The organism is Oricola sp., from assembly GCF_022763245.1.
Taxonomy (GTDB): domain Bacteria; phylum Pseudomonadota; class Alphaproteobacteria; order Rhizobiales; family Rhizobiaceae; genus Oricola.
In genome coordinates this window covers 1-228238 of the sequence record NZ_JALEGV010000032.1, presented here as the reverse complement: position 1 = coordinate 228238, position 228238 = coordinate 1, and the positions used below count along the sequence as shown (strand labels likewise).

General features: G+C 65.1%; 216 protein-coding genes, 2 tRNA genes and 1 riboswitch (1 of these 219 cut by a window edge). Of the genes, 89 read left to right on the top strand and 129 right to left on the bottom strand.

The window, feature by feature from the left end:
- The 10 genes from MRY80_RS14855 to MRY80_RS14810 form a co-directional block, all read left to right on the top strand.
- Nucleotides 1-516, top strand: partial view of a hypothetical protein gene (locus MRY80_RS14855; protein ID WP_293291810.1) — the 3' portion only. 18 nt of this gene lie to the left of the window's left edge; only the last 516 of its 534 coding nucleotides appear in the window; its start codon lies off the left edge, out of view; it ends in the stop codon at nt 514-516.
- 106 nt (nt 517-622) lie between these two features.
- Nucleotides 623-799: a hypothetical protein gene (locus MRY80_RS14850; protein ID WP_293291809.1), complete on the top strand. Its 177-nt coding sequence runs from the start codon at nt 623-625 to the stop codon at nt 797-799.
- Nucleotides 800-884: 85 nt separating this feature from the next.
- Entirely contained in the window at nt 885-1397 is a 513-nt protein-coding gene (locus MRY80_RS14845; RefSeq protein WP_293291808.1) for an urease accessory protein UreE, read from the top strand.
- Between the two features lie 27 nt (nt 1398-1424).
- Nucleotides 1425-1772 (top strand): SMR family transporter, encoded by a 348-nt coding sequence (locus MRY80_RS14840; RefSeq protein ID WP_293291807.1) that lies wholly within the window; start codon nt 1425-1427, stop codon nt 1770-1772.
- 37 nt (nt 1773-1809) lie between these two features.
- Nucleotides 1810-2091 carry a YrhK family protein gene (locus MRY80_RS14835; protein ID WP_293291806.1) on the top strand — a complete coding sequence of 94 codons (282 nt, stop codon included), beginning with the start codon at nt 1810-1812 and terminating at the stop codon, nt 2089-2091.
- Nucleotides 2088-2750 carry an urease accessory UreF family protein gene (locus MRY80_RS14830; RefSeq protein ID WP_293291805.1) on the top strand — a complete coding sequence of 221 codons (663 nt, stop codon included), beginning with the start codon at nt 2088-2090 and terminating at the stop codon, nt 2748-2750. The genes MRY80_RS14835 and MRY80_RS14830 overlap by 4 nt, the downstream gene beginning before the upstream one ends.
- A complete protein-coding gene (ureG, locus tag MRY80_RS14825; protein WP_293291804.1) occupies nt 2747-3361 on the top strand; it encodes an urease accessory protein UreG in 615 nt (204 codons plus the stop codon). The genes MRY80_RS14830 and ureG overlap by 4 nt, the downstream gene beginning before the upstream one ends.
- Nucleotides 3358-3795: a MarR family winged helix-turn-helix transcriptional regulator gene (locus MRY80_RS14820; protein WP_293291803.1), complete on the top strand. Its 438-nt coding sequence runs from the start codon at nt 3358-3360 to the stop codon at nt 3793-3795. Before ureG ends, MRY80_RS14820 begins: the two co-directional genes overlap by 4 nt.
- Nucleotides 3796-3890: 95 nt before the next feature.
- Nucleotides 3891-4445 (top strand): metallophosphoesterase, encoded by a 555-nt coding sequence (locus tag MRY80_RS14815; protein ID WP_293291802.1) that lies wholly within the window; start codon nt 3891-3893, stop codon nt 4443-4445.
- A 104-nt stretch (nt 4446-4549) separates the two neighbouring features.
- Nucleotides 4550-5257, top strand: coding sequence for a hypothetical protein (locus MRY80_RS14810; protein ID WP_293291801.1), 708 nt, complete (start codon nt 4550-4552; stop codon nt 5255-5257).
- Between the two features lie 4 nt (nt 5258-5261).
- Here MRY80_RS14810 and glpK read toward each other — a convergent pair whose 3' ends face one another.
- From glpK to rirA, 5 genes are all read right to left on the bottom strand, one after another.
- Nucleotides 5262-6758, bottom strand: coding sequence for a glycerol kinase GlpK (gene glpK / locus MRY80_RS14805; RefSeq protein WP_293291800.1), 1497 nt, complete (start codon nt 6756-6758; stop codon nt 5262-5264).
- A gap of 61 nt (nt 6759-6819) precedes the next feature.
- The gene (locus tag MRY80_RS14800; protein WP_293291799.1) at nt 6820-7497 is read right to left on the bottom strand and encodes an MIP/aquaporin family protein; all 678 of its coding nucleotides are present in this window, start codon (nt 7495-7497) and stop codon (nt 6820-6822) included.
- An 84-nt stretch (nt 7498-7581) separates the two neighbouring features.
- Nucleotides 7582-9153: a hypothetical protein gene (locus tag MRY80_RS14795; RefSeq protein ID WP_293291798.1), complete on the bottom strand. Its 1572-nt coding sequence runs from the start codon at nt 9151-9153 to the stop codon at nt 7582-7584.
- A 30-nt stretch (nt 9154-9183) separates the two neighbouring features.
- Nucleotides 9184-10155 carry a hypothetical protein gene (locus MRY80_RS14790; RefSeq protein ID WP_293291797.1) on the bottom strand — a complete coding sequence of 324 codons (972 nt, stop codon included), beginning with the start codon at nt 10153-10155 and terminating at the stop codon, nt 9184-9186.
- Nucleotides 10156-10308: 153 nt separating this feature from the next.
- The gene (gene rirA, locus MRY80_RS14785; protein WP_293291796.1) at nt 10309-10770 is read right to left on the bottom strand and encodes an iron-responsive transcriptional regulator RirA; all 462 of its coding nucleotides are present in this window, start codon (nt 10768-10770) and stop codon (nt 10309-10311) included.
- Nucleotides 10771-10924: 154 nt separating this feature from the next.
- On the opposite strand from rirA, the gene MRY80_RS14780 reads away from it, so the two are divergent.
- Complete coding sequence (locus MRY80_RS14780) at nt 10925-11953, top strand: Fe(3+) ABC transporter substrate-binding protein (RefSeq protein WP_293291795.1); 1029 nt, start codon at nt 10925-10927, stop codon at nt 11951-11953.
- Between the two features lie 28 nt (nt 11954-11981).
- Here the strand turns inward: MRY80_RS14780 and MRY80_RS14775 are convergent, their stop codons facing one another.
- Nucleotides 11982-13649: an iron ABC transporter permease gene (locus tag MRY80_RS14775; RefSeq protein ID WP_293291794.1), complete on the bottom strand. Its 1668-nt coding sequence runs from the start codon at nt 13647-13649 to the stop codon at nt 11982-11984.
- 182 nt (nt 13650-13831) lie between these two features.
- Between MRY80_RS14775 and MRY80_RS14770 the strand changes: the two genes are divergently transcribed.
- Complete coding sequence (locus tag MRY80_RS14770; protein WP_293291793.1) at nt 13832-14983, top strand: aromatic ring-hydroxylating dioxygenase subunit alpha; 1152 nt, start codon at nt 13832-13834, stop codon at nt 14981-14983.
- Nucleotides 14983-15219 (top strand): hypothetical protein, encoded by a 237-nt coding sequence (locus MRY80_RS14765; protein ID WP_293291792.1) that lies wholly within the window; start codon nt 14983-14985, stop codon nt 15217-15219. Before MRY80_RS14770 ends, MRY80_RS14765 begins: the two co-directional genes overlap by 1 nt.
- A 4-nt stretch (nt 15220-15223) precedes the next feature.
- Here MRY80_RS14765 and MRY80_RS14760 read toward each other — a convergent pair whose 3' ends face one another.
- Nucleotides 15224-15931 carry a DUF1045 domain-containing protein gene (locus MRY80_RS14760; RefSeq protein ID WP_293291791.1) on the bottom strand — a complete coding sequence of 236 codons (708 nt, stop codon included), beginning with the start codon at nt 15929-15931 and terminating at the stop codon, nt 15224-15226.
- Between the two features lie 189 nt (nt 15932-16120).
- The gene (phnX, locus tag MRY80_RS14755) at nt 16121-16951 is read right to left on the bottom strand and encodes a phosphonoacetaldehyde hydrolase (RefSeq protein ID WP_293291790.1); all 831 of its coding nucleotides are present in this window, start codon (nt 16949-16951) and stop codon (nt 16121-16123) included.
- A gap of 240 nt (nt 16952-17191) precedes the next feature.
- Here phnX and MRY80_RS14750 point away from each other — a divergent pair, with 240 nt between their 5' ends.
- Complete coding sequence (locus tag MRY80_RS14750) at nt 17192-18109, top strand: sugar kinase (protein WP_293291789.1); 918 nt, start codon at nt 17192-17194, stop codon at nt 18107-18109.
- Nucleotides 18110-18115: 6 nt separating this feature from the next.
- On the opposite strand, the gene MRY80_RS14745 is transcribed toward MRY80_RS14750, so the two are convergent.
- Nucleotides 18116-19114, bottom strand: a complete 999-nt coding sequence (locus MRY80_RS14745) for an aldose epimerase family protein (protein WP_293291788.1) — start codon at nt 19112-19114, stop codon at nt 18116-18118.
- 176 nt (nt 19115-19290) lie between these two features.
- Here MRY80_RS14745 and MRY80_RS14740 point away from each other — a divergent pair, with 176 nt between their 5' ends.
- From MRY80_RS14740 to MRY80_RS14720, 5 genes are read left to right on the top strand one after another with little or no spacing between them, the layout of a single operon-like run.
- Entirely contained in the window at nt 19291-19572 is a 282-nt protein-coding gene (locus tag MRY80_RS14740; protein ID WP_293291787.1) for an acyl carrier protein, read from the top strand.
- A gap of 39 nt (nt 19573-19611) precedes the next feature.
- Nucleotides 19612-20817, top strand: a complete 1206-nt coding sequence (locus MRY80_RS14735; RefSeq protein ID WP_293291786.1) for a beta-ketoacyl-ACP synthase — start codon at nt 19612-19614, stop codon at nt 20815-20817.
- Complete coding sequence (locus tag MRY80_RS14730) at nt 20814-22097, top strand: beta-ketoacyl-ACP synthase (protein WP_293291785.1); 1284 nt, start codon at nt 20814-20816, stop codon at nt 22095-22097. The genes MRY80_RS14735 and MRY80_RS14730 overlap by 4 nt, the downstream gene beginning before the upstream one ends.
- Before the next feature lie 38 nt (nt 22098-22135).
- Nucleotides 22136-23164, top strand: coding sequence for a zinc-binding dehydrogenase (locus MRY80_RS14725; RefSeq protein WP_293291784.1), 1029 nt, complete (start codon nt 22136-22138; stop codon nt 23162-23164).
- Nucleotides 23165-23172: 8 nt separating this feature from the next.
- Nucleotides 23173-24087, top strand: coding sequence for a lipid A biosynthesis lauroyl acyltransferase (locus MRY80_RS14720; RefSeq protein WP_293291783.1), 915 nt, complete (start codon nt 23173-23175; stop codon nt 24085-24087).
- 74 nt (nt 24088-24161) lie between these two features.
- Here MRY80_RS14720 and MRY80_RS14715 read toward each other — a convergent pair whose 3' ends face one another.
- A complete protein-coding gene (locus MRY80_RS14715) occupies nt 24162-24593 on the bottom strand; it encodes a L,D-transpeptidase (protein ID WP_293291782.1) in 432 nt (143 codons plus the stop codon).
- Between the two features lie 176 nt (nt 24594-24769).
- Here MRY80_RS14715 and MRY80_RS14710 point away from each other — a divergent pair, with 176 nt between their 5' ends.
- The 5 genes from MRY80_RS14710 to MRY80_RS14690 all read left to right on the top strand — a co-directional run bounded on the left by MRY80_RS14710 (nt 24770) and on the right by MRY80_RS14690 (nt 31156).
- Nucleotides 24770-26041 carry an acetylornithine deacetylase/succinyl-diaminopimelate desuccinylase family protein gene (locus MRY80_RS14710; RefSeq protein ID WP_293291781.1) on the top strand — a complete coding sequence of 424 codons (1272 nt, stop codon included), beginning with the start codon at nt 24770-24772 and terminating at the stop codon, nt 26039-26041.
- A 112-nt stretch (nt 26042-26153) separates the two neighbouring features.
- Nucleotides 26154-27638 (top strand): ABC transporter substrate-binding protein, encoded by a 1485-nt coding sequence (locus tag MRY80_RS14705; RefSeq protein WP_293291780.1) that lies wholly within the window; start codon nt 26154-26156, stop codon nt 27636-27638.
- A gap of 74 nt (nt 27639-27712) precedes the next feature.
- Nucleotides 27713-28657 (top strand): ABC transporter permease, encoded by a 945-nt coding sequence (locus tag MRY80_RS14700; RefSeq protein ID WP_293291779.1) that lies wholly within the window; start codon nt 27713-27715, stop codon nt 28655-28657.
- A 1-nt stretch (nt 28658) separates the two neighbouring features.
- Nucleotides 28659-29534 carry an ABC transporter permease gene (locus MRY80_RS14695; protein WP_293291778.1) on the top strand — a complete coding sequence of 292 codons (876 nt, stop codon included), beginning with the start codon at nt 28659-28661 and terminating at the stop codon, nt 29532-29534.
- Nucleotides 29531-31156, top strand: a complete 1626-nt coding sequence (locus MRY80_RS14690; protein ID WP_293291777.1) for a dipeptide ABC transporter ATP-binding protein — start codon at nt 29531-29533, stop codon at nt 31154-31156. Before MRY80_RS14695 ends, MRY80_RS14690 begins: the two co-directional genes overlap by 4 nt.
- On the opposite strand, the gene cbiB is transcribed toward MRY80_RS14690, so the two are convergent.
- The 4 genes from cbiB to cobA are packed head-to-tail and all read right to left on the bottom strand — an operon-like array spanning nt 31153 to nt 35280.
- Nucleotides 31153-32130, bottom strand: a complete 978-nt coding sequence (gene cbiB, locus MRY80_RS14685; RefSeq protein ID WP_293291776.1) for an adenosylcobinamide-phosphate synthase CbiB — start codon at nt 32128-32130, stop codon at nt 31153-31155. The genes MRY80_RS14690 and cbiB overlap by 4 nt on opposite strands.
- The gene (gene cobD / locus MRY80_RS14680) at nt 32124-33140 is read right to left on the bottom strand and encodes a threonine-phosphate decarboxylase CobD (protein WP_293291775.1); all 1017 of its coding nucleotides are present in this window, start codon (nt 33138-33140) and stop codon (nt 32124-32126) included. The genes cbiB and cobD overlap by 7 nt, the downstream gene beginning before the upstream one ends.
- A complete protein-coding gene (locus tag MRY80_RS14675) occupies nt 33140-34435 on the bottom strand; it encodes a cobyrinate a,c-diamide synthase (RefSeq protein WP_293291774.1) in 1296 nt (431 codons plus the stop codon). Before MRY80_RS14675 ends, cobD begins: the two co-directional genes overlap by 1 nt.
- Nucleotides 34432-35280, bottom strand: coding sequence for a uroporphyrinogen-III C-methyltransferase (gene cobA, locus MRY80_RS14670; RefSeq protein WP_293291773.1), 849 nt, complete (start codon nt 35278-35280; stop codon nt 34432-34434). Before cobA ends, MRY80_RS14675 begins: the two co-directional genes overlap by 4 nt.
- A 53-nt stretch (nt 35281-35333) precedes the next feature.
- Here cobA and MRY80_RS14665 point away from each other — a divergent pair, with 53 nt between their 5' ends.
- Together MRY80_RS14665 and MRY80_RS14660 are read left to right on the top strand one after the other, a co-directional pair.
- Nucleotides 35334-36455 carry a cobalt-precorrin-5B (C(1))-methyltransferase gene (locus MRY80_RS14665; protein WP_293291772.1) on the top strand — a complete coding sequence of 374 codons (1122 nt, stop codon included), beginning with the start codon at nt 35334-35336 and terminating at the stop codon, nt 36453-36455.
- On the top strand, nt 36452-37135 hold the full coding sequence (locus MRY80_RS14660; protein WP_293291771.1) for a cobalt-precorrin-6A reductase: 684 nt from the start codon (nt 36452-36454) through the stop codon (nt 37133-37135). Before MRY80_RS14665 ends, MRY80_RS14660 begins: the two co-directional genes overlap by 4 nt.
- Here MRY80_RS14660 and MRY80_RS14655 read toward each other — a convergent pair.
- Nucleotides 37119-38024, bottom strand: a complete 906-nt coding sequence (locus tag MRY80_RS14655) for a LysR substrate-binding domain-containing protein (RefSeq protein ID WP_293291770.1) — start codon at nt 38022-38024, stop codon at nt 37119-37121. The genes MRY80_RS14660 and MRY80_RS14655 overlap by 17 nt on opposite strands.
- Nucleotides 38025-38096: 72 nt before the next feature.
- Here MRY80_RS14655 and MRY80_RS14650 point away from each other — a divergent pair, with 72 nt between their 5' ends.
- From MRY80_RS14650 to MRY80_RS14640, 3 genes are all read left to right on the top strand, one after another.
- The gene (locus MRY80_RS14650; protein ID WP_293291769.1) at nt 38097-38264 is read left to right on the top strand and encodes a hypothetical protein; all 168 of its coding nucleotides are present in this window, start codon (nt 38097-38099) and stop codon (nt 38262-38264) included.
- Between the two features lie 231 nt (nt 38265-38495).
- Nucleotides 38496-39695, top strand: coding sequence for a multidrug effflux MFS transporter (locus MRY80_RS14645; RefSeq protein WP_293291768.1), 1200 nt, complete (start codon nt 38496-38498; stop codon nt 39693-39695).
- 19 nt (nt 39696-39714) lie between these two features.
- A complete protein-coding gene (locus MRY80_RS14640) occupies nt 39715-40608 on the top strand; it encodes a DMT family transporter (RefSeq protein WP_293291767.1) in 894 nt (297 codons plus the stop codon).
- A gap of 3 nt (nt 40609-40611) precedes the next feature.
- Here the strand turns inward: MRY80_RS14640 and MRY80_RS14635 are convergent, their stop codons facing one another.
- The 10 genes from MRY80_RS14635 to MRY80_RS14590 form a co-directional block, all read right to left on the bottom strand.
- A complete protein-coding gene (locus tag MRY80_RS14635) occupies nt 40612-41121 on the bottom strand; it encodes a contact-dependent growth inhibition system immunity protein (RefSeq protein ID WP_293291766.1) in 510 nt (169 codons plus the stop codon).
- A gap of 82 nt (nt 41122-41203) precedes the next feature.
- Nucleotides 41204-42061: a sialate O-acetylesterase gene (locus MRY80_RS14630; protein ID WP_293291765.1), complete on the bottom strand. Its 858-nt coding sequence runs from the start codon at nt 42059-42061 to the stop codon at nt 41204-41206.
- A gap of 115 nt (nt 42062-42176) precedes the next feature.
- Nucleotides 42177-42470 (bottom strand): hypothetical protein, encoded by a 294-nt coding sequence (locus tag MRY80_RS14625; protein ID WP_293291764.1) that lies wholly within the window; start codon nt 42468-42470, stop codon nt 42177-42179.
- A gap of 80 nt (nt 42471-42550) precedes the next feature.
- Nucleotides 42551-43330, bottom strand: a complete 780-nt coding sequence (gene cobM, locus MRY80_RS14620) for a precorrin-4 C(11)-methyltransferase (RefSeq protein WP_293291763.1) — start codon at nt 43328-43330, stop codon at nt 42551-42553.
- A complete protein-coding gene (gene cobJ, locus MRY80_RS14615; protein ID WP_293291762.1) occupies nt 43327-45162 on the bottom strand; it encodes a precorrin-3B C(17)-methyltransferase in 1836 nt (611 codons plus the stop codon). Before cobJ ends, cobM begins: the two co-directional genes overlap by 4 nt.
- Nucleotides 45152-45892 (bottom strand): precorrin-2 C(20)-methyltransferase, encoded by a 741-nt coding sequence (locus MRY80_RS14610; protein WP_293291761.1) that lies wholly within the window; start codon nt 45890-45892, stop codon nt 45152-45154. Before MRY80_RS14610 ends, cobJ begins: the two co-directional genes overlap by 11 nt.
- Nucleotides 45889-47091: a precorrin-6y C5,15-methyltransferase (decarboxylating) subunit CbiE gene (cbiE, locus tag MRY80_RS14605; protein ID WP_293291760.1), complete on the bottom strand. Its 1203-nt coding sequence runs from the start codon at nt 47089-47091 to the stop codon at nt 45889-45891. The genes MRY80_RS14610 and cbiE overlap by 4 nt, the downstream gene beginning before the upstream one ends.
- Nucleotides 47088-47717 carry a precorrin-8X methylmutase gene (locus tag MRY80_RS14600; protein WP_293291759.1) on the bottom strand — a complete coding sequence of 210 codons (630 nt, stop codon included), beginning with the start codon at nt 47715-47717 and terminating at the stop codon, nt 47088-47090. The genes cbiE and MRY80_RS14600 overlap by 4 nt, the downstream gene beginning before the upstream one ends.
- An 8-nt stretch (nt 47718-47725) precedes the next feature.
- Nucleotides 47726-48835 carry a sirohydrochlorin chelatase gene (locus tag MRY80_RS14595; RefSeq protein WP_293291758.1) on the bottom strand — a complete coding sequence of 370 codons (1110 nt, stop codon included), beginning with the start codon at nt 48833-48835 and terminating at the stop codon, nt 47726-47728.
- Between the two features lie 311 nt (nt 48836-49146).
- Nucleotides 49147-49575 carry a TerB family tellurite resistance protein gene (locus MRY80_RS14590; protein WP_293291757.1) on the bottom strand — a complete coding sequence of 143 codons (429 nt, stop codon included), beginning with the start codon at nt 49573-49575 and terminating at the stop codon, nt 49147-49149.
- A 92-nt stretch (nt 49576-49667) separates the two neighbouring features.
- Between MRY80_RS14590 and MRY80_RS14585 the strand changes: the two genes are divergently transcribed.
- Nucleotides 49668-50453: a TSUP family transporter gene (locus tag MRY80_RS14585; RefSeq protein ID WP_293291756.1), complete on the top strand. Its 786-nt coding sequence runs from the start codon at nt 49668-49670 to the stop codon at nt 50451-50453.
- 21 nt (nt 50454-50474) lie between these two features.
- Here MRY80_RS14585 and MRY80_RS14580 read toward each other — a convergent pair whose 3' ends face one another.
- Nucleotides 50475-51458: a hypothetical protein gene (locus MRY80_RS14580; protein ID WP_293291755.1), complete on the bottom strand. Its 984-nt coding sequence runs from the start codon at nt 51456-51458 to the stop codon at nt 50475-50477.
- Between the two features lie 188 nt (nt 51459-51646).
- Here MRY80_RS14580 and MRY80_RS14575 point away from each other — a divergent pair, with 188 nt between their 5' ends.
- Nucleotides 51647-52195, top strand: a complete 549-nt coding sequence (locus MRY80_RS14575; RefSeq protein WP_293291754.1) for an isoprenylcysteine carboxylmethyltransferase family protein — start codon at nt 51647-51649, stop codon at nt 52193-52195.
- Between the two features lie 79 nt (nt 52196-52274).
- Entirely contained in the window at nt 52275-52442 is a 168-nt protein-coding gene (locus MRY80_RS14570) for a hypothetical protein (protein ID WP_293291753.1), read from the top strand.
- 18 nt (nt 52443-52460) lie between these two features.
- Here the strand turns inward: MRY80_RS14570 and MRY80_RS14565 are convergent, their stop codons facing one another.
- The 5 genes from MRY80_RS14565 to cobN are packed head-to-tail and all read right to left on the bottom strand — an operon-like array spanning nt 52461 to nt 58917.
- Nucleotides 52461-53711, bottom strand: coding sequence for an FAD-binding oxidoreductase (locus MRY80_RS14565; RefSeq protein ID WP_293291752.1), 1251 nt, complete (start codon nt 53709-53711; stop codon nt 52461-52463).
- 1 nt (nt 53712) lies between these two features.
- The gene (gene cobO, locus MRY80_RS14560; RefSeq protein ID WP_293291751.1) at nt 53713-54339 is read right to left on the bottom strand and encodes a cob(I)yrinic acid a,c-diamide adenosyltransferase; all 627 of its coding nucleotides are present in this window, start codon (nt 54337-54339) and stop codon (nt 53713-53715) included.
- Between the two features lie 12 nt (nt 54340-54351).
- The gene (locus tag MRY80_RS14555) at nt 54352-54801 is read right to left on the bottom strand and encodes a GNAT family N-acetyltransferase (RefSeq protein ID WP_293291750.1); all 450 of its coding nucleotides are present in this window, start codon (nt 54799-54801) and stop codon (nt 54352-54354) included.
- The gene (locus tag MRY80_RS14550) at nt 54798-55229 is read right to left on the bottom strand and encodes a GNAT family N-acetyltransferase (RefSeq protein WP_293291749.1); all 432 of its coding nucleotides are present in this window, start codon (nt 55227-55229) and stop codon (nt 54798-54800) included. Before MRY80_RS14550 ends, MRY80_RS14555 begins: the two co-directional genes overlap by 4 nt.
- Nucleotides 55216-58917, bottom strand: coding sequence for a cobaltochelatase subunit CobN (gene cobN, locus MRY80_RS14545; protein WP_293291748.1), 3702 nt, complete (start codon nt 58915-58917; stop codon nt 55216-55218). Before cobN ends, MRY80_RS14550 begins: the two co-directional genes overlap by 14 nt.
- 110 nt (nt 58918-59027) lie before the next feature.
- Here cobN and MRY80_RS14540 point away from each other — a divergent pair, with 110 nt between their 5' ends.
- Nucleotides 59028-59414, top strand: coding sequence for a DUF1761 domain-containing protein (locus MRY80_RS14540; protein WP_293291747.1), 387 nt, complete (start codon nt 59028-59030; stop codon nt 59412-59414).
- A gap of 19 nt (nt 59415-59433) precedes the next feature.
- Here the strand turns inward: MRY80_RS14540 and cobW are convergent, their stop codons facing one another.
- Nucleotides 59434-60489 carry a cobalamin biosynthesis protein CobW gene (gene cobW / locus MRY80_RS14535; protein WP_293291746.1) on the bottom strand — a complete coding sequence of 352 codons (1056 nt, stop codon included), beginning with the start codon at nt 60487-60489 and terminating at the stop codon, nt 59434-59436.
- A gap of 3 nt (nt 60490-60492) precedes the next feature.
- On the bottom strand, nt 60493-61014 hold the full coding sequence (gene cobU / locus MRY80_RS14530) for a bifunctional adenosylcobinamide kinase/adenosylcobinamide-phosphate guanylyltransferase (RefSeq protein WP_293291745.1): 522 nt from the start codon (nt 61012-61014) through the stop codon (nt 60493-60495).
- 146 nt (nt 61015-61160) lie between these two features.
- Nucleotides 61161-61392: riboswitch (cobalamin riboswitch) on the bottom strand.
- A gap of 182 nt (nt 61393-61574) precedes the next feature.
- Here cobU and MRY80_RS14525 point away from each other — a divergent pair.
- The gene (locus tag MRY80_RS14525; protein ID WP_293291744.1) at nt 61575-62390 is read left to right on the top strand and encodes a GGDEF domain-containing protein; all 816 of its coding nucleotides are present in this window, start codon (nt 61575-61577) and stop codon (nt 62388-62390) included.
- Between the two features lie 3 nt (nt 62391-62393).
- Here the strand turns inward: MRY80_RS14525 and MRY80_RS14520 are convergent, their stop codons facing one another.
- Nucleotides 62394-63848 (bottom strand): cobyric acid synthase, encoded by a 1455-nt coding sequence (locus tag MRY80_RS14520; protein ID WP_293291743.1) that lies wholly within the window; start codon nt 63846-63848, stop codon nt 62394-62396.
- Between the two features lie 472 nt (nt 63849-64320).
- Here MRY80_RS14520 and MRY80_RS14515 point away from each other — a divergent pair, with 472 nt between their 5' ends.
- On the top strand, nt 64321-64845 hold the full coding sequence (locus MRY80_RS14515; protein WP_293291953.1) for a DUF922 domain-containing protein: 525 nt from the start codon (nt 64321-64323) through the stop codon (nt 64843-64845).
- Between the two features lie 21 nt (nt 64846-64866).
- Here MRY80_RS14515 and MRY80_RS14510 read toward each other — a convergent pair whose 3' ends face one another.
- Nucleotides 64867-66240, bottom strand: coding sequence for an aspartate aminotransferase family protein (locus MRY80_RS14510; protein ID WP_293291742.1), 1374 nt, complete (start codon nt 66238-66240; stop codon nt 64867-64869).
- A 424-nt stretch (nt 66241-66664) separates the two neighbouring features.
- On the opposite strand from MRY80_RS14510, the gene MRY80_RS14505 reads away from it, so the two are divergent.
- From MRY80_RS14505 to MRY80_RS14480, 6 genes are all read left to right on the top strand, one after another.
- Entirely contained in the window at nt 66665-66931 is a 267-nt protein-coding gene (locus MRY80_RS14505) for a hypothetical protein (protein WP_293291741.1), read from the top strand.
- Nucleotides 66932-67017: 86 nt separating this feature from the next.
- Entirely contained in the window at nt 67018-68073 is a 1056-nt protein-coding gene (locus tag MRY80_RS14500; protein WP_293291740.1) for a helix-turn-helix domain-containing protein, read from the top strand.
- Nucleotides 68074-68146: 73 nt separating this feature from the next.
- Nucleotides 68147-68650: a TRAP transporter small permease subunit gene (locus MRY80_RS14495; RefSeq protein ID WP_293291739.1), complete on the top strand. Its 504-nt coding sequence runs from the start codon at nt 68147-68149 to the stop codon at nt 68648-68650.
- Entirely contained in the window at nt 68647-70191 is a 1545-nt protein-coding gene (locus tag MRY80_RS14490; RefSeq protein ID WP_293291738.1) for a TRAP transporter large permease subunit, read from the top strand. Before MRY80_RS14495 ends, MRY80_RS14490 begins: the two co-directional genes overlap by 4 nt.
- A 33-nt stretch (nt 70192-70224) precedes the next feature.
- Nucleotides 70225-71289 carry a TRAP transporter substrate-binding protein gene (locus tag MRY80_RS14485; protein ID WP_293291737.1) on the top strand — a complete coding sequence of 355 codons (1065 nt, stop codon included), beginning with the start codon at nt 70225-70227 and terminating at the stop codon, nt 71287-71289.
- 82 nt (nt 71290-71371) lie between these two features.
- Nucleotides 71372-72343, top strand: coding sequence for an NAD-dependent epimerase/dehydratase family protein (locus MRY80_RS14480; RefSeq protein ID WP_293291736.1), 972 nt, complete (start codon nt 71372-71374; stop codon nt 72341-72343).
- Nucleotides 72344-72353: 10 nt separating this feature from the next.
- Here MRY80_RS14480 and bmt read toward each other — a convergent pair whose 3' ends face one another.
- A complete protein-coding gene (gene bmt / locus MRY80_RS14475; RefSeq protein WP_293291735.1) occupies nt 72354-73367 on the bottom strand; it encodes a betaine--homocysteine S-methyltransferase in 1014 nt (337 codons plus the stop codon).
- Between the two features lie 183 nt (nt 73368-73550).
- Between bmt and MRY80_RS14470 the strand changes: the two genes are divergently transcribed.
- Nucleotides 73551-74948: a DASS family sodium-coupled anion symporter gene (locus MRY80_RS14470; protein ID WP_293291734.1), complete on the top strand. Its 1398-nt coding sequence runs from the start codon at nt 73551-73553 to the stop codon at nt 74946-74948.
- 30 nt (nt 74949-74978) lie between these two features.
- Here MRY80_RS14470 and MRY80_RS14465 read toward each other — a convergent pair whose 3' ends face one another.
- From MRY80_RS14465 to MRY80_RS14445, 5 genes are all read right to left on the bottom strand, one after another.
- Complete coding sequence (locus tag MRY80_RS14465; protein ID WP_293291733.1) at nt 74979-75740, bottom strand: DUF930 domain-containing protein; 762 nt, start codon at nt 75738-75740, stop codon at nt 74979-74981.
- A gap of 88 nt (nt 75741-75828) precedes the next feature.
- Nucleotides 75829-76497, bottom strand: a complete 669-nt coding sequence (locus MRY80_RS14460) for a dienelactone hydrolase family protein (protein WP_293291732.1) — start codon at nt 76495-76497, stop codon at nt 75829-75831.
- A gap of 79 nt (nt 76498-76576) precedes the next feature.
- Entirely contained in the window at nt 76577-77245 is a 669-nt protein-coding gene (locus tag MRY80_RS14455) for a class I SAM-dependent methyltransferase (protein ID WP_293291731.1), read from the bottom strand.
- A 4-nt stretch (nt 77246-77249) separates the two neighbouring features.
- Nucleotides 77250-78479, bottom strand: coding sequence for a DUF3419 family protein (locus MRY80_RS14450; protein ID WP_293291730.1), 1230 nt, complete (start codon nt 78477-78479; stop codon nt 77250-77252).
- Nucleotides 78480-78507: 28 nt separating this feature from the next.
- Nucleotides 78508-79362: a UDP-2,3-diacylglucosamine diphosphatase gene (locus MRY80_RS14445; RefSeq protein ID WP_293291729.1), complete on the bottom strand. Its 855-nt coding sequence runs from the start codon at nt 79360-79362 to the stop codon at nt 78508-78510.
- A 186-nt stretch (nt 79363-79548) separates the two neighbouring features.
- On the opposite strand from MRY80_RS14445, the gene MRY80_RS14440 reads away from it, so the two are divergent.
- A complete protein-coding gene (locus tag MRY80_RS14440; RefSeq protein ID WP_293291728.1) occupies nt 79549-80358 on the top strand; it encodes a transglutaminase family protein in 810 nt (269 codons plus the stop codon).
- 92 nt (nt 80359-80450) lie between these two features.
- Entirely contained in the window at nt 80451-80588 is a 138-nt protein-coding gene (locus MRY80_RS14435) for a hypothetical protein (RefSeq protein WP_293291727.1), read from the top strand.
- A gap of 42 nt (nt 80589-80630) precedes the next feature.
- On the opposite strand, the gene MRY80_RS14430 is transcribed toward MRY80_RS14435, so the two are convergent.
- Nucleotides 80631-83186: an FAD-dependent oxidoreductase gene (locus MRY80_RS14430; protein WP_293291726.1), complete on the bottom strand. Its 2556-nt coding sequence runs from the start codon at nt 83184-83186 to the stop codon at nt 80631-80633.
- A 38-nt stretch (nt 83187-83224) separates the two neighbouring features.
- The gene (locus MRY80_RS14425) at nt 83225-84847 is read right to left on the bottom strand and encodes a trimethylamine methyltransferase family protein (protein ID WP_293291725.1); all 1623 of its coding nucleotides are present in this window, start codon (nt 84845-84847) and stop codon (nt 83225-83227) included.
- Between the two features lie 426 nt (nt 84848-85273).
- Between MRY80_RS14425 and MRY80_RS14420 the strand changes: the two genes are divergently transcribed.
- Complete coding sequence (locus MRY80_RS14420; protein ID WP_293291724.1) at nt 85274-85840, top strand: hypothetical protein; 567 nt, start codon at nt 85274-85276, stop codon at nt 85838-85840.
- A gap of 6 nt (nt 85841-85846) precedes the next feature.
- On the opposite strand, the gene MRY80_RS14415 is transcribed toward MRY80_RS14420, so the two are convergent.
- Both MRY80_RS14415 and eutB read right to left on the bottom strand, forming a co-directional pair.
- A complete protein-coding gene (locus tag MRY80_RS14415; RefSeq protein WP_293291723.1) occupies nt 85847-86839 on the bottom strand; it encodes a cyclodeaminase in 993 nt (330 codons plus the stop codon).
- Nucleotides 86829-87836, bottom strand: a complete 1008-nt coding sequence (eutB, locus tag MRY80_RS14410; RefSeq protein ID WP_293291952.1) for a hydroxyectoine utilization dehydratase EutB — start codon at nt 87834-87836, stop codon at nt 86829-86831. Before eutB ends, MRY80_RS14415 begins: the two co-directional genes overlap by 11 nt.
- 107 nt (nt 87837-87943) lie before the next feature.
- On the opposite strand from eutB, the gene MRY80_RS14405 reads away from it, so the two are divergent.
- Complete coding sequence (locus tag MRY80_RS14405) at nt 87944-88570, top strand: LysE family translocator (protein WP_293291722.1); 627 nt, start codon at nt 87944-87946, stop codon at nt 88568-88570.
- An 8-nt stretch (nt 88571-88578) separates the two neighbouring features.
- On the opposite strand, the gene MRY80_RS14400 is transcribed toward MRY80_RS14405, so the two are convergent.
- The 5 genes from MRY80_RS14400 to MRY80_RS14380 all read right to left on the bottom strand — a co-directional run bounded on the left by MRY80_RS14400 (nt 88579) and on the right by MRY80_RS14380 (nt 94283).
- On the bottom strand, nt 88579-89049 hold the full coding sequence (locus MRY80_RS14400; protein WP_293291721.1) for a glyoxalase superfamily protein: 471 nt from the start codon (nt 89047-89049) through the stop codon (nt 88579-88581).
- Between the two features lie 229 nt (nt 89050-89278).
- A complete protein-coding gene (locus MRY80_RS14395; RefSeq protein ID WP_346433402.1) occupies nt 89279-91090 on the bottom strand; it encodes a VWA domain-containing protein in 1812 nt (603 codons plus the stop codon).
- A 185-nt stretch (nt 91091-91275) separates the two neighbouring features.
- Nucleotides 91276-91848 carry an RNA polymerase sigma factor gene (locus MRY80_RS14390; RefSeq protein ID WP_293291719.1) on the bottom strand — a complete coding sequence of 191 codons (573 nt, stop codon included), beginning with the start codon at nt 91846-91848 and terminating at the stop codon, nt 91276-91278.
- A 78-nt stretch (nt 91849-91926) separates the two neighbouring features.
- Complete coding sequence (locus MRY80_RS14385) at nt 91927-92616, bottom strand: hypothetical protein (RefSeq protein ID WP_293291718.1); 690 nt, start codon at nt 92614-92616, stop codon at nt 91927-91929.
- 80 nt (nt 92617-92696) lie between these two features.
- The gene (locus MRY80_RS14380) at nt 92697-94283 is read right to left on the bottom strand and encodes a trimethylamine methyltransferase family protein (RefSeq protein WP_293291951.1); all 1587 of its coding nucleotides are present in this window, start codon (nt 94281-94283) and stop codon (nt 92697-92699) included.
- A 302-nt stretch (nt 94284-94585) separates the two neighbouring features.
- Here MRY80_RS14380 and MRY80_RS14375 point away from each other — a divergent pair, with 302 nt between their 5' ends.
- Nucleotides 94586-95284, top strand: a complete 699-nt coding sequence (locus tag MRY80_RS14375; protein ID WP_293291717.1) for a B12-binding domain-containing protein — start codon at nt 94586-94588, stop codon at nt 95282-95284.
- A gap of 62 nt (nt 95285-95346) precedes the next feature.
- Here the strand turns inward: MRY80_RS14375 and MRY80_RS14370 are convergent, their stop codons facing one another.
- Entirely contained in the window at nt 95347-96525 is a 1179-nt protein-coding gene (locus tag MRY80_RS14370) for a glycosyltransferase family 2 protein (RefSeq protein WP_293291716.1), read from the bottom strand.
- Nucleotides 96526-96672: 147 nt separating this feature from the next.
- Here MRY80_RS14370 and MRY80_RS14365 point away from each other — a divergent pair, with 147 nt between their 5' ends.
- The 5 genes from MRY80_RS14365 to MRY80_RS14345 all read left to right on the top strand — a co-directional run bounded on the left by MRY80_RS14365 (nt 96673) and on the right by MRY80_RS14345 (nt 100400).
- A complete protein-coding gene (locus MRY80_RS14365; RefSeq protein WP_293291950.1) occupies nt 96673-97269 on the top strand; it encodes a DUF1638 domain-containing protein in 597 nt (198 codons plus the stop codon).
- 67 nt (nt 97270-97336) lie between these two features.
- On the top strand, nt 97337-97987 hold the full coding sequence (locus MRY80_RS14360; protein ID WP_293291715.1) for an exopolysaccharide biosynthesis protein: 651 nt from the start codon (nt 97337-97339) through the stop codon (nt 97985-97987).
- 106 nt (nt 97988-98093) lie between these two features.
- Complete coding sequence (locus tag MRY80_RS14355) at nt 98094-98402, top strand: virulence factor (RefSeq protein WP_293291714.1); 309 nt, start codon at nt 98094-98096, stop codon at nt 98400-98402.
- Entirely contained in the window at nt 98399-99301 is a 903-nt protein-coding gene (locus MRY80_RS14350) for a methylenetetrahydrofolate reductase (RefSeq protein WP_293291713.1), read from the top strand. The genes MRY80_RS14355 and MRY80_RS14350 overlap by 4 nt, the downstream gene beginning before the upstream one ends.
- A 10-nt stretch (nt 99302-99311) precedes the next feature.
- Nucleotides 99312-100400, top strand: a complete 1089-nt coding sequence (locus tag MRY80_RS14345; RefSeq protein ID WP_293291712.1) for a methyltetrahydrofolate cobalamin methyltransferase — start codon at nt 99312-99314, stop codon at nt 100398-100400.
- 18 nt (nt 100401-100418) lie between these two features.
- Here MRY80_RS14345 and MRY80_RS14340 read toward each other — a convergent pair.
- Nucleotides 100419-100495, bottom strand: a tRNA-Leu gene (locus tag MRY80_RS14340).
- 1 nt (nt 100496) lies between these two features.
- A tRNA-Leu gene (locus MRY80_RS14335) sits at nt 100497-100573 on the bottom strand.
- Between the two features lie 304 nt (nt 100574-100877).
- On the opposite strand from MRY80_RS14335, the gene MRY80_RS14330 reads away from it, so the two are divergent.
- Nucleotides 100878-102914: an ASKHA domain-containing protein gene (locus MRY80_RS14330; protein WP_293291711.1), complete on the top strand. Its 2037-nt coding sequence runs from the start codon at nt 100878-100880 to the stop codon at nt 102912-102914.
- A 405-nt stretch (nt 102915-103319) separates the two neighbouring features.
- A complete protein-coding gene (locus tag MRY80_RS14325; protein WP_293291710.1) occupies nt 103320-104318 on the top strand; it encodes a GlxA family transcriptional regulator in 999 nt (332 codons plus the stop codon).
- 12 nt (nt 104319-104330) lie between these two features.
- On the opposite strand, the gene MRY80_RS14320 is transcribed toward MRY80_RS14325, so the two are convergent.
- From MRY80_RS14320 to MRY80_RS14300, 5 genes are all read right to left on the bottom strand, one after another.
- Complete coding sequence (locus MRY80_RS14320) at nt 104331-105119, bottom strand: DUF1194 domain-containing protein (RefSeq protein ID WP_293291709.1); 789 nt, start codon at nt 105117-105119, stop codon at nt 104331-104333.
- Nucleotides 105120-105228: 109 nt separating this feature from the next.
- Entirely contained in the window at nt 105229-105855 is a 627-nt protein-coding gene (locus MRY80_RS14315; RefSeq protein ID WP_293291708.1) for a hypothetical protein, read from the bottom strand.
- Nucleotides 105856-105978: 123 nt separating this feature from the next.
- Nucleotides 105979-108540 carry an FAD-dependent oxidoreductase gene (locus tag MRY80_RS14310; RefSeq protein ID WP_293291707.1) on the bottom strand — a complete coding sequence of 854 codons (2562 nt, stop codon included), beginning with the start codon at nt 108538-108540 and terminating at the stop codon, nt 105979-105981.
- A 155-nt stretch (nt 108541-108695) separates the two neighbouring features.
- Nucleotides 108696-108923, bottom strand: a complete 228-nt coding sequence (locus MRY80_RS14305; RefSeq protein WP_346433401.1) for a hypothetical protein — start codon at nt 108921-108923, stop codon at nt 108696-108698.
- A 146-nt stretch (nt 108924-109069) separates the two neighbouring features.
- The gene (locus MRY80_RS14300) at nt 109070-111454 is read right to left on the bottom strand and encodes a mechanosensitive ion channel domain-containing protein (RefSeq protein WP_293291705.1); all 2385 of its coding nucleotides are present in this window, start codon (nt 111452-111454) and stop codon (nt 109070-109072) included.
- Nucleotides 111455-111633: 179 nt separating this feature from the next.
- Here MRY80_RS14300 and MRY80_RS14295 point away from each other — a divergent pair, with 179 nt between their 5' ends.
- Genes MRY80_RS14295 through MRY80_RS14280 form a run of 4 tightly spaced genes read left to right on the top strand, consistent with a single transcriptional unit; the run spans nt 111634 to nt 116675 of the window.
- Nucleotides 111634-112893, top strand: coding sequence for a sarcosine oxidase subunit beta family protein (locus MRY80_RS14295; RefSeq protein ID WP_293291704.1), 1260 nt, complete (start codon nt 111634-111636; stop codon nt 112891-112893).
- 8 nt (nt 112894-112901) lie between these two features.
- The gene (locus MRY80_RS14290; protein WP_293291703.1) at nt 112902-113180 is read left to right on the top strand and encodes a sarcosine oxidase subunit delta; all 279 of its coding nucleotides are present in this window, start codon (nt 112902-112904) and stop codon (nt 113178-113180) included.
- Complete coding sequence (locus MRY80_RS14285) at nt 113177-116056, top strand: 2Fe-2S iron-sulfur cluster-binding protein (RefSeq protein ID WP_293291702.1); 2880 nt, start codon at nt 113177-113179, stop codon at nt 116054-116056. Before MRY80_RS14290 ends, MRY80_RS14285 begins: the two co-directional genes overlap by 4 nt.
- Nucleotides 116049-116675: a sarcosine oxidase subunit gamma family protein gene (locus MRY80_RS14280; RefSeq protein ID WP_293291701.1), complete on the top strand. Its 627-nt coding sequence runs from the start codon at nt 116049-116051 to the stop codon at nt 116673-116675. The genes MRY80_RS14285 and MRY80_RS14280 overlap by 8 nt, the downstream gene beginning before the upstream one ends.
- A 70-nt stretch (nt 116676-116745) precedes the next feature.
- Here MRY80_RS14280 and guaD read toward each other — a convergent pair whose 3' ends face one another.
- Both guaD and MRY80_RS14270 read right to left on the bottom strand, forming a co-directional pair.
- Complete coding sequence (guaD, locus tag MRY80_RS14275; protein WP_293291700.1) at nt 116746-118059, bottom strand: guanine deaminase; 1314 nt, start codon at nt 118057-118059, stop codon at nt 116746-116748.
- Nucleotides 118056-119282, bottom strand: a complete 1227-nt coding sequence (locus tag MRY80_RS14270; protein WP_293291699.1) for a urate hydroxylase PuuD — start codon at nt 119280-119282, stop codon at nt 118056-118058. The genes guaD and MRY80_RS14270 overlap by 4 nt, the downstream gene beginning before the upstream one ends.
- Nucleotides 119283-119523: 241 nt before the next feature.
- Between MRY80_RS14270 and MRY80_RS14265 the strand changes: the two genes are divergently transcribed.
- Together MRY80_RS14265 and MRY80_RS14260 are read left to right on the top strand one after the other, a co-directional pair.
- Entirely contained in the window at nt 119524-120360 is an 837-nt protein-coding gene (locus tag MRY80_RS14265) for a class II glutamine amidotransferase (protein WP_293291698.1), read from the top strand.
- 84 nt (nt 120361-120444) lie between these two features.
- Complete coding sequence (locus MRY80_RS14260) at nt 120445-120840, top strand: DUF3775 domain-containing protein (RefSeq protein WP_293291697.1); 396 nt, start codon at nt 120445-120447, stop codon at nt 120838-120840.
- A gap of 6 nt (nt 120841-120846) precedes the next feature.
- Here MRY80_RS14260 and MRY80_RS14255 read toward each other — a convergent pair whose 3' ends face one another.
- The 24 genes from MRY80_RS14255 to MRY80_RS14140 form a co-directional block, all read right to left on the bottom strand.
- Entirely contained in the window at nt 120847-121743 is an 897-nt protein-coding gene (locus tag MRY80_RS14255; protein ID WP_293291696.1) for a DMT family transporter, read from the bottom strand.
- A 48-nt stretch (nt 121744-121791) separates the two neighbouring features.
- Nucleotides 121792-124107 carry a carbamoyltransferase HypF gene (hypF, locus tag MRY80_RS14250; RefSeq protein ID WP_293291695.1) on the bottom strand — a complete coding sequence of 772 codons (2316 nt, stop codon included), beginning with the start codon at nt 124105-124107 and terminating at the stop codon, nt 121792-121794.
- A gap of 4 nt (nt 124108-124111) precedes the next feature.
- Entirely contained in the window at nt 124112-125149 is a 1038-nt protein-coding gene (gene hypE / locus MRY80_RS14245) for a hydrogenase expression/formation protein HypE (protein WP_293291694.1), read from the bottom strand.
- A complete protein-coding gene (hypD, locus tag MRY80_RS14240) occupies nt 125146-126291 on the bottom strand; it encodes a hydrogenase formation protein HypD (RefSeq protein WP_293291693.1) in 1146 nt (381 codons plus the stop codon). Before hypD ends, hypE begins: the two co-directional genes overlap by 4 nt.
- Complete coding sequence (locus MRY80_RS14235) at nt 126288-126542, bottom strand: HypC/HybG/HupF family hydrogenase formation chaperone (RefSeq protein WP_293291692.1); 255 nt, start codon at nt 126540-126542, stop codon at nt 126288-126290. The genes hypD and MRY80_RS14235 overlap by 4 nt, the downstream gene beginning before the upstream one ends.
- 10 nt (nt 126543-126552) lie before the next feature.
- On the bottom strand, nt 126553-127335 hold the full coding sequence (gene hypB, locus MRY80_RS14230) for a hydrogenase nickel incorporation protein HypB (RefSeq protein ID WP_293291691.1): 783 nt from the start codon (nt 127333-127335) through the stop codon (nt 126553-126555).
- The gene (hypA, locus tag MRY80_RS14225) at nt 127335-127676 is read right to left on the bottom strand and encodes a hydrogenase maturation nickel metallochaperone HypA (protein ID WP_293291690.1); all 342 of its coding nucleotides are present in this window, start codon (nt 127674-127676) and stop codon (nt 127335-127337) included. Before hypA ends, hypB begins: the two co-directional genes overlap by 1 nt.
- Nucleotides 127669-128142, bottom strand: coding sequence for a hydrogenase maturation protease (locus MRY80_RS14220; protein WP_293291689.1), 474 nt, complete (start codon nt 128140-128142; stop codon nt 127669-127671). The genes hypA and MRY80_RS14220 overlap by 8 nt, the downstream gene beginning before the upstream one ends.
- 6 nt (nt 128143-128148) lie before the next feature.
- A complete protein-coding gene (locus MRY80_RS14215) occupies nt 128149-129591 on the bottom strand; it encodes a Ni/Fe hydrogenase subunit alpha (protein ID WP_293291688.1) in 1443 nt (480 codons plus the stop codon).
- 16 nt (nt 129592-129607) lie between these two features.
- Nucleotides 129608-130177 (bottom strand): NADP oxidoreductase, encoded by a 570-nt coding sequence (locus MRY80_RS14210; RefSeq protein ID WP_293291687.1) that lies wholly within the window; start codon nt 130175-130177, stop codon nt 129608-129610.
- Complete coding sequence (locus MRY80_RS14205; RefSeq protein ID WP_293291686.1) at nt 130170-130901, bottom strand: 2Fe-2S iron-sulfur cluster-binding protein; 732 nt, start codon at nt 130899-130901, stop codon at nt 130170-130172. Before MRY80_RS14205 ends, MRY80_RS14210 begins: the two co-directional genes overlap by 8 nt.
- A complete protein-coding gene (locus MRY80_RS14200; protein WP_293291685.1) occupies nt 130898-132700 on the bottom strand; it encodes an NAD(P)H-dependent oxidoreductase subunit E in 1803 nt (600 codons plus the stop codon). Before MRY80_RS14200 ends, MRY80_RS14205 begins: the two co-directional genes overlap by 4 nt.
- Nucleotides 132701-133187: 487 nt before the next feature.
- Nucleotides 133188-133412 (bottom strand): formate dehydrogenase subunit delta, encoded by a 225-nt coding sequence (locus MRY80_RS14195; RefSeq protein WP_293291684.1) that lies wholly within the window; start codon nt 133410-133412, stop codon nt 133188-133190.
- A complete protein-coding gene (gene fdhD / locus MRY80_RS14190) occupies nt 133402-134217 on the bottom strand; it encodes a formate dehydrogenase accessory sulfurtransferase FdhD (protein WP_293291683.1) in 816 nt (271 codons plus the stop codon). Before fdhD ends, MRY80_RS14195 begins: the two co-directional genes overlap by 11 nt.
- A gap of 4 nt (nt 134218-134221) precedes the next feature.
- Nucleotides 134222-137098 (bottom strand): formate dehydrogenase subunit alpha, encoded by a 2877-nt coding sequence (fdhF, locus tag MRY80_RS14185; RefSeq protein WP_293291682.1) that lies wholly within the window; start codon nt 137096-137098, stop codon nt 134222-134224.
- A gap of 4 nt (nt 137099-137102) precedes the next feature.
- The gene (locus MRY80_RS14180; RefSeq protein WP_293291681.1) at nt 137103-138659 is read right to left on the bottom strand and encodes an NADH-quinone oxidoreductase subunit NuoF; all 1557 of its coding nucleotides are present in this window, start codon (nt 138657-138659) and stop codon (nt 137103-137105) included.
- The gene (locus MRY80_RS14175; protein ID WP_293291680.1) at nt 138656-139135 is read right to left on the bottom strand and encodes a formate dehydrogenase subunit gamma; all 480 of its coding nucleotides are present in this window, start codon (nt 139133-139135) and stop codon (nt 138656-138658) included. Before MRY80_RS14175 ends, MRY80_RS14180 begins: the two co-directional genes overlap by 4 nt.
- A gap of 103 nt (nt 139136-139238) precedes the next feature.
- Nucleotides 139239-140129 (bottom strand): LysR family transcriptional regulator, encoded by an 891-nt coding sequence (locus tag MRY80_RS14170; protein ID WP_293291679.1) that lies wholly within the window; start codon nt 140127-140129, stop codon nt 139239-139241.
- A gap of 67 nt (nt 140130-140196) precedes the next feature.
- Nucleotides 140197-141033, bottom strand: a complete 837-nt coding sequence (locus MRY80_RS14165) for an alpha/beta hydrolase (protein ID WP_293291678.1) — start codon at nt 141031-141033, stop codon at nt 140197-140199.
- Complete coding sequence (locus MRY80_RS14160; RefSeq protein ID WP_293291677.1) at nt 141033-142133, bottom strand: branched-chain amino acid ABC transporter permease; 1101 nt, start codon at nt 142131-142133, stop codon at nt 141033-141035. The genes MRY80_RS14165 and MRY80_RS14160 overlap by 1 nt, the downstream gene beginning before the upstream one ends.
- Before the next feature lie 10 nt (nt 142134-142143).
- Nucleotides 142144-143148, bottom strand: coding sequence for a branched-chain amino acid ABC transporter permease (locus MRY80_RS14155; RefSeq protein WP_293291676.1), 1005 nt, complete (start codon nt 143146-143148; stop codon nt 142144-142146).
- Between the two features lie 8 nt (nt 143149-143156).
- Nucleotides 143157-143879: an ABC transporter ATP-binding protein gene (locus tag MRY80_RS14150; RefSeq protein WP_293291675.1), complete on the bottom strand. Its 723-nt coding sequence runs from the start codon at nt 143877-143879 to the stop codon at nt 143157-143159.
- Nucleotides 143876-144649: an ABC transporter ATP-binding protein gene (locus MRY80_RS14145; protein ID WP_293291674.1), complete on the bottom strand. Its 774-nt coding sequence runs from the start codon at nt 144647-144649 to the stop codon at nt 143876-143878. The genes MRY80_RS14150 and MRY80_RS14145 overlap by 4 nt, the downstream gene beginning before the upstream one ends.
- Before the next feature lie 65 nt (nt 144650-144714).
- On the bottom strand, nt 144715-145920 hold the full coding sequence (locus MRY80_RS14140) for a substrate-binding domain-containing protein (RefSeq protein ID WP_293291673.1): 1206 nt from the start codon (nt 145918-145920) through the stop codon (nt 144715-144717).
- Between the two features lie 246 nt (nt 145921-146166).
- Here MRY80_RS14140 and MRY80_RS14135 point away from each other — a divergent pair, with 246 nt between their 5' ends.
- Complete coding sequence (locus tag MRY80_RS14135; RefSeq protein ID WP_293291672.1) at nt 146167-146733, top strand: LuxR C-terminal-related transcriptional regulator; 567 nt, start codon at nt 146167-146169, stop codon at nt 146731-146733.
- Nucleotides 146734-146739: 6 nt separating this feature from the next.
- On the opposite strand, the gene MRY80_RS14130 is transcribed toward MRY80_RS14135, so the two are convergent.
- Together MRY80_RS14130 and MRY80_RS14125 are read right to left on the bottom strand one after the other, a co-directional pair.
- The gene (locus MRY80_RS14130; protein ID WP_293291671.1) at nt 146740-147636 is read right to left on the bottom strand and encodes a methylenetetrahydrofolate reductase; all 897 of its coding nucleotides are present in this window, start codon (nt 147634-147636) and stop codon (nt 146740-146742) included.
- A 225-nt stretch (nt 147637-147861) separates the two neighbouring features.
- A complete protein-coding gene (locus MRY80_RS14125; RefSeq protein ID WP_293291670.1) occupies nt 147862-149241 on the bottom strand; it encodes an aminomethyl transferase family protein in 1380 nt (459 codons plus the stop codon).
- A 100-nt stretch (nt 149242-149341) separates the two neighbouring features.
- On the opposite strand from MRY80_RS14125, the gene MRY80_RS14120 reads away from it, so the two are divergent.
- Nucleotides 149342-150541 carry a LysR family transcriptional regulator gene (locus MRY80_RS14120; protein ID WP_293291669.1) on the top strand — a complete coding sequence of 400 codons (1200 nt, stop codon included), beginning with the start codon at nt 149342-149344 and terminating at the stop codon, nt 150539-150541.
- A gap of 48 nt (nt 150542-150589) precedes the next feature.
- Here the strand turns inward: MRY80_RS14120 and MRY80_RS14115 are convergent, their stop codons facing one another.
- From MRY80_RS14115 to MRY80_RS14100, 4 genes are all read right to left on the bottom strand, one after another.
- Complete coding sequence (locus MRY80_RS14115) at nt 150590-151894, bottom strand: TRAP transporter large permease (protein WP_293291668.1); 1305 nt, start codon at nt 151892-151894, stop codon at nt 150590-150592.
- Nucleotides 151891-152403, bottom strand: coding sequence for a TRAP transporter small permease (locus MRY80_RS14110; RefSeq protein ID WP_293291667.1), 513 nt, complete (start codon nt 152401-152403; stop codon nt 151891-151893). Before MRY80_RS14110 ends, MRY80_RS14115 begins: the two co-directional genes overlap by 4 nt.
- 9 nt (nt 152404-152412) lie before the next feature.
- Entirely contained in the window at nt 152413-153417 is a 1005-nt protein-coding gene (locus tag MRY80_RS14105; protein WP_293291666.1) for a TRAP transporter substrate-binding protein, read from the bottom strand.
- 339 nt (nt 153418-153756) lie between these two features.
- Nucleotides 153757-155169, bottom strand: coding sequence for an aminomethyltransferase family protein (locus MRY80_RS14100; RefSeq protein ID WP_293291665.1), 1413 nt, complete (start codon nt 155167-155169; stop codon nt 153757-153759).
- Nucleotides 155170-155424: 255 nt separating this feature from the next.
- Here MRY80_RS14100 and MRY80_RS14095 point away from each other — a divergent pair, with 255 nt between their 5' ends.
- Nucleotides 155425-156366 carry a DMT family transporter gene (locus tag MRY80_RS14095; RefSeq protein WP_293291664.1) on the top strand — a complete coding sequence of 314 codons (942 nt, stop codon included), beginning with the start codon at nt 155425-155427 and terminating at the stop codon, nt 156364-156366.
- A gap of 18 nt (nt 156367-156384) precedes the next feature.
- Here MRY80_RS14095 and MRY80_RS14090 read toward each other — a convergent pair whose 3' ends face one another.
- On the bottom strand, nt 156385-157119 hold the full coding sequence (locus tag MRY80_RS14090) for a GntR family transcriptional regulator (RefSeq protein ID WP_293291663.1): 735 nt from the start codon (nt 157117-157119) through the stop codon (nt 156385-156387).
- A 261-nt stretch (nt 157120-157380) separates the two neighbouring features.
- On the opposite strand from MRY80_RS14090, the gene MRY80_RS14085 reads away from it, so the two are divergent.
- The gene (locus MRY80_RS14085) at nt 157381-158964 is read left to right on the top strand and encodes an amidohydrolase family protein (protein WP_293291662.1); all 1584 of its coding nucleotides are present in this window, start codon (nt 157381-157383) and stop codon (nt 158962-158964) included.
- A 6-nt stretch (nt 158965-158970) separates the two neighbouring features.
- Here MRY80_RS14085 and MRY80_RS14080 read toward each other — a convergent pair whose 3' ends face one another.
- Entirely contained in the window at nt 158971-159861 is an 891-nt protein-coding gene (locus tag MRY80_RS14080; RefSeq protein ID WP_293291661.1) for a polysaccharide deacetylase family protein, read from the bottom strand.
- A gap of 193 nt (nt 159862-160054) precedes the next feature.
- Here MRY80_RS14080 and atzF point away from each other — a divergent pair, with 193 nt between their 5' ends.
- On the top strand, nt 160055-161803 hold the full coding sequence (atzF, locus tag MRY80_RS14075; protein WP_293291660.1) for an allophanate hydrolase: 1749 nt from the start codon (nt 160055-160057) through the stop codon (nt 161801-161803).
- On the opposite strand, the gene MRY80_RS14070 is transcribed toward atzF, so the two are convergent.
- The 13 genes from MRY80_RS14070 to MRY80_RS14010 form a co-directional block, all read right to left on the bottom strand.
- Nucleotides 161761-162426: a GntR family transcriptional regulator gene (locus MRY80_RS14070; RefSeq protein WP_293291659.1), complete on the bottom strand. Its 666-nt coding sequence runs from the start codon at nt 162424-162426 to the stop codon at nt 161761-161763. The two genes, atzF and MRY80_RS14070, sit on opposite strands and share 43 nt — an antisense overlap.
- Before the next feature lie 51 nt (nt 162427-162477).
- On the bottom strand, nt 162478-162864 hold the full coding sequence (gene hpxZ / locus MRY80_RS14065) for an oxalurate catabolism protein HpxZ (RefSeq protein ID WP_293291658.1): 387 nt from the start codon (nt 162862-162864) through the stop codon (nt 162478-162480).
- Nucleotides 162865-162868: 4 nt separating this feature from the next.
- A complete protein-coding gene (locus MRY80_RS14060; RefSeq protein ID WP_293291657.1) occupies nt 162869-163639 on the bottom strand; it encodes a 5-formyltetrahydrofolate cyclo-ligase in 771 nt (256 codons plus the stop codon).
- A gap of 1 nt (nt 163640) precedes the next feature.
- Entirely contained in the window at nt 163641-165047 is a 1407-nt protein-coding gene (locus MRY80_RS14055) for an AtzE family amidohydrolase (RefSeq protein WP_293291656.1), read from the bottom strand.
- Entirely contained in the window at nt 165044-165232 is a 189-nt protein-coding gene (locus MRY80_RS14050) for a DUF4089 domain-containing protein (RefSeq protein WP_293291655.1), read from the bottom strand. The genes MRY80_RS14055 and MRY80_RS14050 overlap by 4 nt, the downstream gene beginning before the upstream one ends.
- Nucleotides 165229-165909, bottom strand: coding sequence for an isochorismatase family cysteine hydrolase (locus MRY80_RS14045; RefSeq protein ID WP_293291654.1), 681 nt, complete (start codon nt 165907-165909; stop codon nt 165229-165231). The genes MRY80_RS14050 and MRY80_RS14045 overlap by 4 nt, the downstream gene beginning before the upstream one ends.
- Before the next feature lies 1 nt (nt 165910).
- Nucleotides 165911-167461 carry an ABC transporter ATP-binding protein gene (locus MRY80_RS14040; protein ID WP_293291653.1) on the bottom strand — a complete coding sequence of 517 codons (1551 nt, stop codon included), beginning with the start codon at nt 167459-167461 and terminating at the stop codon, nt 165911-165913.
- The gene (locus MRY80_RS14035; RefSeq protein WP_293291652.1) at nt 167461-168192 is read right to left on the bottom strand and encodes an isochorismatase family cysteine hydrolase; all 732 of its coding nucleotides are present in this window, start codon (nt 168190-168192) and stop codon (nt 167461-167463) included. The genes MRY80_RS14040 and MRY80_RS14035 overlap by 1 nt, the downstream gene beginning before the upstream one ends.
- A gap of 4 nt (nt 168193-168196) precedes the next feature.
- Entirely contained in the window at nt 168197-169213 is a 1017-nt protein-coding gene (locus MRY80_RS14030; RefSeq protein ID WP_293291651.1) for a formamidase, read from the bottom strand.
- Nucleotides 169214-169226: 13 nt separating this feature from the next.
- Nucleotides 169227-170147: an ABC transporter permease gene (locus MRY80_RS14025; RefSeq protein WP_293291650.1), complete on the bottom strand. Its 921-nt coding sequence runs from the start codon at nt 170145-170147 to the stop codon at nt 169227-169229.
- On the bottom strand, nt 170144-171217 hold the full coding sequence (locus tag MRY80_RS14020) for an ABC transporter permease (protein WP_293291649.1): 1074 nt from the start codon (nt 171215-171217) through the stop codon (nt 170144-170146). Before MRY80_RS14020 ends, MRY80_RS14025 begins: the two co-directional genes overlap by 4 nt.
- 97 nt (nt 171218-171314) lie before the next feature.
- The gene (locus MRY80_RS14015) at nt 171315-172427 is read right to left on the bottom strand and encodes a BMP family ABC transporter substrate-binding protein (RefSeq protein ID WP_293291648.1); all 1113 of its coding nucleotides are present in this window, start codon (nt 172425-172427) and stop codon (nt 171315-171317) included.
- A gap of 342 nt (nt 172428-172769) precedes the next feature.
- Entirely contained in the window at nt 172770-174104 is a 1335-nt protein-coding gene (locus MRY80_RS14010) for an 8-oxoguanine deaminase (RefSeq protein ID WP_293291647.1), read from the bottom strand.
- A gap of 188 nt (nt 174105-174292) precedes the next feature.
- On the opposite strand from MRY80_RS14010, the gene rbsK reads away from it, so the two are divergent.
- Nucleotides 174293-175216, top strand: a complete 924-nt coding sequence (gene rbsK, locus MRY80_RS14005; RefSeq protein WP_293291646.1) for a ribokinase — start codon at nt 174293-174295, stop codon at nt 175214-175216.
- Between the two features lie 14 nt (nt 175217-175230).
- Here rbsK and MRY80_RS14000 read toward each other — a convergent pair whose 3' ends face one another.
- From MRY80_RS14000 to MRY80_RS13980, 5 genes are read right to left on the bottom strand one after another with little or no spacing between them, the layout of a single operon-like run.
- Complete coding sequence (locus MRY80_RS14000; RefSeq protein WP_293291645.1) at nt 175231-176001, bottom strand: enoyl-CoA hydratase; 771 nt, start codon at nt 175999-176001, stop codon at nt 175231-175233.
- A 3-nt stretch (nt 176002-176004) separates the two neighbouring features.
- Nucleotides 176005-176892 (bottom strand): 3-hydroxyisobutyrate dehydrogenase, encoded by an 888-nt coding sequence (mmsB, locus tag MRY80_RS13995; protein WP_293291644.1) that lies wholly within the window; start codon nt 176890-176892, stop codon nt 176005-176007.
- A gap of 16 nt (nt 176893-176908) precedes the next feature.
- Nucleotides 176909-177949: an enoyl-CoA hydratase/isomerase family protein gene (locus tag MRY80_RS13990; protein ID WP_293291643.1), complete on the bottom strand. Its 1041-nt coding sequence runs from the start codon at nt 177947-177949 to the stop codon at nt 176909-176911.
- A 1-nt stretch (nt 177950) separates the two neighbouring features.
- Nucleotides 177951-179093: an acyl-CoA dehydrogenase family protein gene (locus MRY80_RS13985; protein ID WP_293291642.1), complete on the bottom strand. Its 1143-nt coding sequence runs from the start codon at nt 179091-179093 to the stop codon at nt 177951-177953.
- 4 nt (nt 179094-179097) lie between these two features.
- Complete coding sequence (locus MRY80_RS13980) at nt 179098-180597, bottom strand: CoA-acylating methylmalonate-semialdehyde dehydrogenase (protein WP_293291641.1); 1500 nt, start codon at nt 180595-180597, stop codon at nt 179098-179100.
- A gap of 100 nt (nt 180598-180697) precedes the next feature.
- Between MRY80_RS13980 and MRY80_RS13975 the strand changes: the two genes are divergently transcribed.
- Nucleotides 180698-181627 carry a LysR family transcriptional regulator gene (locus MRY80_RS13975; protein WP_293291640.1) on the top strand — a complete coding sequence of 310 codons (930 nt, stop codon included), beginning with the start codon at nt 180698-180700 and terminating at the stop codon, nt 181625-181627.
- A 32-nt stretch (nt 181628-181659) separates the two neighbouring features.
- Here MRY80_RS13975 and MRY80_RS13970 read toward each other — a convergent pair whose 3' ends face one another.
- From MRY80_RS13970 to MRY80_RS13955, 4 genes are all read right to left on the bottom strand, one after another.
- A complete protein-coding gene (locus MRY80_RS13970; RefSeq protein WP_293291639.1) occupies nt 181660-182292 on the bottom strand; it encodes an aspartyl/asparaginyl beta-hydroxylase domain-containing protein in 633 nt (210 codons plus the stop codon).
- 61 nt (nt 182293-182353) lie between these two features.
- Nucleotides 182354-182887, bottom strand: a complete 534-nt coding sequence (locus MRY80_RS13965) for an invasion associated locus B family protein (RefSeq protein ID WP_293291638.1) — start codon at nt 182885-182887, stop codon at nt 182354-182356.
- A 38-nt stretch (nt 182888-182925) separates the two neighbouring features.
- Nucleotides 182926-183960, bottom strand: a complete 1035-nt coding sequence (locus MRY80_RS13960) for a TIGR03032 family protein (RefSeq protein WP_293291637.1) — start codon at nt 183958-183960, stop codon at nt 182926-182928.
- 146 nt (nt 183961-184106) lie between these two features.
- On the bottom strand, nt 184107-188183 hold the full coding sequence (locus MRY80_RS13955) for a hypothetical protein (protein ID WP_293291636.1): 4077 nt from the start codon (nt 188181-188183) through the stop codon (nt 184107-184109).
- Nucleotides 188184-188607: 424 nt separating this feature from the next.
- On the opposite strand from MRY80_RS13955, the gene MRY80_RS13950 reads away from it, so the two are divergent.
- Nucleotides 188608-189207 carry an OmpA family protein gene (locus MRY80_RS13950; protein WP_293291635.1) on the top strand — a complete coding sequence of 200 codons (600 nt, stop codon included), beginning with the start codon at nt 188608-188610 and terminating at the stop codon, nt 189205-189207.
- A gap of 102 nt (nt 189208-189309) precedes the next feature.
- Here MRY80_RS13950 and MRY80_RS13945 read toward each other — a convergent pair whose 3' ends face one another.
- The 6 genes from MRY80_RS13945 to MRY80_RS13920 all read right to left on the bottom strand — a co-directional run bounded on the left by MRY80_RS13945 (nt 189310) and on the right by MRY80_RS13920 (nt 196888).
- Nucleotides 189310-190641 (bottom strand): glycoside hydrolase family 3 N-terminal domain-containing protein, encoded by a 1332-nt coding sequence (locus MRY80_RS13945; protein WP_293291634.1) that lies wholly within the window; start codon nt 190639-190641, stop codon nt 189310-189312.
- Between the two features lie 99 nt (nt 190642-190740).
- Nucleotides 190741-192270 (bottom strand): caspase family protein, encoded by a 1530-nt coding sequence (locus tag MRY80_RS13940; protein WP_293291633.1) that lies wholly within the window; start codon nt 192268-192270, stop codon nt 190741-190743.
- Nucleotides 192271-192533: 263 nt separating this feature from the next.
- Nucleotides 192534-193838, bottom strand: a complete 1305-nt coding sequence (locus MRY80_RS13935) for a TRAP transporter large permease (RefSeq protein WP_293291632.1) — start codon at nt 193836-193838, stop codon at nt 192534-192536.
- Nucleotides 193831-194343 carry a TRAP transporter small permease gene (locus MRY80_RS13930; RefSeq protein ID WP_293291631.1) on the bottom strand — a complete coding sequence of 171 codons (513 nt, stop codon included), beginning with the start codon at nt 194341-194343 and terminating at the stop codon, nt 193831-193833. The genes MRY80_RS13935 and MRY80_RS13930 overlap by 8 nt, the downstream gene beginning before the upstream one ends.
- 7 nt (nt 194344-194350) lie before the next feature.
- Entirely contained in the window at nt 194351-195337 is a 987-nt protein-coding gene (locus MRY80_RS13925) for a TRAP transporter substrate-binding protein (protein ID WP_293291630.1), read from the bottom strand.
- 270 nt (nt 195338-195607) lie between these two features.
- Nucleotides 195608-196888 (bottom strand): gallate dioxygenase, encoded by a 1281-nt coding sequence (locus MRY80_RS13920; protein WP_293291629.1) that lies wholly within the window; start codon nt 196886-196888, stop codon nt 195608-195610.
- Between the two features lie 199 nt (nt 196889-197087).
- Between MRY80_RS13920 and MRY80_RS13915 the strand changes: the two genes are divergently transcribed.
- Nucleotides 197088-197981: a LysR family transcriptional regulator gene (locus tag MRY80_RS13915; protein WP_293291628.1), complete on the top strand. Its 894-nt coding sequence runs from the start codon at nt 197088-197090 to the stop codon at nt 197979-197981.
- A 31-nt stretch (nt 197982-198012) separates the two neighbouring features.
- Here the strand turns inward: MRY80_RS13915 and MRY80_RS13910 are convergent, their stop codons facing one another.
- On the bottom strand, nt 198013-198942 hold the full coding sequence (locus MRY80_RS13910; protein WP_293291627.1) for a LysR family transcriptional regulator: 930 nt from the start codon (nt 198940-198942) through the stop codon (nt 198013-198015).
- A 188-nt stretch (nt 198943-199130) separates the two neighbouring features.
- Between MRY80_RS13910 and MRY80_RS13905 the strand changes: the two genes are divergently transcribed.
- The 8 genes from MRY80_RS13905 to MRY80_RS13870 all read left to right on the top strand — a co-directional run bounded on the left by MRY80_RS13905 (nt 199131) and on the right by MRY80_RS13870 (nt 209310).
- A complete protein-coding gene (locus MRY80_RS13905; RefSeq protein ID WP_293291626.1) occupies nt 199131-201059 on the top strand; it encodes a TRAP transporter fused permease subunit in 1929 nt (642 codons plus the stop codon).
- A gap of 17 nt (nt 201060-201076) precedes the next feature.
- Nucleotides 201077-202048 carry a TAXI family TRAP transporter solute-binding subunit gene (locus MRY80_RS13900; protein WP_293291625.1) on the top strand — a complete coding sequence of 324 codons (972 nt, stop codon included), beginning with the start codon at nt 201077-201079 and terminating at the stop codon, nt 202046-202048.
- A gap of 67 nt (nt 202049-202115) precedes the next feature.
- Nucleotides 202116-202796 carry a dienelactone hydrolase family protein gene (locus MRY80_RS13895; RefSeq protein ID WP_293291624.1) on the top strand — a complete coding sequence of 227 codons (681 nt, stop codon included), beginning with the start codon at nt 202116-202118 and terminating at the stop codon, nt 202794-202796.
- 295 nt (nt 202797-203091) lie between these two features.
- Nucleotides 203092-203910 (top strand): creatininase family protein, encoded by an 819-nt coding sequence (locus tag MRY80_RS13890; RefSeq protein ID WP_293291623.1) that lies wholly within the window; start codon nt 203092-203094, stop codon nt 203908-203910.
- Complete coding sequence (locus MRY80_RS13885; protein ID WP_293291622.1) at nt 203903-205525, top strand: CocE/NonD family hydrolase; 1623 nt, start codon at nt 203903-203905, stop codon at nt 205523-205525. The genes MRY80_RS13890 and MRY80_RS13885 overlap by 8 nt, the downstream gene beginning before the upstream one ends.
- Nucleotides 205518-206546: an ABC transporter ATP-binding protein gene (locus tag MRY80_RS13880; RefSeq protein WP_293291621.1), complete on the top strand. Its 1029-nt coding sequence runs from the start codon at nt 205518-205520 to the stop codon at nt 206544-206546. The genes MRY80_RS13885 and MRY80_RS13880 overlap by 8 nt, the downstream gene beginning before the upstream one ends.
- A 38-nt stretch (nt 206547-206584) precedes the next feature.
- Complete coding sequence (locus tag MRY80_RS13875) at nt 206585-207625, top strand: extracellular solute-binding protein (protein WP_293291620.1); 1041 nt, start codon at nt 206585-206587, stop codon at nt 207623-207625.
- Nucleotides 207622-209310: an ABC transporter permease subunit gene (locus tag MRY80_RS13870; RefSeq protein ID WP_293291619.1), complete on the top strand. Its 1689-nt coding sequence runs from the start codon at nt 207622-207624 to the stop codon at nt 209308-209310. The genes MRY80_RS13875 and MRY80_RS13870 overlap by 4 nt, the downstream gene beginning before the upstream one ends.
- Here the strand turns inward: MRY80_RS13870 and MRY80_RS13865 are convergent.
- A complete protein-coding gene (locus MRY80_RS13865; protein WP_293291618.1) occupies nt 209298-210215 on the bottom strand; it encodes a LysR family transcriptional regulator in 918 nt (305 codons plus the stop codon). The two genes, MRY80_RS13870 and MRY80_RS13865, sit on opposite strands and share 13 nt — an antisense overlap.
- A gap of 108 nt (nt 210216-210323) precedes the next feature.
- Between MRY80_RS13865 and MRY80_RS13860 the strand changes: the two genes are divergently transcribed.
- The 5 genes from MRY80_RS13860 (at nt 210324) to MRY80_RS13840 (ending at nt 214740) form a co-directional block, all read left to right on the top strand.
- Nucleotides 210324-210749 (top strand): cupin domain-containing protein, encoded by a 426-nt coding sequence (locus MRY80_RS13860; protein WP_293291617.1) that lies wholly within the window; start codon nt 210324-210326, stop codon nt 210747-210749.
- Between the two features lies 1 nt (nt 210750).
- Nucleotides 210751-211542: an isochorismatase family cysteine hydrolase gene (locus tag MRY80_RS13855; protein WP_293291616.1), complete on the top strand. Its 792-nt coding sequence runs from the start codon at nt 210751-210753 to the stop codon at nt 211540-211542.
- 2 nt (nt 211543-211544) lie between these two features.
- Nucleotides 211545-211928, top strand: coding sequence for an oxalurate catabolism protein HpxZ (gene hpxZ / locus MRY80_RS13850; protein ID WP_293291949.1), 384 nt, complete (start codon nt 211545-211547; stop codon nt 211926-211928).
- Nucleotides 211929-211934: 6 nt separating this feature from the next.
- Nucleotides 211935-213077 carry an amidase gene (locus tag MRY80_RS13845; protein WP_293291615.1) on the top strand — a complete coding sequence of 381 codons (1143 nt, stop codon included), beginning with the start codon at nt 211935-211937 and terminating at the stop codon, nt 213075-213077.
- 76 nt (nt 213078-213153) lie between these two features.
- Nucleotides 213154-214740, top strand: coding sequence for a gamma-glutamyltransferase family protein (locus MRY80_RS13840; protein WP_293291614.1), 1587 nt, complete (start codon nt 213154-213156; stop codon nt 214738-214740).
- A 75-nt stretch (nt 214741-214815) separates the two neighbouring features.
- On the opposite strand, the gene kduD is transcribed toward MRY80_RS13840, so the two are convergent.
- The 3 genes from kduD to MRY80_RS13825 are packed head-to-tail and all read right to left on the bottom strand — an operon-like array spanning nt 214816 to nt 217239.
- A complete protein-coding gene (kduD, locus tag MRY80_RS13835) occupies nt 214816-215568 on the bottom strand; it encodes a 2-dehydro-3-deoxy-D-gluconate 5-dehydrogenase KduD (RefSeq protein WP_293291613.1) in 753 nt (250 codons plus the stop codon).
- A complete protein-coding gene (gene kduI, locus MRY80_RS13830) occupies nt 215565-216404 on the bottom strand; it encodes a 5-dehydro-4-deoxy-D-glucuronate isomerase (protein WP_293291612.1) in 840 nt (279 codons plus the stop codon). Before kduI ends, kduD begins: the two co-directional genes overlap by 4 nt.
- A 37-nt stretch (nt 216405-216441) precedes the next feature.
- Nucleotides 216442-217239, bottom strand: a complete 798-nt coding sequence (locus MRY80_RS13825) for a GntR family transcriptional regulator (protein WP_293291611.1) — start codon at nt 217237-217239, stop codon at nt 216442-216444.
- Between the two features lie 225 nt (nt 217240-217464).
- Here MRY80_RS13825 and MRY80_RS13820 point away from each other — a divergent pair, with 225 nt between their 5' ends.
- The 3 genes from MRY80_RS13820 to MRY80_RS13810 are packed head-to-tail and all read left to right on the top strand — an operon-like array spanning nt 217465 to nt 220339.
- The gene (locus tag MRY80_RS13820; RefSeq protein WP_293291610.1) at nt 217465-218436 is read left to right on the top strand and encodes a sialic acid TRAP transporter substrate-binding protein SiaP; all 972 of its coding nucleotides are present in this window, start codon (nt 217465-217467) and stop codon (nt 218434-218436) included.
- Between the two features lie 25 nt (nt 218437-218461).
- Complete coding sequence (locus MRY80_RS13815) at nt 218462-219049, top strand: TRAP transporter small permease (protein ID WP_293291609.1); 588 nt, start codon at nt 218462-218464, stop codon at nt 219047-219049.
- 12 nt (nt 219050-219061) lie between these two features.
- Nucleotides 219062-220339 (top strand): TRAP transporter large permease, encoded by a 1278-nt coding sequence (locus tag MRY80_RS13810; protein ID WP_293291608.1) that lies wholly within the window; start codon nt 219062-219064, stop codon nt 220337-220339.
- A 20-nt stretch (nt 220340-220359) separates the two neighbouring features.
- Here the strand turns inward: MRY80_RS13810 and MRY80_RS13805 are convergent, their stop codons facing one another.
- From MRY80_RS13805 to MRY80_RS13790, 4 genes are read right to left on the bottom strand one after another with little or no spacing between them, the layout of a single operon-like run.
- Nucleotides 220360-221094 (bottom strand): GntR family transcriptional regulator, encoded by a 735-nt coding sequence (locus MRY80_RS13805; RefSeq protein ID WP_293291607.1) that lies wholly within the window; start codon nt 221092-221094, stop codon nt 220360-220362.
- A gap of 35 nt (nt 221095-221129) precedes the next feature.
- Nucleotides 221130-222413, bottom strand: coding sequence for a TRAP transporter large permease (locus MRY80_RS13800; RefSeq protein WP_293291606.1), 1284 nt, complete (start codon nt 222411-222413; stop codon nt 221130-221132).
- A gap of 6 nt (nt 222414-222419) precedes the next feature.
- The gene (locus tag MRY80_RS13795) at nt 222420-222866 is read right to left on the bottom strand and encodes a TRAP transporter small permease subunit (RefSeq protein ID WP_293291605.1); all 447 of its coding nucleotides are present in this window, start codon (nt 222864-222866) and stop codon (nt 222420-222422) included.
- Between the two features lie 43 nt (nt 222867-222909).
- A complete protein-coding gene (locus tag MRY80_RS13790; RefSeq protein ID WP_293291604.1) occupies nt 222910-223890 on the bottom strand; it encodes a C4-dicarboxylate TRAP transporter substrate-binding protein in 981 nt (326 codons plus the stop codon).
- A 158-nt stretch (nt 223891-224048) separates the two neighbouring features.
- Here MRY80_RS13790 and MRY80_RS13785 point away from each other — a divergent pair, with 158 nt between their 5' ends.
- The 4 genes from MRY80_RS13785 to MRY80_RS13770 form a co-directional block, all read left to right on the top strand.
- Nucleotides 224049-224918, top strand: coding sequence for an SMP-30/gluconolactonase/LRE family protein (locus MRY80_RS13785; protein ID WP_293291603.1), 870 nt, complete (start codon nt 224049-224051; stop codon nt 224916-224918).
- A 20-nt stretch (nt 224919-224938) separates the two neighbouring features.
- A complete protein-coding gene (araD, locus tag MRY80_RS13780; protein ID WP_293291602.1) occupies nt 224939-226681 on the top strand; it encodes an L-arabinonate dehydratase in 1743 nt (580 codons plus the stop codon).
- An 8-nt stretch (nt 226682-226689) separates the two neighbouring features.
- A complete protein-coding gene (locus MRY80_RS13775; RefSeq protein ID WP_293291601.1) occupies nt 226690-227424 on the top strand; it encodes a ribonuclease activity regulator RraA in 735 nt (244 codons plus the stop codon).
- Between the two features lie 23 nt (nt 227425-227447).
- On the top strand, nt 227448-228238 hold a 791-nt coding region (locus tag MRY80_RS13770), incomplete at its 3' end, for an aldehyde dehydrogenase family protein (RefSeq protein WP_293291600.1).

Here is a 228238-nt window from a genome sequence, read left to right as displayed (position 1 = left end):
TTCTGGTTCCTCGTCGCTGTCACGCTTGCCGTCTACGGCGTGATGATGGCCTGGTCCATCCCGGTCCTGACCGAAGACGCCGGGGGACTGACGGTCTTCGACCTGCGCCCGGGCGGCTATTCCTACGACGAGGCGCGCGCGTTTCTGCGCGCGCTGTCGCCCGAGGGTGTCGATTTCTACGAGTCCGTCCAGCACAGGCTGGATACCGCCTATCCGGCGCTGCTCGCGCTGACACTCGGCTGGTCCATGCTCCGCCTCTCGCCCAAGAGTTGGGGCCCGTTCGGCTACCTCCTCGCCGCCACCGCCCTCCCCGGCATGATCTTCGACTACTGGGAAAACCGGGACGTGTCGGCGATGCTGGCGAGCGGACCGGACGGCATCACGCCGCAGATGGTGTCGGCGGCCAGTTGGCATTCACAGGCGAAAGCGGCATCGAGTACCGTCGCCATGATCCTGCTGCTCGGCCTCGTGGTCCTCTGGGCGATTCGTCGTCTGCGTATGCGCGGCACGACCTGACACCTCCCCATCCCGATAACGCATGGCTGCCATCCGCTGGACGCAATTGTTGCGCTGCAGCATGCCGCTTATATCCGACGCAAACGTCTAACGAGGGTGTACACACATGTCCGGCAACAGCAGAAACCTGTTCTCTTCCTTCAGCCGCGCCGTTACCGGTTTTGCCGGAACGATCGCCGTGGCACGCGAAATGAACGAACTCTTCAACACGCCGGACCACACCTTCCGCGCCCGCGGCACGACCCGCGACGCCGCCATTCGCAAGGTCATGTCTCGCCTCTGAGAGGCTCGCCCGCGGACGGGGAAATCGCACTTCGCCAGCGTTGCGGCGCTGGCGCGGGACCGCGCATCCGGTGTAGTCTTCGCCCATGCCCACCGCCTCCTCCGTCACCCGCCATTTCCACAATCCCGCCGGCACGATCACGCTGGACGAGACCGCGCGCCATCGCCGGCGCATGAAGATGGTCTCCGACAACGGCATCGAGTTTCTGCTCGACCTCGCCGAAGCGCGGTTGCTGCGCCATGGCGACGGGCTGATGCTGGATGACGGGCGCGTCATCGAGGTCATGGCCGCACCGGAGGCGCTTTGCATCGTTCGCGGCCGCGACGCGCGTCACCTGCTGGCGCTGGCATGGCAGATCGGCAATCGCCATCTGCCGGCACAGATATTCGCTGACCACATCCTGATCCGCCGCGACCATGTCATCCGCGACATGCTGGAAGGTCTCGGCGCGTCGGTGACCGAGACCGAAGCGGCCTTCGACCCCGAGGGCGGCGCTTATGGCGACGCGCATGGCGCGCACGGCCATGACCACCACCATCACGGGCACGGCCACACACATGGCGACCATGATCATGCCGATCATGGTCACGACCACTGAAGGCAACATCGCGCGCGGACGTCTTCGATGCCATCCAGCCTCTTCACCAACTATGTCCTGCTGGGCGCCGCGATCGTGGCCGAAGTGATCGCGACGACGGCGCTGGCCCGCACCGACAGCTTCACCAGGCTGTGGCCGAGCGTGGTCACCATCGCCTTTTACGCGCTCTCCTTCTGGCTCCTGTCCTTCCCGATCCGCGTGATACCGGCCGGCATCGTCTATGCCATCTGGTCCGGCGCCGGCATCGTGCTGATCGCCATTGCCGCCTGGCTGATGCTCGGTCAGCGCCTCGATTTGCCGGCGATCCTGGGCCTCGGCCTGATCATCGCCGGCGTTCTCGTCATCCATCTGTTTTCCCGAGCTGTGGAGCACTGACACCGGCTCGCGCAGTGCCGGACAGGGAGGCTGTCGCATGAGACCATTCGCGCCCAACACCCGCAACGCCTCGAAACGGCACGAGAAGCTCTACGCCGCCTACGAGCTGGCCTTCACGATCGTGCAGTTCTGCGCCGGCGTGCTGTTTCTCGTCGGCTCCTGGATGTTCTTCTACAAGACATGGGAAACGCCGGCGATCTGGTGCTTCGTTGTCGGATCGGCCCTGTTCGTGATCGGCCCGTCGCTGAAACTCGTACGTGAGCTGCATTACGCGATGATCGGCGATTTCGCCGACCTCGCCGAACGGGCGAAGCAATGAGCGGTTCCGCCAATCTCCTTCGGTTGATGTCTTGGCTCTCGCCGGTCTTCCCGACCGGAGGCTTCGCCTATTCCGCCGGGCTGGAACAGGCCGTGAGCGCCAGCGCCGTGACGAACACCGACGACCTTAGGGAATGGATCTCGCGCCTGCTGACAAGCGGCGCGCCGTGGAACGACGCGGTCTTCTTCGCGGCCAGTTGGCGCGCGGCCGGCGACGAAACGACCTTGAACGAGATTGCCGATCTGGCAAGCGCCATGACGGGCTCGGCGGAACGCCACCGCGAGACGCTGGACCAGGGTTCCGGCTTCATCGAGGCGGCGCAGCACTGGTTCGAGGCCGGCGTCTTGCCATCGCCGCGCAGCACTCCGCTCTGCGTCGCCGTCGGCGCGGCCTGCGGCCTGCAGTCGATCCCGCTTGCCGACGGCCTCGCCGCATTCCTGCACGCCTTCGCCGCCAACCAGTTGCAAGCCGCCATCCGCCTCTCCGTCACCGGCCAGCGCGGCGCGGCGCGCCTGCTCGCCGAACTGGAGCCGATGATCGCCGCGGCCGCCGAGCGTGCCGCTCTGTCCACGCTGGACGATCTTGGCAGCGGCACGATTCTCGCAGACATTGCGACCATGAAACACGAAACGCTTCAATCGAGATTGTTCCTGTCATGACCACCTCCCCCAATGGCCCCTTGCGCGTCGGCATCGGCGGCCCCGTCGGCTCCGGCAAGACGACGCTCACCGCAGAATTGTGCAAGGCGTTGCGCGACAAGCTCTCGGTCGGCGTCGTGACCAACGACATCTACACGGCCGAAGACGCCGAGGCGCTGACCCGCATGCAGGCGCTGCCCGCCGAACGCATCGAGGGCGTGGAAACCGGCGGTTGCCCGCATACCGCCATCCGCGAGGATGCCTCGATCAACCTGCGCGCCATCGAGCGGCTGCGCGAACGCGTGCCCGATCTCGACGTGATCTTCATCGAATCCGGCGGCGACAATCTGGCGGCGACATTCTCGCCGGACCTCGCCGACCTCTCGCTCTATGTGATCTCGGTATGCCAGGGCGACGACATTCCGAGGAAAGGCGGACCGGCGATCACGCGTTCCGATCTCCTCATCATCAACAAGGCCGATCTTGCGCCCTATGTCGGAGCCGATCTCGATCGCATGCGCCGCGACGCCGAAACGGGCCGCGCCGGGCGTCCTTTCCTGTTCTCCGACCTGAAACATGGCGACGGCGTTGCCGAGATCGCGGATTTCGTCACCGCGCAGGGCGGCTTGTGAGCTTCAGGCTCGACAGCTTTCTGGCCTATCGCCTCGACCGAGTCTCCGAGGCGGTGAGCCGCCACTTCCAGCCCGTCTACCGCGACCAGCACGGCATGACGCGCCCTGAATGGCAGGTTCTTGCCCATCTCGGCGAGGCCGACACGCTGACCGCGCGCGAGATCGTGCGCCGCACCGGCCTGCACAAGACCAAGGTCTCGCGCGCCGTCTCCGCGCTGGAAAGCCGGCGCTGGCTGGAGCGCAACCGCGACGAGACCGACCGCCGCATAGAGCACCTTGCCCTCACCTCGAAGGGCCGAAAGAGCTACGACGCCCTCACCGACCTTCTGAAGGCGCGCGAAGAGGAACTGCTGAAGCAGCTTGGCCCAACCGAACTGCAAACCGTCAGCGCCGCCTTGAACATCCTCGAAAAAATGTCCCTTCCCAAGAAGTAGGAGGGGCGGTCAAACTCGATCCCGGGACACTTCCCGCTTATGGTTCGATGGCACGGGCTGAGGCCTTTACCTGCATCACGAGACGGCCGGGACACATGGCAAACTGGTATTCGGCCGATCTCCACCTCGGCCACGAACGCATCATCGAATTCTGCGGCCGGCCGTTCCAATCTGTCACCGACATGAATGCGCGGATCATCGCCAACTTCCAGGCGCTGGTCGCGCAGGATGACGACCTGTGGATCATCGGCGACTTCGCCTTCGGCCGCTCCGACAGCATCGAACGCTTCGAAAGCTGGTTTCACAGCCTGCCGGGCCGAAAGCATCTGGTGATCGGAAACCACGACGACGAGGCAGTGATTTCCCTTCCCTGGCGCAGCGTCGAATACATGGCCGAAATCACCGACGGCGATCAGTTGCTGACGCTCTGCCACTATCCGATGATCACCTGGAACGGCGCGCGGCGCGGCGCGCTGCAACTCTTCGGCCACGTCCACGACCAGTGGCAAGGGTCACGCAACAGCGTCAATGTCGGCGTCGATCAGTGGGACTTCAAACCGGTGCGCATCGCCGACATCAAGCGGCGCGCGTCGAAGCTTCCGGTCAACCAGCACTGGTCGGATGTCGAGCACGGCAACGAACTGGGATGATCGCAGAGAAGATCGGCCTGCCCCGGCCCAAAGGCCGGTTCACGAGCAACAAACATGCGGACGCCGCACGCGAACCGCCAAACACGATCAGAAGGCCTAATCCATTGAGACCGTCCAACATCCTGCCTTCCCTGCTCACATCTTTCGCCTTCATGTGCATCGGCGTTTCGAGCGGATTGGCGGCCCCCGAAATCTACCTTCACCTCCTGGCGGACCGGCCGACATCCGACCGCATGGTGCTTCAGCATGAAAGCGAAGACAGCGACTACAATCTGCGCCAGCACGGCGATTTCGCGGTCACGGACATTCTCGTCACGATCGAATCGGACCGGCCCGACGGGCTGAGCAAAGCCGGCTTCGAGGCCATGCTCGATCGCAGCAGCATCTATCTTCGCATCGCCGCAAGGATCGATCCCGCCGACAGGATCTTCGACAACATGCTTGTCTTCTCGGGCGTGATGTATTGCCAGCCCGTGCAAGAGAGCGCCGAAGACAAGGTCCAACAGCCGGGTTTCTCCTGCTTTTCCGGCTATGACGAAGGCGACGACGGCGGCTTCTATCTCGTCCCAGTCTTCGGCGAGGACGGCGTGGCGAAACGCTTCGACATGCATCTCAACCGGTTGTCGCAACGCGTGTCCGACCACGAGGGAACGCCGACCGGCGACCCGTTCGTCGGCGTGTTGCTGGACAGCTACGACGACGAACTCGACCGCGAGGTCTGGTACAGATGGAGCAGCTACGCCAATGCGCGCCCCATCCTTCGCCTTGCCGATCCGTCACGACCCGAGGTGATCGAATTTCAACTACAGTAACGGCTTAGGCGGTGCTCAACGTCCGCCTCACCGCATCCAGCCAGCCGTCATATTTGCGCGCGCGTTCCGCCTCGTCCATTTTCGGCGTGAAGGTCGTTTCGAGCGCCCAGGTCTTGGCAAACCCGTCGCGACCCGGCCAGACGCCGGCATGCGAGCCGGCCAGCCAGGCGGCGCCGAGCGCCGTCGTCTCCTTGACCACCGGCCGGTCGACGGGCGCGTCGAGCATGTCGGCCAGGCACTGCATGGTCCAGTCCGACGCCACCATGCCGCCATCGACGCGCAATGTCGTCGACGTATGGTCGGGTGCGTCCCAGTCGCGGTGCATGGCCTCGAGGAGATCGCGCGTCTGGTAGCAGACGGCCTCCAGCGTCGCCTTCGCGATTTCGTTCGGCCCGGTGCCGCGCGTCAGGCCGAACAGTGCCCCCCGGGCGTTGGCGTCCCAATGCGGCGCGCCGAGGCCGACAAAGGCCGGCACCAGATAGACGTCCTGCTCCGGATCCGCCTTCTCGGCCATGGTTCCGCTCTCGGCGGCGGATTCGATGAGGCCGAGCCCGTCGCGAAGCCACTGCACCGACGCGCCAGCCATGAAGATCGAGCCTTCCAGCGCGTAAGTCGTCTCGCCACCCAGCCGATAGGCGATCGTCGTCAACATCCGGTTTCCGGAGACGACCCTGTCCGTCCCCGTATTGAGCAGCGCGAAACAGCCCGTTCCGTAGGTCGACTTGAACATGCCCGGTTCGAAACAGGCCTGACCGATGGTCGCCGCCTGCTGGTCGCCGGCGACCCCGTAGACCGGGATTTCAGCGCCGAAGATCTCCGCCTTGGCCGTGCCGAAATCGGCCGCGCAATCGAGCACGTCGGGCAGGATCGACGACGGGATGCGCAGGATCTCCAGAAGGCCGTCGTCCCAGCGGTTTTCGGCGATGTTGTAAATGAGCGTGCGCGCAGCGTTGGTCGCGTCGGTCACATGCCGCGCGCCGCCGGTGAGCCGCCAGATGAGGAAAGTGTCGATCGTGCCGAAAGCGATCTCGCCGGCTTCGGCGCGGGCGCGCAGCCCGTCCACATTGTCGAGCGCCCAGGTGACCTTTGTTCCGGAGAAATACGGGTCGAGAAGAAGACCGGTTTTCTCGGTGAATTCAGGCTCGTGGCCCTTCGCCTTCAACGAATCGCAGAAGTCGGCGGTGCGCCGGTCCTGCCAAACGATCGCATGGCAGGCGGGTTCGCCGGTCCTGCGATCCCACAAGGCCACCGTCTCGCGCTGATTGGTGATGCCGATCGCTGCGATGTCCGACGCCGCGATCCCCGCATCGGCAATCGCATCTCGGCAGGTGTCGACCACGGTCCCCCAGATGTCCTCCAGGTCATGCTCCACCCAGCCGGATTTCGGGAAGTGCTGCGGAAACTCCTTCTGGCCGATCCCGACGATTGCCTGCTCCGCGTCGAAAACGATCGCGCGCGACGACGTCGTGCCCTGGTCGATCGCCAGAATAAAGCCGCTCATGCGTATTCTCCTCCCCATTCTCAGCCAAGGGGTGGATTACAACCAGATCGCCCGGCTCGCTTCAACCCGCCTCGGCGGCATCTTTTCCATTTGCGAGCAGCCACTTGCAGACAATGAAGGCCGCGGTAGCGCCGAAGAACTGGGCGACGATGAACATCGGCGCGTCAAGCGGCCGAATTCCCGCGAACGTGTCGGAAAAAGCACGTGCGATCGTCACCGCCGGATTGGCGAAGGAGGTCGAGGCGGTGAACCAGTAAGCCGCGGTGATGTAGAGACCGACGGCCATGGCGACCGCCTTCTCATTGGCCTTGATGGTGGCGAAGATCGTGAAGACGAGGCCGAACGTGGCGACGATCTCGGCGAACCATTGCGCGCCCCCCGTGCGGATCTTGGCGGAAGCCTGGAAGATGTCGTCCGCGAACATCGCATGCGCAGCCCAGACGCCCGCAAGTCCGCCGGCCACCTGAATGGCGACATAGATCAAACCGTCCCGCGCGGCGATCTCGCGCCGCAGCCAGAAGGCGAAGGTCACCGCGGGGTTGAAATGCGCGCCGGAGATCGGACCGAGCATGGTGATCAGCACGACGAGGATGGCGCCGGTCGGAATGGTGTTGCCGAGCAGGGCGATGGCGACATTGCCGCCGGCCAGCGTCTCGGCCATGATGCCCGAGCCGACGACCGTCGCCAGCAGAAAAGCGGTTCCGATGAACTCGGCGGCGTATTTGCGGGAAACGTCCATCCTGCCAACCCAATATATCAATAAATCTTGAAATATTGATGCACCAAGCCGGCGTCAACCCTTGTTATGCGGCGCACCACGCCGTCATTCGCCGCTTCCGGCCACCCGCGCCTCGATTTCCAGATCGTAGCTCGCGCCTGCCGCCGCCCAGCGTTCCAGAATGGCGTTGCGCACGGTTTCGAGCCGCGCTTCCGGCAGGTCGATGGCCTCGCGATGAGCATGGTAGGTCAGGCGCAGGATGGAGTGCTCACGCGTGAGTTCGGAGATCAACCGTGTGATGCCCTCGGCAAGGCCGACATCCGGCGTTACCTCGTTTCGACGGAAGGCCGCCGCGTTCAGATCGAGGCGCACGACGCGCGATTGCGCCACACCGAAGGTGACCGACGCCTGGCCGCCCGGCTCGATCCCCAGCGTCATCGGGTTGCTCGTGGTCGCGTGATAGCCCTCCCCGAGCGTCGCCTCGTCGAGTGCGAAACGCAACTGGACACCGCTCAGTCGCGGCAGTGACACGCAGGGTGACGAATAAAGGCCCTGCAGGTCGGTGGTCAGGACAGGGCCGCCGTCGACCGAGACCCGGGCGCCCGCAATGCCGCCTTCCTCCGTGTCGGCCACGCCGTTGCGATTCGCGTCCTCGTAGACAAGCAGCGAAATCGCGGCACAGTCGCCCAACGGCTCGTCTCCCACGCGCACCGTCGCCTCCGAAGGCGGCGCCAGCGCGATCCGGCTCCGCGCGTCGAAGATCTTTGCGGAATTGGAGTGATATCCCCGCAGCGGCGTCTCTTCGATCTCGCCGAGATAGCGAAGCGACATGCTTTCATGCGGCGCGACAGTCAGCGTACCGAAACTCGCCTGCTGCCCGTCGAGCAACACGTCGGCGAGTTCACCGTCGCGAAACGCGCTGCCGTCCACCAGAACCGTGCCTTCCGACAGCGTGGCGACAAGGGTTGCCGACAGTTCGTTTGAGCTGCGATTGCTGACCGTGATCGTATAGTCGACCTGGTCGCCGACCGCCGCTTCCGTGGTGCTCGGCGTATGGGAAAGCGAAATCAGTCCCGGCGCAATGCCCTGCAGGGGCGGCATGACGAACGCAGTCACCTGGCGATCCGAAACCGAGCGCCCGGCCCCCTTCGCGGTAGCGTTGGCCTCGGCAGCGATCTCGCCGCCGATCTCGGCATTGGCGCGTGTCAGCCGGTAGCTGGCCGAGTAGCGCCAGATCTCACCGCGATCCAGGATGCCGGGATTGGTCAGGTCGCCACCCCGATATCCCGGCGGCTCGCTCGGCGCGAAGGCCTGTCCGCCCTGCTGCAATTCAAGCGCCAGGCGAACGCCGGCCAGCGCGATGTCGCCGACATTCTCCACCACGATCGCATAATCCAGCCGGTCGCCACGGGGCAATCCGGGTGCGGCATCGCCCGAGATGGCGACGTCGACCGACACGCGCAGTCCCGGTCTGGCCGGCTCGATCCCGACCACGGCGCGCGCCGTGTCCGACTGGATGAGCGCCCCGCCGCCGAGACCCGAAGCGACGGCGCGGTTCACCAATTCGCCGGCGACCGCCTGCGCGGGCAAACCATGGCACAGCGAAAGCATCAGGAGCAGCCAGAGCCGGAAGCTCGCCCGCGGCCTGTGCCGCCAAATCGATGTCAGTCGCTCCACCGCAGGGCCTGCCGGTTGTGAGTCTTACGACTACTGGGCCTCGTATTCGGCCTGGGTCAGGGTATGGACATGGATGAACGTCACCGCCCCGCCCGGCCCGAGTACGTCATATACGCCAGCGCTTTCCTCCGTGTCGGCGTTCAGCGCCAACGGATCTTCCGTCTTGACCTCGACAGTGAAGGGCTCGACACCCAGATCCGGCGTACCGGCCGACGTTACCGTCTTGCCGGCGAGATCGACCGTGACGGCCACGTCCTCGATTGCGGTGTTGCCGGTATTCTCCACCAGGTAGGTGAAAGTGATCTGATCGCCGGCCTCGGCACCATCGCGGGTGTTGCCTTCGGCCTTGCTCAGGTCGCTCGTCGTGACGATCGCCATCTGCGCATGGGCCGGAACCGCGACGCTCACCGGGTCGGCAGTGGCCGAGACCACGATAGCGCCCGCCGTGCCGCTCGCCCCGGCCTCCAGCACGATCCCGTCACCGGCCACGGCGCGGTAGACCTGCTCGGTCGTCAGCGTGTGTGTCGTGACGAAGGTCGCGGACGCGTCGAGGCCGAGTTCGGCGCTGGATTGATCGAAACCAGCCGCCGGCAATTCGACGACCAGATAGCCGATCCTCAGCCGCGCATTGTCGACGACGACGCCCCCCGTCGCCACGTCGCCGGTATTCGCAACAGTGACGGTTACGGTCACGACATCGCCCTCGTCGGCATTCTCGGTATCAGCGCCCCGTCCGATATCGAGGTCGAGCGAGGGGCTGACGGAGAGGCCGGGCTGCGCCGGCGCGAGCTGAACGGTCTGAACGGCCGCCTGCGCTTCGACAGCGGTCTCGCCGGAGCGTGCGGTAGCCGTCGCCAGATTCGCGAACTCCGCCCATGCGGGCTGGGCCAGCAGGATAGGCGCCAGTGCCACGGCGGCGACAAGTCTCGCCCGCGATCCTGACGGATTGCCTGCCTGTGCTCTCGTCAGGTGACGATCTGCCTGCCGGGTTTCGCAGCTCATGGTTCCGACCTCCCTCGATCAACGCGGCGTGATTGTTCTCGCCTCCGGCAAGCGCCGGGCGGCCTCGCGACAATAAGGCGAGCTCCTTCGCCATGTCATTAAAAACATGGCAAAAAAGTGCAATCCGATGAAGCTGTCAGGAAGAGACTTCGATCAGACGGCCGCCAGCGCTTCCTTGCGGGCCTCGAGGCCCAGCAGGAAGGAAATGTCATCGTGGGGGCGCGCCAGATCTGCGATCGTGTGCTTCGCCAGCACGCCGAAGAAGGCGTTGAGCGCCTCGCGCAACGCCGCGGAAAGCTTGCAGGTTTCCACCAGCGGACACTCCGCGTCGTCGCGCTCGAAGCACTCGGCCATGGAGAAATTGTCCTCCGTCAACCGAACCACATCGAGCAGAGTGATGTCGGCGGACTCACGCGCCAGTCGGATGCCGCCGTTCCGGCCGCGTACCGTCTCGATCAGTCCGCCTTCGTTGAGGGGCTGCAGAATCTTGAACAGAAACGGTTCCGAGACGCCATACGCCTTGGCGATTTCGGCCACTCGGCTCAACTGCCCGCCATTGGCAGAGCAATACATCAAGATGCGAAAGGCGTAGTTCGTCTGCTTGGTCAGGCGCATGAGTCGTCTCCGTAACGGAACCTATATAGACCGTCGTTTGGAATCATTCCAGATAAACCCGACCGAATCTGTCAACTTTTTTCTTGACACCCCCATGCGCTTGCCACAGGTGGTCGGCGACGGACTGCAAGAAAAAGACAGACGGGAGCATTTCATGCGATTTGGAACGCGCATCGCCATTGCCGCGATCTCTGCGACGACCGCCCTTTACACCGCATCGGCGGCCTGGGCCGACGGCTCGGTCAACCTCTATTCGTCGCGCCACTACGACACCGACGAGCGCCTCTATGCGGATTTCGAGGAAGCGACCGGCATCCGCGTCAACCGTATCGAAGGCAATGCCGACGAGCTGATCGAACGCCTGAAGGCGGAAGGCCGCAACAGCCCTGCCGACGTGCTTCTGACCGTCGATGCGGGCCGCATCTGGCGTGCGGCCGACGCCGACCTGTTGTCGCCCGTCGAAAGCGAAGTGCTGGAAGAACGCATTCCCGAGGCGTTGCAGCATCCGGACAATCTTTGGTTCGGCTTCTCCACGCGGGCGCGCATCATCTTCTACAACAAGGACCGCGTCTCCGAACCGCCGCAGACCTATGACGAACTCGCCGATCCGAAATATCGCGGCATGATCTGCATCCGCTCGGCGTCCAACATCTACAACCTGTCGCTGCTCGCCTCGCGCATCGCCGAGGAAGGATCCGACGCGGCCAAGGCCTGGGTGGAAGGCCTGAAAGCCAACCTCGCCCGCCAACCGCAGGGCGGCGACACGGACCAGCTCGCGGGCCTGGTTTCGGGCGAATGCGACATCTCGGTCGCCAACACCTACTATTTCGCCCGCGCCTTGCGCTCGCAGGTCGATGGTGTCAGCGACGGCATCGAGCAGATCGGCTGGGTCTTCCCCGACCAGGACGGCCGCGGCACCCATGTCAACGTGTCCGCCGCCGGCGTCCTCAAGAACGCGCCGAACCGCGACAACGCGATCAAGTTCCTCGAATACCTCGCCTCCGATTCCGCGCAGGAATATTTCGCATCCGGCAATGACGAATACCCGGTGGTCGAGGGCGTCGGCCTGTCGGCGTCGGTGACCCAGTTGGGCGAATTCAAGCGCGACGACCTGAACCTGTCGGCTCTTGGCGAGTATCAGACCGAAGCGCAGGCGATCTTCAACGCCGTCGGCTTCAAGTAACGCGCAATGGCCGCCCGAACCGGCGGCCTTACGCTTCCAGCGGCAGAGGAGCCGGCGCTTTCGCCGGCTCTCGCGTCTGCTGGGTTTGCGCGATCGTCCGGCAGAGCAGGATCACCGGCAACAGCCCGAAAGCGACGATGACCAACGACGGCACGGCCGCCTGCGCCAGCCGCTCGTCGGACGCGAGGCGATGCGCCTGCACGGCCAGCGTGTCGAAATTGAACGGCCGCAGGATCAGCGTTGCCGGCAGTTCCTTCATGGTGTCGACGAAGACGATCAGCACCGCCGTCAGAAGGCTCGCACGCATCAGCGGAAGATGCACCCGCAACAGCATGCCAAGCGTGCCGGACCCGAGCGTCCGCGCCACCGCGTCCACATTCGGCTTGATCTGGCTCATCCCCGTGTCGAAGGCCGACAGGGCAGCGGCCATGAAGCGCACGACATAGGTCATCACCAGAAGCGCGATGGAGCCGGTGAACAGCAGCCCGGTCGAAATGTCGAAATGGGCGCGCATGAAGGAATCGATCGTGTTGTCGAGCCGGGCGAACGGCACCAGGAGCCCGACCGCGATAACCGATCCGGGCAGCGCATAGCCGATGCCCGACAGGATCTTGGTGATGCCAGCGGCTTTGCCCGGCGCCAGCCGCACCCGGTAACCGACCAGCACGGCGCCGACCACCGTCAGAATGGCGGCGATCGAGGCGAGCGTCAGCGAATTCTGGATGAAGCCGAGATAGCGTCCCTCGAACGGGTTCTGTCCCGACGAGATCGCCATTTCCAGGAGAACGGCAAGCGGAATGACGAAGCCGACCATGACCGGGATCAGGCAGACGAAGATCGCCGCTGCCGCCCGCCAACCGGACAGATGGTGGAGCGACATGGCCTCGCTGCGATTGCCCGCCTGGTGGTGCTTCGCCCCGCCCCGCTGCCTTGATTCCAGCACGACGAGAAACAGGGCGGCCAGCATCAGGCAGAAGGCGAGCTGCGACGCCGCGGCGCGATCCCCCATCGAAAACCATGCCTGGTAAATGCCGGTCGCGAAGGTCTGCACGCCGAAATGTGCGACGGTGCCGAAGTCGGCGATCGTCTCCATCAGCGCCAGGATGGTGCCGCCGGCGATGGCCGGCCGCGCGACCGGAAGGCTGACGCGGAAGAAGGCGCTCCACGGCCCGTGCCCCATCGTCCGCGCCGCGAAATAAGCCGTCGGCGACTGGCGCAGGAACGCCGCGCGCGCCAGAAGGTAGACATAGGGGTAGAGCACGAAGATCAGCATCAGCGCCGCGCCCGGCAGCGACCGGATTTCCGGGAACCAGTAGTCGCGCGGTCCCCACCCCGTCACCGCGCGCAGAGCCGTCTGGACCGGCCCCGGATGGTCGAGCAGATCGGTGTAGGCATAGGCCAGCACATAGGCCGGGAATGCCAGCGGCAGCGCCAGCACGATCTCGAGAATGCGACTGCCGGGAAAGCGGCAGAGCGTCACGAGCCATGCCGCGCCCGTACCGGTGGCCGCCGTGCCGATCGCGACGAGCAGGCCCAGTTGCACCGTGTTCCAGATGTAGCGCGGCATCACCGTGGACCACAGGCCGGTCCAGGTCTCCATCGTGCCGCCCAGCGCGGTGATGGCCACCGCGACAATGGGGATGATGCAGAGACCGGCGCCGATCCAGGCCAGCGATTTCAACGGAAAATGGAACACGGCGGATACGCCCGAGCCTTTCGGTCGATTGACCCTCGCGGAGTATGGCAAAGCGATTTTGAGGTCAATCGCGTGATCTGTCGCGTTTGGACATGCCGATTTCTCAAATCCGCATGGGCAAGACCGTTTCCCCCGCCCAAACTCCCGGTCGAACGACCCGTGGACCCCGGTGGAGGCTGACCATGAACCAGCATGTGACGGATGAGGCGCTGGCGCGCGTTCTGCAACCGGTCGCGAAGGCGAACGGCCTGCCCAACCGGCACTACACCGATCCGCACTGGTTCGACCTTGAAGCCCGCAAGCTGTTCTTCGAACAATGGGCCGGAATAGGCTTCGCCAAGGACGTGCCGGAAAACGGGGACGCCAAGCCGATCGATTTCCTCGGCCAGCCCCTCGTGATGATCCGCGGCCGCGACGGCACCCTCAGGGTCTTCCAGAACATCTGCCGCCACCGCGGCATGATCCTCATCGAGAAACCCGGCCGCATTCGCGGCGCGATCCGCTGCCCCTACCATTCCTGGTGCTACGATCTCGACGGTGCGTTGAAGGCGACGCCGCATGTCGGCGGCCCCGGACACAACACCCATGAGGCGGTCGATCGCGACACGCTCGGCCTGATCGAGGTGGCATCGCATGTCTGGCGCGACATCGTCTTCGTCAACCTCTCGGGCACGGCCGCCCCCTTCGAGCAGGTCAACGCCAAGGCCCTCGAACGCTGGAAGGAATTTGATCAGCCGCTGCACCACGCCGGCCCCGGGTCCGGCTTCGCGCTGGAGGTTGCGAGCAACTGGAAACTCGCCGTCGAGAACTACTGCGAGAGCTACCACCTGCCCTGGGTCCATCCGGGCCTGAACAGCTATTCGCGGCTGGAGGATCACTACAATATCGAGGAGCCCGGCGCCTTTTCCGGCCAGGGCACGACGGTCTATCGGCAATTGCAGGGCGATGCGGGTGAGACCTTCGAGGACGCCGCCGGCCTCGGCAGCAAATGGGAGACGGCGGCCGAATACATCGCGCTCTATCCGAACGTGCTCCTCGGTGTGCACCGAGACCATTCCTTCGCCATTCTGCTCGAACCGGCGGGCCAGCAACGCACGGTCGAGCATGTCGAGATCTATTATCATGCCGAAAGCGCGCTTCAGTCGGACATGGCCGATCTGCGCGCGAAGAACACGGCGCTCTGGAAGGTCGTCTTCGAGGAAGACATTTTCGTCGTCGAAGGCATGCAGCGCGGGAGAAGCGCCCTTCACTTCGACGGCGGACGGTTTTCGCCTGCGATGGACGGACCGACGCACATGTTCCACCGCTGGGTCGCGACGCAACTGGCCTCGTGATGGCTGCACCATCCGTGTTCGACACGCTCGATGCGACCATATTGGCGGCACATGGCGCCGGCGATGGCGCGGAACTGGCGTATGCCTATGGCGCGGCGGCTGATGCGCATGCCGCACGCGGCGCCATCGATGTCGCCTGCTTCTTCTACACCCAAGCCTACATATTCGCCCTTGAGGCCGGCCTGCCGCAGGCCGAGCGCTACGCCGCCGTGCTCAGGCAAAACGGGCGGCTGTGAGACCTCAGGCGATGCGGCGCTTGCCGCTCGCGCTGATCGGGAAGAGCGTATGCACCTCGAACGGTGCCCCCCGCTCGCGCTCGATGAAGATCGCCAGATGATCAATGTCGAGCGGCTCGGCCAGCACGGGCTGGAAATGCCGGTCGAGCGCCGCCTTCATCCGCGGCCGGTCCGGCGCCTCAACATGACCGGTCAGTGTCATGTGAAAGCGGAATTCGTCGAAGACGTAGGGGTATCCCCAGTTCTGCAGGTTGCGCAATTGCGACGTCGACAATTTGTCGGGATCGCGACGGCTGAACTCGACCTCGCTCAAGGGCGCGCGCAACCGGTCGAAGATCGCCACCACCTGGCAGGCGAGATCGTTCAGCGCCGGGTTGGGTTCCTCCGGTACGATCGCGAAGAATCCGCCCAGCGGCGCCACCATCACCCGGTCGATCCTGACCGGGAAAGCGTCGCGGGCGAACATCTCGACCGCCTCGACGAGATCGGCCTCGCTCCAGCCCTCGGCCAACTCGAACGGCGCCTTCAGCGTGGCGTGGAAACCGTATCGGCGCGGCACTGCGGTGAAATAGGCCAGTTCGCCCAAAGCCAGGCCAGTCCGCTCCGCATGCGGCAGCGTCAGGCCCGAAAACGCGTCGCGACCGAGCCAGCTCGACGCCGCGCGCGTCAACGCGTGGTCCCTGGGCGGCGTGAAGTAGAGTGCGTAGCGCATGACGACGAATCAGTATCCTGAAAAAGGTTTGCCCCTGCTACGCGAAGCGTGTGACAATCATGCGAAAAATCGCGAAATAAACTTATCCGGCGAACAAATACTTTCCGATGCCTCTGCGGCAGGGTGTCTGTCGTTCAATGGGCGGTATCGGTCGAGCGCCGAATCGGCGCTCAATTCGGTACGGATATGCTACGCCGCTTCCGGTTCGAACTCCAGAAGCTCGGGGCGTTCGCCGTCGGCGAGACGTTCGTTGATGTCGTCGATGATGGCCGGCATGTCGCCCACCGAACCGATTACGTAATCGACGCCGGCATCGGTCAGCCGCTTGGCCGCCGCATTGACCAGGTCGAGCCTTTCGCGCGCCGGAAGCATCGCAAAGGAGTCTTCGGCAAGGCCCATCTCGTTGCCCGTCTCGCTGATGCCGACCGTCCACGCCCCGACCGCCTTGCCTTCCATCAGCCCCGGCACCGTGTTGTCGACCTTGATCACCGAGGACGCGGGATAGACGCCGAGCGTGACCATGGCCTGGTACATTGCAAGCGGCGCCGGCCGGCACTCCGGCACGTCGTCGGCGCAGACGACCGCGTCGGCCTCGAACCCCTGCGCCCGCGCCACGGCGATGACGGGCTCCATGATGTCGCGCGAATAGCTCGTGGTCGTGCCGATCAGGATGTCGCGTGCGCGCAGCGCCCGGCTCGCATTCAGCACGCCCCCCACCAGCTTGCCCCTCTCGCTGGCCACGTGCCGATTGATGAGCCGATACCGCTCATGCACGAGATGCGCGTCACGATCCTCGAAGGGAGCGCCCTGCGCCTTGGCCCAGGCCCTGGCAATGCGGGGATTGTTTCCGATCGCGCGGACATGATCGAGCTTGCCCAGACCCATCGCCGAACGCACATCGGCGGCGGAAAGCGCGACGCCCGATTCCTCGAATGCGCGCTGCATTGACACCACCGGCGCCAAGCAACCGAAATCGACCAGCGTCCCGGCCCAATCGAAGATCACCGCCTTGATATGCATGTCAACCGAGCCCGCCCTAATCGGTGACGCCTATTCTACCGCCGCAGATGACATTCATACGACAGTGGAAAACCACCGCCGAAACCCCTTGAAACATTGGGCAAACGCCAGCGTGGGAAGCGCCTGCGACACGCGATTGTCATCGGCCCGTCCCCGAGGACCCGCCTTCTTGCCAATCCGTCGCGCCCGTGCTGTATCGGAACGGAACCCAGACCACCCGACACGCCAGCAAGGCAGGCCATGACCCGGATCGTTTCCATCGGCGAATGCATGATCGAACTGTCGGGCCGTGAAGGCGCGACATGGCAGCAGGGTTTCGCCGGCGACACCTTGAACACGCTTTGGTATCTGCGCGCGCTTTCGCCATCCTCGACGCGCTGCGACTACGTGTCCGCCTTCGGCGACGATCCCTTCTCACGCGAACAGATCGCCTTCCTCGCTGAAAACGGCATCGGCATCGCCGAAAGCCCGGTGATCGCCGGCCGGGTTCCGGGCATCTACGCGATCGCCCTGGACAAGGACGGCGAACGGTCCTTCACCTATTGGCGACGTTTCGCGGCGGCGCGATGCCTTGCCGACGACCGCCGCGCGCTGGCTGCGAGCCTCCACGGAGCGGGATTGATCTATTTTTCCGGCATCACGCTGGCGATCCTGGACGACCATGCCCGCGGCGAACTGCTTTCTATGATCGAGACCGCGCGCGCCAACCACGCGGTCGTGGCCTTCGACCCGAATTACCGGCCGAGACTCTGGCCGGATCGCGACCAGGCGCGCGCGGCCATTCGCGCCGGTTATGCGGCCGCCTCGATCGTGCTGCCGACCTTCGACGACGAGAAGGCGCTCTTCGGCGACGCCGCCCCTGCGGAGACGGTGGAGCGCATTCGCCACCACGGCCCCGGGGAGATTGTCGTGAAGTGCGGCGACGCGGCCGCGCTCGTGGCGGTTGACATGGGCCTGACACCCGTCGCGCCGATGGCTGTCGACCCGCTCGACACGACCGGCGCCGGAGACAGCTTCAACGGCGGCTATCTGGCCGCCCGCCTCGCCGGCCGCAACCCGACCGACGCGGCCCGCTTCGCCCATTCCATCGCGGCGATGGTCATCCGGCACTACGGGGCCCTTTTGCCCATGCAGCAAATGGCCGGCGTCCGCCTCTGACCCGGATCAGCCTTTCTTGAACCGGTAGATCGTCCGCTGCTCGCGGATCTGGCCCGGCCGCAGAACCGCACTTGGAAAATCCGCCCGGTTCGGCGCGTCCGGCCAGATCTGCGTTTCCAGGCAGATGCCCGCATGGTGTCCGTAGATACGTCCGCCGAGGCCAGAAACGCTCATCTGCATCGACGGCGCGGTGTAGCATTGCAGGCCAGGTTCGGTTGTCTCCACGGTCAATGAGACGCCGGAGCGCGGCGACCGCAACTGCACAACCTCCTGCATCTGACCGGAGCGATCCAGACAGAAATTGTGGTCGTAGGCTGCGTCCGGACCATAGGCGTCGATGCGCTTCATGTCGCGGAAATCGAACCGTGTGCCATCGACGGGTTGCGGCGCGCCGTCCGGAATGAGGGTCGCGTCCACCGGCAGGTAGGTCTCAGCCGAAATCTGCATCTCGTGACCGGTGGCCGGGGTCTCGCCACCGTCCTCCAGGTTGAAATAGCTGTGATGCGCCATCGAGCAGACCGTCGGCGCGTCCGTCTCCGCGCTCAGCGTCACGGCCAGGGCGCCGCCCTCCGCCAGTTCATAGCGGCATCGCGCCGTCACCCGTCCGGGAAACCCCATGTCTCCGTCCGGGCTGTCGAGCCGCAGCACGACATGGCTGTCGCCCTGTTGCTCGACTGTCCACAGTTTTTCGGAAAACCCCTTCGCACCGCCATGCAGGCAATGGTCGTGGTCGTTTGCGTCCAGCCGATGCTCCCTGCCGTCGAGCATGAAGCGGGCGCCGCCGATCCGGTTGGCGAAACGGCCGGCGATGGCGCCGAAGAAGGGCGAGTGGCGTTCGTAGTCCTCGAGCCGTTCGAGACCCAGCACGAGCGGCGCGGCGTGACCGTCGAGACGAAGGTTCTGGATGGCGGCGCCACGGGTGATCACATGGGCCGACAGACCGCCCCCCTGCAACACGATCCGGTGAACCGTCTCACCGGACGCCAGACGCCCGAAACTTTCCAAACCGCCCTGCCTTTCATCCGCCCTTCGGAATGCTTATGTCACGGTGCGACACGAAGCCATAGCCTGTTTCGCGTCATGGTTGCATTCCACCGTGACAACGGCCTTTTCCATGGCGCACAAAAAGGCTAGAGAGCGCAACAGAACAAACACTGCGCAGAACCCGAAGGACCCGGAACGTGGCAACGACATTCGACAAAGTCGCCGACATCATCGCCGACACCAGTGAAATCGAACGCGACTCGATCACGCCGCAGAGCCACACGATCGACGATCTCGGCATCGACAGCCTCGATTTCCTCGACATCGTTTTCGCCATCGACAAGGAATTCGGCATCAAGATTCCGCTCGAACAGTGGACGCAGGACGTCAATGACGGCAAGGTCGCGACCGAAGAATATTTCGTGCTCGAGAACCTTTGCGCCAAGATCGACGCTCTTGTCGCCGAGAAGACCGCCTGACGGCCCGCTCGGGCCCCGTGAATGGCAGAAAAACCTACGATGCCAACCCCTGACGATGTCGTCATCACCGGCATAGGCCTGCTGACTTCGCTTGGCGAAGGAGCGGAGGCGAACTGGGCGGCCTTGCGCGGCTTCAGCGCGCCCGTGCTCGACCGCGAACGTTTCGCGCCCTACGCCGTCCACCCCCTGCCCGAAATCGACTGGTCGCAGCAGATCCCCAAGCGCGGGGACCAGCGCCAGATGGAAGCCTGGCAGCGCATCGGCACCTACACGGCCGGGCTGGCGCTTGACGACGCCGGCATCAAGGGCGACGAGGCGCTGTGCGCGACGATGGACATGATCGTGGCGGCCTCGGGCGGCGAACGCGACGTCGACGTCGATTCCATGATCCTCGAGAAGGCCGGCGAAAGCGATGAGGACATCGGCATCGCCATCAACCAGGTGCTGACGACCGAGCTGCGCCCGACGCTCTTCCTCGCGCAATTGTCGAACCTGCTCGCCGGCAACATCTCCATCGTCCACAAGGTGACCGGCTCGTCGCGCACCTTCATGGGCGAGGAAGGGTCCGGCATCTCCGCCATCCAGACCGCGGCGGCGCGCATTCGCGCCGGCCAGAGCACCCATGCATTGGTCGGCGCGTCCTATAACGGCGAACACCCCGACATGCTGCTGGGCTTCGAACTGGCGCATCTGTGCCTGCGCGGCGAATGGGCGCCGGTCTGGGACCGCGAGCCGATCGAGGGCGGCGGCATGATCACCGGATCGGGCGGCGCCTTCCTGGTGCTGGAGAGCCGTTCCCATGCGGAGGCGCGCGGCGCCAAGATCTATTGCACGCTCGGTCGGATCGCAGCCGACCAGGGACCGGTCGGCACGCAGCAGACGACGGCGCGCCTTGAGCGCCTGGCCGCCGAGACCGGCATCGCCGAAGCCGACATGATCGTCTCGTCCGCCTCGGGCGCCCTCGCCCGCACCGCCGACGAAAAGGCGTTTCTCGCCGCCCACGCCCCGTCCGTGCCCGTGCGCGGCATCACGTCGGCCTTCGGCTTCCTGCGCGATGCCCAGTTCCCGATCGCCGTCGCGGTCGCTGCACTGTCGCTGAGCCACGGCGAAGACCTGCCGCCGCTCGGCAGCGACTTCGAGACACAGGCCGAAAAGGCGCCCTCCTCCATCGGCGTGCTCACCACCGGCTTTTGCGCGGCGGAGGGCATGGTTGTGCTGACGAAGGCGAATGGAGGCGGCGAATGACCCGTTTCACCGACCATGCCGGGCGCCCCGTCATCGCGATCACCGGCGCCGGCGTCGTTTCCTCGCTCGGCGCGGGCAAGGAGGAAAACTGGGCCAAGCTCACATCGGGCCAGTCGGGCATTCACACCATACGCCGGTTTGCGACCGAACATCTGCGCACCACGATCGCCGGCACGGTGGATTTCATGACGCCGGCCGAGGCCGGCTCGGGCGCGCTGACCTACGCGCTGGCCGAGGCCGCCGCGCTGGAGGCCATCCGCGAAGCCGGATTTGCGATCGACGATTTCGGGGGGCCGATGTTTCTGGCCGCCCCTCCGGTGGAACTGGAATGGTGGCAGCGCCTGAAGCTGGATGAAGACGGCCGCAAGGCCGGCGGCACCGCACCCGGCTACGACAGGCTGCTTCTGGCCGCGCGCGCCGGAGCGCATCCCGATTTCTTCGGATCGACCCGGTTCGGCGACGTGGCCGCCAAGCTTCAGACGCGCATCGGCGCGCGTGGCCTGCCGATCACGCTCTCGACGGCCTGCGCGTCGGGCGCCACGGCGATCCAGCTCGGCGCCGAGGCGATCCGCCGCGGCGAGGCCGAACGCGTGATCTCCGTCGGCACGGACGGTTCCGTGACCGCCGAGGCGCTTGTCCGCTTCTCTCTCCTGTCGGCGCTCTCCACGCAGAACGACGCGCCGGAAAAGGCGTCCAAACCCTTCTCCAAGGACCGCGACGGCTTCGTCATGGCCGAAGGCGCCGGCGCATTCGTGATGGAATCGCTGGAAAGCGCGACCGCACGCGGGGCGACGATCCTCGGCATCCTGGAAGGATGCGGCGAATGCGCCGACGACTTCCACCGCACGCGGTCCAAGCCGGACGGTTCGCCGGCCATCGCTGCCGTGCGAGCCGCGCTGGCAGATGCGGGCGCCGGGACCGACGGGGTCGATTACGTCAACGCCCACGGCACCTCGACGCCGGAAAACGACAAGATGGAATATCTGTCGCTGTCGACCGTCTTCGGCGAAGACATGGCGTCGATCCCGATCTCCTCCAACAAGTCGATGATCGGCCACACGCTGACCGCGGCCGGCGCCATCGAGGCGGTGTTCTCGCTCCTGACCATCCGCACAGGCACGCTTCCGCCGACGATCAACCACCTCAATCCCGATCCCGCGATCGCGCTCGATGTGGTCCCCAATGTGAAGCGTGAAGCCGATGTGCGCCGCGTCCTGTCGAATTCCTTCGGCTTCGGCGGGCAGAACACGTGCCTTGTCATCGCGGCGCAACCCGCTTAATCCCACCCGCACCCGAAGACGCCGAACAAGGAACCGCCATGCGCGCGCTGCAGCTCGTGGAAGATCGCAAACTCGTCGAGGCGGATCTGCCGCCGCCGCCGCCGCCCGGACAGGGCGAGGTCACGGTGCGCATCGCCAAGGTGGCGCTCAACCACATCGACGTGTGGGGCTGGCGCGGCATGGCCTTCGCCAAGCGCAAGATGCCGCTCGTCATCGGCGCGGAGGCCGCCGGCCACGTCGATGCGGTCGGTCCCGGCGTCGTTGGGCTGAAACCCGGCCAGCTCGTCTCGATCTTCGGGGCGCAGACCTGCGGCTTGTGCCTGCCCTGCTCGCAGGGCCGCGACAATCTGTGCGAACACGTCGCCGGCGTGCACGGCTTCCACCTCGACGGCTTCGCCCAGGAGCTGATCAACCTGCCGGCCAGAAACCTCGTCCCCGCCCCGCCCGGCGTCGACGAGACCGGCGCGGCGCTCGCTCCGATCACCTTCGGCACGGTCGAGCACATGCTGTTCGACAATGCCGCCCTGCAGCCCGGCGAGACCGTGCTCGTGCATGCCGGCGGCTCCGGCATCGGCAGCGCGGCGATCCAGCTCGCCCACCGCATGGGTTGCACCGTCATCACGACGGTCGGCTCCGACGCCAAGATCGAGCCTGCCAAGGCCCTCGGTGCCGATCACGTCATCAATTATCGCGAGGACCGCTTCGAGGGCGTGGTGCGCAAGCTCACGAAGAAGAAGGGCGTGGACGTGGTCTTCGAACATGTCGGCGCGGAGACATGGGCCGGCTCGATGCTGTCGCTGAAGCGCGGCGGCCGGCTGGTCACCTGCGGTTCCACGTCCGGCGTTTCGACCAGCATGAACCTGATGATGCTGTTCCAGCAGCAGTTCCGCATCATCGGCTCCTTCGGCTGCCGCATGCAGAACATGACCGACGCCATGCAGAAGATGGCCCGCGGCATCGTCCGTCCGGTGGTCGATACCGAGGTGGATTTCGATGGCATCGGCGAAGCGCTGGCGCGCATGGAAACGCGCGACGTCTTCGGCAAGCTCCTGCTCAAGGTCAGTTAGGACCCGCCATGCAGCCACGGCTCCTCCGTTTCTGGAAAAGCGTCGCCCGGCTGCAATACTGGCTGGTCGCGCAGCTGACGTTCCTGCTGCTCGGCCTCGCCCGCCTGCTGCCGGCGAAGATCGCGATGGAGACCGCCGCCACGCTCGGTCAGTTGCTCGGCCCGCTGAGCAGCCGCAACACGCTGGTGCTGGACAATCTGCGCCTCGCCTTCCCGGAAAAGAGCGAGGCCGAACGCGAGGCGATCGCCAAGCGCGCATGGCGCAACATGTTCCGGCTCGGCGCGGAATATGTCTATCTGGAGAAGCTGTTCGATTTCGACCCGGGCTCCGACGAACCGGGCATGATCGAGGTCCAGGGCTCGGAGATTTTCGAGCGTCTTCGCGACGAGAAAACGTCCTGCATCTTCTTCACGGCGCACACCGGAAACTTCGAATTGCTGCCGGTCGGCGCGGCGGCGTTCGGTCTGGAGATCACGGCGTTGTTTCGCCCGCCGAACAATCCCTACATCGCCAGGCGCCTGCTCGCCGCGCGCCGCACCAGCATGGGCCATCTGGTCCCGTCGAAGGCGGGCGCGGCATGGGGACTGGCAAGCGTCCTGAACCAGGGCGGATCAGTCGGCATGCTCGTCGATCAGAAATTCAGGCGCGGCATCGACGGCACTTTCTTCGGCCATCCGGTGAAGACCAACCCGCTTCTGCCCAAGCTCGCCCGCCAGTATGACCGGCCTGTCTATCCGGCACGATGCATCCGCCTGCCGAAAGGGCGGTTTCGCATCGAACTGGAAGAGGCCGTCGAACTGCCGCGCAATGCGCAAGGCGAGATAGACGTGCCCGCCTCGACCCAGTTGCTGAACGACATCGTCGAGCGTTGGGTGCGCGAATATCCCGACCAGTGGCTTTGGGCGCACCGTCGCTGGGCGTGATCGGGCCACACCGCCGCACAAAAGAAAAAGCCGGCGCAACCGCCGGCCTTTGATGGCGAAGACCGCGAGTGCGGTTAGCGCGTGATGACGACGCGCATGTTCTGCGGGCCGACCTGCTGGGTCAGCTGGAACAGGCGTCGTGCATTGTCCGGGTGCAGGCGCACGCAACCATGCGACGCCGGGCGTCCCAGCCGGCCGACCGCGTCCGTGCCGTGAATGGCGTAACCGCCATAGAAGAAGATCGAGTGCGGCATCGGCGACATGTGATATTTGCGCGAATACCACATCTTGTGCATGCGCGTCGGGCTCCACTGGCCGGTCGGCGTGCGATAGCCACTGCGCGCGGTGCTTACACGCCAGTTGTAGAGCGTGCGTCCGTCCTTCTTGACGGTCATCGTCTGGCTGGAAAGATCCACATGCGCAACAAGCCGGTTGGCAAGACTCGCCGTCGCTCCGGACAGCACAACTGCCGCCGCCAGGGCGACGCTCACGAGAAAACGTTTCACTCGACTTACTCCCTCTTCACCTAAGGCGACCGTCCCTGCTTGACGACGATAGCCTCCTTTTACCCCTCGGTCAAAATAACAAAAGCAACGTAACAAAAGGTTACTTTGAGTGATGTGCGATATGTCACATTCGCGCCGCACTTGCCCGCCCGGCGAATCTGGTCATCAATGACCGCATGGACCCGATGCTGGAATCGATCGCCGCGCGGCAGGACGATCTCGTCTCCCTCACCCGCGATCTCATTCGCTTTCCGACCGTCAACCCGCCCGGCGAGGCCTACGAGCCCTGCGCGCGCTATGTCGGCGAGCGCCTGGCCGGATCGGGTTTCGAGATCGAATATGTTCGCGGCGAAGGCACACCCGGCGACACCGACCGGTATCCGCGCGTCAACGTCATCGCCCGCCGCGAGGGCCCCCGCCCGGGTCCCTGCGTCCACTTCAACTCCCATATCGACGTGGTCGATGCCGGCGAAGGCTGGACGGTCGATCCGTTCGGGGGCGTGGTCCGAGACGGGCGCGTCTACGGGCGCGGCGCCTGTGACATGAAGGGCGGCCTCGCCGCCTCGATCGTCGCGGTCGAGGCGTTTCTGGAGCATCGCCCGGATTTTCCGGGCGCCATCGAGATCTCCGGCACCGTGGACGAAGAGTCCGGCGGCTTCGGCGGCGTCGCCTATCTCGCCGGCAGGGGCTATTTCTCAAGGCCCCGGGTCGATCACGTCATCATCCCGGAGCCGCTGAACAAGGACCGCGTCTGTCTCGGCCATCGCGGTGTCTGGTGGGCGGAGATCGAGACCAGGGGCGAGATCGCGCATGGCTCCATGCCGTTCCTTGGCGACTGCGCCGTGCGCCACATGGGCGCGCTACTGGCCGCCTTCGAGGAAAAACTCTTTCCCGCGCTCGACCTGAAAGAGACGCGCATGCCGGTGGTGCCGGAGGGCGCGCGCCGTTCCACCCTGAACATCAACGCCATCCATGGCGGCCAGACCGACGACTTCACCGGCCTGCCCTCGCCCAACGTGCCGGATTCCTGCAAGCTGACCATCGACCGCCGCTTCCTGCTCGAAGAGGCGATCGCCGACGTCAAGGGCGAGGTCGTGAGCATTCTCGACGACCTGAAGGCAAGCAGGCCGAAATTCGACTACGCGATCCGCGACATCATGGAGGTGATGCCCCTGATGACGGAGAAGGACGCCCCGGTCGCCAGCGCCGTCGCCCACGGCATCCGCGAAATCTTCGACCGCGAGCCGGATTACGTGATCTCGCCCGGCACCTACGACCAGAAGCACATCGCCCGCCTCGGCCATCTCTACGACTGCGTCGCCTACGGCCCCGGCATCCTCGATCTCGCCCACCGCCCGGACGAATGGGTCGGCATCGACGACATGATCCAGTCCGCGCAGGTCATGGCGCTGGCGCTCGAGGACCTGCTCTTCGCCGAACGGCCCTGACGCCCCGCGCCGAAACCGCACGGTATCGCAGTGCAGCATTTGCTGCATGATCTGTGCTGACAAGCCCCTCCGGTCCTGTATAACTTTGCGAACGACACTCGGGAGGCTCGCAATGACGTTCACATGCAAATCCATTCTTGCCGGCACGGCACTCGCATTCGCGCTGACGACCTCCGCGCTCGCCGCGCGCACGGACCTCACCCTCGCCATCCAGCTTGAACCGCCGCATCTCGATCCGACCGCCGGCGCGGCCGGGGCGATCGACGACGTGACCTACGCCAACATCTTCCAGGGCCTGACACGCATCACGTCCAACGGCGCGGTCGCGGCTTCGCTCGCCGAGAGCTGGAGGATCTCCGATGACGGGCTGGTCTACACCTTCAAGCTGCATGACGGCGTCCTCTTCCACGACGGCACCGCTCTCGATGCCGGCGACGTCGTCTTCTCCTACGACCGCGCGCGCGCCGAGGGCTCGACCAATGCGCAGACCGCCCTGTTCTCGGCCATCGAAAGCGTCGAGGCCGTCGACGACCTGACGGTCAAGGTCACCCTCAGCCACCCGCAGGGCAGCTTCCTGTACAATATGGGCTGGGGCGACGCCGTGATCGTCGCACCGGAATCCGCCGACACCAACAAGGAGAAGCCCATCGGCACCGGCCCGTTCAAATTCGACAGCTGGGCCAAGGGCTCGGCAGTGACGCTCGTCAAGAACCCGGATTACTGGGGCGAGCCGGTGGCCCTCGACAAGGCCGTCTTCCGCGTCATTTCCGACCCCGCCGCCGCGACGGCGGCTCTGCTGGCCGGCGACATCCAGGCCTTCCCTGCCTTCCCGGCGCCCGAGGCCGTCATCCAGTTCGAGAACGATCCGCGCTTCACCGTCGTGATCGGCTCGACCGAGGGCGAGACGATCCTGTCGACCAACAACGGCAAGCCGCCTTTCGACGACGTGCGGGTGCGCCAGGCGATCGCCCACGCCCTCGACCGTCAGGCGATCATCGACGGCGCGATGTTCGGCTTCGGCACCCCCATCGGCACGCATTTCGCGCCCCACAATCCGGCCTATGTCGAACTCGTCGAGCTCTATCCCTACGATCCGGCGAAATCGAAGGAACTGCTGGCGGAAGCCGGCTATCCGGACGGCTTCGAGGCGACGCTCAAACTGCCGCCTCCGACCTATGCGCGGCGCGGCGGCGAGATCATCGCGGCACAGCTGCGCGAGGTCGGCATCAACCTGGAGATCATCCCGGTGGAATGGGCGCAATGGCTCGACCAGGTGTTCAAGGCGAAGGATTACGACCTGACCATCGTCTCCCACACAGAGCCGAATGACATCGGCATCTATGTGCGCGACGACTACTATTTCGACTACCACAGCGATGAACTGAAGCAGGTCATGGCCGAACTGGACGTCACCGCCGACGAGGACAAGCGCTCCGAATTGCTGCGCAAGGCGCAGGAGATCATCAGCGCGGATGCGGTGAACGGCTTCCTGTTCGAGCTTCCCAAGATCGGGATCTGGGACGCCAAATTGCAGGGGCTGTGGCACAACATGCCCATCCAGGCCGACGACCTGACCGACGCCTATTGGGCGGACTGACCCTCCGGCCGGCATTGCGGCGGGCCGGTCAGGCCCGCCTTCTTCTTCCGCGTCCCGGCGGGTAAACCACCTCCATGCTGTCCTACGCGCTCCGCCGCAGCCTCATCGTCCTGATCACGCTTGTCGCGGCGAGCGCGATCGTCTTCGCGGTTCTGGAGATCGTGCCCGGCGATCCCGCCCGGTTGATGCTCGGCATGAACGCGACCGAGGACGCGGTGCAGGCGCTGCGCCAGCAGATGGGCCTCGACCAGTCCGTCGCGGTCCGCTACGTCGCCTGGATCGGCGGCATGCTGACGGGCGATTTCGGCCGGTCCTACACCTATGCGGTGCCGGTGATAGACCTGGTCCGCGAGCGGCTCGTCGTCTCGCTGCCGCTGGCGGCGATGGCGCTGGTGCTGTCGACGGCGATCGCCATCCCTGTCGGCGTGTTCTCCGCGGCCCGGCGCGGCACCGCCGCCGACACCGGCGTCATGGCGGCGACCCAGCTCGGCATCGCCATTCCCAATTTCTGGTTCGCCATCCTGCTGGTCTACCTCTTCGCAATCACGTTGCGCCTCGTGCCCGCAGGCGGCTTTCCGGGCTGGCAGGGCGGCGTGTGGCCGGCGCTCTCCGCTTTGATCTTGCCGGCGATCGCGCTCGCCTTGCCGCAGGCCGCGATCCTGTCGCGCGTCACCCGCTCGGCGCTGCTCGATGTCCTCGGCGAGGACTATATCCGCACCGCGCGGGCCAAGGGGCTGCCGTCCGGGCTCGTGCTGCGTCGTCATGCGCTGCGCAACGCCCTGATCCCGGTGCTCACGATCCTCGGCCTGCAATTCTCATTCCTGCTCGCCGGCACCATCATCATCGAGAACGTGTTCTACCTGCCGGGCCTCGGCCGCCTGGTCTTCCAGGCGATCACCCAGCGCGACCTGATCGTCGTCGAAAGCGTCGTCGTCCTGCTCGTCGCCACGGTCGTCATCGTCAACTTCCTCGTCGATCTCGCCTATGCCTGGGCCGATCCGCGCCTGAGACGCCGCTGACATGGCGCAGGGCGAACTCATCGCGACCGAGCACGAGGACTGGCGCCACTTCCTGCGCAAGGCGCTGGGCAACCGCTCCTTCCTCGCCGGCGCGACGATCACGCTCTTCGTCGTCGCCGTGGCGCTCGTCTCCTTCGTCTGGACGCCCTATGACGTGACCAAGCTGGTGATCGCCGATCGCCTGCAGGCGCCCTCTTCCGCCCACTGGTTCGGCACCGATCACTTCGGCCGCGACATCCTGTCGATGACGATGGTCGGTTCGCGCAACTCCATCGCCGTGGCCTTGATCGCCGTCGGCATCGGCATGGCGCTGGGCGTTCCGCTGGGCACCTTCGCGGCCGCCCGGCGCGGCCTCACCGACGAAGTCCTGATGCGCGCCTCCGACATCGTCTTCGCCTTTCCGGCATTGCTGTCGGCGGTCATGATCACGGCGATTTTCGGGCCCGGCGCGGTCAACGCGATCATCGCGATCGGCATCTTCAACGTGCCCGTCTTCGCCCGCGTCGCGCGCGGTGCGGCACTCGCCCTCTGGCCGCGCGAATTCATCCTCGCGGCACGCGCCAGCGGCAAGGGCGCGGGCCTCATCACGCTGCAGCACATCCTGCCGAACATCGCCAACCTGCTGCTCGTGCAGGGCACTATCCAGTTTTCGCTCGGAATCCTGGCCGAAGCCGGCCTCTCCTATGTCGGCCTCGGCACGCAGCCGCCGGCGCCAAGTTGGGGGCGCATGCTGTTCGAGGCCCAGACCATGATGGCGATCGCCCCGCACATGGCCATCGTGCCCGGCCTCGCCATCATCGTCACCGTGCTCGGCCTCAACCTCCTGGGCGACGGGCTGCGCGACGTTCTCGACCCGAGATTGCGGCGGCAACGATGAGCGAACCCGTCCTCGACATCGAAGGCCTGTCGCTCGCCATCGGCCGGCACCGTATTCTCAAGGGCGTCGACCTGACCGTCCATGCCGGCGAGATCGTCGGCCTTGTCGGCGAATCCGGCTCCGGCAAGTCGATGACCGCCCATGCCGTGATGCGCCTGCTGCCGCATGCGGCGAGCGTGACGGGCAGCATCCGCTTCGCCGGAAATGACCTTCTGGCCGCCGACGAAACCCGGATGTGCGATCTTCGCGGCGACGAAATCGGCATGGTGTTCCAGGAACCGATGACCGCGCTCAACCCGGTCAAGACCATCGGGGAGCAGGTGGCGGAAGGCATTCGCCTGCACCGCCGCGTCGGCCGGGCCGAGGCGGAAGACCGGACCCGCGCCATGCTCGACCGGGTCGGCCTTCCCGAAAGCCGTTTTCCCCTCTCCCGCTACCCGCACGAACTCTCCGGCGGGCAACGTCAGCGCGTCGTCATCGCCATCGCCTGCGCGCTCCATCCCCGGCTGCTGATCGCCGACGAGCCGACCACCGCGCTCGACGTCGTGCTGCAGGCGCAGATCCTCGACCTGCTGCGCAGCCTCGTCGCCGAAGACGACATGGGCCTCATCCTGATCAGCCACGATCTCGGCGTCGTCGCCGACATGGCCGACCGGATCACCATCCTGCGCGAAGGCGCCGTCCAGGAGGCGGGCGAAACGGCCAAGGTGCTGACCGAGCAGCGCCATCCCTACACGCGCCAGCTCGCTGAAGCCTCGACCCACGTCCCCGCCTGGTCGAACGCGGGAACGCCGCCGAACGGCGACCGCCCCCTGCTCGAGGTCATCGACGTCTCGCGCCATTTCCGCGGGCATCGCACCGGCCTGTTCTCACGCGGCGAGGCCGTGCGCGCCGTCGACGGCGTGACGTTTTCCATCGCCTCCGGCCATTCGGTCGCCCTTGTCGGCCAGTCGGGCTGCGGCAAGTCCACGCTGGCCCGCATGGTCCTCGCCCTCGACAAGCCGACAGCGGGCGCGATCCGCTTCGACGGCATGCCGATCTCCTCGCTCGGCGAGAGCGCGTTGCAGCCTGCGCGCCGCGAGATGCAGGTGGTCTTCCAGGATCCCTACGGCTCCTTCGACCCCCGTAAGAAGATCGGCCACTCCGTCGCCGAACCGCTGCATCTGTCGGAAAGGCGGCTCACCCGTCCGGAACGGCGTGAGCGCATCGCGGCAGCGCTGCTCGAGGTCGGCATGCAACCCGACGACGCCAGGAAATATCCGCACGAATTCTCCGGCGGCCAACGCCAGCGGCTGGCCATCGCCCGGGCGATCATCACGCGTCCGAAGCTCGTCGTCGCCGACGAACCGGTCTCGGCCCTCGACGTCTCGATCCGCGCCCAGATCCTCGACCTCTTCGCCAGGCTGAACGACGATCTCGGCCTCGCCTTCCTGTTCATCACCCACGATCTGACGGTCGCGCGCGCCATTACCCACGACGTCATGGTGATGGACCACGGCAAGATCGTGGAGACCGGCCGAACCGGCGAGGTTCTGGACAATCCGCAAGACGAGGTGACCCGACGGCTCATCGCGGCCGCGCCGGACCTGGAACGCGCAATCGCGAAACGCATGGCGCGTTAGCGCAGCACCGCGCAGACCGCGACCAGCACCATGAACACGCTCATCGTGCGCCAGAACACCGCGATGGCAGTCGCGATGTCCTTGCCATCAACGAAATGCCGCCCGCCTACATTCAGATAGGGGTCTTCCGTCATCTGGCCCTCGTAGCTGCGCGGCCCGGAAAGAGCGACGCCAACCGCCGCGGCCATCGCGCTTTCGGGCCAGCCCGCATTGGGCGAGCGATGCTTGCCTGAATCGCGAAACAGCACGACCACGACGCGGCGCGCCTGCCTGAAACCCTTCACGGTGAGCGTGGCGAAGAGGATCATGAGGCCGGTCAGACGGGCGGGAATCCAGTTGGCGACGTCGTCCAGCCGCGCGGCGGCCCGTCCGAATTCGAGATAGCGCGCGTTGCGATGTCCGATCATGGAATCGGCGGTGTTGAGCAGCTTGTAGGCCAGCAGGCCCGGCAGGCCGAACAGCGCATACCAGAAGGCCGGCGCGATCACGCCGTCGGAGGCGTTCTCGGCAAGGCTCTCGATGGCCGCGCGCGCGACGCCGGATTCGTCCAGCGTCTCCGGATCGCGCCCGACGATCCGCGACACGGCCGCCCTGCCGCCCTCGATCCCCCCGTCGCGCAGCCCGTCCTGAACCTGCTCGACATGATCGGCCAGAGACTTTTGCGCCAGGAAGACCGCAACGACGACGGCCTCGAGAGCCATTCCGACGGGCCCGATCCAGTCGAAGGCGATTTCCAGCCAGCGGCCGATCACGGCGACGAACAGCAGGAGCAATGCGAGAACCAGCGTCCCGGCCCGCGCCCGCGCCGCGCCCGTGTCCTGCTGGCGGTTGAAATGCCGGTCGAAGATCGCGATCAGCGCGCCGAAACCCGCGACGGGATGGGGCACGATCTTCCAGACCCGCTCGGGATCGCCGATCAGCCGGTCGAGGACAAGGGCGCCGATGAGGATCGCGAGGCTGCTGACTTCTAACATTTTGGGGTGTTGTGCACCCGCGAACCGACAACGGCAAGAGCGGAATCGAGTCGCGCTAGCCCGTCCTCGTCGGCCGGCAAGCCAAACCGGATCAGGGCTGTGTCGTGATCGAACACTCGTGTCAGAATGTGCCGACCCGCAAGCGCGTCGGCGATGCCATGCGCCTCCGCGTGGGTCGCAGTGACGAAAAGGTCCGTGCGCCCGACGACCTCGAAACCCCGGGTCTCGAGCACCGCAGCCAATCGCGCGCTGTCGTCGGCGAGCCGCGCGCGGGTGGCGGCGATCCAGGCCTCGTCCCGCAGCGCCTGTGCGCCGATCGCGAGCGCCGGCCCGGAGACCGCCCACGGACCGATCATGCCGGAGAGCGCCTCGATGACGTCGGGATCGCCGATGGCGAAACCGAGCCGAAGCCCCGCCAGGCCGAAGAACTTGCCGAAGGAGCGCAGCACCAGCAGCCCCGGCCCCCCGGTCTCACCGACGAGCGACACATCAGGCGCAACATCGGCGAAGGCCTCGTCGATGACCGCGACCTTTCGCCCTTGCGTGAAGGGTGCGACGGCCTCCTTCGGCCAGATGCGCCCGTCGGGATTGTTCGGCTGCCCGGCGACGAGGAGATCGACGCTCTCGGGATCTGCGGGCCATGCCGACGGCGTGTCGATGGCGACACCCGTCATCCGGAACACCTGCTGATATTCGCCATAGGTCGGCGAGACGATGGCGACTCGGTCGAGATGGTTGAACAGGATCGGCAGCCACTGGATGATCGCCTGCGTGCCGGGCGCGGCCACGATCGCCGCTCCGTACGGGACACCGTAACAGGCGCGCGCCGCATCGAGACAATCGCGCATCAGCGCCTCGTCCGGCAGGCGCTGCCAGACATCCGGCCCCATCTCCGGCACCTTCCATGCCACCGGGTTGATGCCGGTGGAGAGGTCCAGCCAGTCGCCCCGTTCGCCGCCATGCTGCGCGATGGCGCGATCGAGCGCGCCGCCATGCCGGATCGACTGCATCAGGCCGCCCTGTCGATCACATGCATGTAGGAGCCGCACACCGATCCCCGGCGCAGACCTGCATCCTTGTGATCCTCGCCGCGCGCGTCCCGAACGGCGAAAAGCCGTTCCCCCTCGCCTTCCGACACCAGCGTCGAATAGTGAAATTCATGCGCGGTCAGCGCCATGTTCCAGGGCGCGGCGGAAAACGGGGCGAGACGCCGGTAGCCCAGGTGCCGCCGGCGTTCGGCATAGCTGGTGACGACCGGCAGCAGGCCGGCCATCTCGTGGCGTGTCCCTTCCGCGTCCACGAGCCCCTCGCCGAGCACCATGTAGCCGCCGCATTCGCCATAGACCTGCTTTCCAGCCTCCGCGGCTTTCCGCAACCCGGCCATGAACTGGCTCGCGCCGGCGATCCGGCCGGCATGCAGTTCGGGATAGCCGCCGGGCAGGAACACCGAGTCGGCGTCCTCGGCCGGCGCTTCGTCGGCCAGCGGCGAGAAGAACGAGATTTCGGCACCCTGCTTGCGCCAGCCCTTCAGGAGGTGCGGATAGGAGAAGGCAAACGCCTGGTCGCGCGCCACGGCCAGGCGCTGGCCGAAGGGAGGCAGGTAAGGCACGGATCCGCCCCAGTTGATGCCGGAGCGGATCGTCAGCGCGGCCAGCGCATCGAGATCGACGCCCACCGAAACGGCGAAGGCCGCATCGTTGAGGAAGCTCTCCAGATGCTCGTGCTCGCCGGCCTGGACGAGGCCCAGATGGCGGGACGGCAGCGTCAGCGTGTCGGCCTGGTAGACCGCGCCCAGCACCGGCAGGCCCACAGGGTCCAGCGCATCGCGCAGCAGGCTTTCATGGCGCGAACTGCCGACGCGGTTGAGAATGACGCCCGCGATGGAGGGATTGGCGCGGAACTTGGCGAAGCCCGAGACCAGCGCCGCGACGGACTGGCTCATCCGGGCGCAATCGACGACAAGCACGACAGGCAGGCCGAGCAGCACCGCGAGATCGGCCGGGGTTCCCGCCCCGTCCGCCGCGCCGTCGAACAGCCCCATCATGCCCTCGACCAGCAACAGCTTGTCATCGGTGCGATGGTTGATCGCGAACATGCGCAGCAGTTCCGGCCGCATCGCCCAGGGATCGAGATTGATGCAGATCTCGCCGGCCGCAGACGTGTGATACGCGGGATCGATATAGTCCGGACCGGCCTTGGCGGGCGCAAGCGGCACGCCGCGGTCACGAAAGGCGCGCAGCAGACCGAGCGTCAGCGTCGTCTTGCCCGAGCCCGATTGGGGCGCGGCGACGAGAAAACCCTTCATGCCGTGCGGTCCTTCGACCGGCTGCCGAGAGGGTCGGCGACCAGCGTGCGGCCCGTCGTCGACGCGCCCAGCCAGTCGAGCGCGGCGCGCAGGCGGACAACTTCGCCGACAACCACGATCGCCGGCGGCACAAGCCCCGCGGTCACGAGGTCCGCCTCGGCACGCGCCAGCGTCGTCTCCAACACCTGCTGCTGCGGCGTCGTCGCGTTGCAGACAAAGGCCACCGGCTCGTCCGGCGACCGGCCTTCCGCGATCAGCCGCGCCGCGATCGTCCCGATATGCTTCATCGCCATATACATCACCACCACCGGCGCCCCCCGCGCAACACTCGCCCAGTCGATCGCGTCCGGCATCACGCCGGTGGCGTCGTGCCCGGTCAGGAACGTCACACTGTGGTTGGTGTCGCGATGGGTGGCGGGAATGCCGGCATAGGCGAGCCCGCCGATCCCGGCCGTCACGCCCGGCACGACGCGAAACGGAATGCCATGGTCCACCAGCGTCAGCGCCTCTTCCCCGCCGCGCCCGAAGACGAAGGGATCGCCGCCCTTCAGGCGAAGGACGCGCTTGCCCTCGCGCGCAAGTTCGACCAGCCGCAGCGAGATGTCGCGCTGCTTCGGCGACGGTTTGCCGCCGCGCTTGCCCGCATATTCAAGCGCCGCTCCGTCGCGCGCCAGCGCAAGGCAATCGGCGTTGACCAGCGCGTCATGGACCACGACGTCGGCCTGTTTCAGCGCGTTGACGGCGTGCAGCGTGAGCAGGCCCGGATCGCCCGGTCCCGCACCGACCAACCAGACATGGCCCGGTTCGAACCGGGGAAGGCCGTCCAGAAATGCGTCCGCGTTCATCGCCGCCGTGTTTCCCGCTTTGTCGTCATTGTGTCGTCACCTATAAGACGGCCATGGTCACGGGCAAAGCCGAATCCACGCGCGAGAGCCGCAAGCCGGCCGGTCCGCTTCGTCGCGGCTGGACAACCGGCGCCTGTGCCACGGCGGCGACGAAGGCCGCGCTGACCGCCCTCCTGACCGGCCAGTTCCCGGATCCCGTGACGATCACCCTGCCCAGGGGCGAAACGCCCGCCTTCGCGCTCGCCCGCGAGCGGCTGGAAGACGGGTTCGCCGAGGCAGGCATCGTCAAGGATGCGGGCGATGATCCGGATGTCACGCATGGCGCCACGATAATCGCGCGAATTGCCCGCGCAGCGCCCGGAACCGGCATCGTCTTTCGCGCGGGCGACGGCGTGGGCACCGTCACCAAACCCGGCCTGCCGGTCGCACCCGGCGAGGCGGCGATCAATCCGGTGCCGCGGGCGATGATGACGAAGGAGGTCGAAACGCTCTGCGCCACCCATGACCTGCCCGCCGACATCGAGATCACCATCTCCGTTCCGGGCGGCGAGGCGCTGGCGCAGAAGACCTGGAACCCGCGGCTCGGCATCGTCGGCGGCATCTCGATCCTCGGCACGACCGGCATCGTGCATCCCTTCTCCTGCTCGGCATGGATCCATTCGATCCATCGCGGCATCGACGTCGCGCGCGCCACGGGTCTGACACATGTCATGGGCGCAACCGGCTCGACCTCGGAGGACGCCGCCCAGGCGATCTATCACCTGCCCGAAACGGCACTGCTCGACATGGGCGATTTTGCCGGCGGACTGTTGAAATATCTGCGCGCGCACCCCGTTCCACGCCTGACGCTGGCCGGCGGATTCGCCAAGATGACGAAGCTGGCGCAGGGCGCGCTCGACCTGCATTCCGGCCGCAGCCAGGTCGACATGGACTTCCTGCTGGCGAGATCGCTCGAAGCGGGCCTCGACCGCAAGCTCGGCGACCGGATTCTGAATGCGAACACCGCCGCAGAAGTGCTTGGCCTGACTCGTGAAAACGGCATCGACCTGGCCGGCCCGATCGCTGAACTGGCCCGCCGCACCGCCAGTGAAACCCTGCGCGACGCCCCGGTCGAGGTCGAAGTGATCGTCACCGACCGCAAGGGCACGATCCTCGCGCGGACAGGGTTCGCGTGACCGAGACCGTCCTCATCCTCGGCGGCACAAAGGAAGCCGCGGCACTGGCCGCCGAACTCGTGCGCGACCACCCGGAGTGGCGCGTCATCACCTCGCTCGCCGGCCGCACGAAAGAACCGCATCCGCTCGCCGGTGAGGTCCGCATCGGCGGCTTCGGCGGCGCGGACGGCCTTGCCGCCTATCTGCGGGCAGAACGCATCACCCGGCTGATCGACGCCACCCACCCCTTTGCGAGGTGCATATCGACGAACGCCAGACTGGCCGCCCAACACGCGGGCGTTCCGCTTGAGGTGCGCGCACGTCCGCCATGGGCAAGACAGCCCGGCGACATCTGGATCGAGGTCTCAAGTCTCGAGGAGGCCCGCGACGCGATTCCGGCAGGCGCCAGGGTCCTGCTGGCACTGGGCAGCCAGCACATCGCACCATTCGCAGAGCGCGCCGACGTGCATTTCCTCGTGCGCATGATCGATCCGCCGGAAACGCCGCTTGCCCTGCCGGACCATGAGCTGTTGATCGGCAGGCCGGGCCGCACGGCGCAGGACGAGGTTGCCGTTCTGAGCGCCCATGCGATCACCCACATCGTCTGCCGTAACTCAGGCGGCAGCGGCGCCTACGCCAAGATCGAGGCCGCACGGCAACTCGGACTGCCGGTCATCATGCGCGTCATGGACGCAAGCTGACCGGGTTGACCGACGCAGCGAGCTCCGCCTTCAGCCAGTCGCGGAAACGGTCGACATGCGGGTTCGGCCGCTGCACCGCTCCCGTCACGAACCAGTAGGAATCGCCGGTCGGATAGCGATCGGGAAACGGCGCGACGACCTGGCCCGAGGCGAGCGCATGGCTCGCCAGCGGTTCCCAGGCCAGAAACACGCCCTGCCCGGCGCTTGCCGCGTCAAGACAAAGCGCGCCGTCCGAATAGACCGGCCCCTCACCCAGGATCGACTGGTCGAGACCGTTGGGCTTCAGCCAGACGTCCCAGGAAAACAGGGCATACTGGTCGCGCACGATCGGCACGATCGCCAGATCCCCGGGCGTCTTCAGGGATTGCGCCATCGCCGGGTGGCACACCGGAAACACCTCCTGGTCGAGCATCCACTCCGCCTTCACGCCGGCATAGTTCCCCTTGCCCACGCGCACGCAGGCATCGACATCGGCCGTGTTCGGATCGACCAGCCCCACATCGGCATCGATGCGCACACGCACGTCGGGATCGTGCCTGCGGAAATCCGAGAGACGCCAGACCAGCCACTTAGAGGCGAAGATCGGCGCGACGGAAACGGTGAGCGCATTGCCCGCCGGCTCCTTCGCCAGCGCCACGGCCTTCGACAACTCGCCCATGCCGACGGTCAGTCGCTCGCAGACCTGTTGCCCGAGCGGTGTCGGCCGCAACCCTTTCGCCTCGCGCGAGAAGAGAGGCCGTCCGAGCGCCTCCTCCGTGCGCTGGAGCTGCTGGCTGACCGCGCCGGCGGTCACGCCGAGCTCCTCCGCCGCGGCGGCAAGGCTGCCTAGCCGGCCGACGGCTTCGACCGCGCGCAAACCCGAAAGATGGACCGAGTTCAGATTTCTCATTTCAGAATTTCTAAAACATCAACGACAAGAAGTCGATTTCTTTCCCGACACTCGGCGCGCATGATGCGGACCATGATAAAGCTTCTCTATATATTCGCCCTTTGGCGCAAGCGCCGCTCGCCCGAGCAGCAGGAAGACAGGCGCAACGACGCGTTGTCCGATCCGGTCATCCGCAAGATGACCGCAGACGAACTCGCCGACCTGCCCTTTTCCTCGATGCGCGAACACAGCACCTGCTGAAAGCGCCCACACAATGAGGGGGCGGAGCGGCCCGAACGCCCCGGCCCCGAGCTTCCCGGGACAGCGCGAGCTGTTGCCATCCTGCATCGCCTTCGGGCAGAAGCGCGCGTGAACGCACCGTTTTCGACCGACGCGTCTGGTCTGCCGGATCGAACGGGTGTACGGGGACCATCTTCGGGCCATGCCGCCCGTTTCACCCGCTCACAATTCACCGTTCATCCGGAGGCGCTTATGCAGCCCGGTTTTTTGCGTTCCGCGATCACGCTTGGTCTTTTGGCGCTGGTCGGCCCCTTCGCGATCGACATGTATCTCCCGGCTCTCCCGACCATCGCGGATGACCTGGAAACCACCATCGCGGCGACCCAGACGACGCTGACCGCCTATTTCATCGCCTTCGGCGTGGCCCAGCTCGTCTACGGCCCCCTCGCCGACTGGATCGGGCGCAAGCGGCCCATCTATATCGGCCTTGCGGTCTTCATCATCGGTTCGCTGGCCTGCGCCTGGGCGCCGTCCATCGGCTGGCTGTCGGTCGGCCGGTTCGTGCAGGCGCTCGGCGCGGCGACGGTCATGGTCGTGCCGCGCGCCATCGTGCGCGATCTCTACACCGGGCGCGACGCGACACGGATGATGGCGCTGATCATGCTGGTGATCTCGGTCTCGCCGATGCTCGCCCCGCTGGCCGGCTCCGGGCTGATCGCGCTCGATGGCTGGCGCCTGATCTTCGAGGTTCTGGCCGGCGCAGCGATCCTCTCCATCCTGCTGACGGCGACGCAACTGCCGGAAACGCTGGCGGCCGACAAGCGGGTGCCCGTGCGCCCGCGCGTGCTCCTGGCCGGTGCGCGCACCTTGCTGACCGACGGCAAGTTCATCGGCCTGACCCTGATCGGCGGCTTCGGCATGGCGAGCTTTTTCGTGTTCCTGTCGACGGCCTCCTTCGTCTACACGGGTCAGTACGGGCTCGACTCGTTCCAGTTCAGCCTGGCCTTCGCGGTCAACGCGATCGGCTTCTTCGGCGCGTCGCAGATCGCGCCGACGCTTGGCGAGCGCTACGGCATGGCGCGCATGGTGCTGATCGCCACGGGCGGCTTTGCCGTAACCGTGCTGGTCCTCCTGGCCGTCACCATCGCCGGCTTCAACGCGCTGGGCGTGCTGATGGGGCTGCTCTTCGTGGGTTACGCGTTCTTCGGTCTCGTCATGGCGCCGGTCATGGTCATGGCGCTGGACGATCACGGCGACAAGGCCGGCCTCGCCTCGTCCCTTGGCGGCACGCTCCAGATGGTGTCGGGCGGCGTGATGATCGTCATCACCGCGCCCTTCTTCGACGGAACCTCGCTGCCGATGGTGACCGCGATCGCGTTCTGCGCGACGGCTGCCTTCCTGCTGGCGTTCTGGACCCTGCGCGCAGCGCCCCAGGCGGGAACCGCCGCCTGAGGCGTCACGAGCACGATCGATGAGCCCCTTTGAACTGGCGGCGCTTGCCGCCGCGATGACATGGGCGTTCTCCGCCGTCCTGGCGGCGGGGCCGTCCGGCGCGCTCGGCGCGATCGCCTTCAACCGGCTGCGCATGGGCATCGTCTTCGTGATTCTCGCCGCCTATGTGCTCCTCACCGGCGGCTGGCGCACGCTGGAGACCGGACACCTCCTGCCGCTGATCCTGTCGGGCTTCATCGGCATCTTTCTCGGCGACACGTGCCTGTTCGTCACGATGAACCGGCTGGGTCCGCGCCGATCCAACATCCTGTTTTCCACCAATGCGCCGATCTCGGCCCTGCTCGGCTGGATGTTCCTGGGCGAGACCATCGTGACGCAGAAGATCGTCGGCATCGCCGTCGTCTTCGCTGGCGTCGTCCTCGCCATTGTCTTCGGCAAGCGCCGGTCGCAGCTCGACACGTGGGAAACGGTCAAGGGCCCGATGGCGGTCGGCGTGACGCTCGGTCTTCTCGCGGCGTTGTGCCAGTCGGTCGGCTCGCTCATCGCGCGGCCGGTCATGGAGACCGGCGTCGATCCGGCCACCGCCTCGGCATTGCGCGTCCTCGTCTCCGTGGTCTGCCTGTCAGCGCTGATGGCGACCGGCATCCGGCAGGTTCAGGCAAAGACGGCCGTCACGATGCGCATGGCCGTGGTGATCGGCATCTCCGGCATCGCGGCGATGGGCATCGGCATGACGCTCGTCCTGTTCGCGCTGTCGGGCGGCAAGGTCGGCATCGTCGCCACCCTGTCGGCCACGACGCCGGCCTGGATCCTGCCGCTGATCTGGATCAAGACGCGCGAACGCCCCGCGGCAATGGCATGGGTGGGGTCGCTGCTGGTCGTCGCCGGTTCGGGACTGATCTTCTCGGCGTAACCATCAAGCCTCACCTGCCGCACGATTTAGAAACGCCGCGACATCGCTCATCGGCGGCCCCTTGAAGGCCTGATCCAGATTCTGGCTGACTAAGCCCTCCATGGCCTCCCTGTCCAATCCGGCTGCGTCCGCCGGATCATCCGTCAGGCACGAACAGAGGTCGTCTTCGATCAGTTGCCGCATCGCCACGACAGCTCGTTCGCATATGCTCTTCAGCGTTTCATGGGTATCGGCCCAGGCTGCTTCAGCGACGAAGCGGCAACGCAAGACCGAAAATAGCAAGTCTCCTGGATAATGGTCGCCCTCCGCGAGCGGATCCGCACGCAACCGGTCCAGTGCCATCGGCATCAAGATCGGCAGGCTGAGATTTTGCCCGATCATCACGCGCAGGTCCTCGACCGTGAATCGATCAAGGGGTTTCCGCCGCAACGCGTGACACGTTGAGACGAGACGGGAGGCAAACTCTGGCTCTCCCCAATAGTCCTTTTCGATGTCTTCGATTGATTGCGTCATCGCTGTCACTCACGTCCGGAACAAACCGAACCACGCATATCAGGGCAGGTCCAACGGCGTGCAATCGCGTCGCCACGAGGAATCAATCCTCGCGGCCCTCGATGATCGCATCAACCCATTGATCAGCGAAGGCGTCCAGACCTTCCGCAGAGAAATGGCACCGGTCGCGCCGGAAACGGTCATCCGTCAGGAGATCGGTGTTCGGCCCGCGCAGAACGTTCCCGTGACCGCGAATGATCTGATCCTGCACCGCCAGCAGCGCCTCGTCGACGGAATTGCCGCAATAGGACGCCAGCGAGAGATAGAGCGGCGCGGTGATTCCATCGGCCTCCAGGCGGTCCAGGAAACGCTCGAAATCAGCCCGGTAATCCGCGTCCGAGCGGTCGTGATGGTTCTGCTCGCCCTGATGGAACAGGATCCCGTCAACCCGGCCATAGGCTTCGGCAAGGCCGGCATATTGGCGCCGGAAGAACTCGTAGAGATGCCCTTCGCTCAACTGGGCGATCGTCTTGGACGAGAACCCTGTCGTCGCGAAAACCACGGCGTCGTATCGGCCCTCGTCGATCAGCCTGTCTCCGACCCTGCCCCAAACGCTGCCGCCGAACCCGTCCGCTCCGAGTGCCGGGTCCTCATAGGCATAGGTGACACCGTCGAGGAAATTGTAGACGGCCCCTCTCCGCACATATCCCGTCTCACCGAAATTGGCCGAATTGGATTGGCCATAGGCGATGAACACGCCGGTCCGCGCATCCTGCGCCGGTCTCGCGATCAATCGCCCACCGGTGTCGGTGACGCGCAGCACGCTCTCCGGCGCCTCTCCACGGACCCAGGCGATCGCCATGCGCGCCCGCCAATACGCGCCGCTCTCGCGGTTCGCCGCCATGGTCCAGCCAACGAAGCCGATCAGCAAAGCGCCGATGACGAGGAGCGTCTTTCGCATCGCGTTCCCTTCAAGCCCGCACACAGGCTAGCGCGGGAACGCAAACGGAAGGCTAATGCCGGACGCCATGCGCCGATGGGCATGGCCCCGCATGGGGGCCCAAAGGGGTCCAAGCCTATTTCTTCTCGCGATAGTGATCGTCGATATAGGTGATCGTGTGCTCGAAATCCTTCGAAAGCGCGTCCATGTCGCGCTGGACTTCGTGCCTGATCGCATCCCAGACCGAACCGTCATCCGCCGGCAGCTTGGCCTTCACGGCCGCCGCCTGCGCATGCAGGGCGTCCAAACGCTGGCGATGCTCCGGCGAGGCGCTCTCGTCGCTGCGAAACTCCGCGATCTTGGCGGCGAGGCTTTGCTGCAACGTCTCCAGCCGGTCCCGGAGGTCTTCCAGGCTTTCCTTGATCGTCATGGATCATTCTCCTTCTCACTGCGTGCGGCGGACCGCCTGCGAGAATGGACGATCGCGAGCGGCGCCCGCGATGACAGGGGTCAATCGCCGGACGCCTTCTTCTTCCCGCGATTGCGCAGGACATGGGAGAAATCGGAATTGTAGAGATCGCTGTCGCGAAACGCGACGTCGCCGAACACCTTGCCGACGAAGATCAGCGCGGTGCGGGTGATCTTGGCTTCGCGCACATGCTCCCGCATCTCGGCAAGCGTCGTGCGGATGTAGAGTTCGTCCGGCCATGTCGCACGATAGGCGATCACCACCGGACAATCCGCACCATAATAGGGCTCCAGCGCTCGGCGGACATAGTCGAGATTGCGGATCGACAGATGGATGGCGAGCGTCGCTCCAGACTGGCCGAGCACTTCGAGCTGCTCGCCTTCGGGCATGGAAGACGCCTTCATGCCGGTGCGGGTGACGATGATCGTCTGGGCGATCTCGGGAAGCGTCAGCTCGGCCTTCAGCTTGGCCGCAGCACCGGCGAAGGCCGGCACGCCCGGCACGACTTCATAGTCGATCCCCAGCACATCGAGACGCCGCATCTGTTCGGCGACCGCGCCATAGATGGAAGGATCGCCGGAGTGCACGCGAGCCACGTCCTGACCGGCGCCATGCGCCTTTACCATCTCCTCGACGATCTGGTCGAGATGCATCGGCGCGGTGTCCATCACCACCGCATCGGCCGGCGCGGCCGCGACGATCTCCTCCGGCACGAGAGAGCCCGCATAGAGGCAGACCGGGCAGCGTTCGATCAGTCGGAGGCCTCGCACGGTGATCAGGTCCGGCGCACCAGGCCCGGCACCGATGAAATAGACGGTCATCCGGCCTTCTCCATTCTGGTTTCCGCTTTGCCGGAATAGCCGCGCGGCGTGTAGACCCATGTCTTGCCGTCGCCCGTTGCAACCGTCCGGCTGTCGGACGACCCCACGACCACGACCGTCAGCATGTCGACGTCGTCGACATTCAGTTCGCCGAGCGGCACCACGCGCACCGTCTCGCCCTCACGGCCGAGATTGGTGGCGAGGATCACCGGTGCGTCCGCCGGACGGTGGGCCAGCAATTCGTCGCGCGCCCAGGCAAGCTGCGTGCGGCGTTTCTTCGACACCGGATTGTAGAAGGCGATGACGAAATCGCCCTCGCCCGCCGCCCGCACCCGGCGCTGGATGTCCGCCCACGGCGTCAGCAGGTCCGACAGGGAGATCGTGCAGAAATCGTGTCCCAGCGGCGCACCGGCCCGGGCGGCCGCTGCCTGCAGGGCCGATATGCCGGGCGAAACCGCGATGCCTATCCGTCGGGCCGCATCGCTCACGCCCTTCCGGTCGATCAGTTCGAACACCAACGTCGCCATGGCATAGATGCCGGCGTCCCCAGAACACACGAGCGCGACATCCCGTCCCTGCCCGGCGAGTTCCATGGCGTGGCGCACCCGGTCCTCTTCCTTGCCGAGGTCGAAATCGTGGCGCGTTTTTCCGGCCAGCAGCGGGCCGAGCAGATCCAGATACAGAGAATAGCCGACGACATCGCTGGAAACGGCGACCATGCGGCTCACTTCCGGCGACCGCCAGGCCTCCGAACCCGGCCCGATGCCGACGACATGCAGCCGCCCGCGCGCCCGTCCCGGAAGACCGGTGGAGACGAACGGAGCCGGTGCGCGGGCAATGGCACAGGTGGCGCGCGCCGATTTCCGCTTGGCGACGACCAGCGCGCCGTCAGTCCCGACCGCAGCCAGCGCCGCGCCTTCGGCGACACCGTGGCAGCCGACCTCCGCGAACACCACGTCGGACGGATTGGCGAGCCGCGGCGTTTCCGCCTCCAGCGTCGTTGCATCGAAGAACCGCGCCGGCGCGCCGAGACGATCGGCGACCGCATGCACCGCCGCCTCGTCGGCCTTCAGGTCGAGCGAGCAGACGGCACCGACGGCGCCCTGCGCCAGGCCGGCGTCGGCCATCGTTTCCGAGAGGAGCGCCCAGGCCTCGTCGGCAGAGCAACCCCGCTCGCAACCGATGCCGATGGCGAGCGTCTTCGGATGATAGACCAGCTGCAGCGATCCCGCTTCGCACGAACGGTCCGTGACGGTGAGCGTCACCGCCCCGTCGTCCCGCAATTCGATCCCGCTTTCCGCCAGCCAGTCAGCCGCTCCCTCCAGCCGCGCCGAGGCGCCGGCGAGCAATTCGGCCATGACGGGCTTGGCGTCCTGCGGATTGGCGAGCGAATACCCCTCCGGCGGGGCGTCCAGCGCCACGCCGAACCGCAGATCGCCCGCTGTCGTCACCGCCGCATGGCCGTCGAGCGCCGAGGCGATGCGCCGCGCCAGATCGTTGGCGCCATGATGCCCACCCAAGAGCGGAACGGCCGCCGATCCGTCTTCGGCCACTGCGACGACCGCCGGCTCGGAATGCTTGTCCGCGAGATGCGGCGCCAGGATGCGGATCAGCGCGCCCGAGGCCATCACGGCGACAATCGGCGTACCGGCGAGAAACAGCGCCTGCAGATGCGCCTTGGCGTCGTCGTAAAGAACCAGCCCTTCCGCCGCCCCTACACGGCTGCGCGCCCCGTGGATCGTCCCCCCGGTCGCCCGGCAGATCGTTTCGGCGACCGGCAGGGCCGTCTCCGACAGGATCACAATGGCAGGTGCCAACAACTCAGCCCGCATCGGCATCGCCTCCGAAGGGCAGAGTGCGGATCCACTCTTCGCCGCCCTTGTAGATCAGGATCATTGAGAAATAGGGCGCGGCATGCGCCGTAACCGATTCAAGCGGCAGGATTTTCTCCTCTTCGAGACTGACGCGTTCGCAATAGCCGGCAGCACCCATGACGCCCATCCGTTCGATCAGGGCGCGAACGCGCGGGAGATGCCGGCCGACTTTCATGATCGCCACCGCATCGGCGCCCGCGATCCGCTGCTCCAGCTCCGCGTCCGGCATCGTTCCGGGCACCACGGTGAGCACATCGTTGCGGGCGGCCAGCGGCCGTTTCAGCGCGGAAGCCGAAGCCATCAGCGAGGAGACGCCCGGCACGATCTCGGTGGAATAGCGCTGGCCGAGCCGCTCGAACAGATACATGAAGGATCCGTAGAAGAACGGGTCGCCCTCGCACAGCACGGCGACGTCCCTCCCCGCATCGAGATGGGCCGCGATCTCCGCCGACGCCTTGTCATAGACCTCGGCCGCAGGAAACCGCTCCACCCGCATCGGCACGACGATGGGGATCTCGACCTGCGAACCGGTCAGATACGCCGCCACGATGGAACGCGCGAAACTGTCGCCCGTGTCCGGCGCGGGATAGGCGACGACCGGCGCCGCCGTCAGGATGCGATGCGCCTTCATGGTGATCAGTTCCGGGTCGCCCGGCCCGACGCCCAGCCCGAAAAGCCTTCCGCTCATGCCGGCTTCACCCAGGCCCACTGCGTCACCGTCATGGACGGCTTCCAGCCATGAAACGGCCCGACCGGCTGCACGGTTTCCACCGCGATGCGCTGCAACTCGCCGCCATGCGCATTGAAGGCGGCGATCAGGACCGCCTCGCTTTCCAGCGTCACCGCATGCGCCACCAGCCGCCCCTGCGGCTTCAGCGCGTCCAGGCAATATCCGATCGTCTCGTCCGATATGCCGCCGCCGATGAACACCGCATCGGGTTGCGGAAGCCCTTCCAGCGCGTCGGGCGCGACCCCGTCGACCAGCCGCAGTTTCGGAGCGCCGAGCTTCAGCGCGTTCTCTTCGGCCATGGCGCGCCGCTTTTCCTGCGGCTCGATGCCGATCGCCCGCGCCTCCGGCCCCGCGCGCATCCATTCGACCGCCACCGAACCGCAGCCGCAGCCGACATCCCAGAGAATGCCGTCACGCACGGGAACGAGCTTCGCCAGCGCCAGCGCCCGCGGCGCGCGCTTGGTGATCTTGCCGTCATGCACGAAGGCATCGTCGGGAAGGCCCGTGCGCGGATGGATCTCCGCATCCGCGCCGGCAACGCACTCGACCGCGAGAACGTGGAAATCCGGCACGTCCAGATCCCAACTCTCCGCGACGCCGTCGAAGCGCGCCTCGTCCGGGCCGCCCAGCGCCGCCAGCACGGTCAGCTTCGACGGTCCGTAGCCGCGTTCGGCCAGCAACCGCGCCACCGTCGCGGGCGACGTCGCGTCCTTGGTCAGAAGCAGCAGCCGCGCGCCCGGCAGGAACCAGGGAATGATCTGCTCGGCGGCACGGCCGTGGACGGTCAGCGTCTCGACATCGGCCAGCGACCAGCCCATGCGGCAGGACGCGAACTGGAAGGCCGACAATTGCGGATGGAAGGTGATTTCCTCGGCCGGAATCCCCTTCAGAATCTTCGCGCCGACGGAAAACCAGAGCGGGTCGCCGGTCACCAGCACGACGACGCGCCTGCCCCGCTGCGCCATGATCTTGTCGATCATCGCGTCGAAGGGCGACGGCCAGGCGATCCGCTCCGCCGTCACGTTCGGCGCGAGGCTGTGGTGCCGGTCGCCTCCTACGATCACCTCGGCCTGCTCGACCAGCCGTCGCGCCTCGGCCGACAGCCCGTCCATGCCGTCCTCGCCGATCCCGACGATATGCAGCCAGCGTTCGCTCATGCCTCGATCCCTCCGGCGATTGCGTTCAGTGCCGCCGCCGCGATGGCCGAACCCCCGCGTCGTCCGCGCACGGTGACGAACGGCACCCGCGGCGCATGGGCGATCAGCGCCTCCTTGCTCTCCACCGCGCCGACGAAGCCGACAGGACAGCCGATGATCAGCGCCGGCGGTTCCGCGCCACGCGCCAGCATCTCCAGCAGGTGGAACAAGGCCGTCGGCGCGTTGCCGATGACGACGACACCGCCGGCAAGCCGGCTTGCAAGCGCTTCGATCCCGCCGGCCGAGACCGTCGTGCCGAGCGCCTTCGCCTGCTGCCGCGCCGTCTCGCCGCCCACTTCGCAGAGAACGGCAGTGTCCGCCGGCAAACGGCTTCGGATGATCCCGCGCCGCACCATCTCCACGTCGCAGACAATCGCCGCGCCGGCGCCAAGCGCATCCACGCCGGCGCGCACCGCGCCTTGCGCAATCACGATGTCATCGGCGAGATCGGTCATGCCGCAGGCATGGATCATCCGGATCGCCACCGACCGCTCGTCCGCGGCGAAGCGGGCAAGGTCAGCCTCGCGCTCGATGGTCGCGAAGCTCTCCCGATAGATCGCGGCAGGATCGCGGATATAGTCCAGCATCGGCCGCCTCAGCCCTTCGCCTTTTCCATGCTCTTCGGTCCGAGCGGATGGTTGGCATGCGGATAGGGATGATGGTGATGCCCGTGATCGTGATGATGGTGCCCGTCATCATGATCATGGTCGTGGGCGTGCACCGGCGTCCACTCGATCCCGTGTTCCTTGCAGAAGGCCTCGTCGCGGCACCGCCCGTCGCAATCGCCGTCGCAGGGGCAATTGGCGGGCGCCCCGCCGACGCCTTCGACATGATGGTGATGGCTTTCCTGCGCCTGACCGACCTCGGCCTCGAAACCGAGCACCTGCTCGCGGAACTTGCACATCTGGCAGTTCATCGTGTTGGTGCCGTCGAGGATCTCGCGCACCCGGTCGACGAAGGATTCGATCACCAGGTCGTGGTCGTTCAGATACGGCGCCTTGACGAAATCGATCTCCGGATGCTCCGCCGCAACCTCGTCGGTCTGCGAATAGATGCGCTTCACCAGAACGCCGGTGAACAGGAAATATGGGAAGACGACGATGCGCCGGTAGCCGAGCTTCGCCGCATGCTGCAGCGCCGGCTTGACCAGCGGAAAGGTCACGCCCGAATAGGCCGTCTCGCCCCAGCCGAAGCCCATGCCCTCCCACAGCATCCGCATCACCTTGGACACGTTGGAGTTGGCGTCCGGGTCCGAGGCGCCGCGGCCGACGACGACCAGCATGGTCTCTTCCATCGGCACGTCGGACAGATTGGCGTCGAGCGCCTCGCGGATACGGTCGCCGGCGGCGCGGATCATCTTCAGGTCGATACCGAGCTCACGGCCGTAATCGATTCTGATATCGGCGTTTTTCGCCTGGTAGCTGTTGAGAACCGAAGGCAGGTCGTTCTTCGCGTGGCCGGCCGCAAACAGCATGCCCGGCACGGCGAGCACATGATCGACACCCTTGGCCTTCAGCGCGTCCAGCCCCTTGTGAAGCACCGGATTGGCGAATTCGAGATAGCCGTATTCGACCGGCCATTGCGGGAACCGCTCGCGCAGGCGCGTCGCCAGCTTGGAGAACTCCTGGACCGCGTTCTGATTGCGGCTGCCATGGCCGCACACCATGATTCCGTAGCGCGGGCCCGCGTCGATCCCCTTCAGCATTGGCGGCCTCCCCGACCATGCCGTGCAACACGAGCGGGATGAGCGCGGCGATGCCGCCTTGGATGTTTCATGACATGTGTCCTTCGGGTCCGCGTTTCGTTATCGCCAAATGCGACGCTCGCCACGCCATGCGTGCGATCGCTCGGACCTCGCGGCAGTTCCTTGCTTTGCCCCCGGATTGGGTCGGCCGCAACGGACACCTCTCGGCCCCGATGCGAGCGGGGCACTGCCGATAACGGGCGGCACACTAGGCGCGCGGCCGCGGCGGGTCAATTCGGTGCGCGACGTGTCACACCGCAATTGCGACGGCGTCAGCGCCCCTTGCGGACTTCGGTGATGTCGAACCCGAGAATGTCGCCGATACGCGCCAGGAAACGCTCCTCGCGCTTGTCGATGTCTCTGTCGGCCTCGGCGATGGCGATCATGTGGTCGAGCAGCCGCTGGCGGCGTTCGAGCGGCAGGTCGGCGAAGGTGCCTGCCGCCTGCGCCGGGCTGATTTCGTAGGCGAAATCGCTCAGATAGCGATAGACGCCGTCCATGGCGTCCGGATCGAGCCCGAAGGAATCGCGGCAGATGCGCTTGAAGATGTCGAGCTCGCGCTGTCGGACCTCGCCGTCGGCGAGGATCACCTTGAACATCAGCAGCAATTCGGCGGTCAGGGCGGGGTCGTTGGCGACCATGCGCACCGCCTTCTCCTGCTCCAACCGGGACTTCAAGGCTTCAAGCCATGCCATGGCCATCGGGAAACATCTCCATTGCCCGGCCAGATTAGCCTGAGTCGGCGCTTGCGCAAATCGCCGCGCCGTGATCTAGCGCCGCAGGTTACTCCGCCATGTTCGAATTCTCGTCCGATCTCCTCGTCCTGCTCGTCCTCGCCGCATTCGTGGCGGGTTTCGTCGATTCCATCGCGGGCGGCGGCGGCCTGATCACGATCCCCGCCCTCCTCCTCGCCGGCGCGCCGCCGGTCGACGCGCTCGGCACCAACAAGCTGCAGGGCATGTTCGGCGCGGCATCGGCGACATGGTCCTACGCCCGCCACGGCCATGTACGGCTCGGCCCGCAAGCGCTTCCCGCGCTTCTCTCCTTTGCCGGCGCGATCCTCGGCGCACTCACGGCAACCGTGCTGCCGGGCAGGCTCTTCGGCGCGATCCTGCCGCTGCTTCTCGTGGCGATCGCGCTCTACTTTCTCTTGCGTCCCGGCCTCGGCGACATCGACCGCGCCCGGCGCATGACGCCCTTGCTGTTCGGCGCGACCATCGTGCCGCTGATCGGCTTCTATGACGGGCTGTTCGGCCCCGGCACCGGTTCGTTCTTCATGCTCGCCTATGTGTCGCTCGCCGGGTTCGGCCTGTTGAAGGCCACCGCGCACACGAAGCTCCTCAACCTCGCCTCCAATGTCGGAGGCCTCGTCCTGTTCGCCTGGGCCGGCGCCGTTTTCTGGAAGACCGGCCTCGTCATGGGTGTCGCGCAATTCGCCGGCGCGCAGATCGGCGCGCGCGTCGCCATGAAGGGCGGCGCGCGGGTCATCAAACCGCTTCTGGTGCTGGTTTGCCTCGCGCTGGCGATCAAGCTCGTCAGCGACCCGGCGCATCCGCTCAGGATCTGGCTCGGCCTTTAGCGGTCAGCCCCGGAGGTCGGGTCAGGCGAGGCCGCGGCGCCCGAAGGGCTTGGCGCTGCGCGGGCGCGTGCGCCGTTCCGCGCCGTCCCATCTCGGTTTGCGCCGCGCCAGTTCGGCCTCGTGCTCGTCCAGCGAGGCGTCATATTCGCATTCGTCCGCCCGGCGCACTTCCAGCGACACATGCGGCTCGTCGATCTCCGGCGTCGAATCCAGGTGGCGAACGATCAGGATGTCGCCCTTGCCGGGCGCAAAGGTCGCCAGATGCGGCAGGTACGCGCCATTGGCGTGACTGCGGGCGACGAAGGCGTGCAGCGTGCGCAGCACCCAGTCGACGGGCACCGGCGCTTCCTCAAGCACCACTTCCTTGCCGAGCAGGTCGAAGGCGCCGCGCGTCGAACCGCCGACGGCGCGGATGCCGTTGATCTGGCGGTTGCTGGAAAACGGCGTGACCTTGACGAAGAGATCGACCGGCTCCGTCTCGACCTCGCGGATGAACGGCCCCGGCTTGTAGAGCATTTCGCATCCACGCCAATGGATCGCGGAAGGCATCGCAATGCGGCTGACGGCGACCGCCGCGCGGGCGGCCAGAAGGCTGCGTGTGAAGCTCGTGTTCACCGGGCGCATGCCGAGCGCGTTGGCGACGGCGTCATATTCCGCCTCGACGACGATGTTCACCTGCGCATGGTGGTTGCGGATCACCCCTTCTGCCTCGGGGAAGTAGCGATGCAGCATCGGCCAGTCGAGCGCTTCGAAATAGACGGCGGGAGGGCGCGTGTCCTTGCCGATCTCGATGGCGAGCGTGCAGCCGCCGGTGATCATGGACAGATAGTGGGTGCTGCCGGCCGCGAGATCGCGCAGATCGGAGACGGTGGAATTGTTGCCCGCGGCGCCTTCCAGTCGCGCGACGAAATCGGCCGCGTCGAGCTGGGGCGGCTCGTCGTAGAGCAACGTGCATTCGGTCGCCGTTTCCAGACCGGACCTCTTCATTTGGGAAACAAAATTCATGTCCGCTTCCGTTCCTGCACCTCCATACAGGCAGAGTTTCAGAAGATATCGCAGTAGAATGACCGGAGGGTTAAGGTTTCCCGCTCAATTCTAGCTCCGGCAAATCCGGCAGGGCCTGTTCAGCGTAGGTTAGACGAAGCGGCAAGACCGCGCGCTTCGCCCATCGATCGATCCGAACCCGTCACGTCATGCCATTCGTTTACGCGCTGATCACCGCTACAAGCTGCATCGTCGTCGCACTCGTCGTGGCTTGGTCGAGTGCGAACCCCGATCGCTCGATCTGGCCGCCGACCCGCTTCGGCTGGCGCGCGCGCCTGGTGACCTGGAGCGTCACGACGCTCGCCATCGGCGCGGCCTACATGGCCGGCCGCACCAGCTGGAACGCCTGGAACTGGCCGGACGCCATCCGCTGGTATGTCGGGTTTCCGCTGGCATCCGTCGCCAGTTCCGCCAGTTCCTGGGCCATCATGAAACTCGGTCTCGACCAGTCGATGGGCGCGAACCGTCGCCTTGTCACCGACGGCATTTTCGCCATCACACGCAATCCGACCTATCTCGCGAACGTCGCCCTGTGCGTCGGCTGGACATGCCTCGCCGCCTCCTGGCCGGCGGCGATCGGCGCGGTTTCACTGGCAATACTCTATGTATTCGCCGTGCCGCATGAAGAAGAGTGGCTGTCGCGGACTTACGGAAAAGACTATGCGGCCTATCGCGAATCGGTCAGGCGCTGGCTATAGATCAGGAGGTTGATGCACGATCACATCGCGCCGTCATCTCGTTGCGCTTGATGGCAGCATAAGCGGACAGGAGAGCCCCATGAATCTCAGCGCACCCACCCAGCTCGTCTTCATCATCTCGATCTTCCTGGCGGTGATCTCGATCCTGATCTTCATCGGGTCCTTTTCGATCGGTGTCCCGTCTTTCTGGCTGATGTTCGTGGCCTATATCGTGCTGGTCGCCGGAACCCTGTTCAAGGGCATCTGAGGCCGCATTCCGCAGGCCTCAATGGCCCTTGAAGCGCTCCGCGGAATAAGGCGTCGGATCGGCATAGGGCGTTTCGCCCGAGATCATTTGTGCGATGAGTTCGGCCGTCGCCGGGCCGAGCGTGAAGCCCTGGTGACCGTGTCCGAAATGCAGCCAGAGGCCCGGCATCCCCGGCGCCGGGCCGACAACCGGCAGCATGTCCGGAAAGACCGGCCGCGATCCGAGCCAGGGTTCGGCGTCGAGGCTTTCCTCCAGCGGGAACAGGTCGCGGGCCCGCGGCAGCACCTTCTGCAACTGGATCGGCGTCTTCGGCGCGTCCTGGCGCGCGAATTCCGCCCCCGAGGTGAGCCTTAGCCCGCGCGCCATCGGCGCGATGACGAAGCCGTATTCGGAATCCAGCACCGGCCGCGACAGCACCGCATTGCCCGCCGCCTTGAAATGCTCGTGATAGCCGCGCTTGACGCCCATCGGCAGCTTCAGCCCCACCACGTCGAGCATGCGCTTCGACCACGGGCCGAGCGTCACGACGACCTGGTCGGCCTTCAGTTCGCTTCCGTTCGTCTTCACCGTCCACGTCGCGCCGTCGCGCGTCACGCCGGCGATTTCCGCCTGGACGAACTCGCCGCCAAGCTTCTCGAAGAGCGCGGCGTAGGATTTGACCAGCGCACTCGGGTCGCTGCAGTTCCACGGGTCGCGATAGTGAAGCGCGCCCTCCAGCGCGTCGGTGCGCAGATGCGGCTCGAGTTCGTTCAGATCTTCCATCGAGATCATGTCGGCGCCGAGGCCGAGATCGCGTAGTTCCTTGGCCTGCCGCTCCGCTGCCGGAATGTCGCCCGCATCGCGAAACAGGCGCAGCCAGCCGCGCTTGGCCACGAGGTTCGTGGACCCGGCCTCCTCCATCAGCGCCTGGTGCGCTTCCAGGCAATTGGCGTAGATCGGAACGTTGGCGGCGAAGGTCTGCGCCGCGCGCTGTGCGTTGGACGACCGGAAATAGCGCCACAGGAACGGCGCGACCGCTGCCAGCGAGGAGATGTGATAATCGGCGTCCGTGCGCTGCTTCAGCGCCACCTCGATGACGGATCGAAGGTCACGCGGAAAAAGATAGGGATGCAGCCCCTCGCGCTGGATCAGCCCGGCATTGCCGTAGCTGGTCTCCTCGCCCGCGCCGCGGCGGTCGACGAGCGTCACCGCCATGCCGCGTTTCACGAGGTGGATGGCTGTCGCCACGCCGACCATGCCGGCGCCGAGAACGAGAACGTCGCGCTTCAATTCAAAACTCCACGCCGATCTGGGCCTTGATGCCCGAACGGAATGGATGTTTGACCAGTTCCATCTCGGTGACAAGGTCGGCCGCCTCGATCAGGTCCTCATGCGCGTTGCGTCCGGTCAGCACCACATGGGTCATTTCCGGCTTCTCGCTCTTGAGAAACGCCACCACCTCGCCGGCGTCGATATAGTCGTAGCGGATCGCGATGTTGATCTCGTCGAGCAGCACCATCGTGTTCGTCTCGTCGCGGATCAGCTCCTTGGCCTTCGCCCAGGCCGCCTGCGCCATGGCGATGTCGCGTTCCTTGTTCTGGGTCTCCCAGGTGAAGCCCTCGCCCATCGTGTGGAACGAGCAGATGTCCGAGAAGCGCTCCTGGATCAGATTGCGCTCGCCGGTCGCCATGCCGCCCTTGATGAACTGCACCACGGCGCATTTGCGGCCATGGGCGATGTGGCGGAAGATCATGCCGAAGGCCGCCGTCGACTTGCCCTTGCCCTTGCCGGTATGGACGATGATCAGCCCCTTTTCGCCGGTCTTTGTGGCCATGATCTTGTCACGCGCCGCCTTCTTCTTCGCCATCTTGCTGGCGTGACGGTCGCCGTCATTGTCCCGCGCGGTGTCGTCGCTCATTGCTGCAATCCCTCAATCGAAAATCTTGGCGAACCAGATGCGTTGCGGATGGCCGCCCGCCGCCGGCAGGCGACCGAACTCGGTGTAACCCATCTTCTCGTAGAAACCCGGCGCCTGGAACTCGTAGGTGTCGAGATAGATGCCGGAAAGCCCCTCTGCTCGCGCATGCGCCTCGGCTTCGCCCAACAGCCGCCCGCCGGCCCCCGTCTTTCGCGCGTCCGGAGCCAACGCCAGGAGCTTGACGAAGAACCAGCCGAGCTGCGCCCACCCGTATAGTCCGCCGATGACGGCACCGTCGCCGTCGCGCGCCGCGAAGCCCACCGTCTGCGGATCGAAGGGCGTTCCGTTCACCGCGGCATGATCGTCGAGCATGTCGTCCAGCGTCTTGGCGAAACCCTCGTCCTCGCCCTCGAATTTCACGATCTCGATCATCCGTCCCGGTCCCGTATCCGTCGCCGTCATGCCGGCCGCGCGAGCAGCTTCTGGAACCAGATGCGCCGGGGATGTCCCCCGGCCGCCGGCAGCCGGCCCAGTTCGGTGTAGCCGATCTTCTCGTAGAAGCCCGGCGCCTGGAAATCATAGGTGTCGAGATAGATGCCGGCGAGCCCCATCTTGCGCGCGACCTCCTCGCCGCGCTGCATCAGTTCCGCGCCGACGCCGCTGCCGCGCGCATCCGGCGCCGTCGCCAGCATCCGCACATTGAGCCAGCCGAGATGGGCCTTTCCGGAGAGGCCGCCCAGCAGCTTCCCGTCCCGTGTCGCCCTTATGGCGACGTCGGTTTCCACGAACGGACTGCCCGCCTCCTTCGAATGCGTTTCGAGCAGATCGACAAGCGCATCGTCGAGATCCTCCGACGCGCCGTCAAGGACGGTGATTTCAATGCTGCCCATGCGTCCTGCCACCGATTTCATTCAACGTGAACATCGCCGAATTGCTCTTCGGGGTCCACAGCCCGCGCTCGATCGCCTCCAGCAGCCGCTCCGCCATCTCGCGCAGCGCGTCCGGGTTCTTCTCGGCGATGAAGTCCTGCACCGTCTCGTCCATGAGATAGGCCTGGTAGACGGCTTCGAAATGATGGTCGCGGACCGCGCCGGTCGTCGCCGCGAAGGCGAACATGTAGTCGAGCGTCGCCGCCATCTCGAAGGCGCCCTTGTAGCCGTGCCGCATCACGCCGGCGATCCATTTCGGATTGACGACACGCGCGCGCACCACCCGGCCGATCTCGTCTTCCAGCGTGCGCACGACGGGCCGTTCGGGTCGCGAATGATCGTTGTGGTAGACGGTCGGCCGCGCCCCTTTCAGCGTTTCGACGGCGGCCGTCATGCCGCCCTCGAACTGGTAGTAGTCGTCGGAATCGAGCAGGTCGTGCTCGCGATTGTCCTGGTTCTGCACGACGGCCTGCACGCCCTTCAGCCGCTCTTCGAAGAGGCCACGCTCGGCGCTGCCCTCCGCCTGCGCGCCATAGGCGTAGCCGCCCCAGACGAGATAGGCCTCGGCGAGATCGGCACGCTCGGCCCAACCCTTCTCGTCGATCAGCGCCTGCAGACCCGCGCCATAGGCCCCGGGCTTGGAGCCGAAGACGCGGTAGCCCGCCCGGCGCGCGGCGGATTGCGCGTCTTCGCCTTCGGCGGTCAATCGCGCCGTCTCGGCCCGGATGCGCGCGGCGACCGGATTGTCCGCCTCGTCTTCCTCCAGCGCGCCCACGGCTCGCACCGCCTTGTCGAACAGCGCGATCTGGTCGGGAAAGGCGTCGCGGAAGAAGCCGGAGATGCGCAACGTCACGTCCACCCGTGGCCGCGCGAGCTTCGCGACGGGGATGATCTCGAAGCCCGTCACGCGCCGCGATATGCCGTCCCAGACCGGCTTGGCGCCGATCAGCGCCAGGGCCTGCGCGATGTCGTCGCCGCCGGTGCGCATGTTGGACGTGCCCCAGGCCGTCAACCCGAACGAGACCGGCCACTCGCCGTGATCCTGCGCGTAACGCGTCACCAGCAGTTCGGCCGATTTGCGCCCCAGTTCCCACGCCGTTTCGGTCGGAACGGCACGGCTGTCGACGGAATAGAAATTGCGCCCGGTCGGCAGGACATCCGGCCGCCCCCGCGTCGGCGCGCCGGAAGGGCCCGGCTCCACGAAACGCCCGCCAAGCGCCGTCATCAGCCCCGCGATCTCCGCCGACCCGCAGGCTTCGACAGACGGCCGCAGCCGCGCGTCGACCCCCGCCAGAACCGACAGCGTCCGCGCCCAGTCGCGCGGGCATTCGATCTCCCCGCCGACCAGCCCGGCCGCCAGCAGCTCGATGCGCTCCACCGTATCGCCTGCCGTCCGCCACGGATCGTCCGTCACCGCCTGCAGCATGTCCGGTCTCGGTCCGGCCCACGCCTCGCCCATCGCGCAATCGAGCGGATCGAAGCCCAGCCCCAGGTCGTCGGCGATCGCCCGCTGCAGGCTGGCATCCGCCCCGTCGCCCAGCCCGCGCGGCACGCGCGCCAGCGCGGTGACGAGATCGGCCAGAAGCCGGCCCTCCGGCGCGCGGCCGAAGACATGCAGCCCGTCTCGGATCTGCATCTCCTTCAACTCGCACAGATAGGCGTCGAGCTTCTCCAGCGCCGCGTCGGCCTCGTCGCCTCGCGCGATCCCGGCATCCTGGTCGAGACCGATGTCGCGCACGAGTTCGAGTATCCGTGTCTTGAGCAGCTTCAGCCGCCGCGGATCGCCGCCCGCCGCCTCGTAATACTCGTCGACCATCCCCTCCAGGTCCTTCAGCGGCCCGTAGCTCTCGGCCCGGGTCAGCGGCGGCGTCAGGTGGTCGATGATCACGGCCGAGGTCCGGCGCTTGGCCTGGGTGCCCTCGCCGGGGTCGTTGACGATGAAGGGATAGGCATGCGGCAGCGGGCCGAGCACGGCTTCCGGCCAGCAGCTCGCTGACAGCGCCAGCGCCTTGCCCGGCAGCCATTCGAGATTGCCGTGCTTGCCCATGTGAACGACCGCGTCGATGTCGTGGACGGCCCGCAGGCAGGCGTAGAAGGCGACATAGCCATGCGGCGGCACGAGGTCCGGCGAATGGTAGGTCTCCTTGGGATCGATGTTGTAGCCGCGCGCCGGCTGGATGCCGACGAAAACCCGGCCGAACCGCGTCAAAGGCAGCGCGAACACGCCGTCACGGTAGAACGGATCGGCCTCCGGCGCCCCCCACCGCTCCGTCACCTGTTGCTGAATCAGATCCGGAAGGGTCGCGAAGAAGGCCTTGTATTCACTAAGCGAAATCGTTTCGCGGATCTCCCGCCCGTCGGCCGCCGCATTGGTCGGCCCCTTCTTCAGGTGGTCGATCAAAGCGTCGCCGTCCGCCGGGACGTCGCCCACCGCAAAGCCCGCCGCCGCCATGGCGCGCAGCGCTTCGACCGTGCCCGCCGGCGTGTCCAGCCCGACCCCGTTCGCAAGCCGGCCGTCGCGGTTGGGATAGTTGGCGAGAACGATCGCGACGCGCTTGTCGGCAGCGTCCTTGCGGCGCAGCCGCACCCAGCGCGCGGCAAGGTCCGCGACGAAGTCCGCCCGGTCGGCAAGCGGCTCGTGGGCGACGATGTTGCACTCGGTCGCCGCGTCCCACACATGCGCGCTCTTGAACGAGACCGCCCGTGACAGCACGCGCCCGTCCACTTCCGGCAGCGCGACATTCATCGCGAGATCGCGCGCATTCAATCCCTGCGGCGACGCGTCCCAGGTCTCTTTAGGCGAACTCGACAGCACCACCTGGATGACCGGCGCGCCATCGCGCTCGAGAACGGTCGGCTTGCGGTCCGCACCCGGCGCGGAGACCGCGAAGCCGGTGGCGTTCAGCACCACGTCCGGCCTGTGGGTGTCGAACAGCGCCTCCACGGTCGCCGCCGAAACGGGATCCTTGAGGCTCGACACATAGACCGGCAGAACGCCAAGCCCGCGCGCGGCCAGTGCCTGCGCAAGCGCCTCGACGGGCGCCGTCTGCCCGGCTTGCAGCAGGGCACGATAAAAGACAATCGCAACCGTGCCGCGTTCGCCCGGCACCGGTGCTCCGAACAGTCCCGCCTTCAACAGCGGTGCGGCTTCGCGGTCGATCACCCGTCCGGCGAGGACGTCTTCGCAGCCCTCCAGGAAACCCCGCGCATTTTCCGCCCCGCCCTCGATAAGGAACCGCCAGAGCGCGTCACAGTCCCCCGGCTCCACCGTGCAGAACCGCGCCAGCCCCGGATCGGGCTTGTCGTCGCCCGGCAGCACGGCCAGCCTGACGCCATGCGCGACCGCCGCAGCGTGGATCGCCTCGATCCCGTAGGGCCAGTAGCCTGCACCGCCGAGGATGCGGATAACGATCAGCCTGGCGTGCCGGCCCGTCCGCTCGATCCAGGCATCGACCGACATCGGGTGCTTCAACTGCAGGAGATTGACGAGGCGCAGCGACGATCCCTCGTCCCGGTCGATGGCCGCGAGGCTCGCCAGTTCGGTGTCGGCGGCCGACAGGACACAGATCTCCCCCGGCGTCTGGCCGAGATCGACCGCCTCGCCGTCACCGTCCGCAATCGTTCCCTTCTGGGCGAGCAGCAGATGCATCAGCGCCCTCGCCTGCCGTTTGGTAACGCGCTTGTGTGTTGCCTTCCGCCCGGCCTCCGCCAATACTCAACCATGGGGTTGAATGACGTCACCAAGCGAGGGGAATGATCATGGGTGAAATCACGATGGGTGTGAGCTGGATCGGCGTGATTGTCGGCGCGATCGCGGCATTCCTGGCAGGCTGGCTCTGGTATTCGCCGATGCTGTTCGGAAAGACCTGGGCGGACGGCCATGGCATCGAGATGGGCACCGCCCAGACGATGCCCGTGGCCGCGATGGTCACGCAGCTTCTCGGCCTCCTGTTGCTGTCCTGGTTCGTCGGCGTGACGGCCGTCGAGAGCAAGCTCCTGACCTTCGTGCTGGCGGTACTCGCCTTCTGCGTCCTCAACACGTCGGGAAGCCTGTTCGCCAAGAAACCGCCGGCCGTCATCCGCATCGAGGTCGGCTACTGGATCGTGGCCGCGATCGTGATGTTCGTGGCCCAGGCGATTTTCTGACAGCGGATAGAGCATCGCCTCATCCGGCGGCGTCTGCGATGGCGGCGCCGATCGCGGCCTGGTCGATGTCGTGCAAGCCGATGACGACCAGCTTGGTCGCTCGACTCTCGTCCGGCCGCCAGGGCCTGTCGAAATAGGTCTCGATGCGCTGGCCGACGGCCTGGACGACCAGCCGCATCGGCTTGCCCGGAACGTCGCAGAAGCCCTTCAGGCGCAAGACGTCGTGGCGCGCGATGATTTCCTTCAGCCCGGCGACGAAGGCGTCGGGATCAGCGATCGCGCCGGCGGTGGCGACGAAGCTTTCGAATTCGTCATGGTCGTGATCATGATCCTCGCCCGTCTCGTGCTCCATCTCGTGATGCGACTTGCGCAGCGCGATCTGGTCCTCGGTCGCCGAATCGAGGCCGAGCAGCACGTCGGCGGGCAACCGGCCATGCGTCGCGTGGATGATCTTCAGCGGCCGGTCGGTCTGCCCCGCGACGCCCGCGCGCACGCTTTCGAGCCGCGCCTCGTCGATCAGGTCGGCCTTGTTGAGCACCACCATGTCGGCGGCCCGGATCTGGTCCTCGAACAGTTCTTCCAGCGGGCTTTCGTGATCCAGCGCCTCGTCGGCGGCGCGCTGCGCCTCCAGCTTGTCATGGTCATCGGCAAAGCGCCCTTCCGAAACGGCCGCCGCATCGACCACCGTGACGACGCCGTCGACCGTGACCGCCGTCTTGATGCCGGGCCAGTTGAAGGCGGCGACCAGCGGTTGCGGCAGGGCGAGGCCCGAGGTTTCGATGACGATGTGGTCCGGCCGGTTCTCGCGCTCCAGCAGGCGCTCCATGGTCGGGATGAAATCGTCGGCGACGGTGCAGCAGATGCAGCCATTGTTCAGTTCGACGATGTCGTCCTCCGAACAGGTGTCCACGCCGCAGCCCTTCAGCACCTCGCCATCGACGCCGAGATCGCCGAACTCGTTGATGATGAGCGCGATTTTGCGACCGCCGGCATTCTCCAGCAGGTTGCGGATCATGGTCGTCTTGCCGGCGCCGAGAAATCCGGTGATGACGGTGGCGGGGATCTTCGTTTGCATGGTCTAGCCCTTCATTTTGAGCGGCAGTCCGGCTGCCACGAAATAGACTTCATCCGCCAGCGCGGCGATTTCCTGGTGCAGGCGGCCGGCATGGTCGCGAAAGGCCCGAGCCATCGCGTTGTCCGGCACGATGCCGAGCCCGACCTCGTTGGAGATCAGGACGACGGGCGTGGTGGTTGCACGCAGCGTTGCGCACAGGCCGGTGCTGCGCGCGGCGATGTCGGCGTCCGCCATCATCAGATTGGTGATCCAGAGCGTCAGGCAGTCGACCAGGACCGCGCGGCCCGGCTGCGCCTCGCGGGCGATCGCGCCCTCCAGATCGTCCGGCTCCTCGACGGTGGTCCAGTCAGGTCCGCGTCGCGCGACATGGTGGCGGATGCGGTCACGCATCTCGTCGTCATAGGCGCGGCTCGTCGCTAAATAGAGAGGCGTCAGGCCGCTCTCTGCGACCATTCGCTCGCCAAAGGCCGATTTGCCCGACCGCGCGCCGCCGAGCACGAGCGTCACGCCGGCGATGGCCGGCACGGCGTTTGCAGTCGCAATGTCGTTTTCGGACGGAATGATCCGGCTCCCGCATCTCGCATGGCGGTTGCCCCGTTCAGACTGAGAATCTCCCCCCGAGAGTGCGCCGCATCCGGCTCGAGATTCCGTCCGTTCGGGGGCACCCCGCCCCATCGGCTCGTTGTCATGGCAGGTCTCCTGGCTCATGGCGGATCGTCGACGCCCCTGCCTTCCCGGATGTCTCCAGTGGCGCTCCGGTCGTGCCGGAGAAGCGGGCGTCACGCCATTCTACAGTCGCGGGGTCGGCTGCGATGTGAACGCCCGATATGGGTCCGTCCGTCGCATTCCCTCTTCGTCCCGCATCGCTTGGCGCTGACGGGAACCATGACGCCTCCAGTTAGGCCGGGCGTCACGGGCGAGTCAATCGCGATTGCGACGCCCCGCGTCGGTGTCCGCGCGGGCGGTTTACCCTCGATTAACCATGCCCGGTACGTTTGAAGGGGGAAATCACACCTTCCCCTACGCATGCCGCCGCCATGCTTTTACATAGCGATATCTTGCCCAATCAGCCCCCGAAAGAGCGGATGTTCAACCGACTGTTCATGGTGCGTGACTTGCGGTCCGCCGTCAGGAAGACACTGCTCTGGTCGCTGATCATTGCCTTCATCGCGGTCATCGCGTCGCGCGTGATGTACCACTCGTTCTTTCCGGAAATCGCCGCGGAATACGGCGCACGGCTGCAGGTGTTCAGCTTCGCCCTGACGCTGGCCATCGCCACCCCCTTCGTCGGCCTGTTCCTGCTCGTCTCGCTGCGCTTGAGCGCCTTCAACGCCCAATTGCAGGAGATGGCGCGCCGCGACAGCCTGACCGGGCTGCTCAACCGGGCAGCGCTGGAAGACATCATCGACGAACGCGACAGCGAGCATCGGCCCGACCATCTCGACGACGACGCCTTCATCCTGATCGACATCGACCATTTCAAGACGATCAACGACACCCACGGCCACGCCGCGGGCGACCATGTGCTGCGGTCTGTGGCGGTCAGCATCGTCGGCAACGTGTTCGAGCGCGACCACGTCGCCCGCGTCGGCGGAGAGGAATTCGCCGTCCTGCTGATCGAGGCCGGCCCCTATGGCGCGATCGACGCGGCCGAACGCATCCGGTCGGCGCTGCAGGACAACAAGACCTATTTCGAGGGCGCCGCGATCCGCGTCACGGCGTCGATCGGCGGCGCGCTGTTTCCCAAGGGCGCGTCCTACGAGATGACCTATCGCGGCGCCGATTTCGCCCTCTACCGCGCCAAGCGAGGCGGCCGGAACCGGTGCGATTTCAACGGTTTGCCGACGGCCTCTGACGCACCGCAACGCCTGGCCGCCGAAGGCGGCACCGACGCCGCGTAGCGCTCATCCGGCGACCGCGAGCAGCCCCTCCACGTCCAGATGCTCTTCCATCTGCGCGGCGATCGCGTCCAGCGCCGCCTCGACGATCGCGCGATGGTCGCCGCCATGCGACGCGGCGCCCAGTTCGCCGAGCCACGCCGCCCGGAACGCGCCGCTGTCGAACAGGCCGTGCAGATAGGTCCCGAACACCCGCCCGCTCTCCGAGACAGCGCCATCCGGCCTGCCCTCGACGAGAAGCGCCGGCCTGACGCAATCCGGGCCCGTGGTCACGCCGAGATGGATCTCGTAGCCGGACAGCGCGACGTCGTGGCGGACCGATCGCGCCGCGACGGTCTCGACCCGCTTCTCCGGCGCCATCTCGGTCTCGACGTCGAGCAGCCCCAGCCCCTCGGCCTCGCTCGCCCCGCCCTCGATGCCGAGCGGATCGCGCACGACACGGCCGAGCATCTGGTAGCCGCCGCAGATCCCGACCACGTGGCCGCCGCGCGCGACATGGGCGGCGATGTCGCGGTCCCAGCCATTGTCGCGGAACCTAAGCAGGTCGGAAACGGTCGACTTCGACCCCGGGATCACGATCGCCGCCGCATGCGCCGGCAGCCTTTCGCCGGACCGCACGAACACGACCTCGACGCCCGGCTCGCCCGCCAGCGGGTCAAGATCGTCGAAATTCGCCACCCGGTCGAGGACCGGCACCGCGATCGTCACGCCCGCCCCGCCGCCGGCCGAGAGGCGCTCCAGCGCGACCGAATCCTCCGCCGGCAACCGCGACACGTCCTTCAGCCACGGCAGCACGCCGAAGGAGCGCCAGCCGGTGAAGCGTTCGATCGCCTCCAGCCCGTCGTCGAACAGGCTCACATCGCCGCGGAACTTGTTGATCAGGAAGCCGCGGATCATCGCGCGGTCGCTCTCCGGCAGGATCGCATGCGTGCCCACCAGCGAGGCGATCACCCCGCCCCGGTCGATGTCGCCGACGAGGATGACGGGCACGCCGGCCGCCGTCGCAAAGCCCATATTGGCGATGTCGCCGGCGCGCAGATTGATCTCGGCCGGCGAACCGGCCCCCTCCACCAGCACGATGTCGGCCTGCCCGGTGAGGCGCTCGAAACTGTCGAGCACGCTCGCCAGCAATTGCGGCTTCAAGGCCTGGTAGTCGCGCCCCCGCGCCGCGCCGCGCACCGTGCCGTGCACGACGATCTGGCTGCCGTGATCGCTTTGCGGCTTCAACAGGACCGGGTTCATGTGCACCGACGGTTCGGTGCGGCAGGCCAGCGCCTGCAGCCATTGCGCCCGGCCGATCTCGCCGCCGTCGGCGGCCACCGCGGCGTTGTTCGACATGTTCTGCGGCTTGAAGGGGCGCACGGTCATGCCGCGATTGGCCAGCAGCCGGCACAGCCCCGCGACCAGCACCGTCTTGCCGACATCGGACCCCGTCCCCTGAAACATGATCGCTCTGGCCATGACGAGTGGCCCTAGAACATCTGGATGGATCGGGAAAGAGAAACCGGCGCTGCGAGGCGGCGGATACACCAGAACCGCAGGCAACGCGAACGTCACATGCGGCCGCCGGCAAACCGGCAGTGTTGGCTCCACCAAAATACGCGGCGGAAGTACAAGCTCCGGTACGCAGTACCTTCTCCGGAGATCGAGGCATCGACTGTCTGCCTCGATACGGACTTTAGGCGCGACAGGGTTACCACGAGGTTATTGAGACCTTAAGCAAACCTAAATCCGGCAGTTTTTTCAGTTAACAAGCCGGGGCGCGCCGACCCCGCCGCCAACCGGCCGAAACCCGCGACGCGCCGTCGCGTCACCCGACCGCGCTTTTTCGCTGGCTACCCACCGCATATCGGGTAATGAGAAATGAGGGGAATTCGGACGCCGGAATCGCATGCGCTCGATATCGATCGGAAAATTCGGAGTTTTGGCCGCCGTGCTCGCGGCGGTGAGCGCCTGCACGTCCACCAGTTCGCGCGTGACCACGACCTATTATTCCATCGGCGGCAAGACCGGCGCCGACCTCGACCGCGAGATCGCCACCAAGGGCCCGATGAAGGGCCACGCGCTCGCCTCGGCGGCGATCAAGTTCGTTCCCGTCGCGATTTCCTACGACAAGTCGGACACCGGCTGCAGCTACAAGACGGCCAGGTTCCGCATCGACGCCAACATCACGCTGCCGCGCTGGAGCAACCAGAATTCGAGCGACCCCGGCCTGCGCACCGCCTGGCGGTTCCTCGCCGAATATGCGCGCGAGCACGAGCAGGTGCATATCGACATCGCCGAGGAACATGCCCGCAAGCTCGGCGAGCAGCTGGAGGCGCTTGCGCCCAGGAAGACCTGCGAGGCGCTGGACGCGGCCGGCCAGCAGGTGCTCAAGCGCGTCAAGCGTGATCACAATCGCGCCCAGCTCGCCTTCGACGCCGCCGAAAACAAGCGCCTCGCCGCACTCTACAATTAGGCGCGGCGAGGCAGCGCCGGATCAGCGCAGCTCTTTCGCCGCGATGTCGAAGGCCGTGCGGATGCGGTCCACGGCCATGTCGATCGTGTCCTTCGTCCAGATCAGCGGCGGCGACATGATCATCGTGTCCATCACGGCGCGCATCATCATGCCGTTGGCGATGGCGTGGTCGCGAATGACCACCGGCGCCGTGCCCTCCGGCTGGAACCGCTCGCGCGTGTCCCTGTCCTTGACCACCTCGATCCCCGCCAGGAAGCCGAAGGTGCGGATCTCGCCCACCATCGGGTGATCGCCGAGCCCGGCCTGCAGCGCCTCGCGCAGATAGGGCCCGGTCTCCTCGCGCACCCGATCGACCAGGCCTTCGCGCGCAATGATCTCGATGTTCTTCAACGCGACGGCGCAGGCCACCGGATGGCCGGAATAGGTGTAGCCGTGATTGAACTCGCCGCCCTTCTCCACCAGCGTGTTGGCGATCCGGTCGCCCACCAGCAGCGCCGAAAGCGGCTGGTAGCCCGACGTCAGGCCCTTCGCCGTCGTCATCGTGTCCGGCTTGATGTTCATGGACTGCGCGGCGAACCATTCGCCCGTGCGCCCGTAACCGGTGATCACCTCGTCGAGCATGAGCAGCACGTCGTATTCGTCGCAGATGCGCTGGATTTCCGGCCAGTAGCTGGCCGGCGGGATCTTCACGCCGCCGGCGCCCTGGATCGGCTCGCCGATGAAGGCGGCAACGTTCTCCGGCCCGGCTTCCAGGATCGCGTCCTCGACGGCCTTTGCCGCGCGCAGGCCGAAATCGTGATCGCTCTCGCCCGGATGCGCGTTCTCATAGGCATAGGGGCACATCACGTGGCGAATGTTCGGCACCGCGCCGTACAGCTGCTCGCGCATCGCCGCCATGCCGCCCAGAGACGTGCCGGCGACGGTCGAGCCGTGATAGGCCCAGTTGCGCGAGATGATCATGTTCTTTTCCGGCTTGCCCTCCAGCGCCCAGTAGTGGCGCACGAGCCGCAAGGCCGTGTCGTTGGCCTCCGAGCCGGACGAACCGTAGAACACCTGGTTGACATGGGCCGGCGCGATTTCGGCGAGCTTCTGCGCCAACAGCGCCGGGGTCGGCGTCGTGCAGCGGAAGAAGGCGTTGTAATAGGGCAGCTCGCGCATCTGTTCGGCCGCCGCCTCGACCAGCTCTTCGCGGCCGTAGCCGACATTGACGCACCAGAGGCCGGCCATGCCGTCGAGGATTTCATGGCCTTCGGTGTCGTAGACGAACGGCCCGTCGGCGCGCGAGATGACGCGCGTGCCGGCCTCGCGCAGGTCCTTGTGGTCGGTGAAGGGATGCAGGTGATGCGCATTGTCGATCGCGCGCAACTGCTCGAGCGTGTAGTTCTGATGGGTCATCGAAACCTCCTGAAGAAGACAAGTCGGCGCCTTGGCGCCACGGATGCGATCAGGAGCGGGCCGGTGGCGAGTAGCCGATGCGGGCGCACAACAGAAGCAATTCGCTGTGCAATGTGCGCGTGGTCGGTTTCATGGTCATGGCCGAAATCTATCAGCCCCCGACGGCCTTTCAAGTGGCCATGAGGGCCGATATCCCCGCGTGAAGGAACGCCGCCGTCCGGCGCGGCCGGAACCCTCCCGGCAACATCTGCAAATTCCGCACCCGCCGCGCGGTCGGAGAGCGGCCGTTCGATTCCGAAAACCTCTGATCGATTCCGAAAATCGCCCCGCGATTCCGAAATTCGCGCGGCCCTCCGCCCGCCGGTCCCCCATCTCGTCGTCACGGCCATGCCCTCCCCGCTGCGCCGAATGAAAGGACAAGATGATGAACACCCGTTCCCGCCACACGCCTCTCGCCGCCGCACTCCTTGGCCTCGTCGCCGCGACTGCCGCCCTTCAGCCCGCTGTCGCCGAAGAGGTGAAGAAGCCGCAGCACACGCTGGTCGACACCCGCACCACCGGCTCGATCCCGGCGGGCGCCAGCGCCTGCGACCCGAACGCCCCGAACGCCGGCATCGTCTGCCGCGTCACCGAAGGCGAAAAGGCGCCCCGTTATCCGGCCGCCCCCGTCAATCCCGCCTTCGGCTTCTGACCTGACGTCAGGCAGTCGCTATCGGCATTGACCGGAAACCCGCCGGCTTCTTTTCGCAGGCCGGCGGATCGACTATCTGATAGCGCATGGAGACTCAGACCGTCCCCCTGGCCCTGATCGCCGAATTCGCCCTGCGCGGCGGCGCCGCCGGCATCAGCGTGCTGATGGCGGGGCTGCTGCTGTCCATCAGGCCGCTGCGTCCCGTCACCGTCATCGGCGCCCTCTTCGCGCTCGGCGCGGCCGACTACGCCGTCTTGTGCAACGATCTCATCCAGGACGCGCTCGGCCCGGTCTATGTCCCCGTCAAGCTCTTCGCGCTTCTCTCGCCGGCCTTCTTCTGGCTCTTCATCATGGCCATCTTCGACGACGAGTTCGAACTGAAGCCGCTGATGGCCGTGCCGCTCGTCGTGATCGCGCTCCTCTACCTGGCCTGCATTCCCTTCCCCGCCTCCGAGCAGTTCTCGAGGGTCGCCCACATCGTCATCGTGTTCGCCATGATGGCCCACATCCTGCGCATCACGCGGCGCAGCCTCTGCGACGATCTCGTCGCGGCAAGACGCCAGTTCACGAACATCGTGGTCGCCCTCGTTCCTGCGGTCTGCCTGGGGATCGCCGCGATCGAATTCTACGAACTGCTCCAGATGAACGACGACCCGCTCGGCTCGCTCGCCATCGCCTTCGTGCTGTTCGCGGTGACGGCCGCCTTCGGGTTCGGCATCACCACGGTGCGCAAGTCGCTCATGCCGCAATCGGTGGTGAAGGCGCCGTCGCCGGAAACCGGCGAGACCGCCGCCGACCGGTTCGATCTCGCCCGGCTGCAGGAATTGATGTCCAACGGCGTCTATCTGAGCTCCGGCCTGACGATCGGCGAACTCGCCAAGCAGATGAACATGCCCGAGCACCGCCTGCGCCGGCTCATCAACAAGGGCCTCGGCTATCGCAACTTCGCCGCCTTCATCAACGATTACAGGATCGACGAAGCCACCCGGCGGCTGTCGACGCCGGAAACGGCCCGGGACCAGATCACCAGCCTCGCCTTCGATCTCGGCTACGCCTCTCTCGCGCCCTTCAACCGCGCGTTTCGCGAGCGCACCGGGATGAGCCCGTCGCAATATCGCGAAAAGGCGCTGCAAAGTGCGTGATCGGACCCGCCCGCGTCATTGACTGACCGGCGCCGTGGTGGTTGGAGTGCGACGGCAATTCCGAGTCCCGTCCATGCGCCGACATTTCCTGGCATTGAGCGACATGCTCGACCGTTTCGCCCGCGCGGTGTGCGCGCTGGCGGGTGTGGTGCTGGTCGCTGCCGTTCTGACGATCGTCGTGCTGCGCTACGGGTTCGCCACCGGCTTCATCCGCCTGCAGGACCTCGCGGGCTACGCCTTCGCCGTCTTCCTCATCTTCGCCATTCCCGTCTGCCTGGCGCGCGACGGGCATGTGCGCGTCGAGATCGTCTCCGAGCGCATGCCCGCAAGCTATGCCGTCTGGGCCGACCGCTTGGCGCTCCTCCTCTTCCTGATCCCGGTCTTCGGCCTGATCATCTGGGCCTACTGGTCCGAACTCGCCTATAGCTGGTCGATCCTCGAAGGCTCGCTGGAGACCGGCGGGCTGGAAGGCCTGTTCGTGGTCAAGACCGCCCTGCCCGTGGCCGCGGCGCTCACCATCGTTCAGGGCATTGCCGCGACCTTGCGTCCCCGCGCTGCAAAGGACGTGATCGAGTGACCCTGCAGGAAGTCTTTCTCGCGGCGATGGTCCTCGGGCTCTTCGCCGGCATCCTGAGCGGCATTCCCGCCATGCTGGCGATCGCCGGCGTTCCCTTCGTGACAGCAGTCGTCGGCCATCTGTTCGGCGCCTTCGACCTCGGCTTCCTGAGCTTCTTTCCCGCCCGGGTCTGGGGCATCATGTCGAACAACCTGCTGATGGCCGTGCCGCTCTTCGTGCTGATGGGCGTGCTTCTGGAGCGGGCTCGGCTGGCGGAGAACATGCTCGCCGTCCTCGCGCGCATGATGGGCGGCAGTCCGCGCGGCATGGGGCTGTCCGTCCTGCTCTTCTCGGCCATGATCGCCGCGGCGACCGGCATCATCGGCGCGACCGTCGTCATGCTGGTCCTCGTCGGTCTGAAGCCGATGCTGGACGCGGGCATCCCGAAGCGCAGCGCCAGCGGGCTGATCTGCGCGTCGGGCACGCTCGGCCAGATCATCCCGCCCTCGATCCTGCTCGTCCTGCTCGGCGACCAGATCGGCAACACCTATCTGGAAGCCCAGCAGAAGGCCGGCAATTTCGCGCCGCTGCCGGTGTCGGTCGGCGATCTCTTCGCCGGCGCGCTGGTGCCCGGCCTGGTGCTCGTCGCGCTCTACGCGCTGTGGCTCGCCTTCTCGCTCCGCCCGCGCAAGGACGCGCCGCGCCCGCCGAAGCCCCAGCCGGTCTCGCGGGCCGAGATCGCCTACACCTTCCTGCCGCCGATGCTGCTGATCCTCGCGGTCCTGGGCTCCATCCTCGGCGGCGTCGCGACCGCGACGGAGGCCGCCGGCCTCGGCGCCATCGGCGCGCTCCTCCTCGCCGCCTTCACCAATGCCGAACGCCGCTGGGAGCGCAGCGTCTTCGTCGCCACCGGCCTCGCCGCCTTCGCCCTCGTCGCCCTGCAGATGGCCGGCCTCGGCCGCGGCTCCGGCGCCGCCCCCGCCACGTTGTTCGCCATCGCCGCCGCCATACTCATAGCCGCCGGCACCCTCCTCGCCGGTCTGCGCCTGTGGCGCTTGGGCACGCTGCCGAGCGCGTTCGGCGAAACCATGAAGATCTCCGGCATGGTGTTCGGCATCGTCGTCGCCGCGTCGCTGCTTTCGCTGGTTTTCCGCGGCTTCGGCGGCGACCACATGGTCAGCCAGTTGATCGGCCACCTGCCTGGCGGCCACTTTGCCGCCCTGGCAATCATCATGGTGATCGTGTTCTTCCTCGGCTTCATCCTTGAAGCTGTGGAGATCATCTATGTAATCGTACCGCTGCTCGGTCCGGCCGTGCTCGGCGCCGACATTTCGCCGGTGTGGTTCGGGGTGATGATGGCGATGAACCTGCAGACGTCCTTCCTGACGCCGCCCTTCGGCTTCGCGCTGTTCTATTTCCGGTCCGCGGCGCCCCGCAGCATCACCACCGGCGACATCTATCGCGGCGTCATACCTTTCGTCATCCTGCAGTTGCTGGCGCTCGGCATCCTTGCGGCATTTCCGCCGCTTGCCACGTGGCTGCCTGGTGTGATCTTTGGCTGACCGATCAATTCAACCCCGAGTGGAGGACCCATCGTGAAACGCAGAACCTTCCTGACCAGCGGCGCAGGCATCGCCGCCGCATCCACCCTTGCCGCTCCTGCCATCGCGCAAGGCAAGATCCAGTGGAACATGGCCTCCGCTTTCCCGAAGGCGGCCCCGGGCGTCGGCACCAACCTCACCCGATACGCTGAACTCGTCTCGGCGATGTCGGACGGCCGCATCGAACTGACCACCTACGGTGCCGGCGAACTCGTACCGCCCTTCGGCGTCGAGGATGCCGTACAGCAGGGTAACGTGCCCGTCGGCCACGGTCCGACCTATTACGCCGCCGGCAAGAACCCCGCCCTGCACTGGTACACCGGCGTGCCGTTCGGCATGACCTCCAACGAGCAGGTCGCGTGGCTGAAATTCGGCGGCGGACAGGCGATCTGGGACGACATCTACGCGCAGCGCAACATGAAGCCCTTCTACTCGGGGAACTCCAACACCCAGTCCGGCGGCTGGTTCAAGAAGCGCATCGAAAGCCTCGACGGTCTGAAGGGCCTCAACATGCGCATCGCCGGCCTTGGCGGCGAGACTTTCCGCAAGCTCGGCGTCAACGCCGTCCTGCTGCCGCCGACGGAAATCTTCCAGTCGCTGCAGTCCGGCGCGATCGACGCGGCCGAATGGGTCGGCCCGATGCTTGACCAGGCCTTCGGCCTGCAGCGCATCACGAAGCTCTGCTACCTCCCGGCACTGACCGAGCCCGGCGCGGGCGTGGCCGTTGTCTTCAATGCCGACGCCTGGGCCGATCTCCCCGCCGATCTGCAGGCCATCTGCGAGGCCGCCGCGTCCGCCGCAGCCCTCGAGATGCACGCCCAGTTCGATTACCTGAACGCACAGGCCTTGCAGGCCCTGAAGGCCGACGGGGTGGAGTTCATGCCCTTCCCCGACGACGTGATCGACGCGATGCGCGGTGCCTGGGCCGAGGTCAAGGAAGAGCTGCGCGGCCAGAGCGAGGACGTCGCCCGGGTGCTGGAAAGCTACGACCCGTTCCTGGAACAGGCCCGTGCCTATGCCGCTGCAATGACCGAGCCGATGCTGTCCGGCCGCGGCTGAGCGATACGATGATGACCATGGAAAGCGCCCGTCCCACGCGGGCGCTTTCTTCGTTTGAGACGAGAGAAAGCGGACGAAGGCGATGAACCGGACCGTCTTTGTGACCGGAGCTTCGGGCTACACCGCGAAGCATCTCTGCCTTCAGCTTCTCGATGCCGGGTATCGGGTGCGTGGCTCGGTCCGCTCTGCCCGCCGCGCGGACGAGGTTCTTGCCGCGCTCACGCCACATCTCGCCGATCTCTCGAACCTCGAAGCTCGGCTGGACTTCGCCGAACTCGACCTGCACGCCGACACCGGCTGGGATAACGCGATGCACAGGGCGGACGTCCTGATCCACACGGCCTCCCCCTTCGGCCCCGGGGATGCGGTGACGGAAGAGGATGTCGCGCGCGCAGTCGAGGCCACGCTCCGCGTGCTGCGCGCCGCTGCCGCTGCCGGCATAAGCCGCGTCATCGTCACCTCCTCCATGGCGGCGATCATCGAGGCGGATCCGCCACCGCCCGACGGGATCTACACCGAGCGGGACTGGTCGGACACCGCCAATCCCACGATCAACGCCTATGCCAGGGCGAAGACACTCTGCGAGCGCGCGGCATGGGATTTCGTCGGAAACGAGGCCCCGGGAATGGTGCTGACCACGATCAACCCGGGCCTGATCGTCGGCCCGCCGCTGGACAGCCATTTCGACGACGCGTTCGCCCTGCTCCAGCGCGTCATTCGCGGCGAATGCGAGAGTGTGCCGAACATCGGCTTCGCCTGCGTGGACGTGCGCGACGTCGCCGCCATGCATCTCCGCGCGATCAATCGGCCGGCCGCTTTCGGCGAGAGGCTGATCGGCGCGGCCGGCTACCTGACGCTGCCGGAGATGGCGCGCATCGTCGCGGATGCCTGGCCGGACCGCACCATCGCCACGCAAAGCGCACCTGGCGGCGCAGCGCGGCGCGAACTGTCGAACGCGAAAGCGCGACGCGTCCTCGACATGGACTTCATCCCGGCCGAAGACTCGGTTCGCGACACCGCGCGTTTCATGATCGAAAACGGTCTCGCCGGCTGAGCCGACGGGATCAGCCGCGGCGGCGACCGCGGCGTTCGCGGCGCGGCGCGGCATCAGGCCCTTCGCTGGCCGCCTTGTTCTTCAGGGGACCGACCTTCTCGACGACATCCTCCAGCGTCGGGCGCTGGCCCTTGACGTGATGATCGAGCGCCACGCGCATGGCTTTGAGATGCTCGCATGATGTGCCGCAGCAACCGCCGATGATCTTCGCGCCGGCATCGATCGCCAGGTCCACATAATTCGCCATCAGTTCCGGCGTGCCGGAATAGACGATCTGATCGCCCTGGAATTGCGGAATGCCGCAATTGCCCTTGACGATCAAAGTCGCGTCTGGCCGCGCCTCGCTCATGTCGAGCAGAGACGACAGGATGTCCGGGGCGCCGACGCCGCAATTGGCACCGACAGCAATCGGGTGCTGGGGCTCAGCATCGCCGACATTGAAGATGTCCTTCGGCGCCAGGCCCATCATGGTCTTGCCCGCCGTGTCGAAGGAGCCCGTATAGGTGTAGGCCATGCCGGCCTGTTCCGCCCCTTGCGCCGCGGCGCGGATTTCGTCCGGCGACGACATGGTCTCGATCCAGGCAACATCGGCGCCGCCGGCTTTCAGCCCCTCGATCTGTTCCTTGAACGCCTCGACAGCACCCTCGAAGGAAAGTGCGCCGAGCGGCTGCAGCAACTCGCCCGTCGGACCGACCGCGCCGGCGACAATCACCTTGTGATCGGCCTTGTCGGCGACGGCGCGCGCCAGCTCGGCTGCCTTCTTGTTCAGTTCGAACACGCGGTCCTGCGCGTCGTGCAGCTTCAACCGGTGCCGTGTGCCGCCAAAGGAGTTGGTGAGGATGATGTCCGCGCCGGCATCGACGAAACCCTGATGCAGCTCCGTGATCTTCTCCGGCTGCTCCTCGTTCCAGAGTTCAGGCGCCTCGCCGGACATCAGGCCCATGGCAAAGAGGTTGGTGCCCGTTGCGCCATCGGCGAGCAGCAGGCCCTTCTCAGCAAGGAGATCGGAGAGCGGATCGGACATTGGGATACCTCTGAGGTTGATCGCATAACGATATAAGGAAATCCTTATATCCTTGCAATGATGAAATTCCGCCTCGTCATCCGTCGTCTCAGGACCACATTTGCCGCACCCGTTCGCTCTGGTCCTCATCCACCCGCATTTGGTACCGGTCCCCAGGAGACACCGACGGGAGGAGCAGACGGCATGGGCGGCATGACACGAGCAGGCGCGCTGATCTGGATCGCGCTCGCCATCATTCTCGTCCTCACCGTCGCCGGCCCCTTCGGCGGACTCAGCCGCGAAGCGCAGGCCGCTGCAGCGATCGGTCTCGCCATGGCAATCCTGTGGGTCAGCGAAGCGGTCCCGCTCGCCGTGACCGCGCTTCTTCCGCTGGTGCTGTTTCCGCTCTTCGGAATCGCGTCGATTGCCGATCTCGGCTCGTCCTACGCCAATCCGGTGATCTTCCTGTTTCTGGGCGGTTTTCTGATCGCTCGCGCCATCGAGACCTGGGCGCTGCATCGCCGCCTTGCCTTCACCATCCTGTCGCGCACGAGCGGAGACCCGGCGGTCGTCATCCTCGCGGTCATGGGCGTCACCGCCTTTCTCAGCCTCTGGATTTCGAACACGGCCGCGACGATGGTCATCGCGCCGATCGCGGCATCGCTCGCGGCGTTGCGGGAAACGGATCGCGCCTTCGCCACCGCGCTGATGCTCGGCACGGCCTATGCCGCGACCATCGGCGGCATGGGATCCCTGATCGGCACGCCGCCCAACGCATTGTTCGCCGCCTACATGCAAGAGACCCACAATATCGTCATCGGCTTTGCCGAGTGGATGCTGGTCGGCCTCCCGGTCGTGCTCGTGCTGCTGCCGATCACATGGCTCGTCCTGACCAGATGGGCCTTCCGCCCGGCATCCGGCCACCTGCGCACCGATTTCGCTCGCCTCGATGCGATGTCGACCGGCGAAATCCGCGTCGCCCTCGTGTCCGGCCTGACCGCGCTTGGATGGATCGCCCGCCCGGTGATCTCGGAGTTCGCGCCGTCGCTTGGCCTGACCGACGCCGGCATCGCGATGACCGGCGCCGTAGCGCTGTTCATGCTGCCGTCCGGCGGAAAGGACGGAAAGCGCCTGCTTGACTGGCAGGCAGCCTCCAGCCTGCGCTGGGACGTGCTGATCCTGTTCGGCGGCGGGCTGGCGCTTGCCTCGGCCATCGACAGCACGGGCCTTGCAGCCTGGATCGGCGATCGGGCGACCGCGCTGCAGGCCTATCCCGTGCTCGCGATCCTGGTCATCCTCGCGCTTGTCATCGTCTATCTCGGCGAATTGGCCTCCAACACCGCCATGGCCGCGATCTTCCTGCCGGTGGCTGGCGCCATGGCGGTCGCGCTCGGCGCCGATCCCCTCACCTTCGCGCTGCCCGTGGCGATGGCGGCCTCCATCGGCTTCATGCTCCCGGTCGCAACGCCTCCGAACGCCATCGTCTTCGCCAATCCTGCGGTCACCCGCCAGAGCATGATCCGCGCCGGCACGCCGCTCGACCTGATCGGCATCATGATCGCGCTCGGTGCCGGCGCGCTGCTCGGTCCCATGATTTTCTGATCAAAGGGCGCCGCCTCAGATCCTCAGCTATCAATGGCCGTCCATGTTCCTGCCGGCGACCAGATTGTGCTCCTCCCAATCCTCGGGCGGGATCTCGCGTCCGAGCCGATACTCGAAGCTCGCAATCGCCGAAAGGTCTGGCGCGAGCCCGCATGTGAACGCGAGATTGTACCAGATCCCGCCGCTGCGAAACGCGGCACCGGGGGCATCGACGACGCTGCCGCGCAAAGTCAGCCTGTCCATCGCGTAGGTGGCGACCAGGTCAGGCGAATAACGATCGTCCAGGGCGGCGATCTGCGCCATCGCTTCGATGGCGCAGAGCTGAACCATCTTCTCGTCCGGCAGCATCTGTCCCAGCGCCGCCTTTGCGTCCGCGCTGCGCGGATCGGCCAGCACCTGCGAGGACAGGAAGCGTCGTGCGACGATCGTTGCGTCCGGAGCGGCCTCGGGTTGGCTCGCCTGTGGCGGCTGCGTCGGCGCTGGCAAAGGGATGTCGGGAAGTTCGGGCGGCAGGGCAAGCACCGGCGTCGGCAAGGCGGGCGTCGGGTCAGGCCGGGGAAACAGCGCCTCGAACTCGTCGGGGGCGAGCACCTGAACGTCGACCGTGCGTTCCTGCGGAGGCGGCGGGGCCTTCGGAGAGGGAGCGAGCAGAAATGCCGCAAGCAACAGCAGATGCAGGGCGAGCGACGCAGCGGCGAGGCCGGCGTCGCGGGGATGCGTGAATGCACCAGGGTCGCGTCGCAAATGCCCCGGTTCGGCGCGCGGGGCCCAATCCGCTGCGCCGGCCGTCATGCCGCTTCCGCCTTGCCTGTCGGCTCTTCATGCACGCCCATGGCACCCATGTGAAACCGCTACCCGGCGGAAAAGTGGCCGACGTCGGTCATCCCATGTGTTCGTCGAAAAATTTCATGGTCCGGTCCCAGGCGAGTGCTGCCGCTTCGGCGTGGAAACTCGGTCGCGCATCGCAATTGAAGCCATGACCGGCCCCCTCATAGACGAAGACCTCCACGTCCGGACGCTTGGACTTCACCGTTTCGACATTGCTCATCGGAATGCCGTGGTCCTCCGACCCGTAATGCAGTTGCGTCGGGCAGCGGGGTGTTTCGTCGGCATAGGCGGCAACGCGCCCGCCATAGAAACCGACTGACGCCGAAAAACCCTCGAGCCGCGTGGCCCCGAGAAACGCAACCGATCCTCCGAGACAGAACCCCACGATCCCGACCTTGCCGAATTCCGCCAGCGCCGCGCGCGCCGCGTCCGTATCACGCACGAAGACGTCCCAGTTTGGAGCGGCAAGAAACCCGCGCGCCTGTTCGACCTCTTCCGGCGAATAACCGCATTCGAAGTCCGGTTCGACACGATCGAACAGCGCCGGCGCGATTGCCACATAGCCGTCGGCAGCCAGCCGGTCGCAGATCGAGCGGATATGCGCGTTGACGCCGAAGATTTCCTGGATGACGACAATGCCGCCACGCGGCGTCCCTTCCGGATCGGCACGATAGGCGCCAAGTTCGAAACCGTCGGATGCTGTGAGTGTGATATGCGACATGCTGCGTCCCCAATGTTCATGACCGGTCATGGTCCTGATAGGGGATCGCCTGTTACCGGTCCACAGGATTGCGCGCCACTCAGGACGACCGGCGCCTGACGACGCCGTAGCGAGCATAGTCGCGATAAAGGCTCCTGAATTCGAAACCTGCGCCCGCCTCCCCCGCGGCCGCGGCAAGAACGGCCTCCAGATCCGCGCGCGGCTCGACGTGGAACTTAGCCAGCCACGCGTTGAGGCCGGCGGCGAACCAGCGCGGCAGTCGCTCCTGCTGGCCGAAATCGACGACATGCAGCGAGCCGCCAGCAGACAGATGCGTCATCGCCTCGGTCACCGCATCGTGCCATGGCGGGATCATGGAGAGCGAATAGGAGACGAAAGTTCGCTCGAAGCCACTCACGCCGAAGAGCGCCTGCGAGTCGAAATCCGTCGCGTCGCCCTGCGCCAGGACGATGCGGTCCGACAAGCCGGCCTTCTCGACATTGCGATGCGCCTGCTTGAGCATCTCGGCCGAAATGTCGAAGCCGAAGAATCGCGCATGCGGGTAGCGCCTCGCCGCGAGGACGAGATTGCGCCCCGTGCCGCAGGCGACTTCCAACACATTAGCCCCGTCCGGGGCGTCGAGCTCGGCGATCAGCCGGTCGCGGCCGAGCAGGTAGTATTTGCGCGTCAGGTCGTAGATATGGCGCTGGTTGCGATAGACCGCATCCATTAGCCCGCCATGCGCGGAGGCGGCCGTCGTTCCGCCCATGCCGTCAGCCATCGAAGCTGTAGAGGTGGAACCCGCCATAGATGGCGGAGCGGTCGGCGCGCGTCCATTCGGACGACCGCTCGACGTGATAGGTCCAGCGCGACAGGATCGCCGCGTCCACGCGCCCGGGCAGGATCGTCTCCACGCCCGCCGTTCTGAAGATCACACGCGCGCCTGGTGCGGCAGTCCGGGTGATTTGCGACCAAAGGTCGTTCAACTGCCGGTCCGTCATCCAGTCCTGCGCATCCAGAAGCACGTAACGATGCCGCGATCCGGCCTCGGTTTCGGCCAGAAGATCGGTCAGCGAGCGGTTGTGGACCGTGGCGCGGTCGGCATTCGCCTTGAGGCGCTCGAAATTCTCGGCGCGCAGATAAGGCGGCACCGGCCCCACTCCGTCTGACTTGTAGCCCCTGTTGACGGCCTGCCAGGCGAAGTAGTTCTCCGACAGCGGGAAATCGCAGAACAAGGCGCGGGTACGTTCGCGCAACACCGCCAGCATGTCGCCGTCAGCCGCGCCCGCCAGCGCGTCATATTGCTGCGGCGGAATGCCAAGCCCGATCAACGACGCCTTGTTCGACGCCAGCCACTTCACCAGTCGGGTCTCGAACAAGGGCGCGAGATTGGCGTCGAACCAGGCTTCCTGCTCCGCCAGCGTCTCGCAGGCCAGGAAGGTGGAGAGATTGACGCCGAAGAGCCGCGTGACGACATGCGCCGATCCGATGAAGCGGCCAAGCATTCCGTTCCGGTAGAAACCGTCCTCGAACATGTCGATGCGGCGACCGACGAGCCCGCGCCGGCCGTTCCAGTAATCGACGGTGCCCGCGTCGCAGTGCGGAGCGACCAGCCGGTCGAACACGTCGGAATTGCCGCGCAGATTGGCGCGGCCGAACAGGGCGTAGAAGGCGGCGTGATCCGGCAGGTGCCTGGCCGCGGCGAGTTTCATGCGGTTGAGCGCCACATGCGCCGGCGACAGGTCGACTACCGTGATCGAGGCAGGGCCTGCGGCCAGATAGCTCATCATGTTGCAGCCGCCCGAGGCGATGCAGACGAGATGATGGTCGGGCGCGATCTCCAGTGCCGCGAGGTCCACCTCGGGATCCTCCCAGATCTGCGGATAGACCAGCCCGTTGAAGGCATTGGAGAACAGCCGCTCCAGAACGCCCGTCTTCGACAGCGCCGCGTTTTGATGAACGGCAGCCCCGAGCTGTTCCCTGACTGTCAGCACGTCACCCATTGTTCCTGGTCTTTCCCGAATGCGCGGCTCAGGCCGCCGATTTCTGCGGCTTGCCCGCGGCGTGGATGGCCGTGTCGGGCGCCAGTGTCGGGACCCTCGGCCGCCCGCGCTCGCGCACGATGGCCGACCAGTCGACAAGGCGAAGCGTGCCGTCATGGTCTTCCGTGATGGCGGTGCAGCTCTCCACCCAATCGCCGGTGTTGACATAGCGAATGCCGTTCAGGTCCATCAACGCAGCATGGTGGATATGGCCACAGACCACGCCGTCGACGCCGCTCTTCCTGGCCTCGGCCGAGAGGATCGTCTCATAGGCGCCGATGAAGTTGACCGCCTGCTTGACGCGCAGCTTCGCCCACTTGGAAAGCGACCAGTACTGCCCGCCCCAAAGCCGGCGCAGCCCGTTGAACCAGAAGTTCAGGCCAAGCGCGCAGGCGTAAGCCCAGTCGCCGACATGGGCGAGCCACTTGGCGTTGACGACCACCATGTCGAACTGATCGCCATGGATGACGAGCAGGCGCTTGCCGTCGGCGGTCGTGTGAATGTCACGGTCCCGCACCTCGATGCCGCCGAAATGCGTACCGAGATAATGGCGCATGATCTCGTCGTGATTGCCGGGAATGTAGATGATCTCCGCGCCCTTGCGCGCCTTGCGCAGGAGCTTCTGGACGACGTCGTTATGGCTCTGCGGCCAGTACCAGCCGCGCTTCAAGCGCCAGCCGTCGAAGATGTCGCCAACCAGATAGATGCGCTCGGCATCGTATTCCCGCAGGAAATCAAGCAGCATGTCGGCACGACAACCGCGCGTGCCGAGATGGATGTCGGAGAGGAAAAGCGTACGGTACCGCTGGCCGTCGCTGTCATGATCTGCGTCACTCGTCTGCATGACAGCCCAAGACCAGAGTCGCGTGACAGGCATATGACGACCGGTCGACAGAGCCGTTGCAGAGAGGCCGCTGATGCTTGGCGCGGTATCGCGCTCAGGCGCTCCGAAATACTTTTTCATTCCCCCTGTGACCGCGGCGCACAATCGGTCTACGGTCTGGAGCAAACGGAGAACCAGCGACCCGACATGTTCATACGCTTCGGTTACGACATCACCGTTCATTGCGAGCAGCCCACGCCGATGGTCTGCCTGATGGAAATCCATCCCGACCGCTACGGCGACCTGAGGGCGCCGGAGGAGATTGTCACAACGCCCGCGGTGCCGACCCGCACCTATGTCGACTTGTTCGGCAATGTCTGCCGGCGCTTTACCGCTCCGGCCGGCGATTTCTCGATCTGGGCCGACGGCGTGGTCCGCGATCCGGGCATGGCCGATCCCGTCTTTCCGGGCGCCGCCGAGGTTCCGATCCCCGACCTCCCCGACGAATGCCTCACCTATCTCCTCGGCAGCCGCTATTGCGAGACCGACCAGTTGAGCCAGATCGCCTGGGACAGGTTCGAACACGTCGCGCCCGGCTGGGACCGCGTTCAGGCGATCTGCGATTTCGTGCACGGCCATCTCGAGTTCGACTACATGAAGGCCCGCGCCACGCGCACAGCGCTCGAGGCTTACCAGGAACGGGTGGGTGTCTGCCGCGACTTCGCGCATCTGGCGATCGCTCTCTGCCGCTGCATGAACATCCCTGCCCGCTACGTGAACGGCCATCTGGGCGATATCGGCGTTCCGATCCTCGATCCGATGGATTTCTCGGCCTGGATGGAGGTCTTCATCGGCAGCCAATGGGTCACCTTCGACCCGCGCAACAACCAGCGAAGGATCGGCCGTATCGTCGTCGCACGCGGTCGCGACGCCGCCGACGTTCCGCTGATCAACTCCTTCGGCCCGCATGTACTGAAGTCGTTCAAGGTGTGGACCTACGACGCGACCGACGAGTAGGCGAAGGCCCGACGCGAATAAGCCACAATCGCGGCGCGATCTCGATTTCGGCAACGATTTCCGTTGCCTATCGCGCCCCGAAAGGACCGGCCATGGCCAAGGGTCAGAAACGCAGCAACAAGGAAATTCGCAAACCCAAACAGGACAAACGCGTCAAGGCGGCGGAAACCGCTGCCGGCATGCCGCCGATGACCGCCGGCAAGGCAGGCGGAACGCCGAAGAAGAAGTAGACGGCGAACGGCGCTTCGACTGGACCGTCCCACCGGCGCGTCTTACCCCCGCATCCGCTCGCCGGTCGGATCGAAAGGCGGCTCCACTGCGATCCGCGCCGGACAGCGCACGCCGAGAATTTCGACCTCGAACAGCCCTTCCTCGGCCCGCTCCGCCAGCGCCGCCGGCACGTAGCCCTGCGCCATCGACAGGCCGACGCCATGGGCGTAACCGCCGGAGGTGATCCAGCCGACGACGCGCCAGTCGCCATCGACGATCTGCCGGATGCCCGGATGCTCGAAATCCTTGCCGTCGGCGTCGAAGCGCTTCGGCCCGGCGCCATGCGGCGTCTCGATGGTGCCGTAATCCGTCTCGCCGACCTTCGCCCAAACCGGCTCGTCATGCATCACATCCGCCGTACCGGCATCGATGACGAAGGAGACGCGCCGTCGCTTCGGACCGTCGGCCTGCTCGCGCGCCGCCGCCTCGCGGCCGATGAAATCGTTCTTCGACAGTTTGACGAAGCGATCCATCGCGCCCTCGAAAGGCCCGTAGATCGGCCGCAACTCGTGCCCCCAGGTCGGGAAATTCTTCTCAAGCCGCATCGACAGAAGCGCCCGCATCCCGAAATCGCGGATGCCGAACTCTTCGCCGGCCGCCTTGATCTCCAGATAGACCTTGCGCGTGAAAGCCGGCTCCATCCAGATCTCGTAGCCGAGATCGCCGGTATAGGAGATGCGGTTGACCATACAGGGCGCCGCGCCGACCGTCATCTCGCGGAAGTCCATGAAGCGGAACGCCTCGTTCGAGACTTCCTCGTCGACGAGTTTCTCCAGCACCTTTCGGGCCAGCGGCCCGGCGATCGACAGGCCCTGCAGGTTCATCCCCAGACGACGGACGTCGACCGAGCCGTCCTCCGGCAAGTGCCGTTCGAACCAGCGCATGTGATAAACCTGTGCCGCCGACGAGCCCCATATCATGAACCGGTCGTCGGAGGCCTTGGCGATGGTGAAGTCGCCGATCAGCTTGCCGAACTCGTTCAGCATCGGCGTCAGCACGATGCGTCCCGTCTTCGGCATGGTGTTGGTCATCAGCGTGTTGAGGAACGCCTCCGCGCCCGAGCCGCTCACCTCGTATTTGGCGAAATTGGAGATCTCTGTGACCCCGACGCCCTCGCGCACGGCCTTCACTTCCGCGCCTACATGTTTGAAATCATTGGAGCGATGGAAGGAGATGACGTCATGCGCCTCGTCCTTCGACGGCGCGTACCACAGCGGCGTCTCCAGCGCCCAGCTGTCGCCCATCACCGCGTTGTTCTCGTTGACCTGGATGTCGTAGATCGGCGTCGTCTGGTGCGGCCGCGCGGCCGGCAGTTCCTCGTTCGGATAGCGGATGCGGAAGCGCCGCGAGTAATTCTCGCGCACCTTGGCGTTGGTGTAGCGCAGCGTCGCCCACTCGCCGTAGCGCGCCACGTCCATGCCCCAGATGTCGGCGCCCGGATCGCCCGTCGTCATCCAGTTGGCGAGCGTCAGCCCGACGCCGCCGCCCTGCGAAAAGCCGGCCATCACGGCGCATGCCGACCAGAAATTCGTCAGCCCCTGCACCGGCCCCACCAGCGGATTTCCGTCCGGCGCGAAGGTGAAGGGCCCGTTGATGATCTGCTTAATCCCGGCACGCTCATAGGGCGGGAAATGCTTGAACCCGATCTCCAGCGACGGCGCGATACGCTCGATATCCGGCTGCAGCAGTTCATGGCCGAAATCCCATGGCGTCTCGACCGGCGACCATGGAACGCAAGCCTGCTCGTAGGTGCCGAGCAGCATGCCCTGGCGCTCCTGGCGCGTGTAGATCTCGCCGCGGAAATCCATCGCGTGGATCAGTTCGCGCCCATAGGTCTCGTTGAATTCGATGACCTCCGGCATGTCCTCGGTCAGAAGATACATGTGCTCCATGGCGAGCAGCGGCAGTTCGAGCCCGACCATGCGCCCGACTTCGCGCGCCCAGAGCCCGCCGGCATTGACCACATGCTCGCAGCGCACAGTCCCCTGCTCGGTGACGACGTTCCAGATGCCGTCGGGATCCTGCGTCAGGTCCTTTACCGGATTGCGCAGCACGATGTTCGCGCCGAGCACGCGCGCCGCCTTGGCATAGGCATGCGTGGTACCGGACGGGTCCAGATGGCCCTCCACCGGGTCCCACAGCGCGCCGACGAAATTCGTCTCATCCATGAGCGGGAACATGGCCTTGGCTTCCGACGGCGTGATCAGTTCCGTCTGCATGCCGAGATGGCGGCCCTTGGCATGCAGCGACCGCAGGAAATCCATGCGCTCGGGGCTTTCCGCCAGCATCACGCCGCCGGTGAGATGCAACCCGCAGGGCTGGCCGGAAATCTCCTCCAGCTCCTTGTAAAGCCCGACGGTGTAGGCCTGCAGCTTGGCGACGTTCGGATCGCCGTTCAGCGTGTGAAACCCGCCTGCGGCATGCCAGGACGAGCCGGACGTCAGTTCCGAGCGCTCGATCAGCATGATGTCGGTCCAGCCGGCCTTGGCGAGGTGGTAGAGCACCGAGCAGCCGACGACCCCGCCCCCGATGACGACAACCCGTGTATGTTCCTTCATGTCACTCCCCTGGCGTTCCGGCAGTCATTGATCGCAGATTAGAAATCGGTCGGCGCGCCGCCTTCGCGTTTGCGCCGTTCGACGAACTCGGCAAGTTCCTCGCGGATGGCCGCATCCATCGGCGGCGCTTCGTATTCGGCGAGGATCGCCTTGCAGGCCCTGTTCGCCCGCTCGACGGTCGTGATCGCGCCGTGCTCCTCCCAGTTCTCGTAATTCGACCAGTCGGAGAGGAACGGCGCGTAGAAAGCGGTCTCGTAGCGATCCTGCGTATGCTGAACGCCGAAGAAATGCCCGCCCGGCCCGACCTCGCGGATCGCCTCGACGGCGACATCCTCAGGCCCGGTCGGCAACGGACGGAAATAGGCGATGAACTGCTGCAGCACTTCACAGTCCATGACGAACTTCTCGAACGAGGCGCACAGCCCGCCTTCGAGCCATCCGGCGGCGTGATAGACCATGTTGGTGCCCGAGGAGACCGCCGCCCACATCGACATCATCGATTCCCAGGTCGCCTGGTTGTCCGGCGTGTTGGCCGCACAGGCGTTGGAGGAGCGCAGCGGCAGGCGATAGAACCGGGCCATCTGGCCGGTGATCTGGGTGGCGCGCACATAGTCCGGCGTACCGAAGGCCGGCGCGCCGGTCTTCATGTCGACATTGGAAGTGAAGGTGCCGATCCCGACGCCCACGCCAGGACGGATGAGTTGCAGAAGCACGATCGCCCCCAGCGCCTCGGCGATGGACTGCGTTACCGCACCCACCATTGTCACGGGCGCCATCGCGCCCGCCAGCGTGAAGGGCGTCACGATGGTCGGCTGGCCGCGCCGTGCCAGCCGCATCGCGCCGTCCAGCATCGGCCAGTCGTGCTTGAGCGGCGAGGTCGAGTTGATGTTGGTGTACATGCGCGGCGTGGCGTCGAACTCGTCATGTGTGAGGCCACCGGCGATGCGCACCATCTCCATCACGTCCTCGACCCGTTCCGGCCCGAGCGAATAGGCGTGCACCACCTTGTCGGTCAGCGTCAGCATGTCGAACAGGCAGTCGAGATGGCGCACCGACGGGTGGATGTCGAGCGGCTCGACGGGGTAGCCGCCGGCGAAATGGATGCAGTTGAAGTACTGCGTCAGCCGCATGAAATCCTGGAAATCGGCCCGGGTGCCGGTGCGCCGCCCGCGCTCGATGTCGGAGCAGTTGGGCGGCGAGGAAATGTTGCCGAACACCATGTGCCGGCCGCCGATGGTGATCTTGCGCTCCGGATTGCGCGGCGTCAGCGTGAATTCGCGCGGCGCCCTGGCCAGCACCTCCATGACGAGATCGCGGCCCATGCGCACATTCTCGCCATGCACGATGCAGCCGGCGTCTCGCAGGATCGCGATCGCTTCGTCGTTCAGGAACTCGATGCCGATCTCCTCCAGCACCCGCATCGCGCCGTCGTGAATGGCGTCGACGCCTTCCGGCGGCAGCGGTTCGGTCGGATGGTCGGTGTTGACGACGTCGGCCCAGGGCATCTGGCGGATCGCCGCACCGCCGCGGCGCTGGTTGCCCGCCCGGCCCGCGCGACGGCGCAGCCTCGCCGGAGCATCCTGCGGAACCGCCTCGGCGACGGCTTCGGACACCAGCACGTCGCTCGGCGTTTCGGGCTTGAGCGGATCCTCGGCTTGCATGCGGTCCTCCGGAGGCTACGAGGCCGCCATATGAGACCGCTTTTGGCAAGCGCGACACCCTCGTTTGCGACCCATCCGCAAAACGATGCGACATCCGATGTCGCTTCCATCAACTGCCCTTGCGTCACTGAGGTCCCTTGATTCGCAAGAAAAGCCGGGCTCAATCGCAACATCGACCCTTACGAAGGGGAAGAACGGGGCCTCTACTGTGCCAAAATCCGATAATGGAAAAATATTCCGCGGTGGGTTTGCTGAATTGACGTTTCCAACCGCCGACGGAATTTGCTAGCACGAGAGCGGATTTCAGGTGGGGCATTCGGCCGCATGCGGCTTTGGGAAGGGTAAATGGCAGCTGATTCGGGGCGACGGATCGAACTGACCGCTGGATATGTGTTTATCTTGTCCTGCGCGGAAGCACCGGGCAGCGTGAAAATCGGCACCACCGGACGCGAAGTTGGCCGCTATCGGTACGAACCTTTCGGCACCACCGAACCGATTCCCTGCCGGGTGGAATTCTCCGTCCATGTGCCCGACCGGCACGAGGTGGAGAAGAACCTGGTCATGAAACTCGCCGGGTCGCGATTCGCTCAGGACAAGAGCCGCTTCGCGGTCAACGCCGACGACGCGATCTCCCTTCTCATCCAGCTTGTCGGCTACGACTACACCAACGCCCAGATCACGGGCGTTATCTTCCGCAAGCAGGTCGAGATGCTGAAGAAGATGGAGAGCGATTTTCGCAATCGCCACAAGAGCTTCACGATCATGAATGGCGAACTCGGCGACTTGCAGAAACAGGTTCGCGGCTATCAGCGCGAGATCGGCGACAAGAACGCCGCGATGGAGCGCCAGGATTCGCAGTTGCACGGGCTGAACCGCCAGATCGACGAACTGGAGCGCAAGGCGCGCCTGACGCGCCTCTTCGCCTTTGTGGCGCTCGGCGCGGCGATCGTGGCGGGAGGCTATGCCCTCGTCACCGCCGGCCTGCCCTTCTGACCAAAATCACGTCTCGACACGCATGCCCGCCTGCGCCGCGCGCAGTGCCGCCAGCGCATGGGTGGCGATCGCCGTGTCCTGCGCGCCGGTCCCGGTCAGGTCGCAGATCGTGATCGCGTCGGGCGACGGCCGGCCCACGCACTTGCCGGATACGACATCGCCCAGTTCCACGGGCGCGCCACCGCGCCAAAGACCGCTCGCGATCGCGGCACGCAACTCGCCCAGCGCCTCGCACTGGCTGGCGCGATCGGCGACGTAGAGGTCAGCGGCGACGAGCGCCTGCGGCTCGATCTCGTTCTTGCCGGCCTGATCGGATCCCATCGCCGTGACATGCAGGCCGGAGTGCAGCCATTCGGCCTTCAGCACAGGCTCGCGCGCCGGTGTCGTAGTGACGACAAGCTGACTCTCGGCGACAAGCCGGGCGGGGTCGGAAACCGCTTCGGCCTGTACGGGAATCTCCGCGGCAATGTCGGCAGCGCAGGCCTTCGCCTTCTCGGAGTCGCGCCCCCAGACGAGGACGCGCGAAAACGGCCGCTCCAGATGCGCGGCGATGATCTGCAAGCGAGCCTGAACACCCGTGCCGATCACGCCGGCCGTCGTGACCGCCCCCGGCGCCATGTGCCGCGCCGCCACCGCGCCGGCCGCAGCCGTCCGCACATCGGTCAGGTAGCCATTGTCGAGAAACAGCGCCTCGACGAGGCCTGTCTTTGCCGAGAACAGCATCATCAGCCCGTTGAGGCTCGGCAGGCCGAGCTTCGGATTGTCGAAGAAGCCGGGACTCACCTTGATCGCGAACCCGTCGAAGCCCGGAAGATAGGCCGTCTTCACATCGACCTCGCCATTGGCCGCCGGGATTTCCATGGAGAGGATTGGCGGCATGACGACCTCGCCGGTGGCCAGTGCCGCAAAGGCCCGCTCGACGACGCCGACGACGGCCGCGTCAAGCTTGATCGCCGCGCGCAATTCGCTCTCCGTTGCGATCAGCACCTCATGCGCCATAGCGCTTCCCCTTCACGATTGTGTCTCCCAATCGGACGTCTCCGCCCGTCATGATCGTCGTGAAGACGCCCATGTCGCAATTGCGCCCGGTGACGATCATGGCAACCGGCCCCTTCGGCGCCGAGATCCGCCCGGTCATCAGCGCAGCGATCCCGACGACGGAGCCGCCTTCGGCGACGATCCTGTCCTCGAAATAGAGGGCCTGCATGGCGGCATAGATCTCCTCCTCGGTCACCAGAACGGTGTCGTCGAGGTAGTCGCGGCACAGAGCGTAGGAGTGGCGGTTGTCCATCCCGATCCCGCCGCCCAGCGAATCGGCGAGGCTCGCGACTTCGGTCACCTCCACCGGCCCGCCCGCCGCCAGCGATTCATGCATCGCCGCGCCCCGATCCATGGAAACACCGATCACCGAGATGTCCGGCTTGATCGTCTTGGCGGCAAGCGCGATGCCGCCGGCAAGCCCGCCGCCGGACAGAGGCACGAGAATGGTCTGAATGTCCGGCCGCTCGGCCAGCAGTTCCAGCCCGATCGTCCCCTGCCCTGCGATCACGAAAGGATCGTCGAATGGCGAGATTTCCACCAGCCCGTCCGATTCGCACAGGCGCAGGCTTTCAGCCTGGGCGTCGTCCTGGCTGGCGCCCGCGATTTGCACGTCCGCGCCAAGCGCCCTGATGCCGTCCACCTTGGCCTTCGGAACCATCGACGACATGCACACCACCGCCCGCAACCCGGCCCGCTTGGCGGCGAAGGCGACGCCGCGCCCGTGATTGCCGGTCGAGCAGCAACTGACGCCCGCCGCCCCTTCGGGCAGGTTCGCGACAGCATTCATCGCGCCACGCAGCTTGAACGCGCCGATCGGCTGCGTGTTTTCCAGCTTCAGCAGCACTTCCGCACCCGCAAGACCGGAAAGAAAGGGCGACGGCACGAGCGGCGTGTCGGCCGCGACACCCGCGATGGTGTTTCGCGCGGCGAATATGTCGGCAAGTGCAAGGCTCATGCCCCAGAGGCGCATGTCCGCCACGGACAAGTCAATGCTTCGCACGCGATCTTCCTCTCGCCAGTGACGAAATTCAGGCGTAGAGAGTCCGTCCGGAGGTATAAGGCATGACCGATCACGCCCTTTCCGTTTTGCTGACAGCCTGGCTGTTGCTTGTCGTGGCTATCGCCGCCCCCGGACCGAACCTGGTGGCCACCGCTTCCACCGCACTTGGCAATGGCCGTCGCGCGGGGCTTTACGTAGTCGCTGGGATCGCAACCGGAAGCTTCCTGTGGTCGCTCGCCTCCGCGTTCAGCGTCGCCGCGGTCTTCACCGTCTTCCCACCCGCATTTATCGCATTGAAGCTGGCTGGCGGGGCCTATCTGGTGTTCCTCGGTCTTCGCTCCCTGATCGCGGCATGGCGGAACACGCCGGGGGCGATCCGCCCCGACAGCCGACCGCTATCTCCCTGGGCGGGCTACCTGCGCGGTCTGGGCGTATGCCTGCTGAACCCCAAATCGGCGCTGTTCTGGGCGTCCATTTCAACCTTTGTCGTTTCGTCCGGGGCTTCGACTGCGGCCATTCTCGCGTTCTGCGTCGCGGCCAGCCTGTCTTCCTTCACGATCTACGGCAGCTATGCCACGCTGTTTTCGTCGCGCATGGCGCAAGCCGTCTATCGACGCGCCACGCGCTGGTTCGAGGCGGCGTTCGGCGCCTTTTTCTGCTTGGTTGGCGCGCGCCTCGTCACCGCCTGAAACCTGGTTCAGGAGACGGCCGAGTGCACCGGCCAGAGAACGAGATGCGGCTCGCCGTCGCTGGTCCGGTTCGGTGAGACGCCCCGGTCGTCAACGGTTGCGTTCACCCGCTGGCGAAAAGCCGAGAAACTCTCGAAACTGACAACATCGACAGCCTCGTCGAAATGCAGCGTCACCCGGTAATGGCTGCCGCCGCTCAATTCCTGAACCGCGAGCACCCGGCCGGTGAAGGGCTGCTTCAGATAGGTGCCGCTGACCGTATCGCCCAACTGGATGCGAAACGGGGGTTCGTTGGAAAGCCGCGCGACAGCCGTATTCCAGTCACGGAAGCCGAGTTCGGCGGCGACGCGTTCGAGCGCCTGCGAATGGGAAATGGCGATGCCGCGCGACGACAGGTCCCTGCGCAGAACACGCGCGCGCTGCTTGGCTTCGGCCGGGGTTCGCGGACGCTCGTCGGCGTCGGAAGCGATGATGGGCATGATGACAACTCCGTCTTCATCATGCGGTCGAAAATTGCGGGAGCTCACATTGCCGCGCGACCGCGTATGAAACGGGTCTGCTCGAAAACCGGCCTGCGCCGGGAGGCTTCACCATCGGAAAACCGGTGAGCGGCGGGCGCCTCATGCCCTCGCCGCGCATTACAACGACACCATCGCTCAGTCAACGAGAATGCGCCCGGCGCGGGAGACTTCGCCGGGCGCCGTCGGGTCAGCGGTCAAGCACATCCGCCAGTCCGACAAGCCGCAGGAACTCGCTGCGGTAACCGAAGGGGTCCTCGCCCCGCGCGCCGGCAGCCAGCTCGCGGATCGCATCCCAGGAGTAATCCGCCACCGCGTCGGTCTCGCGCAGCTTCTGCCCGAAGGCGGCCACCGCGATCGAGAACCGCGCATCGGTGCTGAGGCCGGCGATGGACCCGCGGTCGAGCTCCGGCCCGATCGGCGTGGTCATCAGGTGGCTGTCCGTCTCGTCCGGCAGCTTGTAGCGCAGCTTCAGGAAGGCGTATTCGTCCGAGCCGCCATCCGTTGCCGTCTCCTGCGCTTCGCCATAGCGCAGCGGATCGTTCATCACCGCCGGGCTGCCGACAGGCGTGATCTCGTAGATCGCGGTCACAGAATGACCCGACCCGATATCGCCGGCATCGACGCGGTCGTTGTTGAAATCCTCGTTCCTGAGCGCCCGGGTTTCGTAGCCGATCAGCCGGTATTCGGCGACGGTCGCCGGGTTGAACTCGACCTGGATCTTCACGTCCTTGGCGATCGGAAACAGCGTCGATCCGGCCTCTTCGACAAGCGTCTTCTGGGCTTCCGCCAGCGTGTCGATATAGGCGGCGGTGCCGTTGCCGTTCTGGGCGAGAACCTGCATGAGCTGGTCGTTGTAGTTGCCCTTGCCGAAACCGAAGACCGACAGGAAGATGCCGTCGTCGCGGCGTTCCTCGATCATCCGCTTGAGTTCGTCGTCCGACGACGCGCCGACATTGAAGTCGCCATCCGTCGCCAGCATGACGCGGTTGACCCCGCCTTCCACCATGCCCTTGCGGGCAAGACGGTAGGCTTCCTCGATTCCGGCCGCACCAGCGGTCGAACCGCCCGGCTCCAGCCCGTCGATCGCTTCGAGAATCGTCTCGCGCTCCGTCGCCTTCGTCGGCTCCAGCACCGTGCCAGCATTGCCCGCATAAGTGACGATGGAGATCGTGTCGCGCTCGTCCAGCCTGTCGAGCAACAGCCGGAACGCGTTCTTCAGAAGCGGCAGCTTGTCCGGCTGATCCATCGAGCCCGACACGTCGATCAGGAAGACGAGATTGGCCGCCGGTCGCGTCTCCGGCTCCACGTCGAAGCCCTGGATGCCGATATGCACGAGCTTGGTGTCGGCGTTCCACGGCGTCGGCGCGACCGCGACATTGACCCCGAACGGCGTCTCGCGCGTTGCCGGCAGCGGATAGGCATAGGAGAAATAGTTGATCAGTTCCTCGACGCGCACGCTGTCCGGATCGGGCAGCCGCCCCTCCATCAATGCACGCCGCATCAGCGCATAGGACGCCGTGTCGACATCGATCGAGAAGGTCGAAACCGGGTCCTGCAGGACCGAACGAATGCCGTTGGTCTCGAATGCCTCCACACGATCGCGGACAAGCCGCTCCACGCTCGGCGACAGCCGCATCGAACCGTCGCCGACGAGTGCTTGGGGCGCTCCCAGCATCGAAGGCTCGGACCGCAGGCGTTGGGCCGCTCCGGACGGCAGGGGAGCCGGCGGCGCGGCGTAATCGGCAAGCGCCGTCGCCTGGTCGCGCTCTTCGGCTTCACGGACGACGCGCGGCTCCGGCAGGTAACCCTTGGGTGCGGCGATGATATCGTCCGAATTCCGCGTCTCGTCGGACGCGAACTGCATTGGACCAGACCCCATGAGGCCAGGGCGCGCGCCGTCATTCATCACCATAAAGGCCAGATAACCGGCGAGCGGCACCGCGAGTATTCCGGCGATCGCCGTGCCGGACATCAGCCGGCCCTTCGTCAAAGCTGTCATTGTCTTGCTCCATGACCATTGAAGTTTGGCCATGAGACGCACGCCGAAACCCGATCCTTGGGTCGCTGAACATTTTTTTTCATCGTCGAAGACCGCCATCGCTTCGCGCAAGGCAATGTCCCGCTTCCGCGCGTCGGGCTGCGGCGGCGTCATCGTCTTCAGACTGTCGAGATTGAACTCATCGGTCATGACAGTTCGTCCTCGGGTGTTTTCATCAACACCCTCAATTTCTTCTTCGCCTCGTGAATGTGAAACGACACGGTACCCTCGGAGACGCCCATCACGCCTGCCGCCTCGTCATGGCTGAGGCCTTCGCCATGCACCAGCATCACGGCATCGCGCTGGCGTTCGGGAAGGGAGCCGACGGCCGACCACAATCGCATGGCCGGGTCATCACCATCGGCTCCCTCGCCCCCCTGCGCCTCGACCATCGCCTGTACGGCAAAGGCCTCGACGCGCCGACGCTCCGAGGCGAACGCCCGCTGCCTGTCGCGCACCGTGTTCAACACGATGCGGTAGAGCCAGGTCGTAAACGACGCCTCGGCACGCCATCCGGAGATCGTGCGCGCCAGTTTGATGGCAACATCCTGGGCGACGTCGTCGGCATCTGTCGCGTTGCCGCACCATCGCCAGGCGATACGGTGGATCGTGTCGTAGTGACGCTCCATGAGACGCGCGAACGCATGCCGGTCGCCGGCGCTTGCACGCGCCGCCAACTGCTGGTCGCCATCTCCGGCGTGCGCGGCCGAAGCCGCCACCGCATCTCCTTCAATCGCCATCATTGACCTTGTGACGAAGCGTTTCCGTCATTCCTTGGGTCTGCGTCGAAACTTTTTTCAAGTTTCTCGCAAGCTACCCAGCCGCGCCGCCATGTGAAAGGCGATCTTGTCGTCGCCATACCGGTGCTTGCCATGCGGACAGGCCGCCCGCGCGCGGCAACCGATCGTCCCGCAGTCGCCGCCGGACAGGAGAAATCCGGCACAGCCCGCCACGTCGAAGGCCTGCTCGCCAACGGCGCCGACGGGACATGTATTCATGCAGTCTTTGCCGACACATGTGTCGCAGAGATGAATCGGATTGTCAGGCGTCGGCAGCGCCATTTCGACGTCGAACAGCAAGGCCCCGCGCCAGGCGTGCCAAAGCCCGAACTGAGGATGCATGAGGATGCCGAGCGGTGACGGCCGCAGCCCTTCGGCACGCACGGCCCATCGCTGGAACGGCAACCAGGGTTTCTCGAACGGAAACACGGCTCGCGCACCACAGTGCTCGGCGACTGGGTCGAGAACTGCTCTCGACCACGCGTCCAACGGATCGTCAGGTAAAGGACCCTGCGCCGCGGCCCACTTTCGGAAATGCGGCCAACTCGAATCGCCGGCGTCCCCGACGAGCACCACGGCATGTGCCGGTTCCCCGCGCGGCCCGGGAGGCGCCGCCACGCCCTCGTCGAAGGCAAAGCCGCTGCGCAGGATCAGGCCATGCGCGTCGAGCGCCGCCGCGAGTTCCTGCAACGTCGCGCACGGGCTCATGACTTGTCGCCCACGCCCGTGCGCCAGACTTCCCGATGAATGATGTCGGCCACTTTAGCCCGGCCGTCCACGGGCTTCCTTCAGCTGAAGGCGTCGGGCATGGACTCCTTGCGCTGACGCATGAAGCCCTGCAACGCCTCGTCGATGCCCGGATCGAGATCGGGTGCCTGATAGGATTCCAGCCATTGCCGGGCCAGCGCGTTGGCCCGCTGGTCGGCACCCTTGCGGCCCTCCAGATCCCACTGCTCGAAGGAGTTGTTGTCCGCGACAAGCGACCGGTAGAAGGCGTTCTCGAAATTCTCGCGGGTGTGATCGCAGCCGAGATAGTGGCTGCCCGGGCCGACCTCGCGGATCGCGCCCATGGCCTGGCCGTTCTCGCTCATGTCGATACCTTCGGCGAAGCGCTGCTGCATGCCCAGCTGGTCGATGTCGATCATGAACTTCTCGTAGGAGGACACGAGACCGCCCTCCAGCCAGCCGGCGGAGTGAAGCGCGAAATTCGTGCCCGCGAGCAGCGTCATGTTGAGCGTCGCAGCGCTTTCATGCGCCGCCTGCGCGTCGGGCACCTTGGAGCCGCACAACGAACCGCCGGTGCGGAACGGCAGCCCGAGCCTGCGCGCCAACTGCGCCGCGCCATAGGAGACGAGCGACGGCTCCGGCGTACCGAAGGTCGGCGCGCCCGATTGCATCGAGATCGAGGCCGCGAATGTGCCGAACAGAACCGGCGCGCCGGGCCGCACGAGCTGCGTGAAGGAGGCGCCAGCCAACACTTCGGCGAGGATCTGCGTGAGCGTGCCCGCCACCGTCACCGGGCTCATCGCGCCGGACAGGATGAAGGGAGAAACGATGCAGGCCTGGTTGTGCCGCGCATAGACCTTCGCCGCGCCGAGCATGGTGTCGTCGAACACCATCGGCGAATTTGCGTTGATCAGGTTGATGACGACCGTGTTGTTCTCCACGAAATCGTCGCCGAACAGGATATTGCACATCGCCACCGTGTCGGCCGCCCGTTCCGGCGCCGTCACCGACCCCATAAAGGGTTTGTCGGAATAGCGGATGTGGCTGTAGACCATGTCGAGATGGCGCTTGTTGACCGGAATGTCGACCGGCTCGCACACCGTTCCGCCCGAATGGTGCATCGACGGCGCCAGATAGGCCAGCTTCACGAAGTTTCGGAAATCCTCGATCGTCGCATAGCGGCGCTCACCGTCGAGATCGCGAACGAAGGGCGGCCCGTAAACCGGCGCGAACACCGTGGAATTGCCGCCGATCTGAACGTTTCGCTCCGGATTGCGCGCGTGCTGGGTGAAGACCGACGGTGCCGTTTTCAGCAGTTCGCGGCAAAGCCCTTTCGGGAAGTGCACGCGCTGTCCCTTCACGTCCGCGCCGGCGTCGCGCCAGAGTTGCAGCGCCTCTTCGTCGTCGCGAAACTCGATGCCGACCTCTTCGAGCACGGTGTCCGCGTTCCCCTCGATGATCGTCAGCGCTTCCTCGTCGAGCACCTCGTAGACGGGGACGCGGCGGGTGATGTAGGGCATGGCCGGTCCATGCTTGCCGCCGCTGCGTGCCGCGCGTCGCGCAGCCGCCCCGCCCGAAGCCCGGCGTCCTGCCCGCCCGCGCGGCGCCTCCGGTGCGGAAGAATCAGTTTCGGAAGAACCCGTTTCCATAGCGGAATCCGTCATGACATCACCTTGCAAAGCAGCATGCCGGGTGCGCCTTTGCGCCCGGTCAACAGCCTTCGACAATGATCGCGGCCGGGCAAACAGGCCTTTCCATTCGCGTCAGCCTCTGACGCTGCCGCGACAACGCGCCCGGCCCGGACGTCGCGTCATGCGTCGCGGCCTCGGTCGCAAACGTATTTCGCGCCGTCGCATTTGAAGCGCTTTTTTGATGATTTCCCGTCCAAAATCCTGTTACACAATCAGTGGGCACGCATCGCCTTCGGGCGTTTTTTAGGATGATCGAGAACATGTCCGACGATGAAATCATTCTCTCCGAGCTCTCCGACGAAGAACTCGTCCAGCAGATGCATGACGATCTGTATGACGGGCTGAAGGAAGAGATTATCGAGGGAACGCAGATCCTTCTGGACCGCGGCTGGGCGCCTTACGAGGTGCTGACGGAGGCGCTGGTCGAAGGCATGCGCATCGTCGGCGAGGATTTCCGCGACGGCATTCTGTTCGTGCCCGAGGTTCTGCTGTCCGCCAACGCGATGAAGTCGGGCATGGCCATCCTGCGGCCGCTTCTCGTCGAAACCGGCGCTCCGAAGCTCGGCAAGATGGTCATCGGCACGGTCAAGGGCGACATTCACGACATCGGCAAGAACCTCGTCGGCATGATGATGGAAGGCGCCGGTTTCGACGTGGTCGATCTCGGCATCAACAATCCGGTCGAGAACTATCTGGAAGCCATCGAGCGCGAGCAGCCGGACATCATCGGCATGTCGGCCCTCCTGACGACGACCATGCCCTACATGAAGGTCGTGATCGACACGCTCCAGGAAAAGGGCATCCGCGACGATCTCGTCGTCCTGGTCGGCGGCGCGCCGCTGAACGAGGAATTCGGCAAGGCCGTGGGCGCCGACGCCTATTGCCGCGACGCGGCCGTGGCGGTCGAGACTGCCAAGGACTTCATGAAGCGCAAGCACAATTCCAGGGCGACCGCCTGATCATCCGGCGAAGGCTGAAGGCCCGGACGGCAGACGCCCGGGCCGACTGACGATGCGTTCCGTCAGATGTCGCGCCAGGTGACCAACTTGGTCACGGCGTAATTGAAGACCGCGCTCATCAAGGCTCCCGCGAGGCCTGCGACGCTCGCCGACCAGTCCCATTCGAACATGCGCACCGCGATCGACACGTTGGCGAGCGCGCCGATGCCGCAGACGAGATAGAAGGTCGCAAGCCCGGTGATGAGCCGCAGCCCCGTCAGCTTGCGATGCGCGTAGGTGATCTCGTTGTTGAAGGCGAAGTTCGTCGTCATCGCGACGAAGGTGGCCGCGAGCTGCGCCGTCGAGAACGCGATGCCGAACACGCCATTCGCCAGGAACAGCGTCGCCATGTGGACGAACAGTCCGCTGAAGCCGACCAGACCGTAGAGCAGGAACTTCACGGGCAGGAAACCGCCCGTGTAGCGCGAAACCAGCAGGCCGAGGAATTGTACCGTCACCAGGAAGCCGAGTTTGCTCTCGCCCTCGACGCGCTCCCTGAACTGGAACGGCACTTCGCGGATGGTCAGTTCGCTGCCGAACCGGCTGACGATGTCGAACAGGATCTTGAAACCGTCGCGCGAAATCTCCGGTGCGGCGCGGTCCGCCAGTTCGCGCCTCATCATGAAGAAGCCGCTCATCGGGTCGGTCGTGTAGCTGCCGGTAATCCGGTTGGCGAGCGCAGTCGCCAGTTCGCTTCCCTTGGCGCGCGTCTTCTTCTGGAAGCCGGAGGAAGCGTTGCCGCCGTCCACGTAGCGGCTGCCGATGACGAGGTCGGCGCCATTGCGGATTTCGTCCAGCATGACCGGCAGGCGGGTCTCGTCATGCTGCATGTCGGCGTCCATGACCACGACGACCGGCGCATTCGCCGCCATCATGCCCTCGATGCAGGCGCCGGAAAGACCGCGCCGGCCGACACGCCGCACGCAGCGCACATTCGGTTTCTCACGGGCGATGCTCCGCGTCACGCGTGCGGTGCCGTCCGGGCTGTCATCGTCGACGACCAGCACCTCGTAGGGAATGTCCCCCATCGCGTCGGCGATCTTGTCGACGATCAGCGGAATGTTGCCGGCCTCGTTATAGGCCGGCAGGATGATCGAGAGTTCCGGCGCGGCCACGGGCGATACCGGCAATGCGTCGAGCGCTTGCCGTCCTTCGAAAAATGACTGAAATTGCGGAGCATTCATCGGCTTGTCCTGCGACATCGGTGTCGCCTCGTTTTCTCTTTCGGCTCGAACCCGGTGCAAAGCGATGGGCAAGCCCTGTGTCCGCGAGTATCCACATTGGGCGTTGAAAAAGGCTGAACGGGAGTGCAAGCGCCGGAAGACAAGGTCAGGGTGATCGCCTGCGGCATGATTGCGCGGGAAATCCTCGACCTGTGCCGGATGAACGATCTGGGGCACATATCGCTGACCTGCCTGCCGGCGGACTACCACCACCATCCCGAAAAGATCGCGCCGGCCGCCGACGAGGCGATCCGCAAGGCGCGCGCCGAGGGCTACGAGCACATCTTCATCGGCTACGCCGATTGCGGCACCGGCGGCATGCTGGACAAGGTCTGCGAAAAGCACGGTGTCGCCCGCATCGCCGGCCCGCATTGTTTCTCGTTCTACATCGGAAACGACGCGTTCGACGCCGCGGACGGCGACTACATGACAACCTTCTTCGTGACGGACTTCCTGGCGCGTCACTTCGAGACCTTCCTCGTCCGCCCGCTCGGCCTCGACCGCCATCCGGAACTGCGCGACATGTATTTCGGCGCCTATGAGCGCCTGCTGTTTCTCGCCCAGACCGACGATCCCGAACTGACCCGGAAAGCCTCGGAAGCGGCCGATTTCCTCGGACTTGCCTTCGAACGCAAAATGACGGGATATGGCGACCTGGCTTCGGCGCTGCGGGAGGCGGACGATTTGGGGGGAGCGGAGGTGAAACCAAATCGTCGCAAATGACCGCTATGGTCATCAATTTGACGCATCTGCACGCCAAGAGCGCCACACTCGGGGGACTGTGAACAACATGCTGCAGCAGGGTCCGGCAGAATTCGAACCGGTCGAGGAAACGGCAACCTACTGCCATCCGCGACCGCTGTCGCAGGTCCTGAGCGAGCTCGCGGGCGAGGAGCACGGCAAGGTCAGCGTCCGCCGTATTCGCAACGCGCTCGCCGACCGCTCCTTCGCCACCTTTCTCGTCTTCACCGCCGGCCTGAACCTCCTGCCCTTTCCGCCCGGTTCCACCGTGCTGCTCGGCGTGCCGATCGTGTTGGTCGCCTTCCAGATGGTGTTCGGCTACCCGACGGTCTGGCTGCCCCGCTTCTTCCTGAAACGCTCGCTCAGCCAGAAGGCGTTTCACAAGATGACGACCTGGCTGATCCCCTTCCTGATCCGCATGGAAAACTGGGTGCGCCCACGATACTGGCCGTTCCCCAACGCCAAGAGCGCGGAAAAGATCGTCGGCGTGATCGCGCTCATCTATGCGATTGCCGTGGTCATCCCGATTCCCTTCGGCAACTGGCTGCCCGCGCTCGCGGTCTGCATCTGCGGGATCGCGCTGTCGGAGCGCGACGGCGTCTGGCTGGCGATCGGCACGATCGTCGGCGTGGTCGCCATTTGCATCATGGTCGGTGTCGTGCTCGTCGCCCACGCCTTCGCCCATTCCTGGCTGCTCTGAACCCGCGCCGCCGGGCCCTGTCGTTTTTGAATTGCCGCGCGTCGTCCGGTAACAAGCCGGGACTTCCGCCTTGCGGCAATGCTGACACACGACACGGAGAACGACCTTGGCAGACAAGATCATCGTCTACTGGCGCGACATTCCCGCCCAGGTGATCATTCGAAAACGCCGCGACACCGCCAAACGCGAATTGCCGCTGCGCTTCACGGAAGCGATCGACATGTGCGCGATGCGCGTCGGCGCACGCGACAGCGACGCCTATCTGGCGGAGTGGCGCAAGGCGGATGCCGTCAAGGTGAGCGACGAACTGGAAGCTGAAGCCGATGCCGCCATGGCGGAAATCGAAACGGTCTACACGAAGGAGCGGCTCGCCGCTCTCGTGAAAAACGAAGGATACGAGGAGGACGGGCGATGAGCGTGTCAGACATGGACAAGGGCAAAGCCGCGGACCGGATCGCGGCGTCGATCGAGGTTTCGCCGAAACAGGCGGTGGAATCGGCCGATCTTCCGGGCCTGTTTCCCAGGGGCGTGCGCGTCTACATCACCGATGTCGGCACGGATTCCAACGAGACGCTCGTTGCCGCGGCCAAACGCGTGCACGATCTCGGCTACACGCCGGTGCCGCATTTCGCTTCGCGCCGCCTGACGACGAAAGCCGCGCTGGAGAGCCGCATCAAGGCGATGACCGCCGAAGCCGGCGTTCATGACGTGCTGGTCATCGGCGGCGGGCTGGAACGCCAGGCCGGAGACTTCTCGTCCTCCATGGAGGTGCTGGAGACCGGCTTTTTCGACAAATACGGCGTCACCCAGATCGGCGTTGCCGGCCATCCGGAAGGCAGCCCCGATTTCTCCGAGGACGTCGCGATCGAAGCGCTGCGCTTGAAGAAATCCTTCGGCGAACGCACCGGCGCGCAGATCCGCATCGTCACCCAGTTCGGCTTCGACGCCGAGAAGTTCGTGAACTGGGCGGAAGGCCTGCGTGCGAGCGGCATCGACCTGCCGGTTCATCTCGGCGTCGCCGGCCCGGCCAAGATCACGACGCTGATCAAGTATGCCGCCATGTGCGGTGTCGGCAATTCGCTCGATTTCTTCAAGAAGCGCACACGCTCCCTGGCGACGCTCGCAACCAGCCATTCGCCGGAAGGCGTGGTCGGTCCGATAGAGAAACACGCCCTCACCACTCCGGGTTCGGCGATCAAGCAAATTCACGTCTTCCCCTTCGGCGGCATCAAAAAGTCTGCCGAGTGGCTTGAAGAGCGCGGAACATGGGATATAAAGACATCCTTATATCCTTCTATGAACTCTCAGTCCTAGGGATCCATCCATGGCTCGCACCATCGTCGCCTCGGCAACCAGGGAAGTCGTCATCGGCTTCGACCAGCCATTCTGCGTTATCGGCGAACGCATCAATCCGACAGGCCGCAAGGTGCTCAACGAGGAACTGGAGCGCGGCGATTTCTCGCGCGTGCAGGCCGACGCGGTAGCGCAGGTGGAAGCCGGCGCCACCGTGCTCGACATCAATTCGGGCGCTGTGTTCTCCAACAAGATGGGCGAAGATCCGCGCTATGCGGACAACAACTTCGTCGAGCCGATGCTGATGCCGCAGCTGATCGAAACGGTGCAGGCAGTCACGGATTGCCCTCTTTGCATCGATTCCTCGGTGCCGGGGGCGCTGGAGGCCGGGCTTCAGGCCGCCAAGGGCCGTCCGTTGCTGAATTCGGTCACCGGCGAGGAAGAGCGGCTGGAGAAGGTCCTTCCGCTGGTCAAGAAATACGATGTGCCGGTCGTCGCGATCTCCAACGACGACACCGGGATTTCCGAGGACCCCGACGTCCGATTCGCCGTTGCGAAGAAGATCGTCGAGCGCGCTGCCGATTTCGGCATCAAGGCGCATGACATCGTCGTCGATCCGCTGGTGATGCCCATCGGCGCGATGGCCACCGCGGGACACCAGGTCTTCACATTGGTGCGCCGCCTCCGCGAGGAGCTGGGCGTCAACACCACCTGCGGCGCGTCCAACATCTCGTTCGGCCTGCCGAACCGGCACGGCATCAACAACGCCTTCCTGCCAATGGCCTATGCGGCCGGCATGACCAGCGCGATCATGAACCCGGTCGCGCTGCCGGTCGGACCGAAGAAGATCGCCGAGAAAAAGGCCGAAGTCGAAGCGGCGGGCGTATTCCTGCCGCCGGACATGGATGACGAGGCCTTCTGCAAGCTCTTCGGCCTCGGCTCCACCAAGCCTCGGCCCGGCAAGGAGATGGAAGCGATCCGCGCCGCCAACTTCCTGCTCAACCAGGATGCAGGTGGCGCGTCATGGATCGCCTTCAACCGCGATCCCGATGCCGCGCCCGCCGGTGCGCGCGGCCGTCGCGGCGGCGCCGGACGCGAGGCGCGGCGCGCCCGCGCCTGACCCGATGAACGCGGAAACTGGTCGGAGGGACGGGATTCGAACCCGCACTGGACGCCGTCTGAGGACGTGGCCTCTACCATTTGGGCTACCCTCCGATGGTGCGAGCGGTGGGATTCGAACCCACACTGACTGCATTCTTAGTGCAGTGCCTCTTCCGATTGGGCTACGCTCGCTGGGATCTGGTGCGGGTGATGAAGCGCGAACCCGTGCCGAGCGCACTTCAGGTCCGTTGCCTCGGCCGGGTCGGGCTATACCCGCGTCGATCGCGGGAGAAATTGTCTTGGAAAATGAAGACGCAGAAAAACCCGCTCGCCGCTATGCGAGCAGGGATAGTCGCTCCGAAGAGACTGCAACCATGGAAACAAAGGTCTTCATGGGCGGCTCTATGACCGAGACGATTCCGCATGTCAACACCGCACGCGGACGACAAGTCCCGGGTCTTGCGACCAGGCTGACGGTTGCCGGAAGACGCCAGAGATGACCGACCCCCTCATCCTCTTCATGCCCTCGGGCAAGCGCGGACGCTTTCCGGTCGGCACGCCCGTGCTCGACGCGGCCCGCCAGCTCGGCGTCTATGTCGAGAGCGTGTGCGGCGGTCGCGGCATTTGCGGCCGTTGCCAGGTCGAGGTGCAGGAGGGCCAGTTCGCCAAGCACGGCATCACGTCCGCCGAGGACCATCTCTCGCCCTTCGGGCCGAAGGAACAGCGCTACGCCGAGAAACGCGAGCTGAAGCCCGGTCGCCGCCTCTCCTGCTCGGCGACCGTTCAGGGCGATCTCGTCATCGACGTGCCCCAGGATGTCCAGATCAACGCGCAGATCGTCCGCAAGGCGGCCGACACCCGCGTCTTCGCGCGCAAGCCCGCCGTCCAGCTCTGCTATGTCGAGGTCGAGGAACCCGACATGCACAAGCCGCTCGGCGATCTCGACCGGCTGAAGGCGGCGCTGGATCGGGACTGGGGCTATGCCGACATTCTCGTCGATCACCACCTCCTGGCCCAGACGCAAGCGATCCTTCGCAAGGGGCAATGGGCCGTCACCGCGGCGATCCACAAGGACGCGGAGACGGGCCAGGCCAGCATGATCGCGCTGTGGCCCGGCCTGCACAACGAGGCTTGGGGGCTCGCCTGCGACATCGGCTCGACCACCATCGCGATGCATCTGGCCTCGCTCCTCTCCGGCCAGGTGATCGCGTCCTCCGGCGCGTCCAACCCGCAGATCCGCTTCGGCGAGGACCTGATGAGCCGCGTCTCCTACGTGATGATGAACCCGGACGGGCGCGAGGCGATGACGAAGGCCGTGCGCGAGGCCGTCGACGGGCTCATCGGCAAGGTCTGCGACGAATCCGGCGCCGATCGCAACGACATCCTCGACGCAGTCTTCGTCGGCAACCCGATCATGCATCACCTGTTCCTCGGCATCGACCCGACCGAACTCGGCGGCGCGCCGTTCGCGTTGGCGGTCTCAGGAGCCGTGCACAGCCGTGCCGGCGATCTCGGCCTGAGCGCCAATCCCGGCTGCCGGGTCTATGTGCTGCCCTGTATCGCCGGCCATGTCGGCGCGGACGCCGCCGCCGCGACGCTCGCCGAAGGTCCGCACCGCCAGGACGAGATGATGCTGCTCGTCGATGTGGGCACCAATGCCGAGATCGTGCTTGGCAGTTCGGCGCGCGTCGTTGCCGCCTCTTCGCCCACCGGTCCCGCCTTCGAGGGCGCGGAAATCTCCGCCGGCCAGCGCGCCGCGCCGGGTGCGATCGAGCGCGTGCGCATCGACCCCGAGACGCTGGAGCCGCGCTTCCGCGTGATCGGCTCGGAGCTCTGGTCCGATGAGAGCGGATTCGCGGAAGCAACTGAAAAGACAGGCATCACGGGCATCTGCGGATCGGGCATCATCGAGGTCGTCGCCGAGATGTTCCTGGCCGGTGTCATCTCCGAGGACGGTGTGGTCGACGGATCGCTTGCGGCGAAATCTCCGCGCATCGTCGCCAATGGCCGCACCTTCTCCTATGTGCTGCATGACGGCGACCCGATGATCACCGTCACCCAGAACGACATCCGTGCCATCCAGCTCGCCAAGGCCGCGCTCTATGCCGGCATCAAGCTTCTGATGGACAAGCTCGGCGTCGAGCATGTCGACGCGATCCGCTTCGCCGGCGCCTTCGGCTCCTTCATCGATCCGAAATACGCGATGGTGCTCGGCCTCATCCCCGATTGCGACCTGTCCAAGGTCTCCGCCGTCGGCAACGCGGCAGGCACCGGAGCCCGCATGGCGCTCATCAACCGCGACTATCGCCGCGAGGTCGAGGAAACCGTGCGCAGGATCGAGAAGATCGAAACGGCGCTGGAAGCCAAGTTCCAGGACCATTTCGTCGCCGCCATGGCCCTGCCGAACAAGATCGATCCCTTCCCCGAACTGGCGAAGGCCGTCACCCTGCCGGCGAGAAAGACCCCGCCCGCCAGCGACGACGCTCGAGGCGGACGCCGCAGGCGTGAAGGCGGACGACGCGCACGCGGCTGATCCGGTGGCCCTTGCACACCCGACGTCGCAAAATGGCCAGCGCCCTTCGCAACGCAGACTGTGCCGGCAAGCCGGCAAGCGCATATGCGCGAGTTCGAGCTGCCCATGAGGGAGCGTTGTCGCGGTTGCTTCCAATCCTCCTCGAAACGCTTTTGTAATAGCTGGCCGTTCCATGCCATGCGGCGCCTCCAACATGCCGCTGGAACGTCCCAGGCGCGAATTGGCTGCTCCGTGTAACGCCTTTGCATGGAGTGACTGATGCCTGCCGATCCGATCGTATTTCCACCCCGCCCACACGCCTCTGCCGCTGCGACAGTTGCTATTGACCGCAATGCGCAGGGCTGTTTTTCTGTCGTGAAAACGACATCGCGCGATGCGTCACGCGACCAGATCAAGAGTGGCACAATGATGAACGCGACGGCGCCGCAGAAGACGGTTGTTTTCTACCTCCAGCCCGAATTCACCATGCTCGCCTTCTCGGCGGCGATCGAACCGCTGCGCGGCGCCAACCGTGTGCTGGGCTACGACGCCTACAAATGGCGCCTCGCCAGCAGGACCGGCGAACCCGTCACGGCATCGAACGGCGTCGAGGTGAAGGTCGAGACCTCCATCGAAGAAGAGCGCAAGCTGATGCTCGGGCAGCATCGCCCGTCCATCGTCTTCGTCTGCGGCGGCCTGAACATCGAGCGCTATCAGTCCAAATCGCTGTCGGCCTGGCTGCGCGAGGAATACAATCGCGGCGTCAAGATTGCGTCGCTGTGCACCGCCGCCCACACGCTCGGCGCGGCCGGCCTTCTCAACAACAAGCGTTGCGCCATCCACTGGGAAGACCTCCCCGGCTTCCAGGAGTCCTTTCCGCAGGTCAGCGTCTTCTCAGACCTGTTCGAGGTCGATGGCAACATCTACACCTGCGCCGGCGGCACCGCCGCCCTCGACATGATGCTCTCCATCATCAGCAGTGATTTCGACGACGGCACGGTCAACCGCATCTGCGAACTCGTGCTGACCGACCGGGTGCGCAACCCGACCGACCGCCAGCGCCTGCCCTTGCGCGCGCGCCTCGGCGTGCAGAACCCCAAGGTCCTCACCATCATCGAACTGATGGAGGCCAATCTGTCGGAGCCCCTGTCGCTGGTGGAGATCGCCGACCATGTCGGCCTGTCGCGCCGCCAGATCGAACGCCTCTTCCGCCAGGAAATGGGCCGCTCTCCCGCACGCTATTACCTGGAGATCCGGCTCGACCGCGCCCGCCACCTGCTGATCCAGTCGTCCATGCCGGTGGTCGAGGTGGCCATCGCCTGCGGCTTCGTCTCCGCGTCGCATTTCTCCAAATGCTACCGCGAGATCTATGCCAAGTCGCCTCAGCAGGAACGCGCCGACCGCAAGCAGCTGATGGTCGCCTGACCGGCGGCCACGTCACCGGTCGAAATCGTCGAATTGCCAGCCGCGTTGCTGCCAGATCTTCTCGCCGATCAGGCAGTCGTAAGGCTCCTCCAGCAGGAACTGCGCGGGGACCACGCGCGGTTCCCAATCCGCCATCCGCCCGATCTCCATCACCAGCTTGCGCCGCACGGCCTCGGCGAACTGGTCCCAGTCATTGACCGGCACCATGAACGCGCCGGGGCCGCCGATGACGCATTTGGTGTAATAGCGGTCCAGATCGTCGATGTGGAATTGCTGGCCTGAGCCGCCCCGCGTCATCATCGGCAGGCCGTTGATCGTGATGCCTTTCGAAATCGCCGCGTCGCGTGCCTCTGCGACGGGAATGCCCTGGTTGTTCGGCCCGTCGCCCGAGACGTCGATCACCCGCCGGTCGGCCTCGAACGGCACGACCTCCAGCAAGCCGGCGGCATGGCCGATCGCGCCTGAAATCGAGGTTCGGCGTTGTCCGATACTGTGCGAGGCGAGCAGCACTTCGGCGACGGCATTCGCATCCGCCTGGCTTTCGATGACGGTCCATCCGACGATCTCACGCGCATGGCTGTCATTGGCCCATTCGAAGAGCGTCACCGCGATCCGCCGATAAGCCCCCTGCCCGATCGCTCGCACCACCTCCGGACTGGCGATCGCTGCCGCATAGCCCTCGCGCTGAATGCGCAATTCATCGATCGACATGGATCGCGAAACATCGACTGCGAGCACGAGGGCCACATCGACGCGCTCCTGCGCCTTTGCCGGCGCGAAAAGGGTGAGAGACGCGATCAAAGCGCCCAACACCGCCAAGGGTGAACCGGCTTTTCGCATGAACCGATGATACGCGAAAAGACGGCACCGACCATGCGGCGCACGACCACATCACGAAAATGTCAGCGGATCAGAAGCGGCCGGCCCGAATGTGATTGCGCACGCGCTGGGCCTGCATCCACATCCGGATCGCAAGCGTCTGACGCACATGCGGCGGTCCCGAAACGGAGTATTCGACAAGGCCGGCCTCCGCCAGCTCACCCATCCAGGCGGCTTCGGCAGACCAATTGTGCAGCCGATCGCCCTGATGGGAAAAGCCGAAGAGCGTCACCTTGGCATCGCTCTCGTCCAGCACATAGCGCAAGATCCGCGCTCCCACCGAGGGAACGACCTCCGCGCCATCTGCAGCAAATCGCTGCAGTTCCTCGGCAAGACGGTCCACACGATCGCCTCCGGCGAAGACCAGCCTCCGTCCGTCGCGTTCGTCCTCAGTCGGAGGGCTGAACGAGAGCCAGATCTCCTTGGCCTGCCTGAGAGCGAGCGGATTGATGGGTCGGCCGTCACGGGAAAGGTCATGGCTCCAGATCCGCCCGTTCACCGCCAGGCAATCTGTCCTCCTGCCAGCGACCCCGCATAGGCCCGCATGGTTCATGCGCACCACCAGATCCGCGTCGTCGATCTTGCCTGCCGCAGCAACCGAGACCGGTCCGTTACCGACGACCGCGATCGTTTTGGCTGTCGATAGAAGAAGGGACACCTGTGAAACCCTAAGACTTCGCCAGGCCGAAATATGGCATGGCGGGCCATCGGCGGCAATGAAGCCGCCGGACTGCCCCGAAAACGACCGAGCCAGGCACGCTTTCCGTCACGTGTGGAGGAACTAGCTCCTCGGCTTCAGGTTCTCCGGATCGTAGAGCGGTGCATAGCCGACACCGGCCACTTCGACCGGATAGGTCTCGGCGAAATACTCGACGTTCAACCTGCGCCCCACCTGGCAATACGACCATGGCAGATAGGCCAGCGCGATGTTCTTGCCGATCGTCGGCCCGAAAGCGACGGAGGTCGTGTAGGAAATCCGACCGAGGTCGTCGACAAGCGTCTTGCCCGTCTCCGGATCGATCACCGGCATGGCGCCGACCGGATAGCGCTTCACCCCGCTGGCATCCGTATTGTCGGTCATCACGAGCGTGCACAGCATCGCGGGCTGGTTCTCGCGCGCACGGTATTCCAGGTGCTTCTCCTTGCCCCGGAAATCGGCTTCCTTGACCTTCGGGCGCGCCAGGTCGGCTTCGTAGAGATTGTACTCGGTCAGGAGATCGGCATTCTGCAGCCGCAGGCTCTTCTCCATGCGACGCGAGTTCGCGTATGTCTCGACGCCGAAGGCCATGACACCGGTCTCGCGCAGAGCGTCCCAGACAGCCAGTCCGTCCTCATATTTCATGTGCAATTCCCAGCCCTGCTCTCCGACATAGGAAAGCCGGAAGGCGGTGACGTCCTTGCCTGCGATCTCGATCGGCTTGATCGCGGCGAAGGGGAAGTTTTCAGGGTCGAGTCCCGCCGGATCGGCGACCACCTTCTTCAGCGTCTCGCGGGCATTCGGCCCCCAGATGCCCATGGTGATGTATGTCTCGGTCACGTCAGTGATCGTCACGTCGAAGCCCTTGTCCTCGGCGACGCGCTTCACATAGGTCAGATCCCGCGGTCCGGCATCCGCCCCGTCGACCACGCGGCAACGGTCCGCCATCCGGATCACGGTCAGGTCGGCGCGCACCATGCCCTCGTCGTCGAGGAAATGGGTGTAGATGCCCTTGCCGATATTGTTGTCGCCGCCAATCTTCGCAGCGCACAGCCATTCCATCAGCGCGACGTGATCGGGGCCTTCCACGTCGAACATGTAGAAGTGGGAGAGGTTGACGATGCCGCAATCCTCGCTCATCGCCAGATGCTCGGCATTCGACACGCGCCAGAAATGGCGGCTGTCCCACTCGTTCTCGCGGACCGGAACCCGGTCGCCATATTTCTCAAGCAGATGCTCGTTGGCGGCATAGCCGTGCGCGCGCTCCCAGCCGCCGAGCTCCATGAAGTAACCGCCAAGCTCCTTCTCGCGCTCATGGAAGGGCGACCGCTTGATGCCGCGGCTCGTCGCATAGGGTTCGCGCGGATGCACCGCCGGGAAATAGATCTTCTGCGCCGCCTCATAGCAGCGGTTCTCGATGAACTCTTCGGTCAGCTGATGCGGATAGAAGCGCGAATAATCGATGCCGGCATGGTCGATCTCGGTTCGCCCGTCCGTCATCCAGTCTGCGATCAGCTTGCCGTAGCCGGGGCCGTCCTTGACCCAGATGGCGACGCAGTACCACAGGCCGCGCACCTTCTGGCTCTCGCCGCAGGAGGGCCCGCCCGCAGCCGAGACCTGCAGCAGGCCGTTGAAGGAATGGCCTTCATTGTAGCCGAGCTCGCCGAGAATCGGCGTCAGCTCCATCGCGCGCTCGAGAGGCTCGATGATCTGTTCCATGTCCAGATCGCGCTGAGACGGCGAAAGCCGCGCCTCGTGCTTTTCAAGGATGTCGCGCGGATGGCAGAGACGCGGATTGTCGGTCTCGTAATAGCCCCACTCGATCTGGCCGCCCTCGGTGGTCTTCGGATCGCCCGTGTCGCGCATATAGGCGGAGTTGCCCTGGTCGCGCATGAGCGGGAAACCGATCTCTTTGCCGGTGCCCTCGAATTCGTCATAGGGCCCGAAGAACGTCAGCGGGTGGTCGACCGGCATCACCGGCAGGTCCTCGCCCACCATCTCGGCGATCAGACGGCCCCACAGGCCGGCGCAGACGACCACGTGATCGGCCATGATCGTGCCGCGATGGGTGACGACGCCCTTGATACGGCCGTTTTCGACGATCAGGGATTGTGCCGGCGTGTTGCCGAAGACCTTCAGCTTGCCGGTCTTCTCGGCGGCGTCGACCAGCTTTCCGGCGACGGTCTGGGAGCGCGGAACGACGAGGCCGGCGTCGGGATCGAACATGCCCCCTTGCACCATGTCCTCCTCGATCAGCGGGAACATCTCCTTGATCTCGGCGGGCGTCACCAGCCGTACATTGGTGCCGAAGGCCTTGCCGGAGGTGACCTTGCGCTTGATCTCCTCCATCCAGGTGTCGTCGCCCGTGCGCGCGACTTCCAGCCCGCCGATGCGGGCGTAGTGGCCCATCTTCTCGAAGAAATCGATCGAGTACTGCGTGGTCCAGACCGACATGTGGTCGTGGCTGGTCGTGTAGCAGAAGTCCGAGGCGTGCGCCGTCGAGCCGATGTCGGTCGGGACGCCCGACTTGTCGATGCCGACAATGTCGTCCCATCCCCGCTCGATCAGGTGATGGGCGACCGATGCGCCGACGATACCGCCAAGGCCGATGATGACGACCTTCGCCTTTTCCGGAAATTGTGCCATTGCCCGCCGCTCCGAACTGGATTTGCGCGCAGACTATAGGGCCGGCGGGGGCCGCAGGCGCAGCCTGATTGCGACATCCCCAAAGCGGCGCGCGACCAGTGCGGCCGTAAGCGGCGAAATGCCCGCCCTTCGAAGAGGCCGGGCACACGGACCGGCTATTGCTTGATCACCGGCGATCCGTTGACGATGTCGACCGCTTCGGCGCCGCCAAGCACCCTGCGGTCGCCGCTCGGCAGCGTCAGGAAACAGCCGTCATTGCACAAGGTGACAGTTTCACCCGCCTGAATGGCTAGCTCTCTCTTGACGCCGCCCTCGGTGACGATGATCGTCTGGCTCTCGGCATCCGTGTTGGTCAGGGATGCGGCGCCAGCCGTCGAACACACCGCCAATGCTGCGGCGGCAACCAGCGGACCTCTTTTTATCGAACGACGCCACATAGGCATCGCCTCCTTTCTTTCTTCGGGCAAGCCCGTAACTTGTCCCTTATATAGGAGTTGCGTCCTGAACCGAAACTGAACGGGCACAGGCCCTATTCATTCCGGCCCGTCTGCGCATCCGGCCCCATCGAACCGAGGTCCAGCGCGACCGCCACATCCTTCTTGTCGTCTTCGCGCACGACGCGCAGATGCAGGTCGCGCTGCGGGAACGGGATCTCGATCCGCGCCTCCCGGAACCGCTCGAGGATGGCGAAGCGGATGTCGGTGCCGACTGTCAGGACATTGCCGATATCGGCCAGGTAGACGCGCAGGTCGAAGTCGAGCGACGAATCGCCAAAATTCAGGAACGCGATGTAGGGCTCGGGATTGCTGAGCACCAGCGGATGCTCCCGCGCGATGTCGAGCAAGATGTCGCGCACTTGGTTCGGATCCGATTCATAGGCCACGCCCACGGGAATCTCGACACGCCCGAGCGTGTTGCGATGCGTCCAGTTGCCGACCGCCGAATTGATCAGTTCCGAGTTCGGCAGGATGACGGATTTGTGCTGGAACGTCTCGATTTCCGTCGCGCGCACATTGATCGACTTCACCGTGCCGCTGACGCCGCCCGCCTCGATCCAGTCCCCCACCTTGAACGGCCGCTCGGCCAGGAGGATCAGGCCCGACACGAAGTTGGAGACGATGTTCTGCAGGCCGAAACCGATGCCGAGCGACAAGGCGCCCGCCACCAGGGCCAGTTGCGACAGGTCGATCCCGGCAGCGGCCACGCCGATCAACGCGGCGATCGTCACACCGACATAGCCGAACGCCGTCTTGACGGAGTTGCGGACGCCGGTGTCCATGCGGCTGCGCGTCAGCACGTCGCGGTCGAGCCAGCGCTGCAGCACCTTGGTCAGCCAGTATCCGACGATGAAGATGAGGACGCCCGCGATGATGCCGGTGATCGAGATCGACAGCGATCCGATCGAGAATTCATTGACCGCGGACAGGATCCAGCCGCGGATGTCGGCCCACTGGAAACCCCAGAGCAGCAGCAGGACCGGCACGCCGATGACCGCGAGCGCGATCGTCAGCAAGATGCCGGCCACCAGGCCCAGTTGGTCGATCCGCGTGTCGGACATTTCGAACGTCCGCCGCAGCCAGGCGCCGAAGCGGGAGTCCACCAGCGCGCTCTCGCGCGACAGCGCATGCGCGGCCAGGTAGCCGAGATAGATCGTCGAGGCGACGGCGCCGGTGACGACGATCTGCCGCGAGCCGAATTCGGCGAACCCGATGAAGCCGGCGGAGACAGCGAGGATCAGCACGATGCCCGTCGCCCGCAATAGCAGGCGGATGACGCCCGGCCATGGCTGGTCCGCCTCGCCCTCGCCGCCCGCGAAGGGCCGCACGGCGGAGATCGCCAGCAGGAGAAGCCCGGTCAGCGTGCTGCTCACGAGGCTCGTCGCCACGGTGATCGGCAGGGATTCGCCCACCACATGCAGGATTTGCGTGATGACCTCGTTGAAGACGGTCGTGATCGCCATGACGACCACGAGGAATTTCAGAATGCCCGCGGCATGATCCGTCACCGCCACCAGCCGCCACTGCGACAGCCGCGGCGCGAGAACGGCTTCGGCCAGCTGTGAAACGAGGACGATGACCGCGGTGCCGACGAACAGGCTCGCCAGGATCGCGCCGATGTCGCCGCGCAGGACCGAGAAGTAGCTGTAGGTCGCAAAGACCAGCGACAGGAACACCCAGACGCCGAGCGTCGGCAGAAGCGTGCCGAGAAATCCGATGAGCAGGCGCGAGAAATAACCCGGCTCGACGGCCTCGGGATCGCGCCGGATGAGACGCCCGAGCAGACGGCGCGCGAACACCAGCACCATCACCGCAGCAGCAAGGGACAGCGCCGTGGCGGTCAGCATCTGGCCGCGCTTGTATTGCCAGACGAAATTGGCCCAGGACGTCACCTTGTCCGCGAGGTCCGAATATCGATCGCGCAAATCCGCGAGCAACTCGCCGGTGAAAGCCTTGGTGATGTCGTAGCGCCGGGACAGCGTCGTCGTGAACAATTCGCGCCTGGCTTCCGTGATCTGGTTGGCCAGCGTGTTGGCGGTCACCGACAACTCTTCCATCCGCCCGATCAGTTCATAGAGAAGCGACCGCTCTTCCAGAAGCGCGCTTCGCTGCTCCTGCAGCACCGACGGTTCGGCCTGATCGTCGGCAGACGTGCCGATCTGGTCGAGCCTGGCGCTGATCTCGGTCAGACGCGGCGACAGTTTCACCCCGGCTGCGATCAGCCCCTCTTCGACAGCGTGAACCCGGCTGGAAAGGTCGGCCAGGGCGCCGTCGTCCTGTCGGGCCCCGTCAAAGGCCTGCGAAATCACGCCGAGCTCGCGCTCGAAGCCCTGAACGGCCGTGCTGGTTTCTTCCGCAACCTGCGCGGCCGCGGGCCATGCCCCAAGCAGGATGACGAACGCGACAAGGATGCTCACAAGGTGTCTCATCGCGCGGCTGATATCACAGTTTCCTGATACGCGAACAGACTGGACCGCCATGCCGCGAACACTTGCAGACGGACCCCATGACTCAAAAATGTTGTAAAAAATTCCAATGCGCGCCAAAGCCTTGCAGGCTAGATTGATCGCCGACAGCGAGAGGGACGACGGCAAGCATGGCGGAATACTCTGCCTGGCAGGTACTCAGACACGCCTTGACCGGCAATACGGGCTGGAAACCGGCGTGGCGCAAGCCCGAGCCGAAGCCGCGATACGACGTCATCGTCATCGGTGGCGGCGGTCATGGCTTGTCGACAGCCTATTACCTCGCGAAGAATCACGGCATCACCAATGTCGCGGTGTGCGAAAAAGGGTGGCTCGGTTCCGGCAATATCGGCCGCAACACCACCATCGTGCGCTCCAACTATCTTCTGGAAGGCAACACGCCCTTCTACGAACACTCGATGAAGCTGTGGGAATCCCTCAGCCACGAGCTCAACTACAACGTCATGTTCTCCCAGCGCGGCATCATCAATCTGTGCCACAGCCCGGCGCAGATGGACGACGCAGCGCGGCGCGGCAACGCGATGCGGCTGTTCGGCGTCGATGCGCGCATGGTCATGCCTGACGAACTGGCACGGCGCGTTCCAGGGCTCGACCTCTCAAGAACGGCGCGCTTTCCGATACTCGGCGGGCTGGAACAGCCCCGCGCCGGCACCGCCCGCCACGACGCCGTCGCCTGGGGGTATGCCCGCGGCGCCGACCGGCGCGGCGTCGACATCCTGGAGAATTGCGAGGTCACAGGGTTCCTGCGCGACGGAGACACGGTCACCGGCGTGCAAACGACACGCGGCGAGATCCTGGCCGACAAGGTGGCCGTCTGCGTCGCCGGCTCGACAGGGCGCGTCATGAAGCTCGCCGGCATCGACCGCCTGCCGATTGAAAGCCACGTCCTACAGGCCTTCGTCTCCGAATCGCTGAAACCGCTGATCGACACCGTCGTCACCTTCGGCGGCGGCCATCTCTACATCTCGCAGTCCGACAAGGGCGGCCTCGTCTTCGGCGGCGACATCGACGGCTACAACACCTACGCGCAGCGCGGAAACCTCCCGATCGTCGAGGATGTGATGGCCGAGACGGTCGCCCTCTTCCCGGCGCTCGCCCGGGTTCGCCTGCTGCGCTCCTGGGGCGGCATCATGGACATGTCGATGGACGGATCGCCGATCATCACGACGGGTCCGCTGCCCGGCATGTATCTCAATTGCGGCTGGTGCTATGGCGGGTTCAAGGCGACGCCGGCCTCCGGCTGGTGCTTTGCCCACACCATCGCGAAGGACGAGCCGCACCCGCTCAACGCGGCCTATTCGCTCGACCGCTTCCATCGCGGTTACGTCATCGACGAGAAGGGACAGGGCGCGACGCCCTGGAAGCACTAGGTCAAGCGATGATCATCACCTGCCCCCATTGCGGCCCGCGCGACCTCGCCGAATTCAGCTACAAGGGCGACGCCACTCGCACGCGCCCCGGCACCGCGTCAGGCGATCTGGCGCATTGGAACGCCTATGTCTATGAGCGCGAGAACCCCGCCGGTCAGCATCGCGAGTTCTGGCAACACACGGGCGGCTGCCGCAAGCATCTCATCGTGACCCGCGACACGCTCACCCATGCGATCTCGCATGTCGAATTCCCCCCCACCAAGGCGCCGAGGAGGTCGGGAGCGTGACCTCGCATCGCCTGACCTCCGGCGGCCGCATCGACCGGACGAAGACCGTCCGTTTCACCTTCGACGGCGTACGCTACAGCGGTTTTGCCGGCGACACGCTGGCGTCGGCCCTCCTCGCCAACGGGATTCGACTGCTCGGCCGATCCTTCAAGTATCACCGCCCGCGCGGGCTACTCGCCGCGGGCTACGAGGAGCCGAACGCACTCGTCACGGTGATCGAGCAGGGCGTGCGCGAGCCCAACATTCGCGCGACCGAACTGGAGGTCTTCGACGGCCTCGTTGCCCAAAGCCAGAACCGGTTTCCATCGCTCGGGCACGACCTGATGGCCGTCAACGGCCTTGCCGGAAAGACCTTCAGCGCCGGCTTCTACTACAAGACCTTCATGGGCCCCGCGATCGGCCCCCTGAAGGGGACGCGCTTCTGGAGGTTCTGCGAACATTTCATACGCCGCGCGGCGGGCCTCGGCTCGGCCGGCACGGTGCCCGATCCGGCGCGATACGAACGCATGAACGCCTTCTGCGACGTCCTCGTCGTCGGTTCCGGCCCGTCGGGACTCGAGGCTGCGCGCAAGGCCGTCGCCGAGGGCAAGAGCGTCATCCTCTGCGAAACCGAGGCGGCATTGGGCGGCACGGCCAACTGGTCGGGGCCGGATGCGGCAAGCTTCGCCGAGACCCTGATCTCCGGGCTCCGCGACAACCAGGATGTGCGCCTGCTCAACCGCACCACGGTCTGGGGCCGCTACGACGGCAACACGTTTGCGGCGCTCGAGCGCATTGCCGACCACAAGGCCAAGCCTGCGACCGGAGAGGCGCGCCATCGTCACTGGGTCATCCGTGCCGGCCATGTCGTTCTGGCGACCGGCGCTCTGGAACGCGCCATGGTGTTTCCGGGCAATGATCGGCCGGGCGTTATGCTCGCCAGCGCCGCGCTGCGCTTCGCCCGGTCCTATGGCGTTCTGATCGGCCGGCGCATCGTCGTCTTCGCCAACAACGACAGCGCCTACGAGACCGCCGCGATCCTGCACAGGCTCGGCGCCGAGATCCCCGCGATCATCGATCCGAGGCCGGTCGTCGGCGACTGGGCGCAATCGCTTGCCGACGAAGCCGGCGCGAAGACGCTTCCGGCCCATGCGATCGTCGGATCCGGCGGCGATCCGGAACTCGACTCGGTGCTGATGCAGCCATTCAACCTGGAAACCGGCAAGCTGTCAGGCCCAAAGCGCGGCTTTGCCTGCGACACTCTGCTGGTCTCCGGCGGGTGGTCGCCCGTGCTCCATTTGGCGTCGCAGGCCGGCACGAAGCCCGTCTGGAGCGACAAGCTGCAGGCCTTCCTGCCGCCGGAGGGCGACGATCATTGGCATGCGGTCGGCTCTTGCGCCGGAGAAGGCATCGAGCCGCCGGCGCCGGTCTTCGAAATCAAGGCGAAGGGCGACAAGGCGTTCGTCGATTTTCAGCACGACGTCACAGCCGACGACGTGCGCCTCGCCCATCGCGAGGGCTTCCAGTCCGTCGAGCACCTGAAGCGCTACACCACGCTCGGCATGGCGACCGACCAGGGCAAGACCGCCAACGTCCCCGGAATGGCGATCATGGCCGACGCGCTCGGCAAACCGATCCCCGACGTCGGCACCACGCGCTTCCGTCCGCCCTTCACCGGCGCGTCTCTCGGCGCCCTGGCGGCCGAGCGCTTCGCGGATCTGCGGCCCGAACGGCTGACGCCGATGCATCACTGGCACGAGGAACATGGCGCGGGCATGATGTCGGCCGGCCTCTGGATGCGGCCCGAAAGCTACAACCAGCCGGGCGAAACGGTGGAAGACGCCTATCTGCGCGAGGCGAGGATCGTGCGCCGCGGCGTCGGCATCGTCGACGTCTCGACGCTCGGCAAGATCGACATCAAGGGCCCCGACGCCGCCGAGTTCCTCAACCGGGTCTACACCAACAATTTCGCCAAGCTGGCCGTCGGCAAGGCGCGATACGGCCTGATGCTGCGCGAGGACGGCTTCGCCTTCGACGACGGCACCACATGGCGCCTCGCCAATTCGCACTACCTGATGACGACGACTACGGCCAATGCCGGCCCTGTCATGCAACATCTGGAGTATTTCCTGGACTGCATCTGGCCCGACCTCTCGGTGAACCTGACGTCGGTCACGGACCAGTGGGCCGGCGCGGCGGTCGCCGGGCCGAAAAGCCGTGAAGTGCTTGCCGCCTGCGTCACGGGCACTGCCGTCGACAACGAGGTCTTGCCCCTGATGGGAATCGTGCATGGAAAGATCAACGGCATTCCGGTGATGATCTGCCGGCTGTCCTTCTCCGGCGAACGCGCCTACGAGATCTATTGCGGCGCGCATCACGGACAGGCCGTCTGGAACGCGCTGATCGAGGCAGGCCAGCCGCACGGCATCCAGCCCTACGGGCTTGAAGCGCTCGGCGCGCTGCGCATCGAAAAGGGCCATGTCACCGGCGCGGAGATCGACGGCCGCACCACCGCGCACGACCTGCATCTCGACTGGATGCTGTCGAAGAAAACCCCCTTCATCGGTTCGGTCATGCTCACCCGCGAAGGGTTGACCGATCCCGACCGCTGGTCACTGGTCGGCGTCATTTCCTCGTCCGGCGAGAAGCTGCGCGGCGGCAGCCACATCGTCGAAGGCACCAAGGACGCACCGGGCCGCAGTCTCGGCCACATCACGGCCACCTGCCTCTCGCCGCTCTACGGCAAGCACATCGGGCTGGCCCTCGTCGAAAACGGAAACACGCGGATCGGCACGCGCGCCTTTGCCACTGACCCGGTGCGCTCGGAGACGCATGTCCCCGTCGAATTCGTCAGTCACCATTTCTACGACCCCAAGGGAGTGAAGATGAATGGCTGACCGCCGCAGCTTCGTCGCCGATCCGGTGATCGCCGCGCATGCGGCCTCCCCGCTACAGGGCCTCAAGCGCCCGGGCGAGTTCGGGGCGCTGACCGATGACGGACCCGGCGTCTTCCTGACGGAGAGAACCGGCCTGTCGATCGGTGAAGTTGCGTCGTGGAAGGATAGTGAAGGCAAATGCCGCGTCGCCATTCGCGCGGTCGCCGGCGTCATGCTCAACGTCGCGCCGGGCAGCGGTACTGCAAAACTGGAGATCAACGTCTTCAACTTCGCCCCGGGCCGCTGGCTCGTGGCGGGGACGAAACCGGATCTGGTCGCTCAACTCGCCGGTTCCGTCGGCGAGGACGGAAGCGTCACCGATCTCAGCCACGGCCGCGTCGTCATCCGCATCGACGGCCCGAAGAGCCGCTGGGTGCTCTCCAAGTTGTTCGCCATCAACTTCGCCAACACCGCTTTTGCAAGGGGCCAAGGCTTGGCCACCATGCATCATGACATCACCGCGCTTGTCCAACGCGTCGGCGAAGATGCGTTCGACATTCATGTCTTCCGCTCCTTCGCCCGATCTTTCTGGAGCCTTTTGCGCCGCTCCTCCGAAGAGGTCGGCTACCGGATCGATTGACCCGGAACCGCCTTCCCTTCTTGACCGGTCATCTTGTTGTATTCTCGCCGGCCCTGAACTTGTCCCTGGTTTAGGCCTTGTCGCGCCGATGCGCTGTGACACCTGACACAATGGTCGCAGCCACGGCCCGATCGTCGCCCATCGTCTGCATCAGGAACAACTCTTCCGAAAGGGTCGAGACGGTCTCGGCGCGCAGCGCCATGCCGGGATTGGACGCAACGTCGAGAACGACGAAATCGGCTTCATAGCCCGCTTTCAGCTTGCCGATGCTCGTCTCCATGCCGATAGCCTGCGCATTGCCGAGTGTCGCCTGGTAGAAGGAACGCAGCGGATGGTAGCGCTGGCCCTGCAGGTTGAGCACCTTGTAGCCCTCGTCCAGCGTCCGCAGCATCGACCAGTTGGTGCCGCCGCCGATGTCGGTCGCAACGGCGTGGCGAACATGCGGAGAAACCGACCGCATCTTGTCGAGATCGAACAGGCCGGACCCGAGAAACAGGTTGGACGTCGGACAGAAGACCGCGACGGAGCCGCTTTCCGACATGCGCGCGATCTCGCGCGGACCCTGATGAATGCAGTGGCCAAACAGCGTCTTCGGTCCCATCAGGCCGTAATGGTCATAGATGTCGGTGTAGTCCTTCGACCAAGGGAACAATTCGGCGACCGTGGCGATCTCGCGGTGATTTTCCGACAGATGCGTCTGCACGATGCAGTCCGGGTGTTCTCGCGCCAGGGCCCCGGACATCTCCATCTGAGCTTCGGTCGACGTCAGTGCGAAACGCGGCGTCACCGCCACCTCGACGCGCGCCTTGCCGTGCCACTCGGAAATCAGCGCCTTGGTGTCGTCATAGCCCGACTGCGGCGTGTCCGTGAGCGGTTCCGGCGCGTTGAGATCCATCATCACCTTGCCGGCGATCATGCGCATGTCCCGAGCCACGGCAGCGCCGAGCAACGCGTCGACCGAGCCCTTGTGCACGGACCCGTAGGCGACCGCCGTCGTCGTGCCATGCGCCAGCAACATGTCGAGGAACCGGCCCGCCATGCTCTGCGCATGCGTCGGGTCGCCGTATTTCTGCTCCTCGACGAAGGTGTAGGTGTTCAGCCATTCCAGCAGGCTGCCCGCATAGGAGGCGACGACCTGGCCCTGCGGGAAATGGATGTGGCAGTCGATGAACCCCGGCACGATCAGATGCGGGCGATAATCCGAGTAGTCGTCCGATCGGAATGCCTCCGGCAGGTCGGACCAATCCCCCGACCAGGCAATCCGGCCATCCGCGACCGCGATCGCGCCGTCTTCGACATAGTGGAAGGCGGCCGTGTCCTCTGCACCCTCCGGCTCCCGATCGAACCAGAGGAGGCGGCCGCGAAAGAGACCGGTCGCGCTCACGTGTCCCCGCGCGACCTGTACCAGCGCACCAGCGTGGCGCGCTCTTCCGGCGGAATGTCCGTGACATTGCCGGGCGGCATGGCGTGGCTGACACCCGCCTGCAGATAGATTTCACGGGCATGGTTGGCGATGCTTGCATCCGTGTCGAGCAGCACGTGCTTCGGCGCCCAGTGGATGCCGTCCCAGGCGGGTTCCGCGGCATGGCACATCGAGCAGCGCGACATGACAACGTCTCGCGCTTCCTCGAAATGCGCGGACGCCATCATACGCTCCGCCGAGCGCGTCGGCAGGGCCGCCTCCTCGTCGACATGGCGCATCGGGTTCGTCGACAGCCAGATGATGAGAACGAAGATGATTCCGCTCGCCAGCCACGTCCAGTAGGGCTCGCCCTTGCGGGCATGCGTGGAGTTGAAATAGTGGCGGATCAGCACGCCCATGATGAAGATCAGCGATGCGATCACCCAATTGTACGGCGTGGCGAAGGCCAGTGGATAATGGTTGGAGAGCATCAGGAAGATGACGGGCAGCGTCAGGTAGTTGTTGTGCAGCGAGCGCTGCTTCGCCGCCTTGCCGAGTGACGGATCCGGCTTCTCGCCGGCCTTGAGCGCGGCGACGACCTTGGTCTGGTTCGGGATGATGATGAAGAACACGTTCGCCGTCATGATCGTCGCCGTGAAGGCGCCGAGATGGACGAAGGTCGCGCGGCCGCTGAAGATGTGCGTGTAGCCCCACGCCATGAAGACCAGCAACACGTAGAGCAGCAGCATCAGCCCTGTGTCGCTCTTGCCGATCGGCGATTTGCACAGGCGGTCATAGACGATCCAGCCGATCGTCAACGACAGAAGCGAGATCACGATCCCGCCCCAGGCCGGCACGTCGAGCACGTTGCGGTCGATGAGGTAGAGATCCGCGCCCGCATAATAGAGCATCGCCATCAACGCCGCGCCGGACATCCATGTGGCGTAGGATTCCCATTTGAACCAGGTCAGATGCTCCGGCATCTGCGCAGGCGCGACGAGATACTTCTGGATGTGATAGAAACCGCCGCCGTGAACCTGCCACTCCTCGCCATAGGCGCCTTCCGGCAGTTCCGGCCTTTGGCGCAGCCCGAGGTCGAGCGCGATGAAATAGAAGGAGGATCCGATCCAGGCGATCGCGGTGACGACATGCAGCCAGCGCGCGGCGAAGGTGAGCCAATCCCAGGCAATGGCGAAATCGAGCAAGGCAGTGTCCCCTTTAACGGGACTAGCATGCCGATCGGATTTCTAAAGGCAAGAGTTTATTGCGGCGCAACATCGACTCCGATGCGCCATGAACGCACCGGCCAATGCGCCCGTCCCACAATCAGGACGCCCCATTCCGCAACGGGACGCTATGTGCCCGAGGAAATTGTTGATATCGCTCAACGCACAGCCGAATATGGCACGCCAAATGACGGCGTCCTGAATCAATGGAGACCACACCGTGTGCCGCCTATACGCCATGCGCGCGACAGAACCGACCCGCGTCGAATGCAGTCTCGTCCATGCGCAAAACGCGCTCATGCAACAGAGCATCGGCGACGCGGAGGGCCTGGCCCACGGCCATGGCTGGGGCGTCGCGGACTATGCCGACACCGTTCCGTTGATCGAGAAGCAGACCTGGGCGGCCTGGCACGGCGAACATTTCCGCAAGACCGCGGCCCGCGTCTATGCGAAGACCGTCGTCGCGCATGTGCGCCATGCGACGGTCGGCGGCCACTCCGTCGAGAACACGCATCCCTTCCGAAACGGACGGTGGATCTTCGCCCATAACGGCACCGTTCCCCATTTCGCGGACGTGCGCGATCTGATGATCGAGCACATCGATCCGGTGTTGCGCAACGACATTAAGGGCGTGACCGACAGCGAGCACATCTTCTACTATCTTCTCTCCCTGCACATGCGTCACCCGGAAACGCCGCTGCAACAGACCGTGGGCCGCGGCCTGCAACGGATCATCCAGTGGTCGCAATCGGTCCAGGTCGAGGAACCCCCGGCCCTCAACATCGTCCTCACCGACGGTGAACAGCTTGTCGGCTCGCGCTACGGGCGGACGCTCTGGCACCTTGTCCGCACCGAGGTCACCGTCTGCGGCATTTGCGGACGCAAGCATGTTCAGCACGAAAGCGGGCAGGACTATCGCGCCATCGAGATCGCCTCCGAACCGATCAGCGGCGAGAACTGGAAGCCCTTTGCCGACGGGGTCGTCTACTCCATCGACAAGGACTTTCATTTCAGCATCGAGCCGATTCTGCAGGCTGCCGGCGCCGCAGCCGCGTGATCGCGCGCGCTTGACTGAAATCAAGGGAAACGGCCGGACGCGCTCTAAGCTCCGTCCACCGCAATTGAGAAAGTGGAGGGTCCGATGGCCGATATCGCAGTCGACAGCGGAGAACTGGAAAACCTGATCCTTCGGATGCGCGCGCTCATGGCGCGTGAGGAAACCGACATCTCCGATCCCGGCGGAAACCCCACCGACGACGAGATCCCGGCAGCACTTCAGGAGCAGTCCGGCGACCTCACCCGCGCGGAACTCGTGCAGGAGATCGAAGGCCTCAATGACGACCAGCAGGACGCTCTCGTCGCGCTCTACTGGATCGGTCGTGGCGATGCCGAGCCGCAGGAATGGGACAGCACCATCGCGCTTGCCCGCCAGCGCCACGAGGGTTCGACCGCCGATTACCTGCTGTCCCACCCGCTGGTCCCCGACCAGATCGAGGAAGGCTGGGAGAAGATGCGCGAATCGGGCGAACTCGACTGAGCAGCCTCAGGCCGCTCGCGTCCGCGCCCGTCTCTGGCCGATGATATTGTAGAGGTTGCCGGCCAGGATCAGCGCGGCACCCGCGAAGACGGCGAACTCCAGCGGTTCGCCGTAGACGATCATACCGATCACGGCGATCACCGGCAGGCGCGCGAATTCCATCGGCGCGACGATGGTCGCCGGCGCATGGCGCAGCGCATTGGTCAGGCACAGATGCGCGGAAAGTCCGGCGACGCCGACGAGGATGATCCACGGCGTCATGCCGAGCGAGAACATCGTCACGCCGCCGGGCGCCGCCAGCGCGAAGCCCATCACCGCCTGGCTTGCCGTCATCCAGAACAACACGCTCAGCGTCGTGTCCGTGCGCATTAGCTTCTTGGTGAAGATCGTGTTCATCGCGAAGCCGATGGAGGCGCCGAGACCGGCGAAATGGCCGAGATCGAGCGGTGCGATCCCGGGCCGGGCGACGACCAGCACGCCGACAAAACCGATCAGCGCGCCGATGAACTTCGCCCGGGTCATGCTCTCGCCCAGCATCAGTGGCGCGAGCAACGCGACCCAGATCGGGCTGCTGAATTCAAGCGCCACCAATTGCGCGAGCGGAATGACGGTGATGCCGTAGAACCAGAGGTTCTGGCCGGTGAAATGAAACAGGTTGCGCAGCACATGGAGGCCCGGCCGGGTTGTCTTCACCTGCCTGAAACCGTCCGAGGACATGGCGATGATCGCGCAGACGAGGATGAACCCGACCACAGAGCGATAGGCCATCAGCTCGAACGTGTTCAGTTCGGACTGGATCGCGCGCCCGGACACCGCCATCGAGACGAAGGAGGCGTGCGCCCCCACCATCCAGAGGACGGCGGTCAGAACGGATGATCGCGGAGGAGTGGCGGACGAAGTCATGGCCGCCCGTGCTTAGTGGCAAGCCGCCTCGCCGCCAAGCAGAATCCGCTATTCCCCTTGGTCACTTACGGCGGCGACGACCGCCTGGCCCAGCGACAGGCCGCCATCATTGGCCGGCACGCGCGACTGCGTGAGAACCTCAAAACCCCGTTCGGTCAATGCGCCGTGCAGGGACTCGAGCACGATGCGGTTCTGCATGACGCCGCCGGACAAGGCGAGGCGTGTGATACCGGCCGCTTCGGCGATCGCCGTCGCGACGCGTGCAAGCATGTCCGCGAGGCCCAGATGAAACCGCGCGGCGATCACGCCTGTCTCCACGCCTGAGTTCAAATCGTCGATCACTGCCGCCCATAAGTCATGCCACGCGATGATTCGAGGTCCGCCCTCCGCCTCCACATCGATTGAATAGGGGCCTGCATGCCGGAGGTGCGGCGCAGCTAGCGCCTCGAGTGCCATCGCCGCCTCGCCCTCATACCCCTGCCGATCCGGACAGACACCAAGCGCGGCGGCCATCGCGTCAAACAGACGTCCTGCCGAGGAGGAAAGCGGTGCATTCACGCCCTGGCGGATCATCTGCTCGATCATCGCGACCGGCCTTTCTGCCAACATGCGCGCAACGGTGGTCCCGGCAATCCGGCCTTGCCAGTCCTCACCGAAAGCGGCGGCGAGATGCGCCACCGTATTGCGCCACGGCTCGCGCATCGCCTGGGCGCCACCCGGCAGCGCCACAGGCGCGAAATGCCCGACCCGTTGGAATCCGCCATAGCCGCCGAGAAGGATCTCACCGCCCCAGATCGTCTGGTCGGTTCCGAGACCCAGGCCGTCGAGGACGATACCGAGCGTCGCGTCATCGGCCGGCTCCATGCCATGCTCCGCGAGGCAACTCGCAAGATGCGCATGATGATGCTGCACGCGCACGAGCCTCGCGCCGGTCTCCTCGGCCAGCGCCTCGCCCCACCGGGTGGAGTGATAATCGGGATGCAGATCGACCGCGACACATTCGGGTTCGAAGCGAAAGGTGTCCCGAAAAAGCCCGATCGCCTTGCGGTAATCGGCATGCGTCGCTGCCTCTTCCAGATCGCCGAGATGCTGTGAGACGATCGCCTGACCGTCCTTCAACAGGCAGAAGCTCGACTTCAATTCGCCGCCCATCGCCAGCAGAAGCCGGGCATGGGAAAACCCGCTGGCCAGCGGCAGAGGGTCCGGCGCCAATCCGCGTGCCCGGCGCAGGATCTGCGGGCCAGGCTTGTCAAGCCGCATCACGGAATCGTCCAGCCGATTGACGATGTCGCGGTCATGCATGAGCCAGCAATCGGAGATCCCGGAAAGCCGGGCGCGGGCATCCTCATTGGCGGTCGCCTGAGGCTCTTCGGAGAGATTGCCGCTGGTCATCACCAAAGGCCCCTCCACCGCCGCCATCAGGAGATGATGCAGGGGCGTGTAGGGCAGCATGACGCCGATGCGGCCCTGCCCCGGCGCCACGCTCGGAGCGAGCATGTCTTCGACTTTGTCGAGAAGCACGATCGGGGCAGCGGGCCCTCCCAGCAGCTCCAGTTCAGCAGGAGAAATTGCGCAGAAGCCCGTGATCTGACTCACGTTTCGCGCCATCACCGCCAGCGGCTTGCTCTCCCGGCGCTTGCGCCGGCGCAACTCCGCAACAACCCCCTCGTTTCGCGCATCGCATGCCAGGTGGAAGCCGCCGATCCCCTTGATGGCCGCGATCCCGCCCGCGGTCAGCCGCTCCGCCACCTCGGTGATCGGATCGTCGCATTCGATCGGCCCTCGCCTGTCCTCCAGCCACAGTTGCGGCCCGCAGACCGGGCAGGCATTGGGTTGGGCGTGGAACCGGCGATCCGCCGGATCGCCATATTCCGCCGCGCACTCCGCGCACATCGTGAAACCCGCCATCGCGGTGTTCGCGCGGTCATAGGGGATCGCCCGGATGATCGAGAGCCGCGGTCCGCAATGGGTGCAGTTGGTGAAGGCGTAGCGGTAGCGCCGGTTGGCGGGATCGAAGATCTCGGCGAGACATTCCGGACAGGTCGCCGCGTCCGGCACGACCCCGGTGGAGACCGCCCCTTCCCGGCTTTCGACGATGCGAAAATCCGGATAGGGCGGCGCGCCGCCCAACGCCTCGCGCTCGATGGCGTCAATCCGTGCCAGCGGCGGCGGTGCCTCGCGCAGGCGCCTGAGAAAACTCTCCAGCGCGGCCGCCGCGCCCCACGCCTCGATCACCACTCCGGCGCCGTCATTCAGCACCTGGCCGGCCAGCCGGTCGTCCCGCGCCAATCGCCAGACATGCGGGCGAAAGCCGACGCCCTGCACCACGCCACGAACGCGAATTCTCCACCCGACAACCGGCAAGGCGTCAGCAGATCCGCGGCAATTGCTCGCCGGCGATCCAATCGACGAGCCGGCTGCCGCCGAAGCTGGTCGTCATCTGCACCATGCTGGCGTCGTCCTCGCGCACATGCCCGATCAGCGCCGCGTCGCGCCCGAGCGGATGCGCCCGCATGACGCCGAGCAACGTCTCGGCATCCTCCGACGCGCAGAAGCAGACCAGCTTTCCCTCATTGGCCACATGCAGCGGATCGAGGCCGAGCAGTTCGCAGGCCGCGGCCACGTCCGGCTTCACCGGGATTGCCGCCTCGTCCAGCAGCATGCCGACCCGCGCCGCATGCGCGATCTCGTTCAGCGTCGCCGCCAGCCCGCCACGAGTCGGATCGCGCAGCACCGCAATGCCCGGCACCGCCTCGATCATGGCGCCGACCAGCCCGTGCAGTGCGGCCGTGTCGGACCGGATCTCGGTCTCGAATTCCAGGTTCTCGCGTTTCGACAGGATCGCGACGCCATGATCGCCGATCGATCCCGACAGCAGGATCGCCTGTCCCGGCTTCGCCCGCGAGGCCGAGACATGCACGTCTTCAGGCACCACGCCGAGGCCGGTTGTGGTGATGAATACCCCGTCGCCCTTGCCCTTTTCGACGACCTTCGTATCCCCTGTCACGACCGGCACGCCAGCCTCCTCGGCGGCGCGCGCCATCGAAGCGACGAGGCGGTCCAGATCGGCGAGCGGAAACCCCTCCTCGAGGATGAATCCGGCCGTCAGGTAGAGCGGTCGCGCGCCGCTCATCGCGATGTCGTTCAGCGTGCCATGCACGGCAAGCGCGCCGATGTCGCCCCCCGGAAAGAAGAGCGGCGAGATCACGTGCCCGTCCGTCGCCATGACGAGCCGCCCCTGCGGCATGTCAAACAGCGCGGCGTCGTCGCCCTCGTCGAGGATCGGATTGGAAAGGTGCCGGCGGAACAGATCACGGATCAGATCCGCCATGGCCCGTCCGCCGCCGCCATGCGTCATGTCCACTCTGCCGGAGAGGCGCGCGGAAGCCCTGTCGGCGAAGGTCATGCGACTTCCGCTTCCCGCACAGGCGCCCGGAACCGGCCGTAGGTCCAGTAGGCCGCGCAGGCGCCTTCCGATGACACCATGCAGGAGCCCATCGGATTGTCCGGCGTGCACACCGTGCCGAACAGCTTGCAGTCGGTCGGCTTCTTCACGCCGCGCAGGATGGCGGGGCATTCGCAGGATTTCGTCTCGCGCGACTGCTTCTTGGAGATGGCGAAGCGCCTCTCGGCGTCGAATTCGCCATAGGCATCACGGATGGAAAGCGCGCTGTCGGCCACAGCGCCCAGCCCGCGCCACTCAAAGCTCGGGCGCAATTCGAGCACCTTGTCCACCAGTGCCTGCGCCTTGCGGTTGCCCTCGCGCGTGACGACGCGGGTGTATTCGTTCTCCACTTCGGCGCGGCCTTCATTGACCTGGCGGATCAGCATCAGGACGGACTGCATGACGTCGAGCGGCTCAAAGCCCGCGATCACCACCGGCTTGGCATATTTCTTCGCCGCGGCCTCATAGGGCGCGGACCCGATCACCGCGCTCACATGCGAGGGCCCGAGAAAACCGTCGATGCGCGCCGGCCCGCCCGGCGCGAAATCCGGCGAGTCCAGAATGTGCCCGATCGCTGCAGGGGTCAGCACATGGTTGCAGAAGACGGAGAAATTGGTGAGCCCCTCGGCCTGCGCCTGCAGGATCGCGACGGCGGTCGGCGGCGTCGTGGTCTCGAACCCGATCGCGAAGAACACCACCTGCCGGTCCGGATTGTCGCGCGCGATCTTCAGGGCGTCCAGCGTCGAATAGACCATGCGAATGTCCGCGCCGTCGGCCTTGGCGCGGATCAGCGAGCGTTGCTTCGTGCCCGGCACGCGCATCATGTCGCCATAGGAGCACAGGATCACGCCCTGCTTCTCGGCCAGTTCCACGGCGTCGTCGAGCCGCCGCACCGGCAGGACGCACACCGGACAGCCCGGCCCGTGCACGAACTCGACATTGTCGGGCATCAGGTCCTGAACACCATAGCGAAAGATCGCGTGGGTGTGCCCGCCGCAGAATTCCATGAAGTGATAGTCGCGCTCCGGCAGCGCCTCCTGCACGATCTGCCGGGCGAGCTTGTCGGCGAGCGCCCGGTCGCGGAACTCGTCGACATATTTCATGCCGCGCCCTCGCCCATTTCGGCCAGTTCCTCCTGAAGAATGCCGGCCTCGGCCATCAGGGCCAGCGTGCGCTGCGCCTCCTCCTCGCTCAACCGATGCAGAGCATAGCCGACATGGATCAGCACGTAGTCGCCGACCGCGACCTCGTCGAGCAGCGCCACGGAGATGCGCTTCTTCACGCCCTCCAGCGCGACGACCGCCATCTCGCCCTCTTCAAGGGCCGTGACCTTTGCCGGGATCGCAAGACACATGCCGCCGCTCCTATTCCGCCGCCGTGCCGAGCGGATGGCCGGCCAGCACCATGCCCCGCGCAGCCATCAGCCAGGCGATCCAGCTGTCCATCCCGCCGCCCGTGCGCGCCGAAACCTGCAGGACCTTGATCTGCGGATTGACCTTTCGGGCATTGGCGACGGTGGCGGCGATGTCGAAATCGAGATGCGGCAGCAAATCCGTCTTGTTGAGGAGGACGAGATCGGAAGCTGCGAACATGTCGGGATATTTCAAAGGCTTGTCCTCGCCCTCGGTGACCGAGAGGATGGCGACCTTGTGCGCCTCGCCGAGATCGAATGCGGCCGGACAGACGAGATTGCCGACATTCTCGATGAACACCACGGAGCCTTCGACGGGCGCCAGCGTCTCCAGCGCATGGCCGACCGTGTGCGCGTCGAGATGGCAGCCCTTGCCGGTGTTGATCTGCACGGCCGGCGCGCCCGTCGCGCGGATGCGGTCTGCGTCGTTGGTGGTCTGCTGGTCGCCTTCGATCACGAAGCTCTGCAGCCGCCCGCCCAGCAATTCGATGGTCTTCACCAGAAGCGCGGTCTTGCCCGAGCCGGGGCTTGAGACGAGATTGAGCGCCAGCACGCCGCGATCGGCAAAAAACGACCTGTTTTCAGACGCATAGGCGTTATTCTTGGCAAGAATGTCCAGTTCGAGCTGCAGCGTGCGATTGTGATCGCCATGGTCATGATCGTGATGGTGATGATGGCCATGCGCCGACCCTTCGATTCGGGCGCCGTCGCTGCCGCATCCGCACGTCGTGCACATCAGTTCACCTCCAGTTCCTTGATCCGCAACTCATCGCCGCTCGTCACCTTCAGATTGTGCGAACCGCAATTCGGACACGGATCGAACCTTTCCTCGATACTCGCTTCCGTGCCGCAGTCGAGGCAAGTCGCCCGCACCTCGGTCTCGATGATGTCCAGCGCCGCGCCTTCGGCCAGCGAATTGCGCATCACCACGTCGAAACCGAACTTCAGTGCCTCGATCTCGACACCGGCCAAGGGCCCGATCTCGAGACTGATCCGCCTCACGCCCGAAAAATCCTGCGCACGCGCCTGTTCCTTGATCAGGTCGAGAATGCTCTCGCAGATCGACATCTCATGCATGGACGCTGACCGGTCGGCTGAGTGTATCCTCATACCAGGAGAGAAAGAAGGCCTTCGCCGCCTCGAGGTTTGCCTCGGCCCTGCCCGACAGCCCTTCCCAGACCTCGCCGAACTCATAGCCCGATATGCCCAGCACATAGGCCTCGGGCGTTCCGCCATAGAGCGTGTCGGCGAGCGCCAGAACGGTCTCCGGGCGCAGACTGTGACTGCCCAGCACCTCCGGCCGGCCCGGCGCGACGCGTTCGAAGCGAAACGGTTCGCCTGAACCGATCAGCGCATCGGCGAAGACCACAAGGTCCCGGTCGGCGACCGCCAGCGCATGTTCGGCGACAAGCTGGTAGTCCGTATCGACGTCCAAGCCCGCAAGCGCGCGCGCCGACATCGCCTCGGAGAAGGCCGGCCCGAGGCCGTCATCGCCGCGCCCGGGATTGCCGTAGCCGATCAACAAGGCTTTCCGGATTTCCAAGTCACCTCACATGCACTGCGCCTGACGGTCGACCAGCGTCCCGTCGGCGTCGAAGAGCTCGACCTGCAGGGGCATCTGTCCAAGCGCATGCGTGGCGCAGGACAGGCAGGGGTCATAGGCGCGGATCGCCACTTCGACATGGTTGAGCATGCCTTCGGTGATCTCTTCCTTGCCCGACAGATGCTTCACCGCGACGTCCTTCACCGCGCGATTCATGCCCTCGTTGTTGTGGGTCGTCGAGACGATCAGGTTGCAATAGGTGACCTGGTCGTGCTCATCGACCCTGTAGTGGTGGATGAGATTGCCGCGCGGCGCCTCGATCACGCCCACGCCCTCGTCGCGACGATCGCCCTTGGCGACGAGATCGGTGCCCTGAAGATCGGGATCGTTGAGGAGGTCGCGGATCTTCTCCACGCAATGCAGCACCTCGATCATGCGGGCCCAGTGATTGGCGAGCGTCGAATTGTTCGGCGAACCGCCAGTCACCGCCTTCAGGTCCTGATGCGCCTTGTTGGCGAGTGGTGTGTCGATATGGCTCGCCGTGTTCATGCGCGCGAGCGGCCCGACGCGATACCAGCCCGCTTCCGGCCCGAGTTCCTTGATGAACGGGAATTTCATGTAGGACCAGGAGCGTACGTCCTCGATCAGCACCTCATGATATTTCGGATAGGGAAGCTGATCGAAGATCGCGCCACCATCCGACCGCACCGCGCGCAGATTGCCATGATAGAGGTCGAGCGCGCCGTCATCTTCGCGCACCAGCGACATGTAGTTGGAGGGGAACGTGCCGAATTCGGCGATCAGGTCCTCGTGCTCCAGCGTGTAGTCGCGCGCGAGATTGAGCGCATCCAGCGCCCAGGCTTCCATCTCGTCGATCGTCTTGAGAAAATGATCGCGCTGTTCGATCGACAGGTTGCGGTTGATGCCGCCCGGAATGGCGCCAGTGCCGTGTACCTTCTTGCCCGCCGTCGCCTCGATGATTTCCTGCCCGAACTTGCGCATGAGCACGGCGCGCTTGCCCAGTTCCGGCTGCTCCTTCAGCACCTCGAAAATGTTACGCTTGGCCGCCGGCGCGCCGAAGCCGAACAACAGGTCTGGAGCCGCCAGATGGAAGAAATGCAGCACATGGCTCTGCATCACCTGACCGTAATGCATCAGCCGGCGCATCTTCTCCGCCGTCGGCGGCAACTGGTCGACGCCGGCGATCATGTCCATGGCTTTCGCCGCGGCGAGATGGTGGCTGACCGGGCAGATGCCGCAGAGCCGCTGCACGATCACCGGCACTTCCCACATCAGCCGGCCGCGAATGAAGCGCTCGAAACCGCGGAACTCGACGATGTGCAGCCGCGCCTCGTCGACCTCGTTGTCGCGGTTGAGGTGGATGGTGACCTTGCCGTGCCCTTCGACACGGGTCACGGGGGAGATCTCGATCAGTCTTGGTTCGCCCAATGTCTCTCTCCAGCCGTCAGTCGAACTTGATCATTTCGCGCTCGAAACCGCGGAACTTGCCCGTGAGCAGCTTCGCCAGCGTTTCGAAGATGATGTCGCCGGTCGGCGCGCAGCCCGGGATCTGGTAGTCGATCTCAACGACGTCCGAACAGGGATAGACCTCGTCGAGCAGCAGCGGCAGCGCCGGGTCGTTCGGAATGTCGTGCGTCGTGTTCCGGATGTAGCGGCCGGTGATGTAGGCCTCTTCCAGGCATTCGCGCAGCGGCGCGTCCGAATGCATGATCGCGTTGCGCATGGCCGGCAGGCCGCCCATGATCGCACATTGGCCAATCGAGATCAGAATATCGCAATTGCGCCGGAAATCATGCAGCACATGCACGTTCTCCTCGTTGCAGCACCCGCCTTCGATGATGCCGATGTCACAGCGCTTGGTGAAGCGCTTGATGTCGGTCAGCGGCGACCGGTCCACCTCGACCAGTTTCATCAGCTCGATCAGCCGCTCGTCGATGTCCAGGATCGCCATGTGGCAGCCGAAGCAGCCCGCCAGCGACGCCGTGGCGATCCGGGCCTTGGGAAGCTCAGTCATGGCGCTTCTCCTCGATCTCGTGGCCGATCAGCCCCTTGTCGAATTCGCGCTCGCCGATCGGCGTCACGAAGCCGACACGCTTGCGGATGATGCAGCCGACCGGGCACACTTCCTCGGAGATCGCGTGATCCGTCACCTTGGCGTCGGTATGCGCCAGGTTCTCGCCATTGACGGCGACGCGCCGATGAATTCCGCGACCGACATAGCCGAAGACGCCCTTGCCATCGACGTCCTGCGAAGCGCGAATGCAACGGCCGCAACTGATGCAGCGATTGGTGTCGAGCGCGATGTCGGGATGCGACGCGTCGAGCGCCCGGCAGGGCTCAAGGTAGGGGAACTTGGTCGGCTCGACCATTTCCAGCCGGTAGGCCATGGCCTGCAATTCGCAATTGCCGCTGGCCTCGCAGATCGGGCACAGATGGTTGCCCTCGTGGAACAGCATTTCCACCAGGTCGCGGCGCAGCTTGCTCAGATGCGGCGTTTCGTTTTCGACCGCCTGGCCCGGCGCTGCCGGCTGGGTGCAGGCCGCGACGCTGCGCCCGCCCGCCTTTACCGTGCACACCCGGCACCCGCCCTGGTGGCGCAGCCCCTCGTGGTCGCAGAGGCGCGGAATGTAGACACCCGCCTCGTCGGCGGCTTCCATGATGGTCTGGCCGGCATGCGCCGTCACCTCGACACCGTCGATGGTGAAGGTGAAGCCGGTCTCTTTCTCCGTGCCGCTCATTGACTGAAATCCTTGTCGAAGATGTAGGACCGCCGCTTGGCGATTCTGCGGGCGTCATCGATCGCCGACTGGATGTCGAACGTCGCCCGGATCCGGTCCTTCGACGGCTTGGTCATCGCCGAATAGACCAGCGGGAAGTTCTTCAAGGTGGTCAGGATGGGATTGGGCGAGGTCATCCCCAGCCCGCAGCGGCTGGTCTCGATAATTGTCCCGGAAAGCTCCTTCAGGTACTCGATGTCCTCGGCATTCGCGAGGCCCTTGCGGAATTTCTGGATCGCCTTCTGGAGGAACACGTTCCCCACCCGGCAAGGCGTGCAGTAGCCGCAGCTCTCATGCACGAAGAACGACATGTAATATTCGACGATCTCCAGGATGTTGCGCTCGCCGGAAAAGACGATCACCGCGCCGCCAGTCGCCAGGTCGTCGAAGGTCAGCCGCCGATGGAAACTGTCGCGCGCGATCATCGTGCCGCTCGGACCGCCCACCTGTACGGCGGCGGCGTCTTCGTCCCCGACCATCTCCAGAAGCTCCCAGACGGTGTGGCCGTAGGGCAATTCGTAGATGCCGGGATTGAGGCAGTCGCCGCAGACCGACAGAAGCTTGGTGCCGTGGCTGCCTTCCGTCCCCATAGCGTGGAACCACTCCGCCCCGCGATCGAGAATGCGCGCGGCGTGGCAGAACGTCTCGACATTGTTGACAACGGTCGGATAGCCAAGATAGCCGCGATTGACCGGAAAGGGTGGCCGCGTCTTCGGTTCGCCCGGCAGCCCCTCGCAGGAACTGATCAGCGCCCCCTCCTCGCCGCAGATATAGGCACCGGCGCCGAGCTGGATGCGAATGTCGAAGTCGAAACCCGCGACCCCGAGAATGTCCTTGCCGAGCAGCCCGCGCCGTCGCCGCTCCGCCAGCACGCCTTCCAGCAGCTTGCGCAGATAGACATATTCGCCGCGCAGATAGAGGATGCCTTCCTTGGCGCCGACGGCCCGGGCGGCAATCGTCATGCCCTCGAACAAGAGATGCGGACGTTCCGTCAGCAGGACCCGGTCCTTGAAGGTGCCGGGTTCGCCCTCGTCCGCATTGCAGAGCACGAAGGTCTTTTCCGCCTTTTCGCTCGCCGCGAAACGCCATTTCCTGCCGGTGGTGAAGCCCGCGCCACCGCAGCCGCGCAGGCCGCTGTTTTCGACCGTGGTGATGATCTGCGTTGGCGTCAGGCCGACGGCCTTGCCGAGGCCTGCCTCTTCCGGAACCGGGCCAAGCAGCACCTCGCCGGCATGGCGGATGTTGTTGTCCACCATGCGCGTGGCCTGCTCATGGGCCGTCAGGTCGTCGAAGCGCTCGTTCACAAGTTTCGAAGGCGACGTTCCCGCCTTCAGCGCCTCGGCGGCAGACCGCGCCGTCTCGGCGGTGAGCTTTGTCAGGACGACATCGTTGACCATCGCCGCCGGTGCCTGGTCGCACATGCCGATACAGGGCGTGTACTCCAGCGAAAAGGCGCCGTCATTGGAGGTTTGCCCGACCTTGATGCCGAGCACCTCCTCGAACGCCTTGGCCACTTCTTCCAGCCCGGCATAGCGATCGACAATGTCGTTGCAGAGCCGGATCGTCACGCGCCCCTTCGGGGTCTGCGACAGGAAGGAGTAGAAGCTGGCGACACCCTCGACCTCGATCCGTGACAGGCCCGTCTGGCGGGCGACAGTCTCCATCACCTTGGGCGAGATCCAGCGGAACCGGTCCTGCACGTCGAGCAGGATGTCGAGCATCCGGTGACGATCGTTTGCGTAGGTTTCGCAGATCTCCACGATCTGCTCCTGGGGTATGGATGGCACCGAAACGGCAGGGCCGGTCAATTCAGCTGATTGGGCATCTGTGGACATGCTGTCTTCGCTGCTCCTGAACCGCTTGCACCCGCATCGGCCGTGCAAGCCCCGCCGGGAACGGGACTTCGCATCGCAACATTCCAGCCGGTGACACCGGGCGAGGAACGTTCACACGACCGCGACCACGCACCATCACGATCCGGGTTGAATCCCCCGCTCCAAACATCGGAGCGCCGAATATTGGCGAAAAAGCCGCTTCATCATGGATGATTCCGGCTTATGCACACCTCGGCATGATCGCTACTTCCCTTTCGGGCAGAACTTTTGATTTGGCCGCTGACCGCACTTCACACCGGTTCCGGCCAAGCTTCAAGCCTTCGCAATGCAAAAAAACAGGCGGACGCGGGAATGCGCCGCGGCACGACGGCACATTCCGTTACGTCGCCAATTGTCTGGCGCGGTCAGATTGTCAGGCGTTTTCGCGAACCGGGCGGATACGGTCCGCGGCTTCTAGCACCAGGGGATCGAGCCCCTCGCCGCCTTTCGCAAGGGCGTCGAACAACTGGGCGCGCATTCGTGGCTCCCAGAAATTGGAGATGTGCTCGGCAACGCCGACCACGCCCTCGTCATGCGGCTTCGACCTGAAGAAGGTGGCGATCTGGTTGGCCATGCGAACGAGTTTGTCAGGCGACATCGGCAATCTCTCCATGGGCGATCCGGCGCGGATGCGTGAAGATTTCGTGGTCCTCGTCGCGAACGACGGCGACGAGCGTGACATTGGCGTCTTGCGCCGTGCGCACCGCAAGCGCGGTCGGCGCGGAAATGGCGAGCACGATCGGAGCGCCGATCGCGGCCGTTTTCTGGATCATCTCCAGCGAGACCCGGCTGGTCAGCAGAACGGCGCCCTCGCCCGCATCGACATCCGAGCGCGCAAGCGCGCCGGCAAGCTTGTCGAGCGCGTTGTGCCGGCCGACATCCTCGCGCGCGAATACCAGGCCGCTGCCCGGTGTCCAGAACCCGGCGGCATGCACGGCCCCCGATTCGGCGTTCATCGGCTGAACCTTCGTCAGCTCTGCCATGGCGCGGGCGATGTCGTCGGCCGCGAGCTTGAAGTCGCTGTCGACGGCGCGGCGCGGCTTCACGGCTTCCGCGATGCTCTCCACCCCGCACAGACCGCATCCGACCGGACCAGCCATGGCGCGCCGGCGCTTCGCCAGCCTCTCGCCGATCTCGTCGCTGACGCGGATCTGGAGATCGACACCGTCCTCGACCTCGACAACCTCGAGCTGTTCGATGTCGCTGGCGTCAGCGACCAGCCCCTCGTTCAGCGCAAACCCGACGGCGAAATCCTCCAGATCGGAGGGCGTCGCCATCATCACGGCTTGGGTCACGCCATTAAAGGACAGCGCCACCGGCGTTTCCTCGGCGAGCATCCGCGGGCCGGAGCCCGCGCGTCCGGCGCGCCGATATTGCCGCTCATGGGGTCGCAGCGACCGCATCGGGTTACTCGGCCGGCTCCGCATGGAGGATGCGGCGCGACTGCTTCGCCTGTTCCTCATACTCGACCTGCCATTCCGTCGGTCCGTTCGACGGCGTGACCTGCACCGCGGTCACCTTGTATTCCGGGCAGTTGGTCGCCCAGTCGGAGAAATCGGTGGTGATCACATTCGCCTGCGTGCCCGGATGGTGGAACGTCGTGTAGACGACGCCCGGCGCGACGCGGTCGGTGATCAGCGCACGCAACGATGTCTCGCCTGAACGGCTTGCGAGCCGCACATAGTCGCCGTCGCGGATGCCGCGCTGTTCGGCGTCATGCGGGTGGATTTCGAGGCGGTCCTCGTCATGCCACATCACGTTCGCCGTCCGCCGCGTCTGCGCGCCCACATTGTACTGGCTGAGGATACGCCCGGTCGTCAGCAACAGCGGGAAGCGCGGGCCGGACTTCTCGTCCGTCGCCACATATTCGGTGACGATGAACTTGCCTTTGCCGCGCACGAAGCCGTCGACATGCATCACCGGCGAGCCTTCGGGATTTGCGTCGTTGCAGGGCCACTGCACCGAGCCCTTCTCTTCCAGCAGGTCGTAGTTCACGCCGGCAAAGCTCGGCGTGGTCGCTGCGATCTCGTCCATCACCTGGCTCGGATGGGTGTAGGTCCAGTTCGCGCCCATCGCGTTCGCCAGCATCTGGGTGATCTCCCAGTCGGCATAGCCGTTCTTCGGGCTCATCACCTTGCGAACCCGGTTGATGCGGCGTTCGGCGTTGGTGAAGGTGCCGTCCTTTTCAAGGAAGGTCGAACCCGGCAGGAACACATGCGCGTAGTTGGCGGTCTCGTTCAGGAAGAGATCGTGCACGATCACGCATTCCATCGCCGCCAGACCGGCCGCGACATGCTTCGTGTCCGGATCGGATTGCAGGATGTCCTCGCCCTGGATGTAGATGCCCTTGAACGTGCCGTCGACGGCCGCGTCCAGCATGTTGGGGATGCGCAAACCCGGCTCCGACGAGATCGTCACGCCCCACAGGCTCTCGAAGATGTCGCGCACCTCCGGCTTGCTGACATGCCGATAGCCCGGCAACTCGTGCGGGAAGGAGCCCATGTCGCAAGAGCCCTGCACGTTGTTCTGGCCGCGCAGCGGGTTCACGCCGACACCCGGCCGGCCGATATTGCCGGTCAGCATGGCAAGATTGGCGATCGCCATCACCGTGGTCGAACCCTGCGAGTGCTCGGTGACGCCGAGACCGTAATAGATCGCGCCATTGCCGCCGGTCGCATAGAGACGCGCCGCGCCGCGGATTTCGGCAGCCGGCACGCCGGTCATCGCCTCGGTGGCTTCCGGCGAATTCCGCGGATCGGCGACGAAGGCGGCATAATCCTGGAACTCGTCCCAGTCGCAGCGCTCGCGGATGAAGGCTTCGTCCATCAGCCCTTCGGTGACGATCACATGCGCCAGCGCGGTCAGCACGGCGACATTGGTTCCGGGCTTCAGCGGCAGGTGATGCGCCGCCGCGACATGCGGCGTACGCACGAGGTCGATGCGGCGCGGATCGATGACGATGAGCTCGGCGCCCTCGCGAAGCCGCTTCTTCAGCCGCGAGCCGAAGACCGGATGGCCGTCGGTCGGGTTCGCACCGATGACGATCACGACGTCCGTCTGCTCGACGGAGTCGAAATCCTGCGTGCCGGCCGACGTACCGAAAGCCTGGCCGAGGCCGTAGCCGGTCGGCGAATGGCAGACGCGGGCGCAGGTGTCGGTGTTGTTGTTGCCGAACACGGCGCGCGTCAGCTTCTGCACGAGGAAGGTCTCCTCATTCGTGCAGCGCGACGAGGTGATCACGCCGACCGATTCCTTGCCGTAATCTTTCTGCAGGTTTTTCAGCCGGTTGGCGGTGAAACTCAAAGCCTCTTCCCAGGAGACCTCGCGCCACGGCTCGTCGATCGTGTCGCGGATCATCGGATTCAGGATGCGGTCCTGGTGGTTGGCGTAGCCCCAAGCGAAGCGGCCCTTCACGCAGGAATGGCCGCGGTTCGCCTTGCCGTCCTTGTAGGGCACCATGCGCACCAGTTCCTCGCCGCGCATTTCAGCCTTGAAGGAGCAGCCGACGCCGCAATAGGCGCAGGTCGTCACGACCGAATGTTCCGGCTGGCCGATCTCGATGACCGACTTCTCGGTCAGCGTCGCCGTCGGGCAGGCCTGCACGCAGGCGCCGCAGGAGACGCATTCGGAAGACAGGAAGTCCTCGTGCATGCCCGGCGAGACACGGCTGTCGAAGCCCCTGCCCTCGATGGTCAGCGCGAAGGTGCCCTGCACTTCCTCGCAGGCCCGCACGCAGCGCGAGCAGACGATGCATTTCGACGGATCGTAGGTGAAATACGGGTTCGACTCGTCCTTCGGCATCCAGCGCATGTTCGGCTGGTCGCCGGAACGCGCCGTCACGTGGCTGTCGCCCTCGTAGCCGTAGCGCACGTCGCGCAGCCCGACCTCGCCGGCCACGTCCTGCAGCTCGCAATCGCCATTGGCCGCGCAGGTCAGGCAGTCCAGCGGATGGTCGGAGATGTAGAGCTCCATCACGCCGCGCCGCAGCGACTTCAACTGCTCGGTCTGGGTGTGGACGACCATGCCTTCAGTCACCGGCGTGGTGCACGAGGCCGGCGTCCCGCGCCGTCCCTCGATCTCGACAAGGCACATGCGGCACGAGCCAAAGGAATCGACCATGTCGGTGGCGCACAGCTTCGGCACCTTGATGCCGGCCTCCATCGAGGCGCGCATCACCGACGTGCCTTCCGGCACCGTGACGTCGAAACCGTCCACGGAGAGCGTGATCATCTTCTCCGCCCGTGACGCGGGCGTGCCGAAATCCGTTTCTTGAATCAGGCGCATGATCTCACTCCGCTGCTTGCAGGAAAGGATTGTTACGGAAGTCGTCGGCGAAATGCGTCAGAGCGCTCATCACCGGATAGGGCGCAAAACCGCCGAGCGCGCAGAGCGAACCGAGTTTCATCGTGTTGCAGAGATCCTCGACCAGCTCGAGGTTCTTCTCGCGCTCGATGCCCTGCATGATCTTGTCCACGGTCTCCGCGCCGCGCACCGCGCCGATGCGGCACGGCGTGCACTTGCCGCAGCTCTCGATCGCGCAAAATTCGAAGGCGAAGCGGGCCTGCTTCAACATGTCGGCCGTCTCGTCGAAGACGGTGACGCCTGCATGGCCGATCAGCCCGTCCTTTTCCGCGAAGGCCTCGTAGTCGAACGGCGTGTCGAAAAGCGCCCGCGGGAAATAGGCGCCCAACGGTCCGCCCACCTGCACCGCCTTCACCGGCCGGCCTGTCGCCGTACCGCCGCCGATCTCGTCCACGATCTCGCCGAGCGTCAAGCCGAAAGCGGTCTCGTAGAGGCCGCCATGCTTCACATTGCCGGCGATCTGGATCGGAATGGTGCCCCGCGACCGGCCCATGCCGAAGTCGCGATAATAGTCCGCGCCCTTGTCGAGAATGACCGGCACGGATGCGAGCGAGATGACGTTGTTGACCACGGTCGGCCGACCGAGGAAGCCCTCATGCGCCGGCAATGGCGGCTTGGCGCGCACCACGCCGCGCTTGCCTTCCAGGCTGTTGAGAAGCGAGGTCTCCTCGCCGCAGACATAGGCGCCCGCGCCCACGCGCACCTCGATGTCGAAACCCTTGTCCGATCCCAGCACGGAAGCGCCGAGCACGCCCTTTTCGCGGGCGATGCCGATTGCCGCGTTCATGATGCGGATCGCGTCGGGATATTCTGAGCGAAGATAGATGTAGCCCTTGGTCGCCGCCGTCGCGAGGCCGGCGATCGCCATGCCCTCGATGAGCACGAAGGGGTCGCCCTCCATGATCATCCGGTCGGCGAACGTGCCGCTGTCGCCTTCGTCTGCGTTGCAGACGATGTATTTCTGCGGGCCGGCCGCATCCAGCACGGTCTTCCACTTGATGCCGGTCGGGAAGCCGGCGCCGCCGCGTCCGCGCAGGCCGGAATCGGTGACCGTCTGGACGATGTCGGAGGCCGCCATCGCGACGGCCTTGCGCAGCCCCTTCAGGCCGTCATGCGCCTCGTAGTCCTCCAGCGACAGCGGATCGACGATCCCGCACCGCGCGAAAGTCAGCCGCGTCTGGTTCTTCAGGAACGGAAGCTCATCCGGCGCGCCGAGCGAAAGCGCGTGATCACCACCGGACAGGAAACCGGCGGAAAACAGCGACGGTACATCACCCGCGGTCACCGGGCCATAGGCGACGCGGCCCTCGGCGGTCGCGACCTCGACCATCGGCTCCAGCCAGTACATGCCGCGCGACCCGTTGCGCACGATCGTGACATCGGCGCCGTGGCTCGCCGCCGCTTCGCCGATCGCCTTCGCGACTTCGTCGGCACCCAGCGCCAGCGCGCCGGAATCACCGGGAACGTAAATCGTGACCGTCATAACCGCACCTCCGCGGCGATGGCGTCGATGCGCGCCTCGTCGATGCGCCCGACCACCTTGCCGTCCACCATCGCGGCCGGCGCGCAGGCGCACAGGCCGAGGCAATAGACTGCCTCCAGCGTCACGGAGCCGTCCGGCGCCGTCTCGCCGAAGTCGACCTTGAAGCGCCCCTTGGCATGCTCGGCGATCCGGTCGCCGCCCATCGACTGGCAGGCCTCGGCCCGGCAGATCTTCACGCTGTGGCGGCCGGCCGGCTGCTCGCGGAAGTCATGATAAAAGCTCATCACGCCATGCACTTCGGCCCGGCTCAGATTGAGCTTGCCGGCGATGACGGGCAGCGCCTCGCGCGGCACGCAGCCGAGCTCCTCCTGCACAGCGTGCAGGATGGGCAGCAAAGGTCCTTCGAGATTGGAGAATTCATCGACGATCGCCTCGATTCGATCGTCGGAAAAGTCGGGCGACAGGTCCAATGCCATGTCGTTCCTCCCCTATGTGGCCGCTATGTATACATCATGCCAGAGATCGGCATTCGGGATCAATAATGGATTTCCGTCAATTGATAGGAAATCTCTATCAACCTCACAGCAGCTTCCCGGCGACCACGGAGGCGCATTTCAGCAGGGCGTCGATGACCGGCGTGCGCGGTTCGCGTTCCTCGGCCACCACACCGATCGTCTGGATCGCGTCCGGCTGCGTCAGCGGCAGCGCGCGGATCGTCCCTGCCGCGTTGAAGATGTCGACGACCCGCGCCGGCAGGATCGACGACCACGCACCGGCGAGCACATGCGAGACCAGTGCGATCATCGAATCCGATTCGAGCACCGGCCGCGCCTCGACGCCGACTTCCTCGAAATAATGGTTGATGATGCGCCGGTTCTGCATGTCCGGTGTCAGCAGGCAGAGCGGCGTGGCGCTCGCCTCCTTCCACGTCACCGTCTCGCGGCCGGCGAACAGCTCGGGCGACGCGGTGACGAACATGTAGCGCTCTTCGTAAAGCGGCAGGCTGGCCACACGGCCCAGCGGTTCGTTCGCCAGATAGGTGATGCCGACGTCGATCTCCAGATTGTCGACCAGTTCAAGGATCTCGTCGGAGGCGCGCGACAGCACCGTGAAGCTCACGCCCGGATGCAGCGCGTTGAAGGCCACGCTCAGCTCGCGCACCATCGGCAGCGCCGTCGGGATGGCGGCGATGCGCAGCCGCCCGTGCAAACCGTGCCGCGCGGCGTTGATTTCCATGCGCATCGCCCGCGCGTCGCCGACGATGCGCCGCGCCCAGTCCAGCACGCGCTCGCCCTCGGGCGTCAGCCCCTGGAAGCGCGATCCACGCTTCACCAGCAGCACGCCGAGCTGTTCCTCCAACTGCTTGATCGAGGCCGACAGCGTCGGTTGGCTGACATTGCAGGCTTCCGCAGCCTTGCCGAAATGCTTTTCGCGGGCCAGCGCCAGGAAGAATTCCAGCTTGTCGATCATGCGGGCAGCGCCTCTCCGGTTTCACGCCTTTTATCGCGTCCCGGTCAGCGCCCGCAATGAGCACGCGTCAGGCAAGGAATGCGCGCAGCAGCCGCGATTCGTCGTTCGTGGCCAAAGTGGGAGCGTGTCCGACACCGGCGAACTCCACCAGTTCCGGTTTCGGCCCGCGTTCGCACATCTCCGACGCAACCGCCTTCGGCAGCACGTCCGATTGGGCGCCCCGCAACAGCAGGGTCTTCGCCCCGATCGCGTCCCAGGCAGGCCAGCAATCGAGATCGGATTTGTGCAGGGTGAACTGACTGACGATCTGCGGATCGTAATGCACGGTCACGCGACCGTCGTCTTTACGTCGCGACGACGTGTCTGCCATGCGCCGCCAAAAGACGTCGCTGTTCTGACCGAAGGGCGCATAGCTGGTTCGCAGCCAGTGCTCCATCTCGCCGATCGTGTCGAAGCTCGGCGGGCTGCCGACATAGTCGCGTATCCGCCCCGCCGCTTCTTCCGGGATCCACGGCCCGATGTCGTTCACCACCAGATGGGTGATCCGCCCCTTCAGCGCGCCGGCGGCAAGCGTGACGCCGATCAGCCCGCCCATCGAGGTCCCGATCCAGCGCAGCGTGGTCACCCCGAAATGATCGAGGATCGCCTCGGCATGGGCCCCGTAGGTCGCGAATGTGTAGCCCGTCGCGGCATCCTTGGCCCAGGACGACAGCCCCCGGCCGAGCGTGTCCGGACAGATCACGAAATAATCGTCCGACAGCGCGATCGCCGCCTCGTCGAAGTCGCGGCCGGTCCGCGCCAGCCCGTGCCACATGATCAGCGCCGGCTTGCCCTCGTCGCCCCAGGTGCTGACATGCAGTTCGTGTTCGCCGCAGGAAACGTAAACCGAGCGCCGCTCAACCATCAGTGACTGCCTTTCCTCATCAATGTTCCCGCAATGCCCGCCGGGAAGAAGTAGACCAGCAGGATGAACAGCACGCCGAGCCACAAAAGCCAGCGGTCGGGTTCGAGCAGATCCGGCAACAGCGGCACGCCCGAAGTCGATTGCGCAGCCACCTCCATCAGGTCCTTCAGATAGAACTGCGCAAGGCTCATGAGCACGACGCCGATCACCGCCCCCACCATCGTGCCCATCCCGCCGATCACCACCATCAGCAGGATGTCGATCATGATCGAGAAGGAGAGCGTCGTCTCCGGCCCGGTATATTTCAGCCAGACCGCCCAGACCGTGCCGGCGAGCGCGGCGATGACGGCGGCGATGACGAAGACGGAGGTGCGGTAGGCGACGACGCGGTAGCCGATCGCCTCGGCGCGCATCTCGTTCTCGCGGATCGCCTCCAGCACGGTGCCGAGCGGCGAGCGCACGATGCGCATTAGCGCGAAGAACAGCACCAGGCAGGAGAGAAACACGAAATAATATGCGGCGATCTTGCCGTTCATCGACACGCCGAAGAGCTTCAGGACCTTACCATCACCGTCGGTCAAGAGCTTCGTCGCTGGCTTGAACAGGTCGGGCGCCTTGTAGACGATCCCGTCCTCGCCGCCCGTGAAATCGGAGAATTGCGACGCCAGCACCATCATCACCGAGGCCGCCGCCAGGGTCACCATGGCGAAGAAGATCGCCTTGACGCGCAGCGACAACACACCGATCGCCACCGCCAGCACGATCGCGGTCACCACGCCGGCCGCACCGCCGAGGATCACGGCGCCCCAGCCCGGACCCATGCCCTTCAGCGCGATCGCCGCGCCATAGGCGCCAAGGCCGAAGAACATGGTATGGGCGAAAGACACGATGCCGGTATAGCCGATCAGGAGATCGTAGCTCGCCGCCAGCACGATGAAGACGCAGATGCGCGCCGCCACCTGGCTGGAGCGCACGTCCTGGAACAGGAACGGCGCGAAGGCCAGCGCCAGCCCGATGGCGAGCACGACGGCGTAGACGATCAGCCGTCCCCTGCGGGCGGGATCGGCTTGCGGCGCGGAAGCGAGGTCGATCGTCGTCATGGCCGGCTCCTCATCGGCTGACCGCCGGCCGCAACCCGAGCGGCCGCCACAGCAGGATCGCCATCATCAGAAGCATGTTCGAGGCAAGCGACAGCTTCGGGAAGATGAAGGCGACATAGTTGCCCAGCAGGCCGACCAGCAGCGCACCGAGCAGCGACCCCTCGATGGAGCCGAGCCCGCCGATGATGACGACGATGAAGACCAGGATCATCAATTCGCCGCCGAGCGCGCCGGTGATCAGCCCCTGGTATCCGGCCCACATCGCCCCGCCCATCGCGGCGAGCGCCGAGCCAGCCATGAAGACGCCGATGAAGATGCGGTCGATCTTGAAGCCCAGCGCCTCGACCATCTCGCGATTCTCCACCCCGGCGCGGATCAGGAGGCCGATGCGGGTGCGGTTGAGCACGAGATTGAGCGCGATGAAGACGACCAGGCCGAGGAAGAAGGCGAAGACACGATAGATCTCGATCGCCACGTCGCCGATGATGAAGGAGCCGTCGAGCAGGGCCGGTCGCGGCACGGCGACCGGATTGCCGCCCCAGATCGCAAGGATGATCTGCTCGGCGACGATCAGCGCGCCGATGGTGATCAGGATCTGGCGCAGATGGTCGGAATAGACCGGCTTCACGATCACGCGCTCGAAGAACAGCCCCGCGATCAAACCGAACACGGTCGCCGCGCCCAGCGCCGCAAACAGCGCGAGGAAGTTCAGCGTCAGCGAATCCGCGCCGACCCAGGCCGCCAGCGCCGCCAGCACCGACGCCGCGATGAACGCGCCGAACGAGATGAACGCGGAATGGCCGAAATTCAGGACGTCCATCAGGCCGAAGACGAGGCTGAGGCCCGACGCCATCAGGAAGATCATCATGCCCATGGCGAGGCCGGCGATCGTCAGCGTCACCCATGACGAAAACGAGCCGACCAGCGGCAGGGCGACGATCATCAGGATCACCGGCAGCGCGTTGACCCCGCCGATCCGGTCGAATGCCGCAGCGATGGAAGAGTTGTTGCTCATCGTCTCCCCTATTGGTGCGCGTCCAGCGACAGGCTCAGCAGGCGCGTCTGCAGGTCCTTGTCCTCGACCAGTTCGCCCATCCGGCCCGCATGCGCGATCCGCCCGTCGTCGATCACGCAGACATTGCGGCCGAGCGACGAGGCGAACAGGAAATTCTGCTCCACCAGCAGGATCGTCGAATCCTGCGAGATCTCCTCGAATGCCGCGATCATCGCCCGGATGATCGACGGCGCCAGCCCCTTGGTCGGTTCGTCGATCAGGATCAGGTCGCGCTTCTCGATGATCGCCCGCGAGATCGCCAGCATCTGCTTCTGGCCGCCGGAGAGCGACCATGCGGGCTTCGCCCAGAACTTCTCCATTGCCGGAAACAAGTCGAAGATGCGGCCCAGCCGGCCATCGTCGAACCCGCCCTTCGCGGTCGCCAGGCGCATGTTCTCCTGCACCGTCAGCCCGCCGAAGATACCCATGTTCTCCGGCACATAGGCGATGCCGAGCCGGGCGATGTCGCTGGTGTGCATCCTCGTGATGTCGTGATGCTTGAAGACGATCGCGCCCGACCGCGCCCGCCACAGCCCCATGATGGTGCGCAAGGTCGTGGTCTTGCCCGCGCCGTTGCGGCCGAGCAGCACATGCACCCCGCCTTCCGGCACGTTGAACGAGATGCCGTGCAGCACCTGGTAGTCGCCGATATCGGTGTGCACGTCGTCGAGGCGCAGGATGTAGTCGCTCATGCCGCCTCGCCTTCGTCGGCCGGAATGCCGAGATAGATCTCGCGCACGATCGGCATGGCGATCACCTCTTCGGGCGGTCCGTCGGCGACGAGTTCGCCGTTGTGCAGCACGATGATCCGGTCGGCGAGCGCGCGCACCACGTCCATCTTGTGTTCGACCAGCAGCACCGTCTTCGATTTGTCTTTGCGGATCTCGTCGATCAGTTCGAGGATCACCGGCGCCTCGTCGACGCTCATCCCGGCGGTCGGCTCGTCGAACATGAAGATGTCCGGCTCCATCGCCAGAAGCAGCGCCACCTCCAGCTTGCGCTGGTCGCCATGCGGCAGGGCGGCCGCCGGCAGGTCGGCCTCTTCCTCCAGCCGCGTCGCCTTCAGATGCTCATGCGCCCTGTCGGCGATCTCGCGGAAGGCCGAAGCCGGCCGGAACAGCCGTGGCCCGACACCGTGACGCGCCTGCACGGCAAGGCGGACATTCTCCAGCACAGAGAGTTTCGGGAACAGGTTCGTCAGCTGGAAGGCCCGGCCGATCCCGGCCTTGGCGCGCGCGGATGGCGACAGCCGGGTGATGTCGACGCCGCCTTTCAGGATAGCTCCCTCGCTCGGCGCAAGCTGGCCCGACATCAGGCTGAAATAGGTCGTCTTTCCGGCCCCGTTCGGACCGACGATCACCGTCAGTTCGCCCGGCCTGAAGGCGCAGGAGACGCCATTGACCGCCGTATGGCCGCCGAAGCGGATCGTCAGGTCACGCGTTTCGATGGAGGGAGCGGTCATCGCTGGTCGTCCGGCATGATGGGGCGCGGCGTGACCGCCGCGCCCGATTGACCCTGGGAGGAGGCCTACTGGTTGTTGCGCCCGAGCGGAATGTCCATCTCGTCCGGCTTGATCTCGCGGACGAGGTCCGGGATCGCCCAGTCGACGGTGTCGTCGACGCGGATCTTGAAGTGGAACATCGACTGCAGCGCCTGGTGGTCCTCCGGACGGAAGGTCATCGTGCCCTTCGGCGTCTCCCAGCTCATGCCCTCCATCGTCGAGATCAGCGTTTCGGTGTCCCACTCCTCGGCGGTTTCCAGCGCCTTGACGACGGCGAGTGCCGCGGCCATGCCACCGGCAGTGAAGAAGTCCGGCGGCGCGTCGAAGCGGGCCAGGTGCTCCTTGACGAGCCAGTCGTTGATCTCGTTCTGCGGCGCTTCGTAATAATAGTAGATCGCGCCTTCCATGCCCGGCACCCGCTTGTAGGTCGGCAGCACGGCGAGGATGTGCCCGCCCGTCGAGATCTCGATGTCGAAGCGCGACGGATCCATGCCGGTGAGCGCGCCCATCGGATCGCCCGATGCGGCCACGTAGATCAGGATGACCTTGCGGCCCGGCTTGTCCTTGAGCGCGTTGAACAGGCGCTCGCCGACGGCGGTGTAGTCGGTCGTCTTCAGCGGCACGTATTCCTCGGCGACCACGGTTGCGCCGGAGCCTTCGAGCGCGGCCTTGAAGGCGGCGATGCCGTCCTTGCCGAAGGCGTAGTCCTCGGCCAGCGTCGCGACATAGAGGTTCTCGTCCGGCTTCAGCGCCAGCGCCTGGGCCTGCATGTCCATCGACGAGTTGCGCGAGGTCTTGAAGACGTAGCGGTTGGAGTCCGGCCCGGTCAGCGAATCCGCCACCGCCGGCTCGACCAGCAGGATCTTTTCATACTCCTCGGCCACCGGCAGCATCGCCGTGGTCACGCCGGAAGACGTCCCGCCGACGGCAATCAGCACGTCGTCGTCGCCATAGGCTTCGGCCAGGACCGACCGCGCCACGTCCGGCTTGAACTGCGTGTCCTTCTCCAGAACCTCGATCGTCTTGCCCTTGACCTGCATCGTGCCGCCGGTCGCGTATTCCAGCCCCATGTTGAAGCCGGTCGAGGTCTGTTTGGAGAACGCCTCGAACGCCGAGCCGGACAGCCCGTGCACGAGCGCAATCCTGACCGTGTCGTCCTGGGCGGCAGCCGAGGCGGCCACGCCCAGCGCCACCGTTCCGGCGACGGCCAGCGTCGCGAAAATCCGTTTCATGTGAATTCCTCCGTCTTTGATCGAAGCGCCCGGCGGACGCGTCGACGATGCGCGCCGGTCGGCAAACGGTGGACATCCACGCGATCGCGAAACCTGCCGTGCATTTTCGAACGCCTCCCTGGCGGCCGTTGCAGCCGCGGCTCGGCACAGCCGAACCTGCCCGCATGAACATTCCTCGTTGCACATGCGGAACGGGAGATAGTATCTGCCCCAGGGATCGAGGCTTGCAATAGCGTAGAAACACGCATGACTGGCGCGAAGAATTACGACGACATCAACCTGCTGGCCTGGGAGCACGCCCCCGTCGGCATCGTCATGACCGAGAACCGGGTCATCAAGACCTGCAATCCGGCATTCGCGCGCATGTTCGGCTTCGACGTGGCCGATCTCGTCGATCAGTCCTTCGCCATTCTCTATCCGTCCTACGAGGAATTCGTGCAGATCCGCGACGTCGGCGTCAGGCCGCTGCGCGAAACCGGTCGCTATTCCGACGAACGCATCATGGCGCGGTCGGACGGCTCGCTGTTCTGGTGCCGGGTGCGCGGCGTCACGCTGACCGAGGACGGCGACCCGCTGATGAAGGCGGTGTGGAGCTTCGCCGACCTGTCGCATGAACGGCCGGTGCGTGAACTGACGGCGCGCGAACGCCAACTCGTCATGTATCTGGGAGAAGGGCGAACCTCGAAGGAAATCGCCCGCATCATCGAGATCTCGCCGCGCACGGTGGAAGCCTACCGCGCCAGGCTCCTGAAGAAATTCAAGGCGGCGAATGTCGCCGAGCTCCTGGGAAAGCTCGGCGGCATGCCCGGCTGAGCCGGATCACTTCATCTGTTCGGAAGCGTAAGTCGCGTTGGTCTTGATGCCGCCGAGCGGGAAGAAGTGAACCTTCTTGATCAGGCTGTCCGGATTGCCCGTATTGTAAGCGGCCAGATCCGCCAGAACCTCGGTGGGCTCGTAGGGAAGCAGCAGCTTGGACATATCCATCGCCCGCTTCTGCAACACCTTCAAAGACGGGCCGACGCCGCAGGCGACGGCGAATTTGAGCAGCGTCTGCAGTTTGGCCGGGCCGGCGATGCCGATATGGACCGGAAGGGTGATGCCGGCGGCCTGCAGCCGCTCCGCCCATGCGATGATCGGCTTCGCGTCGAAGGCGAACTGCGTGGCGATCGCCATCTCGGCGTCGGTGCGCTCCGAGAAGGCCTGCTTCCACTGCAGCGCCTCATCGACCAGCCGGGTTGAGCCGTCCGCGTCGATGTCCTTGTTGCCCTCGGGATGCCCGGCGACATGCAGCCGCTTGAAGCCGAACTGGTCGAACAGGCCGGTTTCCATCAGCTGCATCGAGCTCTCGAATTCACCGTGCGGCTTGTCCACGCCGCCGGCCAGCAGCAGCGCCTGTTCCACGCCCGCTTCGTCGCGGTAGCGCTTGATCCAGTCTTCAAGCGTCTCTTTGTCCTTGATGATGCGCGCCGGGAAATGCGGCATCACCGGAAAGCCTTCCTCGTGCAGGCGCTTCGCCGTCTCGACCATGTCCTCGATCGGCGTGCCCTCGATATGGGCGATATAGACGCGCGTGCCCTTCGGCAAGAGCGCGTTGAAATCCTCAATCTTCGCGGCCGTGCGCGGCATCACCTCGATCGAGAAACCCTCGAGGAATGCGCCCACCGACGCGTCCGACGGCGCAGCGTCACTCTTACCTCGTTTCAGGATGTTCAGCATGACCGGCGCCTCCTCCACGCAAGTTCTGGATATGTGTACAAGATGAGAATCCCCAAAGGGACAAATTCATGGCAGGCCACATATTAGCGCGGAAAATCTCTTAATGCGAGAAAATTCTGTATACATTGCAGCGCGAAGCCGCGGTTTCGCCGTGGCGAAACTGCGCACGAAAAAGGGCGGCGCAGAACGCCGCCCCCCGGAGGAAGTCAAGGTGCACGCAAGGCCTCAGGTCTGGGCGCGGTAGTGCTGCCGGCTGGACTCGTGGATCGGCCAGGGATGAACCTCGGCGCGCACCTGCATCTGCCGATGCGGCTCGACATTCGGCTTGGCTGTGCCGCCATTCGGCTCGCCCCAGACGACGGTGACCTCCCCGCCCGGCGCGGCTGCCGCCTCTTCCAGGATCGCCAGCGAGATCCAGGCCCGCTCGTTGGCCGAGAAGACCGGACTGATGGAGACGCCGACGTCCCTGCCGTCGACCAGGACGCGGTCATAGGGATGCGTGGCGTAGTGGGCGGCCGGCATCTCCATGTATTTCGCCGGCAGATCCGAACCGTCCATCATGCCGCCGAAGACGGCGAGGACGTCGTCGGCGTTCCAGACAAGCGTCATCTTCTTGCGGTGCGAACCTTCGGCCATCGCCTCCAGCGCCGCCCGTCCGATGAAATCGTGGTCGAACTTCACGACGCGGCCGTAATCGAGATCCCACGGCGTCAGGTAGTAGGCCTCGACCGTTTCGGCATCGAGGCTTCCGCCGAGCGACGAGATCGCCTCGAAACTATTCGCCGGTAGCCATTCGCGATAGGCCTTCATCCCCTCGCCCGAGAAGATCGCCGGCAGCGGCGACGGCACCCAGCCCGATTCCGCCGCGGCGGTCGAATAGGCCCGCGCGCCGACCTGCCTGAGTCCGAATTCGGCGCCGGCTTCCAGCAGCGCCGCCTTGACCTTGGCGCCGTCCTCGAACGGTCCCCACATCTCCAGCCCCTGCTCGCCGCCCATGCCATGCGTCAGCGTGCGCGCCTTGCAGCCGGCGATGGTAATTTCGCCCATGTTGAAGAACTTGGTCGTCAGCGGGCCACCCTCATTGACCTTTTCGAGGATCTTGAGCGCGTTCGGCCCCTGCACCTCGTAGCGATAGGTCTTGCGCGGCTTGTCGGGATTGTCGAGCTTGCGTTCGTCGCGCTCAACCGTGACGTCGTAGCCGCCCGTCTCGGCATGATACTGCACCCAGTTCGGCACCACCGGCCGGCCGACGATGTTGACCGCGTCCTCCTCGAGGCCGAACACGATGGCGTCGCCGATCACGTAGCCCTCGTGGTTGCAGCACACCAGCTGCTTGGCCTTGTCGCGCCCGAACTTGGCGAAGCTGTTGACCGCCAGATCGGAGAGAAGCCGCATCGTGTCGGGACCGCTCACATAGAGGTCGGTCATGTGGAAGGACTGGTCCATCAGCGCGGCGGATTCGCGCCAGGCCCGCTGCTCTTCCATCCAGGTGGTGAATTCCGGCGGCACCGGGAACTGGTAGCGCCCGGTCTGCGCATTGCGCATCAAGTCGAGCGCATCACCGCCCTGCCTCTGGATCCTGTCTTCAAGCGACGTGTAGGTCATCTGTTTCCTCCCGTGATTGAGCGTCGCAACGGCCTAGCATCCCGGGCGCAAATCCGCCTATGCTGAGTTCGTATACGACTCTGAAATTTGGTAATATGACGTGCTGACCACATCCCGGTTATCGCTCAAGCAGGTCCGCGCGATCGACGCGGTCGCCCGGACACGGGGCATCGCCCAGGCCGCAGCAGCGCTGAACACCACGCAAGCCGTCATTTCCCGCGCCATCGCGACGGCAGAAGAGGCGCTCGGTACAGCGCTCTTCGAACGCGGCTGGGGCGGTACGGACCCCACCGCGCGCGGCGAACTCGTCCTGCAGCGTTGCACGGCAGCGCTCATGCTCGTCGCCGAGGCCGAAGACGACATCGAGGCCGCGTCCGGCATCCGTCCGAAGCTCACGACATTTCTGCGGTGGCATCATCTCGATGCGGTGGCCGCCATCGCGCAGATGGGCAGCGCGTCCAAGGCGGCCGCGTATCTCGGCATGACCCAGCCCGCCGTCAGCCGCGCGGTTGCGGCCATCGGCGACTATGCGGCCCAGCCCCTGTTCGAACGCAAGCGAGAGGGCCTCGAAGCCACGCCGCAGGCCCGCCGGCTCGCCTCGCTGCGCGACCGTCTCCTCCAGGAGATCGGCATGGAGGTCTTGAAGGAAGTGATGGCCGGGTCCGGTCAGGGCCTGTTCGGCCGGCTGGCAGTCGGCATGCTGCCCTTTTCCGGACAGGACCTCGTCATCAAGGCGTTCGGCGAGCTGACCAACCGCCATCCGGATCTCCGCCTGATGGCCCTGCCCGGCAGCTACAACATGCTGACCGAAGCCCTGATGCTCGGCGAGATCGATTGCATGATCGGGATCCTGCGCGAGCCGTCACCGATCCCCGACCTGACCGAGATCCCGCTCGGCTCAGAGGCCTTCACGCTCGTCGCGCGCCACGATCACCCCTGCCTCGCAACGGCGCGCTCGATGTCAGACCTGATCGGGGAAAAATGGATCGTCGGCCAGCACGGCTCGCCGATCCGCGCCTATTTCGACGGCCTGTTCAAGACCATCGGCGCGACGCCCCCGGCCCAGACCTGCGAGATCCATTCCTTCGCCGGCGCCGAACGCCTCGTGATGGAATCGAATTCGCTCGCGCTGTTGTCCTATGGCGAAAGGCAACTCGCCGCCCTGCCCGCCGAATTGAGGAAAGTCGAGGTTGCCCTGCCCGACGCGCAGACCCGTGTCGGCCTGACGGTCCGGCGCAATGGCGAAATGTCGGAAATCGTGCGCCTGTTCGAAGCGCTGCTGCGCGGCTATCTGGCGTGAGAGCGGTCGCGACCGCCCGTCCAGATGACGGGCGACCGCAAGCACGCGTCAGTTGATCATCGTGTTCGGCAGGAACAGCGAGATCTGCGGGAACGCGACGATGATCCCCAGCGTCACCAGCATCGCCAGGAAGAACGGCGCGACGCCTGCGAAGATCGTCCCTAGGGGAACGTCCTTCGCCACCGATTTCACGATGAACACGTTCATCCCCACGGGCGGTGAGATCAGCCCCATCTCCAGCGTCAGCACCACCAGGACGCCAAACCAGATCGGATCGAAGCCGAAATTGACGATCACCGGGAAGAAGATCGGCAGGGTGAGCACCAGCATGGCGAGGCTGTCGAGAAAACAGCCGAGCACCACATAGGTGAGCAGGATCAGGATCAGGATCACCAGCGGCGGGAACGGCAGGTTGACCAGGAAGTCGCCCGCCACCTGCGGAATGTGGCTGAGCGCCAGGAACGGGTTGATCAGGCTCGCCGACATGACGATCAGCATCACCGTCGAGGTCGTGATGACGGAGTCCTTCGCGGCCTTCCACAGCCCCATCGGCGTCAGATGACCCATCACGAAGCCGACGATGATCACCAGGCCGGCGCCGACCGCGGCGGCCTCGACCGGCGAGAAGAACCCGCCATAGATGCCGCCGATGGTCAGGAGCGTGATGCCGACGATCGGCACCGCGCCGAGAAACGCCCGCCCCTTTTCGCTGAGCGAGGTCTTCGGACCGGCCGGGCCGAATTCCGGCTTCCAGTAGCAAAGCATGGTGACGGTCAGGATGAAGACCGCCGCCAGCAGGATGCCGGGCAGGACGCCCGCGAGGAACAGTCGGCCGATCGATTGTTCCACGAGGATCGCGTAGATCACGAAGCCCGTCGACGGCGGGATGAGAATGCCGAGCGTGCCGCCCGCCGCGACCACGCCGGTGGACAGGCGCGGATCGTATTTGAAGCGGTCCATCTCGACCAGCGAGACCTTGCCCATGGTCAAGGCCGAGGCGACCGAGGACCCGGACAGCGCGGCAAAACCGCCGCAGCCGATCACGGTGGCCGACGCAAGCCCGCCCCTGAACGATCCGATGACGGCATAGGCCGCGTCATAGAGCCTGCGGCTCATGCCGGTGACCGTCGCCACATTGCCCATCAGGATGAACAGCGGGATGACCACCAGCTCCTGCGACGAGGCGAGCGTGAAGCTCTCCGAGGCCAGCAGGCTCATCGCCGAGGCCGGGTTGTGCAGGATGGAAATGCCGACGAAGCCCACGGTGAACATCGCGAAGGCAACGGGAACCCGGAAAGCGAGCAGCATCAAAAGGATGGCCATCCCGATGCCGCCGACCGCAAATTCGTTCATAGCGTCGTATCAATCCCGTGTTCGGTCATGGGCCGGCCGAGGATGTTGTCCACGGCGCGCAGGATCATGGCCAGCGCCGTGATCACCGACATGACCACCGCCATGTACTGGAACCAGGCCTTGGGCAGGTAAATGATGTTCGTCGCGAGGTTGAGCATCCGCGACAATGCGGCGGCGTCCCACATGGCCTTGGCCAGCATCACGAAGACCAGGGCGCCGATCAGCGGAGCGATGATCTGGGTGATGCGGTTGAGACGCTCGGAGAAGACGCCCTCGAAGATGTCGACCGCGATATGCGAATTCATCCGGTCGGCGATCGCCATTCCGCCGAAGACCATGGTCACCATGGCCATCTGCGAAATGTCCTGGGCGCCCTTCAGGGGCATGTGAAATTCGCGACCGACCACGTCGATCAAAATGTCGACAACGCCGACCATGAGGCCGACGGTGCCGACGAATGCGGACAGGCTGATCAGCCTGTCCGCCCATTGCCAGATGATGGCGCGCATGTGTTGGTCCTACATCTCTCCGCGCATCGTCTTGTAGACGTCTTCAGCGCCGAGATCATTCACGACCTTTTCGGTCACCGGCAGGGTGAGCGCGGCGAAAGCGGCCGCCTCTTCATCCGTCAGCGTGATGATCGTGTTGTCGCCGGCAGCCTTCATGCTTTCCAGCACGGCGTCCGCCTTCTCGTTCCAGGCATCCTCGGCGCTCTTGGAAAGCGCGCGGCCGGAAATGCCGTCGAAAGCGGCCTTCGCCTCGGCGGACAGGCCGTCATAGGCCTTCTGGTTCATGATCGTGTAGAACGCGATCTGGCCCAGCGGCACGTTGTAGGTGTAGGAGTTTGCCACTTCGTCGAGCTTGAAGTCGCCAACCGCGCTGGTGCCGGTCACGACGCCGTCGATCAGGCCCGTCTGCAGCGCGTTGTAGATCTCGCCGGCCGGCATCTGCACCGGCGTGGCGCCCAGCGCCGACATCACGTCGCCGGCGATCGCGCCGGACACGCGGATCTTCAGGCCCTTGACGTCGTCGGGGGTGCGGACCTCGTGATCCTTCATGATGAAGATGTTCGGCTCGCTGAGCCACAGGGCCATAGGCTTGGTCGCCGGGAATTCACGGTCGAGCATGCCGGCGTCGAATGCGTTCCACAGCAGTTCGTAGCCCGGCATGTCGCCCTTGGCGCCCGGCAGTTCGGCCAGCATGGTCTTCGGGAACTGCGAGGAGGTGTAGCCCGGCAGGCCCCACGACATGTCGGCAACGCCCTGCACGACGCGGACATACTGTTCCAGCGGACCGGCACCGAGCTCGCCGCCCGGGAAATATTCGATCGTCGTCGCACCGCCGGTGCCTTCGTCCACCGCCTTGGTCAGCGGCTCGACCACACCCTTGGTGATCGTGTGGAAGGGCGGGACCCAGCTGGCGAATTTCAGGGAATCCGCCTGCGCGGAAACAACGGTCATCGTGGCGGCCACGCCGGTGGCGGCGATGGCGGCGGTCATGCTTTTCATGGTCGGGTTAAACATCTGAAACCTCCCAGATTGGTCGTTTCGACTGATCGCGGAGCCGGCGCCCTCTGTTACGAGGCAGACAATCAGACCTTTGATGTTGATGACGAAATGCGACAGGGCCCACTGCTCCCGCCCGACGCATTCCCGAATTCGGGCCGTCCGGTCCCGACCGCTTGCAACCGCGGTCGCCGGACGCGCCCATAGGGCCTCATTTCATGCGTCAACGCAATCTGTTTCGACGGATCTCCGCCGAACCGCCCTGCGTCAAACTGTCGGCGGCGAGATGCGGAAACCGCCTCGCCGCCGGCAGATGCGAGACGACCCGGCCCTCGTGGAGCCGGGTCGCAATTCGGCTTAGCTGGCCTTCTTGGTGCGCCAGCTGTCGGCGTAGTTTTCGCGAGCCTCGGCCGCATACGGCGTCGGAGCGACGCGAACGCGGATCTCGGTCTGCTTGTGCGGCTCGGTCGAGGTCTTGCCGGTGGTCTCCGGCTCGCCCCACACCAGGGTGAGGATTTCCTCTTCCTGGATGTCGATGTCGACGACGCCCAGCGACAGGCAGCGACGCTCGTTCCAGGAGTAGCCGTTGAACATCGACATGCCGACCTTCTTGCCGTCCTTCAGGATCAGGTCGGCGGACGACGAAGCGTAGTTCGGCTGCGGGAAGTCGATCCACTTGGCCGGGGTGCCCTGCTCGAAAGCGGTCGCGATGACCTTGAGCACGTCTTCCGGGTTCCACTCGAAGGTGACCTTCTTGCGCTTCGGACCTTCGGCCTTGATCTTCTCAAGGGCGGCCTTGCCGACGAAGTCGTCCTTCTTCCAGCCGATGTAGAAGTCGTAGCCCAGCTCGAACGGGTTCACATAGTAGTCTTCGATGTTGTCGGAGACGAAGGAACCGCCGATCGCGCCGGCCGCTTCATACATGTCCGCACCGAGCCACTCGCGGTAGTCGGCCAGCATGCCGTCGCCGGTGTAGATGCCCGGCAGCGGGGACGGGATCCAGCCCGATTCCAGCGTGTTGGTGGAGTAGGCGCGGCTTCCGCACTGAACCAGGTCGACGCCGGCGTCCTTGGCCGCCTGCATGATGGTCGAGTGGATGTAGTCCTTGTCCTTGTAGGGACCCCAGACTTCCAGACCCGGCGCGCCGGCCATGCCGTGACGCAGCGCCTGAACCTTCTTGGAACCGATGTTGATCCAGTCGACGTGGAAGAACTTGATGTCCGGGATCGGACCGCCATTCATCTTCTCGAAGACCTTCGGAGCCTCGGGCCCCTGGATCTGGAAGCGGTAATGCTCGCGCAGCACGCGCTCGCCTTCCGGCCGGCTCGGCGAACGGGGATCGTGACGGATGCGGACGTTCCACTTGCCCCAGGCAGCGGCGAACAGCAGCCAGTTGGAGGTCGGCGCGCGGCCGACGAGGATGTACTTGTCTTCGCGCTCCCGGAAGATGATGTGGTCACCGATGACGTGACCGTTCGGCGTCACCGGCACGTAGTGCTTCGCGCGGTTCAGGCCGAAATTCGAGAAGGAGTTGATGCCGTGATGGGCTAGAAACTCGGTCGCCTGCGGGCCTTCGACGATCACTTCGTCCATGTGATGCGACTGGTCGAACAACACGGCGCCATCGCGCCATGCAGCCTGCTCGCTGCGCCAGTTCGAAAATTCCGGCGCGACCACCGGGTATACATACATGCCGATTTTCGAGTTGCGAAGCAGCTCGACCGGGCTGCTTACGCCCTTGAGAACTTCGGCGAGAGACGATTTTGACATGAGCATTCCTCCTCAGTTATCGATTATCGTGTATACATCCTCTGCCGGATAGCGCGCGATGTTGCAAGCGATTTCCACCCCGCCGCGACGAAATTGCCCGCCCTTTGATAACCGCGCGTTGCCACGAAACGCAGGTTCGCGCCCCGCGCGCAGAGAAATGTCATCGTGACAAACATTGCGTTGCCGGTGCCTTACCGATCGGCAAAGCTGGGCTCAGCACCCGTCCGACCGCCCCTGAACCCGCGAATGCCCGCCATGTCACCCTCCCGCCGCACCGGCATCGTCTATTCGTTTGCCTGCCTGATCATTCTCGGCGTCATGCCGCTCCTCGCCGAAGCGCGGCCGGCGGGATCCGACGGGCTGACCTTCACCGTCTGGCTGACATTCTGGCAGCTCGTCGCCAGCCTGCCGCTGTTCTTCGCGGAGCGCCGCGGACGCGCGAAGCGCGCCATCGCACACGCCCGGCCTCGGCCGAACACCCGCGTCATCGCCATCGCCCTGTTCACCGGCGCGGTGTTCGGCGTATCGACCTACATGTATGTGGTCGCCGCCCGGAACGCCGGCCCGGTCAGCATGGCGATCGTACTCCAGGCATACCCGCTCTTCGCGATTCTCCTGGAAGCCCTCTTCCTCGGCAAGCGCAAGACCGCCGCCGAACTGGGATTCACCGCGCTTCTCATCGGCGCGCTCTACTATCTCACCACGCAGGGCAGCCTGCGGGTGACCGACATCTCCTGGTGGTCGGCATTCGCGCTCGGCATCCCGCTCCTGTGGAGCATCGCCCACATCCTGCTTCGCCAGATCCTCGCCGAAACGCCCGTCACGCCCAATCAGGTCACCGTCTCGCGGCTGGTCATCTCCGGCGTTTTCCTGCTCGCGGTCTATGCCGTCGTCGGCGACATGGGCACGCTCGTCGCCGCGGCGACGGACGGCCGGTTCCAGCTCGCCGCGATGCTGCTGGGGCTCGCCTACTACACGGAACTCGTTCTGTGGTTCCACGCCATGCGCCACATAGACGTCTCGCTGGCGAGTTCCGTCACGGTCCCCGTCCCGGCCGTCACGATGCTGATCAGCGTGTTGCTGCTTGGAGGACAGGTCGAAACCTATCAGGTCGCGGCGATGGCCGTCATCGTCATCGCCCTCTACGGCCTTCTTCTGGCGGGCCGGCGCGCCGCGGCGATTTCCGAAACAGCCTAGGCGCTCCGCCCGGCGGCGTCAGGCCACCACCAGCGCAAAGCCCGGCACGTGCTGCATCAGGCTGCGATCCTCGTGCAGGATGTATTCGAGATTGCGCCGCGCCGTACGCGCATGTTCGCGCGCGACGGATTCGGCGCGGAACCCTTCGCGCGAGCGGATCGCCTGGATGATCGCCTTGTGCTGCTCCTGGGCGAAGTTCAGAGAACGGCGGAAGGCGGCGATGTCGCCCTTGTCCGGCAGGAAGGCCGAGGGCGACGCGAAGGGCAGCCGCGCCGCCCGCTCGATCTCGCGGCGCACGATCTCGCTGCCCGCCAGACCCGCCAGACCCTCGTGAAACTGGGCGTTCAAGTCCGAATAGGCCTCGAAATCGACTTCGCCCGGCATCTCGCCGAAGCAGTCGTCGAGCGAGGCGACGATCGCCTCCATGCGCTCGAGCCCCTCCGGCACGGCGCCGCGCTCGGCCGCCAGCCGCGCCGCGGTGCCTTCCAGCACGCCGCGCAACTCGATGGAATCGATCACATCCGCGAAGCTGAACTGACGCACGACAAACCCGCCGCCCCGCGCGCGTTCGAGCAGGCCTTCCTCGGCCAGTCTCGACATGGCGTCCCGCAGCGGCGTGCGCGAGATTTCCAGTTCCTCCGCCAGCGGAACCTCGAACAAGCGTGTGCCGCCCACCAGGTCTCCCCCGAGGATTTTCTTGCGCAGTTCGATCACCGTGCGAGAGGCGTGGGTCTTGTTCGCGGGTTGTTTCATGGCGTTTTCTTTATGTATGCATGGGCTGTCCCATTATGCAGCTTTCGCAACGCGCGCCAACTGCGCAGTACTGCCATCCCCAGAGATACGGGTGACACGAGGCAGAAAACCCTCCCAAAATCCGCATGAAAACGCGACCGGCACACCGCGAGGCGCGCGCCGCGCGCCAGTATCTGCCTCCCGCGGCATGTATACGGCATCGGCCTCGACACTTTGGATGATCCGTTGAAAAGTGGATTCGGACAAGGAGAGAACAAATCCATGGTTTCGACCCCCACGACGCAACACCCGAGCGACGGGCATGAATGCCTGATCCGGGCCGGCACTGTGCTGACGGGGTTCCGTCAAGACGATCCGCCCAACGGACTGTCGGATGCGGCCATTCTGGTCAGGGGCGGCCTTATCGCCGAAATCGGCCCGGCCGATGAGCTTGTCCGCCGCCACCCCTCGCTGCCCGTCCACGGCGACGACGGGATGATCGCCCTGCCCGGCTTCGTCAACGGCCACCATCATTTCGGCATAACGCCGCTGATGGCCGGCGTTCCCTTCGCTCCGCTCGAATTCTGGCTGCCGCGCTTCCGCGCCATGCGCGGCGTCGGCCCGCGTCTCGACACGCTCTATTCGGCGATCGAGATGCTCGAAAGCGGCACCACGACCGTCCACAACATCCAGAGCGGCCTCGTCGGCACGCCCGACGACTGGGCCGCGACGACCGGGGCGATCCTCGGCGCCTATGGCGAGATCGGCATGCGGGTGTCCTATTCCTTCATGATGCGCGACCGCAACGTCCTCTCCTACGAGGACGACGCCAGGGTGCTCGACGCCCTGCCGGCCGATCTCCGTGACTGGATCGCGCCGCAGCTTGCTCCCGCCTCGGTTCCCACCCGCGACTACATGGATTTCTTCGAAGCCATGCGCACCCGCCACGCAGGCGACGACCGCATACGCATGAGCCTTGCACCCGCCAATCTGCACTGGTGCAGCGACGAGAGCCTGCAGCTGATCTTCGAGACCGCCCGCAAGCACGGCGCCAGCATCCACATGCACCTGCTGGAAACCGAGAGGCAGGCGCGTTTCGCCGAAACCCGTCACGGCCACACCGCCATCGAGCATCTCGCCGCGCTCGGCTGCCTCGGGCCGGAACTGACGCTCGGCCACGCCAACTGGGCGACGGAAGACGATCTCGACCGGCTCGGCGATTGCGGCTGCATCGCCTGCCACAATGCGAGCTCCGGCCTGCGCCTCGGCAGCGGCATCGCCCCCGTCAACCGCATGCGCGCCCGCGGCATTCCCGTCGCGCTCGGCATCGACCAGTCCAACATCGCCGACGACCGCGACATGACGGTGGAGATGAAGCTCGTCTGGGCGCTCCACCGCGAGACGGGCCTTTTCAACGACCGCCCGGACGCCGCGGCCGTGCTCGCGATGGCGACCGAGAACGGCGCACGCTCGACCGGCTTCGGCGGCGTGACGGGACGGCTGGACCCCGGCCTCCAGGCCGACATCGTGCTGATGCGGCGCGCCGACATCGAGCGCCCCTTCGTCTCGCCGCGCACGCCGCTCACCGAGACGATCCTGCACCGCGCCACGAAATCCGCCATCGACCAGGTCTTCGTCGCCGGCCGCAAGGTCGTCGCCGACGGGCGCGTCACCGGCATCGACCGCGACGCCGTCATGCGGGAGATAGCCGACATCCTTTCGGCCCCGGAAACCCCGAAGGAGGAGCGCGACTGGGAGATGGTCAACGCCTTGCTGCCGCATCTGGAACGCTTCATGCGGACGACCGGCGTCGTCACGGAGCACCGTCCCTACCGCTACAACGCGCTTCACCCCGCCAACGGGTGATCGGCCTCACAGGCCAAGCCCGCGATAGTGATCGTTGATCGCGCCGGCGGTCGTCCACCAGACGCGGTCGCCGCCCTGCGCGCGAATGCGGCCGAGCGCCGTTTCCAGATGCCGGAACCGATGCGGCTGACCCATCAGATAGGCGTGCAGGGCGATCCCCATCACCAGCGGCCGCCGCTCGCTTTCCGCCAGCATCACCGCGAAGGCGTCCTCGATCATCTCCCCGAATTCGCGCCCCTCGCGCTTGCGCCCGACGATCTGGGGAATGTCGTTGAGGTCTTGCGGATAAGGCACGGAAAGGATTCGCCCTTTGCGCGTCCTCATCCAGACCGGCTGGTCGTCGTGACACCAGTCCAGCAGGTAGTCGTAGCCCGCTTCGTCGAGCAGATCCGGCGTCACCCGGCTCTGCGCGATCCACGGCCCGAGCCAACCCTTCGGCGGCACGCCCTCGTGACGGATGATCGCCTCGGTCGCCTCGCCGATGAGCCGCGCCTCGTCCGCCTCCTCCAGCACGCTCTGCCGCTCCGCATTGCTGCGCCCGTGCCCGGCGATCTCGTCGCCGCGCTCCCTGAACGCCGCGACCACCTGCGGCGCCATGGCGTACATGTGCGAATTGACCAGCGCCGTGCATGGCAGGCCGAGGCGGTCGAACAGCTCGATCATCCGCCAGACGCCGACGCGATTGCCATAGTCGCGCCAGGCGAAATTGAGGATGTCCGGCTGCGGCCCGCCGGGGCTCAGTTCCGCCCCCAGCCCCTCGCCGAACGCAAAGCATTCCAGGTTCATGCCGATATAGACCGCGAGCCGCTTGCCCTCCGGCCATGAGAAATCCGGGCGGCCGACGATCGGATCGAAGTCGTAGCGCCCGTGGTCGGCGAGTGGGTAACGGTCGGACATTGTCGGGCTCCTGGTGATCGCCTTGCGCCATGCAAACACCGTGCCGACATGCGCGACAGTGCCGCCCGACCGCGCAAGATCCCGCCATTGCGGCTGGCACACATCTTGCTGACTTTTCCTCGAACCCGCTACACTCACATTTGGCATACAATTTGTGTATGTCTGCCTATTTTTTAATCTGAAGGAGTTTTCTGTGCGATCAAATGGCAGGCCCTTTTCCTGGTGGCGCAGCCTTTCGGCGGTCGAAGCCGTTCGCCAGGCCTATGACGCGATCCGCGCGGCAAACGATCCGGCGATCTTCATCGCCTTGAAAGACGAGGAAGCGGCGCTCGCCGAGGCCGCCGCGCTCGACGCGGCGGGACCGGAGGGCAAGCCGCTCTTCGGCCTGCCCTTTGCGGTCAAGGACAATATCGATGTCGCCGGCATGCCGACGACGGCCGCCTGCCCGGATTTCGCCCACGACGTCGAGACATCGGCCTTCACCGTGGCGCGACTGGAGGAAGCCGGCGCGATCTGCATCGGCAAGACCAATCTCGACCAGTTCGCCACCGGCCTCGTCGGCGTGCGCTCGCCCTATGGCGTGCCGAAGAACGCGCTCGATCCGGCGCTCATTCCGGGAGGCTCGTCGTCCGGCTCGGCCGTCGCGGTGGCCATCGGCGCGGCCGCCTTCTCGCTCGGAACCGACACCGCCGGTTCCGGACGCATTCCCGCCGGCATGAACGGCATCGTCGGGCTGAAGCCCAGTGTCGGCCTCCTGTCGGCGACCGGCATGGTCCCCGCCTGCCGCACCCTCGACACCATCTCCGTCTTCGCCCCGACCGTCGCCGACGCGGCCGAAGCCACGGCGGTCGCGCAAGGCTATGACGCGGCCGATTTCATGTCACGCACCCTGCCGTCCGCCGGCGTCCTGCCGCTTCCGCCGCACTTCACGGTCGGCGTTCCGCTTCCCGAACAACGGCAGTTCTTCGGCGATGCCAAATCGCAGGCAGCCTTCGAGGCCGATCTCGAAACGCTGGCCGGCCTCGGCGCGATCATCCGCGAGATCGACTTCGAGCCGCTCCACGCCGTCGCCCGCCTGCTCTACGAGGGCCCCTGGGTCGCCGAGCGCTACCATGCGATCCGCGAGATCATCGAAACCCGGCCGGACGTGCTGCATCCCGTCACCCGCAAGATCATCGGCGGCGCGGACGGCATCACAGCAGTCGACACTTTCGACGCCATCTACAAGCTTCAAACCCTGAAACGCGCCGTCCAGCCGACGCTCGCCGGCCTGGATTGCCTCGCCGCGCCGACGGTCCCGGCCGTCTACACCGTGGCCGAGGTCGAGGCGGATCCGGTCCAGCTCAACTCCAATCTCGGCACCTACACCAATTTCGTGAACCTGCTCGACCTGGCGGCGATCTCCGTGCCGGTCGGCACCCGCGCGGACGGCCTGCCCTCCAGCCTGACGCTGATCGGCCCCGCCGGCAGCGACGCCCGCCTTGCCGGCTACGCCGCGGCGCTGGAGGCCGGCGCACGGCCCGAGGCCGTCCCGGCCGCGCCGGAAGGCTCGATCACGCTGGCGGTCGTCGGCGCGCATCTCTCCGGCATGCCGCTCAACCACGAACTGACCGATCGCAACGCGGTCTTCCTGCGCGCCCTCACCACCACCGCGGACTACCGGCTCTATGCGCTGGACGGCACCGTGCCGCCCAAGCCGGGCCTGCTGCGCGTCGAGGCGGGCACGGGCGAGACGATCGCGATAGAACTCTGGGCGCTTTCGCCGGAGGCCTTCGGCACCTTCGTCGCGAACATCCCCGCCCCGCTTGGCATCGGCACGCTGGCATTGGAGGACGGATCGTCGGCGAAGGGCTTCCTGGTCGAGGCCGAAGCGGTCAAGACCGCCCGCGATATCTCGTCCTACGGCTCCTGGCGGGCGTTCATAGCCGACGGCGCATCCTGAGCGTCGCCCGCGAAGACATGCCAGGCCTCTTCGACGAGGCCGATATGATCGCGCATCGCGGCTTCGGCCGCGGGCCGGTCCGCACGCAGGATCGCTTCGACGACGAGCGTATGCTCGGCGTGAGACGCCTGCAGGCGCCCGAGCTGGTGAAACTGCGCGCGCCGGAAGGGCTGCAGCCGGATGCGGGTGTTCAGCGTGATCTCCGCCAGATAGGCGTTCTGCGTGCCTTCGTAGATCGCGTTGTGGAACGCCTCGTTGGCATGGGTGTAGGCGGCGGTCTCGCCCTCGCGCACCATCTCCGCCATGTCATCGTGCAACGCCTCGAGCGCACGCCGCTGCACCGGCGTCATCGCCGCCGCCGAGAAGCCGGCGCACAGCGATTCCAGGTGGCCCATGACGATGAAGATGCCGGAAAGGACGCTCTGGTCCGGTTGCGTCACGATCGCCTTGCGATGCGCCCGCAATTCAACGAGGCCGGACGAGGCCAGCACCCGCAACGCCTCGCGCACCGGCGTGCGCGACACGCCGAAATCAGCCGCCAGCTGCCGCTCGTCCAGCGGCGTGCCGGGCAGCAGGTCGCCGCTCACGATCCGCCGCGCAACCTCCAGCCTGACGGATTCCACGGATGTCTGCGGTGGTGATGCGAGCGCGTCCATGGAGCACAACGATACCAATCACGCCGGCTCGTCAATGATCGAAACATGCGCTGCGACGACGCGCCAGCCGTCTTCCATCCGCGCCCAGCTTTGCATCTGCCGGCCGATCTTGCCCGTCGCGCTCTCACGGCGGAACAGCGTCGAAGCGGTGGCGAAGTCCGTGCCGAACGTCGTGATCACCGTGCGCTCCAGGTCGCGCTCCAGCCCCGCGGACGGACGCCCCTTGCGAAAGGCGAGGATCTCCGAGACCCCGTAGAGGTTCTCGCCGCCGCCATAGCGGATCGTCCGCTCGTCCTGCCAGAACAGTTCGTCCAGCGTGGCGACGTCATTGCCGACCAGCGCCTTCTCGTAGCGGTCGAAGACCGCGGTCACCTCTGCCAGCGTGGCGGGATCGTTGATCACCATCGCCTCAACCCGCCTTCCGCGCGAGCATCCGGTCGCGCAACGCCTTCAGAAACGGGATCGTCTCGAACTGGTCTTCCTGCACGAAATCCCAGGCGACGCCCTTCGGCCGCGGCTGGGTGTTGCCGGTGACGATGAGCTCCTTCTCGGTCGCGACGAAATCGAGCGGCGAATCATGGGCCAGCATGAAGACGCGCGCATTGTCGACCAGCTGCGAGGAATGCACCGACGTCGCCATCGGCGTGTCCGGCCCTATCGTGCCCAATTCGCGGAAGATGCCGGTCTCGAGATCGGCGAAACCCGCGCCCTTGCCGGTGCGGCCGCCCTCGCGACTCACCGCCACCGAGCCGACAATGGCGAAATCGATCGGCTCGACATCCTCGAAGCCGATGCGCTCGCCATGCATCATGTAACCTTCCGACGTCGCCGCCAGTTCGAAGGACACGCCCTTCTCGATCAGCTTCTTCGGGTCGATCCGCAGATAGGGGAAATCCTTCGTCAGGTAAGGCACCGGCGCATACAGCATCTTGCCCTCGTAGAGCGCACGCAGCCGGATCGGGATCTGCGGCGGATCGGGATTGCACTTGACCGTCTTGGCCCGTTTCCAGGCGTCCGTCTGCGCCAGGTGCCAGGCCGCCATGTCCGCGCCGATGAAGTTGGGGATGTGGCTCCATGTCGGGCCCATGTTCATGCCGCCCTGCTCCAGTCCGCCCCAGACCTCCGAGCGCACCGCGTCCTTGTCGCTGTTGCGACCAGCCCAGCGTCCCTGTTTTTCCATGTCAGTGTCCTGTGATGTTCGCGACCGGCGCTGCAACGACGCCGGCCTTCTCCAGTTGATGCGCCAGGCGCAGCGCGAGATCCTCGCGCCATGGCGCGGCGATCAGTTGCACGCCGATCGGCAGCGCCTCTCCGTCGGTCCAGACCGGCACCGTGACGACGGGCAGGCCGATGAAGGAAATCGGCTGCGTGAACAGGCCGAGATTGGGACGAACGGGCATTTCCACCCCGTCCAGCACCATGGTCTGCTGGCCGATCCGCGGCGCCCGGCAGGGCGTGGCCGGCGCGAGGATGACATCCACCGTCTCGAACAGCTTCAGCATCTTCTCGCGATAGATGCGGCGCAGCTTCTGCGCCTTCGTGACCCACGCTCCGGGGATCATCGCCCCGGCGATCAGCCGGTCGCGCACGTCCGGGTCATAATCGGCATGCCGCGTCTTCAGCCGGTCGAGATGCAGCGACGCACCTTCCGACATGGTGATCAGATAGGCCGCGCCCCGCGCCGCCTTGGCGTCGGGTATGTCGACGGTTTCGTCCGATCCGACCGCCTGCGCGATGCGCGCCACGGCCTCGAAAGCCTCCGGAAGCGCGCCCTGCGCGAAATAGCCGCCCGCACGCGCGACACGCACGCTGTCCGCGCCGGCCTCTAGGTTCGCCGCCACCGGTTCCGGCGTACGATCGGTGCAGGCGGGATCTTCCGTGTCCGGCCCCTGCATCGCGTCATAGGCGAGCGCCAGATCGCTCACCGACCGGGCGATCGGTCCAAGGTGATCGAGGCTGGCGACGAAGGGAAAGGTCCGGGCGCGCGACAGCCGGCCATAGGTCGGCTTCAGGCCGAACAGACCGCACAGCGACGAGGGCACCCGGATGGAGCCGTTGGTGTCTGAGCCAAGCGTGATCGGAACCATGCCGGCCGCCGTGGCCGTGCCCGAACCGCCCGACGACCCGCCGGACATGTAATCTGGATCATGCGGATTGCGCGACGGTCCGTCATGGGCGTTTTGTCCCGTGAAATCATAGGCATATTCACCCATATTGAGCGCGCCTGTGAGGACAGCGCCCGCCGCTTCCATGCGTTCCACCAGCGCCGCGTCTTCATCGGCCGGCGGCAGATCCCGGTTGATCTTCGAGCCGGCGAGCGTCGAAATGCCCTTCACGTCGAACAGGTTCTTGACCGCGAAAGGCACGCCGGCGAGCGGCCCCGGATCGCCACCGGCGGCGATCTGCGCATCGACGGCGTCGGCCTTGCCCAGGGCCCGGTCCGTGGTGATCGCGGTGAATGCGCCCAGATGCGGGTTCAGCGCTTCGGTGCGCGCCAGGAAGGCCTCCGCGACCGCGCGCGCGGTCAGGCGTCCGCCCTTGACGGCCGCCGCGATCTGCGCGCCGGTCATGTCAGTGATGGCTATCATGTGCGGAACACCGGCGCCGGTTCCGCCTCGTCGGACGTGTCGAAAGACAGGACGTCGGCGGCGATGGCGCGCGCGACCGTCAGGTGGCCGGCGATGCCGGGCCGGTAGGACTCTTCCACGGGCAGGTCGAGAAAGGCGGCCATCGCATCGATCATCGCCTCGACATCGAACGTGTCGTCGCTCATGCCGTCTCCTCCGCCCCGGCCAGCGCGGCGTCGAGATCGCCCAGCTTGCCGACCCATCCGACGATGCCGCCCTGCGCGACGATCATCTCGATGGTGGACGCCTTGAACTCCGAGAAATAGCTTTCCGTCGCTTCCTCGATCAGCAGGCACTCATAGCCGCGATCATTGGCCTCGCGCATCGAGGTCTGCACGCAAACCTCGGTCGTGACGCCCGCGAAGACGAGATGAGTGATGCCGAGATCCTGCAGCCTTTCATGCAGCCCGGTCGCCCAGAACATGCCCTTGCCCGGCTTGTCGATCACGATCTCGCCGTCCTTTGGCGCCAGGTCGGCGACGATCTGGTTGCCCGGTTCGCCGGTCACCAGCAGGCGCCCCATCGGCCCCTCCTCCCCGATACGCACCGAAGCGCTTCCGCGCCGGATCTTCGACGGCGGACAGTCGGAGAGATCGGCGCGATGCGCCTCGCGCGTATGCACGATCGGCCAGCCGCGCGCGCGGAACAGCCCGATCAGAGCCGCCGTGTCCGGAATGATCGCCAGGAGCCGCGAGACGTCATTGCCGAGCGCGTCGCCGAAGCCGCCCGGCTCGATGAAATCGCGCTGCATGTCGATCACCACCAGGGCGGTCTTGCCGGGATCGAGCGTGTAGTCATAGGGCCTTGCCTTGACGCTGATCATCTCAGTGTCCCGCCATGTAGGTGCCGATCGTGTTGCGGTCGGTCTCCCCGATGGGCGAGACATAGGTGATCTTGCCCTCCGACATTACCGCGACGCGGTCCGACAGTTCCAGGATCTCGTCGAGATCCTCCGAGACGAGCAGCACCGCCGCGCCATTGTTGCGCTGGTCGATGATCTGCGCGCGAATTTCGGCAACGGAAGCGAAATCCAGACCGAAGCAGGGATTGGCGACGATCAGCACCTTGACGTCGTGCGACAGTTCGCGCGCCAGGATCGCGCGCTGCACGTTGCCGCCCGACAGGTTCTCGATGGGCGTGTCCGTCGATGGCGTCTTGACGCGGTAGCGCTCGATCAGCCCGGCGGCGCGGTTCTTCATCGCGTTCGGCTTCAGCCACCACCCCAGATTGGCCTCCGGCGCCTTGTCGAAGGTGCGAAACGCGATGTTCTCGGCCACGCTCATACGCCGGACCGCGGCGTTGCGCAGCGGCTCCTCGGGAAGGCCGAACACCTTGAACGTGTCGTAATCGCCACGCGAGCAGTCGAACTGCTTGCCGTTGATGAACACGCCCCCGTCCTGGATCGGCCGCTGGCCCGACAGCGCCTCGACCAGTTCGGACTGGCCGTTGCCGGAAACCCCGGCGATGCCGACGATCTCGCCGCCGCCGATCTTCAGGTTGACGCCGTTGACCGTCGGCAGGCCTTCCTCGTCCTTGACGACGATGCCGGCCAGTTCGAGTTCGACGTCGCTGCTCACATCGGCCGTGCGCGCCGCGCTCTCGCGGATTTCGGCGTCGCCGATCATCATCGTCGACATCTCGGCCGTCGACAATTGCCCCACCTTGCCGCTGCCGACGGACTTGCCGCGTCGCAGCACGGTGACGTTGTCGGTGAACGCCGTCACCTCGCGGAACTTGTGTGTGATCATCAGCACCGTGATGTCGCCCGCGCGCGCCATGTCGTGCAGGAGGCCCAGCACCTCGTCGGCCTCGCCCGGCGTCAGCACCGAGGTCGGCTCGTCCAGGATCAGGAAATGCTGATCGAGATAGAGCTGCTTGAGGATTTCCAGCTTCTGCTTCTCGCCGGCGGACAGGCTCGCCACCGGTTCGGTCAGCGGCACGCGGAACGGCATGCGGTCCATGAAGGCGTCGAGTTCGGCGATTTCCTTCTTCCAGTCGATGACGTTGGGCACGTCGGCCCTGGAGATCACCATGTTCTCCGCCGCCGTCAGGCAGGGCACCAGCGTGAAGTGCTGATAGACCATGCCGATGCCGGCGGCGCGCGCGTCCTGCGGATGGCGGATCGGCGTCTCCTGGCCGTTGATCAGCAACTGCCCGTGGGTCGGCTGGTAGAACCCCATGATGCATTTGACCAGCGTCGACTTGCCCGCCCCGTTCTCGCCGAGAAGCGCGTGGAACTCGCCCGGCTCCACCTTGATCGACACGTCGTCGAGCGCCACCAGCGAGCCGAAGATCTTCGTCATGCCGACCGTCTCGATGCCGATGGCGCGCTTCGCCTTCGCCGGCGCCTCGGGGGTCAGGACAGCGCTATCCATCAGATCGTCTCCACGGTTTCGAGGAATTGCGTGCTGGTCGCGACCGCGCCGAACACGCCGCCCTGCATCTTGATCATGTCGAGCGCCGCCAGGTGGTTCTCCAGCTTGGTCGCCGCCGTGCAGTCGGAGAGGAGCAGGCACTCGTAGCCGCGATCGTTGGCGTCGCGCATCGTCGTGTGCACGCAGACGTCGGTCGTCACGCCGGTCAGGACGATATTTCGGATGCCCCTGGTCTGCAGAACCAGATCGAAATCCGTCGCCAGGAACGAGCCCTTGCCCGGCTTGTCGATGATCGGCTCGCCGGCGACCGGCTGCAGTTCCGGGATGATCTCCCAGCCGGGCTCGCCGCGCACCAGGATGCGCCCGCACGGCCCCTGGTCGCCGATGCCCGCGCCGATGCGCTGCGACCGCCAGCGCTTGTTGGCCGGCAGGTCGGAGAGGTCCGGCTTGTGGCCCTCGCGGGTGTGGATGACGGTGAAGCCCTTCGCCCGCACGCCCTCCAGCAGCGCCGCGATCGGCTCGATCGGCGCTCGCGTCAGCGACAGGTCGTAGCCCATCGAATCCACGTAGCCGCCCGGCGCGCAGAAATCGGTCTGCATGTCGATCACCACGATGGCGGTGTTCTCCGGCCGCAGGTCGCCGTCGAACGGCCAGGGATAGGGATCCGCGTCCACCGTCCGCGCATGGGCGACCAGCGCCGCCTCGATCCGTTCGTCGCCGAGCTTGTCCATGGCCCTACTCCGCCGCCTCGCGCGCCTTTTCGCCGTAGAGGCGGTCCGGCTCGGCAAAGCCGCAGGAGGTTCCGTCGGTGTGGACCACCTCGTCTTCCCACGGCAGCCTGTAGGTGCCGGCCACCATGTCCTGCATGAAGGTGTAGGGGCAGTCCTGCGCCCCGCCCTTCACCGCGACGTATCCGCGGTGCCCCAGCTGATAGATGTTGTTTTCCACCGACCAGTGCTTGCGCGCCTCGCGCACGAGGTCCGGCCGCACTTCGGCGGTGATGATCTCGTCGGCGCGGCCCGTCGTGCCATGCGCGATCACCGTGCCGTCGAAATTGACGATCATCCCCTCGCCCATGGAATCGAACGTGCCGTCGGAGCCGCACATGCAGACATTTGCCGTCACCATCAGGTTCTGGAAGGCGTTCGCCTGGTTGGTGAAACGCCAGCTCTCGCGGATCGGCGCCGTGTAGCCGGCGGTCCGCAGCATGATCTCCGCTCCCTTGTAGGCGCATTCGCGCGCCATTTCGGGGAACATGCCGTCATGGCAGATGATCAGCGCCAGCTTGCAGCCCTTCGGCCCGTCGATCACCGGGATGCCGAGATCGCCCGGCTCCCACGGCTCGACCGGCACCCAGGGATGCAGCTTGCGGTAATAGAGCTGCAGCTCGCCCTTGTCGTCGATCACGAGACCCGAATTGTAGGGCATGCCGCCGGGATTGTACTCCATGATGGAGAAGCAGCCCCAGATCGCGTTGTCCTTGCAGGCTTTCTTGAAGGCCGCGACCTCCGGCCCGTCCATCGAACACATGATCGCCGGATTGATGTCCATCGACAGCCCGTGCAGGGCGTATTCGGGGAACACGACGAGATCCATGGTCGACATGTTGCGGCGCGCCTTGCCGACCATGGAGACGATCTTTTCCGTCTGCGCGGCCAGGTCCTCCGGGGTCTCCACCACCGGAAGCTGCAGCTGCACCAGCCCGATCACCACGCCGTTGGGTGTCTTGTTCAATCCGCCGAGAGCGCTCATCGTCCGGGTTCCCCTATTTCGTGATCGACAATTCGCCCGGCGCCTCGCGCGCCGAAGACGAGGACCGCGCCGAGGCGATCATGATGAAAAGCGTCAGGATGTAGGGAGCGGCGTTGAAGAAGTAGTAGCCCTGGCTGATGCCGACGGACTGCAAGGCCGGACCGATCGCGCCGGCGGCTCCGAACAGCAGCGCGGCGACGATGCAGCGCAGCGGGTTCCAGCGCGCGAAGATCACCAGCGCCACGGCCATCAGGCCCTGGCCGGAGGACAGCCCCTCGTTCCAGCTTCCCGGATAGGACAGCGACAGGAACGCGCCGCCGACCCCGGCGAGAAACCCGCCGATCGCCGTCGAGGCGATGCGCACCCGGTGGGGCTGCACGCCCATCGCGCGCGCCGCCGGTTCGGAATCGCCTGTCATCCGCACGATCAGGCCCCAGCGCGAATTGGCGAAGGCCCACCACATCACGATGGCGACGACGATGCCGACGAAGAAGAGCGGGTTGATGTCGAGCGCCTGGCGCAGTCCGGGGCTGTCGCTCCAGGACCCCAGCGGCAGCGCCTCGAGACGCGGCGCGGACGGCTGGATGTAGGGCTTGCCGAAGAAGAAGGCGACGCCGGTGCCGAACGACATCATGGCGATGCCGACCGCGATGTCGTTGACCCGCGGAAGCGAACAGATGACGCCGTGCATCGATCCCAGGAACACGCCGGAGACGCCGGCGGCCAGAACGCCGAGCCATGGCGTGCCCGTGTGGTAGGACACCGCATAGGCGACCATCGCGCCCAGCACGAGATTGCCTTCCAGGCCCAGATTGATGCGGCCGGATTTCTCCGTCAGCGTTTCGCCCAGCGCGACGAACATGAAGGGCGTCGACACGCGGATTGCGCCTCCGAGCATGGAGATCAGGATGGTGGCCAGAATTCCGTCGCTCATGTCCGGTCCGCCCCTGCTTTCTGCTGGAAGATGGCAAAGCGCCCATAGAGGGTTTCACTGGTCAGCAGCACCACGAAGATGATGCCCTGCAGCACCAGCGCGGTGGCGTCCGGCATGTCCATGCGGCGCTGGATCAGCCCGCCCGACGCGGCGATCGCGCCGAACATCACGGCGACGGGCACGACCACGATCGGGTTGTGGCGGGCGAGGAAGGAAATCAGGATGCCGGTGAAGCCGTAGCCGGCCACCAGCGAGGCGTTGGCCTGGCCGTGAATGGCGGCCACCTCGAAATAGCCGGCAAGCCCGGCGCAGGCGCCGGCGATCGCGGTGCAGGCCACCACCAGCCGGCCGACGGGCAGGCCCTGCGCCAGCGCGGCGCGGGCATTGCCGCCCGTAACGCGGGCCGCGAAACCGAAAGTCGTCCGGTTCATCAGCAATTGCAGCACGACCGCCAGGATCAGGCCGGCGAGCAGGCCCCAGTGGACATCCGTCCCGGGGATCGTGCCGACCATGTAGTCCTTGCCGATCGGCATGGTCGACGGCTTGTTGGCGGAGCCGGGATCGCGCAGCAGGCCCTCGACGAAGAAGTTCATGATGGCGATGGCGATATAGGTCATCAGCAGCGACGAGATGGTCTCGTTCACGCCCCGCGCATGGCGAAGCCACCCCACGATGGCGATCCAGGCCCCGCCCGCGATCATCGCCGCGATGGCCATGAGCGGCATGGTGAGCACCACCGGCACCCCGCCGGTGACCAGCGGAATGGCGATCGCGGCGGCGGAGAAACCGCCAAGCACCAGCGCGCCCTCGGCGCCGATCATCGTCAGGCCGATCTGCGCCGGAATGGCGAAGGCCAGGCCGCACAGGATCAGCGGCGCGGCGCGCTGCAGCGTGTTCTGGATCGAGAACGAGGTTCCGAACCCGCCCTTCCAGAGCAGCTGGAAATAGTCGACCGGCGACTTGCCGAGAAAGATCAGGAATATCGAGAAGATCAGCGCCGAAACGACGAGCGCGCCGACCGGAATGGCAACCGCCTCCGCCCATGCGCGAAATTTCGTGCTGTCGGTCAAACGAACCGGAGTATCTGTCGTAACAGCCGTCATCTGCCTGCCGCCGGAAAGGGGATGGGAAGGGGCGGCCGAAGCCGCCCCGCAACGCATGTTCCGATCAGGTGATCGAGCCGGAAACGCCTTCCAGCAGGTAGTTCATGCCGTCGAGGACCGGATCGTAATTGTCGTAGGTCTTGTCGATGACGACATTGCCCTTGTTGTCCTTGAGCGGACCGACATAGATCGGCTTCTCGGCCTTAAGCCCCTCGATGGCGGCCTCGGCGGCAGCGATCGCTTCCGGCGTCGCACCGGCGCCGAACGGCGTGTTGCGCACCATGTCGTTGTGGTAGCCGCCGGCCACGAAGTTCGGCAGTTCCTCGCCCGCGGCGAGCTTCTCGGCATACATCGTGTAGATGGTTTCCCACTTGTATTCCGCGCCGGTGATGAAGCCCTTCGGCGCGAGCGGCGCCTGGGAGGCGTTGTGGCCGCAGCTCTTCACGCCACGGGTTTCGGCGGTCTCGATCACCACCTTCGGGCCGTCCACGTGACAGGTCAGCACGTCGCAGCCCGCGTCGGCGAGCGCGTTGGCGGCCTCGGCCTCGCGAACCGGCATCGACCACTCACCGGTGAAGATCACCTGCACCGTCGCGTCCGGATTGACGCTGCGCGCGCCCAGAAGCACCGAGTTGATGTTCGACAGGACGGACGGGATCGGCTTGGCGGCGACGAAACCGATCTTGTTCGTGGTCGTGGAAAGGCCGGCGGCGACGCCGTCCACATAGTGTGCCTGGTTCAGGTAGCAGAAATAGCTGCCGGCGTTCTTCGGGTCCGTGTCCGCATTCCACAGCGGCGCCGCGTGACGGAACTGGACGTCCGGATATTTGGCGGCCAGGTCGAGAACGAAGGGCTTGTAGTAGCCGAACGACGTGGCGAGGATCAGGTTGGCGCCGTCCAGGTTGATCATCGACTCCATGGACTTGGCGACAGCGTCCGTCTCCGGAACGTTCTCTTCCTCGATGACGGTGACATTGTCGACGCCCTTGAGGATTTCCATGGCGACGGCATGCGCCTGGTTCCATCCGAAATCGTCGCGCGGACCGACATAGACGGCACCGACGGTGACGCCGGCCGCCTGCGCGGAACGGATGGCGCCGAGCGGCAGCGCCGTGGAAGCGAGGCCGGCCGCGCCCGCCTTCAGCAATGTACGTCTTGAAACCCCGTGAATTGACATATCCGGCTCCTGTTTTGGCTTTCCCTTCGGACGGCGCCGTTGGACGCGCCTCCTGAAACAGGCGAAGCAAACGATGTGCCAGACTCCGGGCCGCGCGAGGCCGGATTTCAAAACATTGATATCGCTATGACTTTCGACGCCGGCCGGCGAAAGCGTCCCGCGCGTCGGTACTGCCGGCACGCCTACGCTTGAACATTTCCTGACCAGAATCCGAAGTCTGCCTAAAATTTAGACGGAAAAAGGCATTTGGCATACAATTTGGAGATCGGCCGGATCGGCACGGAATCCGATCCGGGTGCGGCCGGAGCCGGCTTACGGCGACAATCAGCCGAAGCGCGCGCCTCAGTCGAATATGCGCGCCGCCTTGGAGTGCTCGGCGATCAGCGCCGCGACGTCGAGGCCGGGGATTGCGCCGTCGATCACCCGCCACTCGCCAGCGACCATCACCCGGTCGGCCCGCGTGGCGCCGCAATGGACCAGCGCCGCGATCGGATCGTGATTGCCGGAAAAGCGCATCTCGTCGAGCGTGAACATCGCCAGGTCCGCCTGCTTGCCGACGGCGATCTCGCCGATGTCGTCGCGTCCGAGGCACCGCGCCGACCCCTTCGTCGCCCAGCGCAGCGCGTCGCGATGGGTCACGCGGTCGGCCGACTTGTAGCCCAGCCGGTTGACCATCAGCGCGTGGCGCACCTCCTCCATGAGGTTGGAGCCGTCATTGGAAGCCGACCCGTCCACGCCGAGGCCGACGGGGCTGCCGGCGGCTTCCAGGTCCAGCGTCGGGCAGAAGCCGGAGGCGAGCACCGCATTCGAGGTCGCGCAGTGGCAGACGCCGACGCCGTGATGTCCGAGCTTCGAGCAATCCTCGGCGGTGAAATGGATGCCATGCGCCAGCCAGACGCGCGGCTGCAGCCAGTTGCAGTCCTCCAGCCAGTCGATCGGCCGATAGCCGAACGTCGCCTTGCAGAACTCTTCCTCGTCTTCCGTCTCGGCGAGGTGGGTGTGCAGCTGGCAGTCGTATCTGTCGGCCAGGTCGGCGCTGTGGCGCATCACCTCGCGCGAGACGTTGAACGGCGCGCAGGGCGCCAGCGCGATCTGCGTCATCGCCCCGTCGGAGGTGTCGTGATAGGTCTGCAGCACGCGCTCGCTGTCGGCGAGAATCGTGTCCTCGTCCTGGACGATATGGTCGGGCGGCACCGCGCCGTCCTTCTGCGACAGGGACAGCGAGCCGCGGGTGATGGTCGCGCGCAGGCCGAGCGCCTTCGCCTCTTCCACCTCGATGTCGGTGGCGTCTTCGAGCCCCTTGAAGACCATGTAATTGTGGTCCATCGCCGTCGTGCAGCCCGACAGCAGCAATTCGGCCATCGCGAGCCTTGCGCCGACGCGGAACATGTCGCGGTTGAGCCGGCCCCAGATCGGGTAGAGCGCGACGAGCCAGGGGAACAGTTCCTTGTTGTAGGCCTTCGGGTGTGCCCGGCTCAGCGTCTGGAAGAAGTGATGATGCGTGTTGATCAGGCCGGGCAGGATCGCGTGCCGGCTGGCGTCGAACACGGAATCGACCGGCTGCGCGGGCTCCTTTCCGGCCGCCACGAGTTCGACGATCCGGCTGTCTTCGACGACGATCCCGCCGCCGGCGCCTTCTGCCAGGATGGCGAGCGGATTTTTGATCCATAGGCGCATTGGTCGTCGACTCCGTGTTGCATGCATCTCGTTTTTCGCACTGCAACAAATCACGAAAGCCGGCCCGCCCAAAGAAGAAATTTCGCGCGCGGCGGCAGTTCGACGACAACCTCGCCGCACCGATTGACGCGCCCGCCCCGAGGCGCGACAAGGCTTGACCGCGCAAACCCGGAAAACAGGGGGATTCCATGACCGGCCCGATCGTCATCCTGGGCATATTCGTCGCCGACGCCACCTTCCGAACCCCCCGCCCCCCAAGGACGGGTGAGACGCTGATCGGCAGCGGCTTCGCGCTGGGGCCCGGCGGAAAGGGATCGAATCAGGCGGTCGCCGCGGCGCTTGCCGGAGGCCAGGCGCGGTTCCTGACCCGGCTCGGCTTCGACACGTTCGCCGACATGGCCTTCAAGACCTGGCAGGACGCAGGCGTCACTCCGGTCGTGATTCAGGACGATAAGAGCTACACCGGCGCCGCCGGCATCTTCGTGCAGGAAGCGTCCGGCGACAATGCCATCATCGTCTGCCCCGGCGCCGCCAACGAGATTTCGCCCGCCGACATCGACGGCTGGTCAGAGGAAATTCGGGGCGCCGGCGTCTTCATGACCCAGTTGGAACAACCACTTAGCGCAGCCCTCCACGGCCTGCGCACCGCCCGCGACTTCGGCGTGACGACGATCCTCAACCCGGCCCCCGCAGCAAAGCTGCCGACCGACATGCTCGCCCTGTGCGACTACGTCACCCCGAACGAAACCGAAGCCGAAGGCCTGACCGGCATCCCAGTGACCACCATCGACGACGCCCGCCACGCCGCCGAAAAACTGCTGGGTCTGGGATCGAAGGCCGCCATCATCACGTTGGGCGCGAATGGCGCGCTCTTTCACGACGGCGACCAATCCGTTCATGTCCCTGCCTTCAGCGCAGGGCCTGTCCATGATACGACCGGCGCTGGCGACTGTTTCAATGGCAGCTTCGCTGCGGCGCTCACCCTAGGTGCCGATCCGGTCAACGCCGTCCGCTTGGGATGTGCGGCCGCGGCGATTTCGGTTACCCGTCCCGGCGCCGCCGCCTCCATGCCGACCAGGGCCGAGATCGAGGCTATGATCGCGAAGGCCTGATCACGTTTGAGCGGTCATTTGTTCTTGAAGCTCGGCGTGCGCTTGTTGACGAAGGCGTCCATGCCTTCCTTCTGATCCTCGGTCGCAAACAGCGAATAGAAGACCCGCCGTTCGAAACGGATGCCCTCTCCCAGCGACGTTTCGAAGGCCCTGTTCACCGCTTCCTTGGCGATCAGCACCGACGGGCGGCCATAGGAAGCGATCGTCTTCGCGGCCTCCAGCGCCTCGCCCATCAGCTTCTCGTGCGGCACGACCCGCGCAACGAGCCCGGCGCTCTCGGCCTCCGCGGCATCCATCATCCGACCGGTGAGAATGAGGTCCATCGCCTTCGCCTTGCCGACAGCCTTGACCAGCCTCTGCGTTCCGCCCCAGCCCGGGATCACGCCGAGCTTGATTTCCGGCTGGCCGAACCTCGCCTTCTCGGAGGCGATGACAACGTCGCACATCATGGCGATTTCGCACCCGCCGCCCAGCGCGAAGCCATTGACGGCCGCGACCATGGGCTTGCGCGTGGCGGCGAAGCGCTCCCACCCCGCCTGAACGTCGGCCATGAACATGTCCATGTAAGACTTGTCGGCCATCTCCTTGATGTCGGCGCCTGCGACGAACGCCTTGTCGCCCTCGCCCGTGATCAGGATACAGCCGATCGCGTCATCCGCGTCAAATGCCTCCGCCGCTTCCAGGAGCCCCGCCATCACCTCGTGATTGACGGCGTTGAGAGCGTTCGGACGGTTGATCGTGATAATGCCGACACCGTCTTCGACGGAGGTGATCACATCGTTCATGGCTCAGCTCCGCGATGCCGTTTTCAGGAATTCGATGATGCCGGAGAAATCCTTGCCGGCGCCGCCTTCAGCAAGGAACGTTTCGTAGAGGTCCTTCGCGTGAGCGCCCATCGGCGTGGCCTGGCCGGATGCCTCGGCGGCTTGCTGTGACAGGCCGAGATCCTTGAGCATCAATTCGGCGGCGAAGCCGGGCTTGTAATCATTGTCCGCCGGGCTCTTCGGTCCGACGCCTGGTACCGGGCAGTACGTATTGACCGACCAGCAGAAGCCCGACGACGTGGAGATGACGTCGAAGGCCGCCTGCGCCGACAGGCCGAGCTTTTCGGCGAGCGCGAAGGACTCGCAGGCCCCGATCATCGAGATCGCCAGCAGCATGTTGTTGCAAATCTTGGCCGATTGGCCCGCCCCGCCGTCACCGCAATGGACAAGCTTGCCGCCCATGATGTCGAGGATTGGCGCCGCCTTGTCGAAAGCCTCCTTGGAGCCGCCGACCATGAAGGTCAGCGTACCGGCCACTGCGCCGCCTGTGCCGCCGGAAACCGGCGCGTCGAGCGGCAGCAAGCCGGCCGCGTTCGCCATTTCATGCGCCTTTTTCGCGCTGTCGACGTCGATCGTCGAACAATCGATCACGACCGCGCCTTTTCTCGCCGCCGGCACGATCTCATCAAAGACTTTCAGCACGATCGGCCCGTTCGGCAGCATGGTGATGATGAATTCGGCGTCCGACACGGCTTCGGCGGCGCTTTCGGCGATCGCCATGCCCTCCATCTTCGCCGTTTCCAGTGCGGCAGGGACGGTGTCGAAGGCGTCGATCTCGTGGCCGGCTTTCCTGAGATTGACGGCCATCGGCATGCCCATGTTGCCCAGCCCGATGAATGCGATCCTGCTCATGCGGTCTCCTCCTCCCTCAAAGCGTCAATTCGTCGTCGCCGAGCGGCGCGAGCATGGCATCGACCTGCGCCGGCGTGACGTCGTCCAGCCGCGCGATCCGCCATTTCGGATCGCGATCCTTCTCGATGATCTGCGCCCGTACGCCCTCCAGGAATTCGCCTTGCGACATCGAGCGGTATGTGAAGCGGTATTCGCGCCGCAGCGCCTCCTCGACCGTGTCGGCATTGCGCACGTCGCGGATCAGCTCAAACGCGCACGCAAGCGAGATCGGGCAGCTCCGACGGATCATGCCCGCCGCCTTCTGCGCGAATTCCGACGGGTCGGCTTCCAGCGACCGCAGGCAGTCAAGCGCTGTGGCCCGCCCGAAATGCCGATCGATCGTCTCGAGCCAGGGCGCCAAACCCGCCCCGCCCGGAGCATCGGCAAAGGCGTCGATGGCTCGCGGATCGGCCGTTTCCTCCAGCCGAGCCTTCAGCGCAGGCAGGTCATCGGATCTGACCGCCACATCGGCAAAGCCGGCGTGGATCGCGTCGCCGGCGTCCATCCGCCAGCCGGTCATCGCCAGGAACTCGCCGAGATGCTCCGGCGCGCGCGCCAGATACAGCGAACAGCCGACATCGGGAATGAGCCCGATGCCGCATTCCGGCATGGCGACCATCGAGCGTTCGGTGACGACGCGATGCGACCCGTGCACGGAGATGCCGGCACCGCCGCCCATGACGATGCCGTCCATGATCGCGACATAGGGGATCGTCGAGTGGGCGATTTTGGCGTTCATCCGGTATTCGTCCGACCAGAACGTGCGGCCATAGGAAAAATCGCCGGCCGTTCCGGTGGAGTGCATCGCCGCTATGTCGCCGCCGGCGCAAAAGGCGCGGTCACCCTCTGCATCGACCAGGATCATGTCGACGGCTTCGTCCGCCTGCCAGCGGTCGAGCGCCGCCTCGATCGCCATCGCCATGTCGTAGCTCAGCGCATTGAGCGCCTTCGGCCGTGTCAGGGTGATGCGCCCGCATCGCCCCGTCTCCCGGATGTCGATGTCTTCGTCGGTTCCCAAATCAACGCTCCGCCAGCATGTGCCGCGCCACGATCACTCGCATGATCTCGTTGGTGCCTTCCAGGATCTGGTGCACCCTGAGGTCGCGCACGATCTTCTCCAGTCCGAAATCGGCAAGATAGCCGTAGCCGCCATGGATCTGCAGCGCCTCGTTGGCGACGTTGAAAGCGGCGTCGGTGACGAAGCGCTTGGCCATGGCGCAATGCTTGGTCGCGTCGGGCGCGCCTGCATCCAGCTTCGCGGCCGCCTGGTAGAGGAAGATCCGCGCCGCCTGCAACTGCGTTTCCATGTCGGCCAGCTTGAACTGCAGCGACTGGAAATCGGCAATCGGCCTGCCGAAGGCCTTGCGTTCCCTGGCATAGCCCAGCGCCTTGTCGAGCGCCGCTTGCGCCGCGCCGAGCGCGCTTGCCGCGATGTTCAGCCGGCCGCCGTCCAGGCCGGCCATCGCATAGCGAAAGCCCTTGCCCTCCTCGCCGAGCAGATGATCGGCGGGCACCTTGCAATCGTCGAACTGCACCTGCGCGGTCGGCTGCGCCCGCCAGCCCATCTTGCGCTCGTTCGCGCCGAAGGAGAGCCCCGGCGTGCCGTCCTCCACCAGCACGGCCGAAATCCCGCCCGGCCCCTCACCGCCGGTGCGCACCATCGCCAGATAGAGGTCGGAAAACCCGCCACCGGAAATGAAGGCCTTGGCGCCGTTGAGCTTCCAGCCGTTGCCGTCGCGCTCGGCCTTCGTCTTCAGCGACGCTGCGTCCGAACCCGCGCCAGGCTCGGTCAGGCAATAGGACGCGATCAGTTCCATTGAGCAGAGTCTCGGCAACCAGGCCTGGCGCTGCTCCTCGGTGCCAAACCGGTCGATCATCCAGGCGACCATGTTGTGGATGGAGATGAAGGAACCGATCGACGGGCAGCCATGCGCCAGCGCCTCGAAAATCAGCGCGGCGTCCAACCGGCCGAGGCCAGATCCGCCGACATCCTCGCGCACATAGATCCCGGCCAGCCCCAATGCGCCGACCGATCGAACGACGTCCTCAGGAAAGTGTCCGGTCTCGTCCCACTCGATCGCCTTCGGGGCGAGATTGTCATCGGCAAATCCACGCGCCATCTCCTGGATGGCGCGCTGTTCTTCCGAGAGATCGAAGTCCATGGCGTCAGCTCATCGTCGGGATGACGAATTCCGCGCCGTCCTTGATGCCGGACGGCCAGCGCGACGTGATCGTCTTGGTCCGCGTGTAGAATCGGAACGCGTCCGGGCCGTGCTGGTTCAGATCGCCGAAGCCGGACCGTTTCCAGCCCCCGAAGGTGTAGTACGCCAACGGCACCGGGATCGGCACATTGACGCCGACCATGCCGATATTGACGCGTGCCGCGAAATCGCGGGCCGCGTCGCCGTCGCGCGTGAAGATCGCGACGCCGTTGCCGTATTCATGGCTCATCGCGAGATCGAGCCCTTCCTCGTAGGTCTTGGCGCGCACCACCGAAAGGACCGGTCCGAAGATCTCTTCCTTGTAGATCGCCATGTCCTTGGTGACATGGTCGAACAGGCAGCCGCCGATGAAGAAGCCGTTCTCGTAGCCCTGCATCGAGAAATCGCGGCCATCGACGACCAGCTCCGCGCCGTCCTCGACGCCCCTGTCGACATAGCCCCTGACGCGGTCATAGGCGGCCTTGGTCACCAGCGGGCCGAAATCGGCATCGTTGCCGGCGGTGTAGGGCGCGATCTTGAGGTTCTCAACACGCGGAACAAGCTTTTCCATCAAGCGGTCGGCCGTGCCCTCGCCCACCGGAACGGCGACTGAAATCGCCATGCAGCGCTCGCCCGCCGCGCCATATCCGGCACCTACAAGGGCATCGACGGCCTGGTCCATATCGGCGTCGGGCATGATCAGCATGTGGTTCTTCGCTCCGCCGAAGCACTGCACCCGCTTGCCGGCGGCGCAGCCCCGCGCATAGACATATTCCGCAATCGCGGTGGAGCCGACGAAACCGACAGCCATGATGTCGGGATGATCGAGAATGCCGTCCACGGCCTCCTTGTCGCCATTGACGACATTGAGCACGCCCTCGGGAAGACCCGCTTCCAGCATCAGTTCGGCCAGCATAATCGGCACGGACGGATCGCGTTCCGACGGCTTCAGGATGAAGGCGTTGCCCGCAGCGATCGCCGGGCAGAATTTCCACATCGGGATCATCGCCGGGAAGTTGAACGGCGTTATGCCGGCTACGACGCCGAGCGGCTGGCGCACGGAGTGAATGTCGATACCCGGCCCCGCGCCCTCGGTGAACTCGCCCTTCAGGAGATGCGGCGCGCCGATGCAGAATTCGGCGACCTCAAGCCCGCGGATCACGTCGCCCTTGGCGTCCGGCAGCGTCTTGCCGTGCTCGCGAGAGAGCGCCTCGGCCAGCTTGTCCATGTCGCGATGCAGAAGATCGACGAACTTCATCAGGACGCGGGCGCGGCGCTGCGGGTTGGTGGCGCCCCAGCCGATCTGCGCCGCCTTGGCGTTCCCGATCGCAGCCTCAAGCTCCGACGCGCTGGCAAGCGCGACCTTCGCTTCGACCTCGCCGGTCGCCGGGTTGTAGACGTCGCTGAAACGACCGCTTGTTCCGGCGACATGCTTGCCGCCGACGAAATGTCCGATCTCGCGCATGAACTCCTCCCTGAAGTCTGGAGTGCTCATTTTAATGCGATTATTTGCGCAAATCCATGCGCTTGATTGACAAACCGTTGTGCGAATATGCTCATACACGATGGCCTTCGACTGGGATGATCTCCGCTATTTCCTCGCCGTCGCCCGCACCGGGCGACTGACTGCTGCCGCGCGCCGCATGGGCACCGATCATGCCACCGTCAGCCGGCGGATCGGCGCGCTGGAGCGTGAACTGGACGCCCTTTTGTTCGACCGTTCGCCGCGCGGCTATTCCCTGACGGATGCCGGCGAGCGGCTGCTCGCCCGCGCCGAAACCATCGAGACGTCGGCGGCAAGCATCCAGAACGACATCGCAGGTGAGAAATTCTCGCTGAGCGGCGCGGTGCGCATCGGCGCGCCGGACGGGTTCGGCGCGTTCTTCCTCGCCCCCCGCATCGGCGAATTGAGCCACCGTCACCCGCAACTGGAGCTGCAGATCATCGCGATGCCGCGCATCTTCAGCCTGTCGAAACGCGAGGCCGACATTGCCATCGGGCTTGAGCGCCCCGACAAGGGCCGCCTCTATTCGCGCAAGCTCACCGACTACACGCTGCATGTCTACGCGGCCCGAGACTACCTCGCGGGAGCGCCGCCGATCACCGGCAAGCGCGACTTCGCCAACCACCCCTGGATCGGCTACATTCCGGAACTGATCTTCACCCCGGAACTCGATTACCTGCAGCAGATCGGAGAAAGCCTCGCGCCGCGCCTGTCGAGCACCAACCTGCTGGCACAGCTGCGCGCGACCCAGGCCGGCACGGGATTGTGCATCCTGCCCGATTTCATGGCCTGCGAAGACCCGCATCTCGTTCCGGTGCTGCCCGAAGAGGTGGAACTGGTTCGCGCCTTCTGGGTGATCGCGCATATCGACTCGCGCGACACCGCGCGCATTCGCACGGTCGTCGATTTCATAGCCGAAAAGGTTCGCGCGGAACGGAAACGCTTCTGGTCGAGCGCCCGGCCGAGGCCGGGCGACGAAACCGTGTCGTGAGAGCCCCTCGGGGCGCCCTCACCTGAAGCCAATCAGGCCGAAACGGGCACCGCGGCTTCCAGCATCGCGGCTTCGGTCTCGTGATATCGGCAACGCGCGATGGAGTGCGGCAGCATGTCGACCATGAGGTGGACACGCATGACGTCGCTCTGGTTCTCGACCGAATGAACGACGACATTGTTCAGGTCGTAGAGCCGGCCCGGCTCCAGGAAATAGGCCTGCCGCTGAATGATGAATTTTACGCCCGGATCCGTCACGATCGGCACATGGGTGCGATGGATCGCGGCCAGGATGCCCATGTCGCGATGCGGCGTGATCACCTGCCCGGGCGGCAGTTCGGCCAATTGCACGCGCATCGGGTCGCAATTCGGGAATTCCGGCTGGATGTATTTCTCGATGATGTCGTCGACGAGATCGATCAACGGCCGATCCGCGTAGCGCATCACGTTGACATATCCGGAACGGGCCTCGAACAGCGTCTTTCTCATGACGTTGGCCGGCTTGTCATTATAGAGGAACACCGCGTTGCCGGGACGGTCGCCGGCGAGCGACACCCGGCTGTCACGATCCGATTCCCAATAGGAATAGGGCAGCTTCTCCATTGCTTCGCGCAACGGTTCTATGTCGACCAGCCCGTAGGTCTTCAAAGGTACGCCAATATCCATCGGAAACTCCCCCTGTGCCGAAAGACTCGGCCGCTCGAACGAAGACTATCCTGACCCAGCTCTAGCCGGAGATCAACGTGGCCGCGCGGTCATAGGCAGCGGAGAAACCTTTCAGGCTCACCTCGAACGTCGCTTTCTGGCCGGTCATTCCCGTGGCCATCACCTTGAGCGTTCCGCCCAGCTTGAGCCCGTTGACCGTTTTCGCCGGCCACTTAATCGGAACCATGCATCCCGCGCGAAGACAGGTCGAATAGGGGTTCGGCGCGGTCTCGGCGGAATCGTCGATCTGCAGCGTCACGCCATCCTTGAGCGAAACGCCGAGCGGCACGATCATGCGGCCGTTGGCATCGCCGTCGGATCCCGGCTGAAGGCGAATGACGAAAGCGGGGCTCTTGCTGCCCTTGCGCGACAGCACCTGCACGAGCGTGCATCCGACATTCGTCGCCTCGTTCTTCGTGACGGACTGGCAAACGACGCGCCAGGCGCCATAGGTCTCGTTCAGCGAAGTCGCGCCGTTCGGCAATCCCGCGGCGGAGACAGGCGCGGCGCAAAGACCGGCCAGCAATGCCGAGGCGGCAACAGTCCTGATGTTCATGACTCTCGGTTCCTTCGAGGCAGGGCCGTGACCGGCCGTTAGTGCTGGTTCAGAAACTCGTAATCGGGATCGTCGATCGTGATGAGAGGCAGCGCCTCGTCATTCATGAAGCCGATCGTCTTAGCGCAGCCGACCCCCGGTATGACGGCGACGTCATACATCTCGGCGACCTTTCCGTCGATGCGGAACCACTGCACCACATTGCCGGTGTCGAGATCGATGACCTGGATCCCGGTCCAGGGTTCGGAATCCGCCTGCTTGAGACGCTCGTCGAGCTCCAGTCCCTCGAACCGCTCGTAGCGCGGGCGCGAGAGCCCCACCACGGCAAAGCGATCGAAGAACGCCAGACCGCGCACGAAACCCGGGCAGAACGCCAAGGGCTGGAAGCGCTTGCTTTCCTTGTCCACCCAGCCGAGCTCGCCCGTGCCGGAATTCAGCAGCCACACCTTGTCGCGATAGACACGCGGCGAATGCGGCATGGACAGGCCTTCGCAGATGACCTCGTTTGCGTCGACATCCATCACGATGCCACCGTCGGAACGACGGTCACGCCAGCCGTCGACTGTGTCGGATTTGGATACGGCCGTCACGTAACGCGGCTTGCCGTCCTGCATCGCCATTCCGTTGAGATGGCAGCGGTCTTCGGCGACGATCTGCGAGATGAAATGCGGTTTCCAGATCGGCTTGAAGCTGTGCTCTTTCGACAGCGTCGCAAGGCAATTGTACTTCGTGTTGACGAAGACGATCTCGCCCTTGTCGGTCAGGCCGATGTCATGTGCGTCGATCACGCCCGTGAGATGCAGTTCCCGGCTGACATAGCAATGCGTGAACTGCTCGTTGACCCACTGCCCTTCGCGCAACACGTTTTCGAGCCGGACGATATGGCCCAGCGTCACCATGTAGAGCGAGTCGTCCGTCACATGCAGTCCCATCGCCTTGCGAAAGAACTGCTCATTGACCATCAGCCCGCCCTTGGTGTTCGAGCTGATCATGTAGAGACGGCCGGATTGATAGGACGTCGCGGCCAACGCGATCTTGTTGCGCTTCAGGAACCCGACCAAGCCGCCGGACATGGAATATTTGGCAGCCGGTTCTTTCGGCTCCTCGTTCCCGTCAGCTGGCTTTTGGCCGCGTCTTGCAGAAGTTGGCCCCGCCTTTTGCCTGGCGGGGCCGCTAACCTTGGTCGGGGATTTTGTCATTATGCGTTATTGGAACCCGATCAGAACTGGCCCTTCACAGCAGCCTTGAGCTGATAGCCGACCTCGCCGTCGAGGAAGGTCGCCCGCCCCGAAGCATCCACCGAGAAGTTGCCGTTCTGGAAGGAAATCGCTGCACCGGCATAGGGCATCGACCCGTCGGCGATGTCAACCGGTACATAGACCATCTCGTCCAGCAGCATCGCCTCGACTTCGCCGTCGCCGGAATAGCTGCGGAAGAGATAACCGCCGCCGACCGAGACGAAACCGCCCGCGAAGGCCTTCCGCAGATCGACACCGAGATCGGCCTCGTACATCTCCACGGTCTGTTCGCCGAAGGACGCGGTCTCCACCGAACCGCCGCCGACATGCGTGTCGTCGGTCGTCTCGCTGTAGCCGTCGATGGTCTGGCGCGCATAGCGGCCTGTCAACTGCGGCATCAACGCGAAGCCGTTGCCGATGTCGATGGTCGCTTCCGCAGACACTTCCGGACTGATCCACCAGCTGTCATAGCTGGAATTCGCCCAAGCCTCGCCCAGCGTCGCATCACCCGTTCCGGCCGTTCCGCCGTCGGCATAGCCGTTGTCAACGAGGTTGTCGTTGATGAAGCGCTGCCCGTCATGGCTGAGCATACCGCCGTTGATGGATGCTCCGAAGCGCAGCATGTTGAACGAGGCGCTGGCGTTCAGGCCACCGAACACACCCTCGGCACTGTTGTCGAAGGAGTTGGAGAACATGCTGCTGCCGGAGAGGTCCTCCCAGGCATAACCCAGCACACCGCCAATGCCGACCGCGTTGTTGACGTCGGTATTGAATCCGATCGCGAAGGCGCGCGACTTGGTGTTGTGGTCGAGCGTCGTCTCGCCGTTTCCGTCGTAGTCCTGGCTCGTGGCACCGCCGCCGATCCAGAAACCGCGACCGCTCGGCGTCTGCGCCGCGCCGTCCTTGACGAGGCCGGAGACCAGGCCCGCCAGGTCGGCTAGCATGTTCGGCGCAGCCGAAACCGCCGTCGGGTCCAGCGTCGCGAAGGTCTGCGTGGACGTATCCCAGACATAGGGGATGTCGCCGATCACATTCGGAGCGTCGCCGTCGATGACGCCGTCCATGTGCCAGACCACCGAATGCGACGGCCCGGTCTCGATGTTGACGACCGCCTCTTCGCCAGACGTTCCACCGAGAAGCATGTAGCCGCCGAAGAAGGCCGGCGCGGCGATGTTGAACGTGTTGGCGTAGCCCCGGATATCAAGCGCGTCGCCATAGGCGGCCACGGTCTTGCCGGACAGGTTGAAGGTGTTTCCGTAGACAGCCGAACCGTCATAGCCGGAATAATAGCCGCCATCGAAGTCGTCGCGATAGAAACTCGACACATGTATGCCGTCGGAATATTCGCCGAGAGTGACAATCACGCCCGAGTTTTCGATCGTATTGTCCGTGATCGCTTGATCGATGTAGGTACCGAAGTAATTCTCATGCGACGATGACGAATAGAAATTCGTCTCGGATCGCAAGCTGATGCCGTCCGAATAAGCACCGTATGTCTTGATCATGCCGGTATTCGAGATCGCATTGTCAGCAATGCGAGTGCTTGCACCGACATAGCCGAAGCCTGTCCAGTCATAACCGACATCTTCGGATTCCGCATACGCTTCCAGATCGATCTCCGCCTCTGCCCAGACAGAGATACCGGACGATTCGACCCCGTAAGTGACGATCTCACCGCTGTTACTGACGGTGTTCCCGACGATCTCGGCTACCGCGCTGGAATAGCCGACATACGCCTCGGCCACGTTATTCTCAGCCCACGCATAGACCTCGATTTCGGTCTCCGCATCGGCATCGAGCGATATGCCCATCGAGCCTTCGCCATCCGTGCGAATGGAGCCGGCATTGCTGATGTCGTTGTCGTTGATCCCCGCGAAGGAGTAAACATCGGACACGTCGACGATAGACTCAGAGTCGTCCTCGTAGTCGTCGGTGTGCAGCCGAGACGTCATGTACGCGTAGGCATAGGCCTCCGTGAAAATCTCGATACCGGTCGAGTCGTAGGAATGCGTCTCGATCGAACCGCTGTTCTCCACCGTGTTGTTGCTGAAGACCGCCGAGGCGAGACTGTAGCTGCTCTCGCCAGTGGTTGACGTCGCATTGCTGACATAACCGTCGGTGTCATAGCCAACGCTGGAAGAGCCGAAGATGAAGGCCTCGGCAAAGGCGTTCAACTCCATGCCGGAGGAATTGCCGGCGAAGGTCTCGATGGCACCCGAATTGGAGATCGTGTTGTTCTCGACTTCGGCGACAGCCCGAATATTGCCGATATAAGTCGTCGCCGACAGGCTGTCGGCGGAACCACCGATATAGTTGGTATAAGTAAAGGCCGAACCGGCAGCATAGGCGCCGGCATCGACATCGATGCCCGAAGATCCGTATCCGTAGGTCGTCAGCGAGCCGCTGTTGCTGATCACATTGTCCGCGACGGAAGCGTAAGCGTGGATGCGCTCCGTGCGCGCCTCAGCGCTGGAGTAGAACGTGTCACCATAACCGTAGTAGTCCGGCACGCCTGCACGCGCCATTTGCCACGGATAAACCCGGTTCCAGACGCCATTGTTGTACGAATCATAGTCATACCAGCCCGCATCGGCATAGGCGCTGACGTCGATTGCGTCGGAATGATTGCCGTAGGTGGTGATCGAACCGCTATTCGCGATCATGTTGTCGTCGATCGCGGCATGTGAGTAGAAATCCTCGACATGCGCGTAACCCGACGCCACCCACAAGTCGTAATAATCCTCCTCGGAATCCGCTTCCGCCCAGGCATCCACCTCTGAGTAGGCCCAGACCGAGATGCCGTCGCCGTTGTCTCCGAGTGTGGTGATGTCGCCTGAATTGGAGATCGTGTTGGAGCTGACAATGGCCTCAGCGTCCATGTCGTCGATATGCCCGACGACGTCAGCCAGCAACCCGGTCCCGACAGTGGAATAATCCCAGCCGTCATCGTCGTAGTCGTCACTGTCGTAGTACATATGCCCTTCCGCGTTACCCCACGCGTAGGCATTCGCACCCACATTGATGCCGTTGTAGTAAGATGTAACGGCGCCCGACTGCCAGATTTCGTTGCCGGACACCTCGCTCCGGGCGGCGACATGATTGACGAAACCCGACACGCTGCCGTCGAGCTCATAGTCGTGGAACTCGTTGTCCGAATGGACTGACGCTCCAACGTAGGAACCGGCGAAAAGCGCAATACCGGTCTCGGCGTCGATCGATCCCGAATTGGAGATCACATTGTCCGTCACCTCGGCCGTCGCATAAGCGCCGTCGATTTCGCCGAAGAGATGCCCCTCCGGGTCGTGCGCGCCGAGATTCGGATCGAGTTCGACATAGGTGTCGGCATAAGCCGACAGAAGAATTCCCGCATAATTGGCTTCGATGGAATCGGAATTCGTGACGACATTGTTATCGACCACAGCCATGGCGGAAATGTCGGACACCGTGGCACCAACATTGGAATACGACCCATCCCAGTCGGCATCCATCTCGACATACTGCTCCGCGCCTGCGGTCAGCCGTATGCCGCTCCCGGAGGAATCGATAATCCCGTCATTCAGGACATCGTTGTCACTGACTTCAATCGATGCGGGAGAGTTCGAGAAGTTCGGATTGTAGCCCGTATATTCGTAGTCAGGATTGTCTTCGACGTAGCTGAACCCCACCAACGCGATACCGTCGCTCTCGACGTCGACAAATCCGTTGTAATAGCTCGTCCCGTCCGTCTCCACGACACCATAGTTGGAGATGGAGTTGTTCGTGACGTCGTCTTCGCGGCCATAGATCGCGATGCCGACGGAACCGTCGCCGCTCGTATAGACCCCGCCTTCGTTGATCACCGTAATGTGGTTCGGGTCGTGCTCGCCGAGAACACCGGGATCGAGGTTGGTCGTCGTCTCGACAAAGCCCGTCGACGTGATCGTCAGGCTGTCATGATCACCGAGAACAAACGTCCCGTAATAGGGAATCGAAACGGTGAAATCCGCTGCCGACGACGCCCCCGTCACGGCCACCAGCATCGTTGAGGCCATCAGGCCGCTTACGATCCGCCTATCCATCGAAATCCCCTCTCATGAATCGCTGCCTCCGTTCTTGCCGCAGCGCGGGTTAAAGTCAATCTAAAAACCCTCTGAAAATGCTTAACAGAAACTGTGGATGAACTAATAAAAGTGGCAATTCCGCAACAGTAAGAGTTCTTTAAGCACAGATTGTAGGATGAACCACGTTCACTCGCCAGAACAATGCGGAAAACGCGAGGGAAGGAGGGCCACAAAACGGACTTCGCCGCTACCAGAATGTCGAGAGGCGGCAACGATCACCAGTGATGCGCACATGCCCTCGAACACCATTGGAGACTACACTCCTGCCGGGGGCTCTACCCCAATATGGGGAGGGCTTCGGCATTGCGCGCACCCTGAAGCTTGTGCATCGTTGCGTGAGAACCGGGCGCGGTGGCCGACGGGCGACAACGGGAGCAGGATGATGAAGCGAGCAACGGCAACTCTTCTCGTGGCGGCGTGGATGCTGGGGGCTCCGGGCGCCCTCGCCGAGGATGTTTCGAGCACGAACATCATCAACACGCTCAAGCCGAAGGTCGCGACGCGCAACATCTTCGGCGACAACCCGGCAGGCATGAGCGAAGAGGAATCGGCGTTCGTCTCCCGGCTCCGCGGCATAACTCGTGACATCAACGTGCAGGAACGAGACGAACTGGCGGAGATCGTCCAACAGAATGACCTGCCGTCGATCGATCTGGAAATCTACTTCGACTACAACTCCGCCGGCATCGGCCCCCAGGCCAAACCCGGCCTGATCGAACTCGGGCTGGCGCTGCGGAGCGACGCCCTGAAGGACATCGTTTTTCTCGTCAGCGGCCATACCGACGCGGTCGGCTCCGACGCCTACAACCAGGACCTTTCAGAGCGACGCGCCAAGAGCGTCAAAGCCTTCCTGACCGAGACCTTCCTGATCGAGACTGACCGCCTCATCGCCGTCGGATACGGGGAAGAGCAACTCAAGAACACATACGACCCCGCCGCCGCCGAGAACCGGCGCGTGACGATCGTCAGCCTCGTGCAATGAAGTCGCGCGTCCGGAATTGAACGGCCTCGAGGCGACAAAAAACCGCCCGGGCGAGCCGGACGGTTCATTGAATTTCGTCGCCAAGCGGCCGCTTTCGCGGCTTTACAGATCCGCAGGCAGATAGAGCGGGAAGTCGCGCTTGTTGGCAGCCATCAGCGCGGAGCTGAGAACGGGCCGGCTTTCCCCTTCGCCGATCGAGCGCGTCGAGATCGTGTCGAGCGCGGGAGCCTGGGCCTGAAGGTCCTGTTTCATGGCGAGGATGTTCTCGTAGGCCTGCTCGATGCGCACCTGCAGGGCGGCGTCGTGCTTGGCGGCCTTGCTCAGAAGCGAAACGACCTTGTTGGGAATGTCGACGTCGGGATGCTTGTCATTAGAGAAAATCAGGATGTCGTTGCCGGCCTTGACCGCCCGAATGACAGCGTCCTCGAATTTGTAGTTGTCCCAGATCGCGCCCATCTGAAGATCGTCTGAGATGATCACGCCGGTAAAGCCCAGCTTGCGCCGAAGCACGTCGTGCAGCCCGCTCTTCGACAGCGAGATCGGGGCCTTGTCGCCGTCGTCCTGAAGCTTGTCGTTACGCAGATGCGCGCTCATCACGAGATCGACCTGCTTGTCCTTGATCATCATGCTGAACGGATCGAGCTCGGCGCTTTTCCACGTCCGGGAAACATCGACCGCGCCCTTGTGGCTGTCGAGCTTGCTGGAACCGTGTCCCGGGAAGTGCTTCAGCGCGGTCAGGACGCCCTGCTCGCGATGCGCGGTCACGAATGCCGTTGCGAATTGAACCACTTGCGACGGATCGTCCGAATAGCTGCGCCCCAGCCGCCCGATGATCGGGTTGGAACGGTTGACGTTCAGATCGACGACCGGCCCGAGATTGAGGTTGAAGCCCCAGGCGCTCAGGCTCTCGGCCAGCAATTCGTAGCGCTCATAGGCCTCGCGCGGCGAGAAATCGGAACTTATCTCGGCAGCCGAGGGCGTATGCGGGAAGCCCGCCTCCGGCAGAAGCCGTTCGATCCGGCCGCCTTCCTGGTCGACCGCGATCAGCAGCGACGGCCTGTCGCGCGCCGCGATCTGCAGCGCCGCGTTCAGATTGGCGACCTGCGTCTGGTTGGTGACGTTGCGGCGCAGATAGAGGACGCCGGACACCTTGCCGGCCTCGATCTGTCCGGTCAGCGTCTTGACCCATTTGTGGTCAGGCGTGTCGCCGCGAAAGCCGACCATGATCATCTGGCCGATCTTCTCTTCGAGGGTCGTCGGGCGGGGTGTCGGCAATCGCGAGGACGCTTCGATGCGTTCGCTCGGCAGCGCCGGCGCCGTTTCCGCGGCGATCTGAATGGAAGAGACCCGGGACTGGTCCAGTTCGACGTCCCCGGAGGATGCCTGCATTGCGGATGCGCACAGCAGCGCCGTCGCGATCATCAGTTTCCGCATGTGCCTTTTCCCACCATGAACTCTTTGGCCCAATTTGGTAAGTAAAAGTGGTTAATATGAGGTTACGATGCCCGTCTTCGCGCCCGCGCCGCCGGGTCGTCAGGGTCCCTCGACGGGAACGACCGAGAAGGGCTGGACCATGCGGCTGGTCTTTAGAGCGGCGATGACGCCTTTGCGGGAATTGCTGTTTTCATACGGCTGCCTGCTGCCGCTCTTCAACCAGCATTGATCGGTCTTTGTGAAGTAGACGAAGGCGACGCCGTCGCAATCGGAATTCCTGCGGCATGTGCTGAGGCACGCTTCGAAGGTCGTGTCGCCGGACTTGCCGAGATCGTAACCGTCGAGATCGTGCTTGTTGTAGACGTCCCATTCCACCTCGACGGACGGCGCATCCTGGCGCCCCTCCCCCTGGAAAAAGAAGCCCGAATACGCCCCGGTGAAGGTCTGCGCGAAATTGTAGCCGTTCTTCAGGAAGCAATGATTGGCGACAGTATTGTAAGTATAGGCGCGACATGAACTGCGCTGGGCGCATTCTCTCGCGCACTGCGCCGGCGTGGGCGACTTGAACCCGCCCTGTATGATGTCGCTGCCGTAGAGATCGACATTGTCATATTGCGCCAGGTACCAGCCGAACCGTTCGGTGTTGTCATCGCCCAACAGATCCCTGATCCGGTTCCTGGCCAGGCGCTCATAGACTGTTCCGGGGTAGAGATCGACGATCGTCTGGAAGTCGCTGACGACCCTGGAATCCCTGACGGCCTCCCAGGCTTCCTTCGCCTCGTTGCGCGTGTAATCGCTCACCACGTCATTCGTCTGCTTGCCGGGATCGAGGAGCGCGGTCTGCGGATTGAGGTAGATGTCGTCGCCGGGCAGCGAGCCGTAATAGAACGGCTCCTGCCGCTGCCTGTTGCTCTCGGTGGAGCGCATCACGTCGTCCCGTACCCGGCGGAACATGCGCCCGACATCCATGTTCTTCTGGCCGACATATTTCAGCAGCGCTTCGGTATAGGGGCTGTTGCGGCCTCGGCCGTCGCTCGCCGTCGTGCCCTCCTTGGCCGAATAGCCGACAAGCGTGCCCGCTTCGGGTTCGATTGCGATCAGGCCGCCGGGAACGTTGGAGCGCCGCGCCGTCCCTGCTGAACGCATCTGCGTCAGGAAGGGGTTGTTGCGGCAGGCGTCGAGCAGGACCACCTTCAAGCGCTTCGCCCCGCTGACCGCGTTCAGCATGTAGTCCAGCGGGATGGCCTGGAACGCGACCTGGCTGTCGCTCTCCAGCGTCGCGTCGGTGGGGATCAGATAGTTCTGCTTGTCGATCTCGATGCCGTGGCCGGCAAAGAAGATGATCGCGATCTCCGCGCCTCGCGCCTTGTCCGTGAAGCGTGCGAGCGCCAGGCGCATGTCGTCGAACGTCGCGTTCGTGACGACATCCACGTCATAGCCGATGCCGCTTAGCTCGGCGGCCATGTCGGTGGCGTCGTTCACCGGGTTGGCGAGCGGGTTGATCGACCTGTAGGCGGCGTTGCCGATGACCAGCGCGACATGGGAAGCGGCGTTCGCCAGCGTCGAACAGAACAGCGAACCGGCGACGACCGTCAGGATCATGATGAAGATTCGGATCTGGCCGAACATGCTGGGTCTCGCCTTCAGATAATTCTACAATCCTGCGTTCAACCGGGGCTCCGATTGAAACCGGTTGGTGCGCGCTTGGCAATTGCACGATGAAATATTTCTTGAATTCCACCCCCTGTGCAACGCCGGATGGCCGCAGGTGTGACAAAGATGCGTCTCTCTGAGGCCATTGCCTGGGACGTCATCGAATGCGCACAGCAAAACGCCGGCCTGGTTACCCGGCCGGCGTCTCCTGGATTTCAAGTCCATCGATATCCCGGTCGCTACCGGAACATGGCCTCCGGAATGAGGAGCGCGATGGACGGGAAGATCACGATCAGCAGCAGGCAGACCGCCATGGCGAACCAGAAGGGCAAGACCCCTCGGAAGATCGTCGACATGGGCACGTCGCCCGCCACGCTCTTCACCACGAACACGTTCAGCCCGACCGGCGGCGTGATCATGCCCATCTCGATGACGATCACCGCGATGACGCCGAACCAGATCGGATCGAAGCCGAGCGCGGTGACGATCGGAAAGAAGATCGGGATGGTGACCACGAGCATGGCGAGCCCGTCCATGAACATGCCGAGCACCAGATACGCGACCACGATCAACAGCAGGACGCCATAGGGTCCCAACCCGACGGAGGTCATCGCCTCGCCCAGCGTCGCCGGCAGATGCGTCAGCGCCAGGAAAGGGTTGAGCACGCTCGCACCGATGACGATCAGATAGAGCATCGCGGTTGTGCGCACGGTGTCGGCGATCGCCTGCGTGAAGGTTGTGAAGTCCAGCTTGCCGGTGAAAAGCGCCATCACGAGCACGAGCGCGGCACCGACGCCGGCGGCCTCGACGGGCGTGAACACGCCGAGATAGATGCCGCCGATCGACACGAAGATCACCACGATGAGCGGCATCGCACGCATCAGCGCGAGGAAACGCTTCGCGAGCGGCACCGCATCGCCCGGGCGACCCGCCGCAGGATCGCGAAGCGTGACGAGCGCGACGGCTGCCATGAAAAGCGCCGTCAGCAGCAGGCCCGGCAGGATGCCGGCCATGAACAACTGCCCGATGCTCTCTTCCGTCAGGATGGCGTAGAGCACGAAGCCGGTTGACGGCGGAATGAGAAAGCCCAGCGTTCCGCCGGCCGCGATCGAGCCGGTGGACAGGGCGTCCGAATAGCCGAACCGCTTCATCTCCGGCAAAGCGACCTTGCCGATGGTCACCGCGGTCGCCACCGACGAACCGCTGACAGCGGCGAACGCCGCGCAGCCGATGATCGAGGCCGAAGCCAGCCCTCCCCTCAACCAGCCGACCCAGGCGAACGCGGCTTCGTAAAGCCGGCTGCTGAACCCGGCGACCGAGGCGATGTTGCCCATCAGGATGAACAGCGGAACCACGGTAAGGGAATAGTTGGACGTCGACGAGAAGGTCTCGGTGACGAGGAGCGCGTTGGCGGACCGCGTGCCGTTGAGGATGACGGTTCCGAAATACCCCACCGCGAGCATCGCCATGCCCACGGGCATGCGCAGTATCATCAGCACGAACATCGCGCCGAGGCCGCAGAGGCCGATCATGAAGTCACTCACTGCGACCTGCTCCTGCACGAATGATGTCTATGAGTTGAAGAAGCAGCACGATGGCGTAGAGCATCGCCCCCAGAACCAGCAGCCCGTAGAAGGGCCAGAACGGGATCTGCAGCATGTTGGTGGCGTCGCCATATTCGGCGGCGTCGACCAGCTTGTCCCACGACCGCCATGTCAGCATCGACAGGATGTAGACCGAGATGCAGCGCGCCAGCACGTCGCCCACGAAGCGTCCGTAACGCCCGATCCGTTCGTCGAAGACATCGACGCGAATGTGGATCTCGTCGCGCGCTGCGCCCGGCATCGCGAGCATCACCAGCACGACGGAGGCAAGCTGGATGATCTCGTTGCCGCCCAGGATCGGCGCCTCGAAGACGTAGCGCATGATCACGCCGGCAGACGTCGCCACCAGCAGAACGCCGAGCGCCAGCGACGACAGGATCGTCAGCAAGCGAACGGCCCGCCCGACATGTGTCGAGCGGGCCAGTTCCATGTGCGGTTCACTCACGGCCGCGTCACTCGGCTTTCAGCGCGTCGACATAGGCCGAGGCTTCAAGTCCCGCCGCGTCGGCATCGGCGATGACCTTTTCCACGACCGGCGCCGAGGCGGCGTTGAACTCTGCAGCCGCTTCATCGGAAAGAACGATCACTTCCTTGCCCTCGGTTGCCTCGAAGCCCTCAAGCGCCTTGTCGGCGATGCCGAGCCAGGCCTTGTTGCCGTCCAGCGCGGCCTGACGGCCCGCGTCGAGAACGACCTTCTGCTGATCGTCGGTCAAGTCCTCGAAGCTGTCGCGGTTCATGATAAGAAAGAAGCTCGAAATCGTCGAGTCCATGCCCATGGTGATGTAGTTCGTCACCTCGGCCAGCTTGAACGCGCCAAGCGTGGTCGCGTCGATCATGGCCCCGTCGATCACGCCGGTCTGCATGGAGTTGTAGATTTCCGGAGCCGGCATCGAAACCGGCGTCGCGCCCCATGCCTCGACGACGAGGCCGGCATTGCGCGACGGCACGCGGATCTTGAGGCCCTTCAGGTCCGCCAGCGAACGGATCGGCTTCTCGGCCGTGAAGAGCAGGTTCGGCGCGTTGTTCCACAAGCCGAGCAGCGCCACGCGACGATACTCCTTGGCAAGCATGTCGGTGTGATCCTGGACCTTGGCGGTGCCGGTTTCCGCGTCGATCACGCCCGGAAGCTCGGTCAGCAGCGTCTTCGGAAAGTTCGACGCCGTATAGCCCGGCAGGCCGAAGGCGATGTCGGCGACGCCGTCGACCGCGCGATTGTACTGCTCGGCCGGGCCCGGGCCCAGTTCACCGCCCATGAAGATGCTGACCGTGACCGCGCCATCGGTGCCCGCAGAAATGGACTCGGCCATCGGCTTGTAAACGTTTTCGACGACGAAGTGGCTCGGCGGCTGGAAGTCGGCGAGCTTCAGATCCGTCGCCGATGCCGTGGTGGCTGCGAGGACGAGCGCTGCCGAAACGGCGGAAGCGAGTTTTGCGATCATGGAATTCCTCCTGACTGATCGTTCTTCTTGAATGGGTTCTTGCGTTTTCGGGATCGGGCATGGCTGCCAGCAGCGGGGCAAGGCTCTCGCCCGCGCGATGGCGTCACCTTCGACGACGGACCGATGCGCCTGCCTGATCCCGGATGTGTTCGAATTCCGTTTCCCCGGACGACGCACTAGCTAGCGACCACGCCCCGTGCGGAAAAATTGAATCTCCGCACGAGCTATTCAAAATCCGCACAGTCGCGATTGGTCCGCACAGGCCCGAAATCAGGCCGTGTCCATTTCCTTCACCTTGTCGCCGCCGGCGACCGAGTACTTGATCGGCACCTTGCGCGTGGCGAGGAACTCGTCGAGCGTCTCGCCGCGAAAGGCCGCGTAGACCTCGGGGTTCGACACGCCGATCACGGCGGCCAGCTTCTCCAGCATGAAGAAGCTCACGCCACGATGGATCATCTCGATCCACTTGCGGTTCTTCACCAGGTCGATTTCCTCGGCCGTCAGCCCCCGTTCGGCGGCCAGCGCGTCGAAATCGTTGACGAAACGCTCGCGGTGTTCCGGGTGGATCAGGTCATGCAGGAAGGAGTTCAGCCGGAAATTGGCATGGCTGCGGGCATGGGTGAAAGGATAGGTGCCCGCAAGCGTCTCCGCGCCGGCCAGGTGATAACCGACATGGTCGCGATAGGCCTCGATCTCGGCCTGATCGGGTTCGCCACCCAGATCCTCGAAGACCAGCGTGGCGATGTTGGTCACCGACGGCGCGTAGGTCTGCTTGTGGACCAGCCGCACGTCGTCGGACAGCGCGCCGCGCATGATCAGCCACATGATGACCTCGGCGCCCTCCATGCCGCCATTGACCACATATTCGGCCAGACGCATGTCGACCAGCTTCTGCGGATCCTTCTCGAGCAGTTCGAGGAACTCGTTGTCCCACTCCTCGTTGATGAAGCCGGCGCGTTCGCCATGGACCTGGTGGCTGAGCCCGCCGGTCGCCATGATCGCCACGTTCAGATCCTCGGGATAGCTCTCGATCGCCTTGCGCAGCGACTTGCCGAACTTCCACATCCGCTTCGGCGTCGGGATGGGCAACTGAAGCAGGCCGCAATGCAACGGCACGACCTTGCCCGGCCATGGCCCGTTCTCGTCACCCAGCATCGAAAGGGGCGACAGCATTCCGTGGTCGACGGGCTTGCCCTGGAAGAACGACATGTCGAACTCATCGGCCGTCATCGCCATGGCGATGTGCTGCGACAGGCCCAGATGGCCCTTGGCCGGCGGCACGTCGCGCGGCCCGCCGCCCTCGTCGGCTGGATAGTAGGTGTCGTCGATCCCCATCGAGAAGAACGGGTAGTGGTCGAAATAGAACGACGTGACATGGTCGTTGTAGATCAGGAACAGGACGTCGATGTCCCTGTCCTGCACCCATTTGCGCACCTGGGCGAAGCCCTCGAAGATCGGCGCCCAGGCCGGATCGTTCTCCTTGTGCGTGTCCTTTGCAAAGCCGATGGTCGGCGAATGCGAGGCGCCGATGCCTCCGATGATCCGTGCCATATCCCATGCTCCCTGTTCTGGCGTCTGCGTGGGGAAAAGCTGCAACTCGGCCAACCGCCCTCGCCCTTCAGGCGAACCGTCGATGTCATCGAGCTGTTGAAACACTCCTCCGATCGAGAACTATACAAAGCTTTCAATGCGGAACAATTCGTGCAAATGAGACGCAACGTTCACAATCGTAGACAATCGGATCGCTGCGATGAGATGGAATATCGACGACATCCCCATCTTCGTGAAGGTCGTTGAACTCACCGGTTTCACTGCGGCTGCAGACGCGCTCGGCATGCCGAAATCGACGGTCAGCAAGGCCGTCAACCGGCTGGAGGACGCGCTCGGCCTGCGCCTCCTGAACCGCAATTCGCGCAATGTCCGCGTGACCAGCGAGGGTGAGACCTTCTACCGGCAGGCCATGCTGATCATGGAGCAGGTGCGCGAAGCCGACGCCGTGGTCGAGGGCCTGAGCGCGACGCCTGCCGGTCGGCTCGTCGTGGCGCTGCCGCCGGCCTTCTGCCAGGAGATCGTCTCGCCTGCGCTCGCAACCTTCCGACGCCGCTACCCGAACGTCGATCTGGAAATCATCGCGACCACCCATGGCGCCGACATCCTGCGTGACCAGTTGGACATCGCCGTCGTGGTCGGGCCGCTGAACGATTCCGAACTGATTTCAAGGTCGCTCTATTCGGGACGCCTGGTCTGGGTGACCAGCCCCGGCTTCCTGCGCGACAATGCGCCGGGTGACAGCCCCGAAGACCTGGTGGGCAACATCCAGATCTGTGAAAAACGCTATGGCCTGAGGCGGATGCCGGTACGGATCGAAGGCGCGCCGGCACATCTCGACCTGACACGCGGCGTGACCCATGTGAACGATCCGTTGTCGGTTCGCGCCGCGGTCCTGGCCGGCGCGGGCATTTCCCTGTTGCCCGAACTCTATTGCCGGCAACACATGCTCCAGGGCGAACTCGTCGAGGTGTACGAGCACATCTCCTTCGACCTGTCCTCGTCCGTCCTCTCGGTCGTCTATCCCAGCCGGCGCCTCCTATCGCCGACCACGCGCGCGTTTCTCGAGTTTCTCGACGAGGTCTGCAGTCCCTGAAGACGCGGCAGCGAGACTTCCGTCGCGCCAATCACTCGGGCCTGCCTTCCCCCTGCCGGCAGGCGGCCAGCAGCTTCTCGCGGATCCATTGATGCTTGGGATCGCTGTCGAAGCGACGATGCCAGATCAGGTCGTGGGCGATCGGCTCGATCTCCATCGGCAAAGGCAGGGTGGCGAGCCCGTAATTGCGCGCGAAATAGTCGGCCGTTCTCACCGTGAAGACGCCGATCATGTCGCTCTCCTGCAGCAGGTTCGGCGCCATGGTGAAATTCGTCACCGACACCATGACGGCTTCGCGATGCAGGCCCTCGCGCTTGAGGATCGAATCGAACGCCGCCTTCCGGTCACCGCCGGAACTGACCACGAGGTGGGGATAGGACAGTACCATCGCGAGATCGGCGGGGCGCTCCCCGTTCAGGATCGGATGGTCCTTTCGGCAAAGGCAGACCAGCGCTTCCTTGTTGGCATGCTCCCGACTGAGCGTCGGCGGCAGGCGGTCGAACCACCCGAGCGCGACGTCGATCTCCTGCACCTCGATCAGACGAATGGCGAAACCGCGATCCGTGGTCCGAAGATCGATCGAAATGCCGGGCGCCGTCGCCCGCAGATCCTCCAGGAACGGCAGCATCACGGGCAGGCTCAGGCGGTCGGGCGCGCCGATAACGAAACGAAGCCGGGCCGTCTCCGGCACGAAATCCGACGGCTGGGAGAGGCATTCCTGCGACAGCCGCATGATTTCGGAGACGGTCCGCGCCACTTCGAGGGCCCGCGGCGTCGGCGCCAGCCCGCCCGGCGTCCGCACGAAGAGCGGATCGCCGAACAGGTCGCGCATGCGCCTGAGCGAATTGGAGACCGCCGACTGCGTGCGGCCCAGCCGCTGGCCCGCCAGCGTCACGCTGCGCTCCTCCATCAGCGCGTGGAAGACCGCAAAGAGGTTCATGTCGAAGCTGTAGGGCGTCATGGTTCAGGCGTCCGGCATCAATCCAAATGATGTTCTATTACATCATCATGAATTTGCATAATGTGTCGCAGCCCAATAACCTGCGCGCATCGGGCCGATCCACCGGAGAGTGCGACGCCTGACGCGAGGGAGGAAACCGTGCCGCACAGCGACACCTTGGCCGATTTGCCGTCGAACGGAATGGCTGTATGAACACGGCCGCCGAAGAGAGGCAGGGCGGCAGATTTCTGGATTGGCTGGTCGCCGGTCTCGCCACGCTGATGTGCGTGGCCTGCATCCTGTGGAACGTCGAGACCCCGACCCGGCTCGGCGTCGCCATCCTGATCGAACAGTACCTGGCCCTGCAGCTCGGCCTCGCGCTGACGATCGTGTTCCTGCGCTTCGGGTGGCGAGGACAGGAAACGCCGAAGCTGAATGTCGTCAACGGCCTGATCGCGCTGATCTGCTTCGGCGTGCTGATGTATGCGGCCTGGGATTTCTCCTGGCTGTTGAAGGAACAGTTCTACCGCCCCTGGCAGATCACCCTGATCGGGACGGTCGTCACGCTGGCCGTCATGGAGGGCATCCGCCGCCGCACAGGCATGACCCTGTTCGTCATCGTCGCGATCTTCCTCCTCTATTCGCTCGTCGCCGACAAGGCGCCGGGAGACCTGATCGGCAAGGCGCTGAGCCCCGTCAGGCTGGTGCAATATGTCGGCTTCGACCCGTCGGCCGTCTTTTCGACGCCGCTGCGCGTCGGCACGGTCATCGTCCTCCTCTTCGTCTTCTTCGGGCAGCTTCTCTTCGCCGCCGGCGGCGGAACCTTCTTCACCGATCTCGCCATGGCGGCGACCGGCCGCACGCGCGGGGGCAGCGCCAAGATCGCCGTCGTCGGCTCCGCCCTGTTCGGCTCGATCTCCGGCTCGGCCGTCTCCAACGTGGTGACCACCGGCGTCGTCACGATCCCGCTGATGCGTCGCGGCGGCTACTCGGCCCGCGACGCCGGCGCCATCGAGGCCGTCGCCTCGACGGGCGGGCAACTGATGCCGCCGATCATGGGCGCGGCCGCCTTCCTGATGGCCGAATTCCTGGACATCTCCTACCTCACGGTCGCCGCGGCCGCCCTCGTGCCGGCGATCCTCTATTACATCTCGGTCTTCGTGCAGGTGGACCTGATCGCCGGACGCGACAATGTCGCCAGTTCCAGCGAAGACATGATGACCGTGCGCGAGACGCTGGCCGCCGGCTGGCACTTCCTCATCCCCTTCGCCGTCCTGCTCGGCGCCCTCTTCTGGTGGCGTTTCGACCCCGAGGATTCCGCCCTGCTCGCTTCCGTCGCCATCGTCGCGGTCGGCTTCGCCCGCGGCTACAAGGGCGACCGCCTGTCGCTCAAGACCCTCGGCCGCGTCTTCGTGGAAACCGGGACCTCCATGGTCGACCTGATCCTGATCGTGGCCGCGGCCGGCTTCGTGATCGGCATCCTGAACATCACCGGCCTCGGCTTCGCGCTGACCCTGCTGCTGGTCAATTCCATCGGAACCAACCTCTTCGCCCTGCTGCTCATCTCGGCCTTCATCTGCACGCTGCTCGGCATGGGCATGCCGACCTCGGGCGTCTACGTGCTGCTGGCAGCCTTGATCGCACCGTCGCTGGTCCAGGCCGGCGTGACCCCGGTCGCAGCGCACCTGTTCATCCTCTATTTCGGCATGATGTCGATGATCACGCCGCCGGTGGCGCTTGCGGCCTTTGCCGCCGCGACGATCACCAAGACCGACCCGCTCGGCACCGGGTTCGCCGCGATGCGTGTCGGATGGGCCGCCTACATCATCCCGTTCATCTTCGTCGCGACCCCTTCGCTCCTGCTGGAAGGCAGTGCCCTGGAGATCGTCCTTGCGGGCGTCATGTCGGCGATCGGCATCGCCGCTATATCGGCCGCCGTGGTCGGCTTCCTGCATGAACGGCTCGGAGCCGGGCTGCGCCTGGTGCTTGCGGCGCTCGGCTTCGCGGCGCTGCCGATCGGCTATCTGCCGCAAGGGCTGGAACTCGTTCACCCCGCCGCCACGGTCGCGACGGTGATGCTCGCCATCGGGCTCTTCTATCTCAAGCGCGGCAACGCACAAGATAATCAGATGGGTTGAAAAAGGGAGGAAACCTCATGAAATCTCTGACGAAAATGCTGATTGGCAGCGTCGTGGCAAGCCTGCTGGCGACAGGCATGGCGGCCGCTCAGGTGGTGACGGTCGCGACCGGTGCGCAGGGCTCGCTCGCCTACAGTTCCGGCCAGGCGATCGCCAAGGTCGCCAACGAGAACGGCATCACGGCGCGCACGCAGCCGCTGGTCGGCTACCTGCCGCTCCTCAACACCGGCGAGATCGATTTTGGCTTCTCCAACGGCGTCGAGGCGGAATTCGCCCTCGGCGGCACGGGCAACTACGACCGCGCGCACCCCAACATCCGCCTCGTCGGCACGATGTTTCCGCTGACGACCGGCATCATGGTCCGTGCCGATGCCGACGTGCACACCATCGCCGATCTGAAGGCGAAGATGGGCGAGCTGAAGATCGCCTCGGAATACACCTCATCGACTATCATCCCCTTCTACATCGCCGGCGGCCTCGCCAATGGCGGCATGAAATACGAGGATTTCCAGCAGGTTCCGGTGTCGAGCTTCGTCGCCGGCATCAACGCGCTCGGCGACAAGCTCGTCGATATCGCGCTCGTCAGCCTGAACAACGGCGCGGGCAAGCAAGTGGAAGCGAAGCTCGCCGGTGACGGCGGCCTCGAATACATCTCGCAGGACGCTTCGCCGGAAGGCATCGCCGCGTTCAAGGCCTTCCTGCCGGCCGGTGACATCGTCACCATCAAGGCCAACGAAAACATCCCGGGCATGAAGTCCGACAAGAACCTGATGCAGATCCCGTGGATGATGCTGACCAATGCCGACGTGTCAGACGAACTCGTCTACCAGATGACCAAGATCGTCGCCGAGAACAATGCGGCATTGAAGGAAAGCTTCGGCGCTTTCGGCAATGCCAAGCTCGAGAAGATGGCCCCGGCCAACGGCGTCCCCTACCACCCGGGCGCGCTGAAATACTACGAGGAAGCCGGGATCGCGGTGGGCAATTGACCATCGGCAGGGTCGCGCGCGCTTCGCGGGCGGCCCATCCAACTGAAGCACGAGGACAGGCAAGACCATGAACACGGCACCGCAGGGCGCAATGACGCGTCTCACCGCATCGGACGGGCATGAATTCGACTGCTGGATGGAACCGGCGCGAGGCGACCGCAAGGGCGGCGTCGTGATCCTGCAGGAGATCTTCGGCGTGACCGATCAGCTCAAAGGCGTCGCCGCGCGGTTCGCCGAAAAGGGATACGACGCTGCGATCCCCGCGCTCTTCGACCGTCAGGCACCGGGAACGGTTCTCGCGTTCGACAATGGCGCGCCCGGTCGCGACATGATGCTGGCGGCCGATCTGGACGCGACGATGGCGGATGTCGACGCCGCCGCCCAGGCGCTTGCCGCGAAGGGCGGCAAGGTCGGCGTCGTCGGTTTCTGCTGGGGTGGCGGGCTGGCGCTTCGGGCCGCCCAGAAGCTCGACGTGGCCGCCGCCGTCGCCTTCTACGGCACCCGGCTTCCCCAATATCTCGACTGTCCGTTGAAGGCGCCGCTGCAGGGCCATTACGGCACGCAGGACGGCCATGTGCCGCCCGAGATGCTGCAGCAGGCGATCGACTACCTGCCGGATTTCGAAGTCCACACCTACGAGGCAGGCCACGCCTTCGCCAATGACGCACGCCCGGCCGATTTCGTGCCGGATGCGACCGCACTCGCCTTCGAGCGCACGGACGCGTTCTTCGCCCAACACCTCGCCTGAGGCTACGGTTCCCGGCGATACTCCGGCGCCGCGCGCATCCGCGCCCGCCGGCAGACCGACCTTCCACAGCTGACAATTGACACGTCCCGACCGTCGCTGGTCGGGATGTCGGCGTCGTGCGTGCGTTCAACGATCATCGAACCCGCGGACATCCTGCTTCCCGTTGCCGGAGCGTTCCGGCCGAACTGTTGATCGTTGCTGAAAAGGCAACAGAAAAGACTAAAATCGGTGTTTTTCAAGCACCGCCACTTCTGCCTATCCTCGCTTCGGGAGGTGTGGAGCAAGGAGTGCTGCGGTGAAGCTGAAGTCGAACTGGTGGTGGGATCTGACGACCCGCGATTTTTCTGAAATCGACATGAGCAAGGTTGTCGCGGTGCTTCCCGTCGCCGCCATCGAGCAGCACGGACCACACCTGCCGGTGCGCGTGGACAGCGCCATCAACGCCGGCATCATGGAGCGCGTGGCGCAGAAGCTGCCGGACGACCTTCCCGTCCTCATCCTGCCCATGCAGGCGGTCGGCAAGTCCGTCGAACACACCGCTTATCCCGGAACCCTGACGCTCAGCTACGAGACCCTGGCGCGCGTCTGGTTCGAGATCGCCGAAAGCGTCTATCGCGCCGGCTGCCGCAAGATCGTCTTCGCCAATTCCCATGGCGGCCAGCCGCAGGTGATGGAAATCGTCTGCCGCGAACTGCGCGTGAAACTCGGCATGTTCGCGGTCAGTTCCTGGGCGACCGGCGGCGCGGACATGTCGGACCTGTTCGACGCCCATGAGAAGAAACACGGCATCCATGGCGGCGAATACGAGACGTCGGCCCTGCTGGCGCTGCACCCCGATCTCGTCGACATGCAATATGCGGACGATTTCGTGCCCGTCTCCGTTCAGATGGAGCGCGACAACCAAATCCTGACCCCGGAAGGCGGCATCGGCTACGGCTGGCAGACCCAGGACATCCAGCCCTCCGGCGCCTGCGGAAACGCCGCGGCGGCGGACGCCGAACGGGGAGCCGTCGCGCTCGATCGTGCTTCGTCGCGTTTCGTCGCGCTGTTGCGCGAGGTCGCCGATTTCCCGCTGGAGCGGATCACCGGCAAGACCATGTACAACGATGCTTGACGTGGTCGCATCGCGCAAACAGGCCCGCGCCCGCCTGCCGGTCAAGCCGCCCGAACATGGCGAGCTGCAGCTTGCGGACGGAACGCGCCTCGTTGCGACGATCTGGCGACCGGACACGGCAGAGACCCTCCCGGTCCTGCTCATGCGCCAGCCCTACGGCCGGGAGATCGCCTCCACGGTAACGCTGGCCCACCCCTCCTGGTACGCGGCGCACGGATATGTCGTCGTCATCCAGGACGTGCGGGGCGCGGGCGATTCCGAAGGCGATTTCGAAGCGCTGGCCAACGAGGCAGAAGACGGTGCGCAAACGCTGGAATGGGCACGCAACCTGCCGGGTTCCAACGGCAAGATCGGCACCTACGGCTTCTCCTATCAAGGCACGACACAGTTCCTGGCTCTCGCGGGCGGCGGCAAGCCGGACGCCATGGCCGTCGCGATGGCATCGTGGAACCCCGTCGCCGACTGGGCATCGGAGGGTGGTCTTTTCCGCACCGCCATGGCCAGCGGATGGGCCGCCCAGATGGCGCGTCTGAAGGCGCACAGGCTGGGCGACAAGCAGGCGCTTCGCGAGCTTGCCCCGGGAAAGGACTGGACGGACTATTTCACCTTTCTGACCGCCCGCCCCGACCTGTCGCACCTCCCGAGCTGGGCGAGAGGCGACGTCGCTGCCAATCCGTCCGGCCTGCTCAACCCTCCGCCGCCGGTCCCCTTGCTGCAGACCGCCGGTGCCGCGGACCTGTTCCTGAGAGGAACCCTTGCCGCGGATACCGCCTTCCGCGCCGTCTCGCCGGAGACGACCCACCTGATCCTCGCCCCCTGGGGCCATATCGGATGGAACCGCTCGTCCGGTGCTGCCCGGCTCGAAGCCGGCGCCGAATTCTCCGTCGACCGCGCGCAACTCGCCTTCTTCGATCATTATCTCAAGGGCCTCGGCGAGATGCCGGCCCCACTGCGGGCCTACGACGCCGGCACCGACGACTGGCGCGAAGTCCCGCTCGCCGATCTGCGCGGCCCGGCCAGCCGGCACTTCGCATTGTCGTCCGACGGACTGGCAGCGACGCTTCTCAGCGACGGCCGCCTTTGCGAACCCTTCGACGCGGAATTCGAAGAAGGCTTCGACGTGATCGTGCACGATCCGCTGAAGCCCGCTCCCCTTGTCGGCGGCGTGGTGGGCACCCCGCCCGGCCCCGTGGACACCGGCGCGCATGACGACCGGGCCGATGTCGCCTGTTACACCACCGACCCTTTCGCCTGCGCCCAGACGCTGATCGGACAGGCGGAGGCGAAGCTCTCGGTAGGCATCGACGGAAACGTCACCGCCCTCGGCGCGACACTGGCACTGGTCACCGCCGAAGGCGCGTCGATCGCGCTGGCGACCACGGTCGCGCCGGTCGAGGCGGGCCGCTGCCGGCTGACATTCGAGGGTCTCTGCCGGACCCTGAAGCCCGGCGAGGCGCTGCGCCTGGCGATCCAGGTCGCCCCCTGCCCGCAATTCCTGCCCTATCCCGCGCTGGACCTGCCCGAACCGGGCGTGCGCGCGGCCACCGTCACCCTTTGCCACCAAGCAAGCGAGTTTCTTCTGCCGATGAAAGACCTGGGCCAATCCGATGCGTGAACGCGGCTATCTCATTCTCGACGCGGTCACCGCGATGTATGGCGAGACTGTCGCGGTCGACAAGATCACGCTGGAGATCGACAAGGGCGAACTGCTCTCCCTCCTCGGCCCCTCCGGCTGCGGCAAGACGACGACCCTGCGCATGATCGCCGGCTTCGTGCCGCCGGCCTCGGGCCACATCACGATCAACGGCAAGGACATCACCAACCGTCCGCCGCACAAGCGCAACATCGGCGTGGTGTTCCAGTCCTACGCCCTCTTTCCGCACCTGTCGGCGCTCGAAAACGTCGCCTACGGACTGCGCATGCGTCACGTTCCGGCCGCCGAGCGGCTTGAGCGGGCCAAGGCGGCTCTCGAAACGGTGGGCCTCGCGCCCTTCGCGGAACGGCTGCCCGGCAACCTCTCGGGCGGTCAGCAGCAACGCGTTGCGCTGGCGCGTGCGCTGGTGATCGAACCCGAGGTGTTGCTGCTCGACGAACCCCTGTCCAACCTCGACGCGAACCTGCGTTCCGAGATGCGCGACGAAATCCGCACGCTCCAGCAGCGGCTCGGCATCACGACGATCTTCGTCACGCACGACCAGCAGGAAGCACTGTCCATGTCGGATCGCATCGCGGTCATGAGCGGCGGCGTGATCAGCGAGCTCGGGACGCCGACCATGCTGTGCGACGCGCCGAAAACCGCCTTCACGGCACGGTTTCTGGGCGCCCGGACGGTGCTATCCGGCGACGTCGAGGGCGGTGTCTTCCAATCCAAGGGCGTCAGTTGCAGCGGCGCGCCGGACAGCGCCACCCTGATGGTGCTGCGCGCCTCGCGGCTGCGTCCGAGCGACAATCCGTCAGGCCCCTTGAGCCTCTCGGGCACGATCAGCTCGGTCAACTATCTCGGGGAGACCTTCGAGATCGATCTCGCATCGGCGAGCGGCCCCGTGCGGCTGATCATCCCCTCCGACATGCCGACACCCGTCGTCGGCGCAGTCACCCGTGTCGAAGCCCTGCCCGGGGCGGTGACGTTCATCTGAAGCCCTCCCAACCTCCCAACCAACAGAGGAGACCTCCCATGAAAGTGAACCGCAGACAATTTGCCGGCATGATGGCCGCGGGGCTTGCCGCTCCGGCCTCCATCATCCGTCCGGCCTACGCCCAGCCCAAGCCCGGCGACGAACTGGTCGTCGGCATCTGGGGCGGCGCCCAGGAGAAGATCGTCAAGGCGTTCATCGAGCCCAAGCTGGTCGACAAGTATGGCTGCAAGGTCTCCTACGTTCTCGGCGGCACCGGCGACCGTCGCGCCCGCGCCTATGCCGAGCGCGGTCGCCCGAGCTTCGACGTCCTCTACCTGAACATCTACGAAAGCCGCCAGGCGGTCGCCGACGGCGTGACCCAGGCCCCGACCGAGCGCGTGCCGAACTTCGAACACCTCTATCCGCTGGCCCGCAAGGGCGGCTACGGCGTCGCCTTCAACCCCTGCACGATCGTCTACGACAAGACCGCCGCGTCCAAGCCGATCACCTCGTGGAAGGACATGTGGAACCCGGAATGGCAGGGTCGCATCGCATGGCCGGACGGTCTGGGCGCCGAAGGCATCTCGGCCCTGATGATGACCGCGAAGGCGTGGGACATCCCGATGGAGGATTTCGACGCGATCGTCGAAAAGGTCAAGGAACTGAAGCCCTTCGCCGGCATCCAGTCGAGCCAGGCGCAGCTCTTCGACATGCTCGACCAGAACATCGCCGACCTCTCCGTCGAGTTCGCCTCGTTCACGCGCATGTATGCGGAAAGCCGCAACCCCGATTGCGAGATCGCCAGCCCCGTTGAAGGCCAGGCCGTGACGATGAACGTCGCCTGCATCACCGAAGGCACCAAGAACCAGGTTCTCGCCGAAGAGTGGATCAACCTCCACCTCGAGGAAGAGACCATGCTCGCCTACGCCAAGGAGATCTACTACTCGCCGACGGTCGACAATGTCGAAATCCCGCCGGAACTCCAGGGCAAGGTCATCACCGGCGGCGACGTCAGCAGCCTCGTGGACTTCGACTGGGATTACATCAACGCGCATCGCTCCGAGTGGCAGGCGAAGTTCGACCGGGAGATCGCCGGATGAAGCGCTGGATCGGACCGGCTCTGTCGCTGCCTGTAACGGCGTGGCTTCTGCTTGCATTCGCGGCACCCATGGGCGTTGTTCTCCTGCTGTCGCTGCATGAATTCCCGAGCCCCTTCGGCCCGGTGTTCCAGAAGCCGTCGCTGGTGCAGTTCGCAAAGATCCTGTCCGATCCGTTCTATCTTTCCATCATTGCCGAAACGGTGGGGCTTGGCCTCGCGGTCACCATCGTTTCGGCGGTTCTCGGCTATCCGCTGGCCCATTGGCTCGCCCGGATGCCGTCGAAGTGGCGCGCCCTGTCGTTCGCCGTCATTCTCATCCCGCTCCTGACCAATGTCGTGGTGCGGTCGCTCGGCATCATCCTGCTGCTCGCGCCGAAAGGCCTGTTGAACACGGCCGCGGGCTGGCTGGGGATCGGGCCCTTCGAACACATGCTGTTCACCCATGGCGCCGTCGTCGTCGCGCTCGCGCAGGTCTTCATGCCCTTCATGGTGCTCGCGCTCTACGACAACCTGCAGAACACCTCGCCACGCATTCACGAAGCCGCCGAAAGCCTCGGAGCCTCGCCCGCGATCCGGTTCCTGACCGTCGATCTGCCGCTGTCGCTGCCCGGCCTGCGCTCCGGCATCATCGTCGTCTTCCTGATGACCACCACCTCCTATGTCTCGGCGACGCTGCTCGGCGGCAAGAAGGTCTGGACGATCGGCATGCTCGTCATGAACGAGGCGATCTCCAACCTCAACGCGACCATGGCCGCCGCCCTGTCCCTCGTCATGACCGCCGTCGGCCTCGCCTTCATCGCGCTCACCACCGTTCTGCTGAACCGGTTGATGCTGTGGCGCCAGGGCAAGCCGTCGACGCCATGGACCATCCCGCCGCTCGTCGCCATGCTGGTCGAGAAGCTCGGCCCGCTGGTCAGCCGCCTCCTGCTCGCGGTTGCGATCGGATTGCTCATCCTTCCGCTTGCGCTGGTGATGATCCAGAGCTTCAACGACGTTCCCTTGGCAACCGCCGCCGGCTTCAAGGGCTTCACGCTCGAATGGTACCGCCGCGTGCTCGTTGACGGAGACTACACGCAGAACTTCATCATCTCGGTGCAACTGGCCCTCGTCTCGGTCGTGGCGGCGATCCTGCTGGCACTGCCGGCGGCCTTCGCCCTCGCACGCTACCCGTTCAGGGGCCGGACGGCGTTGCTCGCCTTCTGGATGCTGCCACTGTCGCTTCCCGGCATCGCGATCGCCGTGGGCATGCTGAAGCTCCTGCAGATCTACATCATGATCCCGCCCTTCATGGGGCTGGTGGCGATCCACGTCGTGGTGATCCTGCCCTTCGTGATCACGCTCCTGACCACCTCGGTGCTCTCGCTCGACTATGCGCTGGAGGAGGCTGCGGCCAGCCTCGGCGCGTCGCATGTCCGCCGTTTCACGAGCGTGACGCTTCCGGGCCTGATGCCCGGCCTGTTCGCCGCCGGGCTCGTCGGCTTCCTGATGAGCTTCGGGGAAGTGACCGTCACCGCCTTCCTGACCACCGCCCGGCTGACCACGCTGCCGGTCCGCATCTATTCGGAGGCAACCTTCGCGCTCGAACCGACCGCCCACTCGATCTCGGCGATCCTCATCGTCATCACGACCGTCGCGCTCGCCCTTCTCGGACGCTTCGTGCGGCTCGACAGGCTCTATTCGAGATGACCGCCATGCGCATTTCCCCGGTTCATCGCGGCCTTGAAATACTCGGCGAGCACGCTGCCGAGAGCCGTCGGGTTGCGTTCCGGGCCGAGCAGGACCAGCCGCTGGGTTTCCCGCGCCAGGTCCTGGACGGGAACAAAGGACAGCTTGCCGGCCGCAGCCTCCGTCTCGATGTCGAACGGCGTCAGGAAGGTCACGCTGTCGCTCATCATCACGACATGGCGCATTACCTCGATCGAGTTGGTCTCGATGAAGTTGGAAGGCCCCTTGCCCGACTGAGCCAAGATCTGCTCCAGATGCGGACGGATGACAGTCGTCGAATCCGGGACGACGAATGTATAGTCGAAACACTCGCTCAGACGGACGCTCGACCGGCCCGCGAAGGGATGCGAGGTGGAGACGACGAGGCCGAGCGGCGCGACCGCGACGGCCAGTTGGCGAACGTTGGCGCGGGACGGAAAATCGAAGCCGATTGCGAGATCGACCTCCCCCTCCGCGACGGCCGCGATCATCTCGTCGGGCGTCGTCATCAATTGCAGCCGCACCAGCACCTTCGGGTTCGCGTTGCGAAACTGCATCGCCACCCGCGGCACGATGTTGCCCGAAAGGCCGCTCATCAGCGCCACCGCCACCTCGCCGCGGCGAAGCCCCTTGAGATCCTCGATCAGCGCGTAGGTGCGGTTCATCTCGCGCAGCGTCTCGCGAATGTGGACCAGAAGGATTTCGCCGGCTGCCGTCAGCGAAACGGAACGCGGCTGGCGGTTGAAGATCGGCGACCCGATCTCGTCTTCCAGGGACTTGATCTGCCGCGAAATCGCCGACGCAGCGACGTTCAGCTTGTCGGCCGCCGCACGAATGGAGCCCTGCCGCGCGACCTCGTCGACATAGGTCAGAATTCTTGCGTGCATGGGCATGGCGTTGCCTTTTCAGTACCGAAATCAGGAAATTTGGCGCCGAAATTAGCACGCATACCAAACCCCATCCAGACAAACCGCATTTTGAGAAAAGGATAGGACATGCAGAAATCCTTCACGTTCGAACAGGTCGGCAAGGCGGAGGTCTGGAAGATATCTCCCGATGACACGAACTATTTCGCGATCCTATTCGACCCGGCGAATTCCCCGACCGAAAACATCTACATCGTCGAAATATTCACCAAGGGCGGCGCGACCCCGCCCAACAGCCACTCCCATGCACACGAGTTCTTCTACGTGATCCACGGCGAAGGCGTCGCGTCCTCGGACGGAGAGTCGCTGAAGATCGGGAAGGGCGACGCGCTCCTGCTGGAGCCCGGCTCGGTTCACATCATCGAGAACACGGGCGAAGGCAAGCTCTACACGCTGACGGTCATGACGCCCAACCAGGACTTCTCCGAACTCATCCGTTCGGGCCACCGGGTCGAGCTCGATGACGAAGACAAGCGCGTCTTGCTGGGAGCCTGAGATGGCGGAAAGCTCGTCGGATACGCTCCTGCCGCTCGGCGCATCACCGCGAAACGCATGGAAGGTGAGCGCGGACGCGGTCGACATGACCCGTGCCTCCAGGCCGGTCAATCCTCTCACCGTCAACGACAATGGCCGCAGCCTGACATTCGATCTGGCGCGCACCGGCATCGTCGTCATCGACATGCAGAATGACTTCTGCCACGTCGACGGCTGGCTGTCGCATATCGGCGTCGATGTCTCGCCCGCGCGCGCGCCGATCGCTCCCCTGACTAGGCTGCTCCCGATCCTGCGGACGCAGGATGTGCCGGTGATCTGGCTGAACTGGGGAAACCGGGCGGACCGCATGAACCTGCCGCCCTCGGTGCTCCACGTCTACGATCCGGACGGCCGGTCCACGGGCATCGGCAAACCGCTTCCGAAGAACGGCGCGCATGTACTGGAGGAAGGCAGCTGGGCGGCCGAGATCGTCGATGAGCTTGCGCCGGAAGAAGGCGACATCGCCGTTTCGAAATACCGCATGTCCGGGTTCCAGGACACCGAACTCGACAGCATCCTGCGCAACCTCAACCTGACGACGCTCCTGTTCGCTGGCGTGAATGCCGACCAGTGCGTCCTTTGCACGCTGCAGGACGCCTCGTTCCTCGGCTACGACGCCATTCTGCTGGAGGACTGCTCGGCGACGACGTCACCGGGGTTCTGCATGGACGCAACACTTTACAATGTACGGCAATGCTTCGGCTTTGTTAGCACCTCGACGCAAATGATCGAAGCGCTGGAGACCAGGTCTTGAGCGTGGCAATAAACCTGCGCGATCCATTGGACGAACTCACCGCAGTGTGCGACCAATACGAAACCGCGCTGATGGAGAACGACATCGACCGTTTGGACGCCCTCTTCTGGAACGACAGCCACACCCTTCGCTACGGCGTCGGCGAGAACCTCTACGGCATCTCGGAGATCCGTGATTTCCGCAAGGGTCGCGCCGGCGGTTCGCCGCAACGCGACGTGATCAGGCGCGAAATCGTCACCTTCGGCGACGACATGGGCGTCTGCAATCTCGAGTTCAAACGCCAGGGCGGCAGCCGCATCGGCCGGCAAAGCCAGACCTGGATGAAGACGGCGGATGGCTGGCGCATCGTCTCGGCACATGTTTCGCTCATGCAGGACGGCTCGTAACGCACAATGACAGGTCCGTTCGTCAAGAGATTCGATCCCCCGCTCGGCGGCAGCCAGGGCCCGCTTGCCGGAAAGCGCCTGGCGGTCAAAGACAATTTCGACATCGCAGGCTTTGTCACCGGCTGCGGCAACCCGGAATGGGCCGGCACGCACGGGCCCGCGGAAAAGACGGCGCCGCTCGTCCAGACACTGCAGGACCAAGGCGCTGCGATCGTCGGCAAGACCCACATGGACGAGCTGGCCTATTCCCTGATGGGCCAGAACGCGCGGTTCGGAACGCCGGAAAACCCGGCAGCGCCCGACCGCATGCCCGGAGGATCCTCCTCGGGATCCGCCACGGCCGTCGCGAGCGGCGCGGCCGACATCGGGCTTGGCACCGACACCGGCGGTTCCGTGCGGATACCGGCATCGTTCTGCGGCCTGTTCGGCTGGCGCCCGACGCACGGCCTGCTTTGCGCAGACGGGCTCGTGCCGCTCTCGCAGAGCTATGACGTGCCCGGCTTCATGACGCGTGACGGCGAGACAATGCAGCTGCTGGCCGACCTCCTCGCGCCCGAAGCGGAGTTGCGCGATCCCGAACTGCTTCGTCCCGTGAAGCTGTGGGAGCTCGCCGATCCCGACACCGTGGAAGCGCTTTCCGGTTTCCCCGGGCGAGAGATCGGCCCGCTGTGCTCGCCGGAGATGTATGACAGCCTCCTGCCGACCTTCCGCGTTTGCCAGGGATCCGAGGTGGCGCACAATTTCGCCGACTGGATCTCGAAGACGAACCCTGCATTCGGACCCGGCATCCGGGAGCGCTTCGCCGGCGCCGTGGCGCTTACCGCCGGAGAGATCGCCGACGCCCGCAAGCAGCGGACGCGCATTGCCGAGTATCTCGTCTCCGTCGTCACGCCTCGGCGCCTGCTCGTCCTGCCCACCGCGCCCGCGCCCGCGCCGCTGCGCACGTCCACCGGCGACGAGATGGAGACCTACCGCAACAAGGCGCTCACGCTCCTCTGTCTCGCGGGCCATGCCGGCCTGCCGCAGGTCACCATACCGACACGCGACGCGTCCGGATTGCCGGTCGGGTTTTCGCTGATCGGACCGAAGCGCAGCGATCGGGCGTTGATCCGCCTCGCCTGCGACATCGCCAGGAGCACGTCGCATTGATGCCCCGGACAATCGCCGGTAAACGCAGCGCTGCGGCGCTGCCGATCAGCAAGGCCTAAGGGGCGGACCAGTATCGATGCTTCACTCTGCAATGGGATTTCGAGGTGCGTTCTCCGCACCGCACCGCGCGGCCGCCCTGGCCGGACGGGACGTTCTGGATGCCGGCGGCACCGCCATCGAGGCGATGGTGAGCGCGGCCGCGACCATCGCGGTGACCTACCCGCACATGAACGGCATCGGCGGTGACGGCTTCTGGCTGATCAAGATGCCGGGCGCCGACCCGGTCGGCATTTCCGCATGCGGACAGGCAGCAGCGCTTGCCACCCCCGAATGGTATGCCGAACGCGGCCACACCGCGGCACTGCCCACCCGCGGCGCCGAAGCCGCGCTCACCGTTCCGGGCACGATCGGCGGATGGGCCAAGGCGCTGTCGCTGGTGCCCGACGCGCGCCGTCTGCCGCTGGCGCAACTGCTCGAAGACGCGATCGCCCATGCACGCGACGGCATCGCGGTGACCGGCAACCAGTCCCGCACGACAGCGGAAAAGCTCGCCGGGCTTGCCGACGTGCCGGGCTTCGCCGACATCTACATCGTCGACAGCGCCCCGCCCGCACCGGGTTTCCGGCTGCGCCAGTCCGCCTTGGGCGAAACGCTGACATGGCTTGCCGAAGCCGGTCTCGACGATTTCTACGCCGGCGAAATCGCCGCGACGCATGCCGCCTTCCTGGCGGAGCACGGCAGTCCGCTGCGCGCCGAGGACTTCACCGCCTACGCGGCGCAGGACGTTGCTCCCCTTAAGGTCGCGACGTCCCACGGCACGCTCTACAACATGCCGCCTCCGACGCAGGGCGTCGCCTCGCTCATGATCCTCGCCTTGTTCGACCGCCTGAACGTCGCCTACGGAGAAGGCTTCGAACATGTTCACGGCCTGGTGGAAGCGACCAAGCAGGCCTTCCTGCTGCGCAACGCCGGCCTTGGCGATCCCGACGCGATGAGCGAACCCGCACAGGACTGGTTGCAAGACGCGCTGCTCGACGAACTGGCCGGTCGCATCGATGCGGAGAAAGCCCTGCCCTGGCCCCATGAAGCCAAGCGTGGCGACACGATCTGGATGGGCGCCGCCGACAAGGACGGCATGATCGTCAGCTTCATTCAGAGCGTCTTCTGGGAATTCGGTTCGGGCCTCACCTGCCCGCAAACCGGCGTGGTCTTCCAGAATCGCGGCGCGGGCTTCTCGCTCGGCGACGGACCGAACCGCCTCGCGCCGGGGAAACGGCCGTTCCACACGCTCAATCCGGCGCTCGCGGAACTCTCCGACGGTCGACTCTTCGCCTATGGGACCATGGGCGGCGAAGGACAGCCACAGACACAGGCGGCGGTGTTCAGCCGCTACGCCCGGTTCGGCGCGGATCTCCAGCAGGCGATCACCGCACCCCGCTGGCTTCTCGGCAAGACCTGGGGTGACGACACGGCGACGCTGAAGCTGGAAGACCGGTTCGAAGGAGAGCTTGTCGATCGCCTGCGTACTGCCGGCCACAATATCGAGATGATCCCGCCCTTTTCCGATCTCGCGGGCCATGCCGGCGCCGTCGTCCGGCATCCCGACGGCCTGATGGAAGCCGCCTCCGACCCCCGCGCGGACGGCGATGCCCTGGCGTTCTGAGGGGGCTTCCATCCTCACTGGCATCGATCGTCACGTGTGAAACGCCGGCCTGCTGGCGATGCGCCTCGGCCTCGATCAGCGTGCCAGCCAGCCACCATCCACCGGAAGCACCACACCGTGCACATAGCTCGCCGCGTCGGAGGCGAGATAGACGACCGCACCGGCGATGTCCTCCGGCTTGGCCCAGTGGCCGGCGGGAATACGGTCGAGGATCGCGTTGTAGCGCACCGGATCGTTGCGCAGCGCCTCGGTGTTGTTGGTGACTACGTAGCCGGGCGCGACCGCGTTGACATTGATGCCGAGCGGCGCCCACTCGCAGGCGAGCAGCCGCGTCAGCCCGGCGAGCCCGCTCTTCGACGCCGTGTAGGAGGCAATGCGGATGCCGCCCTGGAACGACAAGAGTGAGGCGATGTTGACGATCCTGCCGCCGCCCCGCGCCTTCATGTGTCGCGCCGCCGCCTGGCTCAGGAAGAAGACGGACTTCAGATTGGTGTCCAGCACCGCGTCCCAGTCGTCCTCGGTGAAGTCGAGCGCGGCGTTGCGGCGGATGATGCCGGCATTGTTGACGAGGATGTCCACGCCGCCGCCCCACTCCACCGCCTCGTCGATCACCGGAGCGAGATTGGTGGTCACGGACAGGTCGGCGTGGATGGCATGGAAGCGGCTCTCGTCATTGATCCGCTCCATGGTCTCGTTCATCGTCGAACGGCCGACGGCGGCAATCTTCGCGCCGGCTCCGGCCAGTGCCACCGCGACGGCCTGGCCAATGCCCGTATTGGCGCCGGTGACGACCGCGGTGCGGCCCTCGAGCGAGAACGGATTGCTCATCGCAAGGTCTCCATCGCCACCATGTCCATGTCGGTGAATTCCTGGTTGTCGCCGGCCATTGACCAGATGAAACCGTAATTCGACGTGCCCGCCCCGCAATGGATCGACCAGCCGGGCGAGATGATCGCCTGTTCGTTGGCGACGACCAGATGGCGCGTTTCTTCCGGCTCGCCCATGAAATGAAAGACCCGCGCGTCCGGCGCCATGTCGAAATAGAGATAGGCCTCCGACCGCCGGTCATGGGTGTGGCACGGCATGGTGTTCCAGACGCTGCCCTCGGCAATCGTGGTCATGCCCATCAACAACTGGCAGGAGGCGCAGATGGCGGGGTGAATGTATTGGCGCAACGTCCGCTTGTTCGCCTGCGCGTCTTCACCGATTTCAACGACATTGGCCTCGTCTCGAGCAATCACGCGGACATCGTGGCGCGCATGCGCCGGGGTTGAGACGAAGTAGAATTTCGCCGGATTGGCGGTCGGATCGTCGCTGTAGAAGGCGATTGTCTCGACACCCATCGGAACATAGAGGCAGTCCCCGGCGGGAAGGGCGATCGTCTCCCTGTCGAGGATCACGCCGCCCGCCCCGCCGATGTTGAAGACGCCCATTTCACGGCGCGCCGTGAAGCTCGGCACCATCCAGTCAGTCGGTGCGGCCAGGTCCAGCGGCTCCGCGCCAGGCAGCGCCCCGCCGATCACGGTTCGATCGACATGCGAATAGGTCATCCGGACCTCGCGTGCCGAAAACAGGTCGGTGACGAGGAAGTTGCGGCGGAGCGCGTCGGTGTCGAAGCCGCGCGCCTCCGCCGGGCTCACGGCTTGGCGGATTGAAATGCTCATGGGTTCACACAGCCCTCCCTGCTGCAGGTTCAGGTGGTCATTCGGCGATCAGTTCGCTGTCGACGGCGGGATCGAAGATGAAATAGTCGGGCCACATATCGCGGAAGACCGCGATGTCGAGTTGCAGCTTGTTGAGGTGCTGGACCATCGCATCGACGGCCGCGTCCGCGTCGCGGCGCTCGATGGCATCGACGACGGCCTCGTGCTCACCGACGACCTTCAGCATGCGGCCCGGCTGCGGCAGGGTTAGGCGGCGGTAGCGTTCGATCTGGATGCGTATCTGCTGGATCATGTCCCAGATGCCGGCGAGCCGCCCGGCGGAAGCGATCGCCGCGTGGAAATCGTCATCCGCACGGTGGAAGGCAGCCTCCTCACCAGCCTCGGCCCTTTCGCGCTGCCGCTGGATGATCGCACGGATTTCCATGAGCTGGCTCTCGCTTGCCTTGGCCGTCGCCTCGCGGACCGTGACCTCTTCCAGCGCCCGGCGCGCCACCAGTGCCTCGCGCACCATGGCGAGCGGAATGCGCGCAACGAAGGTGCCGGATTTCGGGACGACGTCGATCAGCCGGTCCTCGGCGAGCCGCAGCACCGCCTCGCGCACAGGCGTGCGGCTGATCCCGTAGCGCTGGGTCAGTTCCTTCTCGTTGATCGCGGTGCCGGGAACGAGTTTCATCGAGATGATGTCGCCGCGCAGATCCTGATAGACGACGTCGGAATTCTTTGCCGGCGCTGACATGCCGTGGTGACCGTTCACACGGGGCGGAGAATTCGGGGCCCGCGGCTTGCGCGGGCGGTTCGCCTGTTCGGTGGTCTCCATGTGGTCGCCGTCTGTCATGCCGTTCCATTCACGATTCGCGGACTTGCCGTCCGGCTTCATTGTTAGCGAGGAGCGCCGCCTTTCCCAGAGCGTCCGTCGGGAACGTCCGCCCGGCGGTCGGCGATGCCACTTGCGGTTGATTTCTTTCTAGTATATTAGATATATCTTGTATACTAGAAAATTCGGAAATTTCGAATGGAGGATGGGCGTATCGCCGCCCGCAGACACGCAAGGGAGGAAGCGATGTTGAAGAAACTGATGACACTGACGGCTGCCGCAGCAGCCGTGGCGATCGCCGCCACGGGATCCGCATTCGCGGTCGAACTGAAATGGGCCCATGTCTACGAGACGGGCTCGGACTATCACCAGGTCGCCGAATGGGCGGCCGAAGAGGTCAAGAAGCGCACCGACGGCCGCGTCGAGATCAGCGTCTTCCCGGCGTCCTCGCTCGGCAAGGAAGTCGAGATCAACGAGGGTCTCGGGATCGGCGCGGTGGACATCATCTACACAGGTCCGAGCTTCGTGGAGCGCTATTACGGCCCGCTCGCGATTTCCGATTACCCCTTTATCATGCGCGGCTTCGACCACTGGAAGAAGTACCGCGAGAGCGATCTCTTCAAGGACCTCTCGGCCGGCTATCACGACGCGACCGGCAACACGGTAATCGGTCTCGTCTATTACGGCCAGCGCCACGTCACCTCGAATTTCCCGATCCTCAAACCCGACGACATGAAGGGGCTGAAGATTCGCGTTCCGAATTCGCCGGTGATGCTGATGTTCCCGAACGCGGTCGGCGCGAACCCGACGCCGATGGCCTTTTCGGAAGTCTATCTGGCCCTGCAGCAAGGCGTGGTCGACGCGCAGGAAAATCCCCTGCCGACGATCAAGTTCAAGAAGTTCTACGAGGTGCAGTCGAACATCAACCTGACCGGCCATCTCCTGAACTCGCTGCTGATCATCGCGTCTGACGGCGCCATGAGCAAGATGGGCGACGACGCGCCGGCAGTGGAAGAAGTCCTGCAGGAAGCCGCCGCCAAGGTGTCCGACAGCATCTACCAGGCGGAGACCGACCTGATCTCCTGGTTCCGCGACGAGGGAACCCAGGTCAACGAGGTCGATCGCAAGCCTTTCCAGGACGCGGTGTTGCCGAAGCTCACCGACTGGGACAACGTGCCCTACGACAAGGAGCAGTTCGACCGCCTCCAGGCACTTTGACCCTTTGAACGGAAGTCGGACCGACATGACGACCATGCCAGTCGACGACAAGCAGACGGAGCGCGCGGAAGAAACCGCGCGCTCCGCTTTCGAGGCCGGGGAGGATGCGGGCCCCGTCGATATCAGGTTGGTCGACCTGCCGGGCCTGCTCGCGCTGTGGGGACTGGCGGTGATCGTCTTCCTGCAGTTCTTCACCCGCTACGTGCTCAACGACAGCCTCGCCTGGACGGAGGAGATCGCGCGCTACGTGCTGATCGTCGTGACCTTCTTCGGAGCCGTCACCGTCACCCGCAAGGGCGGGCACATCTTCCTCGAGTTCTTCTATCGCTACATCCCGAAGACTCTGGCCAAATGGCTCGCCGTGGCGATGGAGCTGATCTCCTGCCTCTTCTACGGCTACATGGCCTGGGTCGCGGTGGAACTCGCCCTGAAGACGAAGACCAAGATGGCCTCGGCGGAGATCCCGAAAAGCCTGCTCTACTGGGGCGTGGCGGTTGGTCTCGCCGTGATGGCGCTTTTCTCGCTCGTCTGGCTGGTCCGCAAGATCCGCCAGAGCCCCGACGCCGTGCTCCAGGACATCGAAGAGCACGCACTGTCCGAAATCCCCGAATAGAGGCGCGCGGTCATGGAACTGACCCTGATGTTCGTCATGCTCTTCGCGCTGCTCGTCGCCGGCGCCCCCGTCGCCGTCGCGCTTGGCGTGTCGTCGCTCTACTTCATCGCGACGTCGGGCATGCCGAGCCTCGTCGTGCTGCACAACATGGTCAACGGCATCAACTCCTTCCCGCTGATAGCGGTGCCGTTCTTCATCATGGCCGGCCACCTGATGAACACCGCCGGCATCACCACCAAGATCTTCACATTCGCACGCGCCACCGTCGGCTGGATGCATGGCGGGCTAGGCCATGTGAATGTCGGCGCCAGCGTCATCTTCGCGGGCATGTCGGGCGCGGCGGTCGCCGATGCGGGCGGCCTCGGCAATATCGAGATCAAGGCGATGCGCGAAGCCGGCTACGACACCGACTTCTCCGTCGGCATCACCGCGGCATCATCGACCATCGGGCCGATCATTCCGCCCTCGCTGCCTCTGGTCGTCTACGGCGTCATCGCCGACACCTCGATCGGCCAGCTCTTCGCCGCCGGCCTGATCCCCGGCGTGATCATGGCGCTGGCCCTGATGGCGATGGTAGGCGTCTATTCGCGCATGCGCGGCTATCCGCGCGACGACCGCTTCAGCCTGCGCGTCTTTGTGGTGACCTTGGCCGACGCGCTGCTGCCGCTGTTCACGCCGATCATCATCGTGGGGGGCATCCTGTCGGGAATGTTCACCCCCACCGAGGCCGCGATCGCGGCGGTCGCCTATTCGCTCTTCCTCGGGCTCATCGTCTATCGCACGCTCGACCTGAAGCGCATCCTGCGCGTATCCATGGACACGATCGAGACGACCGCCTCGATCATGATGATCGTCGCCGCCTCGGCGATCTTCGCCTGGATCCTCACGGCCAACCAGGTCGCCAACCTGTTCGCCCAGCAACTGCTCGGCCTGACGCAGGATCCCACCATGATCCTGCTGATCATCATGGGGATCGTGCTCTTCGTCGGCTGCTTCATGGAGACGATCGCCGCGATCACCATCCTGACGCCGGTGCTGCTGCCGGTGGCGATGCAGATCGGCATCGACCCGGTTCATTTCGGCGTGATCCTGATCCTCAACCTGATGATCGGCCTGCTGACCCCGCCGGTCGGGATGGTGCTCTACGTCCTGTCGAAGGTCGCCGCCGTGCCGTTCGAGCGATGCGTCATCGCGACCGCACCGTTCCTGATCCCGCTGATTGGCGTCCTGCTCCTGCTGAGCTTCGTGCCGGCACTGTCGATGTGGCTGCCGGTCTATCTCTATCGCTGAGACCGCAGGACGCAAAAAACCTACGTGTCGGAGGACTCGTTGAAGAACTCCGGATGCAGTTCCATGATCGCGGGCACGGATGCCAGCGTCCCCGAGAGATGCGTCCGAACATGGCCCTCGACATCGTCGAGACGCCCTTCGGAGATCGCCGTCAGGATCTTCTCGTGCAGATCCAGCACATTCGCCATCTTGCCCGGATCCGGCAGGTTGAGCCTGCGCAGCCGGTCGATATGGCCGGAGCGTCCGGCGATGAGATGCCACAGCGACGCGACCCCGGCCGCCTGGAACAGGGAGAGATGAAACAGCCGGTCGAGCGACGTAAATTCCGGAATGTCGCGGTCCTCGCCGGCCATCTTCTGCAGCTTCAATATCCTGAAGGTGGGCAGCAGAAGCTCCGGGTCGCGCGCCTTGGCAAGCGTCTTCGCCACTTCCAGTTCGACACCGAGGCGAAGGAACTGGGTCTCCCTGGCGCGCGCGACGTCGATCCGCGTCACCAGCGTCTTAGACTGGGGATAGGAAACGACGAGCCCTTCCTTCTCCAGCTCCTGTATCGCCTCTCGGACCGGCGACTGGCTGACACCGTGCTCCTTGGCAAGGTCGGCACGCGACAGCACCGTGTCCGGCGGCATATCCAGCGAAATGATCAGCCGTCTCAGCTTCGCATAGACCCGGCCCGCTGCCGAACCGTGCTGGATAGGGCCTGTCAGTTCGTCTGACGCCTTGACCAAAGCCTCCGACAGGGAACTGACATTCATGGGCGCATCACCTCGCAAAGCGTTCTCCTCGACACCTACATCAGCCGACCGGGCAGCAAAAGGGAGAGCGCCGGAAATGCCACCAGCGCCGCGAGAAACACCAGCATCGCGATGAAATAGGGCAACGACGCCTTGGAGAATTCGCCGGTCTTTACATCCAGGATCCCGCAGACCGTGAACATGATGACCCCGACCGGAGGCGTCAGCCCGCCAATATTGATGAGCGTGACCAGCAGGATGCCCATATGCACCGGATCGAAGCCCGCATGGACCAGGACCGGCAGCACGATCGGCGTGACCAGAAGAATGTTCGCCGCGCCTTCCAGAAACATGCCGCTCACGAGAAGCAGCAGCAGCACGAGGATCAGGATCAGCACCGGCTGCTCGGTCATCGAAGTCACGAGCGCGGCGATCTGCTGCGGCCCCTGCTCTATCGTGACCGCATAACCCAGCACGGCCGCCATCATGATCAGCAGCATCACCATGCCGAGATCGGTGACCGATCCCCTGATCGCCTCGTAGAGTTTGGAAAGCGTGAGCTCGCGATAGATGAAGAAACCGACGAACAGCGCGTAGAAGACCAGGAAGGCGCCCGCTTCGGTGGCCGTGAAGAAGCCGAACCGGAAACCGACGATCAGGATCACCGGGAATGCCAGCGCCCAAAGGCTCTCCCTGAAGCTGGCCGACAACTGCGCGAAGGTCGGCGGCTCGGCAAGATCGGGCGCATAGCCGTTGCGCTTCGCGACGATCCAGGCGGTCACCATCAAGGTGAGCGTCAGCAGGATGCCCGGAATGACGCCGGCCAGAAAAAGCCGCCCGATCGAGACCTCGTTGATGAACCCGAACAGGATGAGGCCGATGCTCGGCGGGATGGTCGCGGTGATGATCGAGCCGAAGGCGAGCACCGTCGCGGTGTCGGCCTTCGAATAGCCGCCCTTGGAAATCATGCCCGGGCCGAGAAGCCGCGCTTCCATCGATGCGTCAGCGACCGCCGAGCCGGAAATCCCGCCCATCATCAGGCTCAGCACGATGGACACCTGGCCCAGCCCGCCGGCGAGCCAGCCGGTCAGCAAACGCGCGAACTTGATCAGCCTGTCGGTGATCCCCGTGGAGTTCATCAGATTGCCCGCGAAGATGAAGAACGGCACGGCCAGGAGCGGAAAGCTCTGGGTAGCCGTCACCATTTTCTGGATGGCGACGGTCGGCGGCATCGTGCCGGTCAGGACGAAGACCGGAAACGACGCCAGCGCCAGCGCAAAGGCGACCGGCATGCCGCTGATCAGGAAAAGCGCGAACAGGCCCGCAATGAGAAGCAGCATCGGGTGTCAGTCTTTCTTGCGAAGGTCGGTGACGAGCTTGACGGTCAGGGTGCGGATCATCAGCGCGAAACCGACCACCATGCTGGCATGGAAATAGGAACCCGGGGTCTGCAAAGCGCCGTCCAGCCGGGGATGCATCAAGATCATGTTCTTCCAGGCGAAGCGGATGAGATAGACCAGCAACACGATCAGCACCGCGAGGTTGATGATCTCGATCGCCTTGCGGCCACGAGCCGGCACGTTGTCGAGAAGAATGCTGATCCCGAAATGCCGCTGGTCCTGCAACGCCAGGTCGATGGCGAAGATGCACAGCCACAAGAACAGCAACTGCGCGACTTCGATCGACCAGATGATGGGCGATCCGGCGGCCCGCGCCACCGACGCGAACCCGACCAGGATGACCACCGCCGCAAGCAGGATTGCGGCGCAGGCAAATTCTATACGTCTCAACATGGACAATTGACCCGTTTCGCCCGCGCCGCCGGAGGAACCCGGATTAGCGTCCCAGCACCTTGTTGACGATCGCGGCCTCGGCTTCGAGGTCGAGCTTGCCGTAGACGCCGGCCACAGCTTCCTTGAACGGCGCGAGATCGACATCAGAGACCGTCACGCCCTGATCGGCAACGAATTTCATCGCCTCTTCGCCGAGGTCGATCGTCAGCTGCGAGGCGTAGCGGCCGTTTTCGACGGCGAGATCGCGAACGATCTTCTGGTTGTCCGCCGAGATCTGGTCCCAGGCATCGGCAGAGACCACCAGGGCGGTCACAAGCTGGATGTGGCCGGTCTTGGTCACGTTCTTGATTACCTCGAAGAGCTTGGCGCCCTTGATGGCGGTCGGCTGTGCCTCTGCTGCGTCGATCGCGCCGAGCTGCAGTGCCGAATAGACCTCGCCCCAGGCGATCGGGGTCGGTTCGGCGCCCATGGCGCGGATGGTCTCGATCCAGATCGGCGCGCCGATCGTGCGCATGCGGATCCCCTTGAGATCGGCGGGCACGGAAACCGGCGTCTGGGTCAGCGCGTGGCGCGGTCCCTGGTACCAGTTCGACGCCAGCATCACGAGGCCGGACTTCTCCTTCAACTCGTCGCCCCAGGCGAGGTATTCGTCGGACAGCGCGAAGGTGTCGGCCTGTTCATAGGTGTCGAACAGGAACGGCGCGGACATGATGGCCAAAGACGGCACGAAGCTCGAAAGCCGGGCGACATCGGTCACCGTCCCGACATTGGCGCCGGCGCGCGCCTGGTCGATCATCTCGGTCGTGTCGCCCAATTGCGAGTTGTGGAAGACCTGCACCTTCACGTCGCCATTGGTCGCCGCCTCGACCTCGGATTTGAACTTCTCCAGCCCCTGCCCCATCGGATCGTCAGGCGCGAGAACCGTGCCGATGCGAAGGGTGGTGGCGGCAAATGCGGGCATGCTGAGGCTCAGGCTCGCCGCGATGGCGACGCCGAGTCCGAGCGCTTTGAGCGTTCGATTCATTGGATCCTCCCAATAGGACATCTCGATTTCGGACAACTGATATTTTAGTTGCATTAATATACTTCTTACGTCATTGATCAGGAGTCAACAGGTTTTTGAACGCGCTTCGCCGGCAGCAGGCTGTCAACAAGAAGGGCGCGCGAACGGGAATGGTGAAGTTGGATTTCGAGTTGATCCGCGTGGAGGACGGTCGTGCCGCTCTGGGAGAGAGCCCGGCCCGGGATCCCGAGACGGGTGATATCTGGTGGATCGACGTGACCGGCAGAAAGCTGTTCTGCCTGGACACCGAAGCGAGGACGGTCCGTCATTGGGAGACGCCGGAGTTCCCCGGCTTCGTCGTCCTCACGGGTGCTCGAAAGCCCGCTGTCGGGATGCAGACCGGCATCTATCGGTTCGACCCCGCGACCGCGGCCTTTGAGCGGCTCGTGCCTTTTGAACGCGATGGGCATCGGTTCAACGACGCGACGGTGGATGGGACGGGCCGCCTGTGGACGTCCACCATGGCGCTGGACGCACAGCCGGCTTCGGCCGAGATACTACTCGTCGCCGCAGACCTGACGCTGAAGCCGGTCGCGCAGGGCCTGACCATCCCCAACGGCCTTGCCGTCGATCTCGATAGGAACCGCCTCTTCTATTCCGACTCGCACCCCGACATTCAGCGCATCTGGACGTCGGAACTCGACATTCGCACGGCGCAGACGGGGCCTGCCCGGCTCTTCGCCACCACCGGAGACCTGAAAGGCCGCCCAGACGGCGCCGCGCTGGACGAGCGCGGCCATTACTGGATCGCCGGCGTCGATGGTGGCGAACTCTATGCCTTCGGCACCGATGGACAGGTCGCCGACACGGTTCCCGTCCCCTTCCCCGCTCCGACCAAGATCGCATTCCACGGCACCGACGGACGCTCCGTCGCGGTGACGTCGAAACAGATGGGCGAGGACGGCGGATACATCGCCTTGGGCCGCCTGCCGGAAACAGCGGCCTGCGGCTTGATGCAGCCCTACTGGACCGCAGGCGCACTCACATGAACACCGGCAAGGGAGAAACCATGACGTCAGGCCCGCGAAGGAAGCCCGAGGACCTCAGGAGCGCGCGGTGGTTCAACGCGGACGATCTGCGTTCTTTCGGCCATCGCAGCCGTGTGCTGCAGATGGGCTACGACTACCAGGATTTCATGGGCAAGCCGGTCGTCGCGATCCTCAACACCTGGTCCGACATGAACCAGTGTCACAGCCACTTCCGGCATCGCGTCGAGGACGTCAAGCGCGGCGTGCTGCAGGCGGGCGGCTTCCCGGTCGAACTGCCCGCCCTGTCTCTCAGCGAAAGCGCGGTGAAACCCACCACCATGCTCTATCGCAACATGCTCGCGATGGAGACAGAGGAACAGCTGCGATCGCATCCGGTCGACGGCGCGGTGCTGATGGGCGGCTGCGACAAGACCACGCCCGGCCTCGTCATGGGGGCGATTTCCGCCGGCCTGCCGATGATCTATCTGCCCGCCGGGCCGATGCTGCGCGGCAACTGGCGCGGCCAGACGCTGGGTTCGGGCTCGGATGCCTGGAAATACTGGGACGAACGCCGCGCCGGAAACATCTCCGAGACGCAATGGGGCGAAATGGAAAAGGGCATCGCGCGCTCCTACGGCCATTGCATGACCATGGGAACGGCCTCCACCATGACGGCGATCGCCGAAGCCCTCGGCCTTTGCCTTCCGGGCGCCTCCTCCATCCCCGCCGCCGATGCAAACCACATCCGCATGTCCGCCTCCTGCGGCCGCCGCATCGTCGAGATGATCTGGGAAGACCTGACGCCCGACAAGATCCTGACGCCGCAAGCCTTCGACAATGCGAACACGATCGCCATGGCGACGGGCTGTTCCACCAACGCGATCATCCACCTGATCGCGATGGCGCGCCGCGCGGGCGTGGACCTGGACCTCGACGACCTCGACGAAAAGAGCCGCCACACGCCGGTGATCGCCAACATTCGCCCGGTCGGTACGAATTACCTGATGGAGGACTTCTTCTACGCAGGCGGCCTGTCCGCATTGATGAACCGGCTGGGTGACCGGCTGAACCGCGATTGCCTGACCGTCACCGGCAGGACGCTCGGCGAGACCATCGAGGGAGCGGAAGTCTACAATGACGACGTCATCCGTCCGCTCGACAATCCGGTCTACGCCGAAGGATCGCTGGCAGTGCTCAGGGGCAACCTCGCGCCGGACGGGGCCGTCATCAAACCGGCCACCTGCGCCGAGGCCTTCCTCGTCCACGAAGGCCCGGCCTTTGTGTTCGACAGCTATCCGGAACTGAAGGCGAAGACCGACGACGAGAACTGGGACATCCCGCCCGATGCGGTTCTGGTTCTGCGCAACGCCGGCCCCCAAGGCGGGCCCGGAATGCCCGAATGGGGCATGCTGCCCATGCCGAAGGCTCTTCTGAAGAAAGGCCATCGCGACATGGTCCGCCTGTCCGACGCGCGCATGTCGGGCACCTCTTACGGAGCCTGCATTCTCCATGTCAGCCCCGAGGCCCATGTCGGCGGACCGCTGGCGCTCCTGCGCAATGGCGACACCGTGCGTCTGGACGTGCCCAACCGGCGCCTCGACATGCTGGTCCCCGACGAGGAAATCGCCGCGCGGAAAGCCGCATGGGTGCAGCCCGAGAAGCGGTTCGAGCGCGGCTATGGCTGGATGTTCTCCCGCCACATCCTGCAGGCCGACAAGGGCTGCGATTTCGACTTTCTGGAAACGAGCTTCGGGGCCCCGGTCGGGGAACCCGACATCTATTAGGTGAAACGATGTCCGATTATGTGTTGAGCGAGACCACACGGTCCAGACTGATGCGGATATCCACCGCGTCCATCGCCACCGCCTTGTTCAAGCGCGGCCTGCGCAGCCAGTGCATCCAGGGCGTGCAGCCAGTCGCGCGCAAGCCCGGCAACATGGTGGGGCAGGCCTTCACCCTGCGCTACATCCCGGCCCGGGAAGACCGCAACGACATATCGGTGTTCCGCAACGAGGATCATCCCCAGCGCGTCGCGGTTGAGCAGTGCCCGCCCGGCCATGTGCTGGTGATGGACAGCCGCAAGGACGCCCGCGCCGCCTCCGCCGGATCGATCCTGGTGACGCGGCTGCAGATGCGCGGATGCGCCGGCGTCGTCACCGATGGCGGCTTTCGCGATGCCGAGACGATCGGCGCGCTCGACATTCCCGCCTTCCACACCCGCCCCTCGGCCCCGACCAACCTCACCCTTCACGAGGCAATCGAGATCAACGGTCCGATCGCCTGCGGTGACGCCGCGGTGTTTCCGGGCGACGTGATCGTCGGCGACGGTGACGGCGTGGTTGTCATTCCTGCCCATCTCGCCGACGAGATCGCCGAGGAATGCGCCGGCATGGAAGACTTCGAGACCTTCGTCACCGAAAGCGTACGATCCGGCCACTCTATCATCGGCCTCTATCCCCCGACGCGACGCGAAACCGAGGAGCGCTACGCCCAGTGGCTTGCCGCCCGCGGGACCGACAAGTCATGACCATCCATTCCGCAGGACACGACATGCTGACAGGAAAGCACCTGATTGGCGGCGACTGGGTCGCCGGCGACGCCACGTTTTCATCGGAACCGGCACATGGCGAGGCGCATGACTTCGCGATCGGCACGCCCGCCCATGTGGATGCCGCGGTGACGGCGGCCGAGGAGGCCTTCTGGTCCCATGGCTATTCCAGCCGCGAGGAGCGTGCGGCCTTTCTGGACGCCATTGCCGACGAGATCGAGGCGCGCGGCGATGCGATCACTGCCATCGGCACGTCGGAGACCGGCCTGCCGGAAGCGCGGTTGCAGGGCGAGCGCGGCCGCACCACGGGCCAGCTGCGCCTCTTCGCCAGCCACATCCGCGCCGGCGAGTATCTCGACCTCCGCCATGACGAGGCCCTGCCCGACCGCCAGCCGCTGCCGCGCCCGGACCTGCGCATGGTTCAGCGCCCGATCGGCCCGGTCGCGGTGTTCGGCGCCTCGAACTTCCCGCTTGCCTTCTCCACCGCCGGCGGCGACACCGCGGCGGCACTGGCGGCGGGCTGCCCCGTCGTCGTGAAGGGCCATTCGGCCCATCCCGGCACCGGCGAGATCGTCGCGCAGGCCATCGACGCGGCGATCAAGGCATGCGGCATCCATCCGGGCGTCTTCTCGCTCGTCCAGGGCGGCACGCGCGAGACCGGCCAGGCGCTCGTCACCCATCCGCTGATCCGAGCCGTCGGCTTCACCGGCTCGCTGGCCGGCGGCCGCGCGCTGTTCGACCTCTGCGCCGCGCGTCCCGAGCCGATCCCCTTCTTTGGCGAACTTGGCTCGGT

Bases quoted from the DNA above. Each gene is read 5' to 3' on its own strand.
- MRY80_RS14850 (WP_293291809.1), top strand. From the start codon at position 623: ATGTCCGGCAACAGCAGAAACCTGTTCTCTTCCTTCAGCCGCGCCGTT.
- MRY80_RS14845 (WP_293291808.1), top strand. From the start codon at position 885: ATGCCCACCGCCTCCTCCGTCACCCGCCATTTCCACAATCCCGCCGGC.
- MRY80_RS14840 (WP_293291807.1), top strand. From the start codon at position 1,425: ATGCCATCCAGCCTCTTCACCAACTATGTCCTGCTGGGCGCCGCGATC.
- MRY80_RS14835 (WP_293291806.1), top strand. From the start codon at position 1,810: ATGAGACCATTCGCGCCCAACACCCGCAACGCCTCGAAACGGCACGAG.
- MRY80_RS14830 (WP_293291805.1), top strand. From the start codon at position 2,088: ATGAGCGGTTCCGCCAATCTCCTTCGGTTGATGTCTTGGCTCTCGCCG.
- ureG (WP_293291804.1), top strand. From the start codon at position 2,747: ATGACCACCTCCCCCAATGGCCCCTTGCGCGTCGGCATCGGCGGCCCC.
- MRY80_RS14815 (WP_293291802.1), top strand. From the start codon at position 3,891: ATGGCAAACTGGTATTCGGCCGATCTCCACCTCGGCCACGAACGCATC.
- glpK (WP_293291800.1), bottom strand. From the start codon at position 6,758: ATGAGCGGCTTTATTCTGGCGATCGACCAGGGCACGACGTCGTCGCGC.
- MRY80_RS14800 (WP_293291799.1), bottom strand. From the start codon at position 7,497: ATGGACGTTTCCCGCAAATACGCCGCCGAGTTCATCGGAACCGCTTTT.
- MRY80_RS14790 (WP_293291797.1), bottom strand. From the start codon at position 10,155: ATGAGCTGCGAAACCCGGCAGGCAGATCGTCACCTGACGAGAGCACAG.
- rirA (WP_293291796.1), bottom strand. From the start codon at position 10,770: ATGCGCCTGACCAAGCAGACGAACTACGCCTTTCGCATCTTGATGTAT.
- MRY80_RS14780 (WP_293291795.1), top strand. From the start codon at position 10,925: ATGCGATTTGGAACGCGCATCGCCATTGCCGCGATCTCTGCGACGACC.
- MRY80_RS14770 (WP_293291793.1), top strand. From the start codon at position 13,832: ATGAACCAGCATGTGACGGATGAGGCGCTGGCGCGCGTTCTGCAACCG.
- MRY80_RS14765 (WP_293291792.1), top strand. From the start codon at position 14,983: ATGGCTGCACCATCCGTGTTCGACACGCTCGATGCGACCATATTGGCG.
- MRY80_RS14760 (WP_293291791.1), bottom strand. From the start codon at position 15,931: ATGCGCTACGCACTCTACTTCACGCCGCCCAGGGACCACGCGTTGACG.
- phnX (WP_293291790.1), bottom strand. From the start codon at position 16,951: ATGCATATCAAGGCGGTGATCTTCGATTGGGCCGGGACGCTGGTCGAT.
- MRY80_RS14750 (WP_293291789.1), top strand. From the start codon at position 17,192: ATGACCCGGATCGTTTCCATCGGCGAATGCATGATCGAACTGTCGGGC.
- MRY80_RS14735 (WP_293291786.1), top strand. From the start codon at position 19,612: ATGCCAACCCCTGACGATGTCGTCATCACCGGCATAGGCCTGCTGACT.
- MRY80_RS14730 (WP_293291785.1), top strand. From the start codon at position 20,814: ATGACCCGTTTCACCGACCATGCCGGGCGCCCCGTCATCGCGATCACC.
- MRY80_RS14725 (WP_293291784.1), top strand. From the start codon at position 22,136: ATGCGCGCGCTGCAGCTCGTGGAAGATCGCAAACTCGTCGAGGCGGAT.
- MRY80_RS14720 (WP_293291783.1), top strand. From the start codon at position 23,173: ATGCAGCCACGGCTCCTCCGTTTCTGGAAAAGCGTCGCCCGGCTGCAA.
- MRY80_RS14710 (WP_293291781.1), top strand. From the start codon at position 24,770: ATGGACCCGATGCTGGAATCGATCGCCGCGCGGCAGGACGATCTCGTC.
- MRY80_RS14705 (WP_293291780.1), top strand. From the start codon at position 26,154: ATGACGTTCACATGCAAATCCATTCTTGCCGGCACGGCACTCGCATTC.
- MRY80_RS14700 (WP_293291779.1), top strand. From the start codon at position 27,713: ATGCTGTCCTACGCGCTCCGCCGCAGCCTCATCGTCCTGATCACGCTT.
- MRY80_RS14695 (WP_293291778.1), top strand. From the start codon at position 28,659: ATGGCGCAGGGCGAACTCATCGCGACCGAGCACGAGGACTGGCGCCAC.
- MRY80_RS14690 (WP_293291777.1), top strand. From the start codon at position 29,531: ATGAGCGAACCCGTCCTCGACATCGAAGGCCTGTCGCTCGCCATCGGC.
- cbiB (WP_293291776.1), bottom strand. From the start codon at position 32,130: ATGTTAGAAGTCAGCAGCCTCGCGATCCTCATCGGCGCCCTTGTCCTC.
- cobD (WP_293291775.1), bottom strand. From the start codon at position 33,140: ATGCAGTCGATCCGGCATGGCGGCGCGCTCGATCGCGCCATCGCGCAG.
- MRY80_RS14675 (WP_293291774.1), bottom strand. From the start codon at position 34,435: ATGAAGGGTTTTCTCGTCGCCGCGCCCCAATCGGGCTCGGGCAAGACG.
- cobA (WP_293291773.1), bottom strand. From the start codon at position 35,280: ATGAACGCGGACGCATTTCTGGACGGCCTTCCCCGGTTCGAACCGGGC.
- MRY80_RS14665 (WP_293291772.1), top strand. From the start codon at position 35,334: ATGGTCACGGGCAAAGCCGAATCCACGCGCGAGAGCCGCAAGCCGGCC.
- MRY80_RS14655 (WP_293291770.1), bottom strand. From the start codon at position 38,024: ATGAGAAATCTGAACTCGGTCCATCTTTCGGGTTTGCGCGCGGTCGAA.
- MRY80_RS14650 (WP_293291769.1), top strand. From the start codon at position 38,097: ATGATAAAGCTTCTCTATATATTCGCCCTTTGGCGCAAGCGCCGCTCG.
- MRY80_RS14645 (WP_293291768.1), top strand. From the start codon at position 38,496: ATGCAGCCCGGTTTTTTGCGTTCCGCGATCACGCTTGGTCTTTTGGCG.
- MRY80_RS14640 (WP_293291767.1), top strand. From the start codon at position 39,715: ATGAGCCCCTTTGAACTGGCGGCGCTTGCCGCCGCGATGACATGGGCG.
- MRY80_RS14635 (WP_293291766.1), bottom strand. From the start codon at position 41,121: ATGACGCAATCAATCGAAGACATCGAAAAGGACTATTGGGGAGAGCCA.
- MRY80_RS14630 (WP_293291765.1), bottom strand. From the start codon at position 42,061: ATGCGAAAGACGCTCCTCGTCATCGGCGCTTTGCTGATCGGCTTCGTT.
- MRY80_RS14625 (WP_293291764.1), bottom strand. From the start codon at position 42,470: ATGACGATCAAGGAAAGCCTGGAAGACCTCCGGGACCGGCTGGAGACG.
- cobM (WP_293291763.1), bottom strand. From the start codon at position 43,330: ATGACCGTCTATTTCATCGGTGCCGGGCCTGGTGCGCCGGACCTGATC.
- cobJ (WP_293291762.1), bottom strand. From the start codon at position 45,162: ATGCGGGCTGAGTTGTTGGCACCTGCCATTGTGATCCTGTCGGAGACG.
- MRY80_RS14610 (WP_293291761.1), bottom strand. From the start codon at position 45,892: ATGAGCGGAAGGCTTTTCGGGCTGGGCGTCGGGCCGGGCGACCCGGAA.
- cbiE (WP_293291760.1), bottom strand. From the start codon at position 47,091: ATGAGCGAACGCTGGCTGCATATCGTCGGGATCGGCGAGGACGGCATG.
- MRY80_RS14600 (WP_293291759.1), bottom strand. From the start codon at position 47,717: ATGCTGGACTATATCCGCGATCCTGCCGCGATCTATCGGGAGAGCTTC.
- MRY80_RS14595 (WP_293291758.1), bottom strand. From the start codon at position 48,835: ATGCTGAAGGGGATCGACGCGGGCCCGCGCTACGGAATCATGGTGTGC.
- MRY80_RS14590 (WP_293291757.1), bottom strand. From the start codon at position 49,575: ATGGCCATGGCATGGCTTGAAGCCTTGAAGTCCCGGTTGGAGCAGGAG.
- MRY80_RS14585 (WP_293291756.1), top strand. From the start codon at position 49,668: ATGTTCGAATTCTCGTCCGATCTCCTCGTCCTGCTCGTCCTCGCCGCA.
- MRY80_RS14580 (WP_293291755.1), bottom strand. From the start codon at position 51,458: ATGAATTTTGTTTCCCAAATGAAGAGGTCCGGTCTGGAAACGGCGACC.
- MRY80_RS14575 (WP_293291754.1), top strand. From the start codon at position 51,647: ATGCCATTCGTTTACGCGCTGATCACCGCTACAAGCTGCATCGTCGTC.
- MRY80_RS14570 (WP_293291753.1), top strand. From the start codon at position 52,275: ATGAATCTCAGCGCACCCACCCAGCTCGTCTTCATCATCTCGATCTTC.
- cobO (WP_293291751.1), bottom strand. From the start codon at position 54,339: ATGAGCGACGACACCGCGCGGGACAATGACGGCGACCGTCACGCCAGC.
- MRY80_RS14555 (WP_293291750.1), bottom strand. From the start codon at position 54,801: ATGACGGCGACGGATACGGGACCGGGACGGATGATCGAGATCGTGAAA.
- MRY80_RS14550 (WP_293291749.1), bottom strand. From the start codon at position 55,229: ATGGGCAGCATTGAAATCACCGTCCTTGACGGCGCGTCGGAGGATCTC.
- cobN (WP_293291748.1), bottom strand. From the start codon at position 58,917: ATGCATCTGCTGCTCGCCCAGAAGGGAACGATTGCGGACGGTGACGGC.
- MRY80_RS14540 (WP_293291747.1), top strand. From the start codon at position 59,028: ATGGGTGAAATCACGATGGGTGTGAGCTGGATCGGCGTGATTGTCGGC.
- cobW (WP_293291746.1), bottom strand. From the start codon at position 60,489: ATGCAAACGAAGATCCCCGCCACCGTCATCACCGGATTTCTCGGCGCC.
- MRY80_RS14525 (WP_293291744.1), top strand. From the start codon at position 61,575: ATGTTCAACCGACTGTTCATGGTGCGTGACTTGCGGTCCGCCGTCAGG.
- MRY80_RS14520 (WP_293291743.1), bottom strand. From the start codon at position 63,848: ATGGCCAGAGCGATCATGTTTCAGGGGACGGGGTCCGATGTCGGCAAG.
- MRY80_RS14510 (WP_293291742.1), bottom strand. From the start codon at position 66,240: ATGACCCATCAGAACTACACGCTCGAGCAGTTGCGCGCGATCGACAAT.
- MRY80_RS14505 (WP_293291741.1), top strand. From the start codon at position 66,665: ATGAACACCCGTTCCCGCCACACGCCTCTCGCCGCCGCACTCCTTGGC.
- MRY80_RS14500 (WP_293291740.1), top strand. From the start codon at position 67,018: ATGGAGACTCAGACCGTCCCCCTGGCCCTGATCGCCGAATTCGCCCTG.
- MRY80_RS14495 (WP_293291739.1), top strand. From the start codon at position 68,147: ATGCGCCGACATTTCCTGGCATTGAGCGACATGCTCGACCGTTTCGCC.
- MRY80_RS14480 (WP_293291736.1), top strand. From the start codon at position 71,372: ATGAACCGGACCGTCTTTGTGACCGGAGCTTCGGGCTACACCGCGAAG.
- bmt (WP_293291735.1), bottom strand. From the start codon at position 73,367: ATGTCCGATCCGCTCTCCGATCTCCTTGCTGAGAAGGGCCTGCTGCTC.
- MRY80_RS14470 (WP_293291734.1), top strand. From the start codon at position 73,551: ATGGGCGGCATGACACGAGCAGGCGCGCTGATCTGGATCGCGCTCGCC.
- MRY80_RS14465 (WP_293291733.1), bottom strand. From the start codon at position 75,740: ATGACGGCCGGCGCAGCGGATTGGGCCCCGCGCGCCGAACCGGGGCAT.
- MRY80_RS14460 (WP_293291732.1), bottom strand. From the start codon at position 76,497: ATGTCGCATATCACACTCACAGCATCCGACGGTTTCGAACTTGGCGCC.
- MRY80_RS14455 (WP_293291731.1), bottom strand. From the start codon at position 77,245: ATGGGCGGAACGACGGCCGCCTCCGCGCATGGCGGGCTAATGGATGCG.
- MRY80_RS14450 (WP_293291730.1), bottom strand. From the start codon at position 78,479: ATGGGTGACGTGCTGACAGTCAGGGAACAGCTCGGGGCTGCCGTTCAT.
- MRY80_RS14445 (WP_293291729.1), bottom strand. From the start codon at position 79,362: ATGCAGACGAGTGACGCAGATCATGACAGCGACGGCCAGCGGTACCGT.
- MRY80_RS14440 (WP_293291728.1), top strand. From the start codon at position 79,549: ATGTTCATACGCTTCGGTTACGACATCACCGTTCATTGCGAGCAGCCC.
- MRY80_RS14435 (WP_293291727.1), top strand. From the start codon at position 80,451: ATGGCCAAGGGTCAGAAACGCAGCAACAAGGAAATTCGCAAACCCAAA.
- MRY80_RS14430 (WP_293291726.1), bottom strand. From the start codon at position 83,186: ATGAAGGAACATACACGGGTTGTCGTCATCGGGGGCGGGGTCGTCGGC.
- MRY80_RS14425 (WP_293291725.1), bottom strand. From the start codon at position 84,847: ATGCAAGCCGAGGATCCGCTCAAGCCCGAAACGCCGAGCGACGTGCTG.
- MRY80_RS14415 (WP_293291723.1), bottom strand. From the start codon at position 86,839: ATGGCGCATGAGGTGCTGATCGCAACGGAGAGCGAATTGCGCGCGGCG.
- eutB (WP_293291952.1), bottom strand. From the start codon at position 87,836: ATGAGCCTTGCACTTGCCGACATATTCGCCGCGCGAAACACCATCGCG.
- MRY80_RS14405 (WP_293291722.1), top strand. From the start codon at position 87,944: ATGACCGATCACGCCCTTTCCGTTTTGCTGACAGCCTGGCTGTTGCTT.
- MRY80_RS14400 (WP_293291721.1), bottom strand. From the start codon at position 89,049: ATGCCCATCATCGCTTCCGACGCCGACGAGCGTCCGCGAACCCCGGCC.
- MRY80_RS14395 (WP_346433402.1), bottom strand. From the start codon at position 91,090: ATGACAGCTTTGACGAAGGGCCGGCTGATGTCCGGCACGGCGATCGCC.
- MRY80_RS14385 (WP_293291718.1), bottom strand. From the start codon at position 92,616: ATGAGCCCGTGCGCGACGTTGCAGGAACTCGCGGCGGCGCTCGACGCG.
- MRY80_RS14380 (WP_293291951.1), bottom strand. From the start codon at position 94,283: ATGGAAACGGGTTCTTCCGAAACTGATTCTTCCGCACCGGAGGCGCCG.
- MRY80_RS14375 (WP_293291717.1), top strand. From the start codon at position 94,586: ATGTCCGACGATGAAATCATTCTCTCCGAGCTCTCCGACGAAGAACTC.
- MRY80_RS14370 (WP_293291716.1), bottom strand. From the start codon at position 96,525: ATGTCGCAGGACAAGCCGATGAATGCTCCGCAATTTCAGTCATTTTTC.
- MRY80_RS14365 (WP_293291950.1), top strand. From the start codon at position 96,673: ATGATTGCGCGGGAAATCCTCGACCTGTGCCGGATGAACGATCTGGGG.
- MRY80_RS14360 (WP_293291715.1), top strand. From the start codon at position 97,337: ATGCTGCAGCAGGGTCCGGCAGAATTCGAACCGGTCGAGGAAACGGCA.
- MRY80_RS14350 (WP_293291713.1), top strand. From the start codon at position 98,399: ATGAGCGTGTCAGACATGGACAAGGGCAAAGCCGCGGACCGGATCGCG.
- MRY80_RS14345 (WP_293291712.1), top strand. From the start codon at position 99,312: ATGGCTCGCACCATCGTCGCCTCGGCAACCAGGGAAGTCGTCATCGGC.
- MRY80_RS14330 (WP_293291711.1), top strand. From the start codon at position 100,878: ATGACCGACCCCCTCATCCTCTTCATGCCCTCGGGCAAGCGCGGACGC.
- MRY80_RS14325 (WP_293291710.1), top strand. From the start codon at position 103,320: ATGATGAACGCGACGGCGCCGCAGAAGACGGTTGTTTTCTACCTCCAG.
- MRY80_RS14310 (WP_293291707.1), bottom strand. From the start codon at position 108,540: ATGGCACAATTTCCGGAAAAGGCGAAGGTCGTCATCATCGGCCTTGGC.
- MRY80_RS14295 (WP_293291704.1), top strand. From the start codon at position 111,634: ATGGCGGAATACTCTGCCTGGCAGGTACTCAGACACGCCTTGACCGGC.
- MRY80_RS14290 (WP_293291703.1), top strand. From the start codon at position 112,902: ATGATCATCACCTGCCCCCATTGCGGCCCGCGCGACCTCGCCGAATTC.
- MRY80_RS14280 (WP_293291701.1), top strand. From the start codon at position 116,049: ATGGCTGACCGCCGCAGCTTCGTCGCCGATCCGGTGATCGCCGCGCAT.
- MRY80_RS14260 (WP_293291697.1), top strand. From the start codon at position 120,445: ATGGCCGATATCGCAGTCGACAGCGGAGAACTGGAAAACCTGATCCTT.
- MRY80_RS14255 (WP_293291696.1), bottom strand. From the start codon at position 121,743: ATGACTTCGTCCGCCACTCCTCCGCGATCATCCGTTCTGACCGCCGTC.
- hypE (WP_293291694.1), bottom strand. From the start codon at position 125,149: ATGACCTTCGCCGACAGGGCTTCCGCGCGCCTCTCCGGCAGAGTGGAC.
- hypD (WP_293291693.1), bottom strand. From the start codon at position 126,291: ATGAAATATGTCGACGAGTTCCGCGACCGGGCGCTCGCCGACAAGCTC.
- MRY80_RS14235 (WP_293291692.1), bottom strand. From the start codon at position 126,542: ATGTGTCTTGCGATCCCGGCAAAGGTCACGGCCCTTGAAGAGGGCGAG.
- hypB (WP_293291691.1), bottom strand. From the start codon at position 127,335: ATGTGCACGACGTGCGGATGCGGCAGCGACGGCGCCCGAATCGAAGGG.
- hypA (WP_293291690.1), bottom strand. From the start codon at position 127,676: ATGCATGAGATGTCGATCTGCGAGAGCATTCTCGACCTGATCAAGGAA.
- MRY80_RS14210 (WP_293291687.1), bottom strand. From the start codon at position 130,177: ATGACTGAGCTTCCCAAGGCCCGGATCGCCACGGCGTCGCTGGCGGGC.
- MRY80_RS14205 (WP_293291686.1), bottom strand. From the start codon at position 130,901: ATGAGCGGCACGGAGAAAGAGACCGGCTTCACCTTCACCATCGACGGT.
- MRY80_RS14195 (WP_293291684.1), bottom strand. From the start codon at position 133,412: ATGTCGCCTGACAAACTCGTTCGCATGGCCAACCAGATCGCCACCTTC.
- fdhD (WP_293291683.1), bottom strand. From the start codon at position 134,217: ATGCGGTCGCTGCGACCCCATGAGCGGCAATATCGGCGCGCCGGACGC.
- fdhF (WP_293291682.1), bottom strand. From the start codon at position 137,098: ATGCGCCTGATTCAAGAAACGGATTTCGGCACGCCCGCGTCACGGGCG.
- MRY80_RS14180 (WP_293291681.1), bottom strand. From the start codon at position 138,659: ATGACGGTCACGATTTACGTTCCCGGTGATTCCGGCGCGCTGGCGCTG.
- MRY80_RS14175 (WP_293291680.1), bottom strand. From the start codon at position 139,135: ATGGCATTGGACCTGTCGCCCGACTTTTCCGACGATCGAATCGAGGCG.
- MRY80_RS14170 (WP_293291679.1), bottom strand. From the start codon at position 140,129: ATGATCGACAAGCTGGAATTCTTCCTGGCGCTGGCCCGCGAAAAGCAT.
- MRY80_RS14165 (WP_293291678.1), bottom strand. From the start codon at position 141,033: ATGGTTGAGCGGCGCTCGGTTTACGTTTCCTGCGGCGAACACGAACTG.
- MRY80_RS14160 (WP_293291677.1), bottom strand. From the start codon at position 142,133: ATGACGACGATCGACCTCGCTTCCGCGCCGCAAGCCGATCCCGCCCGC.
- MRY80_RS14155 (WP_293291676.1), bottom strand. From the start codon at position 143,148: ATGAGCAACAACTCTTCCATCGCTGCGGCATTCGACCGGATCGGCGGG.
- MRY80_RS14150 (WP_293291675.1), bottom strand. From the start codon at position 143,879: ATGAGCGACTACATCCTGCGCCTCGACGACGTGCACACCGATATCGGC.
- MRY80_RS14145 (WP_293291674.1), bottom strand. From the start codon at position 144,649: ATGACCGCTCCCTCCATCGAAACGCGTGACCTGACGATCCGCTTCGGC.
- MRY80_RS14140 (WP_293291673.1), bottom strand. From the start codon at position 145,920: ATGAAACGGATTTTCGCGACGCTGGCCGTCGCCGGAACGGTGGCGCTG.
- MRY80_RS14135 (WP_293291672.1), top strand. From the start codon at position 146,167: ATGACTGGCGCGAAGAATTACGACGACATCAACCTGCTGGCCTGGGAG.
- MRY80_RS14130 (WP_293291671.1), bottom strand. From the start codon at position 147,636: ATGCTGAACATCCTGAAACGAGGTAAGAGTGACGCTGCGCCGTCGGAC.
- MRY80_RS14125 (WP_293291670.1), bottom strand. From the start codon at position 149,241: ATGACCTACACGTCGCTTGAAGACAGGATCCAGAGGCAGGGCGGTGAT.
- MRY80_RS14115 (WP_293291668.1), bottom strand. From the start codon at position 151,894: ATGAACGAATTTGCGGTCGGCGGCATCGGGATGGCCATCCTTTTGATG.
- MRY80_RS14110 (WP_293291667.1), bottom strand. From the start codon at position 152,403: ATGCGCGCCATCATCTGGCAATGGGCGGACAGGCTGATCAGCCTGTCC.
- MRY80_RS14105 (WP_293291666.1), bottom strand. From the start codon at position 153,417: ATGTTTAACCCGACCATGAAAAGCATGACCGCCGCCATCGCCGCCACC.
- MRY80_RS14100 (WP_293291665.1), bottom strand. From the start codon at position 155,169: ATGTCAAAATCGTCTCTCGCCGAAGTTCTCAAGGGCGTAAGCAGCCCG.
- MRY80_RS14095 (WP_293291664.1), top strand. From the start codon at position 155,425: ATGTCACCCTCCCGCCGCACCGGCATCGTCTATTCGTTTGCCTGCCTG.
- MRY80_RS14090 (WP_293291663.1), bottom strand. From the start codon at position 157,119: ATGAAACAACCCGCGAACAAGACCCACGCCTCTCGCACGGTGATCGAA.
- MRY80_RS14085 (WP_293291662.1), top strand. From the start codon at position 157,381: ATGGTTTCGACCCCCACGACGCAACACCCGAGCGACGGGCATGAATGC.
- MRY80_RS14080 (WP_293291661.1), bottom strand. From the start codon at position 159,861: ATGTCCGACCGTTACCCACTCGCCGACCACGGGCGCTACGACTTCGAT.
- hpxZ (WP_293291658.1), bottom strand. From the start codon at position 162,864: ATGGTGATCAACGATCCCGCCACGCTGGCAGAGGTGACCGCGGTCTTC.
- MRY80_RS14060 (WP_293291657.1), bottom strand. From the start codon at position 163,639: ATGGAAAAACAGGGACGCTGGGCTGGTCGCAACAGCGACAAGGACGCG.
- MRY80_RS14055 (WP_293291656.1), bottom strand. From the start codon at position 165,047: ATGATAGCCATCACTGACATGACCGGCGCGCAGATCGCGGCGGCCGTC.
- MRY80_RS14050 (WP_293291655.1), bottom strand. From the start codon at position 165,232: ATGAGCGACGACACGTTCGATGTCGAGGCGATGATCGATGCGATGGCC.
- MRY80_RS14045 (WP_293291654.1), bottom strand. From the start codon at position 165,909: ATGATCAGCGTCAAGGCAAGGCCCTATGACTACACGCTCGATCCCGGC.
- MRY80_RS14040 (WP_293291653.1), bottom strand. From the start codon at position 167,461: ATGGATAGCGCTGTCCTGACCCCCGAGGCGCCGGCGAAGGCGAAGCGC.
- MRY80_RS14035 (WP_293291652.1), bottom strand. From the start codon at position 168,192: ATGGACAAGCTCGGCGACGAACGGATCGAGGCGGCGCTGGTCGCCCAT.
- MRY80_RS14030 (WP_293291651.1), bottom strand. From the start codon at position 169,213: ATGAGCGCTCTCGGCGGATTGAACAAGACACCCAACGGCGTGGTGATC.
- MRY80_RS14025 (WP_293291650.1), bottom strand. From the start codon at position 170,147: ATGAGCGACGGAATTCTGGCCACCATCCTGATCTCCATGCTCGGAGGC.
- MRY80_RS14015 (WP_293291648.1), bottom strand. From the start codon at position 172,427: ATGTCAATTCACGGGGTTTCAAGACGTACATTGCTGAAGGCGGGCGCG.
- MRY80_RS14010 (WP_293291647.1), bottom strand. From the start codon at position 174,104: ATGCGCCTATGGATCAAAAATCCGCTCGCCATCCTGGCAGAAGGCGCC.
- rbsK (WP_293291646.1), top strand. From the start codon at position 174,293: ATGACCGGCCCGATCGTCATCCTGGGCATATTCGTCGCCGACGCCACC.
- MRY80_RS14000 (WP_293291645.1), bottom strand. From the start codon at position 176,001: ATGAACGATGTGATCACCTCCGTCGAAGACGGTGTCGGCATTATCACG.
- mmsB (WP_293291644.1), bottom strand. From the start codon at position 176,892: ATGAGCAGGATCGCATTCATCGGGCTGGGCAACATGGGCATGCCGATG.
- MRY80_RS13985 (WP_293291642.1), bottom strand. From the start codon at position 179,093: ATGGACTTCGATCTCTCGGAAGAACAGCGCGCCATCCAGGAGATGGCG.
- MRY80_RS13980 (WP_293291641.1), bottom strand. From the start codon at position 180,597: ATGCGCGAGATCGGACATTTCGTCGGCGGCAAGCATGTCGCCGGAACA.
- MRY80_RS13975 (WP_293291640.1), top strand. From the start codon at position 180,698: ATGGCCTTCGACTGGGATGATCTCCGCTATTTCCTCGCCGTCGCCCGC.
- MRY80_RS13970 (WP_293291639.1), bottom strand. From the start codon at position 182,292: ATGGATATTGGCGTACCTTTGAAGACCTACGGGCTGGTCGACATAGAA.
- MRY80_RS13965 (WP_293291638.1), bottom strand. From the start codon at position 182,887: ATGAACATCAGGACTGTTGCCGCCTCGGCATTGCTGGCCGGTCTTTGC.
- MRY80_RS13960 (WP_293291637.1), bottom strand. From the start codon at position 183,960: ATGTCCGGCGGCTTGGTCGGGTTCCTGAAGCGCAACAAGATCGCGTTG.
- MRY80_RS13955 (WP_293291636.1), bottom strand. From the start codon at position 188,183: ATGGATAGGCGGATCGTAAGCGGCCTGATGGCCTCAACGATGCTGGTG.
- MRY80_RS13950 (WP_293291635.1), top strand. From the start codon at position 188,608: ATGAAGCGAGCAACGGCAACTCTTCTCGTGGCGGCGTGGATGCTGGGG.
- MRY80_RS13945 (WP_293291634.1), bottom strand. From the start codon at position 190,641: ATGCGGAAACTGATGATCGCGACGGCGCTGCTGTGCGCATCCGCAATG.
- MRY80_RS13940 (WP_293291633.1), bottom strand. From the start codon at position 192,270: ATGTTCGGCCAGATCCGAATCTTCATCATGATCCTGACGGTCGTCGCC.
- MRY80_RS13925 (WP_293291630.1), bottom strand. From the start codon at position 195,337: ATGATCGCAAAACTCGCTTCCGCCGTTTCGGCAGCGCTCGTCCTCGCA.
- MRY80_RS13920 (WP_293291629.1), bottom strand. From the start codon at position 196,888: ATGGCACGGATCATCGGAGGCATCGGCGCCTCGCATTCGCCGACCATC.
- MRY80_RS13915 (WP_293291628.1), top strand. From the start codon at position 197,088: ATGAGATGGAATATCGACGACATCCCCATCTTCGTGAAGGTCGTTGAA.
- MRY80_RS13910 (WP_293291627.1), bottom strand. From the start codon at position 198,942: ATGACGCCCTACAGCTTCGACATGAACCTCTTTGCGGTCTTCCACGCG.
- MRY80_RS13905 (WP_293291626.1), top strand. From the start codon at position 199,131: ATGAACACGGCCGCCGAAGAGAGGCAGGGCGGCAGATTTCTGGATTGG.
- MRY80_RS13900 (WP_293291625.1), top strand. From the start codon at position 201,077: ATGAAATCTCTGACGAAAATGCTGATTGGCAGCGTCGTGGCAAGCCTG.
- MRY80_RS13895 (WP_293291624.1), top strand. From the start codon at position 202,116: ATGAACACGGCACCGCAGGGCGCAATGACGCGTCTCACCGCATCGGAC.
- MRY80_RS13885 (WP_293291622.1), top strand. From the start codon at position 203,903: ATGCTTGACGTGGTCGCATCGCGCAAACAGGCCCGCGCCCGCCTGCCG.
- MRY80_RS13880 (WP_293291621.1), top strand. From the start codon at position 205,518: ATGCGTGAACGCGGCTATCTCATTCTCGACGCGGTCACCGCGATGTAT.
- MRY80_RS13875 (WP_293291620.1), top strand. From the start codon at position 206,585: ATGAAAGTGAACCGCAGACAATTTGCCGGCATGATGGCCGCGGGGCTT.
- MRY80_RS13870 (WP_293291619.1), top strand. From the start codon at position 207,622: ATGAAGCGCTGGATCGGACCGGCTCTGTCGCTGCCTGTAACGGCGTGG.
- MRY80_RS13865 (WP_293291618.1), bottom strand. From the start codon at position 210,215: ATGCACGCAAGAATTCTGACCTATGTCGACGAGGTCGCGCGGCAGGGC.
- MRY80_RS13860 (WP_293291617.1), top strand. From the start codon at position 210,324: ATGCAGAAATCCTTCACGTTCGAACAGGTCGGCAAGGCGGAGGTCTGG.
- MRY80_RS13855 (WP_293291616.1), top strand. From the start codon at position 210,751: ATGGCGGAAAGCTCGTCGGATACGCTCCTGCCGCTCGGCGCATCACCG.
- MRY80_RS13845 (WP_293291615.1), top strand. From the start codon at position 211,935: ATGACAGGTCCGTTCGTCAAGAGATTCGATCCCCCGCTCGGCGGCAGC.
- MRY80_RS13840 (WP_293291614.1), top strand. From the start codon at position 213,154: ATGCTTCACTCTGCAATGGGATTTCGAGGTGCGTTCTCCGCACCGCAC.
- kduD (WP_293291613.1), bottom strand. From the start codon at position 215,568: ATGAGCAATCCGTTCTCGCTCGAGGGCCGCACCGCGGTCGTCACCGGC.
- kduI (WP_293291612.1), bottom strand. From the start codon at position 216,404: ATGAGCATTTCAATCCGCCAAGCCGTGAGCCCGGCGGAGGCGCGCGGC.
- MRY80_RS13825 (WP_293291611.1), bottom strand. From the start codon at position 217,239: ATGACAGACGGCGACCACATGGAGACCACCGAACAGGCGAACCGCCCG.
- MRY80_RS13820 (WP_293291610.1), top strand. From the start codon at position 217,465: ATGTTGAAGAAACTGATGACACTGACGGCTGCCGCAGCAGCCGTGGCG.
- MRY80_RS13815 (WP_293291609.1), top strand. From the start codon at position 218,462: ATGACGACCATGCCAGTCGACGACAAGCAGACGGAGCGCGCGGAAGAA.
- MRY80_RS13810 (WP_293291608.1), top strand. From the start codon at position 219,062: ATGGAACTGACCCTGATGTTCGTCATGCTCTTCGCGCTGCTCGTCGCC.
- MRY80_RS13805 (WP_293291607.1), bottom strand. From the start codon at position 221,094: ATGAATGTCAGTTCCCTGTCGGAGGCTTTGGTCAAGGCGTCAGACGAA.
- MRY80_RS13800 (WP_293291606.1), bottom strand. From the start codon at position 222,413: ATGCTGCTTCTCATTGCGGGCCTGTTCGCGCTTTTCCTGATCAGCGGC.
- MRY80_RS13795 (WP_293291605.1), bottom strand. From the start codon at position 222,866: ATGTTGAGACGTATAGAATTTGCCTGCGCCGCAATCCTGCTTGCGGCG.
- MRY80_RS13790 (WP_293291604.1), bottom strand. From the start codon at position 223,890: ATGAATCGAACGCTCAAAGCGCTCGGACTCGGCGTCGCCATCGCGGCG.
- araD (WP_293291602.1), top strand. From the start codon at position 224,939: ATGACGTCAGGCCCGCGAAGGAAGCCCGAGGACCTCAGGAGCGCGCGG.
- MRY80_RS13775 (WP_293291601.1), top strand. From the start codon at position 226,690: ATGTCCGATTATGTGTTGAGCGAGACCACACGGTCCAGACTGATGCGG.